Source organism: Rhodobacter sp. NSM, from assembly GCF_052244495.1.
Lineage (GTDB): Bacteria > Pseudomonadota > Alphaproteobacteria > Rhodobacterales > Rhodobacteraceae > Cereibacter_A.
In genome coordinates this window covers 668922-892088 of the sequence record NZ_JBQPXH010000001.1, presented here as the reverse complement: position 1 = coordinate 892088, position 223167 = coordinate 668922, and the positions used below count along the sequence as shown (strand labels likewise).

The following is a 223167-nucleotide window of genomic DNA, read 5'->3' as shown; positions in this document are numbered from 1 at the left end:
GCGACCGCATCGCGGTCCTGGCGGAAAGGAAGGTGCTGGTGACAGGAACCATCCGCGAGCTGATGGAGGTGGATCACCCCTGGGTCCGGGAGTATTTCCACGGGCCACGCGCCCATGCGGCGCTGTTGGCGGCGGAGGGCTGAGCCATGGAAACGCGTGCGCGATTCATCCTGATCGGCCTCTTCACGCTGCTCAGCGTGCTGGCGACGCTCGGGTTCCTGCTGTGGCTCGCGAAAGTGCAGCTCGACCGCAGCTATGCCGAATACGACATCCTCTTCGGCAGCGTCGAGGGCCTCGGACGGGCGAGCCCCGTGCGCTACAACGGCGTGGATGTGGGCGAGGTGCTTACGATCCAGGTCAACGAGGAGGATCCGTCGCTGGTCCGGGTCCGCGTTCAGATCGCCGCGACGACGCCGGTACGGACGGATACCCGCGCGCAGGTCGCCTCGCAGGGGGTGACGGGCGTGTCCTATGTCTCGCTTTCGGGGGGATCGGCGCCCGAGCCCCTGCGGGCGCAGGCGGACGAATGGCCGCCTGTCATCCCCTCCGAGCGGTCGGCGGTGCAGGCGCTCACTTCGGATGCGCCGACGCTGCTGGCCGAGGCGATCTCGCTTCTGAAGGACATCCAGACCTTCACGGGCCCGGAGAACCGGATGGCCGTCGAGAGCATCCTGACCAATGCCGATGCGTCCGTGCAGAACATCGCGGCGATCACGCGCGACGCGTCAGAGGCAACGCAGCGGCTCAACGATTTCACGAACCGCCTCGACCGGATGGCCGACCGGGCCGAGACGGCGCTGGCGACGCTCGAATCCTCGCTCGATGAGGCGCGAGCCGCGGCCTCGGCGGCACGCGACACATTCGAGACGGTGAACCGCGTCGTCGATCAGGACGTGCCACCCATGATCGCGCAGATCCGCAGCGCGGTCTCGGGCATCGAGCGGTCAGTGTCGGACATCCGGGACTTCGCCGACAACGGTCTTCCGCAATACACGGCGCTCGCCGCCGAAACCCGCCGGACGGTGACCAACTTCAACTCGCTGGTCGCGCAGATCTCGCGCGACCCGGCGCGGTTCTTCCTCGGCAACCAGACCCCGTCCTACAGGAGATGACGATGCGCGCCCTGACCCGACTTTCGCTCCTCGCCGTGGTGCTGACCCTCTCGGGCTGCGGTGCCGTGACGTCGCTGTCGCGCGCCTCCGAGCAACTCGACACCTACACCCTCTCGCCGCTTCCGGGCGCGGGCGGGGGCGGGTCGGGCCACATCGTCGTCGAGGCCGCCACCGCCGGTGGCGCGCTGGCCACCGACCGGATCCTCATCAAGCCCTCGCGTGTGCAGGCGCTGTATCTGCCCGATGCGCGGTGGTCGGATCCGGCGCCGGCGCTCATGCAGACCCTCCTCGTGGGATCGCTGCAGAACGCTGGCGGCTTCCGGCTGGTCGCACGCGAGGCCGCGGGGCTCGTGCCGGACTACACGCTGATGACCGAGTTGCGCGACTTCCAGGCCGAGGCGCCTCCGGGTGCGGTGCCGACGGTCCGGGTCGCCATGGTGCTGACGCTGATCCGCGAATCCGACCGCAGCGTGGCCTCGACCCGCCGCGTCGAGGCCGAGGCGCCGGCCGCATCGGACACGACGGGCGACATCGTGGTGGCCTTCGAGACGGCGGTGACCCAGGCGCTGGGGCAGGCGGTCGGCTGGGCGCGGGCGCAGGCGCGCTGAGCCTTCTCCGGCGCATGTCGTTTTCTGGACGCAAGCGCCGGAATCGGTTTCTGCATCTTCCGCGAAAAGCGTCATAAGGACGCAAAGCGGCGCTGTCGGAGGGTGCAACATGAACGAGGTCACGGGACGCAGGGCGCGGGGCGGCGGCGGCTCGGCGCGGCGGGCGGAACGCACCGCTGTCCGGATGGACACGGCGAAGTTCATCACGCGCAACATCCCGAACTTCGAGATCCTGAACGAGGAAGCGCTCCAGATCATCGAGTGGAACGCCGAGACCGTCCTCGAGGAGATCGGCGTCAACTTCCTCGAGAACCCGGCGGCGCTCCAGCGCTGGCGCGACGCGGGTGCCGACGTGCGCGGCGAGCGGGTGCATATCCCGCGCGGGCTCGCCCGCAAGCTCTGCGCCACGGCGCCCTCGAGCTTCACGCAACATGCCCGGAACCCCGAGCGGAACGTCGAGATCGGCGGGAAGAGCCTCGTGCTGGCGCCGGTCTACGGCCCTCCCTTCGTGCGCGACCACGAGGGCGGGCGCCGCTATGCCACGATGGAGGATTTCCGCAACTTCGTGAAGCTCGGCTACATGTCGAAGTGGCTGCACCACTCCGGCGGCACGGTCTGCGAGCCGACGGACGTTCCGGTGAACAAGCGTCACCTCGACATGCTCCACGCCCACATGACGCTCAGCGACAAGCCCTTCATGGGCTCGGTCACCGAACCGTCGCGGGCCGAGGATTCGGTCGAGATGGCGAAGCTGCTCTTCGGTGCGGACTTTGTTGACCAGAACACGGTGATGACCTCGCTCGTGAACATCAACTCGCCGCTCACCTTCGATGCGACGATGATGGGCGCGCTCGAGGTCTATGCCGCGGCCAATCAGGCGGCCATCGTCTCGCCCTTCATCGTGGGCGGAGCCATGGCGCCGGTGACGGTGGCGGGCACGCTGACGCAGGTGCTGGCCGAGGTGCTGGCCGGCGTGGCCTACAGCCAGCTGATCCGTCCCGGCGCGCCGGTGATCTTCGGCGCCTTCGTGACCTCGATCGACATGAACTCCGGCGCGCCTACCTTCGGCACGCCCGAGGCCTCGCACATCACCTACGGCGCGGGCCAGCTTGCCCGCCGTCTGGGGCTGCCCTATCGCTCGGGCGGGGCGTTCTGCGGCTCGAAGCTTCCCGATGCGCAGGCCGCCTACGAGACCGCGAATTCGCTGAACATGGCACTGCTTTCCGGCGTGAACTTCATGCTGCACGCCTGCGGCTGGCTGGAAGGCGGCCTCGTGTCGTCCTACGAGAAGTTCGTGATGGATGCGGACCAGCTCGGCACGCTCCACCATCTGGCGCAGGGCGTCGCGGTGGACGAGAACGGGCAGGGGATGGATGCGATCCGCGAAGTGGGTCCCGGCGGTCACTATCTCGGCTGCGCCCATACGCAGGCCAATTTCAAGTCTGCCTTCTGGCGGTCTGACCTCTTCGACTACAAGCCCTTCGAGACCTGGGAGGAAGAGGGAGCACGCGATACGGAAGTGCTTGCAGCCAGCCGGGTGAAGAAGCTTCTGGGAGACTACCAGCAGCCGTCGCTCGATCCGGCCGTGGCCGAATCGCTGTCCGACTACGTGGCGCGAAAGAAGCAGTCGATGCCCGACGCCTTCATCTGAAGGCAGCATCCGGAACGGGAAGGGCGCGGGCGGAATGGCCCGCGCCCTTCGTCATTCACCGGCAGCACATTACGGGCCGCCGGCTTCGGCACCACGGGTGCTTGGTGCGAGGCCGGATTGCCGGGTCCTGCGGACCTGCGCAGCCGTATGTCCCTGAAGAACCGCCTCTCTTGCGAGGCCGCGGGCCCTGCTTGCAGGATGCCTCACGGATCGGCCACGCCCGGCCCAGGTGTCACGGCAGGCACTGGATGAGGCGCGCCTCCGCGATGAGCGCGATCAGCACCTCTACATGATGGGTCACGGAGTAGGTGGTGTCCCCCGATGTCCGTTGCGCCTCCAGCCGCCGCTCTTCCTGGAGCAGCGCCGTTACCGCGCGCTCCGGCCGCTGGTCTTCCACCAGCCGGCGCAGGTCCCGCTCGCGCCGGTAGTCGGACAGGCCCAGCCGGGCTGCGCGCATGAGGAGCCGGGGGCGGCGGATTTCGGCGAGAAGGCTGCGGATTTCGGTCATGGGAATCTCCTCTGTCGGGGGTCGACAGATTGATCTGGTGCAACTCTGCGTTGCACCCGCGACCGATTCACCGCTCGGAGGTTTCTCGAATGTTTAGGAATTAGAAAGAATTATCAACAACACCGCAGTTGTTAACAAACAGGTAACCAATGCCCCTGACGGTTGCAAACGTCCAAGGCCGGACATCGCCCTCTCTCGGGTGCCACGGGATGGAATGATGCAGACCGATCTTCGCTTGTCTTCGACGCTGCCTGCATGGCTTCCGGAAGCCGTCCGGCTTTATCTCGACCATACGGAGGAAGGGCTCTCGCTCCGCGAACTCGCGCGGCGCGAGGGATGCCACGCCTCGACAGTCCTGCGCCATGTGCGCCGCTGCGAGAGCCGACGCGACGATCCGCTGGTGGACGAGGCGCTGGCGGCGCTCGGGAGGTCACAGGGGCGCGGAGCCTTCCCAGCCAGAAAGGACAGACACGACATGACGGCACCGATCCGCCCCGAAAGCTCAGCCTCCCTCCGGCCCGGATCCCTCGACGAAACGACCATTGCGCGCGAAGCGAGGCGCATCCTGCGGCGCCTCGCCCAGCCGCAGACCCTGCTGGCGGTGGCTCCGGACATGGAGAAGGCGGCGGTCCTGCGCACGCTACCGGATGGCAGCACCGCGCGGATGGCGGTGGTGGACCGGGCCGTGGCCCAGGCCTTCGCGCTGAAGGACTGGATCGCCTGCCGCAAGCCCGGACGGATCGCCACCTACGAGATCACGGCCACCGGCCGGGCCGCGTTGAAGCGGCTCGTGGACAGCGATGAGGCAAACCGCGGGCAGGGGCTTGCCGAGGCCGCACAGCCGTTCGCGGCCCAGCACGGCGACTGGACCGAGCGCGAGATCCGCGACGAGGACGGACCGCGCCGCGTGCGCTACAATGCGGCCGAAAGCCCGGTGGCGGTGCTCGGGCGGCGCAGGGACAAGGACGGCCAGCCGTTCCTCGCGGCGGATCTTGTCGAAGCGGCGGAGCGCCTGCGCGAGGACTTCGAACTCGCGCAGATGGGTCCGCGGGTGGCGCAGAACTGGGACCGGTTCCTGACCGGGGCGGATCGCGGCCATTTCCGTCCGGACGGAGGCGGGGCCGAGGGTCCGCGTCAGGCGCGCGAGCGCGTGGCCTCCGCGCTGCGCGACCTCGGGCCGGGCCTTGGCGACATGGTGCTGCGCTGCTGCTGCTTTCTCGAAGGGCTCGAGGCGGCCGAGCGCCGAATGGGTTGGTCGGCGCGCTCGGGCAAGATCGTGCTCCGGATCGCGCTGCAGCGGCTGCGGCGGCACTATGACGAGACCTACGGCCGTTCGCGCCCGCTGATCGGCTGAGCGTCGAGCGGGCGGACCTTCAGCTTCATGAGCCGGTTTTCGCGCTTGGTCAGCACCTCGAAGCGGAATCCGTGGAAGCTGAAGGCCTGCCCCTCGTTCGGGATCATCTGCGCTTCGTGGATGACGAGGCCGGCGACCGTGTTGGCCTCGTCGTCGGGCAACTGCCAGTCCATCATCCGGTTCAGGTCGCGGATCGTCATGGCCCCGTCCACGAGATAGTCGCCCGTGTCCGCGCGCTTCAGCGTCATCTCCTGTGCGATGTCGAACTCGTCGTTGATCTCGCCCACGATCTCCTCGATGATATCCTCGAGCGTGATCAGTCCCTTGAGAGCGCCGTATTCGTCCACCACCAGCGCGAAATGCGTCCGCCGCTTCAGGAACTGGCGCATCTGCTCGTCGAGCGGGGTCGTCTCGGGGACGAAATAGGGCTTCATCGCCACGGCAAGGATGTCGAGTTCGTTCAGCGCCCCGGTGCTGCCGGTCCGCATCAGCCGCGAGACCTCGCGCAGCAGGTCCTTGGCGTGGATGATGCCCAGGATGTTCTCGTGGTCGCCGCGGTAGAGCGGGATGCGGGTGTGCGGCGAGGCCAGGACCTGCGAGATCACCTCCTCGGAGGACTTGTCCGCGTCGATCATCTCGATCTGGCTGCGGTGACGCATGATCTCCTCGACCGTCCGCTCCGAAAGGTCCAGCGCGCCCAGAAGCCGGTCGCGGTCCTCCTTCTCCACCGCGCCCTGCGAATGGCCCAGGGCGATGGCGCCCGCGATCTCGTCGCGGATGGCGAGCATGTGGTCGTTGGGGTCGATCCGCACGCCCACCGTCCGGAGGAGTCCCCGCACCAGTACGCGCACCACCGCCACGATGGGCGAGAAGAGGATGATCAGGATCCGGATCACCGGCGCGACCTTCGACGAGAAGGCCTCGGGCCGGCTGATCGCCAGCGTCTTGGGCAGCACCTCGCCGAAGATCAGCACCAGAAGCGTCATGACCAGCGTCGCGACCGCCACGCCGCTGTCGCCGAAAACGCTGGTGAAAAGGGCGGTCGCCAGGGACGCCGAGAGGATGTTCACGACGTTGTTGCCGAGGAGCAGCGCGCCGATCATGCGCTCGTTGTCCTCGGTCACCTGCAGGGCACGCTCGGCACCGCCAGAGCCTTTGTCGGCCCGCGCCCGAAGCTTGGCGCGGGATGAGGCGGTGAGGGCCGTCTCGGATCCCGAGAAGAAGGCGGACAGCACGAGAAGAGCCAGGATGGCGGCGCCCGTGAGAAGCGTCGCCGGATCGAGGTTCGAGACATTCATGACGGGGCAGGGTCCTTGGGTGCGGCAGGGGCCTAATGTGGGGCGGGCTTCCTCATCCGGCAAGCGCTCACTCGCGCCGCGCGAGCGGATGGTGCTTCAGGACGAGGTCCTTCAGATGCTCGTCGAGCACATGGGTGTAGATCTCGGTGGTGGACAGATCGGCGTGGCCGAGCAGCGTCTGGATCACGCGCAGATCCGCGCCGCCGGCCAGCAGATGCGTGGCGAAGGCGTGGCGCAGCGTATGCGGCGTGACCTTCGAGGGATCGACGCCCGCCAGCACCGCGATCTGCTTGACGAGCACATAGAAATACTCGCGTCTCAGATGACCCGCAGCGCCCGAGCCGGGAAAGAGGAACCGCGAGGCGGTGCGGCCGGCTTTCTGGGCCAGCGCCTCGGCCTCGTCGCGCGCCCGCAGCCAGTCTGACAGCGCCTCGCGCGCCGGGGGCGAGAGCGGCACCATCCGCTCCTTCCCGCCCTTGCCGCGCACGAGGATCATCTGCGGATTGCCCCGCGCCGCGGCGACCGGCAGCCCCACCATCTCCGAGACGCGCATGCCGGTGGCGTAGAGAAGCTCCAGCAGGCAGCGGTTGCGGATCTGGTCCGCCGCCCGCCGGCCCTTGTCGCGCGCCGCCTCGAGCAGGCGGTCGACCTCCTCGACCTCGAGTGTCTTGGGAAGGCGCTTCGACTTGCCGGGGCCGGTGATCCGGATCGCGGGATTGTCGCTGCGCCAGCCTTCCTCATGCGCGAAGCGGTAGAGCTGGCGGATCGCCGACAGCCTGCGCGCGCGCGTCGCCGTCGACAGGCCCTGCGCCTCGCAGAAGCCGAGATAGGCCTCGACCGTGTCGCGATCCGCCGAGGTGAAATCCTGCGAGCGGCGGGCGAGCCAGTCCGCGAAGTCCTTGAGGTCGCGCCCATATGCGAGCCGCGTGTTGCGTGCGGCATCGAGTTCCGCGGCCTGCGCCTCGAGGAAGGCCGAAATCCAGCGTTCCATCCCTGCCGGGGCCATCAGCCGCGACGCTCCAGCAGCATGAGTTCCAGCGCCGTCCGCCGCATGACCGCCTCGAGCCCAAGCTCGCGGAAGAGGGCGAGGCCCTGCGTAACGCCCGCCATGTCGCCGTCCGTGCCGCGCGACACTTCCTCCAGCGCCAGCAGCAGGGCCTCGCCGGGGCGGTCCTGTGCGAACAGCTCGCCCGCCGCCTCCGAGGGATCGGCCTTGTCGAAGCCCGCGGCGATGGCACGCCCCATCGGATCGACCGGGCCGCTCGCGGCCGGCTTGCCGGTCGCCAGCGCGATCAGGAACCGCTCGGCCTCGTCCTTCGGCTTGCGCGCGCGGGCGACGCGCTCCGCCTCGGGCGAGAGAAGCGCGATGCGGAAGGCCAAGGCATCCGCCTTGTCCGGCAGGTCGAGGCCGCTCAGCCGGTCGGCCACGAGCCGCGCCAGCGTGACCTCGAGTTCGACCTCGGACATGCGCTCATAGGCGACGGGGAGGCTCTGCGCCACGGCCGAGGCGTCCTTTGCGGTCAGCGCCGCGTCCAGATCCTGAAAGGCGCGGACCCGATCCCAGACCCCACCGGACGCGGCGGCCCTGCGGGCGGTGTAGAGACCGAAGAGGGCGTTCGGCTCCAGCGCGCCCGCCCGCGAGAGGCGCTCCGCAGCCTCGATCTGTGCCTTCCAGCCCGCGGTTTCGCGCAGTTCGGCATGGGCGAAGGCGATCGGCAGCGTCTGCGTGGGCAGCGGCTCGCCCACTGCCTCGAGCAGCCTCCAGTCCAGCGGCGTGACCCGGGCCGGCGGCGTCAGCGGGCCGTCGCCCTCGTAGAGATCGGGATCGAGGAACCGGGAAAGCAGCGCATCCTGTGTATCGTCCACATAGCCCAGCGCCTGCGCCGTCCGCAGCGTCAGCGCCGCCGCGTTCCAGTCGCCCGACCGCGCGAGGCAGAAGATTCGCGCCGGGAAGGTCGGGGCCAGATCGGGTGACTTCTGCAACTCGATGCAGGAGGCATCTTCCTCTCCGGTCAGCAGCGCGATGTCGAATTTTCGGCGGAAGGCCTGCGCGCCGCCGTCTCCGGCAGCGTCCAGAAGGCTCTTGGCGCCTTCGAGCGCCCCCATGGCCAGCAGCTTGTCGACCCGCGCGAGGAGGAGCCGTCCCTTGCCTTCGGAATCGGCGGGCGGCTCGGCCTCGGCCAGCAGGATCGTGGTCAGAAGCGACTGCAGCGCGGGCAGGGTGCCGGTCGGTGCTATGGCGATGCGGTTCGCGATCTCGGTCGTCCGGCCCATGCCCCAGAGTTCCCTCGGCAGCCCCGTGCGGGACGAGGGCAGCAGCCCCGCCCCGTCCGGCGAGGGGCCATCGAGCGGGGTCACCGCCACGTCGGCCGGCAAGGCTCCCTTCGTCACGCGGGGCTCCTCCGGCGGTGGCGCCATCTTCGCGGGAGCGGCGACCGATCTCGAGAGCCAGTCGATCGCAGACAGAGGCTCCTGCGCCGCCGCACCGGCCGAGAGCCCGATCAGGGTGCAGAGCGCCGCGGCACCATGTCGCGCACCGGCGCGCAGGTCATTGGGCATTCAGCATCACCGGCTTCGTCACCTCGGTCTGGGGCGGCGAAAGGTCGGCGAGATAGGCATAGCCCGTCAGCGCGATCAATCCCGCCACAACAAGCACCAGCAAAGCCTTGAAGATGCGCCACATGCCCGTTTCCGACCCTCGTTCTGCCCCGGTTCTTTGTTGCCCCGGAAGTCTTCGGCTGTCCTGTGCCGCTCCGGGGATCGTTCGGGTCGAATATATATGGCTTTTCAGCCGACTTCACGCCATTCAGGCAACAAAGTTGGGGTTCGGGGCGGAAGTGCGCCATCGGGGGAACATGGGGACGGCCGGTAACTGATGGCGAGGCTCAAGAAAACGGTGGTGATGGTGGGCATGATGGGCGCGGGCAAGACCGCCGTCGGCACCGCCCTCGCACGGTCGCTGGCGGTGCCCTTTCTCGATTCGGATGAAGAGATCGAGCGCGCCGCCGACCGGACCATCGCCGAGATCTTCGCCCGCGACGGAGAACCCTTCTTCCGCGAGAAGGAGAGCCAGGTCCTGTCGCGCCTGCTGCACGGCGACCCTTGCGTGCTCTCGACCGGGGGCGGCGCCTTCATGTCCGAGGCGAACCGCCGCATGATCCGCGACCAGGGCGTTTCTGTTTGGCTCAAGGCCGATCTCGACACGCTCTGGCAACGGGTCCGGCACAAGACCACGCGGCCGCTGCTGCGAACGCCCAACCCGCGCGAGACGCTGCGCGCGCTTCTCGAAGCGCGCGATCCGGTCTATGCGCTGGCCGACCTCGCGGTCGCGAGTGGCGACGGCTCGGTGGAAAACATGGCGTTGCGAGTGCGCGATGCGCTGGCGACGCGGCCGGATGTGCTGGAGACGGACGAATGACGATCGACACGGTGCGGGTGGAACTGGGCGAGCGCGCCTATGACGTGCGGATCGGGCCGGGCCTGATCGAGCGGGCAGGGGCCGAGATCGCGCCTCTCCTGCATCGGCCGAGGGTGGCGATCCTGACCGACGAGACGGTGGCCAGGCTGCATCTCGAGCCGTTCCGCGCCGCACTGGCCGAAGCCGGAATCGCCTCTTCCGCGCTTGCCCTCCCGTCGGGCGAGGCCACCAAGGGCTGGCCGCAGTTCTCGCGCGCGGTGGAGTGGCTCCTGGAGGAGAAGGTCGAGCGTCGCGACGTGGTGGTGGCGCTTGGCGGTGGCGTGATCGGCGACCTTGCAGGATTTGCGGCGGCGGTCCTGCGGCGGGGCGTGCGCTTCGTGCAGGTGCCGACGACGCTTCTGGCGCAGGTCGACAGTTCGGTCGGCGGCAAGACCGGGATCAACACGGCGCAAGGCAAGAACCTCGTGGGGGCCTTTCATCAGCCCTCGCTGGTTCTGGCGGACATCGGCGTGCTCGAGACGCTGCCGGCGCGGGATTTCCTCGCAGGCTATGGCGAAGTGGTGAAATACGGGCTGCTTGGCGACGCGGACTTCTATCAGTGGCTGGAGGATGCCGGCCCCCTGCTTTCTGCGGATCCGGTGGCCCGGCAACGGGCCGTGCGACGCTCGGTCGAGATGAAGGCCGAGATCGTTGCCCGCGACGAGACGGAAGAGGGCGATCGCGCGCTCCTGAACCTCGGGCACACCTTCTGTCATGCCCTCGAGAAGGCTACGGGATATTCCGACCGGCTTCTCCATGGCGAGGGCGTGGCCATCGGCTGCGCGCTGGCCTTCGAACTCAGTCAGCGGCTCGGACTCTGCTCGCAGGAGGCGCCGAGCCGCCTGCGCGCGCATCTTCGCACCATGGGGATGAAGGTCGATCTGCGCGACATCCCGGGCGACCTGCCCGATGCGGCCGGTCTCCTGCGGCTGATGGGGCAGGACAAGAAGGTCGTCGACGGGCGGCTGCGCTTCATCCTGGCCCGCGGGATCGGAGAGGCATTCGTGGCCGAGGACGTGCCGGGAGACGCTGTCAGTGCGGTGCTTGAAGAAGCGCTCGCAACCCGCTGACCCATAGGGCACTTCGGGAAGAGCGCTCCTCCATCTTCGGCTTCAGAGGGTGCAGCCGGTCGGCAGTGGCGAATACCAGAACTCGAGCATCGGCTTTGGCATGACCATCGCGAGGGCCTCGTAGGTCAGACGCGGAACTGGGAACATGGGACTTCTCCTTCCTGGCCTGCAGGGAAAGCGGGCCTGATGTGCGGAAGAAACGCGCAGACCGCGGTATTGTTCAACAAGACCTTCGGAGGAGGCGGCCGCGGCACGCGGCCGGCTTGGTGTCGGATCGGGGCGCCCCCGGCCTTCGGGCCCGTGGCGACGACACCGGAGAGAGCATCGGCGGTGCCTTCCCAGCCTGCTCTCAGCGGGGCAAAAGCGGTCGGTCGGGCCTGATCCGAGACCTGGCGCAGGCCGGCATGCGGGAAGGATCGCCGCGATCAGCAGCAGGCTAAAGAGTGAACCGGGGGTTGTCGTAGAAAGGGAGATCTGGCTGGGGCGGCTGGATTCGAACCAACGAATGGCGGTACCAAAAACCGCTGCCTTACCACTTGGCGACGCCCCAGCGATGCGGCTGCTTCTAGCAAAGGCTGCCCTGTGCCGCAAGGACAACCGCCCCCGCAGGCCGGCGGTGACGCCGTTGCGGGAAGGATGGCTGGGGCGGCTGGATTCGAACCAACGAATGGCGGTACCAAAAACCGCTGCCTTACCACTTGGCGACGCCCCAACTGCGGCGCTGTTTAGCGAAGCGTTGAAACCTCCGCAAGAGCCCCCGAGCAGATTTCTTCCGTTGCCGCGGGCATGTCCGCAAGCTATGGACCCGTATGGAAAAAACCGACGTCGTGATCCTCGGGGCAGGGGCCGCGGGCATGTTCTGCGCCATCGAGGCCGGGCGGCGCGGCCGGCGGGTGGTCGTCATCGACCGGGCCGCGGCGCCGGGCGAGAAGATCCGCATCTCGGGCGGGGGCCGCTGCAACTTCACCAACCTCGGGATCGCCCCGGAGCGGTTCCTCTCGCAAAATCCGCGCTTCGCGCTTTCCGCGCTCAAACGTTTCACACAGTGGGATTTCATCGCGCGCCTCGACGCCGAGGGTATCGCCTGGCACGAGAAGACGCTGGGCCAGCTCTTCTGCGACGGCTCCGCCAGGCAGGTGGTGGACATGCTCGTGCGCCAGATGCGCGAGGCCGGGGTGGAGTTGCGGCTCGGGGTCGAGCCGGGCGATGTCACGCGGGTCGCGGACGGCTTCGAGGTGGCGACCTCGCGCGGAGCGTTGCGCGCAGCCTCGGTCGTGGTGGCCACCGGCGGCAAGTCGATCCCGAAGATGGGCGCGACGGGCTACGGCTATCGCCTGGCCGAGAGCTTCGGCCTGCGGGTCGTCGAGACGCGGCCGGGCCTCGTGCCGCTCACCTTCGCGACGCAGGAACTCGAGAGGCTGAAGGACCTCGCCGGGGTTTCCGTGCCGGCGCGGGTGACGGCCGGCGGGGCCAGCTTCGACGATGCGCTGCTCTTCACCCATCGCGGTCTGTCCGGCCCGGCAATCCTGCAGGCGAGTTCCTACTGGCGCGAGGGGATGCCGCTTGTCGTGACACTCGCGCCCGGTGCCGATCCGGCCGGGCTGCTGCGTGCCGCCCGACGCGAGCAACCCCGCAGCGCGACCCGCACGATCCTTGCGCGGCATCTGCCGGAAAGGCTCGCGCGGTACGTCGAGGCAGTGGCGGGGATCGAGGGGCCGATCGGCGCTCAGTCGAATGCCGCCCTCGATCGGCTGGCGGCGCTGCTGCGCTCATGGGAGCTGCGGCCGGTAGGCACCGAGGGCTACCGCACGGCGGAGGTCACGTTGGGTGGTGTCGGCACCGACTGTCTCGACGCGCGGACGCTTGAAGTGAAGACCGTCCCGGGGCTGCATTTCGTGGGCGAGGTGGTCGATGTCACCGGCTGGCTCGGCGGCTACAACTTCCAGTGGGCCTGGTCCTCGGGATGGGCCGCCGGGCAGGTCGTGTAATCCGGCGAGGCCTCAATGATTATCCGATAATCGGTATTATGTAATAAACGAGATGAGACTTAAGGCCGCCTTGAAGGCGGCTGCCACTCTGGGATAAGCGGAAGCCGTCCCCAAGGAGCGTTGCCATGTCCTTTGATCGCCGTATCAAGATCGCCCCCTCGATCCTCTCCGCCGATTTCGCCAATTTCGGTGCCGAGTGCCGTGCCATCGAGGCGCAGGGCTGCGACTGGGTGCATGTCGATGTCATGGACGGGCATTTCGTGCCGAACCTGACCTTCGGCCCGGCCATGTGCGCTGCCATCCGTCCGCATATCAAAGGTGTCATGGACGTGCACCTGATGATCGCGCCGGTCGATCCCTACATCGACGCCTTCGCGAGCGCCGGTGCCGATGTCATCACCGCCCATCTCGAAGCCGGCCCGCACATCCACCGCACGCTGCAGGCGATCCGCGGCACGGGCCGCAAGGCGGGCCTCGCGCTCAACCCCGGCACCGGCCTCGATGCGGTCTCGCATCTCCTCGACCTGATCGACCTCGTCTGCATCATGACGGTCAACCCCGGCTTCGGCGGGCAGAAGTTCATCGCGAGCCAGGTGGACAAGGTCCGCGACCTGCGGGCGATGATCGGCGACCGGCCGATCCACATCGAGATCGACGGCGGCGTGACGCCCGAGACCGCACCGCTGGTGGCAGCCGCGGGCGCTGACGTGCTCGTCGCCGGATCGGCTGTGTTCAAGGGCGGTTCGGTCGAGAACCCCGAGCCCTATGGCGCGAATATCCGGGCAATCCGCACGGCAGCCGAGAATGCGCTCGGGCAGCAGTTCGCGGCCAAGTAGGTCCCGCCGCGCGATCTGCTCGGGAAAGAGACTGGCGCCTGCGGGCGCCATTTTCTCTTGTGGCGTGTGAGGATCCGCGTCCAATCGTCTATAGTGACAACGAAATCTCAGACCACGGCGCGCTCGAGGAACGGACGTCCTGCCAGCACGCGCTCGACGCCAAGATCCGACAGGTCGATGCTCCGCCACCCGCCTGTCAGCAGGTGTTCGGCAATGCCGCGCCCCACGGCAGGCGCCTGCTGCAGCCCGTGCCCCGAGAACCCGTTCATGAGGTAGAGGTTGGGAAGATCCGGATGCGGTCCGAGGATCGCATTCTGGTCAAGCCGGTTGTAGGCGTAATGTCCGACCCAGTGCCGAACCACCTTCACCGCGTCGAAGCCGGGTGCGCGGGCATGGAGTTGCTCCCAGATCACGTCTTCGAAGAGATGGAGGTCGGGCTCGAAATCCTCGGGATCGCAGGGTCCGTCCACGTCGGGCACCGTGGCCGTGATCCACTGGCTGCCGCGCTCGGGGCGGAGGTAGAAGCCTCGGTCGACCAGCAGCGGCGCCTCGGGATGGCGTGCGTTCGGCGCGTCGATCACGAAGACGGTGCGCTTGCGCGGCTCGACCGGCAGGTCTAGGCCCGCCATCCGCAGCACCTCCGCCGCCCGCGTCCCGGCCGCATTGACCGCGGCCCCACATGCGATGGTCTCTCCCGAGGCGAGGCGGATGCCACGCACCCTGCCCTGCGCAAGTTCGAGTCCCACGACGGTATCGCGCAGGAACTGCACACCCTGCAGCTTCGCTGCGGCCCGCAAGCCATTGAGAAGCCCCATGTTGTCGAACCAGCCCTCGTCGCGCGGCCCGAAGGAGCCTGCCGCGAGATCCGAGGTTTCGAGCCAGGGGAATCGGGCGGCGAGCTGGGCGGGCTGCAGGATCTCGGTTGCGGCACCGAGGCTCCGCTGCATGGCGGCTACGTCGGTCAGGATGGCAGCGCCCTCGGCCGTCGAGGCGAGGAAGAGATACCCGTTCCCCGTGAAGCCCAGCGAGTCGATGCCCACGTCCTGGCCCAGGCTCTCGCGGAAATCGCGGATGAAGCCGATGCCGAAACGCGAGATCGCCACATTGACCGGCGTGGTGAACTGCATCCGGATGGATGCCACGGAAAGCGCCGTCGAGGCGCGGGCGAAGCTCGTGTCGCGCTCGATCACCACGACGCGCAGGTCCGGCTGCATCCGTGTCAGCCAGTAGGCTGCCGAGGCGCCCATGACCGCCCCGCCGATCACCACCACATCCGCCGTACGCCCGCTCATGCCCTGCCCCGCTGCTGCTTGCCGCGAGGCTAGATCAGCACCCGGGCGCCCGCCAGAGCCCACGCGCAGCGGTGCCGTTCAGCGCGGTGCCAAGAAAAACGGCGCGATCCCTGAGGATCGCGCCGCTCTGTCTGCAAGGAGAAAAGGATCAGCCCGCGAGGGTCTTGGCGACCTCGGCCGCGAAATCCTCTTTCTCCTTCTCGATGCCCTCGCCGACGGCCATGCGCACGAAGCCCACCACCTCGACACCGGCCTGCTTCGCGGCTTCCGCCACGGTCACGTCCGGGTTGATGACGAACTTCTGGCCGAGCAGCGTGTTTTCTTCGAGGAACTTCTTCATCCGGCCCGGGATGATGTTGTTCTCGATCACCTGCGCCGGTTTCGGCTTGGCCGAGGCCGCGTTCTCTTCCAGAGCCTTCTGGGTCTGGACGGTGCGCTCGCGCTCGACCACTGCCGGGTCGAGATCGGCTTCCGACAGGGCCATCGGGTTGGTCGCCGCGATATGCATGGCGATCTGCTTGGCGATGCCGGCGTCAGAGCCCTTCACGGCCACGAGGACGCCGATCTTGCCGAGACCCTCGGCCGCGGCGTTGTGCACATAGGCCGCAACCGTGTCGCCCGAGATCTTCGCCATCCGGCGCAGCGTCATGTTCTCGCCGATGACCGCGATGGTTTCCTGCAGCGTGGTCTCGACGGTCTTGCCGCCCATGTCGGCCGCCTTCAGCGCCTCGACGTCGTCCACGGTCAGCGCGGCCTTGGTGAAGCCCATGACCATGCCCTGGAAGTCGGCGTTCTTGGCCACGAAGTCGGTTTCCGAGTTCACCTCGACCGCAACGCCCGTGCCGCCGTCGACGAAGACGCCGACGAGGCCCTCGGCCGCGGTGCGGCCGGCCTTCTTCGCCGCTTTCGCAAGACCCTTCGTGCGCAGCCAGTCAACCGCGGCTTCCATGTCGCCGTCGGTCTCGGTCAGCGCCTTCTTGGCGTCCATCATGCCTGCGCCGGTCGACTCGCGCAGTTCCTTCACCATCTGGGCGGTGATTGCCATTGCGGCTCTCCTCACTGAATGTCCAAGGACCGGGCGGGGAGTTACCCCCGTCCGGTAACGGGATTGCGACGCCTGGCCCGATCAGGCCTCGAGCGTCTCTTCCTCAGGGGCCGCGTCGAGCGCGCCGAGGTCGATGCCGGCCGCACCCATCTGGGCGCTCATGCCGTCGAGCGCCGCGCGCGAGACGAGGTCGCAATAGAGCGCGATGGCACGGGCCGCGTCGTCATTGCCCGGGATGATGTAGTCCACGCCCTTGGGCGAGTTGTTGGTGTCGACCACGGCCACGACCGGGATGCCCAGCTTCTGCGCTTCGGCGATGGCGAGGTCTTCCTTGCCCACGTCGATGATGAAGATCAGGTCCGGGGTGCCGCCCATCTCGCGGATGCCGCCGAGCGAGGCCTGCAGCTTCTGCTGCTCGCGCTCCATGTTCAGCCGCTCTTTCTTGGTCAGGCCCTCGGCGCCGTGGGCGAGCAGCTCGTCCAGGTTCTTCAGGCGCTGGATCGACTGCGAGACGGTCTTCCAGTTGGTGAGCGTGCCGCCCAGCCAGCGGTGGTTCATGTAGTGCTGGGCGCATTTCTCGGCGGCTTCGGCGATCGGCTTCTGGGCCTGGCGCTTGGTGCCGACGAAGAGGATGCGGCCGCCCTTGGCGACGGTGTCGCGCACGACCTTGAGCGCCTGGTCCAGCATCGGGACGGTCTGGGTCAGGTCGACGATGTGGATGCCGTTGCGGTCGCCGTAGATGAACTCCGCCATCTTCGGGTTCCAGCGAGCGGTCTGGTGGCCGTAGTGAACGCCAGCTTCAAGCAGCTGACGCATGGAAAACTCGGGGAGCGCCATGTCCATGTCCTTTCCGGTTTGCGCCTCGGCGAAGCCATGTAGAGGGTGTTCCCCCAACCGGTGGACCAACGGGGATGTCTCCCCCGAAAGCCCGGGCTTCGCCTGTGAAGTGGGCGCGCTTTATCCCTCCCACGGTGCGATTGCAACCCCTCGCGTGGCCCTTCGCCACAGGATGCGGCCCTGGCCCGCGCCGGGCGCTTGCCCGCGGGCGCAGGACGGGGCATCAAGCCTGCATGAGCGTGCCCGCGATCCTCTGCATCGGATCGGTCCATTGGGACCTGATCGGCCATACCGCCGAGGCGCTGCCCCTGGGCGCGGACGTGCCGGGGGCCGTGTCGCGAATGCCGGGGGGCGTGGCCTTCAACATCGCCGGGGCCCTCGCGCGCGAGGGCCTGCCGGTGGCGCTGCTTGCATCGCTCGGCACGGATGCCGAGGGCGAGGGCCTCGCGCGCGCCTGCGCCTCTCTGGGCATCGACACGCGCTTCCTCCATCGCGGCGCGGGCACCGACCTTTATCTTGCGCTCGAGTCGCAGGGTGCGCTCGTCGGCGCCGTGGCCGACGCCCGCGCGCTCGAGGAGGCCGGAGAGGCCGTCATCGCCCCGCTCCATGACGGACGGATCGGGTCGGCCTCCCTGCCCTACGGCGGAACCGTCGTTCTGGACGCGAACCTTCCCGAAGCGGTGCTCGCCGGGCTGGTGGGCGCCTTGCCGCTCTCGCGGGCCTCGCTCCGGCTCGCCCCGGCCAGTCCCGCCAAGGCGCCGCGACTCCGGCCGCTTATCGCCCGACCCGACGCCGTCCTGCATCTCAACCGCGCCGAGGCCGAGGCCATCTGCGCGACCCCGCTTCCCACGTCGCTGGCCGCCGCCGAGGCGCTTCTCGCCGCCGGAACCCGCCGCGTCATCGTCACGGACGGCGCGCTTCCGGCAACCGACGGCTGCGCTGCCCGGGGCCTCCTGCAGGCCTGTCCTCCCACGGTCCCGCGCCGCCGGGCCACCGGAGCAGGCGATGTCTTCCTCGCCGCCCATCTTGCCGCCGAGCTGCGCGGCGCGGGCCGTGAAGCCGCCCTCGCCGCGGCCCTCGCCGCCGCCGCCGCCCTTGTCTCAGGAGACGACACCCCATGACCGCACCACTCGCCCTCCATCCCGATGTCACCGAGGCGCTGGCGGCGGGTCGCCCCGTCGTCGCGCTGGAATCGACGATCATCACCCACGGCATGCCCTATCCGCAGAATGTCGAGACCGCGCGAGAGGTCGAGGCCGAGGTCCGGGCCGCCGGCGCCGTCCCCGCCACGATCGCCGTGATGGATGGCCGGATCCGGGTGGGCCTCAGCGATGCCGAACTCGAGCGGCTGGCGCTCGCCGAGGAGGTGATGAAGCTGTCGCGCGCCGATCTGGCGGTCTGCCTCGCCCGCGGCGCCTTCGGTTCGACCACGGTCGCGGCCACCATGATCGCCGCACGCCTCGCGGGGATCGGGGTCTTTGCCACCGGCGGGATCGGCGGTGTCCACCGCGGCGCCGAGCGAAGCTTCGACGTCTCTGCCGACCTGCAGGAACTGGCGCAGACCGCCGTCACCGTCGTCTCGGCCGGGGCCAAGGCGATCCTCGACCTGCCCAAGACCTTCGAGGTGCTGGAGACGCTGGGGGTTCCGGTGATCGCCGTGGGCCAGGACGAGATTCCCGCCTTCTGGTCGCGCCACTCGGGCCTGCGCGCGCCGGTCCGGCTCGACACGGCCGAAGAGATCGCGGCCTCCCATCTGATGCGTGCACGGCTCGGGATCCCCGGTGGACAGCTCGTCGTCAATCCGATCCCCTCCGAGACCGAGATCCCGCTGGACGAGATCGGGGCCATCGTCGAGCGCGCCATCGCCACAGCCGAGGCACAGGGAGTGTCGGCGAAGGCGGTGACGCCCTTCCTGCTCGACCTGATCTTCGACCTCACGGACGGCCGCTCGCTCGCGGCGAACCGAGCGCTCGTCCTGTCGAACGCCCGCCTCGCCGCGGCCATCGCCGTGGCTCTCGCGAGGGGCTGAGGACGCGCCCCTGCTTCATTCTCGCACAAATATCCGCGGGGGTCCGGGGGCAGCCGCCCCCGGCCTCGGCCGGTCCCGGAGCGGTCGAGGGAGCCGCCGCCCCCTCCCCGCCGCGTCCGGCCTCAGAGCGCCGTCCAGCCTCCATCGACCGAGATCGTCGTACCCGTGATCTGGTCGGCCGCGCCGGAGCAGAGGAAGACGACCGTCCCGCCGATCTGGGCGGTGGTGGCGAACTGGCGCGAAGGCTGCCGGTCGAGCATGACCTCGCGGATCACCGTCTCGCGGTCCATGTCATGGGCCTTCATCTGGTCGGGGATCTGCGCCTCGACCAGCGGCGTCAGCACATAGCCGGGGCAGATCGCGTTGCAGGTGATACCCTTGCCCGCGGTTTCGAGCGCGGTGACCTTGGTGAAGCCCACCACCCCGTGCTTGGCCGCCACATAGGCCGACTTGAAGGGGCTTGCCGTCAGGCCATGCGCCGAGGCGATGTTGACGATGCGGCCCCACCCCTTCCCGCGCATCCCCGGCAGGGCTGCGGCCGTGGTGTGGAAGGCGGACGACAGGTTGATGGCGAGGATGGCGTTCCACTTCTCGATCGGAAATTCCTCGATCGCCGCGACGTGCTGGATGCCCGCATTGTTCACCAGGATGTCGCAGCCGCCCGCCTTCTCGATCAGAGCGCGGCAGTCGTCGCCCTTCGACATGTCGGCGGCGATGTAGCGGCAGGTCACGCCGTGCTCGCGGCCGATCTTCTCGGCCAGCGCATGATCCTCGTCGCGATCGGTGAAGGAGTTGATGACGACCTCCGCCCCCGCGCGGGCCAGTTCCTCGGCGCAGCCGAGCCCGATGCCCGAGTTGGAGCCGGTGACGATGGCCCTCTTGCCGTTCAGATCCATGATCTTGCCTCGCGTCGTTTCCACTGCGGATACAACTAGCCCCACGTCGCCACGATGGCGAGACACCATCGGGCGCCCGCAGGCGCGTGTCATTCACGAAGCGCGAAAAAAAAAACGCCGGCGCGAAGCCGGCGTTAAGTCGTTGAGGCAGGTTTCATACAGGCAAGAAACCTATCGAGCAGTGAGATACTTATACGACCTTCTCCGCCGCTGGCCAAGGTAAAAGTTTGAAAAGGTTACCGCCCGCCGTTAAATCTGGCGGCCCGCCTGTCGGCCACCGAGGAGCTGTTGCCCGAATGAGACTCGAACTGCGGTCGTGCCTGTGTGCCTTGGTGTTTGCGTTGGGCGCAGTGGCCTTGGTCCAACCTGTCTCGGCCGAGCCTGCGCACGGCATAGCTATGTATGGAGAGCCTGCACTCCCACCGGATTTTGTGTCTCTGCCATATGCCAATCCCGATGCGCCCAAGGGTGGCCGGATCGTGCTGGGCGAGACGGGCGGATTCGATTCGTTGAACCCCTACATCGTGAAGGGCCGCGCGCCCTACACGCTTGCCCCCCTGACGGTCGAGACGCTCATGGGCCGGTCGATCGACGAGCCCTTCAGCCTCTACGGCCTTCTTGCCGAATCGGTAGAAACCGACCCCGCGCGGACCTGGGTGGAATTCACCCTGCGCGAGGAGGCCCGATTCTCCGACGGCTCTCCGGTGACGGTTGAGGACGTTCTGTGGTCCTTCGAGGAACTCGGGACGAAGGGCATGCCGCGCTACTGGATCGCCTGGCAGAAGATCGCCTCGGCCGAGCAGACGGGCCCCCGCTCCGTCCGCTTCACCTTCACCGGGCAGGATCGCGAACTGCCGCTGGTGCTGGGCCTGCGCCCGATCCTGAAGAAGGCACAATGGGAGGGACGCGACTTCGCCTCCTCCGGCTTTGAGGCGCCCGTCGGGTCCGGTCCCTACATCCTCGAGAGCTACGAGCCCGGCCGTTCGCTCCACTATCGCCGAAACCCCGACTGGTGGGGACGCGACCTGCCGTTCAACCGCGGCCAGCACAATTTCGACGAGGTGATCGTCGAGTACTTTGGCGATGCGGGCGTCGCCTTCGAAGCGTTCAAGTCCGGCGCGCTCAGCGTCTTCCGCGAGACCAACCCCGCGAAATGGCTTACCAACTACGACTTTCCTGCGGCTCGCGCCGGCGAGGTTGTCAAGTCCGAGATCCCGCATGGCCGTCCTTCCGGGATGGAGGGACTGGTGATGAATGCGCGCCGGCCGCTCTTTGCGGACTGGCGCGTGCGCGACGCGCTCATCCAGGCCTTCAACTTCGAGCTGGTCAACCGCACCCTGACGGGGGGAACCGAGCCGCGCATCCCCTCCTACTTTGCCAACTCCGCACTTGGCATGGCGGTGGGCGAGCCTGCCGAAGGCCGCGTCCGCGCTCTGCTCGAGCCTTTCGCCAGCCAGCTGCTGCCGGGCACTCTCGACGGCTATGCCCTGCCCGTGTCGGACGGGTCCGAAGCCAACCGGCCGGCGCTGCGCAAGGCCGCGCGGCTGCTGGCCGAGGCCGGCTACGATGTCCAGGCCGGGGTGCTGCGCGGGCCCGACGGCCGGCCAGTCGACTTCGAGATCCTGCTGCCGCAGGGAGCCGATACGATGATCGCGGCCGCCAACATCTACGCGCAGTCGCTCGCGCGGCTGGGCATCGCGGTTCGCATCGCCACCGTCGATCCCGCGCAGTACAAGCAGCGCGTCGACAGCCAGCAATTCGACATGACCAGCTTCCTGCGCTCGCTCACGCTCTCTCCCGGCAACGAGCAGCTTCTCTACTGGTCCGCGGCAGGCAAGGACGAGCCGGGATCCCGGAACCTGATGGGGATCGAGAGCCCGGCTGCCGAGGCGCTGATCCGGCACATGCTCTCCACCGACGATCCCGAGGACTTCACGGCCTCCGTGCGGGCCTTGGACCGCGTCCTGACGGCCGGTAGATATGTCATTCCGATGTGGTATTCTCAGGTCTCGCGGCTGGCGCATGACAGGCACCTGCGCTATCCGGCGAACACGCCCGTCTACGGCGACTGGCCGGGGTTCCTTCCGGACGTCTGGTGGGCAGAGGATTGAGAGCGAGCAGAAGAACATGAAGAAGCTGGTTGTTCTGGCGGCCCTCGCGGCCGCCCTGCAGGGGTGCAACACGGTGGCAGGCGTCGGGCAGGACATCACGGGCGGTGCCAATCGCGTCGGCAACTGGGTGATGGGACCCGGCTACTGATCGGGCAACTCCGCCGCCGCTGAGGCCGCAACCTCCGGGGAGGGGCGGCCTTCTGGGGCGTGCCGACACCTTTGCCGTAATGCGCGCCGTGGGATGCCTGTCGCGTTGCCCGCTGCGGACACTTCCGCGACCGCGCACCCGTCGCCGGCCGCTGCGGCCGACTTGACGGAGCATGACCGCAGCCGATCCTCGGCTGCGGCCACTTGCCGTTACTGCGCCACGTAGATCCGCGGCTGACCCTTCTCGAGTTCCGCGACCCGTGCCTTCAACGCCTCGATGTCCGTTTCACGGGCTGCAAGGCCGGCGGCCAGTTCCTCTGCCGTAGGCGGGGCGGGCTCCTCGTCCCGCGGGCCGGCGAAGCGGCCGAAAATCCGCGCGATGAGCCGCGAGAGATCGTCCATGATGAGGAAGAAGGACGGCACGATCACGAGGCTCAAGACCGTCGAGACGATGATCCCCCCGATCACGGCCGTGGCCATGGGCGCGCGGAACGGCCCGCCCTCGCCCACGCCGAGCGCCGAGGGCAGCATGCCCGCCGACATGGCGATCGAGGTCATCACGATGGGCCGGGCGCGCTTGTGGCCGGCCTCCATGATGGCCGAGAAGCGGTCCATTCCCCGCGCCCGCATCTCGACCGCGAAATCCACCAGCAGGATCGCGTTCTTGGTCACGATCCCCATCAGCATCAGGATGCCGATCAGGACCGGCATGGACAGCGCCGACCCGGTGAGGATCAGCGCCGCCGCCACACCGCCGATGGCCAGCGGCAGCGACAGCAGGATCGTGAAGGGCTGCAGGACCGAGCGGAAGAGCAGGATCAGCACGGTCAGCACCAGCATGAGCCCGAGGATCATGGCATTGCCGAAGCTCGTGGTCATTTCCTGCTGCACCTCGGCGTCGCCTGCCTCCTGGATGCGGACGGTGGGTGGCAGCTCGGTGCCCTCGGTGATCTCCTTGAAGCGCGCCGAGGCCGTGCCGAGCGCCACGCCCACGGGCAGGTTCGCCCCGATGGTCGCGCGCCGCTCGCGGTTCAGCCGGTCCACGACGCTCGGTCCCTCGGCGATGCGGATGTCCGCCACCGCCGAGAGCGGCACCTGCGCGCCCGCGGCCGTGGTGACCTTCAGCGCCGAGATCCGGGCAAGATCGCCCCGCGCCGCAGTCGCCAGCTGCACCCGCACCGGGATCTGCCGGTCGTCGATCGAGAGCTTGGCAAGCGCCGCATCCACGTCGCCGATGGTGGCCACCCGCACGATCTCGGCGATCTGCGCCGTCGTCACGCCGAGCCGCGCCGCCTCCTCGGCCCGCGGCGTGATCTGCAGCTCGGGCCGCGGCAGCGCGCCCTCGGAGGCCACATCGGCCAGCAGCGGATCGCCGCGCAGCGCCATCTCGAGCCGCGCCACCGCAGTGTTGAGGTCGGCCTCGTTCGAGGACAGGATCGAGAAGCTGAGGTCGCGCTCGCCGCGATCGTTCAGCTTGAACGCGCGGGCATCGGGCACGGCGGCGAGCAGCCCGAAGATCTCGGCCTCGATCTCGTTCTGCGGCCTTACCCGGCCCTCCGGCTCCAACTGCGGGATGAAGGGGCCGATCAGCGGCAGCCGACCGGCCAGCGTCACGACACGATAGCTGAGCCGGTGGTCGAGCTTCTCGAGCAGCACCGTCACCGCGGCGCGGCGGATGTCGCGCTCGCCCGTGGGCGAGGCGCCGCCCAGCACGAAGACGTTCTCGACACCTTCGACATCCTCGATCAGGTCCACCATCGCTCGCGTCGTCCGGTCGGTCTCGTCGAGCGAACTGCCGGGGGAAAGTTCGACGCTGAGAGGGATACGGCTCACGTCCTCGGGCGGGATGAAGCTGCCCGGAATGCGCAGCATGAAGAACATGGACAGCGCGAAGACCCCGATGGCCGCAAGCAGCGTGAGATAGCGCATCCGCAGCGTCTGCTTCACCAGCGCGAGGTAGCCCCGCATGATGAAGCCGTCGCGGTGCGCCTTCTCGTCGGCATCCTTCGAGCGCATGAGATAGGCCGCCATCATCGGCGTGATGAGCCGCGCCACCATCAGCGAGAAGAGCACGGAGATCGCGACCGTCAGGCCGAACTGCTCGAAATACTGCCCCGGAATCCCCGGCATGAACGAGACCGGCACGAAGACCGCGACGATGGTGAGCGAGGTCGCGATCACCGCCATGCCGATCTCGTCGGCCGCGTCGATGGCCGCACGGTAGGGCGACTTGCCCATGCGGATGTGTCGCGCGATGTTCTCGATCTCGACGATGGCATCGTCCACGAGGATGCCCGTGGCCAGCGTGATGGCAAGGAAGCTCACCAGGTTCAGCGAGAAGCCGAGGAGGTCCATCACCCAGAAAGTCGGCACCGCCGACAGGGGCAGCGCCAGCGCCGCGATGAAGGTCGCGCGCCAGTTCTTGAGGAAGGCCAGCACCACGAGCGTGGCGAGCAGCGCGCCTTCGAGAAGCGTATGCAGCGCCGCCTCGTAGTTGCCGTAGGTGTAGAAGACGGTGTCGTCCACGAGTTCGGCGCGCACTTCGGGATGGGCCGCGGCCAGTTCGGCCAGTTCGGCGTTCACCGTTTCGGCCACCGAGACCTCGCTCGCTCCCTTGGCGCGGAAGACGGCAAAGGTCACCACCGGGTCGCCGTTGAAGCGCGAGAAGGACCGCAGCTCCTCGTAGCTGTCCACCACCTCGCCCAGATCCGACAGCCGGACGTGCCGGCCCGAGGGCAGCGCGATGGTGGTGGCGGCAAGGCCTTCTACGGTCGCGGCATCGCCGAGGACGCGGATGGCCTGCTCGCCCTGCCCCAGCTCTGCCCGTCCCGACCCGAGGTTCGCGTTCGTCGCGCGGATCTGTGCGTTCACCTGCGGCGCGGTGATGCCGAAACTGTCGAGCTTCACCGGGTCGAGCTCGATCCGGATCTCGCGCTCGGCGCCGCCGTAGCGGTCGACGCGCCCGATGCCGGGCTTGCCCTGCAGGGCCCGCGTGATCGTGTCGTCCACGAACCAGGACAGCTCCTCGATCGTCATGTTTGGCGAGGAGACGGCGAAGGTCATGATCGCCTGACCCTCGACGTCGATCCGGCTCACGATCGGGGCCTCGATGTCGCCCGGCAGGTCGCCGCGCACCTCGTCTATGGCATCCTTCGTGTCCTGCACGGCCTTGTCGGTCGGCACCTCCATGCGGAACTCGACCACCGTGGTCGAGCGGCCGTCCACCACCGTCGAGGTGATGTTCTTGACCCCCGTGATGCCCGCCACGGCATCCTCGATCTCCTTCGTGACCTGCGTCTCCATCTCGGCCGGGGCTGCGCCCGCCTGATCGACCGTCACCGCCACCAGCGGAACGTCGATGTTCGGAAAGCGGGTGATGGGCAGGGTGTTGAAGGCCTGCCAGCCCAGCACCATGAGGAGGACGAAGCCGAGGATCGGCGCGACCGGGTTGCGGATCGACCAGGCGGAGAAATTCATCGCGGGCGCCTCAGTTCACGGGTTCCGCCGGGACCGGATTGACCCGGTCGCCGGGACGGACGAAAGCGCCGGCCTTCGTCACCACCAGATCGTTCGAGAAGAGCCCCTCGACGATCTCCACCATGCCGCCGTCGCGGATGCCGGTCACGACCGGTGTGCGCTCGACCGTCCCGCCCTGCCGCACCCGCATGACCGTCGCGCCCTCCGCTCCACCGCTCACCGCCGTCACCGGCACGGCAAGGGCGTCGCGTTCCGCCACGAGGATCTCCGCCTCGGCGAACATGCCCGAGCGGACGGCCTCCATCCGGTCGATGGCAATCCGGGCGCGGCCGAGGCGGGTCGCCGTGTCGATCGTGGGCTCGACCAGCCGGACCGAGCCGGTGAGCGGTTCCGAGGCGCCGAGGGTCCGGATCAGCACCTTCTGCCCCGGCTTCAACTGCAGCAGATCCTGCTCGGCCACGTCGGCGAAGAGTTCGAGCTGGCCCTCCCGCAGGAGCGTGAACATCGGATCGCCGGTCGCCGAGGCGATGGCACCCACCTTGGCATTGCGCGAAACGATCTCGCCGGCGACCGGCGCCACAACCGACGTCCGTTCGAGCTGCAGTTCGACATTCGCAAGCTGTGCCTCGGCCAGCGCGACCTGCGCGCGGGCCGCCTCAAGCGTCTGGCGCGCGACCATCACGCGCGCATTGGCCGAGATGGACGAGGCCTGCGCGGTGTCGGCCGCCGCCTGCGAGGCCGCGCCCTGCTCGCGCAGCTGGGCCGTGCGCCGGCTCACCCGCTCGGCTTCGTCGGCCGAGGCCTTCGCCTCGAGCACCTGCGCCTCGGCCTGCGCGATGGTGGCCTTGGCCGATGCCAGCGATGCGGCGAACTGGCTCTTCTGCAAGTCGAGCGTCGAGGCCGACAGCCGGGCCAGGACCTGCCCCTCGGCCACCAGATCGCCCACGTCCGCCTCGAGCGTCTCGATGGGCTGGCCCTCGATCAGCGGCTGCACCTGCACGAGTTCGACCGCACCGATCAGGCCCGAGGCGATGACCCTGTCGCGCATCGCGCGCCGCACGACGGTGGAGACAGTGATCGCAGGCAGCGCCTGATCGCCGGCGGGCGGCTTCGGCGCGCTTTCCTGCGCAAGGGTGCCGAAGGGCAGCAGACCGGCAAGAAGGGCAATCGTCATCAAGCGCCGCATGGCAGACCTTTCGCTCAGGGCAGGCAGTTGGCTTCGCAGACCGTGACCTCGTCGAGGGTCGCGTCGATCGTGCGCAGCAGGAGGCTTTTCAGTTCATGCGCCCCGGCCCGCTTCTGCGGCCAGTCGAGCGCCCAGGCGCGCACGAGCATCACGAGGAAAGCGGCATGGGCCGCGAACCGGTGCTCGGCCTCGGCCGGGGAAAGTGCTGTCACGCGCGAGAAGATGCCGAGGAAAGCCGTCCGGATCTCCTGCTCCATCCGGTCGCAGATCGCGCAGATCTCGGGGTTCCTGTGCGCCATTGCCGTGATCTCGGCCCAGAGCGGCGCGTCCTCCTTGCAGAGCTTCACCTCGATCCGGTAGCGCAGGATCTCGCGCAGCCGGGACATCGGATCGGGCGACGACACGACCTCGGCGAAGTCGTGCTGCACGCTCTCGAGGTCGCGCCGGACGATCGCCTCGACGATGGCAGCCTTGGAGGGGAAGTAGCGGTAGAAGTTGCCGACGCTCATCCCCGCCGCCCGCGCGAGGTCCTGCATGGATGCACCGTCGAAGCCCTTCCCGGCGAAGGTGCCCCTGATCTGGTCGAGAATCTCGTCCCCGCGCGGCACGGGGGCTGAACTGTCGGGCATGGCCTCTTGCTGCTCCTGCCGGTGGACGAGGGTGGCCGAACGGCGGCGAATGAACGTTCATTCGCACATAGGCGGGTCATGGGGAAGTTCAAGTGTCCGTGAGCCTCCCCCGCTTGCATCGCCCCTTCCGCGGGCGTAGCAGGAAGCGGCCCTTCGCCGCAGGAGCCTCACCGGGCGTTCATGCCGGCCTCCCATCCCTGACGACCGACGATCACAAGGAGCGGCTCATGATCCGCCTCGACATTTTCTCGGATCCGATCTGCCCCTGGTGCTACATCGGCAAGGCGCTTCTGGATCGCGCGCTCGAGACCCGGCCCCAGCATCCCTTCGCCATCGAGTGGCATCCCTTCCAGCTCAATCCCGACATGCCGCCCGAGGGCATGGACCGGCGCAGCTACCTCGAGACCAAGTTCGGCGGCCGGCAGGCGGCGATCGAGGCCTATTCGCGCGTGCAGGCGGCAGCCGAGGCCGCCGGGCTCGAGATCGACTTCGCCGCTATCCGGCGCACGCCGAACACGCTCGACGCGCACCGCCTGATCCACTGGGCGGGGCTCGAGGGGCGGCAGACGGCCGTCGTCTCGGCCCTCTTCCGCGGCTACTTCCGCGAGGGACTGGACATCGGGGCGCCTGAGGTGCTGGCCGAGATCGCCGGACGTTGCGGCATGGATCGGGACCTGACGTTCAGGCTTCTCGGGTCGGACGCGGATCGCGAGGATCTGGCCGCGCGCGACGCGGATGCCCGCGCGAAGGGGGTGCGGGCGGTGCCCACCTTCCTCGTCGCCCGCCGACACGTGGTGCCGGGCGCGCAGCCGGTCGAGCTGTGGCAGCAGGTGACCGACGAACTCTCGGGACAGGAAGGACCGGACACATGACCTCGATCTCGGAAACGCCCGAGAGCGGCCGCCTCTCGCGGCCGGAGTTCGTCGGCATGATCGCGATGCTCTTCGCGACCGTCGCCTTCTCGATCGACTCGATGCTGCCCGCCCTGCCCCGGATCGCTGCCGAACTGAGCCCCGATGCGCCCAACCGCGCGCAGCTCATCCTCACGAGCTTCGTGCTGGGGATGGGGATCGGCACCTTCGTCGCCGGGCCGCTCTCGGACCGGTTCGGGCGCAAGCGGGTGATCGTGGGCGGCGCCGTGCTCTACTGCCTGGCGGCCCTCTGCGCCTGGGCCGCACCCACGCTCGAGCTGATGCTGGCGGCCCGCGTCGCGGGCGGGCTCGGGGCCTCGGCGCCCCGCGTCGTGGCGCTGGCGCTTGTCCGCGACCTCTACCGCGGACGCGAGATGGCGCGGATCATGAGCTTCGCCATGCTGATCTTCACTCTGGTGCCGGCCGTGGCGCCCCTGCTGGGGACGGTGGTCATCGACGCGCTCGGCTGGCGCGGCATCTTCCTGTCCTTCCTCGCCTTTTCCGCCGTCTCGATCCTGTGGCTCTCGATCCGCCAGCCCGAGACCCTGCCGCCGGAGGCGCGGCGCGACTTCTCGCTGAGCGGCCTTGCGACGGCATTCCGCGAGGTGATCTCGCACCGGGTGATCCTGACCGCCATCGGCGTGCAGACGCTGGTCTTCGGCGCGCTCTTCGGGACGCTCTCCTCGACGCAGCAGATCTTCGACATCACCTGGGACCGCGGCGAGAGCTTTCCGCTCTGGTTCGCCGTCATTGCGCTGATGGCCGGCACGGCGAGCCTCGTCAACGCGGCGCTCGTGATGCGGCTTGGGATGCGCTTCCTCGTCACCGTCGCGCTGGGGGTGCAGTTCCTGCTGTCGCTCGGCATGTGGGGCATCTCGGCCAACGACCTCTGGCCTGAGGCACTGGCCTTCCCGGCCTATGTGGCCTGGACGACGGGCGTGTTCTTTACCGCGGGCCTCACGCTGGGCAACCTCAACGCGCTCGCGATGGAGCCCGTGGGCCATATCGCGGGCATGGCGGCCTCGGTCATCGGGTCGATCGCGACGGTGCTTGCGGTCGGGTTGGCCGCGCCGCTCGGGCTGGCCTTCGACGGCACGCCGCTGCCGCTGATGCTGGGTGTGGCGACCTTCGCGGGGCTCGGATTCCTGCTGATCCGGTCGCTGCCGCGCGGCTGAAACACGCCGCGAAGCCGTTTCCTTCGAGGGGGTTGCGCGCGATGCCTCAGCCGGCGGGGCGCGCGACCTTACCCTGTGCCTTCTCGGGCCTCACGACCTTCTCGGCCAGGTCGCGTGCGATGGCGAAGCCGCCCTTGATCCGGTCGGCCTCGGTCTTCCAATCGCGCGCGAGCACGATCTTGTTGTCCTTGACCCGCGCCGTCTCGCCCTGCGCCTTGATGAAGTCCACGAGGCCGGCCGGATTGGCGAACTTGTCATTGTGGAACTGGACGGTCGCCCCCCTTGGCCCGGTCTCGAGCCGCGAGATGCCCGCGCGCTTGCACATGGCCTTGATGCGAACGACGAGCAGCAAGGTGTTGATCTCTTTCGGCAAGGGTCCGAACCGGTCGATCAGTTCGGCCGCGAAACCCTCCAGCTCGACCTTGGTCGAGAGCCCCGAGAGCCTGCGGTAGAGGCCGAGACGGACGTCGAGGTCCGGCACGTAATCCTCGGGGATCAGCACGGGCACGCCGAGATTGATCTGCGGCGCCCATTGCTCGTCCTGTTCGGTCAGTCCCTGCAATTCGCCGGACCGGATCTTCTGGATCGTCTCCTCCAGCATCTGCTGGTAAAGCTCGTAGCCCACCTCCTTGATATGGCCCGACTGTTCCTCGCCGAGCAGGTTCCCCGCGCCGCGCAGGTCGAGGTCGTGCGACGCCAGGTTGAAGCCCGCGCCGAGGCTGTCGAGGCTGGCGAGCAGCCGCAGCCGCTTGATCGCCTGCGGCGTGAGCGGCGCGCGCGGCTTGGTGGTGAGGAAGCAATAGGCCCGCGTCTTGGCGCGGCCCACCCGCCCCCGGATCTGGTAGAGCTGGCTGAGGCCGAACATGTCCGCGCGGTGGACGATCATCGTGTTCGCGGTCGGGATGTCGAGGCCTGATTCCACGATCGTCGTCGCAAGAAGCACGTCGAACTTGCCGTCGTAGAAGGCATTCATCCGCTCGTCGAGATCGCCCGCCGCGAGTTGGCCGTGGGCGACGACATAGCTCACCTCCGGCACATGGTCGCGCAGGAAGGCTTCCATGTCCGGCAGGTCCGCGACACGAGGGACGACGAAGAAGCTCTGCCCGCCGCGGTAGCGCTCGCGCAGGAGCGCCTCGCGGATCGTCACCGTGTCGAATTCCGAGACGTAGGTGCGGATCGCCAGCCGGTCCACCGGCGGCGTCGCGATGATCGAGAGATCCCGCACGCCGGTAAGCGACAGTTGCAGCGTCCGCGGAATGGGCGTTGCGGTCAGCGTCAGCACATGGACCTCGGAGCGCATCTCCTTCAGCCGTTCCTTGTGAGAGACGCCGAAATGCTGCTCTTCGTCGATGATGAGCAGGCCGAGGCTCTTCAGCTTCACGCCCTTGGCCAGGAGCGCGTGGGTGCCGATGCAGATGTCCACGGTGCCGTCGGCCAGACCCGCGCGCGTCTCGGCCGCCTGTTTGGCCGAGACGAAGCGCGACAGTTGACGCACCTTCATCGGAAAGCCGCGGAAGCGCTCGGAAAAGCTGCGGAAATGCTGCCGCGCGAGCAGCGTCGTCGGGCAGACAACGGCCACCTGCATCCCCGCCAGAGCCGCCACGAAGGCCGCGCGCATCGCGACTTCGGTCTTGCCGAAACCCACGTCGCCCACCACCAGCCGGTCCATCGGGCTGCCCGATTCGAGGTCCTTCACCACGTCGGCGATGGCGGAAAGCTGGTCGTCGGTCTCCTGATAGGGAAAGCGGGCCGCAAAGGCCTCCCACAGCGAATGCGGCGCCTCGAGGATCGGCGCATGCCGCAGGTGCCGCTCGGCCGCGATCCGCATCAGCCGCTCGGCGATTTCGCGGATACGCTCCTTGAGGCGCGCCTTCTTGGCCTGCCAGGCCCCGCCGCCCAGCTTGTCGAGCAGCCCCTCCTCGTGCCCGTAGCGGCTCAGAAGCTCGATGTTCTCGACCGGAAGGTAAAGCTTGGCCTCCTCGGCATAGACGAGGTGCAGGTAATCGTGCGGCGGCCCCGGCTTGTTCGAGGGCGGCTGCGGCACGCGCAGCGTCTCGAGGCCCATGTAGCGGCCCACGCCATGCTCGACATGGACGACGAGGTCGCCGGGCGTCAGCGTGTCGTGCTCGCGCAGGAAGTTCTCGGCCTTCCGGCGCTTCTTCGGCTTCGAGATCAGCCGGTCGCCCAGCACGTCCTGTTCCGAGATCACCGCGAGGCCCGGTGCGGTGAAGCCCTGCTCCAGCGCCCAGACCATCAGATGCGTGCCGCCGCGCCCTTCGGGCACGTCGCGGATGTCCTGGACGAGCTTCGTTCCCTGCAGGCCCGCCTCTTCGAGGAGGCCCTTCAGCCGCTCGCGCGCCCCTTCCGACCAGCTCGCGATCACCACCTGCCCGTCTTCGCGCAAACGTCGAACATGATCGACCAGCGCACCGAAAAGGCTGACGTTTTCGGCCTGGCGCTCGGGCGCGAAGCTGCGCCCCATCCGCCCGCCCGCATCGAGCACGCCGGGGCCGGGGCTCTGTGCCAGCGGCGAGAGCTGGATCACCCGATGACCCGCCGCGGCCGCGTCCCAGGCAGGCTCATCGAGATAGAGCAGTTCGGGCGCCGCGGGCTTGTAGACCGTGTCGAGCCGCCCCTTGGCGGTCATCGCCTCGCGCCGTGCATCATACTGGTCGGCGATCCCCTCCCAGCGCGAGATCCGCGCGGGTGTCACCTGATCGTCCAGCATCACGGCCGCATCGGGCAGATAGTCGAAGAGCGTCTCGAGCCGCTCGTGGAAGAAGGGCAGCCAGTGCTCCATCCCCTGATGCTTGCGGCCCGCGCTCACAGCCTCGTAGAGCGGATCGTCCGTGCCCGCCGCTCCGAATTCGATGCGGTAGTTCTGGCGGAACCGGGTGATCGCCCCCTCGTCCAGCATCACCTCGGACACCGGCGCCAGTTCCACGAGGTCGAGCTTCTCGACCGTGCGCTGCGTCTCGGGGTCGAAGCGGCGCGCCCCGTCCAGCACGTCGCCGAAGAAGTCGAGCCGCACCGGCCCCGCGACACCCGGCGGATAGATGTCGACGATGCCGCCGCGGATCGCGTAATCGCCGGGCTCGGTGACCGTGTCGGTCAGCGAGAAACCCATGCGGGACAGGTAGGTTCTCAGCCGTCCCTCATCCACGCGATCCCCCACCCGCGCCGAGAAGGAGGCTGCCCGCAGGATGTCGCGTGCCGGGATGCGCTGGGTCGCTGCGTTGAGCGTGGTCAGCAGGACGAACGGCCCCTGCAGTCCATGCGCGAGGGCCGCGAGCGTCGCCATCCGCCGCGCCGAGATCTCGGGGTTGGGCGAGACGCGGTCGTAGGGCAGGCAATCCCAGGCCGGAAGCTCCAGCACGACGGCCTGCGGCGCCATGACGGCCAGCGCGGTGCGCATCGCCTCGAGCCGCTTGTCATCGCGCGCGACGTGAATGACAGGGGCACCGCGGTCGAGCTCTTTCGCGACCAGCCGGGCATCGTAGCCCTCGGGCGCACCGCCGAGGAGGATCCGCGTTCCGTTCTGCATGAGGCTCACTTAACAGGGCGCGCCGCGGCGTCAACGGCCTCCGCACCGGCGGCGAAGACGCCCTCCATTGCTCGAACGCCGCCCCCCGGTCAGAGCACGCCGATGCGGAGGTTCTGATACATGCCCCACATGGCGGTCAGGAAGATCGACACGACGCCGAGCGCCTGCACCCTCATGCGGTGGGCCGCCAGCGCCCGGTAGAGATCCTGCCCCTCGAGAGGCTCGATCCGGACCGCGGTGCGCAGGCTCATGCCGGCGACCACCATCATCGGGAGCGCGAGGCAGAAGACCGCCTGAGCGAATTCGATCCCGTAGCGGAACCCCAGCAGGCCGAGCATCGTCAGCACGAAGGCCGCACCGCCGACGATCCACAATCCGGACGAGCTGCCTATGTGGCGGAGACGGCCGGCATAGATGCGCGCGAGCTGGTGCACGTCCTCGCCCGCAGGGCCGCCCGTCCGGCGCGCGCGCTGCACGAGATCCCACGGAACCCCCATGACCCAGTGGCTGGTCGTGGACCACATCACCGCAAGCGCCAGCCAGAACCACAGGTTCGAGAACGAGCGGAGGTCGATCACCTCGGAGATGCGGGCATGAAAATCCACGGGCACGGGTCCTTTCGTCCGAGCGGCCCGGCGTGCCGCCCTTGCGGCATTCCTACCCTTGAGACCGGGGTCTTTCCATGGCAGGCAGAAGGAAATTTCCAAGCGGCGCGGGCGTGCCACGCCCGCGCCCCGCCTTCCGAGGACAGCCATGCGCCCGATCCAAGCCGCCTATCCCCAAGCCCGCTTCCGCCGCGTGCGTCGCACCGATGCCCTGCGCCGACTGACGCAGGAGCATACGTTGACGGTCGGCGACCTGATCTGGCCGCTCTTCGTGCGCGACGGAGAGAACATCGAGGAGCCGGTCCATTCCATGCCCGGCGTCGTGCGCCGCTCGGTGGACCTGATCGTGAAGGCGGCGGAAGAGGCCGCGAGCCTCGGCATCCCTGCCGTCTGTCTCTTCCCCTACACCGATCCCTCGCTCAAGACCGAGCTCTGCGAAGAGGCGTGGAACCCCGACAACCTCGCGAACCGCGCGATCCGGGCGATCAAGGCCGCGGTGCCCGAGATCGCGGTGATGACCGACGTGGCGCTCGATCCCTACAACGCCAACGGCCATGACGGGCTGGTGCGCGACGGGATCATCCTGAACGACGAGACGGTCGAGGCGCTGGTGAAGATGGCGCTGGCGCAGGCGGAGTCGGGCGCCGACATCCTGGGCCCCTCGGACATGATGGACGGCCGCATCGGCGCGATGCGGTCGGCGCTGGAGTCGGCAGGGCACAAGGACGTGGCGATCCTCTCCTACTCGGCCAAGTATGCCTCGGCCTTCTACGGCCCGTTCCGCGACGCCGTGGGCGCCTCGGGTGCGCTGAAGGGGGACAAGAAGACCTACCAGATGGACCCGGGAAACACCGACGAGGCGCTGCGCCTGATCGAGCGCGACCTGCGCGAAGGCGCCGACATGGTGATGGTGAAGCCCGGGATGCCCTATCTCGACATCTGCCGGCGGGTGAAGGACGCCTTCGGCGTGCCGACCTATGCCTATCAGGTCTCGGGCGAATACGCGATGATCAAGGGCGCGGCCGAACGCGGCTGGATCAAGGGCGAAGCCGCGATGATGGAAAGCCTGCTCTGCTTCAAGCGGGCGGGCTGCGACGGCATCCTGACCTATTTCGCCCCCGAGGCCGCACGCATCCTCCGCGCGGGGATGTGAGGTCGGCTGCCGCCGGCCGCCGCTGCGCGGCCGGGATCCCCGAGAGCCGGGACACCACCGGCCCCTCGCGCTGAGAACGTGACCGGCCGCTCGCCGGGAAAGCGGGACCGGGGCGGGAAGCCGGGCGAAGCTTCGCCGGCGTCCCATTGCCTGCCGTGAGGGATGTGCCGGGCTGACAAGAGGCGAGCAACGCGGTATAAGCACCTGTGAGGGGACGAAGATCCCCGGCCCAAGGGCTCGAGGCGGAAAGAGGGTTTCATGGCAGACAGTTCGAGACGGACTTTTCTCGGGGCCGCCGGTGCGGCATTGCTTCTCACGGCGGCCTGCGCCAACGGCGTCGGCAACAACAATGCGGCCGTGATCGACGCGCGCGTGGATGCCACGCGGGACTATCTCTTCGACCGGTATCCCGGCACGCGCGACCTCGCCCGCGATGCGAAGGGCGTGCTCTACATGCCGCTGGTGACAGAGGCAGGCTTCGGCCTCGGCGGCGCCTACGGCCGCGGCGCACTTCGGATCAACGACATCACGGTGGACTACTACTCGGCCACGCGTGCCACGATCGGCTTCCAGATCGGGGCCCAGCAATATGCCCACGCGCTGTTCTTCATGACGGAGCAGGCGCTGGCCGACTTCCGTGCGGGATCGGGCTGGGCGGTGGGCGCGGATGTGCGCTACGCCACTCCCGATCAGGGGGCGAGCATCGGCAAGGAGACGACCGAGATCCAGCCCGTCGTGGCGCTGATCTTCGGCCAGTCGGGCCTGATCGCGGGCGCGACGCTGGGCGGCGTGAAATACACCCGCATCATCCCCTGAGCGGGCCGCCATCTGGAGACAGGACCCGGGAAACGTCTTCCGGGGCCTTCTCGTCGGGCAGCGGCGACCGTATCCGCGCGATTTGATCCGCGTCAGCGACCTGATGGCATGGGGCCGCCGTTTGCGTTTGGGTTTGCGGCACGCGGCTCAGTCGCGGCGTGCCCCGTTGGTCACCGCGTCAGCCGCTTGATGAGCGAAGACGTATCCCAACGGCCGCCGCCCATCTGCTGGACCTCCTTGTAGAACTGGTCGACGAGCGCCGTGACGGGCAGGCTCGCCCCCACCTCGTCGGCAGTCTTGAGGCAGATGCCCAGATCCTTGCGCATCCAGTCCACGGCGAATCCGTAATCGAACTTGCCGTCGAGCATCGTCGCGTGGCGGTTCGCCATCTGCCAGCTGCCCGCGGCGCCCTGGCTGATGACCTCGACCACGGCGCGGCCGTCCATTCCGGCCTTCTCGCCGAAAGCCAGTGCCTCGGACAGGCCCTGCACGAGTCCCGCGATGCAGATCTGGTTCATCATCTTGGCGATCTGGCCCGAGCCGCTCTCGCCGAGCCTGCGGCAGACGCGGGCATAGGCTGCCATGACAGGTTCGGCGGCAGCGTAATGTGCCTCCGATCCGCCGCACATGATCGAGAGCGCGCCGTTCTCGGCGCCCGCCTGGCCCCCCGAGACCGGCGCATCGACAAAGCCGAGCCCGAGCCCGTCCGCCTCGGTCGCAAGCTCGCGCGTGACTTGGGCGGAGACCGTCGTGTGATCGACGAAGATGGCGCCGCGGGCCATTCCCGCAAAGGCCCCCGCCTCGCCGCGGCAGACCGAGCGCAGGTCGTCGTCGTTGCCCACGCAGGCCATGACGAACTCGGCACCCTCCGCCGCCGCGGCCGGCGTGGGCGCCGAGCGCCCGCCATGCTGCGCGACCCAGGCTTCGGCCTTTGCGCCGCTGCGGTTGTAGACCGTCACCTCGTGCCCCTTGGCCGCCAGATGGCCGGCCATCGGAAAGCCCATGACCCCCAGTCCCAGAAATGCAAGCTTGGCCATGGTCTTCCTCCCGATTGCCGTTGTGTGACGGATCGACTAGGAACCATTCCGACCTCTCGCGTCAAGGACGGGCCCCATGATCGTCGTCTTCCGCTGGCTGCTGCGCGTCTTCACCGGCCTCGTGGTGCTCGCGCTTCTGGCCACGCTGATTGCCTATTACTTCCTGTCGCGCTCGCTGCCCGACTACGACGAAAGCTTCCGGCTCGACGGGATCTCCGGGCCGGTCGAGATCGTGCGCAACGACGCGAATGTCCCCCATCTCTTCGGCCGGACGGACGAGGACGTCTATTTCGCGCTGGGATTCGCCCATGCGCAGGACCGGCTCTGGCAGATGGTCACAATGCGGCGGACGGTGCAGGGGCGGCTTTCCGAGGTCTTCGGCGAGCGGACGCTGAAGATCGACGAACTCATGCGTCGCTACGACCTCTACGGGCTCGCGCAGAAATCGGTCGAGGCGCAGGATCCCGAGACCCGCGCCGCGCTCGAGGCCTATGCCCGCGGCGTCAATGCCTGGATCGGGCAGGTCAACGCCGATGCCCGCGGCCGCGGCGCGCCCGAGTTCTTCCTGTTCTCGAACGAGATCGCCGTCTGGCGCCCCGCTGACAGCATCGCGCTCATCAAGCTGATGGCGCTGCAGCTTTCGTCGCACCTGCAGTCCGAGGTGCTGCGTGCGCGGGTGTCGCTGCTCCTGCCCGATCCGCGCGTGGCCGACATCCTGCCCGATGCTCCGGGAGAGGGCGTGATCGCGCTGCCCTCCTATGCGAGCCTCGTGCCCGGTCCCCTGCCCGCGTTGCGAAAGGCCGAGCATCGCGAGGACCCGCTCTCGCCGTTCCACGTCAAGGCTCTCTCCGGGGCGTCGAACGCCTGGGCCGCCGCTCCCTCGCGCTCGGCCGCGGGGGGCTCGCTCCTCGCGAACGACCCGCATCTTGGCTTCACCGCCCCCTCGATCTGGTATCTCGCGCGGCTCCAGCTGTCGTCGGGCGGCGTCATCGGCGCCACCATGCCCGGCATTCCCGCCGTCCTGCTCGGACGCTCGAACCGGCTCGGCTGGGCGCTGACCTCGGCCTACATGGACGATCAGGACGTCCATATCGAGGAGGTCAACCCCGAGAACCACGAGGAGTACCGGACGCCCGACGGCTGGAAGACCTTCGAGACCCGGCGTTCGATCATCAAGGTGAAGGACGCCCGGCCCATCACCATCACCTTGCGATGGACCGAGAACGGTCCGGTGCTGCCCGGCACCCACTATGACCTCGCCGCCATCACGCCTCCGGGTCATGTGGCCTCGCTGTCCTGGGCGGCCCTCTCGGCCGAGGACACGTCGATGAGCGCAGCCATGCGGCTGATGAAGGCCCAGAACGTCGACGGGGCGATCGAGGCCGGACGGCTCTTCATCGCGCCCGCGCAGAACCTGATGCTGGCGGACGTGGACCGCGTGGCGATGCAGACGGTGGGCGCCATGCCGAAGCGCGACGCGCAGAACCAGTCGAAGGGGCGGATGCCCTCTCCCGGCTGGCTGCCTGAAAACCGCTGGCAGGGCTTCTTTCCCTACGAGGACAACCCCCGCGTGGTCGCCCCCGAGACCGGGATCCTCGGCAACACCAACAACAAGACCGTGGATCGCCCCTTCCCGCTGCACGTCTCGTTCGACTGGGGCGACACGCAGCGCATCCAGCGCTGGCTCGCGCTGATGAAGAGCCGGGAGGTCCACACCCGGGAGAGCTTCATCGAGGCGCAGCTCGACACCGTCTCGCCCACGGCGCGGAACCTCCTGCCGCTCGTCGCGGCGGATCTCTGGTTCACCGGCGAGGCCGCACCCGACGGCACGCCCGAGCGGCTGCGCCAGCGCGCGCTGGCGCTGCTTGCGGAATGGAACGGCGAGATGAACGAGCACCTGCCCGAGCCGCTGATCTACATGGCCTGGATGCGCGCGCTGCAGGACCGGCTGATCCGCGACGAGCTGGGGCCGCTCGCCGACGAGTTCGAGCACATCCAGCCGGACTTCGTCGAGCGCGTCTTCCGCGACACGCGCGGGGCGGCGGTCTGGTGCGACATCATCCAGTCGGCCGCCACCGAGAGTTGCACCGACATTGCGCGGATGGCGCTCGACGACGCGCTTCTCAAGCTGACCGAGGACTGGGGCCCGAACATCGAGAGCTGGCGCTGGGGCGACGCGCATCAGGCGACGCACGATCATCCGGCGTTGGGCGAGGTGCCGCTGCTCAGGTATTTCGTGAACATCCGCCAGTCGACCTCGGGCGGCGACCAGACGCTGATGCGGGGCATGACGCGCGGCACGGGACCGGATCCCTACGAGAACGTGGCCGGCGCGGGCTATCGCGGGGTCTACGACTTCGCCGATCCGGACTCGTCGGTCTTCATCTCTTCCACCGGCCAGTCCGGACACCCGCTGTCGCGCTTCTACGACAACCTGGGCGAGCTCTGGCGGCGGGGCGAGTACATCCCGATGTCGCTCGATCCCGATCTCGCCCGTGCGGCTGCCGTGGGCATCACCCGACTCGAGCCGAGCGACACCGCCGCCGACTGACGGCAGTCTCCGGCGGATGGACCCAGGGCGGTGCGACGGCGGGCGGACCGCAAGACTCGGGGGGGGGCGCCGACTGACCGGGAACGGAAGCGCATCCGACGGACCGCGACGCGCAGGCACACCAGCCGGCCTCGTGGCATGGCGCATGAACCACTGGATCATCGTGCCCGTCGTCCGGCCGGCCATGCTCGCGCCATTGATCGTGCTGCTGGTGCGCCACGATCTCCTGCTGCAGCGCGTCTCTCGCTCGCCGGGACCGTTGGCGGCACCCGAGCGCCCTCACAGTTCGCGGTAGCGCTTCTCCTGCCGGGCGGTCCAGCGCACGTCGATCCGGTGACCGTCCTCGGTCTCGTCCTCTGCCGTCACAACGCCTTCCGCATGAAGCCAGGCGCGGCGGCGGCCCTCGGCGAAGCCCAGCGTCAGGCTGCGCTCGGTCCTCTCCTCGTCGAAGGCGGCCGAGACCGCCTCAAGCAACTCCGCCAGCCCCTCTCCGGTCAGGGCCGAGAGGGCGAAGGTCGACTCGGACCGGGCGGCCTGCACGACGAGTTGCTCGTGCATCGTGCCCTGCACGAGGTCGAGCTTGTTCCAGACCTCGAACTGGGGCGTCGCGGCCCTGACGCCGAGGCTCTGCAGGATCTCGGCCACGTCGGCGGCCTGCTCGGCTGTTTCGGGATGCGAGATGTCGCGGACGTGGAGGATCAGATCGGCCTCGAGCACTTCCTCAAGCGTGGCGCGGAAGGCGGCCACCAGTTGGGTCGGCAGGTCGGAGATGAATCCCACCGTGTCGCTCAGGATGATCTTGCGCCCCGAGGGCAGCGTCACTCCGCGCATGGTCGGATCGAGCGTCGCGAAGAGCATGTCCTTCGCCAGCACCTCCGCCCCCGTCATGCGGTTGAAGAGCGTCGATTTGCCCGCGTTGGTATATCCCACCAGCGCGACGATCGGGAACGGCACCTTTCGGCGCGAGGCCCGGTGCAGCTCTCGGGTCTTCACGACCTTGTCCAGCTGGCGGCGGATGCGGATCACCTGCTCGTCGATGGCGCGGCGGTCCGCCTCGATCTGCGTCTCGCCGGGGCCGCCGACGAAGCCGAAGCCGCCGCGCTGCCGCTCGAGGTGGGTCCAGGCCCGCACGAGCCGCGTTCGCTGATAGGAGAGGGCGGCAAGTTCCACCTGCAGCACCCCCTCCCGCGTGCGGGCGCGGTCGGCGAAGATCTCGAGGATGAGGCCGGTCCGGTCGAGGAGCTTCACCCCCCATTCCTTCTCGAGGTTCCTCTGCTGGACCGGCGAGACCGGACCATCGACGAGGACGAGACCCACTTCCAGCGCCTCGAACCGCGTCTTCAGTTCGGCCACCTTGCCCGTCCCGAACAGCAGGCCAGGCTGTGCGCGGGGCAGCCGGACAACCTCCTGGCCCACGATCTCCATCTCGGGCAAGGCCGCGGCCAGTGCCACCGCCTCGGCCAGCCGAAGCTCGGGCAGGCGTCGCGAACGCTCGGTGCGGATATCGGGATGAAGGACGAAGGCGCGCATCGGCTGCGCACGAGTCTCTCCTTCGGAGCCCGTTGCGGGACCTCCGGCGATACCCTCGCGGCGGGGCTCCTCCTCCCCTTCCTCGGGATCGGTCAAATCAGTCGTCGCCCTCGTAGAGATTGATCGGTTGTCCGGGCATGATGGTCGAGATCGCGTGCTTGTAGACCAGCTGCGACTGGCCGTCCCGGCGCAGCAGGACACAGAAATTGTCGAACCAGGTAATCACGCCCTGCAGTTTCACACCATTGATCAGAAAAATAGTTACCGGAACCTTGGCCTTCCTGACGTGATTCAGAAAGGCATCCTGCAAGTTCTGTTTATCGGCCGCCATCCGTTTTCTTGCCTTTATGGTTGAGACGCTTCCGTCTTTCCTCGTTCCCCCCGGTTGCAATCCGACGGTCGGAATCGAGTATGGGCAGGAGTTGCGGGAGATTCCAGCCCCAATAACATATCGTTAGTCTTGTGCGGCGAGCCTGTCGCTTTTCCGCTCAGCGCCGCCAGCTGGCCGGGGCCAGCAGGGCGAGGATGGCCAGCGTTTCCATCCGGCCTACAACCATTGCGATTCCGGCAACGATCTTCGCCACCGCGCCCAGTTCGGACCAGCGGATCGGGGTCTCGACGGCAAGGTCGGCCAGCGGTCCCGTCGTGGTCAGCGCCGCGATGCCCAGCACCATCGCGCGCTCGAATCCCAGGCCGGCAAGGCTCAGGGCGGCCGTGACGACGGCGATGGAGAAGGCAAAGAGCATGAAGAAGATCCATGCCACATAGGCCCCCTCGCGCCGCAGCCGCCGCGCGACGGCCCCCTGCCCGCCGATCGAGCTCGGGTGGACGATCCGTTCCAGTTCACGTTCCGCGTGGCGGTAGAGCGCGTAGACGCGCAGCAGCTTGACGCCGCCGGCCGTGGTCGCGACGCCGCCGCCGACGATGGCGAGGCCGAGCAGGATCAGGCCCGGCGTGCCCAGCCCCGACCATGACCGCGAGGCGACCCATGCGGAAGATTCATAACCCGTGGTGGTCAGGAAGGAGAGCGTCGTGAAGAGCCCGCCCCACATCGCGCGCGACGCGGCCGCGATGTTCTGCGTGTCCTCGGTCTCGATCGCGCCGATCCAGTGCCGCAGGAAGAGGACGACCGGCACCCCGAGCAGGAAGAAGAAGGCCATCATGACCTCGGGGTCGCGGTGGATGGGCGTATCGCGGTCCACCATCGAGGTGCCGGGCATCAGGCGCCGCGTCACCGCGAAGAAGAGAAAGAGGAAGATCAGGAACTCGCCCCTGAACCCCGCCTCACCCGCCGTCATCGTCTCGAGCGGCGAGATGCCGCTTGTCGAGAGCGTCCCCATCGCATGGCAGAGGCCCACGAGTCCGTTTTCCCCGGCAAGGAGCAGCATCCCCCAGAGCGCCAGCGTCAGCCCGCCATAGGCGGGGAAGAGCGACAGCGACTGGCGTACCAGCCGCTCGGTCGGATCGGCGATGCGGGTGATCTGGCTCGCCTGTTCGCGCCCGGGGACGTGGCCCGAGACGACCTCCATGCCCCCGAGGCTGAGCGGAGCCAGCACCGCCATCGCCGCGGTCAGCACGAAGAACCCGCCCAGCCAGCCGACCAGGGCGCGCCACAGGTGGACCGAGGGCGGCAGCCGTCCCGGCGTGTCGTAGAGCGTGGCCCCCGTCGTGGTGAAGGACGAGAGCATCTCGAACCAGGCGTTGGTGAAGCTCGTGTCCGGGACCGCCATCTGGAAGGGCAGTGCGAGCATCGGCGGCAGGATCAGGTAGGCGCCGACCAGCGTGGTCAGGTGCGCGCGCGCGGCGCGCGGCGGCGGGCGGTTCTGCGTCGCGATCGCGACCATGCCGATCACGATCAGGAGGAATGTGCCCGCATAGAAGAAGGCGCGCGCAACCTCGTGCTGGCGCAGGACGATGGCATGGGCCGCAGGCAGGTACATGGCCAATGCGCCGCCCGCCATCAGCACGACGATCAGCGGAACCGAGCGGAGCCTGGCCATGTCAGAAGAAGTCGATCGAGACCTGCAGGAGGCGTTCGACCTCCGGCACGTCAGCCGTCATGCAGAAGAGCGCGATCACGTCTCCGTCGTCCACGCGCAGGTCGCCCGTGGGCTTCAGCACCCGGTCGCCCTTCATCACCGCGCCGACGAGAACGCCCTCGGGGAAGTCGATGTCGCGGATGTGGCGCCCGGCCAGCGGCGAGGTCGACAGGACCTGCGCCTCGATCACCTCGGCCTCGGCGTCCCCGATGGAATAGATCGCCCGCACGCGACCGTGGCGGACGTGGCGCAGGATCGAGGAGACGGTGGTGGCGCGGGGGTTGATGTAGGCGTCGATGTCGAGCGCCTGCATGATCGGCAGCAGCGTCGGATCGTTCACGAGCACGATCGCCATCGGGCAGCCCGCCTGCTTGGCGCGCACGGCGGCGAGGATGTTGGTCTTGTCGTCGTCCGTCACCGCCAGCACCGCATCGGCGCGGTCGACGTTGGCCTCCATCAGCAGGTCCATGTCGAGCCCGTCGCCGTTGAGCACGATGGTCCGCTCGAGCCCGTCGGCGGCGGTTTCCGCCTTGCTGCGGTTGCGTTCTATCACCTTGACCCGGACCCGGTCGGCCCGCGTCTCGAGTGCCTTGGCGACCGCGAGGCCCACATTGCCGCCGCCGATCACGATGATCCGCTCCTGTTTGCGCGAGGCCTTGCCGAAGATGTCCAGTGTCCGCGCCACATCCTCGGAATGGACGAAGACATAGACCTCGTCGGCCGCGAAGAGCTGGTCGCCCGGCTCGGGCACGAAGAGCCGCCCCTCGCGCCGGACGCCCACGACAAGGGCGCGCAGGCTGGTGAAAAGCTCGTTGAGCTGCCTGAGTGGCGTGTTCAGCACCGGGCAGTCCTCGTCGAGGGCGATGCCGAGAAGCTGCGCCTTGCCCTCCATGAAGCTTTCCGTGTCGAAGGTCGAGGGCGCCGCGAGGCGTTGCAGTGCGGCCTCGGCCACCTCCTTCTCGGGCGAGATCACCACGTCGATCGGCAGGTGGTCCCGGCGGTAGAGGTCGGAATAGATCGCGTCGAGATAGCTCTGCGACCGCAGGCGCGCGATCTTGCGGGTGATGCCGAAGATCGAATGGGCCACCTGGCAGGTGACCATGTTGACCTCGTCGGACTGGGTCGCGGCGATGATCATGTCGGCATCGCGCGCGCCGGCCTTCTCCAGCACGTCCGGGTAGGAGGCGAAGCCCACGACCCCCTGCACGTCGAGCGTGTCGGTCGCGCGCCGCACGAGGTCGGCGTTCATGTCGACGACGGTGACGTCGTTGCGCTCGCCCGAGAGGTGACGCGCGATCTGCCAGCCGACCTGGCCGCCGCCGCAGATGATCACCTTCATGTCACGGCCTCCGAACTGTCAGGCCCTTCTGCTTGGCAGAACGGCCCGCCATGGTCAATCCGGCGCCCCCACGGGCTCGTCCTCGTCCTCGAAATCGTCCTCTATCCGGGCAAGGCGGCTGCCGCCCTTGGCATTCGTCACCACGCCCAGCGACTTGAGCTTCCGGTGCAGCGCCGAGCGTTCCATTCCCACGAAGGCGGCGGTGCGGCTGATGTTGCCGCCGAAACGGTTGATCTGCGTGAGCAGATACTCGCGCTCGAAAAGTTCCCGCGCCTCGCGCAGCGGCAGGGTCGCGAGCGCCCCGCCGAGGACCAGCCGCCCCTCGTCGCCGGTGGACTCGTTTCCCGGCAGTTCGCGCGCCTCGATCGGGCCCGAACCGTCGCCCAGGATCAGCACCCGCTCGATCACGTTGCGCAGTTGGCGGACGTTGCCCGGCCACGGCATCGTCTGCAGCATCGCCTCGGCCTCGGAGGTGAGGCTGCGCAGCGGAAGGCCCTGGCTGCGGTGGAACATCTCGATGAAGTGCTTCGCCAGCATCGGGATGTCCTCCCGCCGGTCCGCCAGCGCCGGAACCTCGATCGGCACCACGTTGAGCCGGTCGTAGAGTTCCTGCCGGAAGCGGCCGGCGGCGATCTCGGCGCGCAGGTCCCGCGTCGTGGACGAGATCACCCGAAGGTCCACCCGCACCTTGTCCGTCCCGCCCTGGCGGGTGAACTGCTGTTCGGTCAGCACGCGCAGGATCTTCGACTGCGTGCCGAGCGGCATGTCGGCCACCTCGTCGAAATAGACGATGCCGCCATGCGCCTGTTCGAGCAGCCCCTGCTCGATCCCCCGGTCGGGCGTCTCGCGGCCGAAGAGGACCTCCTCCATCCGGTCGGGCTCGATCGTGGCCGACGAGACCGAGATGAACGGCGCCCCCGACCGGTTCGAGTTGGTATGGATGAACCGGGCAGCAAGCTCCTTGCCCGCGCCGGCCGCGCCCGAGAGCATCACGCGTCCGTTCGACTTGGTGACCTTGTCGAGCTGCGCCTTCAGCAGCCGGAAGGCGGTCGATCCGCCCAGCATCTCGGCCGCCGAGACGTCGCGGCGGCGCAGCTCGCTGTTCTCCCGCCGCAGGCGGGCCGTCTCCATCGCGCGGTGGACCACCACCATGAGCTGGTCGATGTTGAACGGCTTCTCGATGAAGTCGTAGGCGCCCTGCTTGATGGCCGCCACCGCGATCTCGATGTTGCCGTGGCCCGAGATGATCACGACCGGCACGTCGGGATTGTCGCGCTTCGTGCGCTTCAGGATGTCGATCCCGTCCATCCGGCTGTCCTTGAGCCAGATGTCGAGGATCATCAGCGCGGGAGGCTCGGCATTCACCGCCGCCATGCACTCGTCTGAATTCGCGGCGAGGCGGATCTGGAAGCCCTCGTCGCGCAGGATGTCCCCGATCAGTTCGCGGATGTCGCGTTCGTCGTCGACGATCAGAATGCTGCTCATGTCTCCTCCAGTCTCGCCTCGCTGGTCTTCGCCGCCCGGGACCGGCTGCGCAGGATGCGGGGCAGCCGGATCTCGGCCATGGCCCCGCGATGGCCGTCCTCGGAGAAAGGTTCGGCATCGGTCAGGGTCAGGATGCCGCCGTGTTCCTCGATGATCTTCTTGACGATGGGCAGGCCTAGGCCCGTCCCCTTCTCGCGCGTGGTGACATAGGGTTCAAAGAGCCGCGTCCGGTCAGGCGGCAGGCCGGTGCCGTTGTCCGCGATGCGGATCAGGGCCTGCTCCTCGTCCACCTGCAGCGAAACGCTGATCTCGGGCTGCCAGGGGCCTTTGACGCTCTCCGCCCGGGCCTCGATCGCCTCGCCCGCGTTCTTCATCAGGTTGGTCAGCGCCTGCCCGATCATGGTCGTGTCGATCTCGATGGGCCATGGCTCGGCGGGCAGGTCGGCGTTGATGCGCACGTCGGGCTGTCCCGCCTCCTGCAGGAGGACCGTCTCGCGCAGCAGCTTCACCAGATCCGCCTCGCGCCGGTCGGGTTCCGGCATCCGGGCGAATTTCGAGAACTCGTCCACGATGCGGCGGAGGTCGTTCGTCTGGCGGATGATCACGTCGGAATACTGGTCGAGATCGGCCGCCTGCTCGCCCACCAGCGGGCGGAACTTGCGCTTGATGCGTTCCGCCGAAAGCTGGATGGGCGTCAGCGGGTTCTTGATCTCGTGCGCGATGCGCCGGGCCACATCCCCCCAGGCGGCCATGCGCTGGGCCGAGACGAGGTCGGTCACGTCGTCGAAGGCCACCACGTAGCCCTCGAGCCGCCCGCTGTCGTTGCGACGCGGGCTCATTCGGACGAGGAGGCTCTCCATCCGGCCCTTGCGGATCAGGCGGATTTCCTCCTGCACCGCCGTCCCGGTCCCGCGCAACCGCTCGAAGAGCGCGGCGAATTCCGGGACCGCGACCGAGAGGGGCATGTTCCCCGCCTCGGGCAGTTCCAGCAGCCGCTCGGCGGCGCGGTTGATGAAATCCACCTGCCCCACCGCGTCGAGGCCGATCACACCCGCCGTCACCGAGGAGAGGACGGAATCGAAGAGCCGCCGCCGCCGCTCGATCTGGCGGTTGTTGTCCATCAGCGCATCGCGCTGGCCCTTGAGCTGCCGGGTCATCTGGTTGAAGAGCCGGCCGAGCATGGCGATCTCGTCGTCGCCCTCCTCCTCGGGCACCTGCACGTCGAGATCCCCTGCCCCCACCCGCTGCGCCGCCCCCGCGAGCCGCCCCACCGGCCGCGAGAGCCGCTCGGCAAACCAGAGGCCGAGCCAGACGGCGGCGAGGATCAGAATCAGCGCAAAGCCGAGGTAGAGCAGCCCGAATTCGAACAGCATCCGGCCCCGCTCGGCCTCGAGCTGGTGGTAGAGCGCGACCGTCTGGCGCGTGTCGTCGAGCAGGCTCAGGATCGAGCCGTCCACCGTGCGCGAGACGTAGAGGAACCGGTCGGGGAAGGCGTCAAGATGGACGAGCGCGCGGAACTCGTTGTTGCTCCAGTCCTGGATCAGCACCGTCTCCCCGGCCCTGGCGCGCTCCATGTCCGCAGCCGAGGGCTGCTCGAAGTCGAAGAGATAGCTGCGCTCGCCGCGGGTCTTCAGCTCGCCACCGCCATCGATCAGGAAGGCTTCGCGCAGGCCGCGCTGGATCTTCTCCTGTCCTTGAGTCAGCAGCGGGCGCAACTGGTCGTCGCGCAGGAAGAAGGTCGACTGCTTGGCGACGTTCAGATAGGCCGCCAGCGCCTCGGCATCCTCGATCAGGTCGTGGCGGTGCTCTTCCTGATAGGCCTCGGCCGCCTCGAGCGAGGCCCCCACCACCTGCCGCACGCGCTCCGAGAACCAGCCCTCGAGGCCCACGTTGACGGTGAGCATCGCGAAGACCGCGACGAGGACGGTCGGCACGAGAGCGAGAACGGCAAAGGTGCCGACGAGCCTGAGGTGCAGCCGCGAACCCGCCGACTGGATCCGCCGGTCCGAGATCATGCGGGCGATGCGGGCGATGACCAGCGCCGCCACGACGAGGACGTAGACGAGATCGCCAAGCAGCACGAAGCGCAGCGAGGGCGAGTTCGCCCCCTGGTTCATCGGCCCGAGTGCAAGGAAGGTCGCCAGAACGAGGACCGGCCCCAGCATGACAAGGCCGAAGGCCATTGCGTTCTGCACGCGCCGCTGCCTGAGCAACCGCGAAAACTTGATCCAGGTGTTGCTGCGCGCAGCAGTCCGCACGGATGCCCTGTCCCGCCTCTCGGGGGGCAGTTAAGCTGCCCTCCCCTGTTCAGGCGCCGACCGGAGTCATGTCCATGTGCAACGCCGCCTGTTGCCGTTTTACATCAGCTTGCGGCGGCGTGTCACGCGAATATCGAGATCGGTGATCTTCTTGCGCAAGGTATTGCGGTTGATCCCGAGCAGATCGGCACATTTCGCCTGGTTTCCGGCGGTGGCGTCCAGCGCGATCTCGATCAGCGGGGCTTCCACCTCGCGGAGGATGCGCTGGTAGACGCCCGGAGGCGGCAGCGCGCCGCCGTGCAGGTCGAAGTAGCGCCGCAGGTGTCGCGCGACCGAGGACGACAGCTTCTCGCCCTCGCCGCCGCCCTTCAGGGGTTCCATGGCGGGCTGGTTTCCGAGCACGGCCTCGACCTCGGACCGGGTGATCTCGGCTTCGGCCGAGGTGACCATCAGCCGCCGCAGCGTGTTCTCGAGCTGACGGACGTTGCCGGGCCAGCTGTAGGCACGCACCAGTTCGCGCGCATCGTTCGAGAGCCTGCGGGTGGAGCCGAGGTCGCGCTCGCCGCGGGCGAGGAAGTGATCGGCCAGCAGCGGGATGTCGTCCACCCGCTCGCGCAGCGCGGGGACGTGCAGGGTGACGCCGCCAAGCCGGTAGTAGAGATCCTGGCGGAAGGCGCCGGTCTCCAGTCGCGAGGCGAGATCCACCTGACTCGTGGACATGATCCGGGGCGCGTTGTCGCCCATCATGTCGAGCATACGCACGATGCGGGCCTGAGTCTCCTCGTCATAATCGGCCACCTCGTCGAAGACGAGGCTGCCGCCCTTGGCGCGGGCGAGCAGCGTGGCCGGCCCCTCGACGCCCTGCAGGTCGGCCGCCTGCGCCACCACGAAGGGAAGCGTGCGCCGGTCAGAGAAATCATGGATCGCGCGGGCAATCAGCGACTTGCCGGTGCCCGACTCGCCGGTGATCAGCACCGGAAGGTCCGTGTTCATCACCCGCGCGACGAGGCGGTAGAGCGCCTGCATCGCCTGCGTCCGGCCCACGAGCGGCAGGTCGTCGCCACCCTCGCGCGGGGGGGCGGCCTTGTTCACCGGCGCGCGGCGCTTCATGTCGAGCGCGCGGGCCGACCGCTTCATCAGGTCGGGCAGGTCGAAGGGCTTGGGCAGGTAGTCGTAGGCCTCGGCCTCGGCCGCCTGGATGGCCGTCATGATGGTGTTCTGCGCCGAGATCACGATGACCGGTAGTCCCGGGCGCAGCTTCGAGATCCGCGGCAGCGCCTCGAGTCCGTTGCCATCGGGCATGACCACATCCGAGATCACGAGGTCGCCCTTGCCCTCCTCGACCCAGCGCATCAGGGTCATCAGGCTGGAGGTCGCGTGCACCTTGCATCCCGCCCGCGTCAGGGCCTGCGTCAGCACCGTGCGGATCGTGCGATCGTCGTCCGCAACGAGAACAGTGCCGTCCATCACTTCACCTCCATGTCATTGAGCGCCGCTTCCCGGGGCGCCACCGGCAGCGAGACCCGGAACACCGTGCGTCCGGGCGCCGAGTCGACGGAAATCCATCCGCCGTGGTCCGATATGATCTTGCTGACCAGCGCGAGGCCAAGGCCCGTGCCGTTCTCGCGCCCCGAGACGAAGGGCTCGAAGATCTCCTTGGCGATGTCGGGCGCGATGCCCGGACCGTCGTCGATGATCTCGACCTGCAGCGGCAGCGCACCACCCGAGCCGTCGCTGCGCCGCAGGCGGAGCGAGATGTCGTAGAAGGTGCGCAGCCGGATCCGCCCGCCCTGCGGGCCCGCGGCCTCGGAGGCGTTCTTGATCAGGTTCAGGAAGACCTGCATCAGCTGGTCGGGATCGGCATAGGTGGCCGGCAGCGAGGGGTCGTATTCCTCGGTGATCCGCATCTTGGCCGCAAAGCCCACCGCCGCCGACTTGCGCGCCCGATCGAGCGCGTCGTGGATGTTCACCGGCCGCCGCTCGGGCGGGCGCAGGTTGCCGAACTGCTCCACCTGCTCCAGCAGTTTCACGATACGGCGCGTCTCCTCAACGATCAGATCGGCCAGTTCGCGATCCTCCGGCGAGAGGTTCATGGCGATGAGCTGCGCCGCGCCCGAGATGCCGGCCAGCGGGTTCTTGATCTCATGGGCCAGCATCTCGGCCATGCCGATGGCGGATTTCGCCGCCGACTTCGCCGCCGTCGCCCGCCCCAGCCGGTCCGCGATCTCGCGCGGCGAGATCAGCAGCATGACGATCTCGGCATTGTCGTGCAACGGCGCGATCTGGATGTTGCACTGCACCGGCGGACGCTCGCCGGAGGTGACGTCCACGTCGTTGATGAAGATGGGAGACTGGTTCGTCCGCGCCCGCGCCAGTGCCTCCTCGACGGGTGCGTCGATGAGGAGCCGGTCGAAGGCGGGCTGCCCCTTCAGGCTGCGCGACGAGGCGTTGAGGAAGGACTCCGCCGCCGGGTTCGATTCGACGATGCAGCCCTGCGGATTGATGAGCACTGCCGGCACCGGCAGGCTGGCCCAGATCACGCCCGGAACGGGATAGGGCGAACGGAAACTCATGCGGCGACCCTTTCCTGCTCCGCGAAGGCTTCCCTGAGCCTGCGGATGACCTGCGCCGGGTCGGTCCCCGTAACGACGGGGACGCGATGCGCGGCGAGATCCGCGGCCTCGAGGTACCAGTTGAGATGCTTGCGCGCGACGCGCAGGCCGAGATCGCGGCCGTAGAACGACAGGATCTCCTCGTAATGGCCGATGACCAGATCGGCCAGATCCCCCGCTGCGGGCGCCCGTGGCACGGGCCGGCCCGCGAGCGCGGCGCCGATCTGTCCGGGCAGCCACGGCCTGCCCTGCGCGCCGCGGCCGATCATGACCCCCGCGGCCCCCGAGGCCGCAAGGGCGGTCCGGGCCGTTTCGTCCGAGGTGATGTCGCCATTGGCCACCACGGGCACCGACACCGATTGGACGACCGGCCGGATCGCGTGCCAGTCGGCGTGGCCGGTGTAGAACTGGCAGCGGGTGCGGCCGTGGATGGTGATCATCGCCACCCCTGCCCCCTCGGCACGCCGCGCGATCTCGGGTGCGTTCAGCGAGCCATCGTCCCAGCCGAGGCGCATCTTGAGCGTGACGGGCACCGAGACGGCACCCACCACCGCCTCGACGAGCGAAAGCGCCCGGTCAGGTTCGCGCATGAGGGCGGAGCCAGACCAGCCGTTGGTCACGCGCTTCGACGGGCAGCCCATGTTGATGTCGATGATCCGGGCGCCCTGCGCCTCGACCAGACGGGCGGCCTCGGCCATCCAGTGCGGATCGCAGCCTGCGAGCTGGACCGCGGTCCTGCCCTCGCCGGCGCCGATCTCGGCCCGGGCACGCGCCTCGGCGCGGGCGCAGAGCATCTCGCGACTCGCCACCATCTCCGAGACAACGAGGCCTGCGCCGAAGCGCACGGCGAGCCGGCGGAACGGCAGGTCGGTAATTCCCGCCATCGGCGCGAGGAGCACCGGCGGATCCACCGGAAGCTGAGCGATGCGAAGAGCCAAAGTGCCTATTCCTTGTGCGTCAGCCCTCAGTTACGGCCAGCCGGTCCGGAAGACAATTCGGCTTGTCACAACTTTGCCGGAAAATCGTGCTTTGCATGAATTTTAGGCGGCCGTGCTCAAACCGCTGACGCTCCGTAGCCGGGCCGCGACAGGAGGGTCGATTGTCTCTCGCCGCGCCATCGCCTAGAGCTTCGGGCAAAGGAATGACGAGGCCATGACGACAGCCGCAATCATCGTTGCCGCAGGGCGCGGCACAAGGGCGGGAGGAGACCTTCCGAAGCAGTGGCAGCCGCTCGCGGGGCAACCCGTCGTCGCCCATGCGCTTGCAGCCTTCCGCCGCGCCCCCGGTGTCGCGAGGACGCTTCTGGTGATCCATCCCGACGACCGGGATCGCGCAGAGGCGCTCGAGGGTGCCTCCGATGGCAGTCTGCAGCTTGTGGAGGGCGGAGCCACTCGGGATGCGTCGGTGCGCAATGCGCTCGAAGCCCTGACGGCTGCGGGCGTCGAACGGGTGCTGATCCATGACGGCGCGCGACCGCTGGTGTCGGCCGACCTCATCGCGCGGATGATCGCGGCCCTCGACGCCGTGCCGGGCGCGGCGCCTGCCGTCCCGGTCAGCGACGCCCTCTGGCGCGGGGAAGCCGGCCGGGTCGTCGGCACGCAGGACCGTGCCGGTCTCTTTCGCGCCCAGACCCCGCAGGCCTTCCGCTTCCAGGCCATCCTTGCCGCCCACCGGGCGCATCCCGGAGGAGCCGCCGACGATGTGGAAGTTGCGCGTGCGGCGGGACTGGAGGTGGCGATCGTCGAGGGAGACGAGGACAATCTCAAGGTGACCTACCCGGGCGATTTCGCGCGGGCGGAACGCCTGCTCGGGCTGAGGGCCGGACACTGACCCGGCCGCCGGCGCATGCCACCCGGCCGGCTGCCGACCGTCGCGGCGGCAGCGCCGCACGCGCGCCGGCCCCTGATGCCGCCGGTCCCGGGGCCGGCCGCGATGCCGCCCGGACAGGGCGCAGCCGACACCGCCGGCCCTCGGACCGGCCCCGACCCGGCCGGCCGTTCGGTCGGTCATTGAAGAACGAGGAGAGTTGAATGGATATCCGCACCGGTAACGGCTTCGACGTGCATGCCTTTGGCCCCGGCGACCATGTGTGGCTCTGCGGCGTGCGCGTGCCGCATCACCGCGGCCTGATCGGCCATTCGGATGCCGATGTGGGAATGCATGCGCTGACCGACGCGATCTACGGCGCACTGGCCGAAGGTGACATCGGGGTCCACTTCCCGCCCTCCGATCCGCAGTGGAAGGGCGCAGCCTCGCGCATCTTCCTCGAGCATGCCATGGGCAGGATCGCGGCCCGCGGGTTCACACTCGCCAACTGCGACGTCACGCTGATCTGCGAGCGGCCGAAGATCGGTCCCGTCGCCCCTGCCATGCGCGAGGCGCTGGCCGGGATCATGGGTGTCGATGCCGGACGCGTCTCGGTCAAGGCCACGACCTCCGAGAAGCTGGGCTTCACCGGTCGCGAAGAGGGCATTGCCTGCATCGCGACGGTGACGCTCCTGCAGGCATGAGGCTTTCGCGCGCCATCTGCACCGTCGGAGGCATCGGCCTCCTGCGTCCCGCGCCGGGCACCTGGGGTTCGGCCGCGGCGGTCGGCGCGGGCCTCCTCCTCCATGGCCTCGGCAGCTTTCCCCTGCTCCTGGTGGCCACGGCGGCGGCCTGCGCGATCGGCCTCTGGGCCGTGCGGGAGGAGCTGAAGCTACGCCCGCACGCCGACCCGCCGGAGTTCGTGATCGACGAGGTGGCGGGGCAGTGGATCGCGCTGCTCTTCCCGTCCTTCGGCTTCTGGCTCATGGGGCTGGAGACCTGGAACTTCCCCTATCCGGGCTGGGTCGCAGCCTTCCTGTTCTTCCGGCTCTTCGACATCTGGAAGCCGGGCCCGATCGGACGGGCGGACCGGCGCGAGGACTGGGTCGGGCTCATGGCCGACGACCTGCTCGCGGGGGTCTTCGCCGGCGTGGCCACCATGATCGCCGCGGCCGTCGCGCATGGGGTGCTGATGTGACCCCGGCCGCGCTTCTCGAAAGGGCCCGCGCCGCGGGCGCCCGCATCGCCACCGCCGAGAGTTGCACCGGAGGCATGATCTCGGCGGCCCTCACCGATGTGGCAGGCTCCTCCGACGTCTTCGACCGCGGCTTCGTCACCTACTCCAATTCCGCCAAGACCGCCATGCTCGGCGTTTCGGACGACACCCTCCGCCGCTTCGGAGCGGTTTCCGAGGAAGTGGCGCGCGAGATGGCCGAGGGGGCCCTGCTGCGGTCCGAGGCGACGCTTGCCGTCGCGGTGACCGGAATAGCGGGACCGGGGGGCTCCGACTTCAAGCCGGAGGGGCGCGTGTGTTTCGGTCTCGCGCGGCGGGATGGCCGGCCGACGCTGGTGGAGACCGTCGAGTTCGGCGCCCTCGGCCGCGCGGAAGTGCGCCGCGCGAGCGTCTCGCATGCGCTGAACCTGCTCGCGGCCGCGATCTAGGCCAGGGCGCCCGACGGGGCATGTGCCACGCCGGGGGGCTTGGCCGTGACCCTCGGGTGCAGCAGGCGCAGCAGCGGCCGTTCGACCAGTTCGTAGAGCGCCAGGGCCGCGAGGGTTCCTCCGACCAGCATCGCGAGCGGCAGCCAGGGGTCGGGCAGGCCCAGCCGGCCTGCCAGTCCGACCGCAACCACCCCGGCCACCACATGCCAGAGGTAGAGCGAGTAGGAGGCGTCGCCGAGCCAGGTCAACGCGCGGAGCGGACGGTGCGGCCGCGCGCGCTCTGCGAATACGGCGCCCGCGAGGACGGCAGCCGCCGGCAGACCCCAGCGGAGCCAGCGCGGAAGGTCGTCGGCGACGACCTGACTTGCCACGAGTCCGGCCACGCCCGCAGCAAGGATGACGAGGCAGAGAGCGAACGGAATGCGCAGGCCGCTGCTCCAGAGGGCGGCGATCAGCACTCCGATGCCGAATTCTGCTAGGAGCGGCTCGGTCAGCGCCCGGGGAAGACCCTCGGGAAGCCAGGGATGCACAAGCATCAGGGACAGCAGGACCGCGAGCACCATGCGAAGCCGCTGCCAGACGGGCAGCACAAGCGTTGCGGCGAAGATCAGGTAGAAGAGGATCTCGTAACTGAGGGTCCACCCCTGCAGGACGATCGGCGAGAGGCCCGCCCCGGTCACCGGCGGCAGGAAGAAGAGCGACCCGACAAGCGTCTGCAGGGTGACGTCCTGCCCCGGGAAGAACTGAGGTTTGAGGATGACGGCCGCCGCGGTGACGGCGGTCACGATCCAGTAGAGGGGCACGATCCGGGTGAACCGCCGCCACGCGAAGCGCCACGGGCTCATCGGGCGGTCGAGCATCGTGGCCCACATGACGAAGCCGCTGATGACGAAGAAAAGATCCACCCCGGCCGCGCCGACGGCGAAGGGCAATTGCGCCATCTCGCTTGTGTGGAAGAGAACGACGGAGGATGCCGCCAGCCCGCGCAGGTACTGAATGCTCAAAATCATCGACGTAACCGCCCCTACACCTAAGGTGGAAGGTAATAACCAACATGATTAATCTCACGATGATCATCATCTTCCCCTGCGGCATCGTCAATCGCGATGCCGTTGCGCAGGGCGTGCGGGGCGTGATCGCCGCCTTGGACCGTGAAACTGCCTGAAAAACAGGCGGATCAGCGAGCGCCGTAGAGGGCCTGCGCTCGCTTCTCGAAGGCGCGCACGATGCGGTGCATGGCCTCGTTGAAGACCACGCCGATGATTCCCTGAAGGATCGCGTTGCGGAACTCGAAGTCGACGAAGAAATCGACCTCGCAGCCGCCCTCGGGCCGGTCGCGGAAGTTCCAGGACGAGCGCATGTACTTGAACGGGCCGTCGAGATACTCGGTCTCGATCCGCTTCGCCTCGGGGAAGAGCTTCACGCGGCTGCCGAAGCGCTCGCGGAAGACCTTGAAGGAGATCACGAGATCGGCCTCCATCAGCTCGCCCCCCTGGATGGGCTTCCTCGAGCGGATGCGCGCGGCCGAGTTCCACGGAAGGAACTGCGGATAGCGCTCCACATCCGCGACGAGGTCATACATCTCCTGGGCGCTCCAGGGGAGCGGGCGGCTCTCGGAGTGGGTCGGCATCGCGGCGTTCGGTCCTTGGGCAGCGGCCCCGGTCGGGCGTGACTTGGGCGTCGTTTCTGGATAAACGGGCGGCAGGATGCAAGAGGGCGCCATGCCGACGAGACCTTATGTCATAGACCAGCTGATCTCTCCCAAGCAGATCGCGGCACGGGTCGAGGAACTGGCGCGGCAGATCACCGAACATTTTGCCGACACCGAGAAACTCGTGGTCGTGGGGCTGCTGCGCGGATCCTTCGTGTTCATTGCCGATCTCGTGCGCGAGATCCACCTTCCCGTCGAGGTCGATTTTCTCGAGGCCTCCTCCTACGGCGACGCCATGACCTCGAGCCGCGAGGTGCGGATCCTCAAGGACCTGCGGGGCGAGATCGCCGGCCGCGATGTGCTCGTGGTCGAGGACATCGTCGACACGGGCTTTACCCTCAGCCATGTCGTGCGGTTCCTGCGCTCGCGCGAGCCGAAGCGGCTCGAGGTCTGCGCGCTGCTCGACAAGCCCTCGCGGCGCGAGGTGGACATCCGCGCGACCTGGACGGGCTTCGAGATCCCGGACGAATTCGTCGTGGGCTACGGCATCGACTTCGCGCAGCGCAATCGTAACCTGCCCTTCATCGGCAAGGTGCGGTTCCTGGAGGGCGCATGAACCCGCTCTGGCTTCTGCGGATGACGCGCTGGGTCCGGCGGCCGCCGTCGCTGCAGAGGGTGCTGCTCATGCTGGCCGTCGTGGGCGCCTCGCTCGCGCTCGCCGCGGTGGAGCGGACGGTGGGCTGGCCCGAGGCGCTGACGGTGGATGGCTTCGGCCCCGCCGGCCGACCCTGACGCCGGGGCTGGCAGAGGTCTCTGCCGGAGCGGAGGCCCGCGCTGCAGCCGATCGTGCGCAACCACGTGCCTTGGCGATCCGGCCCTGCTCGTCGTGGCGGGAATGGCACAGCGGTGCAGCAGCGAAGCCACGCCGCGCCGGACCCGGATGCGCGCCGGACCGCCGCCGGGTCCGACATCACGAAAACGTTGAACATTTTCCGTGTCTCTGTCGTGGCTGCCGGGCTAGCCTCTAGATCCTCAGCACCCAGCCAGGAGACCGTTCCGATGCGATCGATTCCCGTTCTCGCCCTGACCTTCTCCCTTGCCGCCCTTCCCGCCCTCGCCCAGGATGCCCGACAGATCGAGCGGATGATCGAGGGGCGGCACGGCCTCATGACGCTGATGGCCTACGAACTCGGCAAGCTTGGCGGGATGGCCAAGGAAGAAGCGCCCTATGATGCGGAAGTGGCGGGAGACGCCGCCTCGAACCTCTCGGCGCTGGCTTCCGTGCTGTCGCCCGAACTCTTTCCCGAAGGCTCCGGCGTGGACGAGGCCGAGGACAGCGAGGCGCTGCCGGCGATCTGGGAGAAGCCGGACGACTTCGCGATGAAGATCACCCAGCTCGAGGAAGCCACCGCGCAGATGCAGGCTGCGGCCGGCACCGACCTGGCGGGACTGCAGGGGGCGATGCGCGATCTGGGCTCTGCCTGCGGCAGCTGCCACGAGACCTATCGCCAGAAGGACTGACCCCTTGCGGCGCTTCCTGTCGGCCGGCCTCGCGTTCGTCCTGATCGCGGGGGCTGGAGGGCTCTGGCTCACGCGCCCGGTCAAGAGCGATCCGGTCAGTTTCGCCGGCCTCACCGGCGACGCGAGCCGTGGCGAGCGGATCTTCTGGGCCGGAGGCTGTGCCTCCTGCCATGCGACGCCGGAGGCCACCGGCGAGGCGCGTCTGGTCCTGTGCGGCGGCGAAAGGCTCTCGACCGATTTCGGCACCTTCGTGGTGCCGAACATCTCGCCGGATCCGGATCACGGCATCGGCGGCTGGTCGGTCGCGGATCTCGATTCAGCCCTGCGGCACGGCACGTCCCCCGAGGGGCAGCACTATTACCCGTCCTTCCCCTACACCTCCTACGCTCATGCCGAGCCGCAGGACGTGGCCGACCTCAAGGCCTTCCTCGACATGCTGCCGCCGTCGGACCGTGAGGATGAGCCGCACGAGCTGTCGTTTCCCTATGACCAGCGGATCATCCTGGGCGGGTGGAAGCTGCTGGCGGGCGGGCCATCCTGGATCGTCGAGGGCGATCTCTCGCCCGAGGAGGAACGCGGGCGCTATCTGGTGGAGGGGCTCGGCCATTGCGGCGAATGCCACACGCCGCGCAATGCGCTCGGGCTGCGCGACACCGGACGGTGGCTGGCCGGAGGCCCCAATCCCGAGGGCCGCGGCACGATCCCGAACATCACGCCCGCCAAACTCGACTGGTCCGAGGGCGACATCGCGGAATACCTCAGCTCCGGTTTCACCCCTGACTACGATTCAGCCGGCGGGCAGATGGCGGATGTGGTCCGCAACACCGGCCAACTGACCGACGAGGACCGGCAGGCGATCGCGGCCTATCTCAAGAAGGTGCCGCCGGTGGAGTGAGCGACCCGGAGGCTCGGAGAGCCGTGCGGCCAGAGGGTCCGCCTGTTCGGCTGACCCGCCGGGTCGTCATGGCGCTTGCTCTGCCCAGTCGTGCGGATGCAGGGCGCCCGCGCTGCACCTTAGCGCGAGCACAGGGAGGCGAGCACATATCTGCGCCGAAACAGACGTGTCCGCCCTGAGTATCCGCTGAACTCCGACGCCAGACGGGTGCGTTGACGCCGGCAGGGGCCGGGACGGCAGGCCTCAGGCGCCAAGACGCTCCAGTCGCGCGGTGCGGAGCCGGGCGAAGTCATCGCCCGCGTGATAGGACGAGCGGGTGAGCGGCGTTGCCGAGACCATCAGGAAGCCCTTGCCATAGGCCGCCTTCTCGTAGCCCGCGAATTCCTCGGGCGTGACGAAGCGGTCCACCCGGTGATGCTTCGGCGTCGGCTGGAGATACTGGCCGATGGTCAGGAAATCGACATCGGCCGAGCGCATGTCGTCCATCACCTGCAGCACGCCCTGCCGATCCTCGCCCAGTCCGACCATGATCCCCGACTTGGTGAAGATCGTGGGATCCAGCTCCTTCGCCCGCTGCAGGAGCCGCAGCGAATGGAAGTAGCGCGCACCGGGCCGCACCTCGGGATAGAGGCCGGGCACGGTCTCAAGATTGTGGTTGAACACGTCGGGCCGGGCCGCGATGACGGTCTCGAGCGCCTCGGGGCCGCACTTCAGGAAGTCCGGCACCAGCACCTCGATGGTCGTGCCCTGTGCCCGGTGACGGATCGCGCGGATCGTCTGGGCGAAATGCTCGGCGCCGCCGTCCTCGAGATCGTCGCGGTCCACGCTCGTCACCACCACATGCTTCAGCCCGAGCTGGCTCACCGCATGGGCGACGCGCCCCGGTTCGAAAGCGTCGAGGTCCTGCGGCCGGCCCGTCGCCACGTTGCAGAACGAGCAGCCGCGGGTGCAGATCTCGCCCATGATCATCATGGTGGCGTGGCCCTGGCTCCAGCATTCGCCCACGTTCGGGCAGCCCGCCTCCTCGCAGACGGTGGCGAGCTTCTGGCCGCGGATGATGTCCCGCGTCTCCTTGTAGCCTTCAGAGGTCGGGGCCTTCACCCGGATCCAGGACGGCTTCCTGGGCTGCGCATTGTCCGGGCGGTGCGCCTTCTCGGGGTGGCGCTGGTCGGGGATTTTCAGGTCGCGCACAAGTTTTCCGATCATGAAAGCGACATTCCATGCTCATATAGGCCGTCGCGACAGCCGAAGCCAGCCCGCACTGCGACGGCTCCCGGCTCCGCGGCCCCATTCCAGGGCGAAGTCCCGCAATTGCCTTTTCATTCAGAGACTCGGAGATGTCCCATGACCAAGAAGCTCCTGGCTGAGATGCTCGGCACCTTCATTCTCGTCTTCTTCGGCTGCGGCGCAGCCGTCCTTATGGGAGAGCAGATCGGCATGCTGGGCATCGCCCTCGCCTTCGGCCTCTCCATCGTGGCTGCCGCCTATTCGCTTGGCGCGATTTCCGGCGCCCACCTGAACCCCGCGGTCTCGCTGGGCTTCCTGATGGCCGGCCGGATGCCCGTGGCCGAGTTCGGCGGCTATGTCCTGGCCCAGGTGGCCGGGGCGGTGATCGGCTCGCTCGCCGTCTTCCTGATCGCCTCGGGCAAGGCCGACTACTCGCTGGCGACAAACGGCCTCGGCCAGAACGGCTTCGGCGCCGGCTATCTCGGCGAGTATTCGATGGGGGCTGCCCTCATCTTCGAACTGCTCGCGACCTTCATCTTCGTCTGCGTGATCCTCGCGGCGACGGCCTCGCATGTCTCGCCGGCCTCGACGGCGCTGGCGGGACTGGCCATCGGCCTGACGCTGACGGGCATCCACCTTGTCGGCATCAACGTGACGGGTGTCTCGGTCAACCCTGCCCGCTCCGTCGGCCCGGCGGTCTTCGTCGGGGGCAAGGCGCTGGCCGATCTCTGGGTCTTCATCGTGGCGCCCCTCGCGGGCGGCGCGGCGGCAGGCCTCGCCCATGCATCGGGCTTCTTCCGGCCCGGCGGCGTGCAGCCCGCCCCCGCCACTGGCGCCCCGGTGGTCTGAGCGCCCAGTCCTTCGCCGTTCGGTCTGGAGGCTTGCAGGAGGGACCGGCGGTCGGGAGATGGTGCAAAGGGCTGCGAGTGAGGCAGGAAACGCCCATCCCTTGGGCAAAGGCGCAGCAGCATCCCGCTGCTGCGCCGCAGCGACTTGAACCTCGCGGGCGCAGCGTTTAGGCGGAAGGCACCGTTCCCACAACCGCCAGTCGCAAAACGAGGATCATTCCAATGTTGCCCGGTTCCAGCCTCCCGACCGTTACCTTCCGCACCCGCGTCCGCGACGAGAGCATCGGCGGACCGAACCCGTATCGCTGGCAGGACATGACCACGGCCGATTATTTCGGCGGCAAGCGCTGCGTGCTCTTTGCGCTGCCGGGCGCCTTCACCCCCACCTGCTCGACCTATCAGCTTCCGGGCTTCGAGAAGGGCTTCGCCGATTTCCAGGCGCACGGGATCGACGCGATCTACTGCCTGTCGGTCAATGACAGCTTCGTCATGAACCAGTGGGCAAAGGCACAGGGGCTCGAGAACGTGCAGGTCATCCCCGACGGCTCCGGAGAATTCACGCGGCGCGTGGGGATGCTGGTGCGCAAGGACAACCTCGGCTTCGGGCTCCGCTCGTGGCGCTATGCGGCGATCGTGAACGACGGCGTGGTCGAGGCCTGGTTCGAGGAGCCGGGCCTCTGCGACAACCACAGCGAGGATCCCTATGGCGTCTCCTCGCCCGACAACGTGCTGGGCTGGCTCGCCGCCGCAGCGCAGGGCGCGGCCGCCTGATCCCCTGGCCCTGCCGCACCGGAGCAATGCGGCAGGGCCGGCTTTCCTCGCCTCAGCCCGGAACGGCTGTCCGTGCCAAGGCGGTCAGCGCATGTCCTGCCTTCGCAAGCATCCCGGCCAGATCCTCGAACCAGTCCGAGGCGGAACTCGCCGCCCGCCGCGCCAGCACGATCTGCCGCGCGGGCTCTGGTGCTGCGAAGCGGCGGACGGCAAGGCCCGGTGCCGCGGCCTGCTCCTGCCGCCAGGCGATTTCGGGCAGGAAGGTCATCCCCAGCCCCTGCCCCGCCAGCCCGCAGAGCGTGGTGAGAGACGACGCCCCGAGGTCGAGCCGCGCCTGCCGCCGGTTCATCCCGCAGACCTCGAGCGCCTGATCGGCGAGGCAGTGGCCCTCGTCGAGAAGGAGCAGCCTGTCAGGGTCGAGGCCCACGGGCCGCAGCGCCTCTGTCCCCACCGCCGACAACATCGACTCGCGCCCCGCCAGCAGGAAGCGGTCGGCAAAGAGCGGCACAAGCTTCAGCCCCGCAACGCCCTGCGGTGCCGCGATCACCGCCGCATCGATCTGGCCGCGGTCGAGCGCCGAGAGAAGGACGTCCGTGGTGGCCTCGCGCACCCGCAGGTCCCGCGAGATGTCGCGCGCCCGCAGCATCGGCAGCACCTCGGGCAGCAGGTAGGGCGCAACTGTCGGGATCACGCCGAGATTGACCCGCTGCGCCAGACCGCGCTGCCGCGCCGCCGCCTCTAGTTCCGTCACCTCGGCGAGGATGCGTCGCGCCCGCCGCTCCACCTCGCGTCCCTCTGCCGTAAGCCGCACCTCGCGCGGATGTCGTTCGAAGAGGGCCGCGTCGAGCGTCTCCTCCATCTCGCGGATCTGCATGGACAGCGCGGGCTGCGTGACATGAACCCTCTCGGCCGCACGCCCGAAATGCCGCTCTTCGGCGAGGGCGAGGAAGTAGGACAACTGCCGAAGGGTGAGTCTCATAAGCAAACCTTATCGCATTACACAGAAGATCCGATTTATATTTATTCCAGATCTCGGGCATATGTCACGCAGCACCGATACCAACCGAGGGAGCGACCACCATGACCCGCCTGACCACGACGGCCGGCGCGCCGATCGCCGACAACCAGAATTCGCTGACCGCCGGCCCCCGTGGCCCGGTTCTGCTCGAGGATTATCAGCTGATCGAGAAGCTTGCGCACCAGAACCGCGAGCGGATCCCGGAGCGTGTGGTCCACGCCAAGGGCTGGGGCGCCTTCGGCACGTTCACGGTGACGAACGACATCACGGCCTACAGCTGCGCCAAGGTCTTCTCGCAGGTGGGCAAGCAGACCGATCTCGCGGTGCGGTTTTCGACCGTGGCGGGCGAACTGGGCGCGGCCGACCACGAGCGGGACGTGCGGGGCTTCTCGGTCAAGATGTATACCGAGGAGGGCAACTGGGACCTCGCCGGCAACAACACCCCGGTCTTCTTCGTGCGCGACCCGATGAAGTTCCCCGACTTCATCCACACGCAGAAGCGCCATCCGCGCACCAACCTGCGCTCGGCCACCGCCATGTGGGACTTCTGGTCGCTGAGCCCCGAGTCGCTCCATCAGGTGACGATCCTGATGTCCGACCGTGGGCTGCCGGTCGATCCGATGCACATGAACGGTTACGGCTCGCACACCTATTCGCTCTGGAACGCTGAGGGCGAGCGCTTCTGGGTCAAGTTCCACTGGAAGACCCTGCAGGGCCACGCGCATTACACCAATGCCGAGGCCGCCGAGATCGTCGGCCGCACCCGCGAGGGCTATCAGGAGGCGCTCTTCGGTGCCATCGAGGAGGGTCGCTTCCCGAAATGGCGCCTCATGGTGCAGGTGATGCCCGAGGCCGAGGCCGAGACCACGCCCTACAACCCGTTCGACCTGACGAAGGTCTGGCCGCATTCGGACTATCCGCTGATCGAGGTCGGCGTGATGGAGCTGAACCGCAATGCGGACAACTACTTCGCCCAGATCGAGCAGCTGGCCTTCTCGCCGTCGAACAAGGTGCCGGGCATCGGCTACAGTCCCGACAAGATGTTGCAGGCCCGCGTCTTCTCCTATGCCGACGCGCACCGCTACCGCCTCGGGACGCATTACGAGGCGCTTCCGGTGAACGCGCCGCGCTGCCCGGTGCATCACTACCACAAGGACGGCCAGATGAACTTCTTCGGCCACCGTACCGGGGCGGTCGATGCCTATTACGAGCCGAACTCGGTGCCGGGGGCCGCGGTGCAGGATGGTACCGTGGCCGAGCCGCCGCTGCGCATCTCGGGCGATGCCGCGCGCTACGACCATCGCGAGGGGAACGACGACTACAGTCAGCCTCGCGCCCTGCATGACAAGGTGATGACCGACGAACAGCGCGCGCGGCTCTATCGCAACATCGCCGAGGCGATGGCGGGCATCCCCGAAGAGATCGCCAACCGGGCGCTGGCCCAGTTCGACCGCGTGAGCCCCGCCTACGGGGACGGCATCCGCGCGGCGCGGGCGGAACTGGCCGGAGCCCGTCAGGCGGCCGAGTAAGCTTCGCCTCTCCGGGCGGCCCGCGGGCCGCCCGACCTTCGCGGGTTTGATTTCCTGCTCCCGCATCTTCGGACGCATCTGACCGTCGCGGCCGAAAAGTCTGCCATGCGCCTCCGTTAATCATCGGCCGCGCAACCATCGCGGCTCGCAGATGGTCCGGTTTGCCCGGCCGTCTTCTACCGGCCGCGGAAGAGCGTCCCCAGCACGCCACGCACGATCTCTCGGCCCGCCCGCGTTCCGATCTGGCGCGCGAAGCTCTTGGCAAAGGCTTCGGCCACGCTGTCGCTCTGCCGGCTGCGCGTCCGCGTCGGAGGCTCTTCGCGAGAGGGCTCGCGCGACTTCGGCCCCCCATAGCGGCGGCCGGACGCATATTCCCGCTCCTCGGGGATGGTCTCCGGCTCTGGCTGGGTCGCTGCCGCCGCTCGGGCGGCGAGCCGCTCGAAGGCGCTGTCCCGGTCGATCGCGCGGTCGTATTTCCCCGCCAGCGGCGAGGCCGCCACGATGGCCTGCCGCTCTTCGGGCGCGAGCGTTCCGAGGCGCGAGAACGGCGGACGGATCAAAGTGCGCTCCACCATCCCCGGCACGCCCTTCGGCTCGAGGAACGAGGTGACGGCCTCGCCAGTGCCCACCTCGCGGATCGCCTCCTCGGTCGAGAAGCGCGGGTTCGTCCGGTAGGTTTCGGCCGCCTGCCGAAGGTCCTTCTGGTCCTTCGCGGTGAAGGCGCGCAGCGCATGCTGCACCCGGTTGCCGAGCTGCGCGAGGATATCCTCGGGCACGTCGCCCGGCCGCTGGGTAACGAAGAAGATGCCCACCCCCTTCGACCGGATCAGCCGGGCGACCTGCTCGATCTTGTCCACCAGCGCCTTCGGCGCATCGTCGAACAGCAGGTGCGCCTCGTCGAAGAACAGGACGAGCTTCGGCTTCTCGGGATCGCCCACCTCGGGCAGGTCCTCGAACAGCTCGGACATGAGCCAGAGCAGGAAGGTCGCGTAGAGGCGCGGCGACTGCATCAGCCGGTCGGCCGCAAGGATCGAGATCCGCCCCGTCCCGTCGGGCTCGACGCGCATGAGATCGGCAAGGTCGAGGGCCGGCTCGCCGAAGAGCTGCTCCCCGCCCTCGGTCTCGAGCACGAGCAGCCGCCGCTGGATCGCCCCCGCCGAGGCCGGCGTCACCAGCCCGTAGCGTGCCGAGACGTCGGCCGCATTCCGGGCCACGAAGGCCAGCATCGCCTGCAGGTCCTTGAGGTCGAGGAGCGGCAGCCCCTCTTCGTCCGCGAGACGGAAGGCGACGTTCAGCACGCCCTCCTGCGCCTCGGACAGCTCCAGCAGCCGCGAAATGAGAAGCGGCCCCATCTCGGCCACCGTGGTGCGCACGGGATGGCCCTGCGCGCCATAGAGATCCCAGAAGGTGACGGGGAAGCCGCGGTAGACCAGATCGAGGCCAATGGTCGCCGCGCGCTCGCTGAAGGCCGCATGCAGCTTGGCCCCGGCCGAGCCCGCCACCGCGAGACCGGCGAGGTCGCCCTTCACGTCGGACAGGAATACGGGAACGCCCGCCGCGGACAGGCCCTCGGCCAGGACCTGCAGGGTCACGGTCTTGCCCGTGCCGGTGGCGCCCGCGACGAGGCCGTGGCGGTTACCGTATTTCAGGAGCAGGCTCTGGGGCTTCGCGTGACCTTCTCCGCCGCCGCCAACGAAGATGCTGTCCGCCATGGAAATCCCCGCGCAAGATCCGTTCGGCAAGACAATACATCCTTAAACTATTCCTGCGAGTCTCCTTCTCGCCGGGGGCACCCATCGGCTTCCGATGTTCCTTCCTCCCTGAACTGGACTGGCCGCGCCTTCTCGAAGGCGCGGTTTTTCCTGACTTTTCGGCAGTTGTCCCAAGGCCGATTCGCTGTTGACGACCCTTCGATTAGACCTTAGCGTCCCGAACAGATGAAGTCGGCCAGTCCGACAGGGAGCAAAATTGACGCAGGGAAGGGCCGGACTGCCGGCCCTTTTCGCTTTTGCTCGTCACGCAGCCGATCTTCATGCCCGCCCCTGACCGGCGCGCGACCCGAGGCTCCGTCCCATGTGCGGCGTGCCGCCTCCTGCGACGCCTCGCGCAATTGGCACCTGACACTGCGCGGTTCGCGTGCTACCACCCGCGCGACATAAAGTGAGGACAGGATCGCGCATGTCGAGCAATCAGTTGAAAACCCTCTGCGTCATGGCCCTGGGCCTCGGGATCGCGCCGGCAGGCTGGGCGCAGGAAACGCCGGCCGCCCCCGCCACCGAAGCCCCCGCCGCGCAGGCGCCCGCCGAAGGCGCCGCGGCCCCGCAGGGCCTGTCGATGGGGCAGGAAGAGTCCGAAGACGGCCTCGGCTCCACCTATGTCGCCGCGACCCACGGCGACTGGGAGCAGCGCTGCGTCCGCACCGAGGACGGCTCGGACCCGTGCCAGATGTATCAGCTTCTGAAGGATGGCGAGGGCAACTCCGTCGCGGAGATCAGCATGTTCGCGCTTCCGCAGGGCCAGAAGGCCGCCGCCGGCGCGACCATCGTGGCGCCGCTCGAGACGCTGCTCACGGCCAATCTGACGATGGGCGTCGATGCGGCCAAGCCCAAGGTCTATCCCTTCTCCTGGTGCAACCGTGCCGGCTGCTTCGCGCGCGTGGGGTTCACCCAGGCCGAGGTGGACGGCTTCAAGAAGGGCAACAAGGGCGTGGTCACCATCGTTCCCGCCGTGGCGCCGGACCAGAAGGTGACGCTGAACGTCTCGCTCAAGGGCTTCACCGCGGCCTATGACGCCGTGAAAGCCGCGAACGAGAAGGCCGAGGCGGCCGGGCAACCCTCGGGCAACTGATCCCGCCTGAACATCTGAAAGACGCCGCCCTCGGGGGCGGCGTCTTGCGTTCCGGGGGCGGTCCTGGCGAGTCAGCGGTTTGGGCGGCGGCGTTTCGATCTCTGGACCCGCTGGAGACACCGCTTCGCGTGGCGGCCCTTTGGCCCCGAATCGTTACCCCGGCTTCAAGCCCTGCCCTTGCCGGACGTCACACCCGCCGAAGCGCCAGCACCGCGTTCAGCCCGCCGAAGGCGAAGGCGTTCGAGAGCACGACGTCGACCTTCGCCTCCCGCGCCACGTTCGGCACCACGTCGAGCGCACATTCCGGGTCGGGTTCCTCGTAGCCGATGGTGGGCGCGATCACGCCTTCGCGCAGCGCGAGGATGCAGGCGAGCAGTTCCACCGCGCCGGTGCCACCGATCAGGTGGCCGTGCATCGACTTGGTCGAGGAGATCATCAGACGGTCGGCGTGATGGCCGAAGACGCCCGCCACGGCGGCACATTCCGTCTTGTCATTGGCCGCCGTCCCGGTGCCGTGGGCGTTGATGTAGCCGACCTCCTCGGGCTTCAGCCGTGCGTCGCGCAACGCGCCCTCGATCGCGCGCGCCGCGCCGAACTGCGAGGGCATCACGATGTCGGAGGCGTCGGAGGTCATGGCAAAGCCGATCACCTCGGCCAGGATCTCGGCGCCGCGCGCGCGGGCGTGTTCGTATTCCTCGAAGACGAAGATCGCGGCGCCTTCGCCCTGCACCATGCCGTTGCGGTTCAGCGAGAACGGCCGGCAGGCATCCTTCGACATCACGCGCAGCCCTTCCCAAGCCTTGATGCCGCCGAAGCAGAGCATCGCCTCGGAGCCTCCGGTCAGCATCGCCCGGCTCATGCCCGAGCGCACCATGTTGAAGGCCTGCCCCATCGCGTGGTTCGAACTCGCGCAGGCGGTGGCGACGGTGAAGGACGGGCCGCGCAGCTGGAACTCCATCGAGACATGCGAGGCGGCGGCATTGTTCATCAGCTTCGGCACGACGAAGGGATGGACGCGGTTCTTCCCCTCCTCGTAGACCGCCCGGTAGTTCTCGTCCCAGGTGTTCACGCCACCGCCCGCCGTGCCGAGGATCACCCCGGCCTCGAGCCCGAGGCTGCCGGCGAAGGTCAGCCCCGACTGCGCCACCGCCTCGCGCGCGGCGAGCAGGGTGAACTGGGTGAACTTGTCGTAGAGGACGATCTGCTGGCGGTTGAAATGCGTCTCGGGGTCCCAGGCGTGGACCTGCCCGCCGATCCGGATCGAGAGACGATCCTTGTCGCGGATGTCGAGTTCGGTGATGCCGCTGCGCCCCTCGCGGAAGGCCGCGAGCGTGCCCGATACGTCGTGCGCCAGCGCGTTGATCGTGCCGGCGCCCGTGATGACCACTCGTTTCATGAAGGATCCGTCGTCAGGCGGCCTGCTGGGCCACCAGCCCCTCGACCGCCTGGACGATGGCCCTCACCGACGAGATGTCGAAACTGCCCGCCTGCGGATCATTGGCGTTGAAGGGAACCGAGATGTCGAAGGCCTCCTCGATGGCGAAGATCGACTCCACGAGGCCCAAGCTGTCGATGCCCAGCTCCTCGAGCGTGGCATCCATCTTCACGTCCGACGGCTCAAGCACCGCCTGTTCCGCAATGATCGCTATGACTTGTTCCTGAACGCTCTGTGCCATGGTCTTCCCCCTGCACCGTGTCGTGGCGGTGATTTAGTCACTCTGGCGTTTCAATGAAACAGCTTTCTGAAGCTCGGCCACGGTGGCCGCCAGCCGCGGCAATCTGCGCATCGCCTTCTGGATCTCGATCGCCGTCTCCATCTTGACCGCCGGGTCGCCCAGGATCACGCGGCCGGCGGGTGCATTGGTGCGGATCCGGGTCGATCCTCCGGCGATCACGTCGTCACCCACGAAGATGTTGTCCGAGACGCCGACCTTCCCGCCGAGCACGACGCGGTTGCCGATCCGGGCCGAGCCCGCGACCCCCGCCTGCCCGCAGATGAGACAGTCGTCGCCGATCTGCACGTTGTGGCCGATCTGCACGAGGTTGTCGATCTTGGTGCCGTTGCCCACCACCGTATCGCGGATCGTGCCCCGGTCGATGGTGGAATTGGCCCCGATCTCGACATCGTCGCCCATCCGGACCGAGCCCAGCGAATGGATGCGCACCCAGGATTGTTGCCGGATCTCCGCACGCTCGCCCAGCGTCTCGCGGATCTCCTCCACCCCGGACTTCTCGGGCGTGACGAAGGAGAAGCCGTCCGCGCCGATCACCGCGCCCGGCTGACAGATGAAGCGGTCGCCGATGCGCACCCGCGCCCCGATCCGCGCGCCCTGCAGGATCAGCGCATCGGCGCCGATCTCCGCCCCCTCGGCAATCGAGACATGGCTTGCGATCCGGGCGTTCGGGCCGATGCGCACATGCGGGCCGATGGTGACGAAGGGCCCGATCGCGGCATCCTCGCCGATCTCGGCGGTCGGATCGACCAGAGCCATCGGATGCACCACCTTCGCGATCAGCGGGCCCGGGTCGAGGATCCGCGACAGACCCGCCATGGCGAGCCGTCCGCGCGGCACGAAGATCGCAGCCTCGAGACCCAGCTCGCGCCAGTCGGCGCCCTGCCAGAGCATCGCGGCGCGTGCTTCACCCTTGGCGAGGCCTTCGGCATAGCGCGGGTCCATGGCAAGGGCGAGCGCCTCCGTACCGGCCGTGGCAGGCTCCGCCGCATGCGTCACGACGAGGTCGAGGTTGCCGTCGGCCTCCGCGCCGAGCGCGGTAGCAATCTCCCGGATGGTGTGGCCCATGTCGCGGCTCCGAAGGCTACGGCGGCCCGCTGCCGCCCCGCCCCAGATCTAGCCCTGAACCGCGCCCGGCACCACCCCGGCCCCCGACAGGGCATCGAAGATCACTGCATCGCGACCGTAGATGTCGGCCCGGTAGTTCATCCGCCCCGTCACCCCCGCCCAGGCGGTGAAATAGACCAGATGGACCGGAACCGGCTTTTCGAGACGCACCACGCTCTCCTTGCCTGTCCTCAGATGCGACTGGAACAGCGCCTCGGGATCGTCGGCCTGCTTCGAGAGCAGCGCATAGGCAAAGTCGAACGGGCGGCCCAGCCGGATGCATCCGTGCGAGAAGGCGCGCACCTCGCGGTCGAAGAGCGACTTGGACGGCGTGTCGTGCAGGTAGATGTTCCACGGGTTCGGGAACATGAACTTCACGAGCCCCAGCGCATTTCCGTCCGAGGGCGGCTGCCGCATCGAGAAGGGGAAGTTGCGGGCGTTGTAGGCATTGAAGTTGACCGCGCCGCGGTTGACCACGCGGCCGCGGCTGTCGATCAGCTTCAGATGGCCCGCCGCATTCGGATTACGCTGCAGGAGCGGCAGGTATTCCTTCGTGGTGATCGACCGCGGCACATGCCACGAGGGGTTGATCACCATGTATTCCATCTCGTCCGAGAACTCGGGGCTGCGCTGGTCAGGGCTGTTCTTGCCGATCACCGAGCGCGTCTCGAAGGTCACCCGGCCGCCCTCGACGATGCGGGCGGTGAAATCGGTCAGGTTGACCCAGATGTGCCGCTCGCCCCGGTCGATGTTCAGCCAGCGTTCCCGCTCGAGCGCCACGAGCACCGAACGCAGCCGCGCCTCGGGCGACACGTTGAGCGCGGCGATCGTGCCTTCGCCCGCGACGCCGTCCGCCTCGAGCCCCTGATCGGTCTGGAAGGCGCGCACTGCCTGCTCGACCGACCGGTCGTAGCTCGCCGCCGTGCTGCGGCCGAGGTAGCCGAGCGCCATCAGCCGATCCCGGAGGGCAAGGAACGCCGGACCCGTGGCCCCCGGCTTCAGCTTGCCACCGGGCACCGCCGGCCCCCAGCCGCCGGCCGCCATCCGCTCCTCGAGTTCGAACTTCGCGCGCATCAGGCGCGCGTATTCGGGGTCGCGCGGCGCGAGGCTGTTCAGGAACTGCACGGGATCCGCCTCGAAGGCGGTCAGCACGCTGCGCGGGTCGAGACGCTGAACCTCGCGCTTGATGCCGGGATCGACCTTGGCCGGATTGAGTGCGCCGCTGTGCAGGTCGTTCGCCCAGGCAAGCAGCGCCCGGGTCATCGCCACCTCGAGCCGACCGCGGTCCGTTTCCGTCCGCGCGCTGCGGAAGCGGGCGGCCAGTGCCGCCGCATCATAGCGTGGCACCGGCAGGCCATGGTCCGCCGCGCGGGCGACCGCCGAGAGGAGAGCCTGCCGACGGTCGGCATCCTCGGGCCCGGTCCAGAGCGTGCGATACTCCCTCTCGGCATAGAAGGCCGCGATCAGCTCGCTGCGGCCCGCCGCCTCGGCCACAGAGCGACTGAAGGGAGTCAGCTCGGCCGCGATGGCGCTGCCTCCCGTCAGAGCCGCCGCCCCGATCGTCACCGAGAGCAGGAGTGCAAGCCCGAGGCGGGTCTCGCGGCGAATCTGGCGGGCCATGAATAACCTCAAAAGGGAAGGTCGGGTGATTTCCTACCAACTTCGGCTATTTGCACCGCGGCGTAAATTGGGGGGCCGATCGGCCCTGCGACATTGTCGCATTTTCGTCACGGCGCCCAACTTTCCCTTGCTTGCCGATCCGGGGACTCTCGTTCAGCAATTTTTTGCCTATCGGGCATTAACTGCGCCGGTGCGGCCATTCCGGCACTTCTGTTGCAAGGAACCATATGGCATAGGAGGTAAGTACTTGGGGACGAGTAGCAAAGAACGCTGTCGGAACAGGCAGCCAAAAGACCAAGCGACGGGACAGGCGCTCATCATGACTCTGACGAATACGCTCATCACGCGGCGCGGCCTTCTTGGCGCGTTTGCCGCCACCGCCGTTGTCGCGGCTCCCACCTATTCGAACGCCTTCGGGCTCCTGCGCGGCGCGGGCGACGTGCGACGGATCCGGATGTACTCGGGCCGCACCGGCGAGTCCATGGACACGATCTACTGGATCGAGGGAGAGTACATTCCCGAGGCGCTGAAGGAGATCAATCACTTCATGCGGGACTGGCGGACGAACGACATGGCCCGCATGGATCCGCGCACGGTGGATATCATGGCGGCGTCGCATCGCCTGATGGATGTCAGCGAGCCCTACATGCTGCTGTCGGGCTATCGGTGCCCGAAGACCAATGCGATGCTCCGCGCCCGGTCCAGCGGCGTCGCCCGGAACTCGCTCCATCTGAAGGGTCAGGCGGCCGATCTGCGGCTGAAATCGCGCTCGGTCAATCAGATGGCCAAGGCGGCCGAGGCCTGCGCCTCGGGCGGCGTCGGGCGCTATTCGCGGTCCGACTTCGTTCACATGGACTGCGGCCCGGTTCGGCACTGGGGCCGCTGAGCCCTCTCGACCGACGGATCATCCGCGAAGCCGGGCGCCCCAGGGGGCGCCCTTCTTCATTGCGATGTCACCTGAAGCTTCGCCAGCCACGGAAACCACCGAGATCCTTATCGCGGTCGTGCGGCCCGTGGGGTGCAACCTGGCCGGGTGCCGTCAGAAAGTTGACGCCTGAATCCTTGTGCTGACGCGGCGATCTCGGGCGCTGCGGCTTCTCCCGTAGGGCGATCCGAGCCCTTCCGTCCGCTGCGGTTTGCCTGTGAAGTCCGGGTCAGGCCCTGCCGGCACCGGATCAGAGGTCCGCGTCGGACTCCGGCTTCCGGCCGCGAAAGCCCATCGCCACCACGAACTTCTCGGAGCTGTCGGCGCGGCTTGCCGGGGGCTTCACGTTGGCCACCTTCGTGAAGTTCCGCTTGAGCAGCGCCTGCAGCTCGTTCTCTGCGCCGCCGGCAAGCACCTTCGCGACGAAGGTTCCGCCGTCTTCCAGCACGTCGAAGGCGAAGGCCGAGGCCGCTTCGCAAAGCGCGATGATGCGGAGGTGATCGGTTCCCTTGTGGCCAGAGGCGGCCGCCGCCATGTCGCTCATCACCACGTCCGCCCGCCCGCCGAGCCAGGTCTTCACCTTCTCGTCCGCGTCGTCGGAGAGGAAGTCGAGCTGGTGGATCTCGGCCCCCGCGATCGGCTCCACCTCCTGCAGGTCGACGCCGAGAACGGTGCCCTGCGGCTTCGACTTCCGCTCGCCGAGGGCGTTGACCCGATCCACCGCCACCTGACACCAGCCGCCCGGCGCGCAGCCGAGGTCCACCACCCGCGCCCCCGGGCGCAGGAAGCCGAACTTGTCGTCGAGCTCGATGATCTTGTAGGCCGCCCTGCCCCGGAACCCTTCCTTCTTGGCGCGTGTGACGTAAGGGTCGTTCAGCTGCCGCTCGAGCCAGAGGGTCGAGGAGAGCTTCCTCCCCTTCGCGGTCTTCACCCGCACGCGCAGTTCGCGCTGGCCGCGGCCCGATGTGTTCTTTGTTGTCATTTGTAGGGTCCGTCTTCCAGAACGCCGTCCGCGCTCATCTGTGCATAAAGAAGCCCTTCGCGCAGGCCCCGGTCGGCCACGGACAGCCGGTCGGTCGGCCAGATGCGCATCAGGGCCTGAAGGATCGCCGCACCCGACATGATCAGCGAATGCCGCTCGCGCCCGATGCGGGGATCCGTGCGGCGGCCTTCCGGCCCGAGGGTGAGGTAGTCGCGGATCACCGTGTCGATCTGGTCCGAGGTCATGTGGAGCCCGTCGACCTTCGTCCGGTCGTAGCGGCGCAGGCCGAGGAAGGAGGCAGCGACCGTGGTGATCGTGCCCGAGGTGCCGATGATCTGGAACCCGTCCCGCGGGTTCTCGGCATTGTAGGGCGAGAAGCTCGCGAGATTCTCCTCGAAATACCAGCTCATCAGCGCGAACCGCGCGGCGTCGTCGTCCACGTCACCGAACTGGTCCTTCAGCGTCGCCACCCCGAGCGGAACGGAGATCCAGTCGACCACCCGCGCCTCCGGCCCGATGCCCTTTGGCGTGAAGCCGGAATGCAGCCGCATGATCGCCTTCGGCCGGTCCTCGCGCGGGACGGAGGACAGGTCGATCCAGACGAGTTCGGTCGAGCCGCCGCCGATGTCCACGACCAGAAGCTGCTCGGTGCGCCGCGACACCAGGGGTGCGCAGGAGATGACCGCCAGGCGCGCCTCTTCTTCCGGAGCGATGATCTCGAGCGAGAGCCCCGTCTCACGGCGGATCTGGCGCAGGAAATCGCGGGCGTTGCGCGCCCGGCGGCAGGCCTCGGTCGCCACCAGCCGCATGCGCCGGACCTGGTGCTTCTCGATCTTCTTCTGGCAGATGCGCAGGGCCTGAATGGTGCGCCCCATCGAGGCACGAGACAACCGGCCGGATGCCTCCAGCCCGACGCCGAGCTGCACGGTCTTGGAAAACGAATCCACGACCTGAAACTGACTGCCCCTCGGCTGGGCAATCAGCATGCGACAACTGTTTGTACCCAGGTCCAGCGCTGCATAGAGCTGCCCCCGGTCGGCTGGCGGGGCGACGGAAGGTTCCACCTGTGCGCCGACGACCAGATCGTCGCGCGCCGGGATCGCGTCCGCACCCCTGGGACGCTCGGGCGTCATCGTCGCCCTCCATTCATGGTTGCTTCAAGAGTAAGCGCGGCGCGGCCACGCCGCAAGGTCGGATCGTCGTGATACCGGCCGCGTGAACCGCATCCGCAAGCCGAGGAAAAAAGCGCATCCGCGCCCGCGGACATGCCCTTTCCTGTGGCTCCGCGGGAACGGCTCGCGCAGGCTTGTGGGCGCGCGTCGTTCCACGCTCGCACCATGTCGAAATCCGACACCGGGTGCGGCGTTCCGCCCCGTATGAGGGGTCGAGGAAGAGGAATCGTCAATGCCCGAAGTGACCATCGTCTACTGGCGAGACATCCCGGCCCAGGTGATCGTGGGTCGTGGCCGCAAGGGTGCGAAAGCGCCGCTTCCGGAGCGTTTCGAGCAGGCGATCGACCGCTGCGCCATGAAGATCGGCGCAAAGGACAGCGACGCCTACCTCGCCGAATGGCGCAAGGCCACACATGAGGCCGAGGGGGAACCCGAGGCCCTTGCTCGCTCCGTGGCCTTGCGCCTCGACCAGGACTACGACCCCGCGCGCCTCAGGGCGCTGATCGACAACGATGGCCGGGCCTGACTTGCCCCGCCGCCTGATGGAGGCCGCCATGGCGCTTTTCAAACTCCGCCGCGAGGCGGCCGCTCCCTCCGCTCCCGCCCCCGTCGAGGCGCTGCTGAAGGGGTATTCGATCGAGGTGATGCCGCGCACGGCCGAGAAGATCGCGGATTTCCGCGACCTGCTGCCCCGCGGCACGCGCGTCTACATCGCCCATATCGACGGGACCCCCATCGAGGAGATGGTGGCGACGGCGAAGCGGCTCACTGCCGAGGGCTTCCCGGTGATGCCGCACTTCCCCGCGCGCATCATCAAGGACCGCGCCACGCTTGCCGACTGGATCGCCCGCTACCGCGGCGAGGCCGACGTCAAGCAGGGCCTGATCCTCGCCGGCGGGCTGCGCGCGCCGCAGGGGGCCTTCCACTCCTCGATGCAGTTGCTCGAGACCGGCCTCTTCGACGGGTTCGAGCGCCTGCACGTCGCAGGCCACCCGGAAGGATCGAAGGACATCGACCCCGATGGGTCCGACCGCATGGTGATGGAGGCGCTGCGCTGGAAGCAGGCCTTCTCCGAACGCACCGACGCGAAGATGGCCATCGCGACCCAGTTCTGTTTCGAGCCCGAGCCGGTCATCGCCTGGGCCGAACGGCTTGCCGCCGAGGGCATCTCGCTTCCGATCCACATCGGCATCGCCGGCCCCGCCAAGCTGCAGACCATGATCAAGTTCGCCGTGGCCTGCGGCGTCGGCCCCTCGATGAAGGTGCTGCAGAAGCGTGCAATGGACGTCACCAAGCTCCTGCTGCCCTACGAGCCGACCGAATTCGTGGCCGGCATCAGCGCCCACAAGGCGAGGAACCACATGTTCGGCATTGAATCGGTTCACTTCTTCCCGCTAGGTGGCATCAAGGCCAATGCCGAATGGGTGACCGCCAATGGCGGCCGCTCCGGCATCCCCGCCGCTCTTGAGGAAAAGGTTGAGGCATGACCCGTACCGTAATTGAATCGAAAACGAAAACCGTCGTCATCGGCTTCGACGAGCCCTTCTGCGTCATCGGCGAGCGCATCAACCCCACGGGGCGCAAGAAGCTGGCGGCGGAACTCGAGGCGGGTGATTTCTCGACCGTCGAGAAGGACGCGCTCGAGCAGGTGGCCTGCGGGGCGATGGTGCTCGACGTGAACTCGGGCGCGGTCTTCACCAACAGGATGGCCGAGGATCCGCGCTATGCCGACAACAACTTCGTCGAGCCGCCGCTGATGAAGGAGCTGATCGCCCGCATCCAGGCGATCACCGACGTGCCGCTCTGCATCGACAGTTCCGTTCCGGGCGCGCTCGAGGCAGGGCTGCAGGCCTGCGAGGGGCGCCCGTTGCTGAACTCGGTCACCGGCGAGGAAGAGCGGATGGATCTCGTGCTGCCGCTGGTGAAGAAATACAACGTGCCGGTGGTGGCGATCTCGAACGACGACACCGGCATCTCGCCCGATCCCGATGTCCGCTTCGCCGTGGCGAAGAAGATCGTCGAGCGCGCGGCCGATTTCGGAATCCCGGCGCAAGACATCGTGGTCGATCCGCTGGTGATGCCGGTCGGCGCCATGGCCTCGGCGGGCCAGCAGGTCTTTGCCCTCGTCCGGCGGCTGCGCGACGAACTGGGCGTCAACACCACCTGCGGCGCCTCGAACGTCTCCTTCGGGCTGCCGAACCGGCATGGCGTCAACGCGGCCTTCCTGCCGATGGCGATCGGCGCCGGCATGACCTCGGCGATCATGAACCCCGTCCGCTCGGTCGAGATGGAGGCGATCCGCGCCGCCAACATGCTGATGAACCACGATCCGAACGGCGCCGAGTGGATCCGCTTCTCGCGCATCCTCGACGCGGTCAAGGAAGGCGCGAGCTTCCCCGAAGCCTGCGCCGCTCAGGCCGCCGCCGGCGGCCGTGGTCGCCGCCGCGCCCGCGCCTGATCCGAGACCGGACCGGGCGGCCCTGCCCGGTCCCCGCGCATCCGCGCGACAGTCCGACGGGGGAGCGGCTGGCAACGGCGGCTCCCCCGCCGCATATCAGCCGCAGCACGCGATGCACGCGCCCTTCCCTGACGGAGTCCTCGCCCATGTCCGATCCGCTGGTCATCTTCACCCCTTCCGGCAAGCGCGGCCGTTTCCCGGTAGGCACGCCGGTCCTGACCGCCGCGCGGCAACTGGGCGTGGACCTCGACTCGGTCTGCGGCGGGCGCGGGATCTGCTCGAAGTGCCAGGTTCAGCCCGGCTACGGAGAATTCGCCAAGCACGGGGTGACGGTGGCGCGCGATGCGCTGTCCGAGTGGAACGCGGTCGAGGAACGCTACCGGTCGAAGCGCGGCATGATCGACGGCCGCCGCCTCGGTTGCCAGACGAAGATCCTGTCGGACGTGGTGATCGACGTGCCCCCCGAGAGCCAGGTGCACAAGCAGGTAATCCGCAAGTCGGCGGCCGAGCGCGTGATCGCGATGGACCCCGCCACGCGCACCGTCCTCGTCGAGGTAACCGAACCCGACATGCATGAGCCTTCGGGCGACTTCGAGCGCCTGCAATCCGCGCTTCGCGAACAGTGGGGCGTCGAGCGGGTCGAGGCGGATCTCTCGATCCTCCGCCGCCTGCAGCCTGCCCTGCGCAAGGGCGAGTGGAAGATCACCGTGGCGCTCCATCGCGGCAACCGTGACGAGGCCACCCGCATCCTCGACCTCTGGCCCGGCTTCTTCGAGGGCGGCCTTTACGGGCTTGCCATCGACCTCGGCTCGACCACGATCGCGGCCCATCTCTGCGACCTGCGCGATGGGCGGGTGCTGGCCTCGGGTGGCGTGATGAACCCGCAGATCCGCTTCGGAGAGGATCTGATGAGCCGGGTGAGCTATGCGATGATGAACCCCGGAGGCGACCGCGAGATGACGCGCGCCGTGCGCGAGGCCATCGACCGGCTGGCGGGCGAGATCGCGGCCGAGGCAGGCGTCGATCCGGCCTCGATCTACGAACTCGTCTTCGTCTGCAACCCGGTGATGCACCACCTGCTTCTGGGTATCGACCCGGTCGAGCTGGGACAGGCGCCCTTCGCGCTGGCCACGGGCGGCAGCCTCTCGCTCGATGCGCGCGAGCTGGAGCTCACGGTCGTCAACGCGGCGGCGCAGGTCTATGTCCTGCCCTGCATCGCGGGCCATGTCGGCGCGGACTGCGCCGCGGTGGCGCTGGCCGAAGAGCCGCAGAAGGCGAAGGACATGGTGCTGATCGTGGACGTGGGCACCAACGCCGAGATCCTGCTCGGCAACGAGGAGCGGGTTCTGGCCTGTTCCTCGCCCACCGGCCCCGCCTTCGAGGGCGCGCAGATCTCATCGGGCCAGCGCGCGGCGCCCGGCGCCATCGAGCGGGTCGAGATCGACCCCGCCACGAAGGAGCCGCGCTTCCGCATCATCGGCTGCGATCTCTGGTCGGATGATCCGGGTTTCGCCGAGGCCGCGGGTCCGATCACCGGCATCTGCGGCTCGGGCATCATCGAGGCCGTGGCCGAGATGCGGATGGCGGGTCTGCTGGATGCGCGCGGCCTGATCGGCTCGGCCGAGCAGACCGGCAGCCCGCGCTGCGAGCCCGACGGCCGGACGCATTCCTGGCTGCTGCACGACGGCAGCGCCACGGGCGGGCCGCGCATCCTCGTGACCCAGGGCGACATCCGCGCCATCCAGCTCGCGAAATCCGCGCTCTATGCCGGGGCGAGGCTGCTCATGGACGAGATCGGGGTCGAGAAGGTTGACCGCGTGGTGCTGGCCGGGGCCTTCGGCGCGCATATCAGCCCGAAGCACGCGATGGTGCTGGGCATGATTCCCGACGTGCCGATCGACAAGGTGATCTCGGCCGGCAATGCCGCCGGCACCGGCGCGCGGCTCGCGCTGGCCTCGGTCGCGGCACGGGATGCGATCGAGGAGGTGGTGCGGCGGATCCACAAGGTCGAAACGGCGATCGAGCCGCGCTTTCAGGAGCATTTCGTGGCCGCCAACGCCCTGCCCCATGCCGTCGATCCCTTCCCCTGCCTGCGCCAGATCGTGACCCTGCCCGAGCCGAGCTTCAACGCCGGCGGAGGCGCCGAACGCCGCCGCAGGAGGGGGTGATCCGCGGCAGCGTGCGGCCGCGGAACGGGCCTGGCCCATCCGCGACCGCTTGACGAGCGACTGCGGCTGTCATAGGTGGAGGATCCGAGGCGGGTGTAGCTCAATGGTAGAGCAGAAGCTTCCCAAGCTTACGACGAGGGTTCGATTCCCTTCACCCGCTCCATCTCTTCCTTCCAGTGACGCGATGCGCCGCCCGTAAAGGGGCAGGTCATCTCGTCTCATTGAATCCCTGTCCTTCAGGCGCTATTCGGAACCTGCGTCCGGCGAGGCTGTCCAGCCTGGCCGGAGCTCGAACGGAAGGATATGCGAGTGTTCCTCTTTCTCACCTTCTCGCTTGCCGCCTCGCTGGTCCTGCTCTTCGGAGCAACCGAGATCGAGCGCCGCGCCATCGTGGGCCGTTACACCGGCGTGAACGGAATCGCGTTCCTGAGCACCCTCTCGATCTCCTTTGTGGGCTCGCTGGTCGTCGTCGTTCTCGCCACGATCTGGGGCGGCTGGAGCTACCTGCTGCACCTCCTGCCGGGGACGATCATCTACCACTTCTTCATGGGCGTGTTCCTCGTCCACGGCCTTCAGAAGACCTCGGAGCGGGTGGCGCTGGAGGATCAGGCGTCGCGTGCCCGGATGGCGGTTGCCTGAGGCGCAAACGGAAGACCAAGCGTCGCGGCGAAAGCTGCGCCACGGCCATCGAGCCACGCCGAGGCCTCCACACGGGCCGCGATGATCTGCTGGATCGGCGCCAGAGGGCCGCGCGCGCACGCCACGGCCTGTCGCAGGGCTCTTGAAGACTCGCCAAGCCGTGCCGCCGGGGCGGGGTCAGCCTCGCCGGACTGGTTCCGTGACGGCTTACGGCGGCGGATCTATCTCCAGGGTGACGGCAGAATACCAGTCCGCGGCCGCGCGGATCTCCTCGTCCGTCAGGTCTGCCGCGATGGGGGACATGATCTCGTGGACACGCCTGCCGGTCCGGAAGGCCTTCAGCTGCGTCTCGATATAGATGGAATTCTCCCCGGCCAGATTGGGTGCATCCTCGAGCACGGCAACCCCTTCCGCCCCGTGGCAGAGCGCGCAGGCCTCGGGCGCGGCATGCGGGTCCACGCCCGGCTTCAGCGCCACGTGGATCTTCTGCATCGCGAACCAGGCCGCAAGGTCGGCGATCTGCTGATCGCTGAGCGAGGCCGCCACCACCGACATGATCTCGTGCTGGCGCTTGCCCGACCGGAAGGCCTCGAGCTGATGTCGGATGTAGGAGGGATGCTCTCCGCCGATATGAGGCGCGATCGGGATGCGCGCATAGCCGTTCAGCCCGTGGCAGGTGCGGCAGAGGCCTGCCGCGACCTTGCCGGCCGCCGGATTGGCCTGCGGTGCGGCGGGCTCCTGCGGAGTTGCGGCCTGGGCGAGGAGAACCCCGCCCAGACCGGCCAGTAGCGCGAGCCGCCTCATTCCGGCTGATACCAGATGCGATAGATCGCGCCGACGAGGTCGTCCGAGACGAGGATCGAGCCATCGCGCAGTTGCGCCACATCGACAGGGCGGCCGAGATATTCGCCGTTCTCGTCGATCCAGCCCTCGGCGAAGGGCTTCGAAGTGGCGGTGCCATCTTCCGAGATCGTCGTCACCATGACCCTTGCGCCCACGGGCGTCGTGCGGTTCCACGAGCCGTGCTGGGCCGAGAAGATCGCACCGCGATACTCCTCGGGGAACATGTTGCCGGTGTAGAACATCATGCCGAGGTCGGCCGCATGCGCGGCCATCTCGACCGCGGGCATGACCACATCGGCAGGCGGCTCCTCGTCCTTGTACTCGTTGGTGCGGATGCTGCCGCCGCCATACCAGGGGAAGCCGAAGTTCTGGCCCGGCCCCGTCGCGTGATTGATCTCGCCGGGCGGGATGTCGTCGCCCATCCCGTCCACCTGGTTGTCGGTGAACCAGACCTCGCCCGTCTCGGGATCGATGTCCATGCCGACCGAGTTCCGGATGCCGCGGGCGAAGACTTCGCGGCCGGTGCCGTCGGTGTTCATGCGGATGATGCCGCCGATGCCCCACTTGTCGTAGAGCTCGCGCTTCTCCGGGGCGGGCACGTTGAAGGGCTGGCCGAGCGTGATGTAGATCATCCCGTCCGGCCCGATGTCGCAGACGCGCGCGGTGTGGTTGAAGCTCTCCTCCTCGACCGGGATCAGCTCGCCCTGCTTCACGAGGTTGAAGGCCGCCACGTCGCCCGATTCGTAGAAGAACTCGGCGGCGGGAAACAGGAGCACCCGGTTCTGCTCGGCGATGTAGAGAAAGCCGTCCTTCGAGAAGCAGGGCCCGTTCGGGATGGTGAAGCGGAGCGAGGGCGCGAAGTCCTTCACCTCGTCGGCGACGCGGTCCTTGTTGCGGTCGGTGACGGCCCAGACCTTGTCCTTGCGGGTGCCGACGAAGGTCACGATGCCCTGCGGCCCCACCGCCATGTGTCGCGCATCGGGCACGACGGCATAGAGGCCGATGCGGAAGCCCGGCGGAAGCTCGATCCGCTCGAGGTTGCGCTTGATGCCTTCGGCGAAGTCTCCACCCTGCTCGATGAAGGTGAACTCGGTCGTGCCCGTACTCTGGAAATTCGAGAGCTTCTCGAGGTTGTCCGGCACATCCGCGCCCTGTGCCTGGGCGAGCCCCGCGGTCAGGGAAAGTGCCGCGAGGGACGTCGTCAGTCGCTTCATGTCTTCCTCCCGTGTTGAACCGTCACGCCCGGAAGGGGCCGCGGGCCATGACGGCGCGGCAGGGGTCCGGGATGTCGTGCAGACGCGGCTCCGCCTCCCAACGGGACCGCGCGGTCAGATTAGCTGACCAGTTCACGCATCTGTCAACGGAAAATGCCCGGAGCCGCTGCACTTCCTGGCAAGCGGTCATCGATCGTTCCGCCGCGGCGGCGCGTCGGGAAGGCGCCGCGGGGGCCTCGGATCCGGTGCGACGCATGTGAGCGATCACCAGCAGTGCCGTTGTGGCGGAGCGAGAACCCCGAGGCCGACTGGCCGTGCGAGGCGGCTTCGGGTCGGTGCGACGCCCCTGAGCGATCACGAGCCGTCCCGCTGCGGCGGAGCGCGATCCCCGCAGATCGACGCCGCGCGCGGGGCCGCGGCTGCGGGTCCTGCGTGACGCCTTTTCCGCGCGTTCCGGCTCGGTTAACAGGAAGCGTCATTTCAGGAGGCTTTCATGACCGAGATCACCCGCTACGAAACCGGCGCGCGCATGAGCCAGGCCGTCAAGGCCAACGGCATGGTCTGGCTGGCGGGCCAGGTGGGCAATCCCGGCGACTCCGTCGCCGATCAGACCCGCACCTGCCTTGCCGAGGTGGACCGGCTGCTCGCGCTTGCCGGCACCGACAAGACGCGCATCGTCTCGGCCCAGATCTGGATGGCCGACATGGCCGATTTTGCCGAGATGAATGCGGTGTGGGACAGTTGGGTGCCACAGGGCCACTGCCCCGCCCGCGCCACCGGCGAGGCGAAGCTGGCCGCTCCCGATTACAGGGTCGAGGTTATCGTCACGGCGGTGCTCTGAGCCGCTGCACCGCAGCGCGCCACCGGAACAGGGAGGGCCGTCCGAAGGCCGGGGGCGCTGCCCCCGGACCCCCGGGATACTTGAGCGAGAATGAAGGGGCTGCAGGCGGAGCCTTTACCCTTTACCTGCCCGGGAATGACGTGAAGCGTGCCGCCGCCCGACCGCGTGCGATCTCCGGGCGACTGCGGGGCGGCAGCGCGGCTCAGTTGCGCAGGTAGTCGATGAGCTGCCGCGTCGAGCCGTCCTTGCCTTCGGTCCCCGCGCGGCCCTTCAGCATGGGCTGAAGCGCGAGCGCCAGTTCCTTGCCGAGTTCCACCCCCCACTGGTCGTAGGAGTTGATGCCGAGGATCACGCCCTCGACGAAGACCCGGTGCTCGTAGAGCGCGATGATGCGGCCGAGCGTTGCCGGCGTGAGCTTGGGATAGGCAAGGGTCGTGGAAGGCCGGTTGCCCGGAAAGACCCGGTGGCGCGCCTGCCGTTCAAGCTCGGTGCCCGTCAGGCCCTTCTTCGCCATGATGGCCCGCGCCTCCTCGAGCGAGCGGCCGCGCAGCAGTGCCTCGGATTGGGCGAGGCAGTTCGCGACGAGCAGCAGGTGCTGATGCGCGAGATCGGGCTCGTGCCCCTCTCGCGCGACGAGGAACTCGCAGGGCACGGTGCGGGTGCCTTGGTGGATGAGCTGGTAGAAGGCGTGCTGGCCGTTGGTGCCCGGCTCGCCCCAGACGATCGGGCCCGAGTGATGTGCGAGGTCGTGCCCGTCCATCCCGACGCGCTTGCCGTTCGATTCCATCTCGAGTTGCTGGAGATAGGCCGGCAGCCGCGCGAGCCGCTGGTCATAGGGCAGCACGGCGCGGGTGGCATGGCCGCAGATCTGGTTGTGCCAGATGCCCACCAGTGCGAGCAGGACGGGCAGGTTGTGGCCGAAGGGCGTCTCGCGGAAGTGTCGGTCCATCTCGGCACCGCCGGCGAGGAAGGCGTCGAACTCCTCGGGGCCGATGGCGATCATCAGCGAGAGGCCGATCGGCCCCCACATCGAGTAGCGCCCGCCGACCCAGTCCTCGAATCCGAAGACGCGGGAGGCGTCGATGCCGAAGGCCGCCGTCCGGTCGGCCGCGGTCGAGACGGCGGCGAATTGCGCCGCGGGCTCCGTCACGCGATCCGCCATCCAGCGTTTCGCTGTTTCGGCATTGGTCATGGTCTCGATGGTGGTGAAGGTCTTCGAGGCCACGATCACCAGCGTCGTCTCCGGATCGAGATCCTTCAACGTGTCGTGGACATGGGCGCCGTCGACGTTCGAGACGAAATGGCAGCGCGGACCGTCCGCGTAGGGGGCCAGCGCGAGGCAGGCCATCGCGGGGCCGAGATCCGAGCCGCCGATGCCGATGTTCACGACATCCGTGATCCGGCCGCCCTGCCCCGTGAAGCGCCCCTCGCGGACGTCCCGCACGAAGGCCTGCATCCGGGCATGGGTCTCGCGCAGAGCGGGCGTCACGTCGGCGCCATTGACCAGCACCGGCCGGTCCATGTTGCGCAGCGCGGTATGAAGCACCGCGCGCCCCTCGGTCTCGTTGATCCTCGCGCCCGAGAACATGGCATCGCGCTTCTCGGCGAGCCCGGCCGCCCCGGCGAGGTCGATCAGCAGGTCGCGGGCGGTGTGGTCGATGTTGGTCTTGGACCAGTCGAAGAGCATGTCGCCCATGCGCGTCGAGAAGGTGTCGGCCCGCCGGGGATCCGCGAAGAGGTCGAGGATCGCGCGGTGCTCCACCGCCTGCTGATGCGCCTTCAGCGCCTGCCAGATCTGCTTCATTCCAAAAATGCCTATTCCGCCCAATGCACGGTTGCGTTCGCGAGCAAAGCCTTGATCGGCGCCTCGCGGGGCGTCAAGCCCTGTGCCCGCTCCAGCGCCGCGCGCTTCGACGCGCCGGTGATGAGGACGTGGATCGCCAGTGCCCCCTTCAGCGCAGGCGCGGTGAGGGTGATGCGCGGCTCTCCCGCGGCTTCGGCGCGCAGTGCCATCAGGAGCGGCGCCCCGTCGGACAGGGCCTCGTCGAGGCGGTCGGCGCCGGGGAAAAGCGAGGCCGTATGCATGTCCTCGCCCATGCCGAGGAGCAGCACCGAGATCGGCAGGTGCGGCCGGATCGCGGCGGCCAGATCGTCCAGCGCCTCTTCCGGCGTGTCCGTGTCGGCGCGAAGCGGCAGGTAGCGGGCTGCGGCGGCCCGGCCCGTCAGCAGACGCTCGCGCAGCAGGCGCGTGTTCGAGCGCGGGCTGGTTTCGGGAACCCACCGCTCGTCATTGAGAAAGACCGTGACTTTCGACCAGTCGATGTCGACGCCCGAGAGCGTGTCGAACATCGGGCCCGGCGTGGTGCCGCCGGGCACGCACAGGCTCGCATGGTCCTCTCGGCGGAGGAAATCCGCGAGCTCGCCCGCGATGCTGTTGGCGAGCGACAGCATCAGGAACTCGCGGTCGGGATGTTCGACGAACTTCATGAATGGCCTCCTCGGTCGCGCCAGCCGGTCACCGGATCTCGCGCCAGCGCCGCCCGTCGCGGTGCATGAGCATCAGCGCATCTTCGGGCCCGGAGGTTCCCGGCTCGTAGGTCTTCGGCCGGTCCCCCCGCCGCTCCCAGGCCGCGATGATCGGATCCACCCAGGCCCAGGCGGCCTCGACCTCGTCGCCGCGCATGAAGAGGGTCTGGTTGCCGCGGATGACATCCATGATCAGCCGCTCGTAGGCATCGGGGATGTCGTCGGCCTCGGGCCCCAGCGCCTCGGCGAAGGTCATGTCGAGTGGCACCTGCGTGAGGCGCATGCCGCCCGGCCCCGGTTCCTTGATCATCACCTTGAGGTTGATCCCTTCGTCCGGCTGCAGCCGGATCACGAGGACGTTCTCGCGCCAGTCCTCGGCATCGTCGAAGATCGAATGCGGCGGCTCGCGGAAGGTGATGGCGATCTCGGAGGCGCGCGCCCGCAGGCGCTTGCCCGTGCGCAGATAGAAGGGCGTGCCCTTCCAGCGCCAGTTCGAGATATGGACCTTCATCGCGATATAGGCCTCGGTCCGGCTGTGCGCATTGCCGGAATGGGCGAGGTATCCCTCCTGCCCGCCGCCTGCCAGATACTGGCCGCGGACGATATCCTCGGACGGAACCGGATCGAGCGCCCGGATCACCTTCAGCTTTTCGTCGCGTACGGCATTCGGGTCGAAGTGATAGGGCGGCTCCATCGCGATCAGGCAAAGAAGCTGCATCATGTGGTTCTGCACCATGTCCCGCATGGCGCCCGAGGTGTCGTAATAGGCGCCGCGCCCTCCCACGCCGACGGTCTCGGCCACGGTGATCTGCACGTGGTCGATGTACTGCGCCTTCCAGATCGGCTCGAACAGGATATTGGCGAAGCGGACCGCCATGAGGTTCTGGACCGTTTCCTTGCCGAGGTAATGGTCGATCCGGTAGATCTGTTCTTCCGCAAAATGGAGCGCCAGCACCCGGTTCAGCGCCCGGGCGGATTCGAGGTCGCGGCCGAAGGGCTTCTCGACCACGATGCGGCTCTGGGGACCGGCGATCCCGTTCTCGTGCAGCCGCTCGGCCAGCGCGCCGAAGAGCGAGGGCGCGACGGAGAAGTAGAAGGCGCGCACCACGTCGGGGCGCATCATCTCCTTCAGCTGCGCCCAGCCCGAGCTTCCCGTCGCGTCGATGGCGACGTAGTGGATGCGCTCGAGGAAGCCCGCGATGGTTTGCGCCTCCCGCTTGTCCGCCGGGACGAACTCCTCGATCGCCGCCTCGACCTGCGCCCGGAAGCCCGCGTCGTCCATCTCGGATCGGGCGGCGGCGATGATCCGGCTTTCGGGCGGCATCTGGCCGCCGAGGTAGCGTCGGTAGAGGCCGGGCAGGATCTTGCGCCGGGCAAGGTCGCCCGTTCCGCCGAAGATGACCAGATCGAAGACGTCCACCGGAATGACTCTTGAAACCATTGGCTCTCCCGCTGTCTCGCCTGTTAGCGCTAACGGCCGTTCTAGCGGCTGCCGACGACCGAGTCTAGCTTGCCACCGGCCAGTGTGGAAGGAAGCTTAGCCCGTCCAGCTTTCTCGACAACAAGTCGTTGATTCCGCAAGGCGGCATTCCCCGGAGCAAAACGGAGATGCATGGGGCCCGCGATTCTGTCGCGAGCGCCGTTCTACCCCCACATGTCGCGCATCTTCGCGGCGACGTCGATCTTCGGGGGCGGAGAGGCGATGCAGGAGGCGGCCACTGGCGGTGCCCAGTGCATCACGTCGAAGGCGTCGAGCATCTCGCGCGGCAGGAAGCGGCTGCGCATGGCGTGGACGTGGCGGTCGCCATGGCGGCTCTGCTGCGTCACGTAGAACCTGAGCGGCACGCCCAGCGTCAGGCGGTCCTTCGCCCGCGTCATCGCGACGTAAAGGAGCCGCCGCTCCTCCTCGATTTCCGCGGAGGTGCCGGTCCCGAGGTCCGAGGGGATGCAGCCGTCGACCACGTTCAGCACATGGACCGCCCGCCACTCCTGCCCCTTGGCCGAGTGGATCGTCGAGAGGATCAGGTAGTCCTCGTCCTTGAGCGGCACCCCCGCCTGACCGCCCGTCGCCTCGGGCGGGTCGAGCGTGAGGTCGGTCAGGAAGCGCTCGCGCGAGGGGTAGCCGGCGGCGATCTGCTCCAACTGCAGGAGGTCGGCGCGGCGGAATTCCGCGTCCTCGTGCAGGCGCTCGAGCTGCGGCTCGTACCAGGCGCGGGCGCGGGCGATCCCGGCGGGCCAGTCCTTGCCCAGACGGGGCAGCGCCGCGACGAGGCCCGTCCATTCCGCGCCGCTGCGGGGCGGCGGGGGCAAGGCGGCGAGCGCCTCAAGCGGATCGACCTCGGCGGCGATGGCGTCGAGCGCGCGCCCTGCAGCGACCGGTCCCACGCCGGGCACCAGCTGCAGCACCCGGAATCCCGCTACCCGGTCGCGCGGGTTCTGGGCGAAGCGCAACAGCGCCAGCAGGTCCTTCACATGCGCGGAGTCGAGGAACTTCAGCCCGCCGAACTTCACGAAGGGCACGTTGCGGCGGGTCAGCTCCACCTCCAGCTGCCCCGAGTGGCTCGAGGTGCGGAACAGCACCGCCTGATCCTTCAGCCGCATGCCCTCCTCGCGGTTCGCCAGCACCTCGTCGACGAAGAAGCGCGCCTGGTCGGCCTCGGTAGACAGCGTCACGAGGCGCGGCTTCTCGCCGGTCCGGTCGGTCCAGAGGTCCTTGGTGAAGCGCTCGGCTGCACCCTCGATCACCCGGTTGGCGGCGGCGAGGATGGCTTGGGTCGAGCGGTAGTTGCGGTCGAGCGTCACCACCGCGGCCGGTGGCGCGAAGGCCGCGGGGAAGTCGAGGATGTTGCGCACCGTCGCCGCGCGGAAGGCGTAGATCGCCTGCGCGTCGTCGCCCACCACCGTCAGCCCGCGCCCGTCGGGCTTCAGCGCCAGCAGGATGCGCGCCTGCAGCCGGTTGGTGTCCTGGTACTCGTCGATCAGCACATGGTCCCAGAGCGCGCCGATATGGGCGGCAAAGCCGGGCTCGTCCATCACCTGCGCCCAGGCGAGCAGAAGGTCGTCGTAGTCCAGCACGTTCTGCGCCTGCTTGGCGGCGACATAGCCGGCGAAGAGGCGCTTCAGCTCGGCCTCCCATGCCGCGCACCACGGGAAGTGGTCGCTGAGCGTCTGCGCCAGCGGCTCGCCGGCGTTCACGCAGCGCGAGTAGATCGCGAGGCAGGTGCCCTTGGCCGGAAAGCGGCTCTCGGTCTTCGAGAGGCCCAGCCCGTGGCGGACAAGGTTCATCAGGTCGGCCGAGTCCTCGCGGTCGTGGATGGTGAAGTCCGGGTTCAGCCCGATCGAGGCCGCGTTCTCGCGCAGGATCCGCGCGCCGATACCGTGGAAGGTGCCGGCCCAGGCCAGCGCCTCCGCCCCATACCCCTGCCCCAGCACCTGCGCGGTGATCCGCTCCACCCGACGCGCGAGTTCCACCGCCGCCCGCCGCGAGAAGGTCATGAGCAGGATGCGCCGCGGGTCGGCGCCCTTGACCAGCAGGTGCGCCACCCGATGCGCGAGCGTCGAGGTCTTGCCCGACCCCGCCCCCGCGATCACCAGCAGCGGTGGTGCGGGCTCGGACCCCATGCCGAACTCGACCGCCTGCCGCTGCCGGTCGTTCAGCTTGTCGAGCCAGGCCAGATCCATGCCGCGCTTCCCCCACGCGACCGCTTCGGACGCATCGGCAGCTTAGCGCAGCAAGAACGGAAGCGGAACAGGGGATCTGCGGCAGCGATACGGCTGGGAACGTTCCGTGTGCCGGCCGGCTGTCCGAAATGCGCGGCGCGCGGGCATGGGCCAAACGCCAATGAAACAAGGGGTGGTGAAATCGATGCTACCCTACAGGAAGCAGAACCGCCCGAATGGTGAAAACTATCCTTCCCTCTACACAAATACGGCCCCAGTGGGGCTCAGGCCTCGAGTTCCGCATCCCAGTAGAGGTAATCCAGCCAGCTCTCGTGCAGGTGGTTCGGCGGGAAGCGCTGGCCGTGTCGCTGCATCTCGGCGGGCGTCGGCGCCTTCGGGGCGCGGAAGAGGCGCATGCCGGCCTGCCTGAGGGTCTTCGAGCCCTTGTGTAGGTTGCACGGAGAACAGGCGGCGACGACGTTCTGCCAGCTCGTGACGCCCCCTCGGGCGCGGGGGACCACATGATCGAAGGTGAGGTCGCCCTTCGCGCCGCAATACTGGCACCGGAATTCGTCCCTCAGGAAAAGATTGAAGCGCGTGAAGGCCACGCGCTTCTGGGGAGAGACGAATTCCTTGAGCACGACGACGGAGGGTATTCGGATCGCCGCGCGCTGGCTGCGCACCACCTGGTCGTATTCGGCGACGATGGAAACCCGGTCGAGGAAGGCCGCCTTGATCGCCTCCTGCCAGGGCCAGAGCGAGAGGGGATAGTAGGAGAGCGGCCGAAAATCCGCATTCAGAACCAGCGCCGGATAATGTTTCAGCGCCGCGGGTTCGCGTACGAAACTGGTCCTGAAATCGCCGTCCATCCTCGGAGTGACTCCTTTTCCGCCCTGTCTGCCGTTCGTCGGCACCAGAGCGGGGAACCCGCCCCGATGAGACAACTATATATGGCGTTCTCCTTCAGGCAAGTCCCGCCACCGGCTGCAACTGACAGGAATGCTTCTCGCGGCAACAGGTGACGCGGATGTGACGATTTTTTCGCCAGCTGGTAAAGATCGACACAGAATGAGCCCCAGGCAGCCGCTTCGCCGCCCGAGGTGCCGTGCCTTTCGCTTGCCGAACGGCTACTCCGGCAGACGATCCTTCAGGAAGGCCAGTGCCACCGAGAGCCCGTCAGGCGCGATGCCGTGGCCGGTGCCCTTCATGACATGTCCGTAGGTGGTGAAGCCCGCCCGCGTCAGCGCCTCGCCCGCGAGGCTCATGTCGGCGAAGGGCACCACCGGATCCGCGTCTCCGTGGATGAGCAGGACGGGCGGCTTCACCCGCGCTTCCTCCTCGAGCCGCTCGGGGGCAAGCAGCCGGCCCGAGAAGGCCACGATGCCGGCGATCTCCTCCTCGCGCCGGGGCGCCACATGCAACGCCATCATCGTGCCCTGCGAGAAGCCCACCAGCACCAGTGCCGAGGGCGGCAGCCCCTCGGCCGCGAGCTGCTCGTCGAGGAAGGCGTCGAGGTCGCGCGCGGCCTCGGCCAGACCCTCGGCCGCCGCGGTCTCCGAGGAGCCGTCGAGCCAGGGGATCGGAAACCACTGGAAGCCGAAGCCGTTCGCGCGGCAGGGCTCGGGTGCGTCGGGGGCGACGAAAGCGGTGTTTGGCAGATGCGGCGCCAGCGGCTCGGCCAGGCCCAGAAGGTCGGCGCCATCCGCGCCATAGCCGTGGAGGAAGATGACGAGGCTCCGCGCCTCGCCCTGTGGCGCGCCGCGGCGGCCGAAGTTCAGCTTGCGTGTCATGCGGTTCCTTCCCGTCCCTTGGCGTGACGGTAATAGGCCCAGAGCAGCCGCGCCGCAACGCCCCGCCACGGGCTCCAGTCCTCGGCCATCGCGCGCAACGCCCGCTCGCCCGGCCGGGCGTCGAGGTTGAAGAGGAGGCGTGCGGCCTCCTGCAGCGCGAGATCGCCGGCGCAGAACATGTCCGCTCGGCCGAGCGAGGTCATGGCATAGAGTTCGGCCGTCCAGCGCCCGATGCCGGGCAGCGCGGTCAGCACCGACACCACCTCCTCGTCGGGCAGGTGCGCAAGGCCGCCGTAATCCACCGTCGCCCGGGCCAGGGCCTGCACGTAGCGGATCTTTGCCGCCGAGAGCCCGCAGGCCCGCAGCGCGGCCTCGTCGGCAGAGGCCACCGTCTCCGGGGTCACGAGGCCCGCCCCTTCCATGCGTGCGCGCATCGAGGCGGCGGCCGCGGTCGAGACCTGCTGGCCGAGGATCGCGCCCACGAGTTCGGCAAAGCCCTCGGGCTTGCGGCGGAGCGGCGGGGCGCCCGTCAGGGCCAGCGCCACGGCAAAGCGCGGCTCGCGCTGCGCGAGCCAGCTCATGCCCTCGGCGATGCAGTCGGGAGAGATCAGGATGCGACCGGTCATCCGCTCTGGATGTCGGATCCACGGGCCCGCGTCAAACCCGCCGGCATCGAGTCGGCCTCACCGCCTGCCGGGACGCCGGGTCGTTTCACTCGCTCATCCGTCCCGCGCCCCCGCCGCCGCACCGCTGGCCGGGCGCCGGTCGTCTGCCGATCGCACGAACCGCTCCCCCGCCCCTGCGGCCTCTCGGATCGCCAGCGCGACACGGAGCGCCCGCGCCTCGACACCGGCGAACAGGTCCGGTGGACATGATCCGGCGCTGAAAGTCCCGGGCGACAAACGGGTGACAGGGACAGGAACAAGCAAGGAGATGGAGCAGAGAGCAGAGAGCAGAGAGCAGAGAGCAGAGAGCAGAGAGCAGAGAGCAGGCGCCCGAACGCAGCGCACGGCAAGCTCTTCTTTCCGCTGGACGCAGCCTCGAAAGGCGCACTAGGGAGAGGCATGAGCCAAGCCACCGCCCTGCCCGCCTCCGACGCCCGCGCCCGCCGCAACGTGCTCGTCCTCGTGGCGGCCCAGGCGATCCTCGGCTCGCAGCTGTCCATGGTCTTCATCGTGGCCGGCCTCTCGGGCCAGACGCTCGCGCCCAATCCCTGCTGGGCCACGCTGCCGATCACGCTGGCCGTCGCGGGCTCCATGCTCTCGGCCACGCCGCTCTCGGCCGTGATGCAGAGGTTCGGGCGCCGCACGGGCTTTCTCATCGGCGCCATGGCCGGGGCGGCTGGCGCCGCCATCTGCGCCGCGGGACTGATGCAGGGATCCTTCGCGCTCTTCCTTGCGGGCTCGCTCCTGACCGGCACCTACATGTCGGCGCAGGGCTTCTACCGGTTTGCCGCCGCCGACACGGCATCCGAGGCCTTCCGGCCGAAGGCAATCTCCTGGGTGATGGCGGGCGGCCTCCTCTCGGCCGTCATCGGGCCGCAGGTGGTCAAGCTTACGGCCGAGGCGATGGTGGTACCCTTCCTCGGCACCTATCTCGCGGCGATCGCGCTGAACCTCGGCGGCATGCTGCTCTTCGCCTTCCTCGACATTCCGCGCCCCGCCGCGCCCGCCGCCGGCAGCCCGCGCGGCCGGAGCCGCCGCGACCTCATCCGAGACCCGCGCATCGCGGTGGCGGTGATCTGTGCCACCGTCGCCTATGCCCTGATGAACCTCGTGATGACTTCCTCGCCGCTCGCGGTGGTGGGCTGCGGCTTCGCGACCTCGGACGCGGCCGATGTGGTGACGGCCCATGTCCTCGCCATGTACGGGCCGAGCTTCGTCACAGGCCACATCATCGCCCGCTTCGGAACCGAGAAGGTGATGGCCGCGGGCCTTGCCATCCTCGCGGGCTCCGGCGCCGTCGCCCTGTCGGGGGTGGAGCTCGGCCATTTCTTCGGGGCGCTGGTCCTCCTGGGGATCGGCTGGAACTTCGGCTTCATCGGCGCGACGGCGCTCCTCGCCTCGGCCCATGCGCCGGAAGAGCGCGGGCGCATCCAGGGGCTGAACGACCTGATCGTCTTCGGCGGGGTCGCCGCGGCCTCGCTCGCCTCGGGCGGGCTCATGAACTGCTCGGGCGGCACGGTGCAGGCGGGCTGGCAGGCGGTGAACCTTGCCATGCTGCCCTTCCTCGTCGCGGCAGGGGGGGCGCTGATCTGGCTCGCCCTGCGCCCGAAGGAAGACTGAAGCCCCTCAGACGCGTCCGGTAAAGGCCGCCGCAAGGAGGCGCCCGCGGCGCGAGAATTCCGACAGCCGAAGCGTCCCCGCCGCCACGCGCCCCGGCTCGTCGGCGGCGAGGCGGAGGAGCGCCCCCGCCTGCCAGGCGGCGAGCAGCGCCGGCCGCACGGTGGCGGGAAGCCGGATCCGCCGCCCCTCCGACAGCCGCGCCAGACCGCCCCGCGCCAGCCGCGCCACGGTCTCTGCCCGCCCGTCCGGCAGCGGCTGGTGGCCGCGCGCCTCGAGCTCCGGCACCGCCTGGAACCAGCTGGCGAGGCCCGCTGCCCGGCCCACCGCCCGCACCGCGGGCTCGAGCGCGCGATCCGCGCCGAGCGCCAGCGCCGAAGCCCAGTAGAGTCCGCCGGCCGTGGCATCGAGGTAATCCGCCAGCGCCGCCTCGTCCTCGAAGGGTTCGCCCAGGATATCGTGGCGCCGCGCTTCCACGATCGCGTCGAGCAGCGGCACGGGCAGGTCCGCCGCGCGGATCACCTCGGCCAGCGGGGCGGCCACCTCATGCGCGCGCGACTTGCCGGATGCCGCCTCCTCGATCACGTCGCGCCAGAACTGAAGGCGCATCTCGGCGATCATCGGCTCGCGCGTGACCCAGGGCGCGCGCGCCACCTCGAGGTTGAAGGCATAGAGCGGCAGCAGCCGCGCCCGCGCCGCCGGAGGAGCGGCCATCGCCGCGGCATGCCGGTCGGGATCGCCGCGCGCGACGAGATCGGCGCAGGCGGCAAGGCTCATGCCGCAGGCTCCGCCACCACCTGCAGATAGCCGTAGCTTTCCCCGTGCCGTCGCCAGAGCCCGACCTCCTGCTCCGCCTGATCGAGCGCCGAGACGAGGCTCGGCACGGCACCCGTGCGCAACGCCTCGATGCGGGCGGCCAGCGGCTCGTAATAGGCCGACCAGGCGGCATGGGGCAGCCAGCGATCCGCCAGAACGCGCCAGCCCGCCGCCGCCACCTGCGCGAGGATGCCGTCGCGGTCGGTCATGGCGGGACAGGCGGTCCTCCAGTAGTCGCGCAGATCCGGGGACGGATTGTCGATCCGCCAGCCGATCTCGGAGAAGGCCACCCGCCCGCCCTGCTTGAGATGCCGCCGCCAGGCATCGAGGGCCGCCCCGATTCCCGCGTTGTAGATGGCACCCGCGCACCAGATGAAGTCGAACGTCCCCTCCGGCGTGAGCATGTCGCCCGGCACGGCCCTCAGCCGCGCATCGACCCCGAGACGGGCCGCGAGCTCGTCGATGTAGGGCCGGTGCAGGTCGAGCGCCACCACCTGCCCCTCCGGCACGGCGGCCAGCAGTCCCTCGACATCCGCCCCCGGACCGCAGCCCGCGTCGAGCACCCGGCCGGCCCGTGGCACCCGCGCCACGCCGAGCGCCCAGGCGAGGCTCTCGGCATCGCCGGGACCCTCTCGCTCCAGTCCGGAATGCAGGGTGAAGAAGGCCTCCTCGGGTGTCATGCGGTTCCCTCGCTTCCTGCGTCGCGCACCAGCTTCCAGTTGATCGCATCGAGCAGCGCCTCGAAGGAGGCGTCGACGATGTTGGGCGAGACGCCCACGGTGGACCAGCGCCGGCCCTGCCCGTCCTCGCTGTCTATGATGACCCGGGTGACGGCCTCGGTTCCGCCCTGCGTGATCCGCACCTTGAAATCGACGAGCCTGAGGTCGTCGATCACCGACTGCCAGCGACCGAGATCCTTGGCCAGCGCCTTGGAAAGGGCGTTCACGGGGCCGCGCTCGGTCCCGTTCTCGTCGAGGCTTTCGGACACGGAAAGCACCCGCTGCCCGTCGATGATCACCACCACCACCGCCTCCGAGAGCGTCATGGTGCCCTCGCCCACGCGCCGCCGCTCGACCGTCACGCGGTAGCGCTTGACCTCGAAGAACGACGGCATGAGCCCCAGTTCGCGCCGCGCCAAAAGCTCGAAGCTCGCCTGGGCGGAATCGTAGGCATAGCCCTGATCCTCGCGCGCCTTGATCCCCTCGAGGATCCGCCCGAGGCGCGGGTCGCCCTGCGGCACGTCGATCCCGGCCGCGGCCAGCCGCGCGCGCAGGTTCGACTGGCCGGCCTGGTTCGACATCGGGATCACCCGGGCATTGCCCACGAGCGCCGGGTCGATGTGCTCGTAGGTCGAGGGATCCTTGAGGATGGCCGAGGCATGGAGCCCTGCCTTGTGCGCGAAGGCAGAGGCGCCGACGTAAGCCGAGGCGCGACGCGGCACCCGGTTCAGGATATCGTCGAGCATCCGGCTCACCCGCACCATGCCCGTCAGCGCCTCGCGGCTGATGCCGGTCTCGAAGCGGCTGGCGTAGGGCTCTTTCAGGAGAAACGTCGGGATCAGCGCCGTGAGGTTCGCGTTGCCGCACCGCTCTCCCAGCCCGTTGAGCGTGCCCTGCACCTGCCGCGCGCCGGCATCCACCGCGGCCAGCGTCGCCGCCACGGCCGTCCCGGTGTCGTCATGCGTGTGGATGCCGAGCCGCTCGCCCGGAACGCCCGCCGCGATCACCTCGGCCACGATCCGCCCCACCTCGCCCGGCAGCGTGCCGCCGTTCGTGTCGCAGAGCACGACCCAGCGCGCGCCGGCGTCGAGCGCCACCCGCAGGCACTCCAGCGCATAGTCCGGATTGGCCTTGAAGCCGTCGAAGAAGTGCTCGGCATCGAGGATCGCCTCGCGCCCCTTCGCCGCCACATGCGCCACCGAGGCCCGGATCGACTCGAGGTTCTCTTCGAGCGTCACCCCCAGCGCGGTGGTCACATGGAACTCATGCGTCTTTCCCACGAGACAGACCGTCCCGGTGCCCGCGTCGAGCACCGCCGCCAGCACGTCGTCGTTCTCGGCCGAGCGCCCGGCGCGCTTGGTCATCCCGAAGGCCGCGACCCGCGCCCGCACCCGGGGCAGATCGGCGAAGAAGTCGGAATCGGTCGGATTGGCCCCCGGCCAGCCGCCCTCGATGTAATCCACGCCCAGCCTGTCGAGGGCTTCGGCGATCTGCCGCTTCTCGGCCGTCGAGAACTGCACCCCCTGCGTCTGCTGCCCGTCGCGCAGCGTCGTGTCGTAGAGGTAGAGGCGATCCTTCATCGCAGCGCCTCCAGTTTTGTCACGTCAAACTCGGGCAGAACATCGGCATGTGGGCCTGATGCCTCAATCCGCAACTTCAGACCCGTGGCCTCAAGATTTCGCTTCAGCTCATCCGCGGAGGCGTAATCCTTCGAGTTCCGGAGTTCTGCCCATTTCCGAAGGAAAGGGTCGATCTCCATCGCAAAAGATGGCGAGTCGCCGATGGAAGCGGTCATCCGATCCTGTCGGAACCAATTTACGTCCTCGGCCGGAGAAAATCCGAGCAGGCCCATTGCAGCCTTCAGTTCTGGAAAAGCGCCCTTCGCTCGCAGCTCATGCAGGACACTGACTGCGCCGGCCGTATTAAGATCATTGGCCAATATGTCTACGAAGTCCGAAGGAGCCGCGTCTGCTGCCGCAATATTGTCCGTGAGGCGGTAGAACCCCGCGAGCGCAGCCCGCGCTTGATTTGCCTTGGTTGTCGTCCAGTCCATCGGCTTGCCGTAATGCGTGCCGAGATAGACCATCCGGATCACCTCGCCCGGATAGCCCTGATCCAGCAGGTCGCGCACGGTGAAGAAGTTGCCGAGCGACTTCGACATCTTCTTGCCCTCGACCTGCAGCATCTCGTTGTGCAGCCAGTAGTTGGCGAAGCCACCCTCGGGATGGGCGCAGCGCGATTGCGCGATCTCGTTCTCGTGGTGGGGAAACTGCAGGTCGATCCCGCCCGCGTGAATGTCGAAGCTCGCGCCCAGAAGCTCGTAGGACATCGCCGAGCATTCGATGTGCCAGCCGGGCCGGCCGCGACCCCAGGGGCTCTCCCAGCCCGGAAGCTCGTCATCAGACGGCTTCCAGAGGACGAAGTCCATCGGGTCCTCCTTGAAGGGCGCGACCTCGACCCGCGCCCCCGCGATCATGTCGTCGACCGACCGGCCCGAGAGCGCGCCATACTCCCTGTAGGAGCGGACGCGGAAGAGGACGTGCCCCTCTCGCTCGTAGGCGTGACCCCTCGCGATCAGGTCCGCGATCATCGCGATCATCGCGCCGATCCATTCCGTCGCCCGCGGCTCGCTCGTGGGCCGCAAGGCGCCGAGCGCGTCCATGTCGGCGTGATACCAGCCGATGGTCTCGTCCGTGCGCTCGCGGATCAGCTCCTCGAGGCTGCGCGGGTCGCCCGCGGCCTTGCGCGCCTGAGCGGCCGCGTTGATCTTGTCGTCCACGTCGGTGAAATTGCGCACATAAGTGACATGGCCTTCGCCATAGACGTGCCGGAGCAGCCGGAAGAGCACGTCGAAGACCACGACCGGCCGGCCGTTGCCGAGATGCGCGCGGTCATAGACCGTCGGCCCGCAGACGTAGAGCCGCACGTTCTCGGGGTCGATCGGCGAAAAGACCTCTTTCCGGCGGGTCTTCGTATTGGTCAGGCGGATCGTCGTCATGGGTCCTCGCAAGGCTCGGCTCGCCCGCGGGCTTCTCACATCACGACCTTGGAGGGAACGGAAAAGAGCAGCCCGCGACGATGGTCAGCAGGAAATGATGCAGCCGGTGATGGTGCAGATGCTCTTCATGCGGCCGATGCTAGCACCCGCGTCTCCGGGCCACAACGCCTTTCGCCGCGGCGAAGCGCTCTGGACACAGTCCCCGGGTTGGGGGAGGCTCGCGGCATGAACCGCGCGACTGTCTCCCGCATCTGCGCCGACCTGCCCGGCGCGACGCTCGATCATCCCTGGGACGAGCGGCACGACGCCTGGAAGATCGGCGGCCGGATTTTCGCGCTGGTCGGCGCGCTCGACCAGGGCGTTACGGTGAAGTGCCCCGATGTCGAGACGGCAGCCCTGCTGATCGAAACCGGCCGCGCGGTGCGTGCGCCCTACATGCACCGAAGCTGGGTCCTGCTGCCCTTCGTCCCGCCGACGCCGGAAGAGGAACTGCGCCATCGCATCGGCGTCTCCTACAAGCTGATCCGTGGAAGCCTGCCCCGGAAGCTGCGCGACGCGCTCTAGATCAGGGCGGTGGCGATGGCCCAGAGGCCGAAGCCCAGCATGAGCATGCCCGAGGCGCGCGAGACCCAGAGGGCGAAGGCCGGGGGCAGCCTCCGGTGCGCGAGGGCTACGCCGCCGGCGAGCAGCAGCCACCAGAGCATCGAGCCCGCGAAGACGCCCACGACGACCGTGGCGGCAGAGGCGAGGTCGGCCTCGCGCGCGAGACCCAGGCCCGCGAAGATCGCCGCGAAGGAAAGGACCGTCGCGGGATTGGCCAGCGTCAGCAGGAAGGTCGTGCCGAGCGTGGACCAGAGCCCGCGCGCCGCGACAGTGGCCGCTTCGGGCCGCGGATCGGCGCGCAGGCCCTGGATCCCCAGCCAGATCAGGAAGGCTCCGCCGCCGAGCCCGAGCGGCAGGGCGATCCGGTCGAGAAAGGCGGCGAAAGCGGCGAAGCCAGCGGCGGCGGCGGCCGCATAGGCCGCATCGGCCAGCGCCGTGCCAAGACCGCCCGCCAGTCCGGCGCGGAACCCCTGCGCCAGCGTCCTCTGGATGCAGAGCGCGCCGATCGGCCCCAGCGGCGCCGCGATGGCGAGCCCCATGAGCAGGGCCTTGAAGAACAGGATCATCGCGGCACCAGCGGCGCCGTGCGGATGGTCGACAGCGCAAGCATCGTCTCCGACCTCTCGAGAAGCCCATCGGACTTCAACCGGTCGAGAAAGGCTTCCACCCCGTCGAGACCGGACACGCGCAGGTGGATCAGATAGGACCAGGCGCCGGTCACGTGGTGGCACTCGGTGATCGCCGGATGTTCGGCAGCGAAGGAGCGGAAGGCCGCCTCGCGGGAATGGGGCACCGCGACCCAGATCAGCGCCAGCACCGGCAGCCCCAGCGCCTCGGGCGAGGCGTCCACGGTAAACCGCCGGATCACGCCCGAGACGGCCAGCCGCTTCACCCTCTCGTTGACGGCGGAAACGGACAACCCCACCTGTCCGGCCACTTCCGTCAGGGCGCGTCGCGCATCCTGGGCGAGCAGGCCAACAATTTGCCTGTCAAGATCATCCATCACCGGCAACTTTCCCGCGTATCACTCACCAGTCCGACATATAGCCGGTCCGATTTGCGCAGTCCAGTGGCTTGCGGGGTTTGACGGCCGGGGCAAGGCGTGGCGCCAGAGGGTCAGGATCATGGGGTCGAGGCACTGGACAGGGAGCCGTCGGACTCTGCCCCGGCGTCATGAACACGGCCGGACTGGGTCGAACCGCCATCGCTCGTGCGTCCGACGCAGTCGGCAACCGCGGCTCGGACATGAAGAAGGGGCGCGGATCGCTCCGCGCCCCTCCGGATCGTCCATCCGCGGTGATCAGAACCGGAAGCCGACCTTCGCCTGCAGCGTGGTCGCATCCGCGTCGATGTCCGCGTCGTTGAACGAGTCCCAGGTGTGGCGCAGAAGTTCGGCGCCCACCGACCAGCGGTCGTTCAGCATGTAGTCGTAGCCGATGCCGTAGACGTAGCCGTCGTCGGGATCGCCCGCATCCGACTTCACATCGGCCCAGCTTCCGCCGGCGGTCGCGTAGAGCAGGCCTTTCCCGATCTTGCCGCCCGCCATCAGCTTCAGCGTCGTAAGGTTGTCAAGCTCGTCGCCCGCCTCGCCGATGTCGATGTTGCTGATGTCATAGGCCAGTTCCGCACCGACGACGGCACGGCCGAAGTCATAGCGGTAGCCGGCGTGAACGCCGCCGATGGCGCCGTTGCCGTCATATCCGTCGATGTCGGTGTCGATGTCGCCATAGCCGAGTTGGCCACCGACGTAGAATCCGCTCCAGTCGGTCACGGGAGCGACCACGACGGGGGCAGGCACCGGCTCGACGACCGGTTCCGGGGCCACCATCGCCGGGCCGCCGGCAAAGGCGGGAGCGGCAAGAAGGCCACCGAGCGCGAGCGCTGCAATGCGTTTCATCTCTGTCTCCAATCAAGCTTCCGGCGCCGCGCTGCTGCTCCTGCGGTTCGCCGGCCATTCGTTGACGGTCAGGCGGCCTCGGGAAGAAGAAGGCCGAGCCTGCCGTGCCCTTGTCGTATGCACGGAAGAATCACTTTGCCAGAGCGGCTCACGCGGTGGTGATCGAGGCGAGTTGCCTTGCGCGCATTCCAGCGCAAGGCGAGCCAGAGCGTCGGCAATCAGTTGCCGGCCTTCTCCTCGAGCGTCAGCCATTCCTCTTCCGCTTCCGCCAGAAGCGCCTGCCGCTCGGCCATGGCCTCCGTCGCCTTGCGGAACTTCAGGGGTTCGCGGCTGAAGAGGTCGTCGGCCGCAAGGTAGTCTCCGAGCTTCGCGATCTCGGCCTCGAGCCGCTCGATGATGCCCGGCAGGGCGTCGAGCCGCTTGCGCTCGGTGAAGGTCAGACCCTCGGCGGGCCTCTTCGGCTCGGGCTTCGGCACAGGCCGGGGTGCGTCGCGCGCAGGTTCCGCACGGACGGCGGGCGCGGGGTCAGCCTCGCGGCGCTGCGCCAGATGGTCAGTCCAGCCGCCGGCATAGACCGTCGCCCGACCCCTGCCTTCCAGCGCCACGGTGGTCGTCGCCACCCGGTCGATGAAGTCGCGGTCGTGGCTTACCAGAAGCACCGTTCCCTCGTAATCACCGAGAATGTCCTGCAGAAGATCGAGGGTCTCGACGTCGAGGTCGTTGGTCGGCTCGTCGAGGATCAGCAGGTTCGACTCGCGCGCCATGATCCGAGCGAGCAGGAGCCGCGCCTTCTCGCCCCCTGAAAGCGAGCGCACCGGCGCCCGCGCCTGCCGCTCGTCAAAGAGGAAGTCCTTGAGATAGCCCACGACATGGCGCGGCTGGCCGCGCACGAGAACCTGATCCTGCTGGCCCGAGACGCGCATGGCGGGATCCGAGGTCAGACTGTCCCAGAGCGAGGCGTCGGGGTCGAGCTGCGCCCGCGTCTGGTCGAAGATCGCGATCTGAAGGTTGGTGCCGAGCGCCACGCTGCCCGCATCGGGCACCATCTCGCCCGTCAGCAGCTTCAGGAGCGTCGTCTTGCCCACGCCGTTCGGCCCGACGAAGGCCACGCGGTCGCCGCGCAGCACGCGGAGCGACAGATCCTTCACGATCGGTTGCCCGTCGAAAGCTTTCGTGAGGCCCTTTGCCTCGATCACGCGCTTTCCCGATGCCGGACCCGCCTCGAGTTCGAGTGCCGCCGTGCCCTGCCGGCGAATCTGCGACCGTCGCTCCTCTCGCATCGCGGCGAGCGCGCGGAGACGGCCCTGGTTGCGCTTGCGGCGCGCCGAGATCCCCTCGACCGCCCAGCGGCCCTCGGCCTTGATCTTGCGGTCGAGCTTGTGGCGCTGGTCGTCCTCCTCGGCCCAGATCTGCTCGCGCCATTCCTCGAACCCCTCGAAGCCCAACTCGCGGCGGCGCACCTGACCGCGGTCGATCCAGAGCGTCGCGCGGGACAGCGCGCGCAGGAAGGCGCGGTCGTGGCTGATGAGCACGAAGGCCGCGCGCGTCTCGGCAAGCTGCGTCTCGAGCCACTGGATCGCCTCGATGTCGAGGTGGTTCGTCGGCTCGTCCAGAAGCATCAGCTCCGGCGCCTCCGCCATCAGCTTGGCCAGCGCCGCCCGCCGCCGCTCGCCACCCGAGGCGGTGGCGACCGGCGTCTCGGGGCGGAACTTCAGCCCCTCTGCCGCCATCTCGACCCGGTATTCCTCGCCATGCGTGAGGCCGGAGGCGGCATAGTCGCCCAGCGTCGCGAAGGCCGAGAGGTCCGGATCCTGCTCCATGTAGCCGACCGATGTGCCGGCCAGCACCACCCGCTCGCCGCGGTCGGGCTCCACAAGGCCTGCCATCACCTTGAGGAGCGTGGACTTGCCCGAGCCGTTGCGGCCGACGAGGGCTACGCGATCCTGCGGCTGGACCACGAGGTCGAGACCATCGAAGACCGGCTCGCCGCCGAAGGTGAGGGAGATGCCAGAGAGCTGGAGGAGGGGTGCGCGTGCCATGCCCGTGCGCTACATGGGGCAGCGTCCGGCGTCAACGTGCGCGCGGGCGGATTGCCGCAGCGGGCCACGTTGATCCGTCCGGGTGGAGGCAGGCCCGCATCGGTCTCTTGCGGGGAAGCACAGCGCGATATGGCAGATGCAGCCGATCTTCGGCCGGATGCCGCGGCCCTCAGCCCTTCAGCACCGAGAGCACCGACCGCGCGGCGCGGAGGCCCGGCGGCTCGCCGCCCTGCCCCAGCCGCTCCATCGTCAGTTCCATGGCCGCGAACTGCGCCCGCCGCTGGTCCTCGTCCTCGAGCAGCGCGAGGAGCGCGGGCGCGATCAGCCCGGCCCTGCAGCGGGGGCCGAGGAACTCGGGCACCACGCGGCTGTCGGAGACGAGATTCACGAGCGTCACCGTGTCGATCCGCGCCATCCGGGTGATCAGCCACATCGACAGCGGGTTCATGTCGTAGGCGATCACCATGGGCGTGCCGTTCGCGGCAAGTTCCAGCGAGACGGTGCCGGAAGCGGCCAGTGCCACGTCGGCGGCGGCAAAGGCCGCGCGCTTGCGTTCGGCATCCTCGATCACCAGCGGATGGACCGGCCATCCCGAAACCTGCTCGCGCACGAGATCGGCCACATGGGGAACGGTCGGGATGAGAACCGTCAGCCCCGGGTGGCGGTGGCGGATCCGGGCCAGCACCTCGCCGAAGACCGGGGCAAGTCGCATGACCTCGGACCGGCGCGAGCCCGGCAGGACAAGGACCACCGGACCCGTCGCCACCCGCTCGCGCAGCGCGCGCACCTCGTCCTCCGAGGCTCGCGGCTCGGCCACCACCGGATGGCCCACGAAGTCGCAGGTCATGCCGGCCGCGGTCATGTAGCGCGGCTCGAAGGGCAGCAGCGCCAGCACGTGATCGACGTGCCGCGCCATCTTCGCCGCCCGCCCCGGCCGCCAGGCCCAGACCGAGGGCGCGACGTAGTGGATGGTCCGGACCGAAGGCTTCGCCCGCTTGACGAGGGCCGCGACTCGCAGGCCGAAGTCAGGGCTGTCGATGGTGACGAGCGCCTCGGCGCCCGAGGCGATGCAGGCCTCGGCCGCCTCGCGCACGCGGCGACGGAGGTGGAGATATTTCGGCAGGACCTCGGCCAGGCCCATGACCGAAAGCTCCTCCATCGGAAAGAGGCTCGAGAGACCCTGCGCCTGCATGGAAGGACCACCGACGCCTGCGAAGGACATGTCCGACGCGAGTTCGGAGAGCCCCGCCATCAGCGCGCCGCCCAAGCGGTCGCCCGAAGGCTCGCCCGCGATGAGGAAGAGCTTCATGGCTCCCTCGCCCAGAGGAAAAGACCCGCCGCCTCGGCCTCGCGCAGCGCTTCGGCGCGGTCGAGGAGGATCACGCCGCCCGCCTCCCAGGCGATGCCGGCAAGTCCCGCCGCCGCCGCCCGCCGCACCGTGGAAGGTCCCAGCGTCGGCAGGTCGATTCTTCGGTCCTGCCCGGGCTTGGGCGCCTTGTAGAGCACGCCCCGGGCAGCGGCGGGATCGGGGCGCCGCGCGGTCGCGGCCACCCAGTCGAGCATCGCATCCGTGCCCGGCAGCGCCTCGACGGCGAGGCAGAGACCCTGCGCCACGACCGCACCCTGCCCCACGTCCACCCGGCCGATCGCCTCGACGATGGCGGCGGCGCGGGCCACGTCGCGCACGTCGCCCTCGCGCGGGGCACCGCAGAGCGTTCCGGCCTCGGGCACCAGATCGGGCGCGATCTCGGCCACGCCCGCGACCGCGAACCCCTCCTCCTCGAAGAGCGCGATCACGGCGCGCAGCGTCGCGTCGTCGCCGGCCTGGATCGCGCCGATCAGCCTCGGGACGATCTGCGCCGTCAGCGGATCGAACAGCGCGGGGTCGAGCCGCGGCCGGCTCACCGCGCCGGCGAAGGTCACGCGCGAGACGCCCGCCTTCTCGAGTTCGCGCAGGAATGGCATCAGCCGCTCGACCCGGAAGGTCACGTCGGGCGCGATCCCCTCGGGTGCAAAGCCCTCGAGCGCGGCGATGAGCGGCGCCTCCCCCGCCTTGCGCAGGGCCTCGGCGAGGTGGCGAGGCAGGGCGCCCGCTCCGGCGATGAGCGCGGTCGAGGCCACGGTCATTGCGGCGTCAGGAAGGAGCGGTCGGTGGCCGCGAGGATGAAATCGGTCATCTCGCGGACATGCGGGCTCTCGGTCTCGTCGGCGAGGCGGCGCGCCCGGTCGAGGAAGGTGCCCTCGCCCTGCGCCAGCATCTGATAGGCGGCGCGGAGCGCGGTGATCTCGGGGCGGCCGACCCCGCGGCGCTTCAGCCCCACGAGGTTCAGCCCGTCGAGTTCGCCCCGCGGCGCCTGCACCAGCCCGTGCGGCAGCACGTCGTTCGTCACCATCGTCACCGCGCCGATGATCGCGCCACGGCCGACGCGCACCCATTGATGCACGCCCGAAAGGCCGCCCACGATCACGTCGTCGCCAAGCCAGCAATGGCCCGCGATGGCGGCCTGGTTGGCGAGGATCACCCGGTTGCCCAGTGTCGCGTCATGGCCGACGTGAGAGCCGGTCATCAGCAGGCAGTCGTCGCCCACGCGCGTGACGCCGCCGCCGCCTTCCGTTCCCACGTTCAGCGTCGCGCCCTCGCGGATCCGGCAGCGGGCGCCGACGATCAGCCGCGTGCGCTCGCCCTTGTACTTCAGGTCCTGCGGCACCTCGCCCACGACCCCGAAGGGGAAGATCACCGTCTCGGCCCCGACTTCCGTCCAGCCGGTGACGACGGCGTGGCTCTTGACCACGACGCCCGGCCCCAGCGTTACCTCGGGGCCAATGATGGCGAAGGGGCCGATCTGGCAGCCCTCGCCGATCACGGCGCCCTCTTCGACGATGGCGGAGGGATGGATCTCTGCCATCTCTTATCCTTTCGGTACGTCGAGCATGGCGGAAAACTCGGCTTCCGCAGCAAGTTCGCCGTCGACGCTCGCACGGCCCTCGAACTTCCAGACCTTGCCGCCGCCGCGCTTCACGGTGACCGTCATCTCCAGCACGTCGCCGGGCACCACCTTGCGGCGGAACTTCGCCCCGTCGATGCCCATGAAGTAGACCTTGGCGTTCTTGTCCGCGAGATCCATCGAGACACCGACCAGCACGGCCGAGGTCTGGGCCATCGCCTCGATGATCTGCACGCCGGGAAAGATCGGCAGACCGGGGAAATGCCCGGTGAACTGCGGCTCGTTCATGGTCACGCATTTGATGCCGACGGCGCTCTTGTTCGGAACGATGTCGCGAACCCTGTCCACGAGAAGGAACGGGTAACGGTGCGGAATAATCCGCTGGATCAACTGGATATCGGCGGAGAGCGGCGCTTCTGCGGCATCGGTCATCGTGGGTTTCCTTGGCGGAGTGTGGAGCGGCCGTGCGCCCCGGTCCTTGCTAGCAAGGCTCAGGGGTGCGGGCAAGCCGCCGGGTCATGGAGTGGCGGGGGGCTGCTGCGGCGCCTCGTCCGCCGGATCGGCGCCGGAAGCCGCATCAGGGGCCTTGGCCGCGGGCCCGTCAGCCGCCGGAGCGGCGTCGGGCTCCGCATCAGGCGCGGCCCCTGCGGGCGGCAGCGGTCCGTCGGCAGGACCGGTGTCGGCCGGATCGGCCCCGGGCTCGGGCGGAGGGTTCAGCGCGTCCAGTCGCTCGATCGCCGCGTCGGTGATGTCGGCGGCACCCCTCGACAACACCACGGATCCGCGGTCGATCAGCACCAGCGCGGCACGTTCCTGCATCAACCCCGCGAGGATGGGCAGGGCCTGCTCGACGATGCGCTGCCGTTCCTCGTCACGCTGGCGTGTCACCGCCCGCGACTTCGCTTCCTGCGCCCTGCGGATGCCTTCGACCTTCGTGTCGAACTCGGCAGCGAGGCGGCGGAACTCTGCGGCGGGCATGGTGCCGCGGCGGGCCGTCAGGTCGCGTTCCTCGGCCTCGAGCGCCGCCTCGATCTCGCGGTTCTCGGCGATCAGGCTGCGCGAGGCCACCTGAAAGCGCTGCTCGACCGTCCGGCCCAGATTGGTATCCGTGATGAGACGGCTCTGATCGATGACGGCGACTCCCGCCGGAACGGCGGGAGCATCGATCTGCGCCCGGACGCCCCCCGGCAGGGCCAGCGCAAGGGCCAGAGCCAGGGCCGGAAGGCGATGCATCAGAACCGGGTCGAGATCGTCAGGTCGAAGAACTGCTCCTTGTCGTAGTCCTGCTTCTCGATCGCCTTGGCGAAGTTGAAGCGCAGCGGGCCGATGGGCGTGGTCCAGAAGACCGAGACGCCGACCGAGGAGCGCAGGTGGAAGTCGTCGTCGACGATGTCCTCACCGTCACTGCTGTCCGCCCCGCCGTCGACCTCGTCCAGGCTCCATACCGAGCCCGCATCCATGAAGAGGCCACCCTTGAAGCCATATTCCTCGGGCAGACCCAGCGGGAACTCCGCCTCGAGCCGCGCCACGGCAAAGTAGTTGCCGCCGAGTGCATCCTCGTTGTCGACCGACAGATCGCGCGGGCCGATGCCATTGGGCTCGAAGCCGCGGATCTTGCCGTTGCCGAAGAAGCGGTCGGTCACGCGCGAGGGATCGTCGCCGATCATGCTGAGCACCCCGCCTTCGACGATGGCGCGGACGGTGATTTCCTCGTTCCAGACCCGACGCTCGGCGAGGGCCAGCGCGGTGGTCGAGATGTACTCGACATCACCGCCGACGCCCGCATAGTCCTGGCTGAAGCGCAGCAGGTTCCGGCCGGTCGGGTTCAGGCCGCCCCGGTTCGAGTCCCAGGAGTAGCTGTAGCCCACGGCCGAGGCCAGCAGCGCGCCGCGCGCTTCCTCGTCGATCAGGATGATCGAGGACACGTCGTCGTCGTCATCCGTGTCGTTCGGTCCGCCGTCCACGTTCGAGATCTTGTCCTCGGACACCGTGTAGCGCAGTTCCAGCCGGCCGTTCTCGCTGACCGGGAACTCGATCGAGGGGGAGATGCCGATCTTGCGCGTATCATAGCGCGAATACTGGTTGTCGGTCTCGCGGTAGTAGGCGTTGAATCGGAACCGCAGGTCACGGCCGAGGAAGGCCGGCTCGATGAAGTTGAGCTGCGTGTTGATGTTGTCGGTCCCGGTCGAGACGTCGAGGCCGAGAGTCTGGCCGCGGCCGAGGAAGTTCTGCTCGGAGAAGCCGATCGAGAAACCGGCGCCGGAGCTGACGCCGTAGCTCACGCCGAAGCTCAGCGAGCCGGTCGGCTGCTCCTCGACATCGACGTTGACGACGACCTGGTCGGGGTTCGAGCCCGGCTGCGTGTTGACGTCGGCGTTCGAGAAGTAGCCGAGCGCGCGGATACGCTCGGCCGACTGGCGGACTTCGCGCGGGTTGAAGGGGTCGCCCTCGACCGTCCGGAACTGGCGCCGCACCACCTCGTCGAGGGTGGTCGTGTTGCCTTCGATGTCGATGCGCTCGACGAAGATGCGCTCGCCGCGCACGAGCGCGAAGTTCACGTCCAGCGTCTGGTTGCGCTCGTTGCGGGTGATGCGCGGCTCGACCCGGACGAAGTTCAGCCCCCTCTGGAGCGCGAGCGCCTCGAGCCGGGCGATGTTGTTGTCGACGATGGCCGGCGAGTAGGACACCCCGCGGCGGATGCGCAGGGCATCCTGATAATCGGCCGCATCGATGCCCTCGATCTCGGACGAGGCGGTGATCTGGCCGAACTTGTAGCTCTGTCCTTCCTGGACGGTGAAGGTCAGGAAGAAGGCATCGCGTTCGCGCGTGACCTCGGCGGTGGCGTCGAGCACCTCGAAGTCGATGAAGCCGCGCGAGAGGTAGAAGTCGCGCAGGAGCTGCTTGTCGAGTTCGATCCGCTCGGCGATGAACGTGTCGGAGGCGATGACGCTGCGCAGCAGCCCCGCCTGCTTGGTCTCGAGCACCTGACGCAGGCGACGGTCGGAATAGGCGCGGTTGCCGACGAAGGACAGGCGCTCGATCTCGACAACCTTGCCCTCGGCGATGTCGAAGACGAGGTCGACGCGGTTGCCGGAGCGGCGGATGATCTTCGGCGTGACGGTGGCGGCGATGCGGCCCTGGACGCGGTAAGCCTCGGTGATGGCGGCAGCGTCGGCCTCGGCCTGGGCAGGATTGTAGGCCCGGCGCGACTGCGATTTCACCAGCGTGGCAAGGTTCTCGTCCTTGATCCTGGCGTTGCCTTCAAAGTTGATGACGTTGATCGTCGGATATTCCTGCACCCGGATCACGAGGGTGCCGCCCTCGGGCACGATCTCGACGGTCTCGAACAGGCCGGAATCGGCGAGGCGCTGATAGGCCTCGTTCAGTTCGCCACCCGAGATCGCCTGGCCGCGGTTGATCCGCGCGAAGCCGAGGATGGTCGAGACGTCAACCCTCTGGTTGCCTTCGATCCGGACATCCGAGAATGCGTAGTTCTGCGCCAGCGCCGGCAGGGTAAGGCCCGCCGCTACACCTGCCACCCCGAGGAAAACCGACACGGCTGCAGGCCTGATCAGCCCGCGGTCCTGTCCTGCCCGTCCGCCCCTCGCCCGGTTCCTCACCATTCGCCTGCCCTCGGTCGTTTTCTTTCCGTCCTGCCTAATGGACATGGCAGGTTTTGTCAAAAGCGCAGGCAGCCTGCAAGCAAAGCCATCGGCATGTGATGCCGCATCACCTCACCAGGGCTGAACGGCCTGTGCGAGCATCGCCGCCGCAGCCAGCGCCAGCGCCACCAGTCCGAAGGACAGCAGGAGGTCACGGTTGAGATTGACAAGGTAGACGAGACCCCGGGTGCCGTAGATCACGCTTTTCATCTTCTTCTCCGCAAGGCTGGTGCACAGCTCCCGCGTGGCAGAGGATTGTGGCCGCATTGGGGCGCAGGCATGCCCCGCGGACCCTCGGCGGCAACGCGCCGCGCAGGGCCCTTGGGAGGCCCTTGGTCGGAACGACAGCGGCCGCCCCGATGGAGGCGGCCGCGTGGAACGTCCGGGGAAGTGTTCCGCCCTCGGGCGTGGTCCGGCTCAGCAGAGTATGTCGTTCGAGACGGCAAAGACCATGAGCGACAGCAGCATGGCGAGGCCGGCCGTCATGAGGATCCGCAACACGCGGTCGCTCGGCGGCTTGCCGGTGACGGCCTCGTAGGCGTGGAAGACCAGATGCCCGCCGTCGAGGATCGGAACCGGGAAGAGGTTCATCAGGCCGACCGCCGTCGAGAGCATGGCGATGAACCAGATGAAGTTGCCGGCCCCCTGCGATGCAGCCGCGCCGGAAATCTCGGCGATGCCCAGCGGGCCCTGCAGGTTGCACGACGAGATCGCACCCGTGATCATGTGCCAGAGGCCAGAGAGACTCGTGGTGATGATCGTGTAGGTCTGCTGAATGCCGAGCCAGACGGCCTCGATCGGGCCGGGCGTCCGCGTCTCGGGTTCGAAGAGCAGGCCGCCCGACAGGCCGATCAGCCAGCGGGTCTCGAAGCCGCCGCTTGCAAGCGGGATGTCCATGCGCCGCGGGGTCAGCGTCACGTCGAAGGTCTCGCCTGCGCGCCACACCGACAGGGTTACCGGCGCACCGTCCGACCGACCCACCGCGTCCCGCAGTTCGCGGAAGGACGCGATCTGCACCCCTTCGACCGCCAGTATGACATCGCCCTCTTCGATCCCGGCGTCATTCGCCCCGGACGGGGCCTGAACCGCATCCACCACCGGCGGGAAGGGATAGGGACCGGTCAGGGTCAGCTCGGACCCGTTGCGGTCGATCCGGTACTCGGCCGAAGGTGCAGGCGGCAAGGTATTCGCCACGCTGATGAAATCGGCAAGGGTGTCCGTCTCGCGCCCGTCTACGGCAAGGATGCGATCGCCCTTCTCCATCATCTGGGCCGCACCGGGCAGGTTCTTCATCTCTCCGACGACGGGCAGTTCGGTCGCCACGCCCTTCACCATGAAGAAGCCGCAGAAGACGATGATCGAAAGGGCGAAGTTGAAGAGCGGGCCCGCCGCGACCGTGGCCGAGCGCGCCCAGAGCGGCGCGCCGTGCATCGTGCGCCCCCGCTCCTGCTCGTTCAGTTGGTGCACCGTCACGCTCGCCCGGCTCGAGGCTGCGTCCGCATCGCCGAGGAAGCGCACGTAGCCGCCGAAGGGAAGGGCCGCGAGTTGCCAGCGCGTTCCGCGCCGGTCCACCCGCGAGGCCACAACCGGCCCCATGCCCAGCGAGAAGACCTCGGCGTGGATCCCCGACCAGCGGCCGACGATGTAATGCCCGTATTCGTGGACCGCGACGACGATGGAAAGTGCGATGACGAAGGCGATAACCGTCCAGACGACCCCGCCGAACTGGGGCACGAGACTGACAATGTCCAAGAGCTGCTACCTTTTCTGCTGGCGGAGATCGGCCGCTTCTGCTGCCGCTTTCCGAGCGAGATGGTCCATTGCAAGCACTTCCTCAAGGGTGTCGGGCACTTTTCCGAACAGCGGATCGGCGGAAACTCCCGCCAGCGTGTCCTCGACGACCGCCGCCATGTCGAGGAATCCGATGCTCCCGGCGATGAAATGGTCGAGCGCGATTTCCTTGGCGGCGTTGAAGGCGGCACCCGACAATCCGCGCTTCGCCATGACCTCGCGCGCAAGGCGCAGCGCCGGAAACCGTTCCTCGTCAGGCTTCTGGAAGGTGAGGCTCGCGATCTGCGCGAGGTCGATCCGGGCAACGGGCACCTCGCCGCGCCCCGGCCAGTTCAGCGCGAAGCCGATGGCATGGCGCATGTCGGCCGGCCCCAAATGGGCCATGATGCCCCCGTCGCAGAAACCCACCATCGCATGGACGATGGATTGCGGGTGAACGACCGCCTCGATCCGGTCCGGCTCGAAGCCGAAGAACTCGCGCGTCTCGATCAGCTCCAGCGCCTTGTTGAACATCGAGGCACTGTCGATCGAGATCCGCTGGCCCATGGACCAGTTCGGATGGGCCTGCGCCTGCGCCACGGTGCAATCCCGGATGCGCTCGAGGCTCCAGTCGCGGAAGGGTCCGCCGGAGGCCGTGATGATCACGCGTTCGACGCAGGTCGTGTCCTCGCCGGCGAGGGCCTGGAAGACGGCCGAATGCTCGCTGTCGACCGGCAGGATGGTCGCGCCATTCTCCTCGGCCGTGCGCATCAGGAGTTGCCCCGCCGTCACGAGGCTTTCCTTGTTGGCAAGCGCCAGCGTCCGCCCGTGCTTCAGCGCGCGCATGCCCGGCACGAGGCCGGCCGCGCCCACGATGGCAGACATCGTCCAGTCGGCGGGCCGGTCGGCGGCCTCGGCGATGGCCTGCGTGCCGCCCGCCACTTCCGTCCGCGTCCCGGCCAGCGCCTCGCGCAGCGCGGGCAGGCACTCTTCATGCGCGGTGACGGCGAGTTCTGCCTTCAGCGCGCGCGCCATCTCGGCAAGGCGCGCGATGTTGCGCCCTCCGGTGAGGGCCACGGTCCGGAAGGCCTCCGGCCCTCCCTTCCTCATCACGAGATCGAAGGTGGATTCGCCGATGGAGCCGGTGGCTCCGAAGATCGACAGGCTGCGCATGATGCCGTTCAGTTCCCCATTACCGGCAGCGGCAGGTCACCGAGCATCCCCAGTACGAGAACGGCGAGCACCGCCCCGGTCAGCGCGTCGAACCGGTCCAGCACTCCGCCGTGGCCCGGGATCAGCGAAGAGCTGTCCTTGACCCCGGAGCGGCGCTTGATCCAGCTCTCGACAATGTCCCCGAGTTGTCCTGCCAGCGCGATCACGGGCGACAGGATGATGAGGCCCCAGCCTGCACCCGCGATAATGGAGAATCCAAGACCCACAATTGCCGCACCCAGCCAGCCCGCGACGGTGCCCGACCAGGTCTTGTTGGGGCTGACGGCGGGCCAGAACTTGGGGCCCCCCAGGCTGCGACCGACGAAATAGCCCATGACGTCAGAGGCGACCACCACGAGGATCAGCCAGAGGATCGCGACGGAACCGCCCTCCTCGCGCAGCATCACGAGACCCGCACCCGCCGCCATCAGCGCGATGCCGTAGATGAAGAAGATCCGCCGGTCGCGCCTTGCGCCGACAAGACCCGCTGCCGGCACGAGGGCGAGGCCGGCGAGCGCCAGCATCCTCTCGTGCTCGAAGACCAGATCCAGGACGCCCGTCAGGACGGCCGCCGCCAGAAGGCCCACGAGTATGTTGGCCACGGGCCGGGCCGGAGCCGTCATCCGAGCCAGTTCCCACAGCATCAAACCCGTGAGCAGGATCACGAGAAGCGCGAAGGGCACGCCGCCCAGCCACACCTCGATGGCCCCGACCGAGAGCATGATCGCGGCCGAGATCATCCGGCGGCGCAGATCGCCCCATCGGCCCTTCGGCTTCTCGGGCCTCGTCATGCGCGCAGGACCCCTCCGAACCGCCTCTCGCGCGAGGAGAACCGTTCGATGATCGTCTCGAGCTCGCGCGCCGTGAAGTCCGGCCAGAGCGTGGGCGTGAACTCGTATTCCGCGTAGGCGGACTGCCACGACAGGAAGTTCGAGGTGCGCGTCTCGCCCGACGTGCGGATCACGAGGTCCGGGTCGGGGATGCCGGCGGTGTCGAGCCGCGCGGTCAGCGCCGCCTCGTCTGCCTCCTCGGGACGCAGACGACCCTCGGCCACGTCAAGGCACATGCGTTGCGCGGCCCGGGCAAGTTCGTCCCGGCCGCCGTAGTTGATCGCAACCGTGAGGTGCAGGCGCTGGTTGTATTGCGTCCGTGCTTCGATCCCCGCCATGAGTCTCTGCAGCTTGGCATCCAGCCGGGTCCGGTCGCCGATGAAGCGCATCCGCACGCCTTCCTTGGCCAGACGGTCTGCCTCGCGCTCGATGTAGCGGGCGAAGATCGACATGAGGCCCAGCACCTCCTCGGTCGACCGCTTCCAGTTCTCGGTCGAGAAGGCATAGACCGTCAGCCAGCGGATCCCGAGGTCGGGCGAGGCCTCCACGATCTCGCGCACCCGCTCGGCGCCCCGGCGGTGACCGACGAGACGCGGCCAGCCGCGGTTGACCGCCCAGCGTCCGTTGCCGTCCATGATGATGGCGACATGGTCTGCACGTCTCTGGGGAGGATCCGCCTCTCGCGGCTCGGTCACGGCCAAGGCATTCCCCTTCTCTCTGGGATGGTCAAGCGGGCTGGGACGGGTGAAGGGAAGCATGAGGTGCAGCTCAGACCTGCATGATTTCCTTCTGTTTTTCTTCCAGAGCCTTATCCACGGCCGCGATGGCCTTATCGGTCAGCGCCTGCACCTCGTCCGACCACATCTTCTGGTCGTCCTCGGCCATGCCGGCGGTCTTGGCCTTCTTGATCTGGTCCATGCCGTCGCGGCGCACGTTGCGGATCGCGACGCGGGCCTGTTCGGCGTAATGCGCGGCAACCTTCGAGAGCTCCTTGCGGCGCTCCTCGTTCAGCTCGGGGATCGGCAGGCGGATGATCGGACCGTCCACCACCGGGTTGATGCCGATGCCGCTGTCGCGGATCGCGCGCTCGACCTTCGAGATCATGCCCTTGTCCCAGACGTTGATGACGACCATCCGCGGCTCGGGGACGTTGATCGTGCCGAGCTGGTTCAGCGGCGTCTGCTGGCCGTAAGCATCGACATGGATCGGCTCGAGGATGGAGGCCGAGGCGCGACCGGTGCGCAGCGAGCCGAACTCGGTCCGCAGCGCATGCATCGCGCCATCCATCCGGCGCTGGATCGCATCGAGGTCGATCTCGAGGTCATCTTGCGACATGTTCTGTTTCCTTCACGTTCCGCACGGGCGGTTCTGCCGCTCTATAGCAGCAGCGCTTCGCCATTGGTATAGGCTCGGGGGATGGGCTCAGCCGTGCACGCGGGTATAGGTGCCCTCGCCGCGCAGGATTCCGCAGAAGCCGCCGGGCTCGTCGAGCGAAAAGACGATGATCGGAAGATCGTTGTCCCGGGCGAGCGCGATGGCCGAGGCGTCCATCACGCCCAGATGCTTCTGCAGGCATTCGTCGTAGGTGACGGTTTCGTAACGCCTGGCATCCGCGAACTTGCGCGGATCCTTGTCGTAGACCCCGTCCACCTTGGTGCCCTTGAAGATCGCCTGGCAGGCCATCTCGTTGGCGCGCAGCGTGGCCGCGGTGTCCGTTGTGAAATAGGGGTTGCCGGTGCCTGCGGCGAAGATACACACCCGCTTCTTCTCGAGGTGGCGCACCGCCCGGCGGCGGATGTAGGGCTCGCAGACCTGATCCATCGGGATCGCGCTGATCACGCGGGTGAAGATGCCAAGCGATTCCAGCGCCGCCTGCATGGCAAGCGCGTTCATCACCGTGGCGAGCATCCCCATGTAGTCGGCCGTCGTCCGCTCCATCCCCTGCGCCGAGCCCTGAAGCCCGCGGAAGATGTTGCCGCCGCCGATCACCATGCAGATCTCGACACCGAGCCGGTGCACCGCCTGCACCTCGCGCGCGATGCGCTGGACCGTCGGCGGATGCAGCCCGTATCCTTGGTCGCCCATCAGGGCCTCGCCGGAAATCTTGAGCATCACACGCTTGTAGGTCACGGCTGTGCTCGCCGGCGCGGCTTCGCTGGTCATGGGATCTTCCCGTCCGTCTTGTTGATTGGAATTGACTGCGGCGCAAAATGTCGGAAAACGACCCGGGGTTCAACCGCGTTCGGCCGGAGCAGGCCGAAGCCCTTCCCCGACGCCCGCGCGCATCGCCTTGTGCCCCCTCTCGACCGGGATCCGCCCTCCGTTGTTCCTTCCTTCCGACATTCCGCATGACCGGCCCGTGCTGATCGCGGGTCCGACGGCCTCGGGCAAATCGGCCCTCGCCGCCGAGATCGTCGCTCGCGGCGGCGGCGTGGTGGTCAATGCGGACGCCCTTCAGGTCTATGACTGCTGGCGCATCCTCTCGGCCCGGCCCACGGCTGCCGAGGAGGCGCGTCTGCCCCACCGGCTCTACGGCCATGTCGCCCGCGAGGCGGTCTACTCCGCCGGGCACTGGCTGAAGGACCTGCGGGCCGTGCTCGCCGAAGGCGCGCGGCCCGTCATCGTCGGTGGAACAGGACTTTATTTCTCGGCGCTGACACAAGGTTTGGCGGAGGTTCCTCACACGCCGTCCGAAGTGCGCCGGCTGGCCGATACCCGGATGGCCGAAGCGGGACTCGCGCGCATGGTTGCCGACCTCGACGAAGCCACGGCCGCGAGGATCGACCTGCGCAACCCCGCCCGGGTCCAGCGCGCATGGGAGGTCCTGCAGGCTACGGGGCGCGGCCTTGCCGACTGGCAGGCGGAGACCGGAGCACCGCTCCTCCCGCTGGAGCGGACGGCCGCGCTGGTGATCCGGCCGGATCGCGACTGGCTCGCCGACCGCATCGACCGGCGCTTCGACGCGATGATCGAGGCCGGGGCGCTCGATGAGGTGCGGGCGGCACTTCCCGGCTGGGATCCGGCGCTTCCGTCGTCGCGCGCGATCGGCGCACCGGAACTCGTGGCGCATCTCCGTGGAGCCCTCACCCTCGCCGAGGCCGTCGCCGCTGCCAAGTTGGCAAGCCGGCAGTATGCCAAGCGCCAGCGCACGTGGTTCCGCAACCGGATGCGCCAGTGGTCGGAGATCCGCCTACCCTGAGGCCGCGCCATGTTTTTGCTTCCGGGTCCGTCTCGGCGCTGGTTATCTGGCCCAAACAGATCCGGAGGCTGCCATGCCTGAGAGTGCCTCGCCTGCGGCCCTGCGGCTTGTGGCCATCCCGCGCCTCGCTGCCGGAGGCCGGTGGCGCGTCGAGGCGATGCGGTCGCTGTCCGAGCCGCTGCTCTTGTGGTTCACCAAGGGACAGGGCCGGATCACCGTGGCGGGCGTCACCCGTGGCTACACGGCACACAATGCGATCTTCATTCCTGCGAGCACGATGCACGGCTTCGAGGTCGGGGTGCACTCCTTTGGCTCGGCGGTCTTTTTCGGACGCGGCGGCCTCGTTCCCCTTCCCGGCCAGCCCCAGCACCTGCGCATCCGCGAGGCGCCGGTGCAGCAGGAACTCAACGTGATGCTCGACACCATAGGCCGCGAGATCGAGGCCAGGGCAACCGCGTGGGAGCGTGCCGTCGATCACCACGCCGGCCTCCTGGGCGTCTGGCTCGAGCGGCAGGTGGCGCGCCTCGGGGCGGCCGAGCCGCTGGATGCAAGCCGCCGGCTCGTCGCGCGCTACACCGAACTGCTCGAGCGCGACTTCCGCAGTGGCCTCGGCGTCGGGCATTTCGCGGGAGCGCTCGGAGTGACGGCGACCCACCTCAGCCGCTGCTGCCGCCAGACCTGCGGCCGTCCCGCCTCGTCGCTGCTCCACGATCGCGTGCTGTTCGAGGCCCGCCGGCTTCTCGCCGAGACCGACCTGCCGGTCAGCCGGATTGCGCAGTCGCTCGGCTTCACCTCGCCCGCCTATTTCACCCGTGCCTTCGGCCATCTTACCGGCCAGTCGCCCTCGGCCTTCCGCCGTGCCTCGTGACGGAGGAACGGGATCGGCGCGCAGGGCGTTGACGCGCGAAGCAATTCCGGGCGCAATGGGCGGGACCGGACGATGCGGCGGACCAGCAGGGAGACCGACATGACCACCGACCGACTCCACCCCTCGGCCCTGACAGATGCAGCGGAGGTGGCCTCTGGCCGGATGAGCCGACGCGAGTTCCTGAGCCGGTCCACCGCGCTCGGCGTCTCGGCTTCCGCGGCCTACGCGCTCATCGGCCTTCCGCTCCCCGCCCGCGCGCAGGAGACGCCCCGACCGGGCGGGACGCTGCGGATGGAGATGGAGACGCGCGCGCTGAAGGATCCGCGCACGGCGGACTGGTCGCAGATCTCGAACTTCACCCGGGGCTGGCTCGAATATCTGGTGGAGTACGAAGCCGACGGCACCTTCCGGCCCATGCTGCTCGAAAGCTGGGAGGCGAACGACAACGCCACCGAATACCTGCTGAAGGTTCGCCCCGGAGTGAGCTGGTCCAACGGCGATCCCTTCACGGCCGAAGACGTCCGGCACAACTTCGAGCGCTGGTGCGATGCCTCGGTCGAGGGCAATGCCATGGCCGCGCAGATGACCGCCCTGCAGTCGGAGGGCAAGCTGAACCCCGAGGCGATCGAGGTGGTCGACCCGCAGACGCTCCGCCTCACCCTCGCGCAGCCGGACATCGCGCTGATTGCGAACCTCGCCGATTATCCCGCTGCCGTCGTTCACAAATCCTATGAAGGCGGCGATCCTGCGACCGATCCGGTCGGAACCGGGCCCTATCTGCCCGAGACGGTCGAGGTGGGCATCCGCATGGTGCTGGTGCGCAACGAGACCCATCCCTGGTGGGGCACCGAGGTCTACGGAGGCCCTTGGCTCGACCGGATCGAATATCTCGACTTCGGCTCGGATCCCTCGGCCGCCGTGGCGGCGGCGGGCTCGGGCGAGATCGACGCCACCTACCAGACCGTGGGCGAGTTCATCGAGGTGCTGGACGGGCTCGGCTGGGCCAAGTCCGAGGCCCGGACGGCCACCACGCTCGCCATCCGCTTCAACCAGGACGCCGAGGAGTACAAGGATGTCCGCGTCCGCCGCGCGCTGCAGATGGCAACGGACAACGCCGTCGTGCTGGAACTCGGCTATTCCGGCCACGGGCGGGTCGCCGAGAACCACCATGTCTGCCCGATCCATCCCGAATATGCCGAACTGCCTCCGCTTCAGGTGGATCGCGAGGCGGCCCTCGCCCTGCTCGGCGAGGCGGGCATGGCTGATCACGAGTTCGAGCTCGTCTCGCTCGACGATGCCTGGCAGGCGGCCTCCTGCGATGCGGTGGCGGCGCAACTCCGTGATGCCGGGGTGAAGATCCGCCGGACGGTGCTTCCGGGCGCAACCTACTGGAACGACTGGCTGAAGTTCCCCTTCTCGGCCACCGAATGGAACATGCGTCCGCTGGGTGTGCAGGTCCTGGCGCTCGCCTATCGCTCCGGCGTTCCGTGGAACGAATCCGCCTTTGCGAACGAGGAGTTCGACCGGAAACTTGACGAGGCCATGTCCATCGTCGACCCCGGCCGGCGGCGCGTGCTCATGGCCGATCTCGAGCGGATCCTGCAGGAGGAGGGCGTGCTGATCCAGCCCTACTGGCGCTCGATCTTCCGTCATGTCGATCCGAAGGTGAAGGGCGCGGAGGCGCATCCGACCTTCGAGCATCATCACTACAAGTGGTGGATCGACGCCTGAGCCTTGCGGCGGGCCTCGATCCTCCTGCGCCGGCTGGGCGTCCTACTCGGCACTGCCCTGTGCCTGAGCCTGCTCGTCTTCTGGCTCACGCATCTGCCGCCGAATCTCGAGAAGCTGGCGAAGTCGCAGGGCTCGGCGCGGATGTCGGACGAAGAGGTGGCAAGCTGGCTCGAGCGGAACGGGTTCGACCGGCCGGTTCCGGTGCTCTATGGCGAGTGGCTGGGGCTGCTGCCGCGTGAGGGCTGCGGACGATGCGGCGTGCTTCAGGGCGACTGGGGCCAGTCCACGGTCTTCCGGCAGCCGGTCTCGGCCGTACTCGGGCGCAGCCTCTCGGCCACCGGCTGGCTCATGCTCTGGGTGATGATCGTGATGGTGCCGGTTTCGCTCGCCCTGGGCGTGCTGGCGGGCATGCGCGAGGGCTCTCGCACCGACCGCACGATCTCGGCGGCCACGATCCTGACGGCGGCGACGCCGGAATATGTCTCGGGCGTGGTGCTGGTCGCGCTTCTGGCCTCGGCCACGGCCGGGCTCTCGCCCATCCTGCACGAGGCGGGCTGGATCGAGCGCCGCACGCTCTTCCAGGGCACGGCCTCGGGCGCGATGAGCGGCATCACCTTCTGGAACTTCGCCCTGCCGGTCGCGACCATCGCGCTCTACGGGATCGGCTACATCGCCCGCATCACCCGCGCCTCGATGGCCGAGGTGATGGCGCAGCCCTATATCCGCACCGCCCGGCTGAAAGGTGCGGGCATGGGCCGGATCGTCCTCGTCCACGCCCTGCGCAATGCGCTTGTGGCGCCGGTCACGGTGATCCTGCTACAACTTCCCTGGCTTCTGAACGGGGTGGTGATCGTCGAGACGCTCTTCGCCTACAAGGGCTTCGGCTGGACCCTGGTGCAGGCGGCCGGCAACAACGACATTGACCTGCTGCTCGGCGGCTCGGTGGTCGCGGTGACGCTGGTGCTGGCGACACAGGCCCTGTCGGACCTCGCCTACCGCGCGCTGAACCCGCGGCTGAGGACAGCCTGATGGAGGCGCTGACCTGGGTCGAGATCCTTGGCCGGATGGTGCTGCGCTTCGTGCCGGTCTGGGCGGGGCTCGTCCTTATCCTCGGGACGGGCTACCTCGCGCGGCGCAGGCTGGGCCTTCCGGGTCGGCTCTTCGGCAGCGGGATCGGCGTGGCGGGGCTCGCGATCGTGCTCTTCTGGCTGTTGACCGCGCTTCTGGCCGGTATGGTCGCGACCCACGACCCGCTGGCCCAGCTCTCGGGCCTGAAGAACGCGGCCCCCGGAAGCCCGGCACCGGGATCGGCCTACCCGTTCTACCTCCTTGGCGGGGACAGCCTCGCCCGCGACAGCTTCAGCCGCATGGTGGTGGGCGCACGCCGCGTGCTGGCCATCGCACCCGCGGCGACGCTCTGCGCGCTGGCCGTAGGGGTGCTTCTCGGCCTTCCGGCGGGCTACATCGGCGGGCGCCTCGACGGGGTGCTGTCCTTCCTTGCCAACCTCGTGCTGGCGTTCCCGGTCATCCTGCTCTTCTACCTCCTCGTCACGCCCGAGATCCGCGAGACGGCGCTGCCGCGGGCGTTTGCCGCGGTCCTCTTCCTGATCCCGGTGCTGTTCGTGCTGCTCCTCTGGCACAGCCGGTTCCGGACGCAACCCGGCCGCTGGGCGGCGGGGCTCGGACTGATCCTGGGCCTCGGGCTCTGGCTCTGGTCGGGGTTCGCGCTCGATGCCGACCCCTTCGGGATCTGGCGGCTGGACCCCGGCCTCCTGACCGTCTTCGTGGCGGTGGTCTTCGTGAACGCCCCCACGGCCTTCCGCATCGTCCGGGGCCTGGCTCTCGACCTCAAGGGGCGCGACTACGTGGCCGCGGCCCGCACCCGCGGCGAGGGTCCGTGGTTCATCATGCTGTGGGAGATCCTGCCCAATGCGCGCGGGCCTTTGATCGTCGATGCCTGCCTGCGGGTCGGCTACACCACGATCCTGCTCGGCACGCTCGGCTTCTTCGGCCTCGGCGTCTCGCCCGAGAGCCCGGACTGGGGCTCGACCATCAACGACGGGCGGCGCTTCCTCGCGATCTATCCCCATGCCGCCGTCGTCCCGGCGCTGGCGCTGATGAGCCTCGTGCTCGGGTTGAACCTGCTCGCCGATGCCCTGCGCGAGGAGAGCCTGAATGACTGACCCCGTGCTCGAGATCGCCGACCTGACCGTCAGCTTCGGCACCCGCCGCGGGCGCTTTCCGGCGGTCGAGGGCTTCGCCTGCCGGGTCGCACCGGGCGAGGTGCTGGGCCTCGTGGGCGAATCGGGCAGCGGCAAGAGCACCGTCGCGCTGGCGATCATGCGCGACCTCGGGCCGGCGGGCCGGATCGAGGGCGGCTGCATCCGCTTCGGCGGGCAGGACCTGACGGGCCTCGGCGAGCGGGCGCTGCGCCGCGTTCGCGGAGCGGGCATCGCCATGGTGGGACAGGAGCCGATGGCCGCGCTCAATCCCGCCATGCGCATCGGCGCGCAGCTCGCCGAGGTGCCGCGCCTTCACGCCCGCGTCTCGCGCGCCGCGGCGCGGGACGCCGCCCGGCAGGCGGTGGAGGACGTCCGGCTGCCCGACCCGTCGCGCATCCTTGCGAGCTACCCCCACCAGCTTTCCGGCGGGCAGCTCCAGCGGGTGGCCATCGCCATGGCCCTGATGGCCCGGCCGCAGCTCCTGATCCTCGACGAGCCGACCACCGCGCTCGACGTCACGGTCGAGGCCGGGATCGTGGAGCTTCTGCGCGACATCCGCCGCACGCAGGGCACGGCCATGCTCTTCATCAGTCACAACCTCGCACTGATGGCGGGGATCTGTGACCGGCTCTCGGTGCTTTATTCCGGCCGGCTGGTCGAGAGTGCGCCAGCCGACCGGATCTTCGGCGCGGCGCGCCACCCCTATACCCGCGCCCTCCTGCGCGCCCTGCCGCGGATCGAGGGGGAACGCGCGCCGCCGGTGCCGCTGGCCGGCGGCCAGCCGCTGCCGCACGAGCGGCCGCCGGGCTGCGCCTTCGCCCCCCGCTGCCCGCACGTTCGGCCCGGTCTCTGCTACCGCCCGCCGGTGCCGCTGGAAGAGCCCGCCCCGGCGGAGGCGGTGCGCTGCCTGCGTTGGCGCGAGATCGCGGAGAACGAGCCTCCGGCGGAGGTCCGGCCCGAACCTGCAATCGGCGGTGCGGTGCTGGAGGTCGAGGGCCTCACCCGCCGGTTCCGCTCTCGCCGCGGCACGGTTCACGCACTGGAGGGGGTGAGTTTCGAAGCGCGCAAAGGCGAGACGCTGGCCATCGTGGGCGAATCCGGCTGCGGCAAGAGCACGCTCGCGCGGCTGCTGATGGGCCTGGACCGCCCGGACGGCGGCCGGATAAGGCTGATGGGCACCGAGGTGCAGGACCGTCCCGCCGGACGGCGGCCGATGGCGCTGACGGCGGCGATGCAGATGGTGTTCCAGAACCCCTCCGACACGCTGAACCCCTCGGCCACGGTGGGCCGGCAGGTCATGCGGGCACTGGAACTCTTCCGCGCCGCCCCCACGCTCGGGGCCCGGCGCGAGCGTCTCGGCGCCCTGCTCGCACTGGTGCGGCTGCCCCATGCTCTCGCCGGTCGGATGCCGCGCCAGCTTTCGGGCGGGCAGAAGCAGCGGGTGGGCATCGCGCGGGCGCTGGCGGGCGATGCCGCGATCCTCGTCGCGGACGAGCCCGTCTCGGCGCTGGATGCCAGCGTGCAGGCGGCGGTCATCGAGACGCTGCTCGACCTGCAGAGCGACCGGCGCGCGACGCTGCTCTTCATCAGCCACGACCTCGCGCTGGTCCGGCAGATCGCGGACCGGGTGATGGTGATGTATCTGGGACGGGTGATGGAGATCGGGCCCGCGGCCGAGGTTTTCGCGGGCCCTTCGCATCCCTACACGCAGGCCCTGCTGGCCGCCGCGCCGCGGGCCGAGCCCCGCGCACCTGCCCGGCCGGTCGCGGCCGGCGATCCGCCCTCGGCCCTCGTGCCGCCGGGCGGCTGCCCGTTCCACACCCGCTGTCCGCGCCGCGCCGAGGTTCCGGGCACGCTCTGCGCCGACCGCCTGCCCCCTCTGGCCGAGGTGTCGCCCGGCCACGGGATTCGCTGCCACCTGCCGCCCGAGGTCCTGCGGAAGGACGGGTCCAACGACGAAGGCCCCTTGCCCTGACCTTTGGCCGCGGCGCATCCGCGAGTCCAGTCGTCATGCGCCCGGATCTCCGGCGGCAGGGACTGTCTTTTAGAGGAGGCCGGCTGCTCCCCCGCCATCCGCAGGGATTCGCAGCCTCATGGCGCAGGCTTGTGCGGGCGAACCTCCGTGCGACTGTCGCGCCGCAAGCGGATCCCGGGCGCTAGTCCTTCTTGCCGAGGTGCTTCCTCAGCCGCGAGGGGGTGCGGAATTTTCGCTCCTTGAAGGGGTTCTTGTCGCCCTGCCCGCGCATGGTCAGCCGGATCGGCGTGCCCGGCATGTCGAAATGATCGCGCAGGCCGTTCACGAGGTAACGGCGGTAGCTGTCGGGCATCTCGTCGGGGTGCGAGCACATGACGACGAAGCCCGGGGGACGGGTCTTCACCTGGGTCATGTAGCGCAGCTTGATCCGGCGGCCGCCCGGAGCCGGCGGCGGATGCGCCTCGACCATGGCGCCGAGCCAGCTGTTCAGCCGCGCCGTGGTGATCCGGCGGTTCCAGATGTCATGCGCGCGCAGGATCGCAGCATGCAGCCGGTCGAGCCCGCGACCGGTGCGGGCCGAGACGGTGACCAGCGGCGCGCCACGCAACTGCGGCAGCAGCCGATCGAACATCTCCTTGAGTTCGGCCAGCTTCTCCTGCTTCTCGCCCTCGAGGTCCCACTTGTTGACGGCGACGACCACCGCCCGGCCCTCGGTCTCTGCGAAGTCGGCGATGCGCAGGTCCTGCTGCTCGAAGGGGATCTCCACGTCGAGAAGCACCACCACCACCTCGGCGAAGCGCACGGCACGCAGCCCGTCGGCCACCGACAGCTTCTCGAGCTTGTCCGAGATCCGCGCCTTCTTGCGCATTCCGGCGGTGTCGAAGATCCGGATCGGCGTGTCCCGCCACTCGGAGCGCACCGAGATCGCGTCGCGGGTGATGCCCGCTTCGGGACCGGTCAGCAGGCGGTCCTCGCCGATGATCTTGTTGATGAGCGTGGACTTTCCCGCATTGGGCCGCCCGATCACGGCGATCTGCAGCGGCTTCCTGTCGGTCGGCTTGTGCGCCTCGGGATCGGCCTCGACATCGGCCTCCTCCTCCGGGACGTCCACGTCGACCACCGGCGCATCGGCGGCGGCGCGCTCGGCGAAGCCTTCCGAGATCGGGCGGAGGATGTGGTAGAGGTCATCCATCCCCTCGCCATGCTCTGCCGAAAGCCGGACCGGCTCGCCGAGCCCCAGACTCCAGGCCTCGATGGCGCCCGCGTCGCCCGCGCGGCCCTCGGCCTTGTTCACGCCGAGGATCACATGGGCGTTCTTCTTGCGCAGGATGTCGGCGAAGACCTCGTCCGAGGGCGTGACGCCGACCCGGCCGTCGATCAGGAAGAGGCACACATCCGCCATCTCGACCGCCCGCTCGGTCAGGCGGCGCATCCGGCCCTGAAGGCTGTCGTCCGTCACCTCCTCGAGTCCGGCCGTGTCGATCACCGTGAAGCGCAGGTCGATGAGCCGGGCATCGCCTTCGCGCAGGTCGCGTGTGACGCCGGGCTGATCGTCCACCAGCGCCAGCCGCTTGCCGACGAGACGGTTGAACAGCGTGGACTTGCCCACGTTGGGGCGGCCGACAATGGCGAGGGTGAAGCTCATCGGGGCCTCCGGAGGCAGCTTTGGCGGGTCAAGCCCGGCTCCCTAGCAGAGACGGCGGTCAGCGGAAAGCCAGAAGTTTCCCGTTGGCCGAGACGACATACAGCACGCCGCCCGCCACCGCCGGCTGCGCCGCGGCCCCGCCCGGCAGTTCGGCCGAGCCGGTAAGCGCGCCATCGACCGGGCTGAAGAACCGCACCACGCCGTCCGAGGAGGCGACGACCAGCCGGCCACCGGCGAGAACCGGCCCGTAATGGGCGGTGATGCCCTTGCGGCGCTTGGGCTTCGCATTCTCCCAATAGGGCATGTCGACCGACCAGATCACCTCGCCCGTCTCCGCATCGAGTCGCACCAGCCGCGCCTCGTCGGACACGAGGAAGACAGAGCCACCCGCCACGGCGACCGGCGCGAGCGCGCCCTCGGTGGCCGACCAGACGGTCTCGCCCGAGGCGGTCGAGAGGGCGACGGTGCGCCCGGCCGAGCTGCCGACATAGATCGTGTCACCCGAGACCACGGGATCGCCGGTGATGTCGCGGAACCCCGTATAGCCCCGGCCCAGCCGCTCGCCCGCCACCTGCGAGGACCAGAGCTGCGAGCCGCCCTCGCGCAGGACGGCGATCAGCTGGCCGCTGTTGAAGGGGAAGAGCACGGTGCGGCCCGCCACCGCCGGAGCCGCGCCACCGATCATGCCGGTGCTCGACGGCGCGCCCGGAAGCTGCCAGCGCACACGGCCGTTGCTGGCGTCAATCGCCCAGGCCGAACTGTCCCGGCCGGTGACATAGACCGTCTCGCCCTCGATCATCGGGGCCCCGGTCGCCGGAGCGCCAAGCTTCTGACGCCAGAGCACCGCACCCGAGGCAGGATCGAGCGCCACAACTTCGCCAAACCCGGTGGTCGCGAAGAGCCGTCCGGCACCATAGGCCAGGCCGCCGCCCGAGACATGGGTCGCGCTGTCGGCCGGCGGGGTAATGTCGACCCGCCAGAGCTGTCCACCGGCGGTCGAGGTCGCCTGCACGTCGCTCATCGCATCCATGGTGAAGATGCGTCCCTCGGCCACGACCGGCGCAGCCGAGATCCGGTTGCGCCGGCTGTTGCCCGTCCCGATCTCGCTGCTCCAGGCGAGCTGGGGCGCGGCCGAAAGGCTCGCATGCGGCGCGAGATGAGCCGCATTGCCGCCGCGCTGCGGCCAGGACGCATTGGCCGTGGCGGCGGGAAGCGACACCGGCAGAGACTGGTTCATCCGCAGGTTCGTGCGATCCACCGGCGAGGGATTGCCTTCCGACGGCAGGCTCGCCTCGAGCGGGGCGCGCACATCGAAGCGTTCGCCGGGGAGGATGAGTTCGCGCTCGCCGCAGGCGCCGAGCAAGCCAAGAAGCACAAGTCCCGAGACTGCTGTCGTCCGCTTCACCGTGAAAACCCTCTTCAAGTCCCTGCCCGTCCCCTTGCTGCCGTGTCAGCCGGCCTGGGTTTCGCCGCCAAGGGCGGTGATCATCTGTTCAGCACGCCGCCGCAGGCCGGGCGTCGCCTCCTGGTCCTGCGTGAGGCCGCGCAGCGTCTCGATGGCCTTGGCCGGCTCGCCCGCCTCGATGTCGAGATAGGCCATCTGTTCGAGCGCGAGTGCGCGGTAGGGGCGCCCGGGCGCCGAGATCCCGTCGAGCGCCGCGCGCCGGTCCGGCACCGACAGGTCGGCGCCGGCAAGGATCACGCGGCGCAGGACCGCCAGATCGCGGTAGACCGGTGAAAGCGAGGCATCTGCGGCCACGCGGTCGAGCGCGGCCATCGCCGCGGCCCGGTCGCCGGCGGGGTCCGAGGCCGCCATCAGATCGCGCAGTGCGGCACGGCCTCCCTCGGCCGGGATCGCCTCGACCGCTGCGCGCCTTGCGGCGGCATCGGGCGCTTCGAGTGCGGAAAGGACCGCATCGCCGAAGGCCTGGGACTCCGCGCGATGCCGGGATTTCTGCCATTCGACATAGGCGGCCCCGCCGACGATCGCGATCACGATCACGACGGCGATCCAGCCATACCGACGGAAGTAGCCGAACAGCCGTTCGCGGCGGACCTCCTCGGTCACCTCGTCGATGAAACTCTCGGGGTTGCTCAAGGCCCTCTCCCTCGCTGGTGCCTTCGTCTTACACGCAAGCCCAAGGGCTTGCCAAGCCCCGCTCCCGGCCGACGAGGGCCCGTGGGCGGAGCGCGTCGCGCGCCGGAGCGGGTGTCAGGCCGCCGCGTCCTCGTCCTCTTCCTCGGCCGACTGGCGCGCCCACATCGCGGCATAGCGGCCGCCCCGTGCGAGGAGCTGCTCGTGCCGCCCCTCTTCGACGATGCGCCCCTCCTCGAGAACCACGATCCGGTCGGCATCGGCGATGGTCGAGAGCCGGTGCGCGATGGTGATCACCGTCCGCCCTTCGCCCATCTCGCGCAAACTGTCCTGGATGTCGCGCTCGGTCTGCGTGTCGAGCGCCGAGGTGGCTTCGTCCAGAAGCAGGATCGGCGGGTTCTTCAGCAGCGTCCGCGCGATGCCCACGCGCTGCTTCTCGCCCCCCGAGAGCTTCAGGCCGCGCTCGCCCACCAGGGTGCCATAGCCATCGGGCAGGCGCAGGATGAAGTCGTGGATCTTCGCGGCCCGCGCCGCCGCCTCGACCTCCTCGGGCGTGGCGCCGGGGCGGCCATAGGCGATGTTGTAGAACACCGTGTCGTTGAAGAGCACGGTGTCCTGCGGCACGACGCCGATCTGCGCATGCAGCGAGTCCTGCGTGACAGAGCGCAGGTCCTGTCCGTCGATGCGGATGGCGCCCTCGTTCACGTCGTAGAAGCGGAAGAGCAGCCGTCCGATGGTGGACTTTCCCGACCCCGAGGGGCCGACCAGCGCAACCGTCTCGCCGGCCTCGACACGGAGCGAGATGCCCTTGAGGATCGTGCGCCCCGCATCGTAGCCGAAGCGGACGTTCTCGAACTCGACCGCGCCTCCCTCGACCTCGAGCGGCCGCGCGTCCGGCGCATCCGTCACCTCGGCCGGCTGGGCGAGCAGGCCGAACATCTGGCCCATGTCCACAAGCGACTGGCGGATCTCGCGGTAGACCGTGCCCAGGAAGCCCAGCGGCAGGGTGATCTGGATCATGTAGGCGTTGACCATGACGAAATCGCCGACCGTCAGCTGCCCCGCCTGCACCCCGAAAGCCGCCATGACCATGACCGCCACCAGCCCTGTGGTGATCAGGAGGCTCTGGCCCGCGTTCAGGAAGGCGAGCGACTGGCCGGTGCGGACAGCCGCCTGCTCGTAGCCCGCCATGGCCGCATCATAGCGCTGCGCCTCGCGCAGTTCGGCGCCGAAATACTTTACCGTCTCGAAATTCAGAAGCGAGTCGATCGCCTTCTGGTTCGCATCGGTGTCCTGCTCATTCATCTTGCGGCGGATCTGCACCCGCCATTCCGTGACCTTGAAGGTGAAGGCGACGTAGAGCGCGATCGTGGCCACGACCACGAACATGTAGGACAAGCCGAAGACCACCGCGAAGATGATCGCCACGAGGGTCAGTTCGATGAACAGCGGCCCGATCGAGAACAGCATGAAGCGCAGCAGGAAATCGACGCCCTTCACGCCGCGTTCGATGATGCGGCTGAGGCCCCCGGTCTTGCGGCTGATGTGGTAGCGCAGCGAGAGCCGGTGGATGTGGGTGAAGGTCTCGAGCGCGAGTTGGCGCAGGGCCCGCTGGCCCACGCGGACGAAGATCGCGTCGCGCAACTCGCCGAAGGCCACCGAGCCCAGCCGCGCGAGTCCATAGGCCACCGTCAGGCCGACCGCGCCGAGGCCCAGCATGAGGGCCGGGCTCGGCGCCTCGCCGGCGAGCCCGTCGACAGCGGCCTTGTAGAAGAAGGGCGTGGAGACCGAGATCACCTTGGACAGCACGAGCATGACCATCGCCAGGACGACGCGCCGTTTCACCCAGGTCTGGCCCTTCGGCCAGAGATAGGGCCCCATGCGCTTCATCGTCGCCCATCCGCTCAGTTCGGGCGGATCGACGGGCGTCGGACCCGGCCTCTGTCTCGCTTCGCTCATCGGGGATCTCCTCGGAGTGCCCTACCTAATCCTCGCGTTGCGGGATTGCCAGAGGCGGGAAGATGAAGCGCGCCCGGCCCGCACCGACCGGCGCCCACCCTCCACGCAAGGGAAGAAAGGCAACCGCGGGGCGCGGGATGTCCTTGGCGCATCGGGCAGGCTCACCTATTCGGTGGGCGCCGGCAGGGTGAAGACCTGTCCCGGATAGATCAGGTCCGGGTCGCGGATCGCGATCCGGTTTGCCTCGTAGACCTTCACGTAGAGCGTGCCCTGGCCGAAGTTCTCCTCGGCGATGCGCCAGAGGGAGAAGCCGGGCTGCACCGTCACGGTCACCGGCGCGCCGGTGGGCGGCTCGCCATCCGCCGAGGCCACGAGGCCTCCGGCGGATGCGCCTTCAGGCGCCTGACCTTCGGTGCCGGGCACCACGGGCGCGCTTTCGCCCGCAGCCGAGGATCCAGCCGCGGTCGGAGCCAGCGGAGCATTCTGCGCCTCGAGCGCGGCCGCCACGGTCTCGTGGGTCTCACGCGCGAAGGGCGTCTCGAACCGTGCCACGACCTCGCCCGCGCCATCGATGCGGTCGGCGCGCAGCTGGTAACGGCCGGGCTCGATGCCCGTGAGGCTCGCCCCCCAGGTTCCGTCCGGCGCGATGGTCACGGTCGCGATCTCGCGGTTGTCGAGGTAGAGCCGGACGAAGTCGCCCGCCACCCCGCGGCCCGACAGCAGCACCGAGCCGTCCGAGGCATAGGAGATCGTGTCGACCGACACGCCGGCCAGTTCGTCGAGCGTCTCGCCGGCGGACTGCAGCACCTTCACCTCGCCGTCACCGAGGAGAAGCGCCGCCGGTGCCCGCGGCTCGGGTGCGGTCGGCGTTACGGCGCCCTCCGGGGCGTCACCCGCTTCCGCCAGTTGCGCAGCAGACGTCGTCAGGATCGGAGCCACGATCACGCTGCCTTTCGACAGATGCTCGCTGCCGTCCTCCAGCACCATCCGCAGGGACAGCCGCCGCGGCCGGTCGTCGGCGGGAAGCGAGAACATCACGGCGAAGCGGTTCGCGGCATCCGCAGTGGTCGCGGCGGCCTCGTCGCCCTCGACAAGCACGGACACTTCAGCCCCCCGCTGCGCCCGACCCGCGACAAGGGCGGATCCGTCGCTCTCGATCCGCACCACGTCGAAGGCGGGCTGCACCACGAGTGCCGGGGCCGGACCCTCTGCCTCGGGCACGACATCGGGCTTGCGCGCCACATCCGGAGCGGCTTCGGGCGGAGCGGCCGCGGGAACCGGCGAGGACGGATCGGCAGCGGGCGCGCGGAGGCCGGCGGAGGCCGGCGGATCGGCCGGTGCCTCGAGCGCCGCGGGCGGCACATCCGGCATCTCGCGCAGGGTCCAGCCGAGATAGCCCAGACCTCCTGCCGCGGCCGCGCCACCGGCCGCAAGGGCCGCCCAGGCGCCCGGTCCCATCCTGGCAATCAGGGGCATTTCCATTCGCTCCCGGCGCGGCCGACCGCGCCTGACTTGTCACGGTTACAGGAACGCGGATATCAAGGCCGGACGCAAGCCCTTATCCACAGGTCCGCCATGTCCTCCCTCCGTTCCGTCTGCGTCTTCTGCGGCTCCCGCGCAGGTCTGAACCCTGCCTTTGCCCGCGACGCGCGAGACCTCGGTCGGGCGATCGCCTCAGAGGGGTGGAGGCTCGTCTACGGCGCCGGCGACGTCGGGCTGATGGGCGAGGTCGCGCGCGCGGCGCTGGCCGAAGGAGGGCGCACGATGGGCGTCATTCCCACCCATCTCCTCGTGCGCGAACAGGGCCGGCGCGATCTCGGGCAGATGGTGATCACCGAGAACATGCACGAGCGCAAGAAGGTCATGTTCATGAACTCGGACGCCATCGTGGTGCTGCCGGGGGGTGCGGGCTCGCTCGACGAGTTCTTCGAGGTGCTGACCTGGCGCCAGATCGGTCTGCACGAGAAACCCATTTTCCTGCTCGACACCGACGGCTACTGGCAGCCACTCCTCGCGCTCCTGGAAAACGTGATCGCGCAGGGGTTCGCCGAGGGCGGGCTGCGCGACTATTACGTCACCGTTCCGGACGTGCCGACCCTCGCCGGCCGCCTCCGCGCTGCCCTGTCCTGACGCAGCGCCTCCAGCGAGTAGAGCGCGAGCGCACTCCAGATCAGGCCGAAGGCAATGGCATGCCAGCCGGTAAATGGCGCGGCGAACACCGTGACCGCACAGAGGAATTGCAGCGTCGGGTTCAGATACTGCACAAGCCCCAGCGTGGCCAGGCCGATCCGCCGCGAGGCGTAGGAGAAGAGCATGAGCGGCACGGCAGTCATCACCCCCGAGAAGGCGAGGAGAAGCGAAACCTTCCAGCCCGTCCCGAACCAGCCGCCGGCGCGGTCCGCTTCGGATGCATGGCCAAGATGGACCGCCCAGAGCCACCCTGCGGCCAGCGGTGCGAGAAGCAGCACCTCGGCCGTCACCGAAACAACCGGCCCCGCCGCGATGCGCTTCTTCAGCAGCCCGTAGATGCCGAAGGTGCCGGCCAGCGTCAGCGCGATCCACGGCGCGACGCCGAGGCCGAACGTCAGCACCCCGACCGCCGCCGTCGCGAGCGCAACGGCGATCCCCTGCCCCCTGCTCAGACGCTCATGGAACACGAGCACGCCGAGCGCCACCGCGACCAGCGGGAAGATGTAGTAGCCGAGGCTCGCCTCGAGCGTATGACCCGACTGGACCGAGAAGATGAAGAGAAACCAGTTGGCCGAGATCATCACCGCCGCCAGCGCCACCTCACCCGGGTGACGGGCGAGAAGCGCGAAAGCTTCCCCCAGACGACCCTGCCCGAGCAGGATGCCGCCGAAGAAGACCAGCGACCAGAGCGTGCGGTGGCTCAGCACCTCGAGCGGCGGCACCTCGGCCACCTCGCGATAATAGAGCGCGGAGGTGCCCCAGATCACGCAGGTCGCCACCATCGCGCCGATTCCTCTGGTCGCGTCCCGCATCCTGTCCCTCCGGTCGAACGCCCTGCCATAGGCCTTTGCGGCGGCGGACGAAAGCCCCGTGCCGCGCGCCGCCCTGCATCGGATCCCGCACCCGGTCGGGCGTCGCGGGGCAAGGAACGAGGTGGAACCCTTGCGCGGGTGCCGGGGCCTGTCGCGTCCCTCCAATGAAGACGGGCCGCCCGGAGGCGGCCCTGCTCGGCTTGATCAACAGCGGGGCGCTGGCACCCTGTCCCCGGGAAATTCCGTCCAGAACGAACAGGACGTTCCGACCCGGCTCGCCTGCGGCTCACATGCGCGAGGCGACGTTTTCCCAGTTCACCAGCTTCTCGAGGAAGTTCGACAGATAGGCCGGACGTTTGTTGCGGAAGTCGATGTAGTAGCTGTGCTCCCACACGTCGCAGCCCAGAAGCGCCGTCTGGCCGAAGCAGAGCGGGTTCACGCCGTTCTCGGTCTTGGTGACCTTGAGGCTGCCGTCGCCGTCCTTCACGAGCCAGGCCCAGCCCGAGCCGAACTGGCCCGCGCCTGCCGCCGAGAACTCCTCCTTGAACTTGTCGACCGATCCGAAGCTTTCGGTCAGCGCCTTCTCGAGCTCGCCCGGCATCTTCGTCTCGCCCGGCCCCATCATCTCCCAGAACTGGCAGTGGTTCCAGTGCTGGCTGGCGTTGTTGAAGATGCCGTTCTGCGCCACGGCGCCCGACTGGTAGGTGCCCTTGACGATCTCCTCGACCGGCTTGCCCTCCCACTCGGTGCCCGAGATCAGCTTGTTGCCGTTGTCGACATAGGCCTTGTGGTGGATGTCGTGGTGATACTCCATCGTCTCCTTCGACATGCCGAGCGCGGCCAGCGCATCGTGGGCATAGGGAAGGTCGGGAAGGGTGAAGGCCATCGGTCTCTCCTTTGCTTTCGCAATCCGTGAGTTCGGCTCAATAAGAGCGCGGGCGGCGGCGAGGTCAAGAGGCCGCGGCGGCGGGATGTCGCAGCCGGCCGGCAGGCCCATCCCGGGCCGCTCCGGCACGCGAGGCACGAATCGGACGCGCGGGACTTGAAAAAGATCGCGCCGCCCGACATCATCTTCCGACGGAGGGTCTTTCTGCCTTCCGATGCCCCAGCATGCTTCCGGGCGAGCCCGGCCATTTCAGAAACGACCTGCTTCAGGAATTCAGTTCATGCGTTACCGGCCCGACGTGGATGGCCTGCGCTCGCTCGCGATCCTTCCGATCCTCCTCTTTCATGCCGGCGTCACGCTGTTCTCGGGCGGCTACATCGGCGTCGACATCTTCTTCGTGATCTCCGGCTTCCTGATCACGACGATCATTCGCGACGACCTCGCCGCCGGCCGATTCTCGATCGCGACCTTCTACGAGCGGCGCGCCCGGCGCATCTTGCCCGCGCTGTTCTTCACCCTTGCCCTGACCACGATCGCGGCGGTCATCCTGTTCCTGCCGGCGCAACTCGTCGACTACGCCAAGTCGCTCTTCGGCACCGCAACCTTCACGGCAAACTTCTATTTCTGGAAGAATTCGGGCTATTTCGAAACCAGCGCCCAGCTGCGTCCGCTGCTGCATACCTGGTCGCTGGCGGTCGAGGAGCAGTTCTACCTCGTGGTGCCGGTGGCGATCTGGGCGGTCTGGCGCTTCGTGCGGCGGGCCGAGATGGCGGTGCTGCTGATCGCCCTCGCCGGGTCGCTCGCGCTCTCGGTCTACATGACCGAGCGGGGGCCCACGGCGAACTTCTTCCTGCTGCCGACCCGGGCATGGGAGCTGCTGCTGGGCTCTCTGGTGGCGGTGCTGCCCGCGCGGATCGCGCTGCGCGGGATCGCGAACGAGGCGGTGGCGCTGTCGGGCCTCGCGCTCACCTTGGCGCCGGTCTTCCTCTACACCGAATCAACGCCGTTCCCGGGTGTCACCGCGATCCCGCCCTGTCTCGGGACCGCCCTCATGATCTGGACGGGCCGCTCGGCGCCGACGCTGGTCTCGCGGCTCCTGTCGCTCGAGCCGCTGGTGGGGATCGGCCGGATCTCCTACTCGCTCTATCTGGTGCACTGGCCGATCTGCGTCTTCCTGCTCTACGTGACGCTCGAGCAGCCGGGACCGCTGCAGGTAGTCTCCATCGTCGCGCTGAGCTTCCTGCTTGCGCTCGTCTCCTACCGCTGGGTCGAGCAGCCCTTCCGCCACCGGACGACCCTCGCCTGGCGGCCGGCGCTCTTCGGCTCGGCGATCGCGGGACTTGCGGGCTTCGCCCTCGTGGGCGTGGGGCTTGTGCAGAGCGGCGGCCTGCCGGCGCGCCATCCCGAGTGGCAGGTCGCGAACGGAGGGGCCACGGGCGGCGAGAGCGGGAACTCCTGGCACAACGGGACCTGCTTCTTCGAGCAAGACTGGCAGTTCGGCAACTGGGATGCCGAGGCCTGCCAGATCGTCGCGAACGAGGGCAAGCGCGTGCTGCTCTGGGGAGATTCCTACGCGGCCCACTACGTGCCGGGACTTCAGAGCCAGACGGCCTCGATCCCGCACCGGATCTGGCAATATACGCAGGCGGGCTGCCCACCCGTCCTGTCCTATTACTCCTTCGCCCGGCCGAGTTGCCAGGCCTTCAACGCCCATGCGCTGGAGCTGATCGACGGCCTCGACATCGACACGGTCGTGCTTTCGGCGCGCTGGGTGGACATGCGGTCGCGCGGGATCGGGACGCTCGCAGGGACGGTGCAGGCGCTGACCGACCGCGGACTCGAGGTGCATGTGATCGGGCAGTCGCCGCTCTTCGTGACCGATGTGCCGATCATCTCCTGGGCCAAGTCCGGCGGGGCGGCCGAGGCCGCCTGGCCGAGCGTGATCGAGCCGCATCTGAACGAGGAGGTCGAGGAGGCCAGCGCCGGCGCGACCTTCGTCGATCCGGTAAAGGCACTTTGCGGCGAGGGATCCTGCCCCTATCGCACCGAGAAGCGCCTGCTGTTCTATGACGCCGGCCATTTCACCGATTTCGGCAGCAGGCGTGCGGTGCAGCTCTACTTCCCGCTCGTCGAGCAGCGCCCGCTGATCGCGACCGTCGCGAACTGAGGCCGAGGGCCGCATCGGCCCCGAACGCTCGCCCGACGAATTCACGAAAAAGGCGCCATCCTCCGGCGAGGGTGGCGCCTTCCGTACTGGGATCCGCACTGTCAGCCGGGGAAGATCTCGCTTCCCGGCTGAGCGGAATGGGTCAGCAGGCCCATGACATAGGCCGCGACCGAGCGGAAGGCCACGAGGCGAAAGCCCCCCTCTTCGGCCCAGAACGCCGCCGCCACCTGCGCCAGCCGCGTGCGCCGCAGTTCGTCGGCCTCCAGTGCGGCCATGTCCACCGGGCAGAGCTTCATCAGCACCTGCGCCGCCGTCGGCCCCTCGATCGCGAAGAGGCAGCGGGCGTCGGAGACGTCCACCACGAGTGCATGGGCGCCGCCGAGCGCCTCGGTCAGCGCGGCGACCTTCCCCGCGACCTCCGCATAGGGCATGAGGATCAGCAGCTCGTCGGGCGACATCCAGCCCACACGGACGTTGCCCGCCGAGAGGATGCGGCGCTGCCCGGGCAGGCCCACCCCCAGCACCTTTTGCAGCGCCTCGGGCAGCACCGGCAAGTCGTGTTTCGCCCGCAGGGTCACCATGCCCGTCGGTCCCAGTTCGCGGATCGTCGCGAAGCCCTCGAAGCTGGCGTTCCCCAGCGCGCTGACCGCCTCAGACATCCTGCTTCTCCCCCGCCTTGTCGTAGAACACCGGATCGACGATCCGCGCCTGCACCACGCCGCCCCAGATCTTCGGGAACTCGATCACCTCTCCGATCCGCTCTGGCCCGCGATGGACGAGGCCCATGGCGATCCCCTTGTTCAGGGTCGGCGAGTGATAGGTCGAGGTTACGCGTCCCTGGGTGTTGCGCTGACCGTTCGCGTTCGAGCCCGGCGCTGGCGCGATGGCCCCGTCGGGCAGCACCGAGCCGTCGAGCGTCTCGAGACCCACGAGTTTCCAGCGGTTCGGGCTGGAGAGGTGAGTCCGCTCCATCCCGCGCTTGCCGATGAAGTCGGCCTTCTTCTTCGAGACTGCCCAGTCGAGGTTCAGGTCCTGCGGGATCACCGTGCCGTCGGTCTCGTCGCCGATCATGATGAAGCCCTTCTCGGCCCGCATCACATGCAGCGCCTCGGTCCCGTAGGGCATTGCGCCGAACTCGGCGCCCGCCTCGAGGCAGGCCTTCCAGAAGGCGAGCCCCTGTCCGGCCGGAACCGCCACCTCATAGGACAGCTCGCCCGAGAAGCTGATCCGGAAGACCCGCGCGGGCAGGCCCGCAAGCGTGCCCTCGGCCCAGTGCATGAAGGGCAGCGCCTCCTTCGAGACGTCCATCCCGCCAAGCTTCTCCAGCAGCTTGCGCGCGTTGGGGCCGACGATGGCCACCTGCGCGAACTGCTCGGTGAGGTTGGCGGTATAGACCTGCCAGTCCCACCATTCGCACTGGAGCCAGTCCTCCATATGGGCGTGGATCCGGTCCGCCCCGCCCGAGGTCGTGTGGCAGAGCCAGCTGTCCTCGGAGAGCCGGACCACGACGCCGTCGTCCATCAGGAAGCCGTTCTCGTTGCACATGAGCCCGTAGCGGCAGCGCCCGACGGGCAGGCTCGACATGACGTTGGTGTAGATCATGTCGAGGAAGCGGCCCGCATCGGGGCCCTTCACGAGGATCTTGCCCAGCGTTGAGGCGTCGAGGAGACCGAGCTTCGTGCGCGCGTTCGTCACCTCTCGCGCAACCGCGTCGCCGTGGCTCTCGCCCGGCCGGGTGTAGCAGTAGGGCCGGCGCCAGAGACCCACCGGCTCCCAGTAGGCGCCATGGGCCTCGTGCCAGTCGTGCATCGGCGTGCGGCGCAGCGGCTGGAAGATCTCGCCCCGCGCCTCGCCCACCAGCGCACCGAAGGTGACGGGCGTGTAGGGCGGGCGGAAGGTGGTGGTGCCGACTGCCGGGATCGGCGCGTTGAGCGAGCCTGCCAGAACCGCGAGCCCGTTGATGTTGCTGAGCTTGCCCTGATCGGTGGCCATGCCGAGCGTCGTGTAACGCTTGGTATGCTCGACGGATTCGTAGCCCTCGCGCGCGGCGAGCTGCACGTCCGACACCTTCACGTCGTTCTGGTAGTCGAGCCACATCTTCGAGCGCAGCGCGGGCCTGGCGCCCTGAGGCATCACCCAGACCGGCTCGATCGGCTGTTCGGCCGCCGCGTCGACCTTCGGCGCATCGTCCGTGCCGCCCACGGCCCGGATCGCATCGGCCAGCACGGCGCCGGCATGCAGTTCCCCGTTGGCCGAGCCCGCGACCGAGACCATGGCCGAGCCGTCATGCGTGATCGGCGGCCGGGTCGGATCCGGACGGAAGGCCTGCTGCGCCTCGTCCCAGAGAAGCTTGCCGCCGCAGTGGCTCCAGAGATGGACCACCGGCGACCACCCGCCGGACATGGCGACCGCATCGCAGGCGATCTCCTCGAGCACCGCGCCCTCGCCCGCCTGGGCGCAGATGGCGACGCCGGTCACCCGCTTGCCGCCGCGCACCTTGGAGACGGCATGATTGGTCAGCACCGGGATGCCGAGGCTGCGCACTTCGTCCGGCAGCTCGCCGGTGGCTTCGGCGCGCGCGTCGAGCACCGCCGGCACCGTCAGGCCTGCGCGATGCACCGCGATGGCCGTGCGGTAGGCGTCGTCGTTGTTCGTCACGACCACGACCCGGTCGCCGGGCGAGACCGCCCAGTTCACGAGGTAGTCGCGCACCGCCGAGGCCAGCATGACACCGGGAATGTCATTGCCCGCGAAGGGCAGCGGCCGTTCGATCGCCCCGGTCGCGGTGACGATGGATCCCGCCCGGATGCGCCAGAGCCGCTTCTTCGGCCGCCCGTCGCCGGGCGTGTGATCGGCGACCCGCTCTTCCGCCAGCACGTAGCCGTGGTCGTAGACGCCCGCGGCCATGCAGCGGGTGCGGAGCGTGACATTCGGCGCCTTCTCGAGCGCCGCCACCGTGGCCGCGACCCAGTCCTCCGCCCGGCCTCCGTCGATCAGGACGTCGTCCACCGGCGCACGGCCACCCCAATGGGCGGTCTGCTCGACGAGGATGACCTTCCGCCCAGAGGCCGAGGCACTCAGCGCCGCCTGAAGCCCCGCGATCCCGCCGCCGACCACAAGGAGGTCGCAGAAGGCATAGGCCTGTTCGTAGCGGTCCGCATCGGGCTCTTCCGGCGGACGCCCGAGCCCTGCCGAGCGGCGGATCACCGGCTCGAACAGATGCTTCCAGGCCGCCCGCGGCTGGATGAAGGTCTTGTAGTAGAAGCCCGCGGGCAGGAAGCGCGCCGCGGCGTCATTCACCACGCCCACATCATACTCGAGGCTCGGCCAGTGGTTCTGGCTGGCCGCGGTGAGCCCGGCGAAAAGTTCGGTCGTCGTGGTACGCTGGTTCGGCTCGAACCGCGCACCCTGCCCCAGTTGGACGAGCGCGTTCGGCTCTTCCGCGCCAGAGGCGACGATGCCGCGCGGACGGTGATACTTGAAGCTGCGCCCGACCAGCATCTGGTCGTTGGCCAGCAGGGCCGAGGCCAGCGTGTCGCCGGCGAAGCCCCGCATCCGCTTGCCGTTGAAGGTGAAGTCGCAGGCGGTCGCGCGGTCGATCAGCCGCCCGCCCCGTGCCAGGCGCGTGCTCATTTGCAGCCCTCCCATTCCGGCCGGCGGGCGCGGATCTTCTCGATGATCTCGGCAGGCGGTTCGGAGGTCTGGGCGGAATAGGTCCCGAAGACCTCGAGCGTCGCGGTGCAGCGGGCGGCGAGGAACCATTTGCCGCAGCCGTAGCTGTGGCGCCAGCGCTCGAAATGAACCCCCTTGGGGTTCTTCCGGGCGAACATGTAGGATTCGAACTCCTCATCGGACGAGCCGGGACCGAAGCGCTTGAGATGCGCCTCGTAACCCGGGCTCAGTTCGGTCTCCTCGGCCTTGACGCCGCAGTAGGGACATTCGAGGATCAGCATGCGCTTGCGCTCCGGTCAGGCCGGGCGCAGGCGCCCGGTTCATTCGATGGGATAGACGACGCTGGGACGGTTGCCGGCGTCGGACGAGCCGCCGAAGTTGCCCGTGGCGAAGATGCCGCCGAGGGCAAGTGCGAGGATCGCGCCGGATGCGAAGCCGCCCAGTTGGTAGCGGTACTTCCAGATGGTGGCGATGTCCTTGTCGCGACGGGCCGCGACTTCTTCCTTCGAGGGAACTCGCTTCCAGATCCAGGTGGCGGGATCGATCTTGAGTTCCTCGTCGGCGAGGAGCTCACGCGACTTCTGGACGAGGCGGGAGTCGTTCCAGCGCTTGTCCCAACCGTATTTCCTGAGATCGTCCCGCACGCGGGTCCGGATCTGGTCGAGGGACGGGATGTCGTCGATGAATGAGAACATGTCGGCTTCTCCAGAGAGTTGTGCAAAGGAGATACCGCATGGGGCGCGGGCGTCAAAGCGACACGGTAACGCGGTTGCATCAGTGCGCGACCCCCGCCGCGACCGATTCGTCGATGAAACGGCCCTCGCGGAAGCGGTCCATGCCGAATTCCGCGGCAAGCGCGCCCGGTTCGCCCTTGGCCACCAACTCCGCCATCGCCCAGCCGGAACCCGGGATGGCCTTGAAGCCGCCCGTGCCCCAGCCGCAGTTGATGAAACAGTTCCCCAGCGGCGTCTTCGAGATGATCGGCGAGCGGTCGCCGGTCATGTCCACGATCCCGCCCCACTGCCGCAGCATCTTGAGCCGCGAGATGATGGGGAAGGTCTCGATCAGCGCGCGCAGCGTCTCCTCGATGTGGTGGAAGCTGCCGCGCTGGGTAAAGTTGTTGAAGCTGTCGGTGCCACCGCCGATCACCAGCTCGCCCTTGTCGGACTGGCTCATGTAGCCGTGGACGGTGTTGGCCATCACCACGACGTCGATGCAGGGCTTGACCGGCTCGGAGACCAGCGCCTGAAGCGCCACCGCCTCGACCGGCAGGCGGAAGCCCGCCATCTCTGCCACCTGCCCCGAGTGCCCCGCCACCACGATGGCGAGCTTTTTCGTGCCGATAAAGCCCTTCGTGGTCTCGACCCCGGTGACGACGCCGCCCTCGGAGCGGACGCCCTTCACCTCGCATTGCTGGATGATGTCCATGCCCATGGCCGAGCAGGCGCGCGCATAGCCCCAGGCCACCGCGTCGTGGCGCGCGGTGCCGCCGCGCTTCTGAAGGAGCGCGCCCAGCACCGGATAGCGCGGGCCCTCGATGTTCATGATCGGCACAAGCCGCTTGACCTGCTGGGGCCCGATCCACTCCGTCTCGACACCTTGCAGCAGGTTGGCGTGCACCGTGCGCATGTAGCCGCGCACTTCGTGATGCGTCTGCGCCAGCATCAGAAGCCCGCGCGGGCTGAACATCACGTTGTAGTTCAGGTCCTGGCTCAGGTTCTCGTAGAGGCTGCGGGCCTTCTCGTAGATCGCGGCCGACGGATCCTGCAGGTAGTTCGACCGGATGATGGTTGTGTTCCGGCCGGTGTTTCCGCCCCCGAGCCAGCCCTTCTCGATCACCGCGACATTGGTGATCCCGTGGTTCTTGCCGAGGTAGTAGGCCGTGGCGAGCCCGTGGCCGCCGGCACCGATCACGATGACGTCATAGGACGCCTTGGGCGCGGGCGAGGCCCAGGCCCGTTCCCACCCCGTATGATGGCGCAATGCCTCGCGTGCTATGGCGAAGACCGAATAGCGTTTCATGTGCCGACTCCCCGTCTCGGGCCCTGACAGCCTTCTGGAACGAGCCGGAGTTATAGCCCCGCGTGCAAGCGGCACAATCGGCACAAATGCGACATCACGCAACCGCGATGGTCGCCTGCGTCCTGATGACGGGATATTGACCCTTTTGCCCATGGTCGGGACGCCTTACATGGAGGCCGTCAGCACGGGGGACTGCATGGGAATGACGCTGTTCTGGATCCTCGCCGGGGTGATCGCGCTCGGCGTGGGCGTGATCCTCATGCAGGCGCTGCTCCGGGGCGGCCGCGCGGGGACGCCTCCGGCGGCCGCCTATGACATGCAGGTCTACCGCGACCAGCTGCGCGAGATCGATCGCGACCTCGCCCGCGGCACGATCGGCGCGGCCGAGGCGGACCGGCTGAGGGCCGAGGTCTCGCGCCGGCTGCTCGATGCCGATCGCGCCCTGCGCGCTGGAGCTGATGAGAGTCGCGCGCCCGGATCCGCGCGCATCGCTGCGGCGGGTGCCATGCTTCTGCTGATCGGCGGCTCCTTCGCGGCCTATCTGGATCTCGGCGCGCCGGGCTTTCCCGACATGCCCATGTCTGCGCGTCTCGCCGAGGCCGAGATCGCCTACCGCGAGCGCCCGAGCCAGGCCGAGGCCGAGGCGGCGATGGCCGAGGCCCCGGCGGACTCGCGTCCCTCGATGCCCACGCCCGATCCGCAGTTTCTCGAGCTGATGGAAAAGCTGCGCAGTGCCGTGACCCGGAACCCCGAGGACGTCCGCGGCCAGGAACTGCTGGCCCGCAACGAAGCCGCGCTGGGCAATTATGCCGCCGCCGCGCGCGCGCAGGAGAAGGTGATCGCGCTTTCGCAACCGAAGGCCACGGCCGAGGATCATGCGGCCCTGGCCGAACTCATGATCCTGGCGGCCGGGGGAGCCGTCTCGCCCGAGGCCGAGGAGCAACTGACGGAGGCCCTGCGGATCGATCCGTCGAACGGAACCGCCCGCTACTATTCCGGCATGCTGCTGGCCCAGACCGGACGGCCGGACATGGCCTTCCGCCTGTGGCGCGGGCTGCTTGAAAGCTCGCGGCCGGGCGATCCCTGGGTCGCGCCGCTCCGGGCGCAGATCGAGGACCTGGCATGGCTGGCGGGGGTCAAGTACCAGCTGCCTCCGGCGCCCCCTGCCGGGGGTGCCGAAGCGCCCGGTCCCACGAACGAGCAGATGCAGGCGGCCGGCGACATGACGCCGGAGGAGCGTCAGGAGATGATCCGCGGCATGGTCGAGGGGCTGAACCAGCGGCTCGCGACCGAGGGCGGCAGCGCCGCGGAATGGGCCCGGCTGATCTCGGCGCTCGGCGTGCTGGGCGACGCCGACCGTGCGCGCGCGATCTATGGCGAGGCGCTCGGGCGCTTCGAGGGCCGCGCGCAGGATCTCGAGGCGATCCGCGCCGCGGGCGCGCAGGCGGGGGTGGCCGAGTGATCCACGAGCGCATCGAGGATTTCCTGGCGTGCCTGCCGCGCGCGGGCGCGCTGGCCGGGCTCGATCTCGGCACGAAAACGGTAGGTGTCGCGGTTTCGGACGGTCTGCGCCGGATCGCGACCCCCCTCCTGACCATCCGCCGGACGAAGTTCACCGAGGATGCGGCGAAGCTGACGGCCATCGCGACGGAGCGCCGCCTGGCGGGGATCGTCCTCGGCCTGCCGCGGAACATGGACGGCAGCGAGGGGCCGCGCGCGCAGTCGACCCGTGCCTTCGCCCGCAACCTCGTGCAGGTGCTCCCTCTTCCTGTCGGATTCTGGGACGAGCGCCTGTCGACCGTGGCGGCCGAAAGGGCGCTGCTCGAGGCGGATACGTCGCGAAAGCGTCGCGCCGAGGTGATCGATCATGTCGCCGCCGGTTATATCCTGCAGGGAGTACTGGACAGGCTCGACTGGCTCGGGCGCGAAGGGGGCGCATGAAAGACGACATCTGGAGGCGCGACGAGATCGAGAGCCCCTGCGTGAAGCTCTGCATGATCCATCCGGAAGAGCAGATCTGCGTGGGCTGCCACCGGACCCTCGAGGAGATCGCGGGCTGGTCGCGGATGACCCCCGAGGCCCGGCGGGCCGTGATGAGTGACCTGCCCGGCCGCGCCCCCCGGCTTGCGCGCCGGCGCGGCGGACGGGCCGGCCGGACCGAAGGCTGAAGCCGACGAGAGCCGGCAAGGTCGAGGTCCTCTTGCGCCGGCGAGTCTGGCGGCCGCCCGCGCAGGCGTCGGCGGCCATTCGGATGCCGGCCGGGAACGATGGCTGTCGCACCGGCCCGAGCGGACGGGCGAGCCGCACAGGACATCCGGCCATCGGGCGCCGACCCGGTCGACCGGGCTTGAGGGGCTGCCGCCCTCCGGGGCATCGAACCCCGTCGGGCGGCATTGCCATGGAAGGGCGCACGGGCACCGCGAGAGTGTCACGACTCCGGTGAGGACGGGCCGCGGGACATGTCCGCGGCAGCGCCGCCCGCGGGGGTTCGATGCCCCCGCGGGCGGCACCTGCGAGAGCGGCATCCGCGCCTGAGGTCCGGATCCTGCGCGTGGTCTGGGCGGCAACGGGACGCCCCTCGGCCGGATGGTCTCCCGGTCAGGACGTGGCGGCTGCCGCCACGTCCTCGGGCGCGCCGATGGCGCGGGTGGACGCCCCTTTCGCGATGCGCTTGATCATGCCCGAAAGGGCCTTGCCCGCGCCGATCTCCCAGAACTCGGTCACGCCCGCGTTCTCCATCCACATCACGCTCTCGCGCCAGCGGACGGCACCGGTCACCTGCGCCACCAGCAGCGCGCGGATCCGGTCCGGCTCCGACACGGCCTCGGCGCGCACGTTCACCACCACCGGACAGACCGGCGCCTCGATCACCACGGCGGCCAGGGCCTCGGACATCACGCTCGAGGCATGCTGCATCAGGGCGCAATGGAAGGGGGCGCTCACGGGCAGCAGGATCGCGCGCTTCGCCCCGCGGGCCTTGGCGATCTCGACTGCCCGCTCCACCGCCGCCTTGTGGCCCGAGACGACGACCTGCGCCGGATCGTTGTCGTTGGCGGCCTGACAGACCTCGCCCTGCGCAGCCTCGTGCGCAACCTCGACCGCCGTCTCGTAGTCCAGACCGAGCAGCGCCGCCATCGCGCCGACGCCCACCGGCACCGCCTCCTGCATCGCCTGCCCGCGGATGCGCAGAAGCCGCGCCGTATCGCCGAGCTTCAGCGACCGCGCCGCGCAGAGCGCCGAGTATTCGCCGAGGGAGTGGCCCGCCACGAAGGAGGCCGTGGCAATCCCCAGCCCCTCGACCTCGAGCGCGGCAAGCGCGGCCATCGAGGTCGCCATCAGCGCCGGCTGCGCATTCTGCGTGAGCGTGAGCTCCTCGATCGACCCCTCCCAGATCAGCGCCGAGAGCTTCTCGCCGAGCGCCTCGTCCACTTCCTCGAAGACGGCGCGGGCCGCAGGATAGCTCTCGGCGAGGGCGCGGCCCATGCCGACGGTCTGGGCGCCCTGCCCGGGGAAAACGAATGCGCGGCTCATGGCTCGGATCTCCTTCTCTCCTCGTCGGTCAGGCACATAGCCCGCCCCCGACCGGCGCGCAATCGCCGGCCCGGCCCTGCGCGCTTCGGCCCCAAGCCGGCTTTCCTTGCGATGCGGGTGCGTTGACGCTACGAGGCATCGAAGCCCGGAGGCCGCCATGTATCGAGTATCGCCCTTCCTGCGCAGCTTCGGCCTTGCCCTTGTCGCGGGCATCCTGCTGGCACTCCTCTGGGCCAATGCCCGGCCGGAGAGCTACCACGACGCGATCGACCTCCGCCTCGCGGACCTGCCGCTTCCGGCCTGGCTCGCGCCCGCGGGCGTGACGGTCACGCCAGCGAGCCTCGTCGGCGACCTGCTGATGGCGCCCTTCCTGTTCCTTCTCGGCAAGGAGTTGTGGGAGGCGATGGTCCTGCGCCGAGGCACGTTGCGCGGTCCGCGCGCCGGGGCGGTGCTGGTCACGATGGCCTCCGGCATGGCGGGGGCCGTGCTGGCCTGGCAGATCCTCACCCTCGCCTTCCAGACCGCAGCCGAGGCCGAGTCCTTCGGCGGCTGGCCCGTTCCGCTTGGCGGCGACGCGGTCCTGGCCTGGCTCGGCGGGCGGATCGTCTTCGGGCCGCGGCACCCGGCGTTGCACATGCTGCTCCTGATGACGGTCGGGGCGGACATCCTCGCCCTCGTCCTCCTGGCCCTCGCCGGCTGGCAGGACCTGCGACCGCTCTGGCTGCTGATGCCGCTTGCCGCGGCTCTGGCCGCCTGGGCGGGCGCGGGCCGCCTTGCCCAAAGCGCGGGCAGCGAGCGCCAGCGCCGCCGCGCCATGCGCCTCTGGCCCTATCTCCTCGCTGCCCCGTTCTCGTGGATCGGCGTCGCCGCGTCGGGTCTGCCGCCGATCCTCGGCCTTCTGCCGATCCTGCCCGTGATCCCGCATGCCAACCACGCCTTCGGCATCTTCTCGGAAGCCGAGGAGGCGCTGGCCGATCCGCTGAACCGCCTCGCCCATCTCTGCATCGCGCCCGCGACGATGGCGCTTTTCCTCTTCGGCCTCACGCGGGGCGGGATCGAGCCCGCGGCGGTCGGCCCGACCACCGGCATCCTGCTGGGCGCGCTCTGGCTGGGCAAGCCGCTCGGGATCCTCGCCGGCGGGCTCGTCCTCGCGCCGCTCCTCGGCCTGCGGCTGCCCGCGGGAATGCGCAAGGGACATCTCCTGCCGCTCGCCCTGATCTCGGGGGCGGGATTTGCGGTCCCCGCACTGGCGCTGGAGCGTGCTTTACCCGGCGGTGCGATGCAGGAGGCGGCGCGGCTCGGGCTTGCGCTCAGTTTCCTGGTGGTGCCTGCCGCCTTCGCCCTCCTGCGGATGCGGAGGGCGGGATTGGACAGCAGGCGGACATAATCCTGCCCATATACCTTCATAAAAGCGGATTGATTAAGGTTTCGGCCGTAATAGGGGACGGAAGCGCGGTCGCGGAGGCCGCCCGGTGCACCGGATGATCGAGTTCGAGAACGTCAGCAAGTCCTTCTGGACGGGGCAGCAGCGGAAGGTGATCCTCGACCGCGCCTCCTTCCGCGTGGATCTGGGCAGCGCCCTCGGCATCCTGGCCCCCAACGGCACCGGCAAGACCACGATCATCAACATGATGGCGGGGCTCGAGAAACCGGACGAGGGGCGGATCAACCGCAGTTCGCGCATCTCCTTTCCGCTCGGATTCATGGGCGGCGTGGTGCCGCGCCACACCGCCACCGAGAACGCGCGGTTCATCGCCCGCCTCTACGGCCAGGATCCGGACTACATGGAGAGCTTCTGCCGCTGGATCTGCGGCATCGGCGAGTACTTCGACATGCCGGTCGGCACCTATTCCTCGGGGATGAAGGCGCGCCTGTCCTTCGCCCTGATGCTGGCCATCGAATTCGACATCTACCTCATCGACGAGGGGATGCCCTCGACCACCGATGCGGAATTCAACCGCAAGGCCGGCGGCCTGCTGCGCGAGCGACTGCGCCAGTCCACGCTGGTCATCGTGTCCCATCAACCGAAAGTGCTCGAAAAGTTCTGCCGCTCGGCGGCAGTGCTGCGCAACGGCCAGCTGTACATGTTCGACACCCTCGAGGAAGCGAAGCGTCTCTATGACTATGAAGCTCAGGGCTAAGCGGTTCCGCATCCGCGGCTCCGATCCCGCGCCGCTGGCGGCGGCCCAGCCGGAGGCCTCGGCCGAGGCGGTGCTGCCGACTGCCGATGGCTCGGTGCCGGTCCCGCTTCCGGAGGCGCCCGGCGCACCCGGCCCCGACCGGTCGCCGGACGAGGTCGAGGAGATCGCGTCGATCCGGGCCGAGGACCTCTCGGGCCGGCAGTTGCGCATGGCGCGACGAATGGCCCAGAAGCACGGGTTGCCGGCCACGTCGGACCTCGATGCGGTGCTTCTTCTGCGGCGCGAGGGCATCGATCCCTTCCAGCGCACCGCCCTTCTCGAGCTGGTCGGGGATGGCGCCCCGCCGTCGACCTCGGGCGGTTCACGCTCGATGGTGCTGAACGAGTCGCGGACCGTTCCGCAGACCGTGCCACCGATCTCGCTCCCCTCGCCCGAGGTGCGGATCGAGTCGAGCCATGCCGCCGACCTCCAGCGCATTCAGCAGGACATCGCGCGCAGGCGCCGGCGGAGCACGTTGATGCTCGCGCTGCGGCTGCTCGTCTTCGTCGGCCTGCCGACGCTGCTCGCGGGCATCTACTACTACCGGATCGCGACGCCTCTCTATGCGACCAAGACCGAGTTCGTCATCCAGCAGGCCGACAATCCGGTGGCCTCGGGCGGGCTGGGCGGGCTTCTCTCCTCCACCCCCTTCGCCACGGCTCAGGACAGCATGGCGGTGCAGGGCTACCTGCAGTCGCGCGAAGCCATGAAGCGGCTCGACGCCGACATCGGCTTCCGGTCGCATTTCAGCGAGCCCGGGATCGACCCGATCCAGCGGCTGGCCCCCGACGCCACCGAGGAGGAAGCCTACCGCCTCTACGCCGAGAACGTGAAGATCGCCTACGACCCGACCGAGGGCATCATCAAGATGGAGGTTCTGGCGAGCGATCCGAAGACGTCGGTCGCCTATTCCACCTCGCTGATCTCCTACGCCGAACAGCAGGTGGACCAGCTCACCCAGCGCATGCGCGAGGACCAGATGTCCGGAGCGCGCCAGAGCTACCAGGATGCCGAGGCGAAGATGCTCGCCGCCCAGCAGCGTGTGGTGGACCTGCAGGAGCGGTTCAAGGTCCTGTCCTCGGACGTCGAGGTCGGTCTCATCACCGGCCAGCTGTCGCAACTGGAGTCGCAACTCCTGACGGAACGGCTGTCGCTCGAGCAGATGCAGGCCAACGAACGGCCCAATCCCGCCCGGATGGAACCGATCCGCCGCCGCATCCAGACGCTTCGGACCGAGATCGACAATGCGCGCCGCCGCCTGACCGAGGACGGCAGGGAAGGACTGTCGCTGGCCAAGGTGCAGAGCGAGCTCATGGTCGCGCAGTCGGATGTGGCGACGCGGCAGCTTCTGCTCGCCCATGCGCTCGAGGCGCTGGAAATGGCGCGGGTCGAGGCGAACCGGCAGACGCGTTATCTATCGCTGTCTGTGCGCCCGGTGGAACCGGACGAGGCCGCCTATCCGCGCGCCTTCGAGAACACGATGGTCACGCTGCTGATCTTCGCGGGCATCTATCTCATGGTTTCGATGACGGCGGCGATCCTGCGGGAACAGGTGTCTTCGTGACCGGAGATGGCGAATGGCGTCCCGATCGGAGGTGACGCTGGCAGAGCCCTCAGATCCCGCCGCCCTCGAGGTCGTTCATGACCAGCTGGCGAGCGCGGCTTACCCTGCTCTTGACCGTGCCTATGGCGCAGTCGCAGATCCTCGCGGCTTCCTCGTAGCTTTCGCCCAGCATCACGACCAGGATGAGGATCTCACGGTAATGGGGCGGCAACCTGTCGATGGCCGCCATCAGTTCGCGCCCCCTCACCGTCCATTCCTGCGATGGCTGAACCGACATCTCTCCGGACACGCAGTCCGCAGCCCCCGTGCGCTCGCGTGCCGAGACGCGAACACGCGTGTAGAAGGTGTTGCGCAGGATGGTGAAAAGCCAGGCGCGCAGCCTCGTTCCGGGTTGGAACTTGTCCACGTTCGCAATCGCTTTCAGCAACGTCTCCTGAACGAGATCATCGGCATCCGCCTGGTTCCGGCTGAGCGAGCGGGCGTAGGCGCGCAACGCCGGAATGAGATCGACCACGTCCGGTATGATCGATCGCGGGGGTGTCTGGTCCGTCACGGAGGGCTCCCTGGCGCTTCACGGCTTGTTTTACGGAATTCAACGCCGAGTTGCCGGAGCGGTTCCGCGTTTGAGATTGCGCTTTGAAGCCAGTCGGCGCAAAACGTAGGTCAGGGGCAGGTGAGACGATGGTAGAAGAACAGGATCAGGAAGGTCCGGAGATCGGGCCGGACGAACTGCGGGATCTGAGCGCGGAATTGCTGCGTGCGATCGAGGCGGAGCCCGTGCCGGAGGCGATCCAGCTTCTTGCGCGACGCCTTGCTCAGGCTCTGGGTGCACAGCCTGCCGGCGAACCGGTCTCGCTCGTGCAGTCCAGCGCATCCGAGGGCCGCGACGGCTGACACCCGGACAATTGCGTCGGGGCCTCCGGTCGAGGATGCGTTCCCGTCAGGAGCGGTCAGAACCCGAGTGTTTATCGGCAATGCGCCGCAGCAACGACGCGAAGCGGTCGTCCATCACCTCGTCGTCCGAAGACACTCCATAGGTGCGCCGAAGATTGTCCTCGACATGTTTCCTGACCAGATCGTCGCCGTCGTCGTTCTGAATGAAATGAAACATCGTCCCGATTTCTTGTCTCGTGCCTGTCGGATGACAAGATTCCCGTGCCGGGATTGTTCCATCAGCGGCAGACGGAAGCCGCACAGGATCCCGTGCCGTTGTTGCGGCCTTAAGTGCCGTGTCGGGATTCAGCGGATCGTCAGGTTGACGCATCGGCGCCTCCCATGGGGGCAGAGCCACGGTTCATCCGGTGCCCGCCACCCGGCGAGACCGGCATGTCCAGCACTTCGCTCGCATGACAAACCATTCCACTTGCCCGAAACTGCCCCTTTTATGACGGCGCAACACATGGCGGGGGCCTGAGGTTCCTCGTCCGGGCGACTTTTTTGGGAACAATTGCCGTTATTGCCGGAACCGGCACCAACCGGCGTCGAACATGGCGGCGCGTCGGGCATGCGCGGCACGGGACCCGCCGGAACTGGCGAGCGGCCGGCACGTTCGGTCAGAGCCTCCAGCGGAGCCTTGTCCGATGTCCGAAGCCGTTTCCCGCAGGGACCTCGATCGCTACCGCGCGAAGCGCGACTTCAACCGCACCTCCGAGCCGGACGGCCGCAGCCCCCGTAAGGACGGCGGGGGCAGCTTCGTGGTCCAGAAGCATGCCGCTCGACGGCTCCACTGGGATTTCCGGCTCGAGTGGAACGGGGTGCTGCTGAGCTGGGCGGTGACGAAGGGACCCTCGCCCGATCCCTCGTCCCGTCGCCTCGCGGTCAGGACCGAGGATCATCCGCTCGACTATGCCGGCTTCGAAGGGACGATTCCGAAGGGCGAATACGGCGGCGGCACCGTGATGCTCTGGGATCGTGGCACCTGGACCCCCGTGGCCGATGTCGAGGAAGGCTTGCGCGAGGGGCGGCTGAAGTTCCGGCTGGAGGGCGAGCGCATGCGCGGGGGCTGGACGCTCGTGCGGATGAAGCCGCGAGCGGGGGAAAAGGCCGAAAACTGGCTGCTGATCAAGGAGCATGACGCGCATGAACGCGACGGTGCCGACCGGCTGGTCGAGGAGCATGTGACCTCCGTCGAGAGCGGCCGCCGCATGGAGGAGATTGCCGAGGGGCGCAGGCCGCGGAAGCGGACAGGCGCTCCGGCGCTGCCAGGCTTCCGCCCCTTGCAGCTCGCCCGGCTGGTCCCCGCTGCGCCGGAGGGAACGGACTGGCTTCACGAGACCAAGTTCGACGGCTATCGCTGCCTAGCCGCGGTCGCCGCGGGTCGCGTGCGGCTCTTCACCCGCTCCGGTCTCGACTGGACCGACAGGTTCGGCGCCCTCGTGCCGGATTTCGAGCGGCTGCCTGTCCGGTCCGCCCTCCTCGACGGCGAGGTGATCGCGCCGGATCCGAAGGGCGGCTCATTCTCGGATCTGCAGGCGCGGCTGAAGTCGGGGGCCCCGCTCGCCTTCATGGCGTTCGACCTGCTGGAGGCGGACGGCGAGGATCTGGCAGGCCTGCCACTTCTCGAACGGAAGGACCGGCTCGAGGCGCTGCTCGGATCCGGCGATGGCGCGATCCGCTTCTCGACACATATCCGCAGCCGCGGCCCCGAGATCCACCGCCGCATGTGTGCCGCGCAGGCGGAAGGGATCGTCTCGAAGAGAGTGGATGCGCCTTACGCCGGCAGCCGCAACGGAGACTGGCTCAAGGTCAAGTGCGACCAGCGGCAGGAGTTCGTGATCGTCGGCTGGAAGCCCTCCGACAAGCCGGGGCGGCCCTTCGCCTCGCTGGTGATGGGTAGTTTCGAGAACGGCCGGCTGACCCATCGCGGCGGCGTCGGCACCGGCTTCGACGCGCGGGTGTTCCGCGAACTGAAGCCGCTCCTCGGCGAACGCGCGCTTGCCTCGAGCCCGTTCGGCCACATCCCCGAGGGAGCCGAGGGCGCGCGATGGGTGCGGCCGGATCTCGTCGCCGAGGTGAAGTTCACCGAACTGACGGCAGAAGGACAGATCCGCCACGGAGTGTTCGCGGGCCTTCGCGGCGACAAGCCGGCGAAGGAAGTGAGGCTCGAGATGGCCGAACGGCCCGGCCGCAAGCCCGGATCGCAGCCGCAGCCAAAGAAGCCGCGACGTTTGCCGAACCGAAACGACGACACGCCGGAGGAGAGCATGGATCGGGCCGACGAGGTGCAGGTGGCGGGCATCCGCATCAGCCATCCCGACCGGAAGATCTACGCCCGGCCGGCGGTCACGAAGCGCGAGGTGGCCGAACATTACGAGGCGGTTGCGCCGCGCATGCTCGGCTTCCTCAGGGATCGGCCGGTATCGCTTCTGCGATGCCCGGACGGCATCGACGGCGAGTGCTTCTTCCAGAAGCACCGCACCCGCGGCATGCCCGCCGCAATCCGCAGCGTGAAGATCGACACGAAGTCCGGGGCCGAGGACTACATCACGCTTCCCGACGCCTCGGCGATCGTCGGGGCGGCACAGATGGGGGCGCTGGAATTCCACATCTGGGGATCGCGCAACCGAACGCTGGATCGGCCCGACCGGATGGTCTTCGACCTCGATCCCGACGAAGGCCTCGACTTCGCCCGCGTGCGCGAGGCTGCCGCGGAACTGCGGGGCCATCTCGAGGAGCTGGGCCTGCCCTCGGTTCCGATGCTGTCGGGCGGCAAGGGTGTGCATGTGATCGTGCCGCTGAAGCCCGCCGCCGAATGGGAGAGCGTGAAGCTCTTCTCGCGTGCGCTCGCCACCCATCTCTCCGAGACGGCACCGGATCGTTACACGGCCGCGATGGCCAAGGCCGGACGCAAGGGCCGGATCTTCATCGACTGGCTGAGGAACGACCGCGGCTCGACCGCCGTCGCCCCCTACAGCCTGCGCGCGCGTGAAGGCGCCACGGTGGCGACGCCGCTCGACTGGGACGAACTGGCGGAAGCCCGGTCCGCCGGAGACTGGACGATCCGCTCGATCCGGCAGCGCCTCGACCGCCCCTGCCCGTTGGCGCAGGCTTCGGCGCGGCCGGTGACGCTCGGGCGGCGGGTGATCGGGCGGCTGGAACGTCTGGTGACGACAGGAAGGGAGACGAGATGACCGAACTGACGACGGAGACGATCGAGGGACGGCTGATCGCGCAGCGCAAGGTTCTGGCGCGTCTGGTGGCTCTGGCAGGGAACGACCAGCTTGTCAGCTGGCTGGAGGAGCGGAGCGTGATGCAGGACAATCAGGAGGATCCGGGCGCCGTTCCCGCTCCGGGAGTGGGCATTGAGGTGGCGCTCGCCGACGAGATCCGCTGCATCCGCGACGAGGCCGCGCGTTTCCATGCCGGGATGGCGCCGGGCGGGGCCTGACGGAGGCGGCGCGGGCTCCGGCGGACGCTGGCCGACGTCGGTGCGGCTCCGCCCTGCCCGTTCCGGTCACATGCCGTCCGGTGAGCGGTCGAGAAGCGTCCGCCCCACCGGATCCCCCACCGGCATGATGTCGAACGCGATCACGTCGGGATCCTCGGTCAGTGCCGCGGCGAGACGGTCGAGGATCTGCTCCTTGCGGACATGGGTGGCGGTGGACATCCTCAGGCGCTCGGACGGGCGGCTGAGGCTTCGGCTGATGGGTCCGACCTCAAGGCCCTCGCTGCGCAGGAGTGATGCAAGCCGCTCGGCATCGAAGGACGATCCGATGGCCACGGTGACGCGCAGCCGGATTTCCGTCCGAACCGGCAGGAGCGAGAAGAAGAGGCGCAGGGCTGCCAGCACGACCAGAGTCGCAACGGTTCCGGTCAGGGCCAGCCAGTACATTCCGATGCCGTAGACGATCCCCAGCGCCGAGGTGATCCAGAGCGAGGCGGCCGTGGTCAGTCCGTGAACGGATGCGCCCTCGCGGAAGATCACGCCTGCGCCGAGGAAGCCGATCCCCGTCAGGATCCCATGCGCCATCCGCGCGGGGTCGGTCACGATCTGCGCGTCGGGAAAGACGGTCACGGTCCATTGCGCCTGCCGCGCGGCGGCAAGTGTCAGGATGGTCGCGGCGAAACAGACCAGCGCATGGGTCCTGAGCCCGGCCGGCTTGCCGCGGATCTCGCGGTCGAGCCCGATCAGGAAGCCCGTCACCAGGCTGCTGATGAGTGGAAGGCCGATGTCCTGCGCGAGCAGGTCTTGAAACAGGTCTGCCATGTCGTCCGTCGTGAAATTCGCCTGTCAACGTCGCCGAACCTGCGCACGTTCCGTCTCCGCGACCGACCTCCGCCGACCGCGGTAGAGGCGATGGAACCAACGGCCCACCATGCTTCTTGAGCGGCAGTCGACCGGAGCTTCCCCGATGAACAATTCCGCTGCCTTCCCGTCCCGTCGCCTGCCCAGGATCCTCGTGGCCGAGGACGACCTGGTCCTTGCCATGACCATCGTGGACGAGCTTGCAGCCTCGGGCTTCGAGACTGCGGGACCGGCAAGAACCGAATCCGAGGCGATGCGCCTCATCGCTCACCAGTCGGTGGATGCGGCACTTCTTGACATGCGTCTCAAGGACGGAACCTGCTTCACCCTCGCCCGGACGCTGGGAACGCGTCGCATCCCGTTCGCCTTCATGACCGGAGAGCCGCCGTCGACGATCCCGCAGGAGTTTGCCACCGTCGAGGTCCTGCAGAAACCGGTGACGTCCGTGCTCATCTCGACGCTGCTGGAAAAGCTCTTGCAGGGCAGCTGAGCCGCCCAAGGGGCCATCGCGGTGCGAGCAGAAGCTGCTCCGGGGCGCCAGCGGCGAGGCTCGCACCCTGCGGCGCAGCGCCCCGAGGCCTTTGCCGAACCACACGAGGCCTTTGCCGAACCACGTTCCTGAAGGGCCTTCCACGCACACCAAAGGCCCTGCGATCGTCGCAGGGCCCGGCTACTCGTACTCGGTTACTGATATTCTTCTTCACTCATACGCGGCCGATGGGCCGGTCACTCTCACAGGAGGGGCTTGCACCCCGAAGTCGTCAGCGCAGGCCGAGGAAGGAAAGAATGGCGATGACGATGACGACGAGGCCCACGATGTAGATGATGCTGTTCACGGTAAGCTCCTTGATGAATTGACGAGAGGCTCGATCAGACGGGCAAGGTGGGCGGTACTCCCGGCCCTTCGCCCGGAAGATCCGGCTCGGTGGGCGGCACGTCCGGGCTTTCTCCCGGTCCGGGCAGCGGTCCGGGCGTCACGTCCGGGTCAGGATCCGCCGGAGGCGTGGGTATGGGCCCCGGAGGCCGGGCTGGTGACGTCATGAGATGTCCTCTGCGGCTGTTCCGGGAGGACCTGGCTGATCCGCATCCTCCCCCTCGGCCCCTCAATGCAGAGGCGGCCGGGCTGGTTCCCTCTGCCGATCACTCCGAAGTGAAGGTCCGCCCGCGCCCCGTCGGCCGCTGCCGCTTCGGACGGCGGGCTCGGCCTCGCGCGGAAATGCGTCCCGCGGACGTCTTCACGGCCGTTCAGCGGCACACGCATGCTCTGGCTGTTTTCGGCTGTTCAGCGCCCCACGGACGCTCTGGCTTTGCGTTGCGCGCGTGGGCGCGCCGCGCCGCGCCGGCGGTGTCAGGCACAGTCAGGCCCAGGATCCACGTCACCCGGCGATGCTGGAACATTCATCCGCAGCGCCCGTTGCATGGGCCGTCTGAAAACACCGAAGGCTCTGTGCCTTCCAGTGAAGCTCGATGGAGGATCAGACATGGCACAGTCGAAATTCGAAACCGACAATCGCGGTTGGAGCGAAGACCGGGACACGCAGCGCTACGCGGGGGACCGCTATCGCGAGGACCGGGACGAAGGCTATCGCGACCGGGGCGGCATGCGCGCCAGTCGCGACGAACGTGAACGCTACCGCGACCGGTTCGATGCACGCTATCAGGATCGCGGCCAGGAGGATGACGGCTCCGGCTCACGCGATCGCGGCCCCGCGAGCCGGGGGATGGACGCAGCAAGCGGCTACGGCTTCGGAGCTGCAGGCTTCGATCCCCGCGACCGTGACGCGCATCGCGGCGGCTACGGCGCGCAGGAGCGCGACTATGGCCGAGGCTATGACCCCTACTCCGAGCGTCGTCCTCAGGACGAGCAGTCGTGGAGCTACGGACGCCAGTCAGGTCGCGGTTGGGACCAGCGCGGACGCGGTCATGGCGAGCGCTTCGGTCACCCGTCGGACGAGCGCGGCTTCATGGAGCGCGCCGCGGACGAAGTCCGCTCCTGGATGGGAGATGACGACGCGAGCCGGCGGCGGGAGGCCGACCACCGCGGCAAGGGCCCGCGCGGCTACCAGCGCTCGGACGAGCGGATTCACGACGACGTCAACGACCGACTGAGCGAGGATCCCCGTCTCGACGCCTCCGACATCGAGGTCTCGGTCGCGAGCGGCGAAGTCACGCTGAGCGGCCAGGTCTCGTCGAAGATGGAGAAGCGCCGCGCCGAGGATTGCACCGACTCCGTCTCGGGCGTCCGGCATGTGCAGAACAACCTGCGTGTGCGCGACGGCACGGGCGCTTCGGGTTCCGGCGGCAGCACGTTCGGAGCCGGCTCTAGCGGCGGATCGGATACGGACAGCGGCGGCGGCAGCTTCGGCAGCGGCTCGCAGAACACTCAGGCCTGAGCGGCGGGCGGCCCTCGCGGCCGCCCTCCCCGCCGAGACCACGAGAGAGAGAAAGGATCAGATATGAACGTTTTCCGGTTACCCTTGATCGCGGGCCTGGCCGGCCTTCTGGCCAGTGCCGCCGCAGCGCAGACGACGACCGCGCAGGGCACGACCATGGGACGCGACTGGGATGCGCCCATGGTCGACACCTTCTTCAACCCTGGTGGCTCGATGACCATGAGGACCGAGGCGGAAGTCCGCTCCAGCTGGGACTCGCTCTCCGAGGAGCAGAAGAGCCAAGTCCGCGACGATTGCGCCTCCTTCGGGACCGCGGGTGTCGGGACCGATGCAGCGGGCACTTCGGGCGGGACCTCTGCCGGCACCGTGCCGGCCGAAGGGTCCGCGAGCGGCGGCGCGACAAGCCCGATCGGTCAGCCCACCGGCGAGGAGGCGGCCGGTTCCGGCACGCTGCCCGCGGACGACACGACGGGCCATCCCGACACGAAGGTGAGCAACGTCGGCGAGAGCGACGCGACCACGCAGGACACCGGCACGACGGCCGGCCCCGGCACCTCGGAAGAGCGGGTGACGGCCGCCGAGCAGGCGATGACCGGCAGCCCGTCCGACGCCGGAACCGGCGCCACGACCAATCCGGCGGCGGGCGGAGCCACCGTCGGAACGGGCGAGGCGAGCATGAACGCCACGAATACCTCGAGCACCGAGGCAGCATCCGAGTCCGGATCCGATGACACGCCCGGCACGCGCGAGTTCGACTCGGCGGCCGTATCCCTCACCTCCTGGACGCAGATCTGCCAGATGGTGGAGACCTTCTGACGTCGCGACATTCCGCGCGATCCGGCAGCGGCGCACCTTCGGGCGCGCCGCTTTTTTCATCACCTGACGCAATCCGCCTGAAAGATGGCCTCCATCCGCCACGGCTCGTTGAGCAGACGCATGACATGCGCGACAGAAAGCCTGTGGGGACGCCGCCGCCGACGGTCCTGAACGAGGTCGGAAGCCCGGCAGTCCCCACGCGATCCAGGCATCTTGTTCCCTCACATCCCAGCGATGATCGGGGGCTGGCAATTTTCCGCTCATCAAATCGCGCTGATTGGGCGATAATTCGCCTGATGGCATGACCGCCCGCATTCGGGTTTTGCCGTGCGAAACCAACCCTCTTCCGACCCGTTGGATTACCAGCAGGCCTTAACGGCTCTGTCCAATTAGTCTTTAAAGGCGAAAGGATCGCAACATGAAGAAAGTCATTGCCCTCTCGGCGCTTCTGGCTTCGACAACCGCTTACACGGCTCTGGCTCAGGATACCGCAACGCCCGATGCCACGACGCCGCCCGCAACGACGGACACCACGACTCCGCCCGCCACCGGCACCGACATGGCGACCCCGCCGGCCGAAGGTTCGGACATGACGCCGACCACTGACGGCACGACCGGCACCGGAATGACCGGCACCGATACCGAGGCGGATACCGGCATGACCGGCACTGACACCGGCATGACCGGAACGGATACCGGGATGGCGACCGACGGCGCTGCCGGTGGCATGCAGGTTCCCGAAGGCTTCACGATGTACTCGGGCGAGCCGATGACCGCCGAGGACCTTCAGGATGCGGCCGTCTACTCGATGAACGACGAATCCGTCAGCGGTATCTCGGACTTCGTGCTGGCCGAGGACGGCAAGATCGAACAGGTGATCTTCGACGTCGGCGGTTTCCTTGGGATCGGCGCGCGCAATGTCGCGGTCCCGTTCGAGGATCTGCAGATCTACACCAACGCGGATCAGAGCGAAGTGCGCGTCTATCTTCCGATGTCGCGCGAGGAGCTCGAGGCGCTGCCCGAATACACGGCGACCGAATAATCCCATCCGCAGGATCTACACGAGGCGCGCGGGGCAACCCGCGCGCCTTTCGCTTGCGCATGTGGCGGCTTCGGATCGTGAACATGCGGAACGGCAAGTTCCGGACTTCGGAGAAGGAGCATGGCCACCTGCCCCATCTCGACTGCACCCGCTCGACCCTTCGCTGCACGGGCGCGCGGTGCCCTCCTCCTCGCTGCATGAGTTTCTTGCCCGCGATCCGACCTTCAACCCGGTCGAGGCGCGACACGCGCGAGACCGCCGGATCGGGAGTCAGCCACGAACCCTTCGCACCTGCGGCGAAGATGATGAAGCTGCTGGAACCCACGGGCGACCGGTCCCGTTGCCAAGGTGACATCGCCTGCCAAGGAGCCGGAACTTGATCGCAACCCTTACCGCCATCGTCCTCGCCCTCGCCGGGCTCGGCCTTCTGATCCCGGGGGCCTGGCTCGCCGCGCTGGGAGGAAGCTGGTTCTACCTCGCCGCCGGCCTCGTCATGCTCGTTTCGGCCTGGCAGGTGTTCCGACGCTCTTCGGCCGCGGAATGGACCTACGGGGCGCTGATCCTCGGCGCGCTCGTCTGGTCGATCTGGGAGGTGGGGTTCGACTGGTGGCAGCTCATTCCCCGAGGCGGCGTCATCGTGCTTCTCGGTATATGGCTCTACCTGCCTTTCATGCGCCGACAGCTCACGACCGACGACGGTCGCCCGGCTCCGGGCCTGCCTCTGGCGCTGCCGCTTCTTGCGGCCATCGGCGTGGCCATCTGGTCATGGACCGGCGACGAGGCGGGACATGACGGACGCCTCACGACCGAAGTGGTCGATCCCGAACCCGATCTCGGCCCTGCAGTTCCCCCGGGCGAATGGCATCAGTACGGCCGCACGCAGCTGGGCCAGCGCTACTCGCCGCTCGAGCAGATCAACGTCCAGAACGTGGCGGAACTGGAGCAGGTGTGGGAATTCCAGACCGGCGACGTGAAGCTTCCGCAGGACGTCACCGAGACCACTTATCAGGTGACGCCGCTCAAGATCGGGGACAGGCTCTACATCTGCACCCCTCACGACCTTGCCATCGCACTGGATGCGGCGACCGGGAAAGAAGCCTGGCGCTTCGACGCGAACTCCGGGCTCGAGCCCGACCGCCAGCACCAGACCTGCCGCGGCGTCACCTACTGGAAGGATTCGAACCGGACGGAGGGCGAGCTCTGCGCCGCACGCGTCTACCTGCCCACGGCAGACGCGCGGCTGATCGCGCTCGACGCACTTTCGGGAGAGGTCTGCACCTTCTTCGCCGAGAACGGCACCCTGCATCTCGAACACGGGATGCCCTTCAAGCCCGAGGGCTTCTATTACTCGACCTCGCCCCCGGTTGCCGTGGACGGACGCATCATCATCGGCGGCGCGGTCAACGACAACTTCTCGATCCGGTCGCAGTCCGGCGTGATCAGGGCCTTCGACGCCAACACGGGCGCGCTTCTGTGGAACTGGGACAGCGGCAACCCGGACAACACCGCACCGATCGACTGGATGAGCGGCGAGACCTACACCGCGAATTCGCCGAACTCGTGGTCGGTCTTCTCGGTCGACGAGCAGCGCGGGCTTGTCTACATCCCGCTCGGCAACCAGGTGCCGGATCAGCTGGGGATGGGACGATCCCCGGCGGTCGAGGAACATTCCTCGTCGGTCGTGGCACTGGACGTGAGGACCGGCCGCAAGGCCTGGGTGTTCCAGACCGTGCACCACGATCTGTGGGACATGGACGTGCCCGCGCAGCCGGTGCTTCTGGATCTCGACGTCGGGGGCGAGACCGTCCCCGCGCTCGTCCAGCCCACCAAGCAAGGCGACATCTACGTGCTGAACCGCGAGACGGGCGAGCCCATCCTGCCGGTGTCACAGGAGCCGGCCCCGCAGGAGGGCGCCTTGCCCGAGGAGACACCGGCACCGGAGCAGCCCGTATCCGCGCTCAGCTTCTCGCCCGACGCCCTGCGCGAGAGGGACATGTGGGGCGTGACGATCTACGACCAGCTGGCCTGCCGGATCCAGTATCACCGTCTGAACTACGAGGGCCGCTACACGCCCCCCTCTCTCAACGGCACCATCGTCTATCCGGGCAATTTCGGCACCTTCAACTGGGGATCGGTGGCGGTGGATCCGGAGCGGATGGTGATGTTCGGGATGCCCACCTACCTGCCCTTCACCGTCCGTCTCGTGCCGGCCGAGGACATCCCTCCGCCCGGTGCGGACGAGACGGCAAGCGAGCAGGGCCTGAACCGCAACGACGGCGCTCCCTACGGCGTCTTCATGGGTCCCTTCCTCGGGCCGCTCAAGGTGCCCTGCTCGGCCCCGCCGTGGGGCTACGTTGCCGGCGCCGACCTGCGCAGCGGCGAGATCGCCTGGATGCACAGGAACGGCACGGTGCGCGACATGACGCCCCTGCCCCTGCCCCTCAAGCTCGGCGTGCCGGGGATCGGGGGACCGATCATCACGAAGGGCGGAGTGGCCTTCCTCGGCGCGGCGGTCGACGATTACTTCCGGGCCTATGACCTGACGACCGGCGAGCAGCTCTGGCAGGCGCGACTGCCTGCGGGTGGCCAGTCGACGCCGATGTCCTACGAGCAGGACGGCAGGCAGTATGTCGTGATCGTGGCGGGAGGTCACGGATCCGTCGGCACGAAACCGGGCGACTACGTCATCGCCTATGCACTGCCGGATTGAACCGGGGGTCGGACGGCGACGGTCAGCGGCGCGAACCGCCGTCGTCGCCGGTCATGGACACGGGGTCAGGCCGGAAGCTGCGCCTTCCATTGTGAACCTTTGGGTCCCTCGTGATTGCTTGCCAGCGCGAGCCGGCACTACGCTCGGTGCGGAAAGTGACAGTTCAGCGTCATCCTTTGCCGGCGAGGCGGCAACGGACTCGGTGAACCCGCAGGCTCAGAGCGCGATCGCCACGATCACCACCAGAACCATCACCGCGCCGAAGATGAGGATCGGCCGGAGACCTCTGCGGGTCTGGTTCCCGGCCAGTTCGCCCACGGTCCGAGGCCGTGCGGAGGCGTTGGACGAATTCTCCACGTTCCGCGTCTCCATCTCCCGCGCATGAGCGATCTGATCGGGCGTGGGCGAGGTACCCGCAGCCTCGTCATCAGTCCCGAGGGGCGCGGCCGCCGGGTCCATGAACGGGACCTTGTCCCCGGTTCCGCCACGGTCGATGTCATGGCGGAGGCGGGCGGTCGTTTCGCCCCGCGACGACTGCCGCGACTGCGCGCCATCGCGCGCCGGGCGGTCGGACCTTTGCTGGACCATCGGAAGCTCCTGTTGTTTTTCTCGACGCGGAACCGGCACGTCGGGCCGTTGTTCCAGCACGGCCGCGAGGCTGAACCTTCGCGAGGTCGCAGAGCGCGCGCAGCCGAAGCCTGCGACGCGCGGCCCGCGTCGAGGCTGGTCATCGTCGCGAAGGGCGCCTCCGGCACGGTGGACCAGCGAGGCCATCGCTTGACCTGTCGGCGCAGCGCGGCCCGCCGTCGGGCTTCCGAAACGCGCCCGGTCGGTGCTCGCTGCCGGTCGGGAACCTTGCCCGTATCCGCAGGTTGACCGCCGATTGCCGGCCTGCGCCGGCGCAGCCTGAAGGAGCCGTGCATGTCCGCATCCGAAAAGGACCTCGAGAAGCAGAAGCGCCGTCACCGGGGTCCGCTGATCGGCATTGCCGTCGTTCTCGTCTTCGCCCTTGGCTACCTGATCTGGTGGTTGGGATACGAAGCGGTCGAAGGCAACGCGCCAAGGGACGCGGACGTGCTGATCGACGGTCGCTCCGGAGAGACGGAAGCGGATCCGGCACGCGGCAGCGTCGGCGACGGTCCCGTAGGCGCCGACAACGCGCCCGCTCCTCCCACGACGGCCCCGGCCGACTGATTTCTTCCGGATCGCACAAGATGGGCCGGTCGCCTTGGACGGTGGCCGGCACTTTCCGTTCTGGAGGGCGCGGTCAGTCAGGATGCGGGGACGACCCCTCACCGGAGTCGCGCGCAAGGCAGCACCCGAGCACGCGCCAGCGGCTCCGACACTCTCGGACAGCTGGTGCCTGTCGTCGCTTCTGGCATGATGGCTCCCGCTCGCGCGAGGAAATGTTCGCTTCGCTCGCCAAGCGCGCAAAATCGAAAATCCTCATTGACAAAACGCCGCAGGTCGGGCTCCCTCCGAGGACGGACGGAGGACAGCAAGTGACCATGCGCGGGACTGGCACGGAGCCGGTCGATCTCTTCATCATCGGGGGCGGGATCAACGGCTGCGGCATAGCCCGCGACGCCGCGGGCCGCGGGCTGCGCGTCACCCTCGCCGAGATGGGGGATCTGGCGCAGGCGACGTCCTCTGCTTCCACAAAGCTCTTCCACGGCGGGCTGCGCTACCTCGAGTATTTCGAGTTCCGCCTCGTGCGCGAGGCGCTGGAAGAGCGCGAGACGCTGCTCGTAGCCATGCCGCACATCTCCTGGCCCATGCGCTTCGTCCTGCCCTGGCAGCCCGAGATGCGGTTCGCGGGCGACACGCCCACGGCAAGGATCCTCGGGCGCCTCATGCCCTGGATGAAGGGGCGCCGGCCCGCCTGGCTCATCCGCCTCGCGCTCGAGACCTACGACCGCCTCGGCGGCCGCCGGATCCTACCGCCGGCACGGCCCGTCGATCTGACCAAGGATCCGGCCGGGGCACCGCTTAAGCCGCGCTTCACCCGCGGCTGGGAGTATTCCGACTGCTGGGTCGAGGACTCCCGTCTAGTGGTGCTGAACGCGCGCGACGCCGAGCGCAGGGGGGCCACGATCCTGACCCGGACCGAGGTGGTCTCGGCCGAGCGGCAGGGCGATCTCTGGCGCGTGACGACGGAAGGCCGCGAAGGTCGCCGCGAGCATCTCGCCCGTGCGCTGGTCAATGCCGGTGGACCCTGGGTGGCGCGCATCATCCGCGAAAAGCTCCACCTGCCCACGCGCGAGAACGTGCGCCTCGTCCGTGGCAGCCACATGGTCACCCGGCGGCTCTTCGATCACGACCGCTGCTACTTCTTCCAGGGCAAGGACGGGCGGATCATCTTCGCCATTCCCTACGAGACGGATTTCACCCTGATCGGCACCACGGACCAGGATCACCGGGGGGCGCCTGACGAGGCGCGCTGCACGCCCGAGGAGCAGGACTATCTCTGCGCCTTCGCCTCGGACTACTTCGCCCGCCCCGTGACGCGGGACGACATCGTCTGGACCTATTCCGGCGTCCGGCCCCTGCACGACGACGGGGCACACTCGGCCACGGCCGCAACGCGGGATTACGTGCTGTCGATCGACCGGCAGGGGGCGCCGCTGCTGAATGTCTTCGGCGGAAAGATCACGACCTACAGGCGGCTCGCGGAAAGCGCGATGACGAAGCTTGCGCCCTTCTTCCCGGAGGCCGGCGGCTCCTGGACCGCGGGGGTGGCCCTGCCGGGCGGCGATTTTCCGTGGGACGGGGCATCGGCGCTGGCCGAGGGGCTGCTGCGCGACTTCCCGTTCCTCACCGACCGCTGGGCCATGCGGCTCGTCCGCGCCTATGGGACCGATGCGCGGAATCTGCTCGGATTGGCGCGCAACGCGCTTGATCTCGGGCAGGACTTCGGTGCTACGCTGACCGAAGCCGAGGTGCGCTGGCTGATGCGGCACGAATACGCGCTGAGGGCCGAGGATGTGGTCTGGCGGCGCAGCAAGCTCGGCCTCCGGATGTCGGCAGAGGAAATCGCGGCGCTGGACGGCTGGATGAGGGACGTGTCCGGCGCGGCCGGCGCGCAGGCCGCGGGGTTGGCCGGGGCGAGCTGACGCAGGCCGCGCGCCGGTGACGGGCGCGGCGGCCAGAGGCGGAGGCCGGGTAACCACCCGGCCGGACAGGTCGGGGGCGGACAAGCGAGAGCCGGTCCGGCATCGTCGCCGAAGGACCGCCCGAGGAGGGGCGGCCCGGAGGGGCAGAAGATCCGGCGGCAGCCGGCGGGGAAGTCAGGGGGGAGAATGACGCTGGAGTTCCAGAGGGTTTCGCGCGCGGTCAGCGGACGGATGCACATCCATCCGACGGATCTCGTGCTGGAAGGCGGCACGATGAACGTGCTGCTCGGCCCTACGCTTGCGGGCAAGACCAGCCTCATGCGGCTGATGGCCGGCCTCGACCTGCCCAGTTCGGGGCGCATCCTCTGGGACGGACGCGACGTGACCGGCGTCCGGGTGCAGGACCGCCGCGTCGCCATGGTCTACCAGCAGTTCATCAACTACCCCTCGATGAGCGTCTACGAGAACATCGCCTCGCCTCTGCGGCTGATGGGCCGCGCAAGGGCCGAGATCGACCGCGAGGTGCGCGCGGTGGCCGAGATGCTGAAGCTGACGCCCATGCTGAAGCGCCGGCCGCTGGAACTGTCGGGCGGCCAGCAGCAGCGCTGCGCGCTGGCGCGGGCGCTGGTCAAGGGCGCGGGTCTCGTGCTGCTGGACGAACCGCTGGCCAACCTCGACTACAAGCTGCGCGAGGAACTGCGGCTCGAGATCCCGAGGATCTTCGAGGCCTCGGGCGCGATCTTCGTCTATGCCACGACCGAGCCCGAGGAGGCGCTGCTGCTCGGGGGCAACACGGCGACCCTCTGGGAGGGGCGCGTGACGCAGTTCGGGCCGACGCCGCAGGTCTATCGGCGGCCGGTGGATGCCACGACGGCGAGGGTCTTCTCGGATCCCCCGATGAACTTCCTGCCGGTCACCAAGTCCGGGCACCGGCTGAACTTCGGCCACCTGGCCAATGCCCCGGCCGAGGGGGGCTTCGCGCAGCTTCCCGACGGCGACTACCGGGCGGGGTTCCGGGCGAACCACCTCGCGCTGAACCGTCATTCGGGCAGCGCGGTGGACTTCACCTGCCGGATCGTCGCGACCGAGATCACCGGCTCCGAGACCTTCCTGCATCTCGCGCACGGGCCGGACCGGTGGGTGGGTCTGGTGCCCGGCGTGCACGAGATCGCCGCGGGGAGCGAGGTGTCGGTCTGGCTCGATCCGGCGCATGTCTACCTCTTCGATGCCGAAGGCGCGCTGGCCGCCCCCGCGGCCTATGCGCTCGCGGCCTGAGGAGGCACGGATGGCACGCATCACCCTCTCGAACCTCGCCCACAGCTACCTGCCGAAGCCGCGGGGCGAGGACGACTTCGCGCTGAAGGAAATGGACCACGTCTGGCAGGACGGCGGCGCCTATGCGCTGCTCGGCGCCTCGGGTTGCGGCAAGACCACGCTTCTGAACATCATCTCGGGCCTCCTGCGCCCGAGCCGCGGGCGCGTGCTCTTCGGCGAGACCGACGTGACGCGTTCCCCGACGGCCGCGCGCAACATCGCGCAGGTGTTCCAGTTCCCGGTGGTCTACGACACGATGACCGTGCGCGAGAACCTGGCCTTCCCGCTCAGGAACCGCGGACGCGACGCGGCCTATGTCGAGGCGCGCGTGGGCCAGATCGCCCGGATGATCGGGATGGAAGGCGCGCTCGATACCCGCGCGCGCGGGCTGACCGCCGATGCGAAGCAGAAGATCAGCCTCGGACGCGGCATGGTGCGCGAGGACGTGAACGCGATCCTCTTCGACGAGCCGCTGACCGTGATCGACCCGCACATGAAATGGGAACTCAGGACGCAGCTGAAGCAGCTTCACCGCGAGTTCGGTCACACGATGATCTACGTCACCCACGACCAGACCGAGGCTCTGACCTTCGCGGACCGCGTCGTGGTGATGCACGAGGGGCGTGTCGTCCAGACCGGCACGCCCGAGGAACTCTTCGAGACGCCCGAGCACACCTTCGTCGGCTATTTCATCGGCTCGCCCGGGATGAACCTCTTCGAGGCCGAGGTTGATGGCATGGTCGCGCGCGTCATGGGGCATCCTGTCCCGCTTGGCGCCGCCTACCCCGCCACCGGCGGGCGGGTACAGATCGGCATCCGGCCCGAATTCGTCTCGCTGGCCGACGAGGGCCTGCCGGCCACCATCACCCGCGTCGAGGACGTGGGCCGCCACCGCATCCTGCGGGGTGAGGCCTTCGGGCAGCCGGTCAATCTCCTGCTGCCCGAGGACAGGCCCGCGGCCACGGGGCCGGCCTTCCTGCAACTCGCCCCCGAGAAGATCAACGTCTATGCGGACGACTGGCGCGTGCTGCCCGTCGGCGCCCGGAGGGCTGCGTGATGGAGAAGACCTGGAACAACCGCGCCTGGTTCCTCGTCCTGCCGGTGCTGGTGCTGGTGGCCTTCTCGGCGGTCATTCCACTGATGACGGTGGTCAACTATTCCGTTCAGGACACGTTCGGGCGCAACGAGTTCTTCTGGGCCGGCCTCGAGTGGTTCGAGGATACGGTGACCTCGGACCGCATCCATGCGGCCCTCGGCCGGCAGGTACTCTTCACCGCGATCATCCTCGCCATCGAGGTGCCGCTCGGCATCTTCGTCGCGCTCAACATGCCCAAGAAGGGTTTCTGGTCGAGCCTCTGCCTCATCCTGATGGCGATGCCGCTGCTCATTCCCTTCAACGTCGTGGGCACGATCTGGCAGATCTTCGGCCGGGTGGACATCGGTCTGCTCGGGCGGACGCTGACGGCGCTGGGGGTGGACTACAACTACACGAACGACTGGCTCGACGCCTGGGCCACGGTGATCGTGATGGACGTCTGGCACTGGACCTCGCTGGTGGCGCTGCTCTGCTATGCCGGGCTCCAGTCCATCCCCGAAGCCTATTATCAGGCCGCCAAGATCGACCAGGCCAGCCGCTGGGCCGTGTTCCGCTACATCGAGCTGCCCAAGATGCGGGGCGTGCTGCTGATCGCGGTGCTGCTGCGCTTCATGGACAGCTTCATGATCTACACCGAGCCCTTCGTGGTGACCGGCGGCGGACCCGGCAACTCGACCACCTTCCTGTCGATCGACCTCGTGAAGATGGCGATCGGCCAGTTCGACCTCGGCCCGGCCGCCGCCTTCTCGATCATCTACTTCCTCGTCATCCTGCTGATCTCGTGGGTGTTCTATACCGTCATGACCAATCTCGACCGCGAGGACCGCCAATGACGCCCTTCGCTGCCATTGATCCCGCCGTCCGGTGCGGCGCGCATCCGCCCTCGCCGCGCGCCGGTCGAACGGCCGCCGCGGCGGAATGGCACCGGACTGCGACAGGGTCGCACGCTCACGGCCGCACGACAGGGCGCGACTTAGGACAGGGAGTGCGGCCATGAAGCGCCCCGGATCCGCGCTCGTGATGGTGCTCTACCTGCTCTTCCTGATGGTGCCGGTCTACTGGCTGGTCAACATGAGCCTGAAGACCAATGTCGAGATCACGCGCAGCTTCACGCTCTGGCCGCACGACCTGACCTTCGGGAACTACCGGACGATCCTCACCGACCCGTCCTGGTACATGGGCTATGTCAACTCGCTGATCTACGTGGTCATGAACACGGTGATCTCGATCACGGTCGCCCTGCCCGCGGCCTATGCCTTCTCGCGCTACCGCTTCCTCGGCGACAAGCACCTGTTCTTCTGGCTGCTCACGAACCGCATGGCGCCGCCCGCGGTCTTCGCCCTGCCCTTCTTCCAGCTCTATTCCTCGGTGGGCCTGTTCGACACCCACATCGCCGTCGCGCTGGCGCATTGCCTCTTCAACGTGCCGCTCGCGGTCTGGATCCTCGAGGGGTTCATGTCGGGCGTGCCGAAGGAGATCGACGAGACCGCCTATATCGACGGCTATTCCTTCCCGCGCTTCTTCGTGAAGATCTTCATGCCGCTGATCGCGAGCGGCGTCGGGGTGGCTGCGTTCTTCTGCTTCATGTTCTCCTGGGTCGAACTGCTGCTGAGCCGCACGCTGACCTCGGTCAATGCCAAGCCCATCGCGGCCACGATGACGCGCACCGTCTCGGCCTCGGGCCTCGACTGGGGAGTGCTTGCCGCGGCCGGGGTGTTGACGCTGATCCCCGGCGGGCTCGTGATCTGGTTCGTGCGCAACTACATCGCCAAGGGCTTCGCCCTGGGGAGGGTGTGACATGGCCTGGATGGCATGGACCTGGCCCACGGCCGCCTTCTTCGGCGCCATCGCGGCGCTCCTGATCCTGATGACGGCGCTGGCCCTCCTGCGGCCCGAGACGCCGCGGCGGGGGATCCTCACCATCGAGACGACGCGCGGCGACCGTCTCTTCATCACGCTTCTCGGGTCGGCCTTCCTCTGTCTGGGCTGGCTCTTCTTCTTCGGCGCACCGCTCTGGGGCGCGCTGATCCTGTGCCTGATCTACGCCGCGGCCGTGTTCCGCTGGGTCTAGGCAGGCGCAATCCACAACCAGAGTCTTTGGGAGGAGACTGAACATGAGATACGGAAAGACAGCCACGGCGATGGCGCTCGCGCTGATGGCGCTCGGCGCCCCGCCGGCGCAGGCGGACATGGAGGCGGCGGCACAGTTCCTCGATGCCGAGATCGGCGACATGTCCACGCTCTCGCGCGAGGAACAGGAGGCCGAGATGCAGTGGTTCATCGACGCCGCCGCGCCGATGGCCGGAATGGACATCAAGGTGGTCTCCGAGACCATCACCACGCATGAATACGAAGCCAAGGTGCTCGCCCCGGCCTTCTCGAAGATCACCGGCATCAACGTCACCCACGACCTGATCGGCGAGGGCGACGTGGTGGAAAAGCTGCAGACGCAGATGCAGTCGGGCGAGAACATCTACGACGCCTACATCAACGACAGCGACCTGATCGGCACCCACTGGCGCTACCAGCAGGCCCGCAGCCTGACCGAGTGGATGGAGGGCGAGGGCAAGGATGTCACCAACCCGAACCTCGACCTGCCCGACTTCATCGGGCTGAAGTTCACCACCGGCCCCGACGGGCAGGTCTACCAGCTGCCCGACCAGCAGTTCGCGAACCTCTACTGGTTCCGCTACGACTGGTTCAACGACGAGAAGACGAAGGCCGACTTCAAGGAGAAGTACGGCTACGACCTCGGCGTGCCGGTCAACTGGTCGGCCTACGAGGACATCGCCGAGTTCTTCACCGGCCGCGACATGAGCTACATGGGCGGGCCCGCGAGCGTCTATGGCAACATGGACTACGGCAAGAAGGACCCGAGCCTCGGCTGGCGCTTCACCGATGCCTGGATGTCGATGGCCGGCATGGGCGACAAGGGCGAACCGAACGGCCTGCCCGTCGACGAATGGGGCATCCGCGTCAACGAGAACTCGCAGCCCGTGGGCTCCTGCGTGACCCGCGGCGGGGCCACCAACGACGCGGCGGCGGTCTATGCGATCACCAAGTACATCGACTGGCTGAAGAACTACACGCCGCCCGCGGCCGCGGGCATGACCTTCTCGGAGGCGGGGCCGGTGCCGGCGCAGGGCGACATCGCCCAGCAGATGTTCTGGTACACCGCCTTCACCGCCGACATGGTGGGCGACGGCGCCAAGGCCGTGCTGAACGAGGACGGCACGCCCAAGTGGCGCATGGCCCCCTCGCCGCACGGCGCCTACTGGGAGGAGGGCATGAAGGTCGGCTATCAGGACGCGGGCTCCTGGACGCTGATGAAGTCCACGCCGGTCGATCGCGCCAAGGCGGCCTGGCTCTATGCGCAGTTCGTGACCTCGAAGACGGTCGACGTGAAGAAGTCCCACGTCGGGCTCACCTTCATCCGCGAATCCACGATCCAGCACGAGAGCTTCACCGAGCGCGCGCCGAAGCTCGGCGGTCTGGTCGAGTTCTACCGCTCGCCCGCGCGCGTCCAGTGGTCGCCCACGGGCACCAACATCCCGGACTATCCGAAGCTCGCGCAGCTCTGGTGGCAGAACATCGGCGACGCCTCCTCGGGCGCGAAGTCGCCGCAGGAGGCGCTGGACGCGCTCTGCGAGCAGCAGGAACGGGTGCTCGAGCGGCTCGAGCGCGCGGGCGTGCAGGGCGACCTCGGTCCGAAGATGAACGAGGAGCAGGACGCGCAATACTGGCTGGACCAGCCGGGTTCGCCGGTGGCCAAGCTCGAGAACGAGGATCCCCAGCCCGAGACGGTCAGCTATGATGAGCTGATCAAATCCTGGCAGCAGTGACCCCAGAGGCGGGGCGGGCGTCGTGCCTGCCCCGCGCCTTTCCTCCCCGGTGCTTGCCGTTGCGGCCCGTTGGCAGCACCATCGGGCACATTTCGGCAGACGAACCGGGAAGACAGACATGAGCCACATCCTCGCCATCGATCAGGGCACCACCTCGTCGCGCGCGATCGTCTTCGACCAGTCACTGTCGCTGAAGGCGATGGCGCAGGAGGAATTCCCCCAGATCTACCCCCGGCCCGGCTGGGTGGAGCACGATCCCTCCGACCTCTGGTCGAGCGTCGCGGCGACGGCGCGCGCGGCGGTGGAGCGGGCCGAGATCGACGGCAGCCTTTCCGCCATCGGCATCACCAACCAACGCGAGACCGTCGTGATCTGGGAGCGCGCCACCGGGCACCCGATCCACAACGCGATTGTCTGGCAGGACCGCCGCACTGCCGACCTCTGCCAGGATCTCGGCGCCGCGGGTCACGAGGGCATGATCACGCAGCGCACCGGCCTGCTGCTCGATCCCTATTTCTCGGCCACCAAGGTCAAGTGGCTGCTCGATCACGTCGAGGGCGCACGCGAGCGGGCGCGGAGGGGCGATCTTCTGTTCGGCACGGTCGACAGTTTCCTCATCTGGAAGCTCACCGGCGGACGCGCCCATGTGACCGATGCCACCAATGCCGCGCGCACGATGCTCTTCGACATCGGCCGCGGCGTCTGGGACGAGGAGATCTGCGGGCTCCTCGACATCCCCATGGCGATGCTGCCCGAGGTCATGGATTGCGCGGCACCCTTCGGGATGACCCGCGCCGATCTCTTCGGCCGCGAGATCCCCATCCTCGGCGTCGCGGGAGACCAGCAGGCCGCCACCTGCGGGCAGGCCTGCTTCCACCCCGGCATGATGAAATCGACCTATGGCACCGGCTGCTTCGCGCTCCTGAACACGGGTGAGGAACGGGTGACGAGCCGGTCGCGGCTTCTCACGACCATCGCCTACCAGCTGGGCGGCAAGCGGACCTATGCGCTGGAAGGCTCCATCTTCATCGCCGGGGCGGTCGTCCAGTGGCTGCGCGACGGCCTCAGGATCATCCGCGAGGCCGGCGAGACGCACGGGCTCGCCACGGCCTCGGACGCGGCGCAGGACGTGGTGATCGTGCCCGCCTTCACCGGCCTCGGTGCCCCGTGGTGGAAGCCAGAGAGCCGGGGCGCCGTCTTCGGCCTCACGCGCAACTCGGGGCCGGAGGAATTCGCGCGCGCCGCGCTGGAGAGCGTGGGCTACCAGACGCGCGACCTGCTGGAAGCCATGCGCGCCGACTGGCAGGCCGGGACCGAAGGCGTGCTGCGGGTGGACGGCGGCATGACCGCATCCGACTGGACCATGCAGTTCCTGGCGGACATCATCGGCGCTCCGGTCGACCGGCCGGTGGTGCGCGAGACGACGGCGCTCGGTGCCGCCTGGCTCGCGGGAATGCAGGCGGGCCTCTGCCCGGGCCCCGAGGAATTCGCCGCCGGCTGGGCGCTGGAACGACGGTTCGAGCCGGCAATGGACGAGGCCACGCGGGCACGGAAATACGCCCGATGGGGCCGGGCGGTGCGCGCGGTGATGGACGTATGACGCCCTTCGGGATCGCGGCGCCGGGGCGCATTCTCTTCGGCCGGGGCGAGGCGGGGCGCGCGGCGGGCCTCGTCACGGGCTTCGGACGGCGCATCCTCCTCGTCCACGGCCGGAACGGGGGGCGGGCAGACTGGCTCCTGCGGGACATCGAGGCGCTTGGCGGCGAAGTTCTGGCCATGGGCTGCCCTGCGGAGCCTGACCTGGCGCTGCTCGAGGACAGCCTCGGGCAGGCCCGCGCCTTTGCCCCCGAGGTCGTCGTCGGGCTCGGCGGGGGCGCGACGCTGGACCTTGCCAAGGCGCTGGCGGCGCTGGTTCCTGCGCCGGACGGCCCGATGGAGCATCTGGAGGTCGTGGGCAAAGGGCGGCCGCTCGTGGCGCCGCCCCTGCCCTTCGTGGCGCTGCCGACGACCTCCGGCACCGGCAGCGAAGTGACGAAGAACGCGGTCATCGGCGTGCCCGAGCATCGGCGCAAGGTCTCGCTCCGCGACGACCGGATGATCGCGCGGATCGCTCTGGTCGATCCGGCACTGACGGATGGCTGCCCGCCCGGGGTGACGCTTGCATCCGGTCTCGATGCGGTCACGCAGGTGATAGAACCCTATGTCTCGGCCCGCGCCACGCCCTTCACCGATGCCATCACCCGTCCCGCCATCGCCGAGGGGCTGCGGGCCCTGATGCGGCTGGAAAAGGGCGAGGACGCCACCTCGCGCGACGAGCTTGCCTGGGTGAGCCTCTGCGGGGGACTTGCGCTCGCCAACGGCGGCCTTGGCGCCGTCCATGGGCTGGCGGGGGTGATCGGCGGGATCAGCGGCGCGGCCCATGGGGCAATCTGCGGAACGCTGCTCGCGCCCGTCCTGCGGGCGAACCTCGCGGCCTCGGCCCCCGGCAGCACCGCCCGCGCCCGGCTGGGAGAGGTCTGCGGCCTGCTGGGTCAGACCTTGGGAACCTCGCCGCGCGAGGCTCCGGAGGCGCTGGAGGCGTGGGTGCGTGCGGCAGGCCTGCCGAGGCTCGCCGATCTCGGTCTCGATCCCGCAGATCACGCGGCGGTCGCGGAGGCCTCCGCCGTCTCGTCCTCGATGAAGGGTAATCCGGTGGGCCTGACGCAGGCCGCGCTGGTCGAGGCGATGCGGCAGGCGTGAACGGCGGCGGAGCCGACGGGTCCGCCACGCCTGCGCGCACCTAGTCCGCCTTTTCGCCGAGCGTATCGGCCATCACGGCGCCGCGCCGGCCCATCGGCCGGTCCGGGCCGATGGTCGTGTCCTGCGCCGTCTGATGTTCCATCTCGGAATTGATCTCGGCCCCGACGATCAGGATCATCACCGCGATCCAGACCCAGAGCAGCAGGCCCACCACCGCACCCAGCGAGCCATAGGTGGCGCTGTAGTTGGCGAAATTCTCGAGATAGACGGTAAAGGCGACCGATGCGAGCAGCCAGATCACCGTGGCGATCCCGCTGCCCCACGTGACCCAGCGCCAGTCCGGCGACTTCCGCGACGGCGCCCAACGGTAGAGCGCCGCCATGGCCACCGCGACCACGAGCAGCAGGAGCGGCCACCGCGTGAGCCACACGACCGCCGTCGTCACGGATCCGAGGTCGATGATCGCGAGTACTGCCGGAACGATGGCGACAGCCGCGATCATCGTCACCGAAAGCGCCATCGCCCCCAGCGTCAGCGCGAAGGAGAGCAGGTTCAGCATCAGGAACGACCGCTTCTCGCGTTCGTCATGCGCGATGTTCATCGCCTCGATCAGCGCCTTCATGCCGGAATTGGCGCTCCAGAAGGCGATCAGGAACGAGATGGCGAAGCCGAAGGTCAGCGAGGAACTCTGCCCGCTGGCCAGCGTCCGGAGCTGTTCCGTCAGCAGGTCCAGCCCCTCGGCCGGCAGGACGCCGCGCAGCGAGTCCATCTGGTCGGCGATGATGGCAGGGTCGGCGAAGAGGCCATAGAGAGACACGAAGGCCGCAAGGGCCGGAAAGAGCGCCAGCACGAGATAGAAGGTCACTCCGGCGGCGACGAGCATCACCCTGTCCTGATCAATGGACTGCCAGACCCTGAGTGCGATGTCCTTCCATCCCTTGACGGGGATATCGCGCGGGCGTCGCGCCTCGCGGCCGCGGCCTGCTTCGGAAGGGGTGGCTTCGGGCATGGCGATCTCCTCCCCTCTCAAATCGCCCTGCGGCACCGGAGGTTCCCGAAGATCTCGATGCCGGACGCGACGCCGGAGGATGCCCTGCAGACCGGATGCTCCCGAAGGTCGCGGCGCGCGGCGCGCCGGCCGGCCCGGATCGAGGCCGGCCAAGCCTGCCGGCGAGATGCGCGGTTCCCCCGGACCCGGTTCCGCCCGCCGTCCGGGCGCGGATCGCCGCGGGCCTCCGGCGCACCGGGTGCCGGAGGCCCGGCAGCCTCAACCGCAGAGGCGCAGATGCTCCTGAAGGGCGAAGCGGTCGGTCATTCCGGCCACATAATCGGCGACGATGCGGGCAAGCGCGGTCTCGTCCTCCGCCGCCTCGACGTCGCGGCGCCACTCCTGCGGCAGAAGCTCCGGTCGCCGCATGAAGAGCGGGAAGAGATCGTTGACCACCTGCGTCACCTTCGCCCGCTCCCTCATGACCGAGGGCGCGCGGTACATCCGGTGGAAGAGGAAACTGCGGATGACCTTCAGTTCCTGATAAAGCGGCTTCGAGAACCGGATGACGGTCGCGCCCATCTGGCGGATCTCCTCGACCGACTTCGGCTGCGCGGCCTCGAGCCGGCCCTGCGCCACCGCGATCACATCCTCGACCATCCGTCCGAAGACGCGGCGCAGCGCCTCGTGCCGCCGCCGCATCGGCTCGAGCCCCGGATAGAGGCCGTCCACCTCCTCGAAGGCGGGCGCGGTGACGGGCAGTTCCAGCAGGTCCGCCTCGGTGAAGAGGCCCGAGCGGAGCCCGTCGTGCAGGTCATGGTGCGAATAGGCCACGTCATCGGCGATGGCCGCGACCTGCGCCTCGGCCGAGGCATAGGTGTGGAGTTCCAGATCCCACTGGGCGTTGGCCTCGGCCAGCGCATAGGGAAGCTCGCCCTCCACCGGGCCATTGTGCTTGGCGATGCCCTCGAGCGATTCCCACGTCAGGTTCAGCCCGTCGAATTCCGCATAGTGCCGCTCGAGCCGGGTCACGATCCGCATGCACTGGGCGTTGTGGTCGAAGCCGCCGTAGGGCTCCATCAGCTTCGCCAGCGCATCCTCGCCCGTATGGCCGAAGGGCGTGTGGCCAAGATCGTGGGCCAGCGCGATGCATTCGGACAGATCCGTGTTCAGGCCCAGCACGCCCGAGATCGTGCGTGCAACCTGCGCCACTTCGATCGAGTGGGTGAGCCGCGTGCGGTAATAATCGCCCTCGTGCTCGACGAAGACCTGCGTCTTGTGCTTCAGCCTGCGGAAGGCCGAGGAATGGATGATCCGGTCCCGGTCCCGCTGGAAGGGCGAGCGGAAGGTGGACATGCTCTCGGGCTTTTGCCGGCCGCGGCTTTCGCCGGGCTGGCAGGCATAGGGCGCCAGCATCAATCTGCCTGTTCTTGTGACCTGTTTTGCTGCAACCTATATGGGTGCATGACCGATTTGACACGGGGTTTCTCATGAACCTTCCGCCGCGGGTGACCGACAGGGCCTTTGCCCGTCTCGCCGAAATTGCCGAAGCCTCGGGCGAAACACGCCCCCTGCGCGTCGCCGTCGAGGGCGGCGGCTGCTCGGGCTTCCAGTACGAGATAAAGCTCGACGATCCGGGCTCGGACGATCTGGTGATCGAGAAGGACGGCCAGAAGGTGCTGATCGACCAGGTCTCGTTGCCCTTCCTCGCCAATGCCGAGATCGATTATGCCGACGAGCTGATCGGCTCGCGCTTCGTGATCCACAATCCGAACGCGACGAGCTCCTGCGGATGCGGGACCTCCTTCTCGATCTGAGCCCGGGGTGCCTCCCCAGGCTTCGGGCGCCCCGGCGCCCGCTTCGCCCTGCGGCGCATGCGCCCTCACCGACCTCAGCGCACGAGGAGCGCCCATGAAGATCGCCACCTTCAACATCAACGGCATCAAGGCGCGGATCGAGGCGCTTTCGGGCTGGCTCGAGGCCGCCTCTCCCGACGTCGTGCTGTTGCAGGAGATCAAGTCGGTCGACGAGACCTTTCCGCGCGTGCAGTTCGAGGACAGGGGCTGGCATCTGGAAACCCATGGCCAGAAGGGCTTCAACGGCGTCGCGATCCTGTCGCGCCTGCCGCTCGAGGACGTGACGCGCGGCCTGCCGGGGGATGACGAGGACGTGCAGGCGCGCTGGATCGAGGCCACGGTGGTGGGTCAGCGCGCGGTGCGGGTCTGCGGTCTCTACCTGCCCAACGGCAACCCGGCACCGGGGCCGAAATACGACTACAAGCTCGGCTGGATGGCCCGGATGAAGCGCCGCGCCGAGGAGTTGCTCGCCACCGAGGAGCCCGTCGTGCTCGCCGGCGACTACAACGTGATCCCGCAGCCCGAGGACGCGGCGCGGCCCGAGGTCTGGGTGACGGATGCGCTCTTCCTCCCCGAGACCCGCGCCGCCTACAGGCGCATCGTGAACCTCGGATACACGGACGCCTTCCGGACCCGGACCTTCGGACCGGGGCATTACAGCTTCTGGGACTATCAGGCCGGCGCCTGGGAGAAGAACAACGGCATCCGTATCGACCACCTGCTACTGTCGCCGCAGGCCGCCGACCTGATGACCGATGTCCGCATCGACCGCGAGGTGCGGGCAGGCGAGAAGCCTTCGGACCACGTGCCGGTCTGGGTGCAGCTCGCCGCCTGACGGACGAAGCGGAATAGGCCGGCCGGGCGCCAGGATGCCCGCCGAGACGCGATCCGGCGGGGCAATGCCGCGATCCGCTCGCAGGGCGAGGCGGGATATCCGCCCGACGCGCGATGCCCGATCCGGTCTCGGGTGAAGACGCCCGTTCCATGACGCAACGTCTCGGGGAGCGCGCGTTGACGGTCGGCGGCGGCCACCCGTAGCGTCGACCCATGTCCAGTGTCGCGCCCTCCATCGCCCGCATCCACGCAAGCTTCGCCCGGCAGCCCGCCATGGCGCTGGTGCGGGCAACGCTCGGCCTTGTCGAGACGGGGCGGACCGAGATTCACCTGCCGCACTGGCCCGGCATCGAGCAGCAGCACGGTTTCATTCATGGCGGCGTGGTCGGCATGATCGCGGATTCGGCGGCCGGTTATGCCGCGATGACGGTGGCGCCCGAGGATGCCTCGGTGCTGACGGTCGAATACAAGATGAACCTTCTTTCGCCGGCCGATGGCGACGGGTTGATCGCGCGCGGCGAGGTGGTGCGTGCAGGCCGGACGCTGATCGTGACGAAGGCCGAGGTGATGGCCCTGCACGAGGGGCGCGAGCGCCTCTGCGCGCTCATGCAACAGACCATCATGGTCATGGCGGGAAAGGCGGAGAAGCAGGCGGGCTGAAAGGCTGCCGCCTGCCGACGCTCGGTTCGGCCCGGGGGCTCAGGCCGCCGTCACGTCATAGCCGTAGAGCCAGTCGAACCGCCGCAACGTCGGACCCGGCAGCAGGCGCGAGCCGAGACGCAGGCCGACATGGGCGATTTCACGGAAGGGGCTGCGCAGGTGATAGGCCCAGGCGTTGTTGTTGGCGGCCTGCACGACGCGGCAGCAGCGCGGCACCCGCCGTGCCTGATACTCGGCCAGCCCGCCCTTGATGTTCGAGTGCCGCGACAGGCACTCGGCCAGCACCCACGCATCTTCGAGCGCCATGTTGGCGCCTTGCGCCAGAAACGGCAGCGTGGGATGGGAGGCGTCTCCCAGGATGGCGGCATGGCCGCGATACCAGGTATGGGCGACCGGATGGCGGAACAGCCCCCAGAGCCACACGTCCTCCACCTGCTCGAGCCAGTGCCGGACACGGCCGTTGAACTTCGAGAAGGCCAGCCGGAGGTCTACCGGATCGTCGCGAAGGTTCCATCCTTCCTGCACCCACCGCCGGCGCTCTTCCACCGCCACGATGTTGCGTTGCGTCCCGCCGCGCATCGGATAGCTGACCAGGTGGCGCCCCTCGCCCATGTGCACCTCGGCCACCACCGGCTCGCCCGGCGTCGCCGGAATGACCGTGCGCCACGCCACCTGATTGGTGAAGAAGGGCTGCGCCGGACCGTTCAGTTCCGCCCTCACCAGCGAATGCAGCCCATCGGCGCCGATGAGGAGGTTGGGCGTGTATTCAGCGCCCTGCGCCGTCACAAGCCGCGGCCGTGGCCCGGCGAGATCCACCGCCTCGATCTTCTGCAGGAGGCGGATGTGGACACCCGCGTCCCGGGCTCCGGCGGCGAGGAGGTCGATCAGGTCGGCCCGGTGCATCAGGTGATACCCCTGCCCCGGCCTCAGCCGCGCCAGATCGAGCTTCAGCACGAGATCGCCGCCCACGCCGTTGCGCAGCTCGACCGCCTGTGCCCGCATCGAGGCCGCCTCGAGCGCATCACCGAGGCCGAGCGCGCGCAGCACCACCGCGCCGTTGGGGGAAATCTGCAGACCGGCGCCGACTTCGCGGATCGCCTCGGCCTGCTCCAGCACCGTCACCTCGGCCCCGCGGAGCGCGAGCGCACGGGCCACCGCCAGACCGGCAACGCCGGCCCCGAGGACGGTGACCTCGGCATCCTTCAGGCTCATCGGGGTCCTCCAAATGCGAACGCCGGACCGCAATTCGGCCCGGCGTCATTTTTCGCGCCCGAGCGGCCGGAGGGCAAGCCGCGAGGCAAGGATGCGCCCACTGGTCGCGGCAGGCCTATTCGTCGCGGTGCACGCGCTCGCGCCGCTCGTGACGTTCCTGCGCCTCGAGGGTCATGGTCGCGATCGGGCGGGCATCGAGACGGCGCAGAGAAATGGGCTCGCCCGTCACCTCGCAATAGCCGTATTCGCCGGCCTCGATGCGCCGCAGCGCGGCATCGATCTTGGCCACCAGCTTGCGCTGCCGGTCGCGCGTGCGCAGCTCGAGCGCCCGGTCCGTCTCCTCGCTCGCGCGGTCTGCGATGTCGGGGACGTTGCGGCCGGATTCCTGCAGGCCCTCGATGGTCTCGGCGCTCTGCTCCAGCAGTTCGTGTTTCCAGTTGAGAAGTTTGCGGCGGAAATACTCCAGTTGCCGCTCATTCATGAAAGGTTCGTTTTCGGCGGGGCGATAATCGTCAGGCAGAAAGGTCTCTGCTTTCATGGCTGCTGCTCTCTCTTGCAGGCCGGCAGGCTCCGAAACGTGGTTCACTGTCATCCGGCGCTCCCTTCAATGCGGCTCATCTAGCGCAACCGGGCACCTTTGTCACTAGCTGCCTCGCTGCCCTTGCGACGGATTCAGCCTGTGCTATCCTGCCTCAGCAATTTCCCCCAAGGTGACGCGGCGTAAATGAAATTTTCCTCAACCTCTTCCTACGTCGCGACGGAGGATCTCTCGGTTGCCGTGAACGCCGCCGTCACCCTAGAACGGCCGCTTCTGGTCAAGGGAGAGCCGGGAACCGGCAAGACCGAACTTGCCCGGCAGGTGTCGCAGTCCCTTGGGATGCCGCTGATCGAATGGCATGTGAAGAGCACGACGAAGGCGCAGCAGGGTCTCTACGAATACGATGCCGTCAGCCGCCTGCGCGACAGCCAGCTCGGCGAGGAGCGGGTGCACGACGTGCGCAACTACATCCGCAAGGGCAAGCTCTGGCAGGCTTTCGAGGCGCCCGGTCGCGTGGTCCTGCTCATCGACGAGATCGACAAGGCCGACATCGAATTCCCCAACGACCTCCTGCAGGAGCTCGACCGGATGGAATTCCACGTCTACGAAACCGGCGAGACCGTGCGGGCGCAGAACCGTCCCGTGGTCATCATCACCTCCAACAACGAGAAGGAGCTACCCGACGCCTTCCTGCGCCGCTGTTTCTTCCATTACATCCGCTTTCCCGACATCGAGACGATGCGCGCCATCGTCGAGGTGCATTTCCCGGGCCTCAAGGAAAAGCTCCTGACCGCGGCGCTGACCCAGTTCTATGAGCTGCGCGAGGTGCCCGGGCTGAAGAAGAAACCCTCCACCTCCGAGGTGCTGGACTGGCTGAAGCTGCTCCTGGCCGAGGATCTTTCGGCCGAGGATCTCAGGCGCGACGGGCGCAACCTGCTGCCCCGGCTGCACGGCGCGCTGCTGAAGAACGAGCAGGACGTGCATCTCTTCGAGCGGCTGGCCTTCATGGCGCGGCGGCAAGGCTGACCGAGCCGCCTCTTTCTCCATCGAGGGATGTTCATGTCCGACCAGCTTGTCCTGCGCCCGATCTCCTCCGAGGACGAGCCGTCGTGGCGGCCCGTCTGGCAGGCCTACCTGCAGTTCTACCGGACGGAACTGCCCGACGAAGTCATTGCATCGACCTTCGCTCGCCTCACCTCCGGCGCGCCGACTGAGCCGCGCGGCATCATGGCCTGGCAGGGTGACGAGGCAGTGGGTCTCGTCCACTACATGTTCCACCGTCACTGCTGGCGCATCGAGAACGTCTGCTACCTTCAGGACCTGTTCACCATGCCAGAGGCACGCGGCCATGGCGTGGCCCGCGGGTTGATCACGGCCGTCTATGCGGCCGCCGATGCCGAGGGCGCGCCGGCCGTCTACTGGCTCACCGCCGAGGACAACGCCCGCGCCCGCGCCCTCTACGACCGGATCGGGCGCAAGTCGCCCTTCATCCGCTACAACAGGGTGCTGTGATGCGGCGGGTGATCCTTGCAGCCGGCCTGCTGCTCTCGGCCTGTGCGGCGGTTCCCGAGGCCGAAGTCACGATGGAGCCGCCGCACTGGCTGGTCATCGATCCGCTCCCGGATATGAAAAGCTTTTCCGACAGGCCGGCAGCGCGCCCTGCCCGGTCCAACTCCGAGATGGCCCGCGACTTCCTCGAGCTGACCTTCCTCATGGAGAGCGGGCGCGCCATCGAGCGCATGTCGCGGTTCGAAGAACCGATCACGGTCTCGATGACCGGCATGGTTCCTCCCACCGCCGTTTCAGACCTCTCCCGTCTGCTCGGGCGGCTGCGTCGCGAGGCCGACATCGACATCCGCGAGACGCGCGGCCCGGCGGCGGTCGCGATCGAATTCGTCGAGCGCCGCCGGATGCAGGCGCTGGTCCCGGCCGCGGCCTGTTTCGTCGTGCCCCGCGTGACCTCCTTCGACGACTACCGCAGGGTCCGCCGCAAGTCTCAGGTCGACTGGGCGACGATCGGCACGCGCGAGCAGGTCGCGATCTTCATCCCGGCGGACACCAGCCCGCAGGAGGTGCGCGACTGTCTGCACGAGGAACTGGCACAGGCCATCGGTCCTCTGAACGACCTCTACCGGCTTTCGGACAGCGTCTTCAACGACGACAATTTCCACACGGTCCTCACCGGCTTCGACATGCTGATCCTGCGCGCGACCTACGCGCCCGAGATGCATTCCGGCATGACGCGGGGGGAGGCGGCGGCCGCCCTTCCCGGGGTGCTGGCGCGGATCAACCCGCGCGGCGGAGACGGGACCCCGGCACCGGACGTCGCCACCTCGCGCGTCTGGATTCACGCGATCGAGGAGGCGCTTGGCCCCACCGGAAGCGACCGCAAGCGCAGGGCCGCGGCCCTGCGAGCCCTGCAAGTCGCCCGCGCCGAGGGGTGGCAGGACGCACGCATGGCCTTCAGCCTTTTCGGGATGGCGCGCCTCGGCATGGCCGACGAGATGGATCTTTCCGTCTCGGCCTTCATCGAGGCGGTGCGGATCTACCACGGCCTTCCGGAAGGCGCGATCCATGCCGCGCACATCGACATGCAGATGGCGGCGCTGGCGCTCTCCTCCGGACAGGCCGATGCGGCCATCCTGCTCTGCAACCGCGCGATCCCGGTGGCCACGCGCGCCGAGAATGCGGCCCTGCTGGCCACGCTCCTCATGATCCGGTCCGAGGCGCTGCGTCTCGAAGGGCGCGCCGCGCAGGCCCGGGCCTCGCGCCTCGAAAGCCTGGCCTGGGCGCGCTATGGCTTCGGCGACGAGGCCGAGGTGCGCACCCGCATGAGCGAGATCGCGGCGCTCACTCCCGGCCGGCTGGCCGAAGCCCCCACCGACAGCGGAGACAGCGGATGATCGTTCTGGCAGGTGCGGTTCTCGGAGCCTTCGTCGGCGCGGCCACGGCGCGGCGGCATGGCGGAAAGCGTCTCGACATGGCCCAGTATGGCGCGGGCTTCGCGATCGCCTTCGCCCTCCTCGGCCTCTTCCTCACCATCCTGATCGAGCGGCTGGCCTGATGGGCTGCGGCGGAGACGGCGGCTGATGTTCCTGCCCTTTTTCGAGACGCTGCGCCGAACCGGCGTGCCCGTGTCGCTTCGCGAATACCTGAGCTTCCTCGAAGGGATGGCCGCGGGCCTCGTCACCTGGGATGTCGAGGGCTTCTACCACCTTGCCCGCACCGCGATGGTCAAGGACGAGCGCCATCTCGACCGCTTCGACCGTGCCTTCGCCGAAAGCTTCCGGGGGCTCGAGGCGATCACCGTGGAGCAGGTGCTCGAGGCGGTGGACCTGCCCCGCGAGTGGCTCGAGAAGCTGGCCGAGAAGCACCTGAGCCCCGAGGAGCGCGCCGAGATCGAGGCGCTCGGCGGCTTCGACAAGCTGATGGAGACGCTGAAGCAGCGTCTGGCCGAGCAGCAGGGCCGCCACCAGGGCGGCAACAAGTGGATCGGCACCGCCGGCACGTCGCCCTTCGGCGCCTACGGCTACAGTCCGGAAGGCGTCCGCATCGGGCAGGACGAGAGCCGCCACCGCCGCGCGGTCAAGGTCTGGGACAGGCGCGAGTTCCGCAACCTCGACGACCAGGTCGAGCTTGGCACCCGCAACATCAAGGTGGCGCTGCGCCGCCTGCGCCGCTGGGCGCGCGAGGGGGCGGCGCAGGAATTCGACCTGGAGGGCACGATCCGTGCCACGGCCGAGCACGGCTACCTCGACGTCAGGACCCGCCCCGAGCGGCACAATGCGGTCAAAGTGCTGCTCTTCCTCGATATCGGCGGTTCGATGGACGACCATGTGAAGGTGGTCGAGGAGCTTTTCTCGGCCGCACGCGCCGAGTTCAAGCATTTCGAGCATTTCTATTTCCACAACTGCCTCTACGAGGGCGTGTGGCGCGACAACCGCCGACGCTGGGACGACCAGACCCCGACCGAACAGGTGATCCGCACCTACGGGCCGGACTACAAGTGCATCTTCGTCGGCGACGCCTCGATGAGCCCCTACGAGATCCTGCATCCGGGCGGCGCGAACGAGCACTGGAACGCCGAGGCCGGCGAGGTCTGGCTGCGCCGCGCCCGCGCCCAGTGGCCCTCGACGCTCTGGATCAATCCGGTGCCCGAAAAGCACTGGGGCTACACCCAGTCGATCCGCCTCATCCGCGAGATCTTCGAGGAGCGCATGGTGCCGATGACGCTCGAGGGGATCTCGGCCGGGGTCAGGGACCTCTCACGATGAGACTTGCTGCAACAGTCTGACTTCGTCAACGACGGCGGCCCGCGCAGCCCGCACACAGCCTGACGTGCCCGCGGCGGCCGGCTCGCGCAGCGCCTGCGAAAGAGGCCGTCGGACGAAACGAATGCAGGGACGCCGGCGCCGGCGCATCCGAGCCTGACTGAACCGACGCGGTTGGCCCGTCCTCGGCCGCTGACGGTTGCTGGCTCGGGTCGGCCGAGCCGGGCTCATCCCGGCTCTTCCTCCGGCGCGAAGAAGGCCCCATATTCAGACGATGCTCAAACTGACACCGCTGCTCCTCGCGATCGCCTATGGCTTCCTGATGTACCAGTTCTCCGTCTGGAGGACGAAGCGGATGCTGGATGCGCAGTCCCGCCCTCTCGACGAGCCCGAGATCCTCGCGCTGGCGCGCAGGATGGCCCAGGCCCTCGACCTGCCCGCGGTCCGCGTCTCGGTCTTCGAGGTCGATCCGGTGAACGGCCTTGCGGCTCCCGACGGGCGGATCTTCCTCACGCGCGGCTTCATCAGGAAATTCCGCGCGGGCGAGGTGACGGCGGAGGAACTGGCCTCGGTCATCGCCCACGAGCTGGGCCATGTCGCCCTCGGCCATTCGCGGCGGCGCATGATCGACTTCACCGGGCAGAACGCGGTGATGATGATGCTCGGGGCAGTGCTCAACCGCTTCGTGCCCGTGCTCGGCATCTGGCTCGTGAACCTGCTGGGCTCGGCGCTTGCCGCGCGGCTTTCGCGTCGGGACGAGCACGAGGCCGACGCCTATGCCTCGGCGCTGCTGGTCAAGGCCGGCATCGGGACCGAGCCGCAGAAATCGCTGTTCCGCAAGCTGCACCGCTGGGCGGGGATGAACGGGGCGCAGGTGCCGGCCTGGCTCATGAGCCACCCGGCGACCGACGAGCGCATCCGCCTGATCGAGGAGCGCGAGGCCCGCTGGATCGAGGCCTGAGGCGCGTGCCATTCGCGAAGCGCGGATGGTTTCAGGCCTGCAGCGCCTTGGCGAGCTTCGGCAGCCGCGCCCGCTTCAGCAGCGCCCGAAGCGCAAGATCCGCACCGGAGATCGCCTCGGCCTTCGCATGCACTTCGGCCACCGCCTCGGCCACCGCCTCGGGATGGAAGGACCAGAGCTCCCACAGGAAGCCGTCGGGGTCGCGCCGCGCCAGCCCCTCGCCCGCCAAGGTCCCGCGCGGGAAGTCGGAGGCGTTGAAGGTGAGGATCGCGTCGGCATGCCCTCCGATCGCCACGGCGAGCACATGGATATCGGCCTCGTCCGGCAGATGCAGCCGCTGTTCGAGCCCCGGCTGGGGCGGAATCATCGCCGCGGGGAACGTGCGTCGAAGCTCGGCCCCCTCGGCGCGCGCCTGCCCCTCGGCGAGCGGGCCGAGGCGCCGGACCGCCCGCGCCCATTCCTCGAGGATCCGCTCGGACCAGAGCGGCACGAAGAGACCCCGCGACGCGCAGCCCACGAGGATCTCGCGCAGCACGGTCGGGAAGAGCACGCAGGCGTCGAGGACGACCCTCACCCGTCGAGCCGGAAGAAGAGCGACTTGAGGTAGCCGGATTCGGCCAGCTGCGGCAGGACCGGATGGTCGGGGCCGGCGAAGCCCGTATGGATCAGCTGCGCGCGCCGTCCGCCGCGGCCGATGCCGCGGGCCGAGGCATTACGGAAGGCCGCCAGATCCGCCGCATGCGAGCAGGAACAGAGCACCAGATACCCCCCCGGCGCCACGAGGGGCGCGGCGAGCCGCGCCAGCCGCTCATAGGCCCGCAGCCCCGCCTCGAGTGCGGGCTTGGCCGGCGCAAAGGCCGGCGGATCGCAGATCACGAGATTGAAGCGCGCGCATTCTGTCCCCAGCGCCTCGAGGCACTGGAAGGCGTCGCCCTGCCGGGTCTCGAACCGCTCGCCGAAGCCCGAGAGCCTGGCCCCCGCCTCGGCGAGCTCCAGGGCCGCGGCCGAGGCATCGACCGCCACGGCACGGTCCGCCCCGCCGGCCAGCGCAGCCAGCGCGAAACCGCCGACATGGGTGAAGACATCGAGGACCGAGCCGCCCCGCCCGAGCCGGGCCGCGAAGGCATGGTTCGGGCGCTGATCGTAGAAGAGCCCGGTCTTCTGCCCGCCGGTCAGGTCGGCCATGTAGGTCGCGCCGTTCATCGGCACCGGCACCGGCGCCGAGAGCCCGCCGCGCAGCATGACCGTCTCCTCGGCCAGCCCCTCGAGGCCCCGCGCCCGCCCCGAGCCGTTCTTCACGACCGTCGATACGCCCGTCACCGCGACCAGCGCCGCCTCAAGCGCCGACAGATGCGCCTCGGCCCAGGCGGCATTGGGCTGGATCACCGCCGCTTCGCCGAAGCGGTCGATGACGACGCCGGGCAACCCGTCGGCCTCGGCGTGGACGAGCCGGTAGAACGGCTGGTCGAAAAGCCGCTCGCGCAGCGCAAGCGCCCGCCGCAGTCGGCCGGTGAACCACGCCTCATCGACCTGCGCCTCGGGATCGCGGTCGAGCATCCGGGCGATGATCTTCGAACCCGCATTGACGGTGACGAGGCCGAGCGGGCGCCGCTCGGTATCCTCCAGAACCGCCAGTGCCCCCGGCGCCAGTGCCTGGGTTCTCCGGTCGGTCACGAGCTCGTCGGCATAAATCCAAGGGAAGCCGTGCCGGATGGCGCGGGCCTCGGCCTTGGGTCGCAGGCGCACGGTGGGTCGGGTCATCAGGGGCGTCCGATCTTCTGTTACGCCCCTGCTCTAGCCGCTTCCTCGGGTCGCGAAAAGTCTCGGTCAGACGAAAGAGGGCTCCGGACAGCGTCCGGAGCCCCTCTGCCCCTCATGCGGGGCCTCGCCTCCGCATGTCCGTCGTAATTTTCCGCGACCGCCACTTGCCCGGGGCCGGGTCGGAAGCCCGCCCCGCTCGGGATTAAGCCGAAGGCGGCCCTGACGAGACGGAGTGCCAAGAACCCTCCACCCCCGCCGCATGGTGTGGACTCAGTGGGCGCGCGCCGTCCGACGGCCGAAGCTGTGGAACCGCCGCCGCAGTTCGTCCCTGATTGCAATCAGACCATCGCGGATCGCCTCGTTGCGCAGCCGGCGCGCCTCGAATTCGACCGCCACATGGTCGATCACGTAGCCTTGTCTGTCTTGTCCGTTCATCCGGGTCATGGATCCACTCCTTTGGTCCAGCCCTCCCCTGAGAGCCTACGTAAACCCTCGTGAGGGACCGCACATCCTGATATTGAGAAGATCCGCCATGCGCGCAGCGCAGATCAGGGAAGTGATGCTGACCTAATTTGTCGCAGGCAAGCCCCTTCCGGCAACAGCCGGCGAAATGGCCTCAATGCCCTTTCCCTTCCTGCCCCTTTGCGCTAGTTAGCGCTAACAAAGCCCCCGGTCCGGCTTCAGGCGGATCGCGGTGGCATAATTGGCCGGTCACCGCTGGGCCGCGCCGCCCTCTCAGCCATCGAGGCCGCCGCATGACCCTGAACGCCACCATCGCCCGCGTCACGGACCGGATCCGGTCCCGCTCCCTGGATACGCGCGGCGCCTATCTCGAGCGGACGGCACGGGCTGGGGCAAGCGGTCCCGTGCGGGCGCATCTCTCCTGCGGGAACCAGGCTCATGCCTATGCCGCGATGTCCGAGGACAAGGAGACGCTCGCCGCGGGCCGGGCTCCGAACATCGGGATCGTGACCGCCTATAACGACATGCTCTCCGCGCACCGGCCCTACGAGGACTACCCGAAGCTCATCCGCGCCGCGGCGCGCCGCGCGGGCGCCACCGCCCAGGTGGCCGGCGGCGTGCCCGCCATGTGCGACGGCGTCACCCAGGGCCAGCCGGGCATGGAACTCTCGCTCTTCTCGCGGGACGTCATCGCACTCGCGGCGGGCGTGTCGCTTTCGCACAACTGCTTCGACGCGGCGCTCTTCCTCGGGATCTGCGACAAGATCGTGCCGGGTCTCGTGATGGCGGCGGCCACCTTCGGCCATGTGCCGGCGGTCTTCGTGCCGGGCGGGCCGATGACCTCGGGCCTGCCCAACGACGAGAAGGCCCGTGTGCGCAACCGGTTCGCGACCGGCGAGGTCGGGCGCGAGGAACTGATGGCGGCCGAGATGGCCTCCTATCACGGGCCGGGCACCTGCACCTTCTACGGTACGGCGAACACGAACCAGATGCTGATGGAGTTCATGGGGTTGCACCTGCCGGGCGCGAGCTTCGTGAACCCCGAGACGCCACTCCGCGAGGCGCTGACCGTGGCCGCGGTGGAGCGTGCGGCGGGCATCACCGCCCTCGGTAACGACTACCGCCCGGTCGCCTCGATCCTCGACGAGCGGGCCTTCGTCAACGGTCTCGTGGGCCTGATGGCGACGGGGGGATCGACGAACCTCGTGCTGCACCTGCCCGCCATGGCACGGGCGGCGGGGGTGATCCTCGACCTCGAGGACTTCGCCGACGTCTCCGAGGTCGTGCCGCTGATGGCCAAGGTCTATCCGAACGGCATGGCCGACGTGAACCACTTCCATGCCGCGGGCGGACTGCCCTACATGATCGGCCAGCTTCTCGATGCGGGCCTCCTGCACGAGGACGTGCAGACGGTGGTGGGCGAGGGTCTCGGCCTCTACCGGCAGGAGCCGGTGCTGACCGAGGAGGGCCTTGTCTGGCGGGACGGTCCGGCCGCCTCGCAGAACGACCGGATCCTGCGCCCCGTCACTGAACCGTTCCAGCCCACGGGCGGGCTGCGCCAGCTCGAGGGCAGCCTCGGCCGGGGGGTGATGAAGGTCTCGTCCGTAGCGCCTGACCGGCATGTGATCGAGGCGCCTGCGCGGGTCTTCCACGATCAGGACTCGGTGAAGGCCGCCTTCAAGGCCGGCGAATTCACATCGGACACGGTCGTCGTGGTTCGCTTTCAGGGGCCACGGGCGAACGGCATGCCCGAGCTTCATTCGCTGACCCCGGTGCTCTCGGTGCTGCAGGATCGCGGCCTGCGCGTGGCGCTCGTGACCGACGGACGCATGTCGGGCGCCTCGGGCAAGGTGCCGGCCGCCATTCACGTGGCGCCCGAAGCGGCGATGGGCGGTCCCCTCGCCCGGCTCCGCGACGGAGACCTCGTCCGCGTCGATGCGGCCGCAGGCCGGCTCGAGGTGCTGGCAGAAGGGTTCGAGGACCGCGCGCCCGTGGCAGCCGATCTCTCTGCTTCGGCCCACGGCATCGGGCGCGAACTCTTCGCCGCCTTCCGTTCGACCGTGGGCTCCTCGATCGAAGGGGCGGCCGTGGTCGTCTGACCGCAGCGCCCCGATCCCCGGTCGGAGCCTCCGGCGGGGATATTTTAACGAGAATGAAAGGAAGCCGCGGCATTCTGCCAGAGCGGTACAGGCGGGGACGCCGATGACCGCCGAGAGTGAAAGCGCCCCGCCTCCCCGGCCCTGCCGCCCGAGACGGGGCGCCGCTCTCCCTCCACTCCTTGCCGTTTCATTCTCGCTCAAATATCCCCGCCGGAGGCTCCCCCGCCTGCTCTCAGAGCCTCCGCCGAAAGGAAGTGACATGACCCCCGCCGAACAAAGCCGCCAAGCCCTCGAGATCTGCCGCCGCGCCGCCGTGGTTCCCGTGCTGGTGATCGAGGATCTGGCCCATGCCCGGCCTCTGGCCGAGGCGCTGGTGGCGGGCGGACTGCCCGCGCTCGAAGTGACGCTGCGCACGCCCGTGGCGCTCGAGGCGATCCGTTCCATGGCCGAGGTCGAGGGCGGGATCGTGGGCGCGGGCACGCTGCTTGCACCCGAGGACGTGGCGGCGGCCCGCGCCGCCGGCGCGCGCTTCGGCGTCTCGCCCGGCTCGTCGAATCGGCTGCTCGACGCCTGCGAGGCCGAGGGGCTTCCGCTTCTTCCCGGTGCGGCCACCGCGACCGAGGTGATGGCGCTTCTCGAGCGGGGCTACACGATGCAGAAGTTCTTCCCGGCCGAGACCTCGGGCGGTGCGCCGGCGGTAAAGGCGCTCGGTGGGCCTCTGCCGCAGGTGAGCTTCTGCCCCACCGGCGGCGTCAGCCTCGGCAATGCGCGAGACTACCTCTCGCTGTCCAACGTGGTCTGCGTGGGCGGCAGCTGGGTGGCCCCCAAGGCCATGATGGCCGCGGGCGACTGGACCGGGATCACCCGCCTCGCCCGCGAGGCGGCGGGTCTGCGCTGAGCGGCGCACCGATCCGTCGTTCGCGCCCGCCGGCACGGTCATCGTCCGGCGGGCAGCAGCTGCCCCTCAGCCCTCAGCCCTCGGCCATCCGTGCCGCCCGGCCGCCCCGGCGACGTGGCGTCGGCGCTGCAGAGGACAGCCCGCCCGCGAGGACCGCGCTCATCGGATGATCCGGCCGCCCTTCGGCATAGGTTTCCACCAGCAGCCGCAAGGCCTCGTCCACACGCTCGGACGGCAGGCTCAGAGCCCAGTCCACGAAGATCGAGCGGCATTCGCCGGCGCTGATCCCGTAGATCGCATAGCTCTCCCGAACGAGCCCCTTCGGATCCGCTTCATCCAGTTGCACGGTCGCCCCCTTCTTCCCTGTCGTTTTGATTTGAGCCGAGGCGGACCTCGATCAGCGCCCCGGCTTCGGCCACGCGATCCTGCAGCCGCGCCAGCAGCGCCTCGGCTGACGGCGCCTCGACCTCCCGCAACAGGAAGGCCCGCCCGCCCTCTCCCAGCGTCCCGAAGTCCACGGCCCCCTCGGAGAGAAGGCGCGAACCAGCCTGAAGCCGCCAGCAGAGACGATAGGCCGAGAGAAGCGCCGTCTCGTCCGCACCATCAAGAAATCCCGTGCGCACGCCTGCGCGCAGCTGCTGCTCGACGCGCCGCGCGGGATCGCCTGCCAGAAGCGCCGCGGTCTGGGCCAGAAGCTCGATGTCCATGAGCCGGCCCGCACCGTTCTTCGCCTCCCACGGACCCGTTGCGGGCTTGGCCTCGGCCAGCCGCCGCCGCATGTCCGACACATCGGGCAGCACACGCGCGGGCACCGCCTTCTCGGCCAGGATCTCGCGCCGGAGAGCCTCGATCTCGCCCGCCAGCGCGGGATCGCCGGCAATCGGCCGCGCCCGGGTCAGGGCCAGGTGCTCCCAGGTCCATGCCTCCTCGCGCTGGTAGCTGCGGAAGGATTCGAGGGCCGTCGCCACCGGTCCCTGCCGGCCGGACGGGCGGAGACGCATGTCGACCTCGTAGAGCCGCCCCTCGGCCATGGGCGCCGTCAGCGCCGTCACCAGCGCCTGCGTGAGGCGGGCGAAATAGGGACGGGAGGCCAGCGGCCGGGGTCCGGTGCTCTCTTCCTGCCCCTGTGCATCGTGGATCACGATCAGGTCGAGGTCCGAGCCTGCGTTGAGCCGCCCGGCTCCGAGGCTTCCCATTCCCAGCACCACCGCGCCGCGCCCCGGCTGGGGCCCGTGCTTGCGCGCGAACTCCTCGCAGACCACGGGCCAGAGCGCGGCAACCACCGCTTCGGCCAGATCGGCATATTCCTTGGCGGCCTCGAAGGCGTCGACCAGCCCGCGCAGGTGATGGACGCCCACACGGAAATGCCATTCCTTCATCCAGCGCCGCGCCGCGTCGAGCCGCCGCTCGTAGTCGGGGATCCCCTCAAGCCGCCCGGCCAGTTCCCTCGCAAGGGTGGGCGTGCCCGGCCAGTGGGTGAAGAACCCGCCGCCGATGACCCCATCGAGCACGGCCGAGTTGCGCGAAAGATAGCGCGCGAGCTTCGGCGAGGTGGCGCAGATGTCGGCGATCAGGTCCACGAGCGGCGGGTTCGCATCGAAGAGCGCGAAGATCTGCACGCCGGCCGGGAGGCCGCCGAGGAAGCCGTCGAAGGCCGCCAGCGCCTCGTCGGGATTGGCCGCACGGCCGAGGCTCTTCAGGATCTGCGGACGAAGCCGGTTGAATATGGCGACCGCCCTCTGCGACCTCAGGGCCGGATAGTTGGCCCAGCCCTCGACGGTCTCGCGGGCGCGGGCAGAGAGTTCCGGACCCTCCTCGGCCTCTCCGGGCGCAAAGAAGCCTTCGGTCAGCCGATCCACCCGGCCGAGCCGGTCGTGCAGTCCGGCGCGGAAGGCTTCGGGCGAAAGACCGCAGAAAGCCGCGATGCGGTCCACACCCTCGGGCGTGGCGGGCATCCGGTGGGTCTGGGCGTCCTGCACCATCTGGAGACGATGCTCGACCTCGCGGTGCGCGCGATAGTGGTCGATCAGCTCTTCCGTCACCTCCGGCGGGACCCACCCGGCCGCCGAGAGCGCGCGCAGCCCGCCCACGGTCGTGCGGTCGCGCAGGCCCGGGTCGCGGCCTCCCGCGATCAGCTGGCGGGTCTGGGTGAAGAACTCGATCTCGCGGATGCCGCCGACGCCCAGCTTCATGTCGTGGCCCTCGATCACCACGGGGCCGTGCAGGCCGCGGTGGTCGCGGATGCGCAGGCGCATGTCATGGGCGTCCTGGATCGCCACGAAGTCGAGATGCTTGCGCCAGACGAAGGGCACCAGCACCTTCAGGAAGCGCTCGCCCGCGGCGAGGTCGCCGCCGCAGGGCCGCGCCTTGATGTAGGCCGCGCGCTCCCAGGTGCGGCCCACGCTCTCGTAGTAGCTCTCGGCTGCGGCCATCGACAGGCAGACCGGTGTTACCGCCGCGTCCGGGCGCAGGCGAAGGTCGGTCCGGAAGACATAGCCCTCGCCCGTGAGGTCCGACAGCAGCGCCGTCATCTTGCGCGTGACGCGGATGAACGAGGCGCGCGCTTCCTGCTCCGCGCCGGGGTAGCGGCTCTCGTCGAAGAGGCAGACGAGGTCGATGTCCGAGGAATAGTTGAGCTCTCCGGCGCCCATCTTGCCCATGGCCAGCGCGACCATGCCGCCGGCCGTATCGGCATCCTCGGGTGCGGCACCGGGCAGCTTGCCGCGCCGGATCTCGTCAGCCACGAGGCGCTTCATCGCGAGGTCCGTCGCGCGATCGGCCAGCCGCGTGAGCGCGCCCGTCACCGTCTCGAGCGGCCAGACCCCGCCAAGATCGGCCAGGGCGGTCAGCAGGGCCGTGCGCCGCTTGGCGATGCGCAGCCCGTCGCCCAGTGCGGCCAGCGGCAGCTCGTCCAGCGGCGAAAGGATCGCCTCGAGTGCGGCCTCGGGCGAGACCGCGAGCGCCGGACGCAACCAGTCTGCCTCGCGCAGCATCAGCCCCCTGAGGTAGGGGCTGCAGCCGGCGGCCCCCGAGAGCAGCCCGGCGAGGGGCTGCCCGAGGTCGGCGAAGCTGCGGGCGATCTCGGCCGCGGGTTCGGGCTCGTAGGGCAAGGGCTGTCGGGTGAGGCGCGAGACGAAGGCTGTCATGGCGGCGACAATGGCCGGGCGTCAGCGCGGGGTCAACGCCCGCGCGGACTTGAAAGGTCGCAGCGTCGGGCCGATAACATCCGCCGGCAGAGCGACGCGGAAGCGGCAGCCTCGCACGGGTGGCCGGCGGGCGCCCGCCACGCGACCGCCCGGACGGGGCGGCTGACGAGGGGTCCGGCAGGGTGACGCCCGAGCATGGATAGGCGAGGTGCCCGGCGCACGCCGCGGGCGAACAGGAAGGACGGGACGCATGAGCAGGAGCCTTGCACGGGTAAAAGCGGCACTGGAAGCCGCGGGTGTCGAGACCAACATCCTCGAGATGCCGGCCGAAACCCGGACCGCCGAGCAGGCCGCCGCCGCCGCGGGCTGCACGCTCGACCAGATCGTGAAGTCCATCCTGTTCCAGGGCCGCGAGAGTGGCCGCCTTCACCTGTTCCTGACGGCGGGCGGCAACCGGGTCTGTTCCGAGAAGGCCGGTCGGCTCGCGGGCGAGCCGCTGGGTCGTGCGGACGCGGCCGCGGTGAGGGCGCAGTCCGGCTTCGCCATCGGCGGCGTGGCTCCGGTGGGCCACCTGTCACCGGTTCCGGTCTGCCTCGATCCGAGGCTGCTTGAATTCCCGCTTGTCTGGGCAGCCGGCGGAACGCCCCGCCATATCTTCGCCGTACCTCCGGACGTGCTGCATCGGCTGACCGGCGCGCGGGTTGAGCCCTTCACGGAGTGACCGGCGCTTCGGGTCGCGGAGGAGGCTCGCGCTTCGGCTAGGCAAGAGACGCCGGCAGATCCACCGGGCCTGAAAGCACCGGCCAATGTCCTCCGGCGGTCCCGTTCGGCACCGCGAGTGCGCGTGATGGTGCGCGGCAGCGCCCGCCGACCGCGGAGCCACGCCGATCCTGCACCAGACGCACCGCTCGGCTTCCGGGCGAATATGTGAATTCCTTTAACATTGCCCCTTGCACTTCGCGTCGCACTTCCCATCTGGAGAAATGTGAAAAGCATTCACATTCACCCAAGTGCAACCGGAGACCGCCCATGATACCTGCCACCGCCCGCGCCGGCCTCGCCTCCTGGCCCGCCCGCGCCGAAGCCTGGCTCGACGACCGGGGCCGCCCGGCCTGGATCGCTGCCATGGTCGTAGGCTTCATCGTCTTCTGGCCCGCAGGCCTCGCCATTCTCGCCTACATGATCTGGAGCAAACGCATGTTCAACCGGTCCTGCCGCTCTCGTCGGTCCATGTCCCGTAACGTCGCCTGGAACAGCAGCGGCAACGTCGCGTTCGATGCCTACAAGGCGGACACGCTGCGCCGGCTCGAGGAAGAGCAGATCGCTTTCGAGTCCTTCCTCCAGCGCCTTCGCGAGGCCAAGGACAAGAAGGAATTCGACGCCTTCATGGACGAGCGCGCCCGCACCTCCGACAAGCCCGCGGCCGACGCGGACGCCTGAGGACGATCGTGTCGCGAGACGGGAGCGGCGCCTGCCGGGGCCGCTCCAGCCACCAGAGGAGCCCTTCATGAGACATGTTCCGTCCGGTCTTGTGGCCGATCCCCTGCCCGACCCCGAGCGGCATGCCGAGTTCTATGCCGACGTTCCGATGAAGCGGGGACTCGCCTGGATCGTCGACATGATCCTGATCGCGCTGATCACGGCGCTGATCGTTCCCTTCACGGCCTTCACCGCGCTCTTCTACCTGCCGCTGCTGTTCCTCTGCGTGGGCTTCGCCTATCGCACGGTGACACTTGCGCGCAGCTCCGCGACGCCGGGAATGCGGCTGATGTCCCTGCGGATGCGCACGCATCGCGGCGAGCCCTTCGGCCCGGCGGAGGCCTTCCTTCACACGCTCGGCTACACGGTCTCGATCAGCATGGTCCTGCCGCAGATCGTCTCGGTGGTGCTGATGCTGACCTCCGCCCGGGCGCAGGGCCTGACCGATCACGTTCTGGGCACCGTGGCCCTCAACCGCGCGGCGGGAGAGTGACCTGCATGCCGTCGCGCAAATGACCGCTTCCGGCGACAACACGGATCTTGGCTCCGCCCGGACGCCTTGCTAACGTATCCGGCAGTCCAGCCAAGAGCCGCCCATGCGTCATACGCTTCCCATCGCGCCGCAGTTCTATGTGACGGCTCCGCAATCCTGCCCCTATCTCGAGGGGCGGCTCGAGCGGAAGCTGTTCACGGCCCTGCAGGGTGAGCATGCACAGAAGCTGAACGACACCCTGTCGAAGCAGGGCTTCCGCCGGTCGCAGAACGTGCTCTACCGGCCGTCCTGCGCGGAATGCTCGGCCTGCCTCTCTGCCCGGATCCGGGTGGCGGACTTCGAGCCGACGCGCACGCAGCGCCGGATCCTGAAGCGGAACGCGGACCTGCGCCGCAACGCAACGAGCCCCTGGGCCACCGAGGACCAGTATGCGCTCTTCCGCCGCTATCTCGACGACCGGCACGCCGATGGCGGAATGGCCGACATGGACATCTTCGAATTCGCCGCAATGATCGAGGAGACGCCGATCCGTTCGCGCGTCATCGAATACTCCCGCCCCGGCGAGGAAGGCCGCGCGCGGCCTCTGTCGGCGGTCTGCCTCACCGACATCTTCGATGATGGCCTCAGCATGGTCTATTCCTTCTACGACCCGGACATGGCGGGCCGGTCGCTGGGAACCTACGTCATCCTCGACCACATCGAGATCGCGCGCGAGGCGGGGCTTCCCTACGTGTATCTCGGCTACTGGGTGCCCGGCAGCCGCAAGATGGGATACAAGGCCAACTTCGCGGCGCTCGAGATCTACAAGGGCGGCCGCTGGCAGGAGATCGGGCAGCCGGCCGACCACAGGGCCGAGCTCCACCCGCTGAGCGTCGATCCCATCGCCGAACAGGTCGCGCGGATCAGCCTGCCCGAGGCCCGCTCGGGCGATCGCAACCGCGATTGACGCAGCCGGCAGGCTTGGGTGAGCGCTGGTCCGGGCCCGGCGCCACCTGCACCTTGCGCGCACCTCGCACTCGGGCGCTTCGGTAGCCGGCGGCTGAAACACGCACTCCCGAAGCAGCGGTGGCTCAGGCACGAGCATTCGACGGCATGCGCCCCGGACGCGGGCCTCGCTCCTTTTCATGCAATGATCCGCCCGGCCCCCGCCGCTTCGAGCAGCACCGCCCGCCAGCTGCGGCAGCCTCTCGCCGGCACGCAGCGTCGGCCAACATTCCTCGCGAAATCCCCTTGCATTATCCGGTGCCAAGCCCAATTCGGGCCGGAGCATAGGAGCACATCTTGGTCTACATCCTGTTCGTCATCGGTCTTCTCGGCCTCTTCTTCGGAGGCGAGTATCTCGTCCGCGGCGCGGTCAACGTGGCACGCGCCTACAGGATCAGCCCGATGGTGATCGGCCTGACCATCGTGGGTTTCGGAACCTCGACCCCGGAGCTTCTCGTGTCGCTGAACGCGGCGCTCGACGGCGCCTCCTCGATCGCCGTCGGCAACGTCCTCGGGTCGAACATCGCGAATGTCATGCTGATCCTCGGCGTCACGGCGCTGGTCTATCCGGTCGCCATCAACATCCGGCAGGTCTGGAAGGATCTCGCCATCATGATCGCAGCGACCGCGCTTCTCTGGATCATGCTGCCGGGCGACGGCCTGTCGCGTGTCGAAGCGGGTGTGCTCATCGCGGCGCTTGTGGCCTTCCTGCTGTCGTCCTTCCTCTCGGGGCGCAGCGACGAACAGGAGACCGACCCCGAAGCCGTGATGCCGGTCTGGAAGGCCGTGCTGACCACGCTCGGCGGCCTGATCGTGCTGATGGTGGGTGCAAGGCTCCTCGTCGACAGCTCGACGCAGATCGCGCGGTCCTTCGGCATCTCCGAGGCGGTGATCGGCCTGACCGTCGTGGCGGTCGGCACGTCGCTGCCGGAGCTCGCGACCTCGGTCATCGCCGCCTGGCGCAAGCATTCTGAAATCGCCGTCGGCAACGTCATCGGCTCGAACATCTTCAACCTTCTGGGGATCCTGGGAATCACCGGCCTCGTGCTTCCGATCACCGGGCTCGACCCGCGTTTCCTGCGCGAGGACATGCCCTGGGTCATGGCGACCTCGCTTCTCCTCGTCGTGATGGCCGCGGTTCTGAAGGGCGTGCCGCGATGGGCGGGCGGCCTTCTTCTCGCAGCCTATGCCGCCTATGTGGCCTTGATGCTGTAGGATCCTTCGTCCGATTTCCGGTTGTTACGGACCGCCCGCCATAAGCGAAACAAATGTGCGGCATCGGGTCTCGCTGCGACACTTTCTTCGCGGATTTGCCATTGACGGTGCGTCGGGCACCGCCTAGTGTCCGGCGCGACCGCAACGGAGAGCCTGGTATGTCTGGTGTCGTACTTCTTGTAGGAAAGCTGCGCATGGGCCGGTGACGGTTGACCCTCATGGTTCCCATGCGCCCCCGAGTGAAAGCCGGGGGCTTTTTGTTGCGCGGATCGGGCCGCCGCCGGGGGCGGCAAGGATGGAGAGAGAGATGACCGAGGTGATGAGCGGCGCGCGGATGGTGGTCCAGGCCCTGAAGGATCAGGGCGTGGACACCGTGTTCGGCTATCCGGGCGGCGCGGTGCTGCCGATCTACGACGAGATCTTCCAGCAGAACGACATCCGGCACATCCTCGTGCGGCACGAGCAGGGCGCCGTGCACATGGCCGAGGGCTATGCACGTTCGACCGGCAAGCCGGGCGTCGTCCTCGTCACCTCCGGGCCGGGGGCGACGAATGCCGTCACCGGGCTGGTCGATGCGCTGATGGACTCGATCCCGCTCGTCGTCCTCTCGGGTCAGGTCCCCACCTTCATGATCGGCACCGACGGCTTCCAGGAGGCCGACACCGTCGGCATCACCCGCCCCTGCACCAAGCACAACTGGCTTGTGAAGGACACGGCGAAGCTGGCCGAGACGATCCATCAGGCCTTCCACGTGGCCACCCACGGCCGTCCGGGTCCGGTCCTCGTCGACATTCCCAAGGACGTCCAGTTCGCCACGGCCGAATACCAGCCGCCGCAGAAGGCGCGGGTCGAGCATTACCAGCCGAAGGTCAAGGGCGACATCGAGGCGATCACCCGCATGGTCGAGATGATCGAGACCGCGGAACGCCCCATCTTCTACACCGGCGGCGGCGTGATCAACTCGGGCACGGCGGCAAGCCAGCTGCTGCGCGAACTGATCGATGCGACGGGCTTTCCCGTCACCTCCACGCTGATGGGCCTCGGCGCCTATCCGGCGAGCGGCAAGGGCTGGCTCGGCATGCTGGGCATGCACGGGCTCTACGAGGCCAACCTCGCCATGCACGGCTGCGACCTGATGATCAACGTGGGCGCCCGCTTTGACGACCGGATCACGGGTCGCGTCAAGGACTTCAGCCCCGGGTCGAAGAAGGTCCACATCGACATCGACCCCTCCTCGATCAACAAGGTGATCCGCGTGGACGTGCCGATCATCGGCGACGTCGGCCATGTGCTCGAGGATGCCCTCCGGCTCTGGAAGTCGCGCGGGCGCAAGGTCAACCGCGAGGCCCTCTCGCGCTGGTGGAAGCAGATCGAGGAGTGGAAGGCCGTCAACTGCCTCGACTACCGTGGCTCGGAGAAGCTGATCAAGCCGCAGTACGCGCTGCAGCGGCTGGAAGCCCTGACCAAGGGGATGGACCGCTACATCACGACCGAGGTGGGCCAGCACCAGATGTGGGCCGCGCAGTTCCTGGGCTTCGAGGGCCCGAATCGCTGGATGACCTCGGGCGGGCTCGGCACGATGGGCTATGGCCTGCCGGCCTCGATCGGGGTGCAGGTGGCGCATCCCGAGGCGCTGGTGATCAACATTGCGGGCGACGCCTCGTTCCTGATGAACATGCAGGAGCTCGGAACCGCGATGCAGTTCCGCGCGCCCGTGAAGCAGTTCATCCTGAACAACGAGCGCCTCGGCATGGTGCGGCAATGGCAGCAGCTCCTGCATGGCGAGCGCTACTCGCAGTCCTGGTCGGAAAGCCTGCCCGATTTCGTGAAACTGGCCGAAGCCTTCGGGGCCAAGGGCATCCAGTGTGCGGATCCGGCCGATCTCGACGATGCGATCCGCGAGATGATCGCCCATGACGGGCCGGTGGTCTTCGACTGCCTGGTCGAGAAGCACGAGAACTGCTTCCCGATGATCCCATCGGGGCGGCCGCACAACGAGATGCTGCTGGGCGATGCCGAGACCGAGGGCGCCATCGGCGCCAAGGGTGCGGTGCTCGTCTGAACCCGCGGAAGCGGGGGCTGCCTGCCCCCGCACCCCCGGGGATATTTCTGCAAGAATGAAACAGGATCAGGAACAGGGACGCATGGCGCCGCTCAACATCAAGCAGGGATCCACCCAGCATTCCGCCTACGACCTCCGCGATCCGAATGCGGAGCTGATCGAGCAACACACGCTCGCGCTCGTCGTGGACAACGAAAGCGGCGTGCTCGCGCGGGTCATCGGGCTCTTCTCGGGACGCGGCTACAACATCGAAAGCCTGACCGTGGCCGAGGTGGACCATACCGGCCACCGCAGCCGGATCACCATCGTGACCCGCGGAACGCCCGCGGTGATCGACCAGATCAAGGCGCAGCTCGCCCGGCTCGTGCCGGTGCACGAGGTGCACGACCTGACGGTCGAGGGGCCTTCGGTGCAACGCGAACTCGCGCTGTTCAAGGTCTCGGGCAAGGGCGATGCGCGGATCGAGGCGTTGCGGCTGGCCGAGATCTTCCGCGCCAAGGTGGTCGATTCGACGCTGGAAAGCTTCATCTTCGAGATCACCGGCACGCCCGAGAAGATCGACGCTCTGGCCGACCTCATGCGCCCGCTGGGCCTGCGCGAGATGGCACGTACGGGCGTCGCGGCGCTGTCGCGGGGGATCTGAGCCGCGACAGGACGGGATGGTCCGGTTCCATCCGGACCGCGCCGCTCAGGTCGCGCGGAGCGACACGGCCTGCAACGCACCTTGCCGGCCCGGGCGTTCGGCAATGGGACCGGCCCGGCAGCCCCGCGCGCCGGGCCGCTTCCGTCAGTGTCCGGAGAATTTCGCCGGGCGCTTCTCCAGGAAGGCCGACACCCCCTCGAGAAAGTCGGCCGAGGCGCCGCACTGCCCCTGCAGCCTTGCCTCGAGCGCCAGCTGATCCTCGAACCCGTTGCCGAAGCTTGCGCGGAGCGCCTGTTTCAGGGCGCGATAGGCGGTCGTCGGCCCCTCGGCCAGATGGGCGGCGCGCGCCTGCCAGCGGGCCTCGAACTCGGCCTCGGGCACGGCCTCGTAGATCATGCCCCAGCGCGCGGCCTCGGCGGCCGGAATGCGGTCGGCGAAGAGCGCGGCCCCCATCGCCCGGGCAAGGCCGATCTGGCGCGGCAGCGTCCAGGTGCCACCGGCATCCGGAATAAGGCCGATGCGGGTGAAGGCCTGGATGAAGCTCGCGCTTTCGGAAGCGATGACCACGTCGCAGGCAAGCGCGAGGTTGGCCCCTGCCCCGGCCGCGATCCCGTTCACCGCGGCGAGCGTCGGCACCGGGCAGTCGGCGATGGCGCGCAGCAGCGGCTCGTATTCCTCACGCAGGATGCGCTCGAAGTCGGGCACGCCGAGGCCTTTCGCGTCGCCCAGATCCTGCCCCGAGCAGAAGCCGCGACCCTCGCCGGTCAGAACGATCACGCGGGCGCGGGCTGCGGCCTCCGTCACCGCGTAAAGCAGTTCCTCGCGCATCCGGCTCGAGAGCGCGTTCATCACCTCGGGCCGCGCGAGCGTCACGAGGGCCACGCCGCCGCGGTCTTCAACCCTGATCGTCCGGTAATCCATCCTGTTCCTCCCTCTCAGCGGCCAGAATAGCCGCGGCCGGAGGCCGGGAAAGCGCGACGGCGCGTCAGTCCCTCAGGATTTCGGCGAGCCGGGCCTTCTCCTCCTCGGACAGGGCCGCCGCCGCAGGCTCGGGTGCGGCGCGCCGGCGGCGCAGATAGACCGCGGCGAGCCCGAGCCCGCCCACGAGCATCGCGGGGCCGGCAATCCAGAGGATCAGGTTGGCCCCTCCGGCGGTCGGGTTCAGCAGGACGTATTCGCCGTAGCGGTCGACGACGAAATCGACGACCTCGGCATCCGAGTCCCCCGCCACCAGCCGTTCGCGCACCAGCAGCCTCAGGTCGCGCGCCAGCTGAGCGTTCGAGTCGTCGATGTTCTCGTTCCGGCAGACAAGGCAGCGCAGCCCCTGCGAGATGTTGCGCGCGCGGGCTTCCAGTGCGGGATCGGGCAGGATCTCGTCAGGCTGCACCGCGAAGGCGGGCGCTGCCAGAAGCGCCGCGAGGACAAGCGCCGCGAGCCTCATTCCGCAGGCACCGCAGCCGGTGCCCGGCGCGCCCCCGCGGCGATCCGGTAGCGGCGGTCGGACAGGCTGAGCAATCCGCCGAGCGCCATCAGCATGGCGCCGCCCCAGATCCAGTTGGCGAAGGGCTTGATGTAGCTGCGCACCGCATAGCCTCCGCCCTCCTGCGGATCGCCGATCACGAGATAGAGGTCGCGGGTGAAGCCGTAGTCGATCCCAGCCTCGGTCGTGGGCATGGCGGCCACCGGATAGGTGCGCTTCTCCGGATGGAGCGTCGCAACCTCGCGCCCGTCGCGGCTGACGCGGAAATCGGCGGTGGTCGAGCGGTAGTTCGGCCCTTCGACTTCGCGCACGCCATCGAGCGTGACGTCGTAGCGGCCGAGCGCGAAGGTCTCGCCCGGCTGCATCACGCGGATGTTCTCGACCTGCCAGGCGGTGATGGCGGCGACGGCGAAGATGGTGATGCCGAGGCCCGCATGCGCCGTGGCCTTCCCCCAGTCGGCGCGCGGCAGCCGCGTGAGCCGGCCGAGCCGGCCGCCGATCCCGCCACGGCCGGTCCGGCTCCAGAGATCGATCAGCGCGCCGAGCACGAGCCATGCGCCGAGGGCGAGACCCACGGGCCCCAGCGCCGAGCGCCCGGTCTGCATGGCGAAGACCAGCGCGCCCAGGGCCACCGACAGCGCCAGCGCGCCCCAGAGCGGGCGCATCGACCGGCCGAGCTGGGCGCGCTTCCAGGACAGGACCGCACCGAGCGGCAGCACGAGGGCGATCACCACCATGAAGGGCGTGAAGGCCGCGTTGAAGAACGGCGCCCCGACAGAGAGCTTGCGGCCCCAGAGCAGCTCGGCCAGCAGCGGCCAGATGGTGCCGATGAAGACGACGAAGCAGGCCACCGTCAGCAGCACGTTGTTGAGCACGATCCCCGACTCGCGGCTGACGATGCCGAAGACGCCCTTGGCCTCCATCGCGCTGGCCCGTGCTGCGAACAGCGTCAGTGCCCCGCCCATGAAGGTGGCGAGGATCAGCAGGATGAAGACCCCGCGCTCGGGATCGTTGGCAAAGGCGTGGACGGAGGTGATGACGCCTGAGCGCACGATGAACGTGCCGATCAGCGAGAAGCCGAAGGCAAGGATGGCCAGCAGGATCGTCCAGCTCTTCAGTGCCTCTCGCTTCTCGACCACGATGGCGGAGTGCAGGAGTGCCGCTGCGATCAGCCAGGGCATGAAGGAGGCGTTCTCGACCGGGTCCCAGAACCAGAAGCCGCCCCAGCCGAGTTCGTAATAGGCCCACCACGACCCGAGCGCGATGCCGATGGTCAGGAAGATCCAGGCGGCCAGCGTCCAGGGCCGCACCCAACGGCCCCAGGCGGCATCCACCCGGCCCTCGATCAGCGCGGCGACCGCGAAGGAGAAGGCCATCGAGAGCCCGACATAGCCGAGGTAGAGGAAGGGCGGATGGAAGGCGAGCCCCGGATCCTGCAGCAGCGGATTGAGGTCCTCGCCGTCGAAGGGCGGCTCGGCCAGGCGCAGGAACGGGTTCGAGGTGAAGAGCAGGAAGGCGAGGAAGGCCGCGCCGATCATCCCCTGCACCGCGAGGACGCGCGCCTTGAGCGTGGGCGGCAGGTTCTGCCCGAAGGCCGCGGCGCAGGCTCCGAAGAGCGAGAGGATGAGCACCCAGAGCAGCAGCGAGCCCTCGTGGTTCCCCCAGACGCCGCTGATCTTGTAGAGCAGCGGCTTCAGCGTGTGCGAGTTCAGAACCACGAGCCGCACCGAGAAGTCCGAGGTGACGAAGGCCCAGGTCAGTGCCGCGAAGGCGAAGCCCACGAGCAGAAGCTGGGTGACCGCCGCCGGTTCCGCCACCGCCATCCAGCCGGACCAGCGCCTGTGCGCGCCCACGAGCGGCACGAAGGACTGCAACAGGGCGACGCCCAGCGAAAGCACCAGCGCGAAGTGGCCGAGTTCGACGATCATGCGGACTGCCCTCCCGAAATCGGGGGAAACCTTATCGCCATCGCCCGCCGGGTGCCATGCCTGACGGCGTGCTCCCGCCATTTTGATGGCGGCGTGTCAGACGTCGCATCGAGAGGGAACACCTGCCTTGCAGGATCGTCGCTGCCGGGCCGGCTGCAGGGTTGGCGGGTGTTGCCGCCTGTGCCCAGGCCCGCGTCGATGCCCTTGGCGGCCCAGCGATCGGGGCAGTGCAGGCGCTTGCAGATGACGACGAAGAAGCGCGGGCGCCCGCGGAAGCCCGCCGGGCGGCCGACGGGGTCTGGCCTCGGCACGGTGCGGCGGCCATGATGGCGTGCCACAGCCACGGAGAGACCCATGCGCAAGACCTGCATCCTGATCGGCGCTCCGATCGATACCGGCCAGCGCCGGCCGGGCTGCCTGATGGGCCCCGCCGCCTACCGTGTGGCGGGCCTCGGCCGGGCGCTCGCCGATCTCGGCCATGCGGTCGAGGATCGGGGGGATGTCGTGCCCGGCCCGCTGCCGGAGACAGCCGCAAATCCCGCGCTCCACGCCCTGCCCGAGACGCTGGCCTGGACGGCGGCGCTCCGCGAGGCCGTCCAGGCAGCGTTCGAGGCCGGCTTTCCGGTCGTCATGGGCGGCGATCATTCGCTGGCGCTCGGGTCGGTCGCCGGGGCGGCGGCCCATGCCGCATCCATCGGACGGCCGCTCTTCCTGCTCTGGCTGGATGCGCATTCCGACTTCCACACGCTTCAGACCACCGCCTCGGGCAACCTGCACGGCGTGCCGGTGGCCTATGCGGCGGGGCGCGACGGGTTCGACGGCTTCCCGCCCTTCCCGGCCCCGATCCCGCCGGAGCGGATCTGCCTCTTCGGCATCCGCTCGGTCGATCCCGAGGAACATGCGGCCCTGCTCCTGCACGACGTCTCGATCATCGACATGCGGGTGATCGATGAATTCGGCATCTGTGCGCCCATGCGCGAGTTCCTCGACAAGGTGCGGGCAGCCAACGGGATGCTGCACGTCTCGCTCGACGTGGACTTCATCGACCCGACACATGCGCCCGCAGTCGGAACCACGGTGCCCGGCGGCACGACGGTGCGCGAGGCGCATCTGGTGATGGAACTGCTGCACGAGAGCGGGCTCGTGACCTCGCTCGACCTGGTGGAACTGAACCCGTTCCTCGACGAGCGCGGCAGGACGGCGCGGCTGATGGTCGAGCTTGCGGCCTCGATCATGGGACGGAAGGTGTTCGACCGGCCGACCCGCGGCTTCGGCTGATCCAGATATCCGGGACGCAGGGCAGTCACCGGCGAGAGGCGGCAGCATGATCGGTTAAGACCGGGGCCTCCGCACACCGGGCGGCGCAGTCAGTTCAGCCGGAATTCGCCCACCACATGACGCCACTCGCCCGGACCGATCAGCTTGCGATGCGTGAAGCGCACCGAGTGCAGCGGGCCCTCGATCTTTTCCTGCCAGAACTCGATGAAGCGGAAGAGCGCGGGATGGTCGGGCGCAAGGTCGTAGTCCTGCCAGACGAAGGTGTTGAGCACGTTTCGGTGGTCCGGCATCCGGTAGAAGATCTCGGCCGTCGTCAGCCCGTATCCGGCCAGCATCAGTTCCGTTTCCCGCATCGCGTCCCTCCAGGAGTTGCAGATGAGAAAATGATGCGCCGGATTCCGGTTTTTTCAATGAAAACCGGGTGTTGTCACTCATGTCTCGCGGCTGCTCGCACCAGCGGATCTCGCGGCACTCCCCCGGCATTGCACCCCATATGAGGGATGGTCTATAGTCCCGCCCAACGAGATATGGTTTCCCGCGAAAGAGAGCCTCCCCTTGACCGACCGTCCCGAAGAGCCCGGCGATGATGAAGAAATGGGCAGACCGCCGAGCGGACTGCCTCAGGTCTCCATCGCCGAGGAGATGAAGACCGCCTATCTCGACTATGCGATGAGCGTCATCGTCTCCCGCGCGATCCCCGATCTGCGCGACGGGCTGAAGCCGGTGCACCGCCGCATCCTCTATGCGATGCACGAGACCAGCAACACGCATGACAAGCCCTACCGCAAGTCGGCGCGGCCCGTCGGCGACACGATGGGGAAATACCACCCCCACGGCGACGGCGCGATCTACGACGCGCTGGTGCGGATGGCACAGCCCTTCTCGATGGGGCTTAAGCTGCTGGACGGTCAAGGCAACTTCGGCTCGATGGACGGCGATAACGCGGCCGCCATGCGCTACACCGAAGTGCGGATGGACAAGCCCGCGGCCTTCCTTCTGGCCGATATCGACAAGGACACCGTCGACTTCCAGGACAACTACGACGGCAAGGACCGCGAGCCTACCGTCCTGCCTGCGCGCTTCCCGAACATGCTGGTCAATGGCGCGGGCGGCATCGCCGTCGGCATGGCCACGAACATCCCGCCGCACAATCTGGGCGAGGTGGTGGACGCCACGCTCGCCATGATCGAGAATCCCGACATTTCGACCGAGCGGCTGATGGAGATCATCCCCGGTCCGGACTTCCCGACGGGCGGCGTGATCCTCGGACGCTCGGGCGCCCGCAAGGCGTATCTGGAGGGGCGCGGCTCGGTCATCATGCGGGCCAAGGCGCGGGTCGAGGAGATCCGCAAGGACCGCTACGCCATCGTTCTCGACGAGATCCCCTATCAGGTCAACAAGGCCACCATGATCGAGAAGATCGCGGACATGGTGCGCGAGAAGAAGATCGAGGGCATCGCCCATGTGCAGGACGAATCCGACCGGGTCGGCGTCCGCGTGGTGATCGAACTCAAGCGCGACGCGACGCCCGAGGTGGTGCTGAACCAGCTCTGGCGCTTCACGCCGATGCAGACGACCTTCGGCTGCAACATGCTGGCGCTGAACGGCGGCCGGCCCGAGCAGCTTACCTTGCGCGATTTCCTGAGCCATTTCCTGACCTTCCGCGAGGAAGTGGTGGCACGCCGGACGGCTTACGAACTGCGCAGGGCGCGCGAGCGCAGCCACATCCTCTGTGGATTGGCCGTCGCGGTGTCGAACGTGGACGAGGTGGTCGCCACGATCCGCTCCTCGGCCGATCCGGCCGAGGCGCGCGAGCGGCTGATGACGCGGCGCTGGCCCGCGGCCGATATTGCCGACTACATCCGGCTGATCGACGATCCCTCGCACACGATCAACGAGGACGGCACCTATAACCTCTCCGAGATCCAGGCGCGCGCGATCCTCGACCTGCGCCTCCAGCGGCTGACGGCGATGGGCGTCAAGGAGGTCACCGACGAACTGGCGGAACTTGCCGCCAAGATCCGCGACTTTCTCGAGATCCTCGGCTCGCGCGAACGGATCATGGCCATCATATCGGACGAGCTGCGCGAGGTGAAGGACCTCTTCGCCGTGCCCCGCCGGACCGAGATCTCGGAATGGGCGGGTGACCTCGAGGACGAGGACCTGATCGAGCGCGAGGACATGGTGGTGACCATCACCTCGGGCGGCTACATCAAGCGCACCCCGCTCGCCGAATTCCGCAGCCAGCGGCGCGGCGGCAAGGGTCTCGCCTCGATGGCGACCAAGGAAGACGACGTGGTGACGACGCTCTTCGTCGCGAATACCCACACCCAGCTTCTGTTCTTCACCACCGACGGCATGGTCTACGACCTCAAGTGCTGGCGCCTGCCGCTCGGCGGGCGGACGGCGAAGGGCAAGGCCATCGTCAACATCCTGCCCATCGCGACGGGCGTCACCATCGCCGCCCTGATGAAGATCGACGAGCCCGAGGAGGAATGGGACCGCCTGCAGGTCGTCTTCGCCACTTCCGAGGGCGACGTGCGCCGTAACCGCCTGTCGGACTTCACCAACGTCAAGCGCAACGGCAAGATCGCGATGAAGCTGCCCGAGGGCGTGAGCCTCGTGAACGTCTCGATCTGCGACGAGAACGATGACGTCATGCTCGTGACGGCGATGGGGCGCGCGATCCGCTTCCCGACCACCGACGTGCGCGTCTTCTCGGGTCGCGACTCGACCGGCGTGCGCGGCATCCGCATCGCCTCGGGCGACCGCGTGGTGTCCATGTCGGTCATCCGGCATTTCGAGGCCGATCCCGCCGAGCGTGCGGCCTACCTCAAGCAGCGCCGCCTGATGGCCGGGGTCATCGAAGAGGCCGAGGCAGACGAGGACGAGGATGCGGTCGAGGCCGGCCAGCTCTCGCCCACGCGCTACGCCGAGATGTCGGCGGCGGAAGACGTGATCCTGACCATCACCGCGCGCGGCCTCGGCAAGATCTCGTCGAGCCACGACTATCCCGTGCGCGGACGCGGGGGCCAGGGGGTCACCGCCTTCGAGAAGACGATGCGCGGCGGCCAGCTCGTGGCTTCCTTCCCCGTCGAGATGAGCGATCAGGTGATGCTGGCGACTTCGGGCGGCCAGTCGATCCGGGTACCGGTCGAGCAGATCAGCTTCCGCTCGCGCTCGGCAGGCGGCGTGCGGGTCTTCGACACCGGCGGCACCGAGGAGGTGGTCTCGGTCGCCCGCATCGCGGATCCGGGCGATACGGCGGTCGATGCGGCCGAGCCGGGCGAGAGCGGCGGGGACGAGGCCTGATCCATGACGCGCAGCCTGCACATCGTGGGGGCCGGCATGGCCGGCTCCGAGGCCGCATGGCAGGCGGCGCAGATGGGAGTGCCGGTCGTCCTGCACGAGATGCGGCCGAAGGTCGGCACCTTCGCGCACCGCACCGGCCAGTTCGCCGAAATGGTCTGCTCGAATTCGTTCCGCTCGGACGATGACGAACGCAATGCCGTCGGCCTCCTGCACTGGGAGATGCGGGCCGCCGGCGGACTCATCATGGAGATGGCCGCGGCGCATCGTCTGCCCGCCGGCGGTGCGCTGGCCGTGGACCGCGATCCCTTCGCGGAAAGCGTGACGGCGCGGTTGCGGGCCCATCCGCTGATTTCGGTTGTCGAAGAGGAAGTTGCCGAACTTCCTTCGGACGGCGACTGGATCGTGGCAACGGGGCCTTTGACCTCGTCGGCACTGGCCGAGAGCATCCGTGCGGCGACCGGGGCGGAGTCGCTCGCCTTCTTCGACGCCATCGCGCCCATCGTCCATGCCGACACGATCGACATGGCCGTGGCCTGGCGGCAGTCGCGCTACGACAAGGGCGAGACCGAGGAAGAGCGCACGGCCTACATCAACTGCCCGATGAACCGGGAGCAGTACGAGGCCTTCATCGATGCGCTGCTCGCGGCCGAGAAGACCGGATTCCATGAAGGGGAAACGGCCGGATACTTCGACGGCTGCCTGCCCATCGAGGTGATGGCCGAACGCGGGCGCGAAACGCTGCGGCATGGCCCCATGAAGCCCGTGGGCCTGACCAATGCCCATCGGCCGGAGGAAAAGGCCCACGCTGTGGTCCAACTGCGGCGGGACAACAAGCTGGGCACGCTCTACAACATCGTGGGCTTCCAGACGAAAATGAAGTACGGCGCGCAAACGGATGTTTTCCGAATGATTCCCGGCCTTCAGGACGCGAGATTCGCCCGCCTCGGCGGCATCCACCGCAACACCTTCCTCAACTCGCCGACCCTGCTCGACGACCGGATGCAGCTGAAGCTCAGACCGAACATCCGTTTCGCCGGACAAGTCACTGGCGTCGAAGGATATGTCGAGAGTGCGGCCATGGGCCTTCTTGCGGGGCGGCTGGCTGCGGCCGAGATCCTCGGACGCTCGCTTGCCCCGCCTCCGCCCGACACGGCCATGGGCGCCCTCGTTACCCACATCACCGGCGGTGCCGAGGCCCGGACCTTCCAGCCGATGAACGTGAACTTCGGGCTCTTCCCGCCCATCGACGCGAAGGGCGGCCGACGCGGGCGCAAGGACCGCTACAAGGCCTACACCGACCGGGCAAAGGCGGCCTTCACGGAATGGCTGGGCGCGTAACCCGCTTCGCCCCTTCGCCCACGGGTCCGCTGCATCTGGGCCATGCCTTCTCGGCGCTGACCGCCTGGCGGCGCGCAGGGGACGGCACGGCGCTCCTCCGGATCGAGGACATCGACCGCAGCCGCTGCCGGCCCGAGTGGGAGGCGCAGATCTTCGACGACCTGCACTGGCTCGGCCTCGCCTGGCCAGAGCCGGTGATGCGCCAGTCCGCGCGCGGCGCGGCCTATCGCGCCGCGCTCGACCGTTTGGCGGCGATGGGCCTCACCTATCCCTGCCGCTGCACCCGCGCCGACATCCGCGCGGCCATCTCCGCACCGCAGGAAGGCGTGCCGGTGGGTCCCGACGGGATCGTCTATCCCGGCACCTGCCGCGGCCGCCCGATGGCCGATGCGGGGCCCGCGGACGCGATCCGGCTCGACATGGGCAAGGCCCTGGCGTGCGCGGGCGCCCTGCGCTTCCACGAGACCGGTCCGGCGCATGAGGGCTGGCACCTGGTCGGCGATCTTGCCGCCACGGCGGGCGATGTGGTGCTGGCGCGCCGCGGGTTCGGCACCTCCTACCATCTTGCCGTGGTGGTGGACGACGCCGCGCAAGGCGTGACCGAGGTGGTGCGGGGCGAGGATCTCTTCGAGGCCACCGGGATCCATGTCCTGCTGCAGCGCCTTCTCGGCCTGCCCGTGCCGGACTTCCACCATCACCGCCTGATCCGCGACGCGGCCGGCAAGCGGCTGGCGAAGCGAGATGATTCCAAGGCGATCGCGAAGTACCGCAGTGAAGGACTCACGCCGACCGACATCCGCGCGCTCGTTGGCGCCTGAAGGTCAGCGGCGGGCATCCGGCGCCACCGGAAGGCCGCGCCTCAGGCCATCGGGTCAAGGATGATCCGCTCTTCCCCCGCGCGCAGGGCCGTGTAGAAGCAGGAGCGGCGGTTGGTGTGGCAGGCCGGCCCCGCCTGCTCGATCAGCATCAGCAGGCAGTCGCGGTCGCAGTCGATCCGCATCTCGACCAGCCGCTGCGTGTGGCCCGAGGTCTCGCCCTTCACCCAGAACGCCTGCCGCGACCGCGACCAGTAGGTGACGCGTCCGGTGGTGAGCGTCCGCGAGACGGCCTCGGCGTTCATCCAGGCAAGCATCAGCACCTCGCCAGTCGCATGGTCCTGCGCGATGGCCGGAACGAGTCCGTTCGCGTCAAAGCGCAGCGAGGCGGGATCGAAGTCCATTCCGGGTTCCTTTCCATCGGGCGAACGAGGGCCTATCTAGGGGGTCGAGCGCGAAGAGGAAAGCCATGAGCGACAGCGACCTGATCAGCCTCTATTCCGGGCGCATCCTGGAACTGGCCGCCGAGATCCCGCACACCGGCCGTCTGCCCGAGGCGCAGGGCAGCGCCCGGCGCCGCTCTCCGGTCTGCGGCTCGACGGTAACGGTGGATCTGAAGCTCCGCGACGGTCGGGTGGAGGATTTTGCGCAGGACGTGAAGGCCTGTGCGCTCGGTCAGGCCTCGGCCTCGATCATGGGTCACGCGCTTCTCGGCCGGAGTCGGACCGAAGTCGAGACCGCGCGCGATGCGCTGCGGGCGATGCTCACGTCCGGCGGGCCGGTGCCTGAAGCGCCCTTCGACGGCTATGAGGTGCTCCTGCCGGCGCGCGACTACCGCAACCGTCATGCCTCGATCCTGCTGGCGCTCGAAGCGGCGGCCGAAGCCTTCGCGGAAGCCGAAGCGCGATGACCGGGGCCGCCGGGGTGCACCGGCCCGCCGCGTAAACCTTGATTACCGGATGCTGAAGAAAAAGCCGCCGCTCCAGGCTGGAGCGGCGGCAGTGGCGTCCGGTCTTCGGGGACAGGGACAGGCAGCAGGGCGGCTGCCGGGGACCGGCCGCAGGCAGGAGGTCAGACGAGATGCGGCAGGTAAAGAGCCGCGATCAGAAGGGAAAATACGGTGGCCGCGCCGAGCGCATCTTCGATCAGCGTGTCGGAGCAGCGGGAAAGGATGTCCTTCAACTCGGTCAGCATCGGCGATCTCCGTCTTGATGTTCCATTATTGTTCTCACGAGCATTAACCTCTGTAAAGAACTTTCTGGCAACACGCGCCACATGGGTGACAGCATTTGTCGCGGACAGGGTGCTCGCTGACTGATTGCCGGTTTCGTGGCATGGATTGAAGCACCCGCACTCCGGAATGGCCGAGGGCAGCACAGTCGCGGTCAAGTTCACCCAAGCAGGTGCGAGGCTCTGCTGCTGGTGGCTGCCCCTGCCCGCGACATGCGTATCCGGGGCCGCCGGCTCTATCCGACCGAGAGCAGCCGGATTGCCCGGTCCTGATCGAGGAGCCAGAGCAGCAGCCGCACGGCCTGCCCGCGCGGCGAGGCCAGATCCGGATCGTCAGCGAGTAGCTTGCGCGCGTCGGATTGGGCCACGGCCATCAGTGCGGACTGCCGCTCGAGATCGGCGATGCGGAAGCGCGGCAGGCCCGACTGCGCGGTTCCGATCAGATCGCCTGCGCCGCGGATCGCCAGATCCTCCTCGGCGATGCGGAAGCCGTCCTCGGTCTCGCGCAGGATGGTGAGGCGGCGCTGGCCGCTTTCGGCCAGCGGCGGCTGATACATCAGCAGGCAGGTGGACTGTGCGGCCCCACGCCCGACCCGCCCGCGCAGCTGGTGAAGCTGGGCCAGCCCGAAGATCTCGGCCCGCTCGATCACCATGATCGAGGCGTCGGGCACGTTGACGCCCACCTCGATCACCGTCGTCGCGACCAGCACCCGCGTCTCGCCCGCCACGAAGCGCGCCATGGCAGCGTCCTTCTCGGCGGGCGGCATCTGGCCATGAACGAGCCCCACGACGCCTTCGCCGAGCGCCGCGCGCAGATGCTGGAACCGAGCCTCGGCCGAGGCGTAGTCCACGGCCTCGCTGTCCTCGACCAGCGGGCAGACCCAGTAGGCCTGACGCCCCTCGGCCACCGCATGGGCGAGGCTCGAGACCACCTCGTCCATGCGCTCGCAGGAGACGAGCGCCGTCCTGACCGGCGACCGCCCCGGCGGCTTCTCGTCGAGCACCGAGACATCCATGTCGCCGTAGCTCGCGAGCGCAAGGCTGCGCGGGATGGGCGTTGCCGTCATGACGAGCACGTCCGCCGCCGTGCCCTTGGCGCCCAGCTCCATCCGCTGCGCCACGCCGAAGCGATGCTGCTCGTCCACAATGGCGAGCCGCAGGTCGCGGAAGGCCACGTCCTTCTGGAAGACGGCATGGGTGCCCACCAGCACGCCGATCTCGCCCGAGGCGAGCGCCGCGAGCTTGGCCGCGCGATCCGCGCCCTTGTCGCGCCCGGTGAGCAGTTCGAGCCGGATACCCGCGGCCTCGGCCATCGGCGAAAGGCTCGCCAGATGCTGGCGCGCGAGGATTTCGGTCGGCGCCATCATGACGCCCTGCCCGCCCGCCTCGACCGCGACGGCAAGCGCGAGGAAGGCCACGAGCGTCTTGCCCGCGCCCACGTCGCCCTGCAGCAGCCGGTTCATCCGCAGGGGCGCCGCCATGTCGGCCGCGATCTCGGCCACCGCGCGGGTCTGCGCGCCGGTCGGCGCGAACGGAAGGCTCTCCAGCACCCGCTTCTGCAGCGCGCCCGTCCCCACGGAGGCCACCCCCTTGCCGCGGCGTCGCGAGGCGCGGGCCAGCGTCAGGGTCATCTGATGGGCGAAGAGCTCGTCATAGGCGAGCCGCTGGCGGGCAGCAGCGGTCGGCGTCACCTCGGACGGCGCGCCGGGCGCATGGGCCGCACGGACCGCCGCGGCCCAGTCGGGCCAGCCTTCCCGCGCCTTGAGGCCCGGGTCGATCCACTCGGCAAGCTCGGGCAGGCGCTCCAGCGCCGCAGCCGCGGCCTTGGCCGCAAGCTTCTGCGTGATGCCCGCCGTCAGCGGATAGACCGGCTCGCAGGCGGGCAGCTCTCCGGCCTCCTCGGGGCGCAGCACATGGTCGGGGTGCACCATCTGCGCCATGCCGTCGAAGAACTCGATCCGACCCGAGACGAGCCGCCGCTCGCCCTGCGGCAGGAGCTTCGCGAGGTAGTCGCCACGGGCGTGAAAGAAGACGAGCGCGAACTCGGTTTCGGCATCGCGCACCGCGATCCGATAGGGGCCGCCCTTCCGCCGCGGCGGGAAGTGAGGGCCGACCGTGACCTCGACGGTCGCCGTCAAGGGGGGCACCACCTCACGAATCGAGGCGCGGCGGCTGCGGTCCACAGCCGAATGCGGCAACAGGAACAGCAGGTCCTTCGGCCGGGTGACGCCCAGCCCCGCGAAGGCCTTGGCCGTCTTCGGACCGACCCCTTCCAGCGTCTCCAGGTCGGCGAAGAGCGGAAAGAGGATCTCCGGGCGGCTCATGCGTCGCCGATCAGGCGCAGCCAGGCATCCTCGTCGATGGTCTCGACACCGAGGGCCGCGGCCTGCTTCGCCTTGGATCCGGCGCCCGGCCCTGCCACGACGAGATCCGTCTTCGCCGAGACCGAGCCCGAGACCTTCGCCCCCAGCGCCTCGGCCCGTGCCTTGGCCTCGGACCGCGACATCCTCTCAAGCGTGCCGGTGAAGACAACGGTCTTGCCGGCGATCGGGCTCTCGACCGGGGCGCGCACCTCGGCATCCTCGACCGTCAGGTGGGCGACAAGCGCATCCACCGCCGTCCGTTCGGCCTCCTGATGGAAGGACGTGACGAGCGAAGTCGCCAGCACCGCCCCCACGCCGTCGATGGAGAGGAGATCCTGCCATTCCGCTCCCGCACCGACCTCGGCCCCGGTCATCGCCGCTTCGAAGGCGCTCCACGAACCGTAATGCGTGGCCAGAAGCGTGGCGGTCGTCTCGCCTACATGGCGGATGCCAAGCGCGAAGATCAGCCGGTGGAGCGGAATCCGCCGTCGCGCCTCGATGGCGGCGAAGAGGTTCTCGGCCGACTTGCGCCCCCAGCCCTCGCGGTTCTCGAGCCGCTGGACGCCGTCGCGGTAGCGGTTCGGCAATTCGAAGATGTCGGCGGGCTGCCGGATCCAGCCGTCGCGCCAGAGCGCCTCGACCTGCTTGGCGCCGAGGCCCTCGATGTCGAAGGCTGCACGCGAGACGAAATGCTTCAGCCGCTCGACCTGCTGGGCCGGGCAGATGAGGCCGCCCATGCAGCGGCGCACCGAATCGCCGGGCTCGCGGATGGCTTCCGAGCCGCAGTCGGGACATGTCTCGGGAAAGCGGTAGGGCTCGGCCCCCTCGGGGCGGCGGTCGAGATCGACATCGGCCACCTTGGGGATCACGTCGCCCGCCCGGTAGACCTGCACCCAGTCGCCCACGCGGATGTCCTTGCCGCCGCGGATCTCCTGCCCCTTCGAATCACGGCCCGCGATGTAATCCTCGTTGTGGAGCGTCGCATTCGACACCACGACGCCGCCAACCGTCACCGGCGTGAGCCGCGCCACCGGCGAGAGCGCGCCCGTCCGGCCCACCTGGATGTCGATCCCTTCGAGTTGGGTCCAGGCGAGCTGGGCCGCGAACTTGTGCGCGATGGCCCACCGGGGCGTCGAGGCCCGGAAGCCCAGACGCCGCTGGAGCGCGAGGTCGTCCACCTTGTAGACCACACCGTCGATGTCGTAGCCGAGCGCCGCGCGCTGCCGCTCGATCTCGGCATATTGTGCCAGCAGTTCCTCCGGCCCCGTGCAGAGACGGGTGAGCGGATTCGTTGCAAACCCCAGAGCGCCCAGTCGCGCGATGGCCTCGTGCTGCGTCGCCGCCAGCGGCTCCGAATGCGCACCCCAGGCATAGGCGAAGAAGCGCAGCGGCCGCGCAGCGGTCACGCCCGCGTCGAGCTGGCGGAGCGAGCCGGCCGCCGCGTTCCGGGGGTTGGCGAAGAGGCGCTGGCCCGCAGCCTCCTGCCGGGCATTCAGCGCCGCGAAGTCGGCATGGCTCATGTAGACCTCGCCACGCACCTCGAGCAGGTCCGGCGCGCCGTCGAGCACAGCCGGCAGGTCGCCGATGGTGCGGGCATTCTCGGTCACGTTCTCGCCGGTCTCGCCGTCGCCGCGGGTCGCGGCCTGCACGAGGCGGCCCTTTTCGTAGCGCAGCGAGAGAGAGAGCCCGTCGATCTTCGGCTCGGCCGTGAAGCGCAGGTCGCCCACATGGCCGAGATAGCGGCGGATGCGCTCGATCCACTCCTCGACCTCGGCAAGATCGAAAGCGTTCTCGAGCGAGAGCATCCGGATCTCGTGCCGGACCTTCGCAAATCCCTCGGCCAGAGCGCCACCCACGCGGTCGCTTGGGCTGTCGGCACGGCGCAGCGCCGGAAACCGCTCTTCGATGGCACGGTTGCGCCGCTTGAGCGCATCGTAGTCGGCGTCGATCATCTGCGGCGCGTCATGGGTGTGGTAGGCCGTATTCGCCGACTCAATGGCTGCGGCCAGACGCGCGAGTTCAGCCGTGGCCTCCGCCTCGGTCAGCTGATCCACCGGCTTGTCGTCCTGCATGAGGGTCCCCCGCCTGCACCCACCGCAGGTTTAGGCAACCGTCCGGGCCTCGTCCAGTGCGGCCGGGGCCGACGCGCCAGTTCGCGGAACGGGCGAAATCAGCCAGACGGACCCAGAGGGGTTCGCGGCTCAGGCCCCGATGGCGAAGCGCCGGTCGCTCTCCGACGTGACCGGATCGCGCAACACGTAGCCGCGCCCCCAGACTGTCTCGATGTAGCTCTCGCCGCCCGTGGCTTCCGCCAGCTTCTTGCGCAACTTGCAGATGAAGACGTCGATGATCTTCAGCTCGGGCTCGTCCATCCCGCCGTAGAGATGGTTGAGGAACATCTCCTTCGTGAGGGTCGTCCCCTTCCGCAAGGAGAGCAGTTCGAGCATCTGGTATTCCTTGCCGGTCAGATGGACGGGCTTGCCCTCGACCTCGACCGTCTTTGCGTCGAGGTTCACGAGGATCTTGCCGGTGCGGATCACCGACTGGGCATGGCCCTTGGATCGCCGGATGATCGCGTGAATGCGCGCCACCAGCTCTTCGCGGTGAAAGGGCTTGGTCATGTAATCGTCCGCGCCGAAGCCGAAGCCCTTGATCTTGTTCTCGGTATCGTCGGCCCCCGACAGGATCAGGATCGGCGTGTCCACCCGCGCGAGCCGCAGCTGGCGCAGAACCTCATGGCCGCTCATGTCCGGAAGATTGAGATCCAGAAGGATGAGATCGTAATCGTAGAGCTTCGCCAGATCGATCCCGTCTTCACCAAGATCGGTGCAATAGACGTTCAGGTTCGCATGGGTCAGCATAAGTTCGATGCTTCGCGACGTCGTCGGGTCATCCTCAACCAGCAGTATTCTCATCACTCACGCTCCGGATCGCCACCTTTGGTATTAACTACAATGGCGGCCAATGGTTAATCATGAGTTACTCTGGCATATGAGGAGCGCGAAACAATCTAAAGTTGACGCAACTTCTGGATCATCGTGACCTTCAGGGCCTTTTCGCCATGCGAGACGACGGCGGACCGCCAGAGCGAGAACTCCTCTTCCGACAGGGCGTAACGCTCCAGCGCCTCGCGCTCGGAAATCAGGCCGTGAACCACCGCTTTCACCACCGCCGCCTTCCGGCTTGCCACCCACCGCCGTGTGTCGGGCGGCGGCAGGTCGGCACGGCTGAGAACAGATCCGTCCGGCAGCGTCACCTGCCGCGGACCGTCGACTCGTTTGAGATACATTGCACATCCCTCCAACGTGCCGCAGGCTGACGGAGCAGACTTAAGCATCGGTGAAACGCGGGGTTGAGAGTGCGCCGCATTTTCCTATATTGCGCGCTTCCACCTTCCGAAGGCGCCCCGCCATGCTCGATCATCCGCTGAACTCGCTCGGCTTTGCGAAGCCCCCTTCGGCCACACGGGTCGTGGTGGCGATGTCGGGGGGCGTGGACAGTTCGGTCGTGGCGGCCGAGCTTGCGGCGGAAGGCTACGACGTGGTCGGCGTCACGCTGCAGCTCTACGACCACGGGGCGGCGCTTGCGAAGAAAGGGGCCTGCTGCGCGGGCCGCGACATCCACGACGCCCGGCGCGTGGCCGAGGCCATGGGCTTCCCGCACTATGTGCTCGACTATGAAAATACCTTCCGCGAGGCGGTGATCGACGAATTCGCCGACGCCTACCTCGCCGGCGCGACGCCGGTGCCCTGCATCCGCTGCAACGAACGCGTGAAGTTCAAGGACCTGCTGCAGACCGCGAAGGACCTGGATGCGGACTGCATGGCGACCGGACACTACATCCAGCGCAAGATGGGAGCCGCCGGGCCGGAGCTGCATTGTGCCGCCGATGCCGCGCGCGACCAGAGCTATTTCCTCTTCTCGACGACGCCCGAGCAACTCGACTTCCTGCGGTTCCCCCTCGGCCACCTCGCCTCCAAGGCCGAGACGCGGGCGCTTGCCGCGCGCCACGGTCTGCCGGTGGCCGACAAGCCGGACAGCCAGGACATCTGCTTCGTGCCGAACGGCAACTATGCTGCCGTGATCGAGAAGCTGCGCCCCGGCGCCGCGGATCCGGGCGAGATCGTCGACCTCTCCGGGCGCGTCCTGGGCGAGCACCGGGGCGTGATCCACTACACGATCGGCCAGCGGCGCGGACTGGGGATAGGCGGGCTCGGCGACCCGCTCTATGTGGTGCGGCTCGATCCCGAGCGGCGGCAGGTTGTCGTGGGGCCGAAGGAGGCGCTGTCGACCCGGATCATCCCGGTGCGCGAGATCAACTGGCTCGGGGATGCGCCACTCACCACCCGGCCGGACTGGCATGTGCTGGCGAAGGTGAGGTCGACCCGGGCGCCGCGCGAGGCGGTCATCCGGCCGATCTCGGACCATGAGGCCGAGGTGGAGCTGATCGCGCCCGAGGATGGCGTCTCGCCCGGCCAGGCCTGCGTGTTCTACGAACCGACAGGAAGCCGCATTCTCGGCGGGGGCTGGATCTGGCGCGGGCGCTGAAGCGGCTGCGGGCTTCGGCCCGAATGCGCTCCTTCCGGCGCGGCGACCGCCCGGCCGGAGTGGCGCTCAGCCGGCCACGGCGCGCAGGGCCCGAACGCGGCCGGCCGGGATCGCCCGGATCTCGAGCCCCGTGAAGACATGGAGCGTGTTCATGTCGCGGTCCACCACGGCATGGTCCGACACCCAGCCCCCCATCATCAGGTAGGTCCGCAGCAGCGGTGGCATCTGGATCAGCGCGCGTTTCGCATCCGGCTTGCGCCGCGCGAGCTTCTGCGCGAAGCGGAAGACGTTGGGCGCCTTGACCCGCGGAAGCCAGCGCGGCGGCGCCAGGTGACGCTCCCTCAGCATGGCGAAGACGTCGAGATAGGCCTCGGCCTCGGTCCCGTGGAACGAGGAGCAGCCGAAGAGCATCTCGACGCCGGCCTCGTCCACATGCCGCGTCATCGCGCCCCAGGCCACGCGCAGGATGTCGGGATCCCGCCAGGCGGGATGGATGCAGAAGCGGCCCATCTCGACCATGGGCCCCGCAAAGCTCTCGAGCGGCGACAACTCGTAGAACTGGGCCGAATAGCTGCGGCCGATCTCGCCCCCGCCGGAGAGCGGCAGGAAGCGGAAGCAGGCGACCAGCACGCCGGTGAGGATCTCCTCGATCAGGATATGGGTGCAGATCGCGTCGAAAGCGTCCGCGTCGAGGCCGCTCGCCCCCCCCTCGGCGCGACCTTCGCGGAAGGCCAGCCACCTCAGTTCCTGTGCGCGACGCAGGTCTTCCGGCCCCGCCGCCGGCCGGGCTGCGTAGCGACCTCTGCTGAGCGAGAGCATCGACACCTCCTCGTGACTTGGCGCAGCGGAACGGCGTCCTAGATATGAGCCGCGCCGGGACAGGGTGCAAGCGGTCAAGCGGCCGCGGAATCAACTGGAGAGGACGATGACGGACAACCGCGACAAGGTGGTGAAGAGCGATGCGGAATGGAGGGCGCAGCTCTCGGATCTGGCCTACAAGGTCACGCGCAAGCACGGCACCGAGCGGGCGGGCACGCACGACGACTTTCCCAAGCAGCCCGGCATCTTCCATTGCGTGGGCTGCGGTGCGCCCCTCTTCGATCAGGCGCAGAAATACGAGAGCGGCACCGGCTGGCCCAGCTTCTGGGCCCCGATCGACGAGGAAGCCGTGGGAACCAGGGACGACCGCACGCTCTTCATGCGCCGGACCGAGGTGCATTGCGCGCGGTGCGAGGCGCATCTCGGCCATGTCTTTCCCGATGGGCCGCAGCCGACGGGCCTGCGCTACTGCATGAACGGAGTTGCGATGACCTTCGAGCCGAAGGACTAGCGCCCTCTTCCGGCCCGTGAAAGGCCGGCGCTGTCCGCTCGCGTCCGGGCATGCAGGCCTGCCCGACATCCGGTGTGGAAGTGCCGAAGGTCCAGCTCGCAGCCGCGCCCGAAAGCCTGCGGCCTTCCTCTGGCCCCGGTATCCCATCAGGATCCGGGACGACGCCTCGGCCCCGGTTCAGGGAGGCATCCGCGGGCCCTAAATCAGTGCGGACGGCTCCGTCACTCGATCAGGTCTTCGGTGCGCAAGGCGCCGATATTGCCGAAGAGCTGGCGCAGGAGGCTCGTGTCCCGGATGGTCGATTCCGTCACGCGGCGCGAAAGCGGAACGATGCGTCCCTTCTCGAGGCCGAAGCGCTCGACATTGCGCACGGTGCCCGACGGGTCGAAGGTGATCGCCACGACCTCGCGGTCGACCTCCTGCGGCTCGCGCGCACCGTAGTGGCGATAGCGGCTCTGGACGTAGTACCAGCCCGTATCGTTCAGCAGCGTCGAGGCCGACGGCCGGCCCACGATCTCGGCCACGCTCTCGCGTGTGTCGCGCCCGACCTCGATCCGCTGCAGGTCCAGCTCGGTCGGCACATAGCCGTGATTGCGGTAGATCGGCTGGCAGGCCGCCACCGCTACGGAAAGCGAGAGCGCCAGCGACACCCTGCGCAGGACCCGCCGGGTTTGCGCCGCTCCGAACCTGACATCCCGCGCCATGACGACCCCTTGCCTTGGGGGGCGAAGCCCCGTATCCCGAAACCCGACGATGGACCGTCTGCGGCTCAGCCACCGGCTTACAGAAGGTCCGGCCTCTGTTCAAGAATGGAACGAGGACCGGCATCCGGCTCCGGAAGCGCGGCCACAGGCGCCCCCACCGGCGGCTGCCCGTGACGCGGATGCGCCGGCAACCGCCCGATAATCGGAAAGAAACCGCGTCATGCCGGAACCCGTCCACACCTCGACCGCCGATCTGCCGCTGAGCTGCCCGTTCCGGGTCGCGGCACTTTCGGCCAGCCGCCCCACCCGCTTCAAGATCGTCCCCGATGCCGAGATCCAGGGCCTTGTCGCGGCCCTGCTCGGGATCAGCGGCGTCCGGGGCATGAGCTTTGCCGGCGAAATCCGCCCCGCCGGAAGGCGCGACTTCGAACTCGAGGGCCGGCTGGAGGCGACGGTCGTCCAGCCCTGCTCGGTCACGCTGACGCCGGTGACGACCCGGATCGAGGAAACGGTGAGCCGGCGTTATCTGGCAGACTACACGATGCCCGAGGCCGACGAGGTCGAAGTGCCGGAGGACGACAGCGAACCGCTGCCCGACGTGATCGATGCCGGCGCCGTCGCCGTCGAGGCGCTGGCGCTTGCGCTTCCGCTCTACCCGCGGGCACCCGGCGCCGAACTGGACGATACGACCTTCGCTCCGCCGGGCGTCGTGCCGCTGGCGGATGCCGATCTGCGTCCCTTCGCGGGACTGGCGGACCTTCGCCGCAGAATGGGCGGCGACGAACCCGGGCGCGGTGGCGACGGCGACGGCTGAGGCCGTTCCGGCCACCCTGCGAGCAGGCTCAGAAAGGGGCTTGCGCCGGGCCAGAATACCACTATGTTCCGCGCCTCGTTCGACACGCGGATCAGATGCGCCGGCCCTAGGGGGAAGCGCGCGAATCCCCAAGGAAAAACAGGGGCCTGGCCCCTCCGTAACACGAGGTTGAGACATGGCTGTCCCTCAGAACCGAGTCACCCGCTCCCGCCGCAACATGCGCCGCTCGCATGACGCGCTCGTCGCCGCAAACCCGGCCGAATGCCCGAACTGCGGCGAACTGAAGCGCCCGCACCACGTCTGTGGCGCCTGCGGCCATTACGACGCGCGCGAAGTCGTGGCTGTGACGGCGGAAACCGACCTGGACGAGGACGCGGCGTAAGCCGCGCCTGACGCCCCAACGCATGGCAAGGGAAACCGCAGCCCCGGCGACGGGCGCAGGGCGAATAGTGATATCCGTCGATGCGATGGGCGGGGACCGGGGCCCGGCCGCGGTTGTGGCCGGCCTCGCCGAATCCGCCTCAGCCAACCCGGGCGCCTATTTCATCGTCCACGGCGACGAAACCCACATCGGGCCGTTGATCGGCAAGCGCAAGGACCTCAGGGGCCGGTGCGAGATCCGGCACGCGCCGCGTGTGGTCACCATGAACGACAAGCCCAGCCAGGTCATGCGCCATGGCGAAGGCACCTCGATGTGGTCCTGCATCGAGAGCGTCCGTGCGGGCGAGGCGACAGTCGCCGTCTCCTGCGGCAACACGGGCGCGCTTATGGCGGTCGCGATGATCCGGCTCCGGAAGCTGCCGGGGGTCAATCGGCCGGCCATCGCCTGCCTCTGGCCCTCGCGCAATTCCGGCGGCTTCAACGTGATGCTGGACGTGGGCGCCGACATCAAGGCGGATGCCGAGGATCTGGCGCAGTTCGCCCTGATGGGCGCCTCCTACGCCCGCAACGGCCTGAGCCTTGATCGCCCGCGCGTGGGCCTGCTGAACGTAGGCACCGAAGAGCACAAGGGCCGCGCGGAACTCAAGGCCGCGCAGGACATCATCGCAGCCAATGCCGAGGCCGGAGCCTATGAATACGTGGGCTTCCTCGAGGGCGGCGACATTCCGGGCCGCCGCTGCGACGTGATCGTGACCGATGGCTTCACCGGCAACGTGGCGCTGAAGACGGGCGAAGGCACGGCCAAGCTCATCTCGGATTTCCTGCGCGAGGCCTTCGGCGCCAACATCCTGTCGAAGATGGCGGCCGTCCTGGCGCTGGGTTCGCTGAAGCGTCTGCAGAAGCGCATCGATCCGCGGCGCGTGAACGGCGGCGTGTTTCTCGGGCTGAACGGAACGGTGGTAAAATCGCACGGCTCGGCCGATGCGACCGGGGTCGCCGCGGCCATCGCGCTCGCCGTGCGCCTTGCGCGCTCCGGCTTCCACGAGCGGCTGGCGGCTCGGCTTGCATCCGCCGGGCGGGCGGGGCAGGATGCCCGCCAGGACGAGATGGCAGCCCCCGGCATATCTGAGAAACGGTAAAGCTGAATGACAATACGCGCCGTGGTGAGGGGCGTCGGGCACTACCTGCCCGACCGCGTCGTCCCGAACTCCGAACTCGAGTCGATCGTCGACACGACCGACGAATGGATCCGGACCCGGTCCGGCATCGAGCGGAGGCATTTCGCGGCGGAGGGCCAGACGACCTCGGACCTCGCCGCCCGTGCGGCACGCGCCGCGCTTGCGGATGCGGGGCTTTTGCCCGACGACATCGACACGCTGATCGTGGCGACCTCGACGGCCGACCTCACCTTCCCTTCGGCGGCGACGATGGTTCAGGCCGCGCTTGGCATGACGCGCGGCTTCGCCTTCGACGTGCAGGCGGTCTGCGCGGGTTTCGTCTATGCACTGGCCAATGCCGATGCGCTGATCCGCTCGGGCCAGGCCCGGCGGGTCCTGATCATCGGGGCGGAGACCTTCAGCCGTCTCATGGACTGGAACGACCGCGCCACCTGCGTGCTCTTCGGCGACGGTGCGGGCGCCGTGGTGCTCGAGGCCACCGAGCTCGGGGGCACCTCCTCCGACCGCGGCATCCTCGCCACCGATCTGCATTCGGACGGCCGGTTCAAGGATCTGCTCTACGTCGATGGCGGATCCTCGACCGGCACCACCGGACATCTGCGGATGCAGGGACGCGAGGTCTTCCGACATGCGGTCGAGAAGCTGGCCGAGACGGCCCATACCGCCCTCGAGAAGGCGGGGCTGACCTCGGCCGATGTCGACTGGATCGTACCCCACCAGGCCAACCTGCGGATCATCTCGGCAACGGCCCAGCGGATGCAGGTGCCGATGGACCGCGTGATCCTCACCGTGCAGGATCATGGCAACACGTCGGCCGCCTCGATTCCGCTCGCCCTGTCGGTCGGCAAGAGCCGCGGACAGATCAAGGAAGGCGATCTGCTGGTCACTGAGGCGATCGGTGGAGGCCTCGCCTGGGGCTCCGTCGTGCTGCGCTGGTAAGCGCGTATCAAGGGCCTTCGCCAACCCGTTGATATTGACTCGGAATCCCTCATACCTCATCCTGTGTCGAAATCTGGGTGGGGTGTGGAATGAGCGACAAGACCTTGACGCGAATGGATCTGAGCGAGGCAGTGTTCCGCGAGGTGGGCCTGTCGCGCAATGAATCGGCGCAACTCGTGGAGTCGGTGCTTCAGCATGTGTCGGATGCGCTGGCGACCGGAGAGATGGTCAAGATCTCTTCCTTCGGGACATTCACGGTTCGTGACAAGTCCGCCCGGATCGGACGAAACCCCAAGACCGGCGACGAGGTGCCGATCTCTCCGCGCCGGGTTCTGACCTTCCGCCCCTCGCACCTGATGAAGGAGCGTGTCGCCGCCGGCGGCAAGAACTGATCGGATATGCGGATGGAAAAGTCGGCCGAAGCCTTCCGCACGATCAGCGAGGTCGCCGAGATCCTCGAGACGCCGGCGCATGTCCTGCGATTCTGGGAGAGCCGCTTCCCGCAGATCCGCCCGGTGAAGCGCGCGGGGGGGCGCCGATACTATCGTCCGTCCGACGTGGCGCTTCTGGCCGGGATCAGGCGGCTCCTGCATGACGACGGTTTGACGATCAGAGGCGTGCAGAAGATCCTGCGCGAGCAGGGCGTGCGCCATGTCGCAAGCCTCAGCGGTCAGGATCCCGGCCCCGCGCCGGAGGATGCGGCGGCAGCCAGCCCCCCCGCCGCGGACGAACAAGCCGGTTTCACCTTCGAGGAGGTGCCCGAGATCCGCGGCGAGGTCGTGCCATTCTCCCGGCAGGCGCCGGCGGGCGGTCCGCTGCGTGCCGAGGCGTTGCGCCGTCCTCCTGCCGCACGCGCTGACCGGCCGCCGGAGCTGGATCTGGACGGTGCCGGCCTCCCCCCTGCCGGTGCCGAAGGGTCGCCACTCGAAGGGCCGGATACCCCTTCGACTTATGTCGGAGCGCAGGAGGCATCGCCCGACGGGGCGGAGCCGCGGGAGGCCGATGGCATGCCGGAAGGGGATGGCGCAAGCCCTGCCCTTGGCGACGCCGCCACAGGCTCCGATCCCGCGGATGATCGCGCGCCCGCTGTCGAGGAGGCCGAGGAGGAACCGGTCGCGTGGTCCGCTCCCGAGCCGCTCCTGCCGCGCGTGGATCACGGTGATCAGCCGGAGGCGGCGCAGCCGGCGGCAGAAGCGCCGCCCCCCCTCGACGACGGCGCGCGGCAGCCCGCCGCAGCGGGGCCGGTCGCTGTTCCGCCATCCGCCGGAGAGGGGCTGGTCCCCGCCGGGACCCCTGTGCAGGGCCCAGACGATTCACCCGCCGCCAAAGCGCCCAATGCCGCGATGCGCCGGGCTTCCGACACCGCGCCGCAACGCGAGCCGCACCAGATTGCCGAGGGCGAGATGCCGGAGGGGCCCGATCCGGCCTGGCGCGCGACCCCGCTGCGCGCCCTTCCCGAGGGGTGTCTTGCGCACCGGCGCGAGGATGTCCTTGCCCTGCGCGCGCGGCTGCTTGCCCTGCGCGAGCGTCTGCAGGCGCCCTGAACCTGAGCGGGAGGAAGCGCCCGAACCGATGCGTTTCCCGCTTGCTCCCGCGGCGAATCTCGTTATGTATCCCGCCTGTCGGGCCGTGGCGCAGCCTGGTTAGCGCGTCCGTCTGGGGGGCGGAAGGTCGCGAGTTCGAATCTCGCCGGCCCGACCATCAAAAACGGCCCGCCTCGCTTGAGGCGGGCCGTTTTGCATCAAAGGCCCTGCCGAGGAGAGAGGGATGACCGGAGTTCTCGCATCGCAACGCATCCGGTCGCTGATCGCCTCGGGCGCGATCGCCGCCGAGCTGCCGGTGATCCCCGGACAGATCCAGCCGGCCAGTCTCGATCTTCGCCTCGGGACGGTGGCCTACCGCGTGCGGGCCTCGTTCCTCGCGGGCGCGGGCCGCACCGTGGCCGAGCGCCTTCAGGAGTTCGAGATGCACCGGGTGGACCTGACCCCCGGCGCCGTGCTCGAGAAGGGCTGCGTCTACGTCGTGCCGCTGATGGAACGCCTCCGCCTGCCGCCGGGCGTGTCGGCGGTCGCCAATGCGAAGAGCTCGACCGGCCGGCTCGACCTGCTCACCCGCAGCATCGCCGAT

General features: G+C 68.6%; 207 protein-coding genes and 4 tRNA genes (2 of these 211 running past the window's edge). 106 read left to right on the top strand and 105 right to left on the bottom strand.

What is annotated here, in order from left to right:
• From ACTVZP_RS04220 to ACTVZP_RS04205, 4 genes are all read left to right on the top strand, one after another.
• On the top strand, positions 1 to 143 hold the 3' end of the coding sequence (locus ACTVZP_RS04220) for an ABC transporter ATP-binding protein (RefSeq protein ID WP_443210836.1). 631 nt of this gene lie to the left of the window's left edge; only the last 143 of its 774 coding nucleotides appear in the window; the start codon falls outside the window, past its left edge; its stop codon occupies positions 141 to 143.
• 3 nt (positions 144 to 146) lie between these two features.
• Positions 147 to 1112 carry an MlaD family protein gene (locus tag ACTVZP_RS04215; RefSeq protein WP_443210835.1) on the top strand — a complete coding sequence of 322 codons (966 nt, stop codon included), beginning with the start codon at positions 147 to 149 and terminating at the stop codon, positions 1110 to 1112.
• A gap of 2 nt (positions 1113 to 1114) precedes the next feature.
• Positions 1115 to 1720: an ABC-type transport auxiliary lipoprotein family protein gene (locus tag ACTVZP_RS04210; RefSeq protein ID WP_443210834.1), complete on the top strand. Its 606-nt coding sequence runs from the start codon at positions 1115 to 1117 to the stop codon at positions 1718 to 1720.
• Between the two features lie 109 nt (positions 1721 to 1829).
• Positions 1830 to 3371, top strand: a complete 1542-nt coding sequence (locus tag ACTVZP_RS04205; RefSeq protein WP_443210833.1) for a trimethylamine methyltransferase family protein — start codon at positions 1830 to 1832, stop codon at positions 3369 to 3371.
• A 232-nt stretch (positions 3372 to 3603) separates the two neighbouring features.
• Here the strand turns inward: ACTVZP_RS04205 and ACTVZP_RS04200 are convergent, their stop codons facing one another.
• Complete coding sequence (locus ACTVZP_RS04200; protein ID WP_443210832.1) at positions 3604 to 3879, bottom strand: DUF6477 family protein; 276 nt, start codon at positions 3877 to 3879, stop codon at positions 3604 to 3606.
• A gap of 217 nt (positions 3880 to 4096) precedes the next feature.
• Here ACTVZP_RS04200 and ACTVZP_RS04195 point away from each other — a divergent pair, with 217 nt between their 5' ends.
• Positions 4097 to 5233, top strand: coding sequence for a DUF6456 domain-containing protein (locus ACTVZP_RS04195; protein ID WP_443210831.1), 1137 nt, complete (start codon positions 4097 to 4099; stop codon positions 5231 to 5233).
• Here the strand turns inward: ACTVZP_RS04195 and ACTVZP_RS04190 are convergent.
• The 4 genes from ACTVZP_RS04190 to ACTVZP_RS04175 all read right to left on the bottom strand — a co-directional run bounded on the left by ACTVZP_RS04190 (position 5203) and on the right by ACTVZP_RS04175 (position 9214).
• Complete coding sequence (locus ACTVZP_RS04190; protein WP_443210830.1) at positions 5203 to 6531, bottom strand: HlyC/CorC family transporter; 1329 nt, start codon at positions 6529 to 6531, stop codon at positions 5203 to 5205. The genes ACTVZP_RS04195 and ACTVZP_RS04190 overlap by 31 nt on opposite strands.
• A gap of 67 nt (positions 6532 to 6598) precedes the next feature.
• Positions 6599 to 7537, bottom strand: a complete 939-nt coding sequence (locus tag ACTVZP_RS04185) for a site-specific tyrosine recombinase XerD (RefSeq protein ID WP_443210829.1) — start codon at positions 7535 to 7537, stop codon at positions 6599 to 6601.
• The gene (locus tag ACTVZP_RS04180) at positions 7537 to 9090 is read right to left on the bottom strand and encodes a hypothetical protein (RefSeq protein WP_443210828.1); all 1554 of its coding nucleotides are present in this window, start codon (positions 9088 to 9090) and stop codon (positions 7537 to 7539) included. The genes ACTVZP_RS04185 and ACTVZP_RS04180 overlap by 1 nt, the downstream gene beginning before the upstream one ends.
• Complete coding sequence (locus ACTVZP_RS04175) at positions 9080 to 9214, bottom strand: hypothetical protein (RefSeq protein ID WP_443210827.1); 135 nt, start codon at positions 9212 to 9214, stop codon at positions 9080 to 9082. Before ACTVZP_RS04175 ends, ACTVZP_RS04180 begins: the two co-directional genes overlap by 11 nt.
• Before the next feature lie 189 nt (positions 9215 to 9403).
• Here ACTVZP_RS04175 and ACTVZP_RS04170 point away from each other — a divergent pair, with 189 nt between their 5' ends.
• The gene (locus ACTVZP_RS04170; protein ID WP_443210899.1) at positions 9404 to 9949 is read left to right on the top strand and encodes a shikimate kinase; all 546 of its coding nucleotides are present in this window, start codon (positions 9404 to 9406) and stop codon (positions 9947 to 9949) included.
• Positions 9946 to 11058, top strand: coding sequence for a 3-dehydroquinate synthase (gene aroB, locus ACTVZP_RS04165; protein WP_443210826.1), 1113 nt, complete (start codon positions 9946 to 9948; stop codon positions 11056 to 11058). Before ACTVZP_RS04170 ends, aroB begins: the two co-directional genes overlap by 4 nt.
• 475 nt (positions 11059 to 11533) lie before the next feature.
• On the opposite strand, the gene ACTVZP_RS04160 is transcribed toward aroB, so the two are convergent.
• Both ACTVZP_RS04160 and ACTVZP_RS04155 read right to left on the bottom strand, forming a co-directional pair.
• Positions 11534 to 11608, bottom strand: a tRNA-Gln gene (locus ACTVZP_RS04160).
• 87 nt (positions 11609 to 11695) lie between these two features.
• Positions 11696 to 11770, bottom strand: a tRNA-Gln gene (locus ACTVZP_RS04155).
• Positions 11771 to 11867: 97 nt separating this feature from the next.
• Here ACTVZP_RS04155 and ACTVZP_RS04150 point away from each other — a divergent pair.
• Both ACTVZP_RS04150 and rpe read left to right on the top strand, forming a co-directional pair.
• Positions 11868 to 13046 carry an NAD(P)/FAD-dependent oxidoreductase gene (locus ACTVZP_RS04150; RefSeq protein ID WP_443210825.1) on the top strand — a complete coding sequence of 393 codons (1179 nt, stop codon included), beginning with the start codon at positions 11868 to 11870 and terminating at the stop codon, positions 13044 to 13046.
• Positions 13047 to 13171: 125 nt separating this feature from the next.
• Entirely contained in the window at positions 13172 to 13882 is a 711-nt protein-coding gene (rpe, locus tag ACTVZP_RS04145; protein WP_443210824.1) for a ribulose-phosphate 3-epimerase, read from the top strand.
• Positions 13883 to 13989: 107 nt separating this feature from the next.
• Here rpe and ACTVZP_RS04140 read toward each other — a convergent pair whose 3' ends face one another.
• From ACTVZP_RS04140 to rpsB, 3 genes are all read right to left on the bottom strand, one after another.
• A complete protein-coding gene (locus tag ACTVZP_RS04140) occupies positions 13990 to 15174 on the bottom strand; it encodes an NAD(P)/FAD-dependent oxidoreductase (protein ID WP_443210823.1) in 1185 nt (394 codons plus the stop codon).
• A gap of 148 nt (positions 15175 to 15322) precedes the next feature.
• A complete protein-coding gene (gene tsf / locus ACTVZP_RS04135; RefSeq protein ID WP_443210822.1) occupies positions 15323 to 16219 on the bottom strand; it encodes a translation elongation factor Ts in 897 nt (298 codons plus the stop codon).
• Between the two features lie 81 nt (positions 16220 to 16300).
• On the bottom strand, positions 16301 to 17062 hold the full coding sequence (gene rpsB / locus ACTVZP_RS04130) for a 30S ribosomal protein S2 (RefSeq protein ID WP_443210821.1): 762 nt from the start codon (positions 17060 to 17062) through the stop codon (positions 16301 to 16303).
• A 227-nt stretch (positions 17063 to 17289) separates the two neighbouring features.
• Between rpsB and ACTVZP_RS04125 the strand changes: the two genes are divergently transcribed.
• Positions 17290 to 18177 (top strand): PfkB family carbohydrate kinase, encoded by an 888-nt coding sequence (locus tag ACTVZP_RS04125; RefSeq protein ID WP_443210820.1) that lies wholly within the window; start codon positions 17290 to 17292, stop codon positions 18175 to 18177.
• Complete coding sequence (locus ACTVZP_RS04120) at positions 18174 to 19085, top strand: pseudouridine-5'-phosphate glycosidase (RefSeq protein WP_443210819.1); 912 nt, start codon at positions 18174 to 18176, stop codon at positions 19083 to 19085. Before ACTVZP_RS04125 ends, ACTVZP_RS04120 begins: the two co-directional genes overlap by 4 nt.
• 122 nt (positions 19086 to 19207) lie before the next feature.
• On the opposite strand, the gene ACTVZP_RS04115 is transcribed toward ACTVZP_RS04120, so the two are convergent.
• Complete coding sequence (locus ACTVZP_RS04115) at positions 19208 to 19981, bottom strand: 3-hydroxybutyrate dehydrogenase (protein WP_443210818.1); 774 nt, start codon at positions 19979 to 19981, stop codon at positions 19208 to 19210.
• A 296-nt stretch (positions 19982 to 20277) separates the two neighbouring features.
• On the opposite strand from ACTVZP_RS04115, the gene ACTVZP_RS04110 reads away from it, so the two are divergent.
• A complete protein-coding gene (locus tag ACTVZP_RS04110; protein ID WP_443210817.1) occupies positions 20278 to 22092 on the top strand; it encodes an extracellular solute-binding protein in 1815 nt (604 codons plus the stop codon).
• Positions 22093 to 22108: 16 nt separating this feature from the next.
• Positions 22109 to 22240: an entericidin gene (locus ACTVZP_RS04105; protein ID WP_443210816.1), complete on the top strand. Its 132-nt coding sequence runs from the start codon at positions 22109 to 22111 to the stop codon at positions 22238 to 22240.
• A gap of 209 nt (positions 22241 to 22449) precedes the next feature.
• On the opposite strand, the gene ACTVZP_RS04100 is transcribed toward ACTVZP_RS04105, so the two are convergent.
• From ACTVZP_RS04100 to ACTVZP_RS04090, 3 genes are read right to left on the bottom strand one after another with little or no spacing between them, the layout of a single operon-like run.
• Positions 22450 to 25716 (bottom strand): efflux RND transporter permease subunit, encoded by a 3267-nt coding sequence (locus tag ACTVZP_RS04100; protein WP_443210815.1) that lies wholly within the window; start codon positions 25714 to 25716, stop codon positions 22450 to 22452.
• A 10-nt stretch (positions 25717 to 25726) separates the two neighbouring features.
• Positions 25727 to 26902 (bottom strand): efflux RND transporter periplasmic adaptor subunit, encoded by a 1176-nt coding sequence (locus tag ACTVZP_RS04095; protein WP_443210814.1) that lies wholly within the window; start codon positions 26900 to 26902, stop codon positions 25727 to 25729.
• A gap of 14 nt (positions 26903 to 26916) precedes the next feature.
• Positions 26917 to 27531: a TetR/AcrR family transcriptional regulator gene (locus tag ACTVZP_RS04090; RefSeq protein ID WP_443210813.1), complete on the bottom strand. Its 615-nt coding sequence runs from the start codon at positions 27529 to 27531 to the stop codon at positions 26917 to 26919.
• A gap of 227 nt (positions 27532 to 27758) precedes the next feature.
• Here ACTVZP_RS04090 and ACTVZP_RS04085 point away from each other — a divergent pair, with 227 nt between their 5' ends.
• Positions 27759 to 28403, top strand: coding sequence for a DsbA family oxidoreductase (locus ACTVZP_RS04085; RefSeq protein ID WP_443210812.1), 645 nt, complete (start codon positions 27759 to 27761; stop codon positions 28401 to 28403).
• The gene (locus tag ACTVZP_RS04080; RefSeq protein ID WP_443210811.1) at positions 28400 to 29617 is read left to right on the top strand and encodes a multidrug effflux MFS transporter; all 1218 of its coding nucleotides are present in this window, start codon (positions 28400 to 28402) and stop codon (positions 29615 to 29617) included. Before ACTVZP_RS04085 ends, ACTVZP_RS04080 begins: the two co-directional genes overlap by 4 nt.
• 46 nt (positions 29618 to 29663) lie before the next feature.
• Here ACTVZP_RS04080 and mfd read toward each other — a convergent pair whose 3' ends face one another.
• Complete coding sequence (mfd, locus tag ACTVZP_RS04075; protein WP_443210810.1) at positions 29664 to 33161, bottom strand: transcription-repair coupling factor; 3498 nt, start codon at positions 33159 to 33161, stop codon at positions 29664 to 29666.
• Positions 33162 to 33250: 89 nt separating this feature from the next.
• Positions 33251 to 33766, bottom strand: coding sequence for a component of SufBCD complex (locus tag ACTVZP_RS04070; RefSeq protein WP_443210808.1), 516 nt, complete (start codon positions 33764 to 33766; stop codon positions 33251 to 33253).
• A 148-nt stretch (positions 33767 to 33914) separates the two neighbouring features.
• Between ACTVZP_RS04070 and hemB the strand changes: the two genes are divergently transcribed.
• A complete protein-coding gene (gene hemB / locus ACTVZP_RS04065; protein WP_443210807.1) occupies positions 33915 to 34919 on the top strand; it encodes a porphobilinogen synthase in 1005 nt (334 codons plus the stop codon).
• Between the two features lie 258 nt (positions 34920 to 35177).
• Positions 35178 to 35735 carry a YSC84-related protein gene (locus tag ACTVZP_RS04060; protein ID WP_443210806.1) on the top strand — a complete coding sequence of 186 codons (558 nt, stop codon included), beginning with the start codon at positions 35178 to 35180 and terminating at the stop codon, positions 35733 to 35735.
• A 170-nt stretch (positions 35736 to 35905) separates the two neighbouring features.
• On the opposite strand, the gene ACTVZP_RS04055 is transcribed toward ACTVZP_RS04060, so the two are convergent.
• Positions 35906 to 36772 (bottom strand): NAD(P)-dependent oxidoreductase, encoded by an 867-nt coding sequence (locus ACTVZP_RS04055; RefSeq protein ID WP_443210805.1) that lies wholly within the window; start codon positions 36770 to 36772, stop codon positions 35906 to 35908.
• Between the two features lie 76 nt (positions 36773 to 36848).
• On the opposite strand from ACTVZP_RS04055, the gene ACTVZP_RS04050 reads away from it, so the two are divergent.
• Positions 36849 to 39323 carry a penicillin acylase family protein gene (locus ACTVZP_RS04050; protein ID WP_443210804.1) on the top strand — a complete coding sequence of 825 codons (2475 nt, stop codon included), beginning with the start codon at positions 36849 to 36851 and terminating at the stop codon, positions 39321 to 39323.
• Between the two features lie 145 nt (positions 39324 to 39468).
• Positions 39469 to 39618 carry a hypothetical protein gene (locus tag ACTVZP_RS04045; protein WP_443210803.1) on the top strand — a complete coding sequence of 50 codons (150 nt, stop codon included), beginning with the start codon at positions 39469 to 39471 and terminating at the stop codon, positions 39616 to 39618.
• Here the strand turns inward: ACTVZP_RS04045 and hflX are convergent.
• The 9 genes from hflX to dusB form a co-directional block, all read right to left on the bottom strand.
• Complete coding sequence (gene hflX, locus ACTVZP_RS04040; RefSeq protein WP_443210802.1) at positions 39603 to 40949, bottom strand: GTPase HflX; 1347 nt, start codon at positions 40947 to 40949, stop codon at positions 39603 to 39605. The genes ACTVZP_RS04045 and hflX overlap by 16 nt on opposite strands.
• Position 40950: 1 nt before the next feature.
• Entirely contained in the window at positions 40951 to 41184 is a 234-nt protein-coding gene (gene hfq, locus ACTVZP_RS04035; protein WP_002719962.1) for an RNA chaperone Hfq, read from the bottom strand.
• A 157-nt stretch (positions 41185 to 41341) separates the two neighbouring features.
• Positions 41342 to 42853: a potassium transporter TrkG gene (locus ACTVZP_RS04030; protein WP_443210801.1), complete on the bottom strand. Its 1512-nt coding sequence runs from the start codon at positions 42851 to 42853 to the stop codon at positions 41342 to 41344.
• Between the two features lies 1 nt (position 42854).
• A complete protein-coding gene (trkA, locus tag ACTVZP_RS04025; protein ID WP_443210800.1) occupies positions 42855 to 44231 on the bottom strand; it encodes a Trk system potassium transporter TrkA in 1377 nt (458 codons plus the stop codon).
• Between the two features lie 54 nt (positions 44232 to 44285).
• Complete coding sequence (gene ntrX / locus ACTVZP_RS04020; RefSeq protein WP_443210799.1) at positions 44286 to 45716, bottom strand: nitrogen assimilation response regulator NtrX; 1431 nt, start codon at positions 45714 to 45716, stop codon at positions 44286 to 44288.
• Positions 45713 to 47974, bottom strand: a complete 2262-nt coding sequence (locus ACTVZP_RS04015) for an ATP-binding protein (RefSeq protein ID WP_443210798.1) — start codon at positions 47972 to 47974, stop codon at positions 45713 to 45715. Before ACTVZP_RS04015 ends, ntrX begins: the two co-directional genes overlap by 4 nt.
• 99 nt (positions 47975 to 48073) lie before the next feature.
• A complete protein-coding gene (locus ACTVZP_RS04010; protein WP_443210797.1) occupies positions 48074 to 49441 on the bottom strand; it encodes a response regulator in 1368 nt (455 codons plus the stop codon).
• Entirely contained in the window at positions 49441 to 50547 is a 1107-nt protein-coding gene (locus tag ACTVZP_RS04005) for a two-component system sensor histidine kinase NtrB (protein WP_443210796.1), read from the bottom strand. The genes ACTVZP_RS04010 and ACTVZP_RS04005 overlap by 1 nt, the downstream gene beginning before the upstream one ends.
• Entirely contained in the window at positions 50544 to 51524 is a 981-nt protein-coding gene (dusB, locus tag ACTVZP_RS04000; protein WP_443210795.1) for a tRNA dihydrouridine synthase DusB, read from the bottom strand. The genes ACTVZP_RS04005 and dusB overlap by 4 nt, the downstream gene beginning before the upstream one ends.
• 214 nt (positions 51525 to 51738) lie before the next feature.
• Between dusB and ispD the strand changes: the two genes are divergently transcribed.
• The 4 genes from ispD to ACTVZP_RS03980 all read left to right on the top strand — a co-directional run bounded on the left by ispD (position 51739) and on the right by ACTVZP_RS03980 (position 54054).
• Entirely contained in the window at positions 51739 to 52416 is a 678-nt protein-coding gene (gene ispD / locus ACTVZP_RS03995) for a 2-C-methyl-D-erythritol 4-phosphate cytidylyltransferase (protein ID WP_443210794.1), read from the top strand.
• A gap of 200 nt (positions 52417 to 52616) precedes the next feature.
• Positions 52617 to 53096: a 2-C-methyl-D-erythritol 2,4-cyclodiphosphate synthase gene (ispF, locus tag ACTVZP_RS03990; protein ID WP_443210793.1), complete on the top strand. Its 480-nt coding sequence runs from the start codon at positions 52617 to 52619 to the stop codon at positions 53094 to 53096.
• Positions 53093 to 53590: a phosphatidylglycerophosphatase A family protein gene (locus ACTVZP_RS03985; protein ID WP_443210792.1), complete on the top strand. Its 498-nt coding sequence runs from the start codon at positions 53093 to 53095 to the stop codon at positions 53588 to 53590. The genes ispF and ACTVZP_RS03985 overlap by 4 nt, the downstream gene beginning before the upstream one ends.
• Complete coding sequence (locus ACTVZP_RS03980; protein WP_443210791.1) at positions 53587 to 54054, top strand: CinA family protein; 468 nt, start codon at positions 53587 to 53589, stop codon at positions 54052 to 54054. Before ACTVZP_RS03985 ends, ACTVZP_RS03980 begins: the two co-directional genes overlap by 4 nt.
• Here the strand turns inward: ACTVZP_RS03980 and ACTVZP_RS03975 are convergent.
• Positions 54051 to 55064 (bottom strand): acyltransferase family protein, encoded by a 1014-nt coding sequence (locus ACTVZP_RS03975; protein ID WP_443210790.1) that lies wholly within the window; start codon positions 55062 to 55064, stop codon positions 54051 to 54053. The genes ACTVZP_RS03980 and ACTVZP_RS03975 overlap by 4 nt on opposite strands.
• 167 nt (positions 55065 to 55231) lie before the next feature.
• Positions 55232 to 55684, bottom strand: a complete 453-nt coding sequence (locus ACTVZP_RS03970; protein WP_443210789.1) for a type II toxin-antitoxin system RatA family toxin — start codon at positions 55682 to 55684, stop codon at positions 55232 to 55234.
• 91 nt (positions 55685 to 55775) lie between these two features.
• Between ACTVZP_RS03970 and hpt the strand changes: the two genes are divergently transcribed.
• The 4 genes from hpt (at position 55776) to ACTVZP_RS03950 (ending at position 58121) form a co-directional block, all read left to right on the top strand.
• Positions 55776 to 56321: a hypoxanthine phosphoribosyltransferase gene (hpt, locus tag ACTVZP_RS03965; RefSeq protein WP_443210788.1), complete on the top strand. Its 546-nt coding sequence runs from the start codon at positions 55776 to 55778 to the stop codon at positions 56319 to 56321.
• The gene (locus ACTVZP_RS03960; RefSeq protein WP_443210787.1) at positions 56318 to 56497 is read left to right on the top strand and encodes a hypothetical protein; all 180 of its coding nucleotides are present in this window, start codon (positions 56318 to 56320) and stop codon (positions 56495 to 56497) included. Before hpt ends, ACTVZP_RS03960 begins: the two co-directional genes overlap by 4 nt.
• A 267-nt stretch (positions 56498 to 56764) precedes the next feature.
• Complete coding sequence (locus tag ACTVZP_RS03955; RefSeq protein WP_443210786.1) at positions 56765 to 57226, top strand: c-type cytochrome; 462 nt, start codon at positions 56765 to 56767, stop codon at positions 57224 to 57226.
• Positions 57227 to 57230: 4 nt separating this feature from the next.
• The gene (locus tag ACTVZP_RS03950; protein WP_443210785.1) at positions 57231 to 58121 is read left to right on the top strand and encodes a c-type cytochrome; all 891 of its coding nucleotides are present in this window, start codon (positions 57231 to 57233) and stop codon (positions 58119 to 58121) included.
• A gap of 243 nt (positions 58122 to 58364) precedes the next feature.
• Here the strand turns inward: ACTVZP_RS03950 and lipA are convergent, their stop codons facing one another.
• On the bottom strand, positions 58365 to 59327 hold the full coding sequence (lipA, locus tag ACTVZP_RS03945) for a lipoyl synthase (RefSeq protein ID WP_443210784.1): 963 nt from the start codon (positions 59325 to 59327) through the stop codon (positions 58365 to 58367).
• Here lipA and ACTVZP_RS03940 point away from each other — a divergent pair.
• Positions 59265 to 60197, top strand: a complete 933-nt coding sequence (locus ACTVZP_RS03940) for an aquaporin (RefSeq protein ID WP_443210783.1) — start codon at positions 59265 to 59267, stop codon at positions 60195 to 60197. The genes lipA and ACTVZP_RS03940 overlap by 63 nt on opposite strands.
• Before the next feature lie 221 nt (positions 60198 to 60418).
• The gene (locus ACTVZP_RS03935; RefSeq protein ID WP_443210782.1) at positions 60419 to 60967 is read left to right on the top strand and encodes a peroxiredoxin; all 549 of its coding nucleotides are present in this window, start codon (positions 60419 to 60421) and stop codon (positions 60965 to 60967) included.
• A gap of 52 nt (positions 60968 to 61019) precedes the next feature.
• On the opposite strand, the gene ACTVZP_RS03930 is transcribed toward ACTVZP_RS03935, so the two are convergent.
• Complete coding sequence (locus ACTVZP_RS03930) at positions 61020 to 61946, bottom strand: hydrogen peroxide-inducible genes activator (protein ID WP_443210781.1); 927 nt, start codon at positions 61944 to 61946, stop codon at positions 61020 to 61022.
• A 101-nt stretch (positions 61947 to 62047) separates the two neighbouring features.
• Between ACTVZP_RS03930 and ACTVZP_RS03925 the strand changes: the two genes are divergently transcribed.
• Complete coding sequence (locus ACTVZP_RS03925) at positions 62048 to 63514, top strand: catalase (RefSeq protein WP_443210780.1); 1467 nt, start codon at positions 62048 to 62050, stop codon at positions 63512 to 63514.
• A 176-nt stretch (positions 63515 to 63690) separates the two neighbouring features.
• On the opposite strand, the gene ACTVZP_RS03920 is transcribed toward ACTVZP_RS03925, so the two are convergent.
• Positions 63691 to 65226: a helicase HerA-like domain-containing protein gene (locus ACTVZP_RS03920; protein ID WP_443210779.1), complete on the bottom strand. Its 1536-nt coding sequence runs from the start codon at positions 65224 to 65226 to the stop codon at positions 63691 to 63693.
• 466 nt (positions 65227 to 65692) lie between these two features.
• Here ACTVZP_RS03920 and ACTVZP_RS03915 point away from each other — a divergent pair, with 466 nt between their 5' ends.
• Positions 65693 to 66361: an invasion associated locus B family protein gene (locus ACTVZP_RS03915; protein ID WP_443210778.1), complete on the top strand. Its 669-nt coding sequence runs from the start codon at positions 65693 to 65695 to the stop codon at positions 66359 to 66361.
• A 187-nt stretch (positions 66362 to 66548) separates the two neighbouring features.
• Here ACTVZP_RS03915 and ACTVZP_RS03910 read toward each other — a convergent pair whose 3' ends face one another.
• From ACTVZP_RS03910 to ACTVZP_RS03895, 4 genes are read right to left on the bottom strand one after another with little or no spacing between them, the layout of a single operon-like run.
• Positions 66549 to 67757, bottom strand: a complete 1209-nt coding sequence (locus tag ACTVZP_RS03910) for a beta-ketoacyl-[acyl-carrier-protein] synthase family protein (RefSeq protein WP_443210777.1) — start codon at positions 67755 to 67757, stop codon at positions 66549 to 66551.
• A 13-nt stretch (positions 67758 to 67770) separates the two neighbouring features.
• A complete protein-coding gene (locus tag ACTVZP_RS03905; RefSeq protein ID WP_443210776.1) occupies positions 67771 to 68037 on the bottom strand; it encodes an acyl carrier protein in 267 nt (88 codons plus the stop codon).
• A gap of 33 nt (positions 68038 to 68070) precedes the next feature.
• Complete coding sequence (gene lpxD / locus ACTVZP_RS03900; RefSeq protein ID WP_443210775.1) at positions 68071 to 69162, bottom strand: UDP-3-O-(3-hydroxymyristoyl)glucosamine N-acyltransferase; 1092 nt, start codon at positions 69160 to 69162, stop codon at positions 68071 to 68073.
• A gap of 48 nt (positions 69163 to 69210) precedes the next feature.
• Complete coding sequence (locus ACTVZP_RS03895; protein ID WP_443210774.1) at positions 69211 to 70821, bottom strand: L,D-transpeptidase family protein; 1611 nt, start codon at positions 70819 to 70821, stop codon at positions 69211 to 69213.
• A 319-nt stretch (positions 70822 to 71140) separates the two neighbouring features.
• On the opposite strand from ACTVZP_RS03895, the gene ACTVZP_RS03890 reads away from it, so the two are divergent.
• Positions 71141 to 71707, top strand: a complete 567-nt coding sequence (locus ACTVZP_RS03890) for a YcbK family protein (protein WP_443210773.1) — start codon at positions 71141 to 71143, stop codon at positions 71705 to 71707.
• A 289-nt stretch (positions 71708 to 71996) separates the two neighbouring features.
• Here ACTVZP_RS03890 and ACTVZP_RS03885 read toward each other — a convergent pair whose 3' ends face one another.
• Together ACTVZP_RS03885 and ACTVZP_RS03880 are read right to left on the bottom strand one after the other, a co-directional pair.
• Positions 71997 to 72728: an RlmE family RNA methyltransferase gene (locus ACTVZP_RS03885; protein ID WP_443210772.1), complete on the bottom strand. Its 732-nt coding sequence runs from the start codon at positions 72726 to 72728 to the stop codon at positions 71997 to 71999.
• Positions 72725 to 73861, bottom strand: coding sequence for a Ppx/GppA phosphatase family protein (locus ACTVZP_RS03880; RefSeq protein WP_443210771.1), 1137 nt, complete (start codon positions 73859 to 73861; stop codon positions 72725 to 72727). The genes ACTVZP_RS03885 and ACTVZP_RS03880 overlap by 4 nt, the downstream gene beginning before the upstream one ends.
• A 271-nt stretch (positions 73862 to 74132) precedes the next feature.
• Here ACTVZP_RS03880 and ACTVZP_RS03875 point away from each other — a divergent pair, with 271 nt between their 5' ends.
• From ACTVZP_RS03875 to ACTVZP_RS03850, 6 genes are all read left to right on the top strand, one after another.
• On the top strand, positions 74133 to 74426 hold the full coding sequence (locus tag ACTVZP_RS03875; protein ID WP_443210770.1) for a virulence factor: 294 nt from the start codon (positions 74133 to 74135) through the stop codon (positions 74424 to 74426).
• A gap of 28 nt (positions 74427 to 74454) precedes the next feature.
• Positions 74455 to 75387, top strand: coding sequence for a methylenetetrahydrofolate reductase (locus tag ACTVZP_RS03870; RefSeq protein ID WP_443210769.1), 933 nt, complete (start codon positions 74455 to 74457; stop codon positions 75385 to 75387).
• A complete protein-coding gene (locus ACTVZP_RS03865) occupies positions 75384 to 76358 on the top strand; it encodes a methyltetrahydrofolate cobalamin methyltransferase (RefSeq protein WP_443210768.1) in 975 nt (324 codons plus the stop codon). The genes ACTVZP_RS03870 and ACTVZP_RS03865 overlap by 4 nt, the downstream gene beginning before the upstream one ends.
• A gap of 146 nt (positions 76359 to 76504) precedes the next feature.
• Positions 76505 to 78526 carry an ASKHA domain-containing protein gene (locus ACTVZP_RS03860; RefSeq protein ID WP_443210767.1) on the top strand — a complete coding sequence of 674 codons (2022 nt, stop codon included), beginning with the start codon at positions 76505 to 76507 and terminating at the stop codon, positions 78524 to 78526.
• An 89-nt stretch (positions 78527 to 78615) separates the two neighbouring features.
• A tRNA-Gly gene (locus ACTVZP_RS03855) sits at positions 78616 to 78689 on the top strand.
• Positions 78690 to 78829: 140 nt separating this feature from the next.
• Positions 78830 to 79165 (top strand): hypothetical protein, encoded by a 336-nt coding sequence (locus ACTVZP_RS03850; RefSeq protein ID WP_443210766.1) that lies wholly within the window; start codon positions 78830 to 78832, stop codon positions 79163 to 79165.
• 207 nt (positions 79166 to 79372) lie between these two features.
• On the opposite strand, the gene ACTVZP_RS03845 is transcribed toward ACTVZP_RS03850, so the two are convergent.
• A complete protein-coding gene (locus tag ACTVZP_RS03845) occupies positions 79373 to 79969 on the bottom strand; it encodes a c-type cytochrome (RefSeq protein WP_443210765.1) in 597 nt (198 codons plus the stop codon).
• Complete coding sequence (locus ACTVZP_RS03840) at positions 79966 to 81222, bottom strand: PQQ-dependent sugar dehydrogenase (protein ID WP_443210763.1); 1257 nt, start codon at positions 81220 to 81222, stop codon at positions 79966 to 79968. The genes ACTVZP_RS03845 and ACTVZP_RS03840 overlap by 4 nt, the downstream gene beginning before the upstream one ends.
• A gap of 493 nt (positions 81223 to 81715) precedes the next feature.
• Between ACTVZP_RS03840 and ACTVZP_RS03835 the strand changes: the two genes are divergently transcribed.
• Positions 81716 to 82063, top strand: a complete 348-nt coding sequence (locus ACTVZP_RS03835) for a RidA family protein (RefSeq protein WP_443210762.1) — start codon at positions 81716 to 81718, stop codon at positions 82061 to 82063.
• 202 nt (positions 82064 to 82265) lie between these two features.
• Here the strand turns inward: ACTVZP_RS03835 and pgi are convergent, their stop codons facing one another.
• The 7 genes from pgi to ACTVZP_RS03800 form a co-directional block, all read right to left on the bottom strand.
• On the bottom strand, positions 82266 to 83867 hold the full coding sequence (gene pgi, locus ACTVZP_RS03830; RefSeq protein WP_443210761.1) for a glucose-6-phosphate isomerase: 1602 nt from the start codon (positions 83865 to 83867) through the stop codon (positions 82266 to 82268).
• Positions 83868 to 83878: 11 nt separating this feature from the next.
• Positions 83879 to 84550, bottom strand: a complete 672-nt coding sequence (pgl, locus tag ACTVZP_RS03825; RefSeq protein ID WP_443210759.1) for a 6-phosphogluconolactonase — start codon at positions 84548 to 84550, stop codon at positions 83879 to 83881.
• A 28-nt stretch (positions 84551 to 84578) separates the two neighbouring features.
• Positions 84579 to 86030, bottom strand: coding sequence for a glucose-6-phosphate dehydrogenase (gene zwf, locus ACTVZP_RS03820; protein WP_443210758.1), 1452 nt, complete (start codon positions 86028 to 86030; stop codon positions 84579 to 84581).
• A 203-nt stretch (positions 86031 to 86233) separates the two neighbouring features.
• Positions 86234 to 88270, bottom strand: coding sequence for an ATP-dependent helicase (locus ACTVZP_RS03815; protein WP_443210757.1), 2037 nt, complete (start codon positions 88268 to 88270; stop codon positions 86234 to 86236).
• A gap of 263 nt (positions 88271 to 88533) precedes the next feature.
• Positions 88534 to 89118 (bottom strand): HNH endonuclease, encoded by a 585-nt coding sequence (locus tag ACTVZP_RS03810; RefSeq protein WP_443210756.1) that lies wholly within the window; start codon positions 89116 to 89118, stop codon positions 88534 to 88536.
• Between the two features lie 258 nt (positions 89119 to 89376).
• Positions 89377 to 90039 carry an alpha/beta hydrolase gene (locus tag ACTVZP_RS03805; RefSeq protein ID WP_443210755.1) on the bottom strand — a complete coding sequence of 221 codons (663 nt, stop codon included), beginning with the start codon at positions 90037 to 90039 and terminating at the stop codon, positions 89377 to 89379.
• On the bottom strand, positions 90036 to 90665 hold the full coding sequence (locus ACTVZP_RS03800; protein ID WP_443210754.1) for a DNA-3-methyladenine glycosylase family protein: 630 nt from the start codon (positions 90663 to 90665) through the stop codon (positions 90036 to 90038). Before ACTVZP_RS03800 ends, ACTVZP_RS03805 begins: the two co-directional genes overlap by 4 nt.
• Before the next feature lie 438 nt (positions 90666 to 91103).
• On the opposite strand from ACTVZP_RS03800, the gene ACTVZP_RS03795 reads away from it, so the two are divergent.
• Positions 91104 to 92324 carry an MFS transporter gene (locus ACTVZP_RS03795; RefSeq protein ID WP_443210753.1) on the top strand — a complete coding sequence of 407 codons (1221 nt, stop codon included), beginning with the start codon at positions 91104 to 91106 and terminating at the stop codon, positions 92322 to 92324.
• A gap of 6 nt (positions 92325 to 92330) precedes the next feature.
• Here ACTVZP_RS03795 and ACTVZP_RS03790 read toward each other — a convergent pair whose 3' ends face one another.
• From ACTVZP_RS03790 to cysS, 4 genes are read right to left on the bottom strand one after another with little or no spacing between them, the layout of a single operon-like run.
• Positions 92331 to 93098, bottom strand: coding sequence for a squalene/phytoene synthase family protein (locus ACTVZP_RS03790; RefSeq protein WP_443210752.1), 768 nt, complete (start codon positions 93096 to 93098; stop codon positions 92331 to 92333).
• A complete protein-coding gene (locus tag ACTVZP_RS03785) occupies positions 93095 to 93817 on the bottom strand; it encodes a class I SAM-dependent methyltransferase (protein WP_443210751.1) in 723 nt (240 codons plus the stop codon). The genes ACTVZP_RS03790 and ACTVZP_RS03785 overlap by 4 nt, the downstream gene beginning before the upstream one ends.
• Complete coding sequence (cimA, locus tag ACTVZP_RS03780) at positions 93814 to 95436, bottom strand: citramalate synthase (RefSeq protein WP_443210750.1); 1623 nt, start codon at positions 95434 to 95436, stop codon at positions 93814 to 93816. Before cimA ends, ACTVZP_RS03785 begins: the two co-directional genes overlap by 4 nt.
• Positions 95433 to 96854 (bottom strand): cysteine--tRNA ligase, encoded by a 1422-nt coding sequence (cysS, locus tag ACTVZP_RS03775; RefSeq protein ID WP_443210749.1) that lies wholly within the window; start codon positions 96852 to 96854, stop codon positions 95433 to 95435. Before cysS ends, cimA begins: the two co-directional genes overlap by 4 nt.
• A gap of 225 nt (positions 96855 to 97079) precedes the next feature.
• Between cysS and ACTVZP_RS03770 the strand changes: the two genes are divergently transcribed.
• Positions 97080 to 97418, top strand: coding sequence for an MmcQ/YjbR family DNA-binding protein (locus ACTVZP_RS03770; RefSeq protein WP_443210748.1), 339 nt, complete (start codon positions 97080 to 97082; stop codon positions 97416 to 97418).
• On the opposite strand, the gene ACTVZP_RS03765 is transcribed toward ACTVZP_RS03770, so the two are convergent.
• The 17 genes from ACTVZP_RS03765 to pyrH form a co-directional block, all read right to left on the bottom strand.
• Positions 97415 to 98020, bottom strand: coding sequence for a LysE family translocator (locus ACTVZP_RS03765; RefSeq protein WP_443210898.1), 606 nt, complete (start codon positions 98018 to 98020; stop codon positions 97415 to 97417). The two genes, ACTVZP_RS03770 and ACTVZP_RS03765, sit on opposite strands and share 4 nt — an antisense overlap.
• Positions 98020 to 98469: an Lrp/AsnC family transcriptional regulator gene (locus ACTVZP_RS03760; RefSeq protein ID WP_443210747.1), complete on the bottom strand. Its 450-nt coding sequence runs from the start codon at positions 98467 to 98469 to the stop codon at positions 98020 to 98022. The genes ACTVZP_RS03765 and ACTVZP_RS03760 overlap by 1 nt, the downstream gene beginning before the upstream one ends.
• Positions 98470 to 98757: 288 nt before the next feature.
• The gene (locus ACTVZP_RS03755; RefSeq protein WP_443210745.1) at positions 98758 to 99354 is read right to left on the bottom strand and encodes an outer membrane protein; all 597 of its coding nucleotides are present in this window, start codon (positions 99352 to 99354) and stop codon (positions 98758 to 98760) included.
• A 218-nt stretch (positions 99355 to 99572) separates the two neighbouring features.
• On the bottom strand, positions 99573 to 101393 hold the full coding sequence (locus tag ACTVZP_RS03750; RefSeq protein ID WP_443210744.1) for an ABC-F family ATP-binding cassette domain-containing protein: 1821 nt from the start codon (positions 101391 to 101393) through the stop codon (positions 99573 to 99575).
• A gap of 169 nt (positions 101394 to 101562) precedes the next feature.
• On the bottom strand, positions 101563 to 102702 hold the full coding sequence (lpxB, locus tag ACTVZP_RS03745; protein WP_443210743.1) for a lipid-A-disaccharide synthase: 1140 nt from the start codon (positions 102700 to 102702) through the stop codon (positions 101563 to 101565).
• Positions 102699 to 103520, bottom strand: coding sequence for an LpxI family protein (locus tag ACTVZP_RS03740; protein WP_443210742.1), 822 nt, complete (start codon positions 103518 to 103520; stop codon positions 102699 to 102701). The genes lpxB and ACTVZP_RS03740 overlap by 4 nt, the downstream gene beginning before the upstream one ends.
• Positions 103517 to 104299, bottom strand: a complete 783-nt coding sequence (lpxA, locus tag ACTVZP_RS03735) for an acyl-ACP--UDP-N-acetylglucosamine O-acyltransferase (RefSeq protein WP_443210741.1) — start codon at positions 104297 to 104299, stop codon at positions 103517 to 103519. The genes ACTVZP_RS03740 and lpxA overlap by 4 nt, the downstream gene beginning before the upstream one ends.
• 3 nt (positions 104300 to 104302) lie before the next feature.
• On the bottom strand, positions 104303 to 104770 hold the full coding sequence (gene fabZ, locus ACTVZP_RS03730) for a 3-hydroxyacyl-ACP dehydratase FabZ (RefSeq protein WP_443210740.1): 468 nt from the start codon (positions 104768 to 104770) through the stop codon (positions 104303 to 104305).
• 84 nt (positions 104771 to 104854) lie between these two features.
• Positions 104855 to 105571 carry an OmpH family outer membrane protein gene (locus ACTVZP_RS03725; RefSeq protein ID WP_443210739.1) on the bottom strand — a complete coding sequence of 239 codons (717 nt, stop codon included), beginning with the start codon at positions 105569 to 105571 and terminating at the stop codon, positions 104855 to 104857.
• Positions 105571 to 107961 carry an outer membrane protein assembly factor BamA gene (bamA, locus tag ACTVZP_RS03720; RefSeq protein ID WP_443210738.1) on the bottom strand — a complete coding sequence of 797 codons (2391 nt, stop codon included), beginning with the start codon at positions 107959 to 107961 and terminating at the stop codon, positions 105571 to 105573. Before bamA ends, ACTVZP_RS03725 begins: the two co-directional genes overlap by 1 nt.
• Positions 107962 to 108072: 111 nt before the next feature.
• Positions 108073 to 108210 carry a hypothetical protein gene (locus tag ACTVZP_RS03715; protein WP_443210737.1) on the bottom strand — a complete coding sequence of 46 codons (138 nt, stop codon included), beginning with the start codon at positions 108208 to 108210 and terminating at the stop codon, positions 108073 to 108075.
• Between the two features lie 207 nt (positions 108211 to 108417).
• A complete protein-coding gene (rseP, locus tag ACTVZP_RS03710; protein WP_443210736.1) occupies positions 108418 to 109752 on the bottom strand; it encodes an RIP metalloprotease RseP in 1335 nt (444 codons plus the stop codon).
• Positions 109753 to 109758: 6 nt separating this feature from the next.
• The gene (dxr, locus tag ACTVZP_RS03705; RefSeq protein ID WP_443210735.1) at positions 109759 to 110943 is read right to left on the bottom strand and encodes a 1-deoxy-D-xylulose-5-phosphate reductoisomerase; all 1185 of its coding nucleotides are present in this window, start codon (positions 110941 to 110943) and stop codon (positions 109759 to 109761) included.
• A gap of 8 nt (positions 110944 to 110951) precedes the next feature.
• Positions 110952 to 111773, bottom strand: a complete 822-nt coding sequence (locus ACTVZP_RS03700; protein WP_443210734.1) for a phosphatidate cytidylyltransferase — start codon at positions 111771 to 111773, stop codon at positions 110952 to 110954.
• On the bottom strand, positions 111770 to 112513 hold the full coding sequence (gene uppS / locus ACTVZP_RS03695) for a polyprenyl diphosphate synthase (protein ID WP_443210733.1): 744 nt from the start codon (positions 112511 to 112513) through the stop codon (positions 111770 to 111772). The genes ACTVZP_RS03700 and uppS overlap by 4 nt, the downstream gene beginning before the upstream one ends.
• A gap of 67 nt (positions 112514 to 112580) precedes the next feature.
• On the bottom strand, positions 112581 to 113147 hold the full coding sequence (frr, locus tag ACTVZP_RS03690; RefSeq protein WP_443210732.1) for a ribosome recycling factor: 567 nt from the start codon (positions 113145 to 113147) through the stop codon (positions 112581 to 112583).
• 87 nt (positions 113148 to 113234) lie between these two features.
• Positions 113235 to 113975 (bottom strand): UMP kinase, encoded by a 741-nt coding sequence (gene pyrH / locus ACTVZP_RS03685; RefSeq protein ID WP_443210731.1) that lies wholly within the window; start codon positions 113973 to 113975, stop codon positions 113235 to 113237.
• A 148-nt stretch (positions 113976 to 114123) separates the two neighbouring features.
• On the opposite strand from pyrH, the gene miaA reads away from it, so the two are divergent.
• From miaA to ACTVZP_RS03655, 6 genes are all read left to right on the top strand, one after another.
• A complete protein-coding gene (gene miaA, locus ACTVZP_RS03680; protein ID WP_443210897.1) occupies positions 114124 to 115011 on the top strand; it encodes a tRNA (adenosine(37)-N6)-dimethylallyltransferase MiaA in 888 nt (295 codons plus the stop codon).
• A 73-nt stretch (positions 115012 to 115084) separates the two neighbouring features.
• The gene (locus ACTVZP_RS03675) at positions 115085 to 115879 is read left to right on the top strand and encodes an AraC family transcriptional regulator (RefSeq protein WP_443210730.1); all 795 of its coding nucleotides are present in this window, start codon (positions 115085 to 115087) and stop codon (positions 115877 to 115879) included.
• 99 nt (positions 115880 to 115978) lie between these two features.
• Positions 115979 to 117610 (top strand): ABC transporter substrate-binding protein, encoded by a 1632-nt coding sequence (locus ACTVZP_RS03670; protein ID WP_443210729.1) that lies wholly within the window; start codon positions 115979 to 115981, stop codon positions 117608 to 117610.
• A 3-nt stretch (positions 117611 to 117613) separates the two neighbouring features.
• Positions 117614 to 118639 carry an ABC transporter permease gene (locus ACTVZP_RS03665; RefSeq protein ID WP_443210728.1) on the top strand — a complete coding sequence of 342 codons (1026 nt, stop codon included), beginning with the start codon at positions 117614 to 117616 and terminating at the stop codon, positions 118637 to 118639.
• The gene (locus ACTVZP_RS03660) at positions 118639 to 119793 is read left to right on the top strand and encodes an ABC transporter permease (protein ID WP_443210727.1); all 1155 of its coding nucleotides are present in this window, start codon (positions 118639 to 118641) and stop codon (positions 119791 to 119793) included. Before ACTVZP_RS03665 ends, ACTVZP_RS03660 begins: the two co-directional genes overlap by 1 nt.
• Positions 119786 to 121807, top strand: coding sequence for a dipeptide ABC transporter ATP-binding protein (locus tag ACTVZP_RS03655; RefSeq protein ID WP_443210726.1), 2022 nt, complete (start codon positions 119786 to 119788; stop codon positions 121805 to 121807). Before ACTVZP_RS03660 ends, ACTVZP_RS03655 begins: the two co-directional genes overlap by 8 nt.
• A gap of 181 nt (positions 121808 to 121988) precedes the next feature.
• Here the strand turns inward: ACTVZP_RS03655 and der are convergent, their stop codons facing one another.
• The 5 genes from der to ACTVZP_RS03630 all read right to left on the bottom strand — a co-directional run bounded on the left by der (position 121989) and on the right by ACTVZP_RS03630 (position 128982).
• Positions 121989 to 123452 (bottom strand): ribosome biogenesis GTPase Der, encoded by a 1464-nt coding sequence (gene der / locus ACTVZP_RS03650; protein ID WP_443210725.1) that lies wholly within the window; start codon positions 123450 to 123452, stop codon positions 121989 to 121991.
• A gap of 58 nt (positions 123453 to 123510) precedes the next feature.
• The gene (locus ACTVZP_RS03645; protein ID WP_443210724.1) at positions 123511 to 124857 is read right to left on the bottom strand and encodes an outer membrane protein assembly factor BamB family protein; all 1347 of its coding nucleotides are present in this window, start codon (positions 124855 to 124857) and stop codon (positions 123511 to 123513) included.
• A 45-nt stretch (positions 124858 to 124902) separates the two neighbouring features.
• Positions 124903 to 125550, bottom strand: coding sequence for a tetratricopeptide repeat protein (locus ACTVZP_RS03640; RefSeq protein ID WP_443210723.1), 648 nt, complete (start codon positions 125548 to 125550; stop codon positions 124903 to 124905).
• Between the two features lie 114 nt (positions 125551 to 125664).
• On the bottom strand, positions 125665 to 127506 hold the full coding sequence (locus ACTVZP_RS03635; protein WP_443210722.1) for an ABCB family ABC transporter ATP-binding protein/permease: 1842 nt from the start codon (positions 127504 to 127506) through the stop codon (positions 125665 to 125667).
• A 165-nt stretch (positions 127507 to 127671) separates the two neighbouring features.
• The gene (locus ACTVZP_RS03630; protein ID WP_443210721.1) at positions 127672 to 128982 is read right to left on the bottom strand and encodes a LysM peptidoglycan-binding domain-containing protein; all 1311 of its coding nucleotides are present in this window, start codon (positions 128980 to 128982) and stop codon (positions 127672 to 127674) included.
• Positions 128983 to 129081: 99 nt separating this feature from the next.
• On the opposite strand from ACTVZP_RS03630, the gene ACTVZP_RS03625 reads away from it, so the two are divergent.
• The gene (locus tag ACTVZP_RS03625; RefSeq protein ID WP_443210720.1) at positions 129082 to 129636 is read left to right on the top strand and encodes a TIGR00730 family Rossman fold protein; all 555 of its coding nucleotides are present in this window, start codon (positions 129082 to 129084) and stop codon (positions 129634 to 129636) included.
• Here the strand turns inward: ACTVZP_RS03625 and rarD are convergent.
• Both rarD and ACTVZP_RS03615 read right to left on the bottom strand, forming a co-directional pair.
• On the bottom strand, positions 129576 to 130508 hold the full coding sequence (gene rarD, locus ACTVZP_RS03620) for an EamA family transporter RarD (RefSeq protein WP_443210719.1): 933 nt from the start codon (positions 130506 to 130508) through the stop codon (positions 129576 to 129578). The two genes, ACTVZP_RS03625 and rarD, sit on opposite strands and share 61 nt — an antisense overlap.
• A gap of 286 nt (positions 130509 to 130794) precedes the next feature.
• A complete protein-coding gene (locus tag ACTVZP_RS03615) occupies positions 130795 to 131394 on the bottom strand; it encodes a superoxide dismutase (RefSeq protein WP_443210718.1) in 600 nt (199 codons plus the stop codon).
• Positions 131395 to 131674: 280 nt separating this feature from the next.
• Between ACTVZP_RS03615 and ACTVZP_RS03610 the strand changes: the two genes are divergently transcribed.
• Positions 131675 to 133561, top strand: coding sequence for an acyltransferase family protein (locus ACTVZP_RS03610; protein WP_443210717.1), 1887 nt, complete (start codon positions 131675 to 131677; stop codon positions 133559 to 133561).
• A gap of 101 nt (positions 133562 to 133662) precedes the next feature.
• Here the strand turns inward: ACTVZP_RS03610 and ACTVZP_RS03605 are convergent, their stop codons facing one another.
• The 5 genes from ACTVZP_RS03605 to ACTVZP_RS03585 form a co-directional block, all read right to left on the bottom strand.
• Positions 133663 to 134220, bottom strand: coding sequence for a sarcosine oxidase subunit gamma (locus ACTVZP_RS03605; RefSeq protein ID WP_443210716.1), 558 nt, complete (start codon positions 134218 to 134220; stop codon positions 133663 to 133665).
• Positions 134213 to 137194, bottom strand: coding sequence for a sarcosine oxidase subunit alpha family protein (locus ACTVZP_RS03600; protein ID WP_443210715.1), 2982 nt, complete (start codon positions 137192 to 137194; stop codon positions 134213 to 134215). Before ACTVZP_RS03600 ends, ACTVZP_RS03605 begins: the two co-directional genes overlap by 8 nt.
• Entirely contained in the window at positions 137191 to 137514 is a 324-nt protein-coding gene (locus tag ACTVZP_RS03595) for a sarcosine oxidase subunit delta (RefSeq protein ID WP_443210714.1), read from the bottom strand. Before ACTVZP_RS03595 ends, ACTVZP_RS03600 begins: the two co-directional genes overlap by 4 nt.
• A gap of 39 nt (positions 137515 to 137553) precedes the next feature.
• Positions 137554 to 137928: an MFS transporter gene (locus tag ACTVZP_RS03590; protein ID WP_443210713.1), complete on the bottom strand. Its 375-nt coding sequence runs from the start codon at positions 137926 to 137928 to the stop codon at positions 137554 to 137556.
• A 79-nt stretch (positions 137929 to 138007) separates the two neighbouring features.
• The gene (locus ACTVZP_RS03585) at positions 138008 to 139255 is read right to left on the bottom strand and encodes a sarcosine oxidase subunit beta family protein (RefSeq protein WP_443210712.1); all 1248 of its coding nucleotides are present in this window, start codon (positions 139253 to 139255) and stop codon (positions 138008 to 138010) included.
• A gap of 169 nt (positions 139256 to 139424) precedes the next feature.
• On the opposite strand from ACTVZP_RS03585, the gene ccmI reads away from it, so the two are divergent.
• Genes ccmI through ACTVZP_RS03570 form a run of 3 tightly spaced genes read left to right on the top strand, consistent with a single transcriptional unit; the run spans position 139425 to position 141423 of the window.
• Positions 139425 to 140717, top strand: coding sequence for a c-type cytochrome biogenesis protein CcmI (gene ccmI / locus ACTVZP_RS03580; protein ID WP_443210711.1), 1293 nt, complete (start codon positions 139425 to 139427; stop codon positions 140715 to 140717).
• Complete coding sequence (gene ruvX, locus ACTVZP_RS03575; protein WP_443210710.1) at positions 140714 to 141196, top strand: Holliday junction resolvase RuvX; 483 nt, start codon at positions 140714 to 140716, stop codon at positions 141194 to 141196. The genes ccmI and ruvX overlap by 4 nt, the downstream gene beginning before the upstream one ends.
• Entirely contained in the window at positions 141193 to 141423 is a 231-nt protein-coding gene (locus tag ACTVZP_RS03570; RefSeq protein ID WP_443210709.1) for a DUF1289 domain-containing protein, read from the top strand. Before ruvX ends, ACTVZP_RS03570 begins: the two co-directional genes overlap by 4 nt.
• A gap of 430 nt (positions 141424 to 141853) precedes the next feature.
• On the opposite strand, the gene fabD is transcribed toward ACTVZP_RS03570, so the two are convergent.
• The gene (gene fabD, locus ACTVZP_RS03565) at positions 141854 to 142786 is read right to left on the bottom strand and encodes an ACP S-malonyltransferase (RefSeq protein WP_443210708.1); all 933 of its coding nucleotides are present in this window, start codon (positions 142784 to 142786) and stop codon (positions 141854 to 141856) included.
• Positions 142787 to 142943: 157 nt separating this feature from the next.
• Here fabD and ACTVZP_RS03560 point away from each other — a divergent pair, with 157 nt between their 5' ends.
• The 3 genes from ACTVZP_RS03560 (at position 142944) to ACTVZP_RS03550 (ending at position 146530) form a co-directional block, all read left to right on the top strand.
• Positions 142944 to 144173 carry a Na+/H+ antiporter NhaA gene (locus ACTVZP_RS03560; RefSeq protein ID WP_443210707.1) on the top strand — a complete coding sequence of 410 codons (1230 nt, stop codon included), beginning with the start codon at positions 142944 to 142946 and terminating at the stop codon, positions 144171 to 144173.
• Positions 144174 to 144267: 94 nt separating this feature from the next.
• Positions 144268 to 144927 (top strand): ABC transporter ATP-binding protein, encoded by a 660-nt coding sequence (locus ACTVZP_RS03555; RefSeq protein ID WP_443210706.1) that lies wholly within the window; start codon positions 144268 to 144270, stop codon positions 144925 to 144927.
• Positions 144905 to 146530, top strand: a complete 1626-nt coding sequence (locus ACTVZP_RS03550; protein ID WP_443210705.1) for a capsule biosynthesis protein — start codon at positions 144905 to 144907, stop codon at positions 146528 to 146530. Before ACTVZP_RS03555 ends, ACTVZP_RS03550 begins: the two co-directional genes overlap by 23 nt.
• 49 nt (positions 146531 to 146579) lie before the next feature.
• Here the strand turns inward: ACTVZP_RS03550 and ACTVZP_RS03545 are convergent, their stop codons facing one another.
• Positions 146580 to 147083: a sigma-70 family RNA polymerase sigma factor gene (locus tag ACTVZP_RS03545; RefSeq protein ID WP_443210704.1), complete on the bottom strand. Its 504-nt coding sequence runs from the start codon at positions 147081 to 147083 to the stop codon at positions 146580 to 146582.
• A gap of 128 nt (positions 147084 to 147211) precedes the next feature.
• On the opposite strand from ACTVZP_RS03545, the gene ACTVZP_RS03540 reads away from it, so the two are divergent.
• On the top strand, positions 147212 to 147424 hold the full coding sequence (locus tag ACTVZP_RS03540; RefSeq protein ID WP_443210703.1) for a hypothetical protein: 213 nt from the start codon (positions 147212 to 147214) through the stop codon (positions 147422 to 147424).
• Between the two features lie 46 nt (positions 147425 to 147470).
• Here ACTVZP_RS03540 and ACTVZP_RS03535 read toward each other — a convergent pair whose 3' ends face one another.
• A complete protein-coding gene (locus tag ACTVZP_RS03535) occupies positions 147471 to 147794 on the bottom strand; it encodes a hypothetical protein (protein ID WP_443210702.1) in 324 nt (107 codons plus the stop codon).
• A gap of 316 nt (positions 147795 to 148110) precedes the next feature.
• Between ACTVZP_RS03535 and ligD the strand changes: the two genes are divergently transcribed.
• Positions 148111 to 150660, top strand: coding sequence for a DNA ligase D (gene ligD / locus ACTVZP_RS03530; RefSeq protein WP_443210701.1), 2550 nt, complete (start codon positions 148111 to 148113; stop codon positions 150658 to 150660).
• Positions 150657 to 150917: a hypothetical protein gene (locus ACTVZP_RS03525; RefSeq protein WP_443210700.1), complete on the top strand. Its 261-nt coding sequence runs from the start codon at positions 150657 to 150659 to the stop codon at positions 150915 to 150917. The genes ligD and ACTVZP_RS03525 overlap by 4 nt, the downstream gene beginning before the upstream one ends.
• Before the next feature lie 66 nt (positions 150918 to 150983).
• On the opposite strand, the gene ACTVZP_RS03520 is transcribed toward ACTVZP_RS03525, so the two are convergent.
• The gene (locus ACTVZP_RS03520) at positions 150984 to 151736 is read right to left on the bottom strand and encodes an MgtC/SapB family protein (protein WP_443210699.1); all 753 of its coding nucleotides are present in this window, start codon (positions 151734 to 151736) and stop codon (positions 150984 to 150986) included.
• A 145-nt stretch (positions 151737 to 151881) separates the two neighbouring features.
• On the opposite strand from ACTVZP_RS03520, the gene ACTVZP_RS03515 reads away from it, so the two are divergent.
• The 5 genes from ACTVZP_RS03515 (at position 151882) to ACTVZP_RS03495 (ending at position 158736) form a co-directional block, all read left to right on the top strand.
• Positions 151882 to 152265 carry a response regulator gene (locus tag ACTVZP_RS03515; protein ID WP_443210698.1) on the top strand — a complete coding sequence of 128 codons (384 nt, stop codon included), beginning with the start codon at positions 151882 to 151884 and terminating at the stop codon, positions 152263 to 152265.
• Positions 152266 to 153256: 991 nt separating this feature from the next.
• Positions 153257 to 154168: a BON domain-containing protein gene (locus ACTVZP_RS03510; protein WP_443210697.1), complete on the top strand. Its 912-nt coding sequence runs from the start codon at positions 153257 to 153259 to the stop codon at positions 154166 to 154168.
• A gap of 63 nt (positions 154169 to 154231) precedes the next feature.
• Positions 154232 to 154984 carry a hypothetical protein gene (locus tag ACTVZP_RS03505; RefSeq protein WP_443210696.1) on the top strand — a complete coding sequence of 251 codons (753 nt, stop codon included), beginning with the start codon at positions 154232 to 154234 and terminating at the stop codon, positions 154982 to 154984.
• Between the two features lie 418 nt (positions 154985 to 155402).
• On the top strand, positions 155403 to 156026 hold the full coding sequence (locus ACTVZP_RS03500; protein ID WP_443210695.1) for a PRC-barrel domain-containing protein: 624 nt from the start codon (positions 155403 to 155405) through the stop codon (positions 156024 to 156026).
• Between the two features lie 376 nt (positions 156027 to 156402).
• Positions 156403 to 158736 (top strand): glucose/quinate/shikimate family membrane-bound PQQ-dependent dehydrogenase, encoded by a 2334-nt coding sequence (locus ACTVZP_RS03495; protein ID WP_443210694.1) that lies wholly within the window; start codon positions 156403 to 156405, stop codon positions 158734 to 158736.
• 216 nt (positions 158737 to 158952) lie between these two features.
• Here ACTVZP_RS03495 and ACTVZP_RS03490 read toward each other — a convergent pair whose 3' ends face one another.
• Positions 158953 to 159324 (bottom strand): hypothetical protein, encoded by a 372-nt coding sequence (locus tag ACTVZP_RS03490; RefSeq protein ID WP_443210693.1) that lies wholly within the window; start codon positions 159322 to 159324, stop codon positions 158953 to 158955.
• 333 nt (positions 159325 to 159657) lie between these two features.
• On the opposite strand from ACTVZP_RS03490, the gene ACTVZP_RS03485 reads away from it, so the two are divergent.
• The 10 genes from ACTVZP_RS03485 (at position 159658) to ACTVZP_RS03440 (ending at position 170840) form a co-directional block, all read left to right on the top strand.
• Positions 159658 to 159930 (top strand): hypothetical protein, encoded by a 273-nt coding sequence (locus ACTVZP_RS03485; RefSeq protein ID WP_443210692.1) that lies wholly within the window; start codon positions 159658 to 159660, stop codon positions 159928 to 159930.
• A 314-nt stretch (positions 159931 to 160244) separates the two neighbouring features.
• Positions 160245 to 161849: a glycerol-3-phosphate dehydrogenase gene (gene glpD, locus ACTVZP_RS03480; protein WP_443210691.1), complete on the top strand. Its 1605-nt coding sequence runs from the start codon at positions 160245 to 160247 to the stop codon at positions 161847 to 161849.
• Positions 161850 to 162035: 186 nt separating this feature from the next.
• Positions 162036 to 163124, top strand: coding sequence for an ABC transporter ATP-binding protein (locus tag ACTVZP_RS03475; protein WP_443210690.1), 1089 nt, complete (start codon positions 162036 to 162038; stop codon positions 163122 to 163124).
• 10 nt (positions 163125 to 163134) lie between these two features.
• Positions 163135 to 164220, top strand: a complete 1086-nt coding sequence (locus tag ACTVZP_RS03470; RefSeq protein WP_443210689.1) for an ABC transporter ATP-binding protein — start codon at positions 163135 to 163137, stop codon at positions 164218 to 164220.
• Positions 164220 to 165092 carry a carbohydrate ABC transporter permease gene (locus ACTVZP_RS03465; RefSeq protein ID WP_443210688.1) on the top strand — a complete coding sequence of 291 codons (873 nt, stop codon included), beginning with the start codon at positions 164220 to 164222 and terminating at the stop codon, positions 165090 to 165092. The genes ACTVZP_RS03470 and ACTVZP_RS03465 overlap by 1 nt, the downstream gene beginning before the upstream one ends.
• Positions 165093 to 165252: 160 nt before the next feature.
• The gene (locus tag ACTVZP_RS03460) at positions 165253 to 166056 is read left to right on the top strand and encodes a carbohydrate ABC transporter permease (protein WP_443210687.1); all 804 of its coding nucleotides are present in this window, start codon (positions 165253 to 165255) and stop codon (positions 166054 to 166056) included.
• Between the two features lies 1 nt (position 166057).
• A complete protein-coding gene (locus tag ACTVZP_RS03455) occupies positions 166058 to 166330 on the top strand; it encodes a DUF2160 domain-containing protein (protein ID WP_443210686.1) in 273 nt (90 codons plus the stop codon).
• 43 nt (positions 166331 to 166373) lie between these two features.
• A complete protein-coding gene (locus ACTVZP_RS03450) occupies positions 166374 to 168101 on the top strand; it encodes an ABC transporter substrate-binding protein (protein WP_443210685.1) in 1728 nt (575 codons plus the stop codon).
• Positions 168102 to 168219: 118 nt separating this feature from the next.
• Positions 168220 to 169701 (top strand): glycerol kinase GlpK, encoded by a 1482-nt coding sequence (glpK, locus tag ACTVZP_RS03445; protein ID WP_443210684.1) that lies wholly within the window; start codon positions 168220 to 168222, stop codon positions 169699 to 169701.
• Positions 169698 to 170840, top strand: coding sequence for an iron-containing alcohol dehydrogenase (locus tag ACTVZP_RS03440; protein WP_443210683.1), 1143 nt, complete (start codon positions 169698 to 169700; stop codon positions 170838 to 170840). Before glpK ends, ACTVZP_RS03440 begins: the two co-directional genes overlap by 4 nt.
• Positions 170841 to 170880: 40 nt before the next feature.
• On the opposite strand, the gene ACTVZP_RS03435 is transcribed toward ACTVZP_RS03440, so the two are convergent.
• Together ACTVZP_RS03435 and ACTVZP_RS03430 are read right to left on the bottom strand one after the other, a co-directional pair.
• On the bottom strand, positions 170881 to 171849 hold the full coding sequence (locus tag ACTVZP_RS03435; RefSeq protein WP_443210682.1) for a YihY/virulence factor BrkB family protein: 969 nt from the start codon (positions 171847 to 171849) through the stop codon (positions 170881 to 170883).
• A gap of 258 nt (positions 171850 to 172107) precedes the next feature.
• Positions 172108 to 173244 (bottom strand): deoxyguanosinetriphosphate triphosphohydrolase, encoded by a 1137-nt coding sequence (locus ACTVZP_RS03430; RefSeq protein WP_443210896.1) that lies wholly within the window; start codon positions 173242 to 173244, stop codon positions 172108 to 172110.
• A gap of 74 nt (positions 173245 to 173318) precedes the next feature.
• Between ACTVZP_RS03430 and ACTVZP_RS03425 the strand changes: the two genes are divergently transcribed.
• The 3 genes from ACTVZP_RS03425 to ACTVZP_RS03415 all read left to right on the top strand — a co-directional run bounded on the left by ACTVZP_RS03425 (position 173319) and on the right by ACTVZP_RS03415 (position 175178).
• Positions 173319 to 173645 (top strand): HesB/IscA family protein, encoded by a 327-nt coding sequence (locus tag ACTVZP_RS03425; protein WP_443210681.1) that lies wholly within the window; start codon positions 173319 to 173321, stop codon positions 173643 to 173645.
• 94 nt (positions 173646 to 173739) lie between these two features.
• Positions 173740 to 174519: an exodeoxyribonuclease III gene (gene xth / locus ACTVZP_RS03420; protein WP_443210680.1), complete on the top strand. Its 780-nt coding sequence runs from the start codon at positions 173740 to 173742 to the stop codon at positions 174517 to 174519.
• A 272-nt stretch (positions 174520 to 174791) separates the two neighbouring features.
• Positions 174792 to 175178, top strand: coding sequence for a PaaI family thioesterase (locus tag ACTVZP_RS03415; protein WP_443210895.1), 387 nt, complete (start codon positions 174792 to 174794; stop codon positions 175176 to 175178).
• Between the two features lie 39 nt (positions 175179 to 175217).
• Here the strand turns inward: ACTVZP_RS03415 and ACTVZP_RS03410 are convergent, their stop codons facing one another.
• Both ACTVZP_RS03410 and dksA read right to left on the bottom strand, forming a co-directional pair.
• Entirely contained in the window at positions 175218 to 176390 is a 1173-nt protein-coding gene (locus ACTVZP_RS03410) for an FAD-dependent monooxygenase (protein WP_443210679.1), read from the bottom strand.
• A 115-nt stretch (positions 176391 to 176505) separates the two neighbouring features.
• On the bottom strand, positions 176506 to 176928 hold the full coding sequence (gene dksA / locus ACTVZP_RS03405; RefSeq protein WP_443210894.1) for an RNA polymerase-binding protein DksA: 423 nt from the start codon (positions 176926 to 176928) through the stop codon (positions 176506 to 176508).
• Positions 176929 to 177114: 186 nt separating this feature from the next.
• Here dksA and ACTVZP_RS03400 point away from each other — a divergent pair, with 186 nt between their 5' ends.
• The 6 genes from ACTVZP_RS03400 (at position 177115) to ACTVZP_RS03375 (ending at position 182160) form a co-directional block, all read left to right on the top strand.
• On the top strand, positions 177115 to 177954 hold the full coding sequence (locus ACTVZP_RS03400; protein ID WP_443210678.1) for an AAA family ATPase: 840 nt from the start codon (positions 177115 to 177117) through the stop codon (positions 177952 to 177954).
• A 33-nt stretch (positions 177955 to 177987) separates the two neighbouring features.
• The gene (locus ACTVZP_RS03395; RefSeq protein ID WP_443210677.1) at positions 177988 to 178440 is read left to right on the top strand and encodes a GNAT family N-acetyltransferase; all 453 of its coding nucleotides are present in this window, start codon (positions 177988 to 177990) and stop codon (positions 178438 to 178440) included.
• Entirely contained in the window at positions 178440 to 179831 is a 1392-nt protein-coding gene (locus ACTVZP_RS03390) for a DUF2927 domain-containing protein (protein ID WP_443210676.1), read from the top strand. Before ACTVZP_RS03395 ends, ACTVZP_RS03390 begins: the two co-directional genes overlap by 1 nt.
• The gene (locus ACTVZP_RS03385; protein ID WP_443210675.1) at positions 179828 to 179992 is read left to right on the top strand and encodes a hypothetical protein; all 165 of its coding nucleotides are present in this window, start codon (positions 179828 to 179830) and stop codon (positions 179990 to 179992) included. Before ACTVZP_RS03390 ends, ACTVZP_RS03385 begins: the two co-directional genes overlap by 4 nt.
• Before the next feature lie 25 nt (positions 179993 to 180017).
• On the top strand, positions 180018 to 181202 hold the full coding sequence (locus tag ACTVZP_RS03380; protein WP_443210674.1) for a vWA domain-containing protein: 1185 nt from the start codon (positions 180018 to 180020) through the stop codon (positions 181200 to 181202).
• Between the two features lie 271 nt (positions 181203 to 181473).
• On the top strand, positions 181474 to 182160 hold the full coding sequence (locus ACTVZP_RS03375; protein WP_443210673.1) for a M48 family metallopeptidase: 687 nt from the start codon (positions 181474 to 181476) through the stop codon (positions 182158 to 182160).
• A 31-nt stretch (positions 182161 to 182191) separates the two neighbouring features.
• On the opposite strand, the gene ACTVZP_RS03370 is transcribed toward ACTVZP_RS03375, so the two are convergent.
• The 3 genes from ACTVZP_RS03370 to ACTVZP_RS03360 all read right to left on the bottom strand — a co-directional run bounded on the left by ACTVZP_RS03370 (position 182192) and on the right by ACTVZP_RS03360 (position 184365).
• Positions 182192 to 182734, bottom strand: a complete 543-nt coding sequence (locus ACTVZP_RS03370; protein WP_443210672.1) for an RSP_2648 family PIN domain-containing protein — start codon at positions 182732 to 182734, stop codon at positions 182192 to 182194.
• A complete protein-coding gene (locus ACTVZP_RS03365) occupies positions 182731 to 183921 on the bottom strand; it encodes an RSP_2647 family RNA methyltransferase (protein WP_443210671.1) in 1191 nt (396 codons plus the stop codon). Before ACTVZP_RS03365 ends, ACTVZP_RS03370 begins: the two co-directional genes overlap by 4 nt.
• 270 nt (positions 183922 to 184191) lie before the next feature.
• A complete protein-coding gene (locus ACTVZP_RS03360) occupies positions 184192 to 184365 on the bottom strand; it encodes an RSP_7527 family protein (protein ID WP_443210670.1) in 174 nt (57 codons plus the stop codon).
• A 311-nt stretch (positions 184366 to 184676) separates the two neighbouring features.
• On the opposite strand from ACTVZP_RS03360, the gene edd reads away from it, so the two are divergent.
• Both edd and eda read left to right on the top strand, forming a co-directional pair.
• Entirely contained in the window at positions 184677 to 186482 is a 1806-nt protein-coding gene (gene edd / locus ACTVZP_RS03355) for a phosphogluconate dehydratase (protein ID WP_443210669.1), read from the top strand.
• A gap of 259 nt (positions 186483 to 186741) precedes the next feature.
• A complete protein-coding gene (gene eda, locus ACTVZP_RS03350; RefSeq protein WP_443210668.1) occupies positions 186742 to 187380 on the top strand; it encodes a bifunctional 4-hydroxy-2-oxoglutarate aldolase/2-dehydro-3-deoxy-phosphogluconate aldolase in 639 nt (212 codons plus the stop codon).
• 73 nt (positions 187381 to 187453) lie between these two features.
• Here the strand turns inward: eda and ACTVZP_RS03345 are convergent, their stop codons facing one another.
• Together ACTVZP_RS03345 and ACTVZP_RS03340 are read right to left on the bottom strand one after the other, a co-directional pair.
• Entirely contained in the window at positions 187454 to 187726 is a 273-nt protein-coding gene (locus ACTVZP_RS03345; RefSeq protein WP_443210667.1) for a hypothetical protein, read from the bottom strand.
• Positions 187713 to 190526, bottom strand: coding sequence for a [protein-PII] uridylyltransferase family protein (locus tag ACTVZP_RS03340; protein WP_443210666.1), 2814 nt, complete (start codon positions 190524 to 190526; stop codon positions 187713 to 187715). Before ACTVZP_RS03340 ends, ACTVZP_RS03345 begins: the two co-directional genes overlap by 14 nt.
• A gap of 250 nt (positions 190527 to 190776) precedes the next feature.
• On the opposite strand from ACTVZP_RS03340, the gene ACTVZP_RS03335 reads away from it, so the two are divergent.
• The 7 genes from ACTVZP_RS03335 (at position 190777) to ilvN (ending at position 197402) form a co-directional block, all read left to right on the top strand.
• The gene (locus ACTVZP_RS03335) at positions 190777 to 191247 is read left to right on the top strand and encodes a YbaK/EbsC family protein (RefSeq protein WP_443210665.1); all 471 of its coding nucleotides are present in this window, start codon (positions 190777 to 190779) and stop codon (positions 191245 to 191247) included.
• A gap of 308 nt (positions 191248 to 191555) precedes the next feature.
• Positions 191556 to 191966, top strand: a complete 411-nt coding sequence (locus ACTVZP_RS03330; protein WP_443210664.1) for a DUF2852 domain-containing protein — start codon at positions 191556 to 191558, stop codon at positions 191964 to 191966.
• A 67-nt stretch (positions 191967 to 192033) separates the two neighbouring features.
• Positions 192034 to 192498, top strand: a complete 465-nt coding sequence (locus tag ACTVZP_RS03325) for an RDD family protein (protein WP_443210663.1) — start codon at positions 192034 to 192036, stop codon at positions 192496 to 192498.
• A 103-nt stretch (positions 192499 to 192601) separates the two neighbouring features.
• Positions 192602 to 193444, top strand: a complete 843-nt coding sequence (locus ACTVZP_RS03320) for an arginyltransferase (protein ID WP_443210662.1) — start codon at positions 192602 to 192604, stop codon at positions 193442 to 193444.
• A 335-nt stretch (positions 193445 to 193779) separates the two neighbouring features.
• Positions 193780 to 194697 (top strand): calcium/sodium antiporter, encoded by a 918-nt coding sequence (locus tag ACTVZP_RS03315; RefSeq protein WP_443210661.1) that lies wholly within the window; start codon positions 193780 to 193782, stop codon positions 194695 to 194697.
• Positions 194698 to 195004: 307 nt separating this feature from the next.
• Positions 195005 to 196759: an acetolactate synthase 3 large subunit gene (locus ACTVZP_RS03310; RefSeq protein WP_443210660.1), complete on the top strand. Its 1755-nt coding sequence runs from the start codon at positions 195005 to 195007 to the stop codon at positions 196757 to 196759.
• Positions 196760 to 196841: 82 nt separating this feature from the next.
• Entirely contained in the window at positions 196842 to 197402 is a 561-nt protein-coding gene (ilvN, locus tag ACTVZP_RS03305; RefSeq protein ID WP_443210893.1) for an acetolactate synthase small subunit, read from the top strand.
• A gap of 144 nt (positions 197403 to 197546) precedes the next feature.
• On the opposite strand, the gene ACTVZP_RS03300 is transcribed toward ilvN, so the two are convergent.
• The 3 genes from ACTVZP_RS03300 to ACTVZP_RS03290 all read right to left on the bottom strand — a co-directional run bounded on the left by ACTVZP_RS03300 (position 197547) and on the right by ACTVZP_RS03290 (position 200810).
• Positions 197547 to 198323: an enoyl-CoA hydratase-related protein gene (locus ACTVZP_RS03300; protein WP_443210659.1), complete on the bottom strand. Its 777-nt coding sequence runs from the start codon at positions 198321 to 198323 to the stop codon at positions 197547 to 197549.
• A 64-nt stretch (positions 198324 to 198387) separates the two neighbouring features.
• Positions 198388 to 198843, bottom strand: a complete 456-nt coding sequence (locus ACTVZP_RS03295) for a cytochrome c-type biogenesis protein (RefSeq protein WP_443210658.1) — start codon at positions 198841 to 198843, stop codon at positions 198388 to 198390.
• Positions 198840 to 200810, bottom strand: a complete 1971-nt coding sequence (locus ACTVZP_RS03290) for a heme lyase CcmF/NrfE family subunit (RefSeq protein ID WP_443210657.1) — start codon at positions 200808 to 200810, stop codon at positions 198840 to 198842. The genes ACTVZP_RS03295 and ACTVZP_RS03290 overlap by 4 nt, the downstream gene beginning before the upstream one ends.
• A 354-nt stretch (positions 200811 to 201164) precedes the next feature.
• Here ACTVZP_RS03290 and rocF point away from each other — a divergent pair, with 354 nt between their 5' ends.
• Positions 201165 to 202088, top strand: coding sequence for an arginase (rocF, locus tag ACTVZP_RS03285; RefSeq protein ID WP_443210656.1), 924 nt, complete (start codon positions 201165 to 201167; stop codon positions 202086 to 202088).
• Between the two features lie 89 nt (positions 202089 to 202177).
• Here rocF and ACTVZP_RS03280 read toward each other — a convergent pair whose 3' ends face one another.
• Positions 202178 to 202441, bottom strand: coding sequence for an usg protein (locus ACTVZP_RS03280; protein WP_443210655.1), 264 nt, complete (start codon positions 202439 to 202441; stop codon positions 202178 to 202180).
• Between the two features lie 241 nt (positions 202442 to 202682).
• Here ACTVZP_RS03280 and gyrA point away from each other — a divergent pair, with 241 nt between their 5' ends.
• From gyrA to gluQRS, 3 genes are read left to right on the top strand one after another with little or no spacing between them, the layout of a single operon-like run.
• Complete coding sequence (gene gyrA / locus ACTVZP_RS03275; RefSeq protein WP_443210654.1) at positions 202683 to 205400, top strand: DNA gyrase subunit A; 2718 nt, start codon at positions 202683 to 202685, stop codon at positions 205398 to 205400.
• Between the two features lie 3 nt (positions 205401 to 205403).
• On the top strand, positions 205404 to 206738 hold the full coding sequence (gene trmFO, locus ACTVZP_RS03270) for a methylenetetrahydrofolate--tRNA-(uracil(54)-C(5))-methyltransferase (FADH(2)-oxidizing) TrmFO (protein ID WP_443210653.1): 1335 nt from the start codon (positions 205404 to 205406) through the stop codon (positions 206736 to 206738).
• Positions 206723 to 207556, top strand: a complete 834-nt coding sequence (gene gluQRS, locus ACTVZP_RS03265; protein WP_443210652.1) for a tRNA glutamyl-Q(34) synthetase GluQRS — start codon at positions 206723 to 206725, stop codon at positions 207554 to 207556. Before trmFO ends, gluQRS begins: the two co-directional genes overlap by 16 nt.
• A 41-nt stretch (positions 207557 to 207597) precedes the next feature.
• Here the strand turns inward: gluQRS and hisI are convergent, their stop codons facing one another.
• On the bottom strand, positions 207598 to 207957 hold the full coding sequence (gene hisI / locus ACTVZP_RS03260) for a phosphoribosyl-AMP cyclohydrolase (protein WP_443210651.1): 360 nt from the start codon (positions 207955 to 207957) through the stop codon (positions 207598 to 207600).
• A gap of 65 nt (positions 207958 to 208022) precedes the next feature.
• On the opposite strand from hisI, the gene ACTVZP_RS03255 reads away from it, so the two are divergent.
• A complete protein-coding gene (locus tag ACTVZP_RS03255) occupies positions 208023 to 208463 on the top strand; it encodes an iron-sulfur cluster assembly scaffold protein (RefSeq protein ID WP_443210650.1) in 441 nt (146 codons plus the stop codon).
• Between the two features lie 161 nt (positions 208464 to 208624).
• Here ACTVZP_RS03255 and ACTVZP_RS03250 read toward each other — a convergent pair whose 3' ends face one another.
• From ACTVZP_RS03250 to sciP, 5 genes are all read right to left on the bottom strand, one after another.
• On the bottom strand, positions 208625 to 208747 hold the full coding sequence (locus ACTVZP_RS03250; protein WP_443210649.1) for a hypothetical protein: 123 nt from the start codon (positions 208745 to 208747) through the stop codon (positions 208625 to 208627).
• A 272-nt stretch (positions 208748 to 209019) separates the two neighbouring features.
• The gene (gene recG / locus ACTVZP_RS03245; RefSeq protein ID WP_443210648.1) at positions 209020 to 211107 is read right to left on the bottom strand and encodes an ATP-dependent DNA helicase RecG; all 2088 of its coding nucleotides are present in this window, start codon (positions 211105 to 211107) and stop codon (positions 209020 to 209022) included.
• Positions 211104 to 213218, bottom strand: coding sequence for an NAD-dependent DNA ligase LigA (gene ligA / locus ACTVZP_RS03240; protein WP_443210647.1), 2115 nt, complete (start codon positions 213216 to 213218; stop codon positions 211104 to 211106). Before ligA ends, recG begins: the two co-directional genes overlap by 4 nt.
• 129 nt (positions 213219 to 213347) lie before the next feature.
• A complete protein-coding gene (ctrA, locus tag ACTVZP_RS03235; protein WP_443210646.1) occupies positions 213348 to 214061 on the bottom strand; it encodes a response regulator transcription factor CtrA in 714 nt (237 codons plus the stop codon).
• Positions 214062 to 214156: 95 nt separating this feature from the next.
• Complete coding sequence (gene sciP / locus ACTVZP_RS03230; protein ID WP_443210645.1) at positions 214157 to 214435, bottom strand: CtrA inhibitor SciP; 279 nt, start codon at positions 214433 to 214435, stop codon at positions 214157 to 214159.
• A 122-nt stretch (positions 214436 to 214557) separates the two neighbouring features.
• Here sciP and mnmA point away from each other — a divergent pair, with 122 nt between their 5' ends.
• Positions 214558 to 215694: a tRNA 2-thiouridine(34) synthase MnmA gene (gene mnmA / locus ACTVZP_RS03225; RefSeq protein ID WP_443210644.1), complete on the top strand. Its 1137-nt coding sequence runs from the start codon at positions 214558 to 214560 to the stop codon at positions 215692 to 215694.
• A gap of 66 nt (positions 215695 to 215760) precedes the next feature.
• Here mnmA and ACTVZP_RS03220 read toward each other — a convergent pair whose 3' ends face one another.
• Positions 215761 to 216513: a GNAT family N-acetyltransferase gene (locus ACTVZP_RS03220; RefSeq protein WP_443210643.1), complete on the bottom strand. Its 753-nt coding sequence runs from the start codon at positions 216511 to 216513 to the stop codon at positions 215761 to 215763.
• A 106-nt stretch (positions 216514 to 216619) separates the two neighbouring features.
• On the opposite strand from ACTVZP_RS03220, the gene msrB reads away from it, so the two are divergent.
• Positions 216620 to 217024: a peptide-methionine (R)-S-oxide reductase MsrB gene (gene msrB, locus ACTVZP_RS03215; protein WP_443210642.1), complete on the top strand. Its 405-nt coding sequence runs from the start codon at positions 216620 to 216622 to the stop codon at positions 217022 to 217024.
• A 221-nt stretch (positions 217025 to 217245) separates the two neighbouring features.
• Here the strand turns inward: msrB and ACTVZP_RS03210 are convergent, their stop codons facing one another.
• A complete protein-coding gene (locus ACTVZP_RS03210; RefSeq protein WP_443210641.1) occupies positions 217246 to 217728 on the bottom strand; it encodes an outer membrane protein assembly factor BamE in 483 nt (160 codons plus the stop codon).
• 220 nt (positions 217729 to 217948) lie between these two features.
• Here ACTVZP_RS03210 and ACTVZP_RS03205 point away from each other — a divergent pair, with 220 nt between their 5' ends.
• The 8 genes from ACTVZP_RS03205 to ACTVZP_RS03170 form a co-directional block, all read left to right on the top strand.
• Positions 217949 to 218542 carry a YceD family protein gene (locus ACTVZP_RS03205; protein WP_443210640.1) on the top strand — a complete coding sequence of 198 codons (594 nt, stop codon included), beginning with the start codon at positions 217949 to 217951 and terminating at the stop codon, positions 218540 to 218542.
• A gap of 175 nt (positions 218543 to 218717) precedes the next feature.
• Positions 218718 to 218924 (top strand): 50S ribosomal protein L32, encoded by a 207-nt coding sequence (gene rpmF, locus ACTVZP_RS03200; protein ID WP_443210639.1) that lies wholly within the window; start codon positions 218718 to 218720, stop codon positions 218922 to 218924.
• Between the two features lie 22 nt (positions 218925 to 218946).
• Positions 218947 to 220062: a phosphate acyltransferase PlsX gene (gene plsX, locus ACTVZP_RS03195; RefSeq protein ID WP_443210638.1), complete on the top strand. Its 1116-nt coding sequence runs from the start codon at positions 218947 to 218949 to the stop codon at positions 220060 to 220062.
• Between the two features lie 6 nt (positions 220063 to 220068).
• On the top strand, positions 220069 to 221040 hold the full coding sequence (locus ACTVZP_RS03190; RefSeq protein WP_443210637.1) for a beta-ketoacyl-ACP synthase III: 972 nt from the start codon (positions 220069 to 220071) through the stop codon (positions 221038 to 221040).
• Between the two features lie 89 nt (positions 221041 to 221129).
• Positions 221130 to 221432: an integration host factor subunit alpha gene (ihfA, locus tag ACTVZP_RS03185; RefSeq protein ID WP_443210636.1), complete on the top strand. Its 303-nt coding sequence runs from the start codon at positions 221130 to 221132 to the stop codon at positions 221430 to 221432.
• Between the two features lie 12 nt (positions 221433 to 221444).
• Positions 221445 to 222584: a MerR family transcriptional regulator gene (locus ACTVZP_RS03180; RefSeq protein ID WP_443210635.1), complete on the top strand. Its 1140-nt coding sequence runs from the start codon at positions 221445 to 221447 to the stop codon at positions 222582 to 222584.
• A 79-nt stretch (positions 222585 to 222663) separates the two neighbouring features.
• Positions 222664 to 222741 (top strand) — tRNA-Pro (locus tag ACTVZP_RS03175).
• 66 nt (positions 222742 to 222807) lie between these two features.
• On the top strand, positions 222808 to 223167 hold the 5' portion of the coding sequence (locus ACTVZP_RS03170; protein WP_443210634.1) for a 2'-deoxycytidine 5'-triphosphate deaminase. The gene runs 717 nt beyond the window's last position; 360 of the gene's 1077 nt are visible here — the first part of the coding sequence; its start codon is at positions 222808 to 222810; its stop codon lies off the right edge, out of view.

Bases quoted from the DNA above. Each gene is read 5' to 3' on its own strand.
- sciP (WP_443210645.1), bottom strand. From the start codon at position 214,435: ATGTATCTCAAACGAGTCGACGGTCCGCGGCAGGTGACGCTGCCGGAC.
- ACTVZP_RS03400 (WP_443210678.1), top strand. From the start codon at position 177,115: ATGAAATTTTCCTCAACCTCTTCCTACGTCGCGACGGAGGATCTCTCG.
- ACTVZP_RS03510 (WP_443210697.1), top strand. From the start codon at position 153,257: ATGGCACAGTCGAAATTCGAAACCGACAATCGCGGTTGGAGCGAAGAC.
- lipA (WP_443210784.1), bottom strand. From the start codon at position 59,327: ATGATCGGAAAACTTGTGCGCGACCTGAAAATCCCCGACCAGCGCCAC.
- ACTVZP_RS03280 (WP_443210655.1), bottom strand. From the start codon at position 202,441: ATGCGGGAAACGGAACTGATGCTGGCCGGATACGGGCTGACGACGGCC.
- ACTVZP_RS03750 (WP_443210744.1), bottom strand. From the start codon at position 101,393: ATGGCACGCGCACCCCTCCTCCAGCTCTCTGGCATCTCCCTCACCTTC.
- ACTVZP_RS03310 (WP_443210660.1), top strand. From the start codon at position 195,005: ATGACCGAGGTGATGAGCGGCGCGCGGATGGTGGTCCAGGCCCTGAAG.
- ACTVZP_RS03485 (WP_443210692.1), top strand. From the start codon at position 159,658: ATGTCCGCATCCGAAAAGGACCTCGAGAAGCAGAAGCGCCGTCACCGG.
- ACTVZP_RS03600 (WP_443210715.1), bottom strand. From the start codon at position 137,194: ATGAGCACGCGCCTGGCACGGGGCGGGCGGCTGATCGACCGCGCGACC.
- ACTVZP_RS03385 (WP_443210675.1), top strand. From the start codon at position 179,828: ATGATCGTTCTGGCAGGTGCGGTTCTCGGAGCCTTCGTCGGCGCGGCC.
- ACTVZP_RS03790 (WP_443210752.1), bottom strand. From the start codon at position 93,098: ATGAGCCTTGCCGCCTGCGCCGATCTCGTCGCGCGCGGCGATCCCGAC.
- ACTVZP_RS03885 (WP_443210772.1), bottom strand. From the start codon at position 72,728: ATGACAACAAAGAACACATCGGGCCGCGGCCAGCGCGAACTGCGCGTG.
- ACTVZP_RS03335 (WP_443210665.1), top strand. From the start codon at position 190,777: ATGAGCAGGAGCCTTGCACGGGTAAAAGCGGCACTGGAAGCCGCGGGT.
- dxr (WP_443210735.1), bottom strand. From the start codon at position 110,943: ATGCGCAGCCTGTCGATCTTCGGAGCCACCGGCTCCATCGGCGAATCC.
- ACTVZP_RS03850 (WP_443210766.1), top strand. From the start codon at position 78,830: ATGCGAGTGTTCCTCTTTCTCACCTTCTCGCTTGCCGCCTCGCTGGTC.
- ACTVZP_RS03330 (WP_443210664.1), top strand. From the start codon at position 191,556: ATGATACCTGCCACCGCCCGCGCCGGCCTCGCCTCCTGGCCCGCCCGC.
- ACTVZP_RS03190 (WP_443210637.1), top strand. From the start codon at position 220,069: ATGACAATACGCGCCGTGGTGAGGGGCGTCGGGCACTACCTGCCCGAC.
- eda (WP_443210668.1), top strand. From the start codon at position 186,742: ATGACCCCCGCCGAACAAAGCCGCCAAGCCCTCGAGATCTGCCGCCGC.
- ACTVZP_RS03450 (WP_443210685.1), top strand. From the start codon at position 166,374: ATGAGATACGGAAAGACAGCCACGGCGATGGCGCTCGCGCTGATGGCG.
- ACTVZP_RS03655 (WP_443210726.1), top strand. From the start codon at position 119,786: ATGACTGACCCCGTGCTCGAGATCGCCGACCTGACCGTCAGCTTCGGC.
- ACTVZP_RS03975 (WP_443210790.1), bottom strand. From the start codon at position 55,064: ATGATTTTGAGCATTCAGTACCTGCGCGGGCTGGCGGCATCCTCCGTC.
- hisI (WP_443210651.1), bottom strand. From the start codon at position 207,957: ATGGACTTCGATCCCGCCTCGCTGCGCTTTGACGCGAACGGACTCGTT.
- ACTVZP_RS04125 (WP_443210820.1), top strand. From the start codon at position 17,290: ATGAGCGTGCCCGCGATCCTCTGCATCGGATCGGTCCATTGGGACCTG.
- ACTVZP_RS03970 (WP_443210789.1), bottom strand. From the start codon at position 55,684: ATGCCGACCCACTCCGAGAGCCGCCCGCTCCCCTGGAGCGCCCAGGAG.
- ACTVZP_RS03180 (WP_443210635.1), top strand. From the start codon at position 221,445: ATGGAAAAGTCGGCCGAAGCCTTCCGCACGATCAGCGAGGTCGCCGAG.
- ctrA (WP_443210646.1), bottom strand. From the start codon at position 214,061: ATGAGAATACTGCTGGTTGAGGATGACCCGACGACGTCGCGAAGCATC.
- ACTVZP_RS04080 (WP_443210811.1), top strand. From the start codon at position 28,400: ATGACCTCGATCTCGGAAACGCCCGAGAGCGGCCGCCTCTCGCGGCCG.
- ACTVZP_RS03585 (WP_443210712.1), bottom strand. From the start codon at position 139,255: ATGAAACGCTATTCGGTCTTCGCCATAGCACGCGAGGCATTGCGCCAT.
- pyrH (WP_443210731.1), bottom strand. From the start codon at position 113,975: ATGACCAGCGAAGCCGCGCCGGCGAGCACAGCCGTGACCTACAAGCGT.
- ACTVZP_RS03300 (WP_443210659.1), bottom strand. From the start codon at position 198,323: ATGGATTACCGGACGATCAGGGTTGAAGACCGCGGCGGCGTGGCCCTC.
- ispF (WP_443210793.1), top strand. From the start codon at position 52,617: ATGGATATCCGCACCGGTAACGGCTTCGACGTGCATGCCTTTGGCCCC.
- ACTVZP_RS03905 (WP_443210776.1), bottom strand. From the start codon at position 68,037: ATGGCACAGAGCGTTCAGGAACAAGTCATAGCGATCATTGCGGAACAG.
- ACTVZP_RS03425 (WP_443210681.1), top strand. From the start codon at position 173,319: ATGAACCTTCCGCCGCGGGTGACCGACAGGGCCTTTGCCCGTCTCGCC.
- ACTVZP_RS03220 (WP_443210643.1), bottom strand. From the start codon at position 216,513: ATGCTCTCGCTCAGCAGAGGTCGCTACGCAGCCCGGCCGGCGGCGGGG.
- ACTVZP_RS04110 (WP_443210817.1), top strand. From the start codon at position 20,278: ATGAGACTCGAACTGCGGTCGTGCCTGTGTGCCTTGGTGTTTGCGTTG.
- lpxA (WP_443210741.1), bottom strand. From the start codon at position 104,299: ATGGCAGAGATCCATCCCTCCGCCATCGTCGAAGAGGGCGCCGTGATC.
- ACTVZP_RS04100 (WP_443210815.1), bottom strand. From the start codon at position 25,716: ATGAATTTCTCCGCCTGGTCGATCCGCAACCCGGTCGCGCCGATCCTC.
- mnmA (WP_443210644.1), top strand. From the start codon at position 214,558: ATGCTCGATCATCCGCTGAACTCGCTCGGCTTTGCGAAGCCCCCTTCG.
- ACTVZP_RS03715 (WP_443210737.1), bottom strand. From the start codon at position 108,210: ATGAAAAGCGTGATCTACGGCACCCGGGGTCTCGTCTACCTTGTCAAT.
- ACTVZP_RS03935 (WP_443210782.1), top strand. From the start codon at position 60,419: ATGTTGCCCGGTTCCAGCCTCCCGACCGTTACCTTCCGCACCCGCGTC.
- ACTVZP_RS03505 (WP_443210696.1), top strand. From the start codon at position 154,232: ATGAACGTTTTCCGGTTACCCTTGATCGCGGGCCTGGCCGGCCTTCTG.
- ACTVZP_RS03910 (WP_443210777.1), bottom strand. From the start codon at position 67,757: ATGAAACGAGTGGTCATCACGGGCGCCGGCACGATCAACGCGCTGGCG.
- ACTVZP_RS03500 (WP_443210695.1), top strand. From the start codon at position 155,403: ATGAAGAAAGTCATTGCCCTCTCGGCGCTTCTGGCTTCGACAACCGCT.
- ACTVZP_RS03615 (WP_443210718.1), bottom strand. From the start codon at position 131,394: ATGGCCTTCACCCTTCCCGACCTTCCCTATGCCCACGATGCGCTGGCC.
- zwf (WP_443210758.1), bottom strand. From the start codon at position 86,030: ATGGTTTCAAGAGTCATTCCGGTGGACGTCTTCGATCTGGTCATCTTC.
- mfd (WP_443210810.1), bottom strand. From the start codon at position 33,161: ATGCAGAACGGAACGCGGATCCTCCTCGGCGGTGCGCCCGAGGGCTAC.
- ACTVZP_RS04005 (WP_443210796.1), bottom strand. From the start codon at position 50,547: ATGAGTTTCCGTTCGCCCTATCCCGTTCCGGGCGTGATCTGGGCCAGC.
- ACTVZP_RS03875 (WP_443210770.1), top strand. From the start codon at position 74,133: ATGCCCGAAGTGACCATCGTCTACTGGCGAGACATCCCGGCCCAGGTG.
- ACTVZP_RS04185 (WP_443210829.1), bottom strand. From the start codon at position 7,537: ATGGCCCCGGCAGGGATGGAACGCTGGATTTCGGCCTTCCTCGAGGCG.
- ACTVZP_RS03890 (WP_443210773.1), top strand. From the start codon at position 71,141: ATGACTCTGACGAATACGCTCATCACGCGGCGCGGCCTTCTTGGCGCG.
- ACTVZP_RS03380 (WP_443210674.1), top strand. From the start codon at position 180,018: ATGTTCCTGCCCTTTTTCGAGACGCTGCGCCGAACCGGCGTGCCCGTG.
- ACTVZP_RS03610 (WP_443210717.1), top strand. From the start codon at position 131,675: ATGCGTTACCGGCCCGACGTGGATGGCCTGCGCTCGCTCGCGATCCTT.
- ACTVZP_RS03465 (WP_443210688.1), top strand. From the start codon at position 164,220: ATGGAGAAGACCTGGAACAACCGCGCCTGGTTCCTCGTCCTGCCGGTG.
- ACTVZP_RS04140 (WP_443210823.1), bottom strand. From the start codon at position 15,174: ATGAGCGGGCGTACGGCGGATGTGGTGGTGATCGGCGGGGCGGTCATG.
- ACTVZP_RS03570 (WP_443210709.1), top strand. From the start codon at position 141,193: ATGAAAGACGACATCTGGAGGCGCGACGAGATCGAGAGCCCCTGCGTG.
- rpmF (WP_443210639.1), top strand. From the start codon at position 218,718: ATGGCTGTCCCTCAGAACCGAGTCACCCGCTCCCGCCGCAACATGCGC.
- hemB (WP_443210807.1), top strand. From the start codon at position 33,915: ATGCGCCCGATCCAAGCCGCCTATCCCCAAGCCCGCTTCCGCCGCGTG.
- ACTVZP_RS03700 (WP_443210734.1), bottom strand. From the start codon at position 111,773: ATGACGAGGCCCGAGAAGCCGAAGGGCCGATGGGGCGATCTGCGCCGC.
- ACTVZP_RS03635 (WP_443210722.1), bottom strand. From the start codon at position 127,506: ATGAGCGAAGCGAGACAGAGGCCGGGTCCGACGCCCGTCGATCCGCCC.
- der (WP_443210725.1), bottom strand. From the start codon at position 123,452: ATGAGCTTCACCCTCGCCATTGTCGGCCGCCCCAACGTGGGCAAGTCC.
- ACTVZP_RS03490 (WP_443210693.1), bottom strand. From the start codon at position 159,324: ATGGTCCAGCAAAGGTCCGACCGCCCGGCGCGCGATGGCGCGCAGTCG.
- ACTVZP_RS03835 (WP_443210762.1), top strand. From the start codon at position 81,716: ATGACCGAGATCACCCGCTACGAAACCGGCGCGCGCATGAGCCAGGCC.
- ACTVZP_RS03960 (WP_443210787.1), top strand. From the start codon at position 56,318: ATGAACCCGCTCTGGCTTCTGCGGATGACGCGCTGGGTCCGGCGGCCG.
- fabZ (WP_443210740.1), bottom strand. From the start codon at position 104,770: ATGACCGATGCCGCAGAAGCGCCGCTCTCCGCCGATATCCAGTTGATC.
- ACTVZP_RS03560 (WP_443210707.1), top strand. From the start codon at position 142,944: ATGTATCGAGTATCGCCCTTCCTGCGCAGCTTCGGCCTTGCCCTTGTC.
- glpK (WP_443210684.1), top strand. From the start codon at position 168,220: ATGAGCCACATCCTCGCCATCGATCAGGGCACCACCTCGTCGCGCGCG.
- ACTVZP_RS03340 (WP_443210666.1), bottom strand. From the start codon at position 190,526: ATGACAGCCTTCGTCTCGCGCCTCACCCGACAGCCCTTGCCCTACGAG.
- ilvN (WP_443210893.1), top strand. From the start codon at position 196,842: ATGGCGCCGCTCAACATCAAGCAGGGATCCACCCAGCATTCCGCCTAC.
- ACTVZP_RS03930 (WP_443210781.1), bottom strand. From the start codon at position 61,946: ATGAGACTCACCCTTCGGCAGTTGTCCTACTTCCTCGCCCTCGCCGAA.
- ACTVZP_RS04090 (WP_443210813.1), bottom strand. From the start codon at position 27,531: ATGCCCGACAGTTCAGCCCCCGTGCCGCGCGGGGACGAGATTCTCGAC.
- ACTVZP_RS03670 (WP_443210729.1), top strand. From the start codon at position 115,979: ATGACCACCGACCGACTCCACCCCTCGGCCCTGACAGATGCAGCGGAG.
- glpD (WP_443210691.1), top strand. From the start codon at position 160,245: ATGCGCGGGACTGGCACGGAGCCGGTCGATCTCTTCATCATCGGGGGC.
- gyrA (WP_443210654.1), top strand. From the start codon at position 202,683: ATGGGCAGACCGCCGAGCGGACTGCCTCAGGTCTCCATCGCCGAGGAG.
- ACTVZP_RS03605 (WP_443210716.1), bottom strand. From the start codon at position 134,220: ATGTCTGAGGCGGTCAGCGCGCTGGGGAACGCCAGCTTCGAGGGCTTC.
- ACTVZP_RS04050 (WP_443210804.1), top strand. From the start codon at position 36,849: ATGATCGTCGTCTTCCGCTGGCTGCTGCGCGTCTTCACCGGCCTCGTG.
- ACTVZP_RS03800 (WP_443210754.1), bottom strand. From the start codon at position 90,665: ATGACCGGTCGCATCCTGATCTCTCCCGACTGCATCGCCGAGGGCATG.
- cimA (WP_443210750.1), bottom strand. From the start codon at position 95,436: ATGAAGGATCGCCTCTACCTCTACGACACGACGCTGCGCGACGGGCAG.
- ACTVZP_RS03630 (WP_443210721.1), bottom strand. From the start codon at position 128,982: ATGCCCCTGATTGCCAGGATGGGACCGGGCGCCTGGGCGGCCCTTGCG.
- ACTVZP_RS03770 (WP_443210748.1), top strand. From the start codon at position 97,080: ATGAACCGCGCGACTGTCTCCCGCATCTGCGCCGACCTGCCCGGCGCG.
- ACTVZP_RS03520 (WP_443210699.1), bottom strand. From the start codon at position 151,736: ATGGCAGACCTGTTTCAAGACCTGCTCGCGCAGGACATCGGCCTTCCA.
- ACTVZP_RS03810 (WP_443210756.1), bottom strand. From the start codon at position 89,118: ATGGACGGCGATTTCAGGACCAGTTTCGTACGCGAACCCGCGGCGCTG.
- ACTVZP_RS03210 (WP_443210641.1), bottom strand. From the start codon at position 217,728: ATGGCGCGGGATGTCAGGTTCGGAGCGGCGCAAACCCGGCGGGTCCTG.
- ACTVZP_RS04180 (WP_443210828.1), bottom strand. From the start codon at position 9,090: ATGCCCAATGACCTGCGCGCCGGTGCGCGACATGGTGCCGCGGCGCTC.
- ACTVZP_RS03540 (WP_443210703.1), top strand. From the start codon at position 147,212: ATGGTAGAAGAACAGGATCAGGAAGGTCCGGAGATCGGGCCGGACGAA.
- ACTVZP_RS03360 (WP_443210670.1), bottom strand. From the start codon at position 184,365: ATGACCCGGATGAACGGACAAGACAGACAAGGCTACGTGATCGACCAT.
- ligA (WP_443210647.1), bottom strand. From the start codon at position 213,218: ATGCAGGACGACAAGCCGGTGGATCAGCTGACCGAGGCGGAGGCCACG.
- ACTVZP_RS04210 (WP_443210834.1), top strand. From the start codon at position 1,115: ATGCGCGCCCTGACCCGACTTTCGCTCCTCGCCGTGGTGCTGACCCTC.
- ACTVZP_RS03390 (WP_443210676.1), top strand. From the start codon at position 178,440: ATGCGGCGGGTGATCCTTGCAGCCGGCCTGCTGCTCTCGGCCTGTGCG.
- bamA (WP_443210738.1), bottom strand. From the start codon at position 107,961: ATGGTGAGGAACCGGGCGAGGGGCGGACGGGCAGGACAGGACCGCGGG.
- ACTVZP_RS04045 (WP_443210803.1), top strand. From the start codon at position 39,469: ATGAACCACTGGATCATCGTGCCCGTCGTCCGGCCGGCCATGCTCGCG.
- ACTVZP_RS04085 (WP_443210812.1), top strand. From the start codon at position 27,759: ATGATCCGCCTCGACATTTTCTCGGATCCGATCTGCCCCTGGTGCTAC.
- ACTVZP_RS04060 (WP_443210806.1), top strand. From the start codon at position 35,178: ATGGCAGACAGTTCGAGACGGACTTTTCTCGGGGCCGCCGGTGCGGCA.
- recG (WP_443210648.1), bottom strand. From the start codon at position 211,107: ATGAGCCGCCCGGAGATCCTCTTTCCGCTCTTCGCCGACCTGGAGACG.
- frr (WP_443210732.1), bottom strand. From the start codon at position 113,147: ATGTCGCAAGATGACCTCGAGATCGACCTCGATGCGATCCAGCGCCGG.
- ACTVZP_RS03870 (WP_443210769.1), top strand. From the start codon at position 74,455: ATGGCGCTTTTCAAACTCCGCCGCGAGGCGGCCGCTCCCTCCGCTCCC.
- ACTVZP_RS03860 (WP_443210767.1), top strand. From the start codon at position 76,505: ATGTCCGATCCGCTGGTCATCTTCACCCCTTCCGGCAAGCGCGGCCGT.
- ACTVZP_RS03325 (WP_443210663.1), top strand. From the start codon at position 192,034: ATGAGACATGTTCCGTCCGGTCTTGTGGCCGATCCCCTGCCCGACCCC.
- fabD (WP_443210708.1), bottom strand. From the start codon at position 142,786: ATGAGCCGCGCATTCGTTTTCCCCGGGCAGGGCGCCCAGACCGTCGGC.
- ACTVZP_RS03555 (WP_443210706.1), top strand. From the start codon at position 144,268: ATGATCGAGTTCGAGAACGTCAGCAAGTCCTTCTGGACGGGGCAGCAG.
- ACTVZP_RS04120 (WP_443210819.1), top strand. From the start codon at position 18,174: ATGACCGCACCACTCGCCCTCCATCCCGATGTCACCGAGGCGCTGGCG.
- ccmI (WP_443210711.1), top strand. From the start codon at position 139,425: ATGGAGGCCGTCAGCACGGGGGACTGCATGGGAATGACGCTGTTCTGG.
- ACTVZP_RS03590 (WP_443210713.1), bottom strand. From the start codon at position 137,928: ATGTTCTCATTCATCGACGACATCCCGTCCCTCGACCAGATCCGGACC.
- trkA (WP_443210800.1), bottom strand. From the start codon at position 44,231: ATGAAGGTGATCATCTGCGGCGGCGGCCAGGTCGGCTGGCAGATCGCG.
- ACTVZP_RS03250 (WP_443210649.1), bottom strand. From the start codon at position 208,747: ATGCTGACCGAGTTGAAGGACATCCTTTCCCGCTGCTCCGACACGCTG.
- ACTVZP_RS03955 (WP_443210786.1), top strand. From the start codon at position 56,765: ATGCGATCGATTCCCGTTCTCGCCCTGACCTTCTCCCTTGCCGCCCTT.
- trmFO (WP_443210653.1), top strand. From the start codon at position 205,404: ATGACGCGCAGCCTGCACATCGTGGGGGCCGGCATGGCCGGCTCCGAG.
- ACTVZP_RS03840 (WP_443210763.1), bottom strand. From the start codon at position 81,222: ATGAAGCGACTGACGACGTCCCTCGCGGCACTTTCCCTGACCGCGGGG.
- ACTVZP_RS03375 (WP_443210673.1), top strand. From the start codon at position 181,474: ATGCTCAAACTGACACCGCTGCTCCTCGCGATCGCCTATGGCTTCCTG.
- ACTVZP_RS03440 (WP_443210683.1), top strand. From the start codon at position 169,698: ATGACGCCCTTCGGGATCGCGGCGCCGGGGCGCATTCTCTTCGGCCGG.
- edd (WP_443210669.1), top strand. From the start codon at position 184,677: ATGACCCTGAACGCCACCATCGCCCGCGTCACGGACCGGATCCGGTCC.
- ACTVZP_RS03410 (WP_443210679.1), bottom strand. From the start codon at position 176,390: ATGAGCCTGAAGGATGCCGAGGTCACCGTCCTCGGGGCCGGCGTTGCC.
- tsf (WP_443210822.1), bottom strand. From the start codon at position 16,219: ATGGCAATCACCGCCCAGATGGTGAAGGAACTGCGCGAGTCGACCGGC.
- plsX (WP_443210638.1), top strand. From the start codon at position 218,947: ATGGCAAGGGAAACCGCAGCCCCGGCGACGGGCGCAGGGCGAATAGTG.
- ACTVZP_RS03205 (WP_443210640.1), top strand. From the start codon at position 217,949: ATGCCGGAACCCGTCCACACCTCGACCGCCGATCTGCCGCTGAGCTGC.
- ispD (WP_443210794.1), top strand. From the start codon at position 51,739: ATGACGACAGCCGCAATCATCGTTGCCGCAGGGCGCGGCACAAGGGCG.
- ACTVZP_RS03515 (WP_443210698.1), top strand. From the start codon at position 151,882: ATGAACAATTCCGCTGCCTTCCCGTCCCGTCGCCTGCCCAGGATCCTC.
- gluQRS (WP_443210652.1), top strand. From the start codon at position 206,723: ATGGCTGGGCGCGTAACCCGCTTCGCCCCTTCGCCCACGGGTCCGCTG.
- lpxB (WP_443210743.1), bottom strand. From the start codon at position 102,702: ATGAAGCTCTTCCTCATCGCGGGCGAGCCTTCGGGCGACCGCTTGGGC.
- ihfA (WP_443210636.1), top strand. From the start codon at position 221,130: ATGAGCGACAAGACCTTGACGCGAATGGATCTGAGCGAGGCAGTGTTC.
- ACTVZP_RS04175 (WP_443210827.1), bottom strand. From the start codon at position 9,214: ATGTGGCGCATCTTCAAGGCTTTGCTGGTGCTTGTTGTGGCGGGATTG.
- ACTVZP_RS03320 (WP_443210662.1), top strand. From the start codon at position 192,602: ATGCGTCATACGCTTCCCATCGCGCCGCAGTTCTATGTGACGGCTCCG.
- ACTVZP_RS03660 (WP_443210727.1), top strand. From the start codon at position 118,639: ATGGAGGCGCTGACCTGGGTCGAGATCCTTGGCCGGATGGTGCTGCGC.
- ACTVZP_RS04095 (WP_443210814.1), bottom strand. From the start codon at position 26,902: ATGCGGCGCTTGATGACGATTGCCCTTCTTGCCGGTCTGCTGCCCTTC.
- lpxD (WP_443210775.1), bottom strand. From the start codon at position 69,162: ATGGGCCACACCATCCGGGAGATTGCTACCGCGCTCGGCGCGGAGGCC.
- ACTVZP_RS03795 (WP_443210753.1), top strand. From the start codon at position 91,104: ATGAGCCAAGCCACCGCCCTGCCCGCCTCCGACGCCCGCGCCCGCCGC.
- hfq (WP_002719962.1), bottom strand. From the start codon at position 41,184: ATGGCGGCCGATAAACAGAACTTGCAGGATGCCTTTCTGAATCACGTC.
- ACTVZP_RS03915 (WP_443210778.1), top strand. From the start codon at position 65,693: ATGTCGAGCAATCAGTTGAAAACCCTCTGCGTCATGGCCCTGGGCCTC.
- msrB (WP_443210642.1), top strand. From the start codon at position 216,620: ATGACGGACAACCGCGACAAGGTGGTGAAGAGCGATGCGGAATGGAGG.
- ACTVZP_RS03535 (WP_443210702.1), bottom strand. From the start codon at position 147,794: ATGCGTCAACCTGACGATCCGCTGAATCCCGACACGGCACTTAAGGCC.
- ACTVZP_RS03675 (WP_443210730.1), top strand. From the start codon at position 115,085: ATGCCTGAGAGTGCCTCGCCTGCGGCCCTGCGGCTTGTGGCCATCCCG.
- cysS (WP_443210749.1), bottom strand. From the start codon at position 96,854: ATGACGACGATCCGCCTGACCAATACGAAGACCCGCCGGAAAGAGGTC.
- rocF (WP_443210656.1), top strand. From the start codon at position 201,165: ATGCGCAAGACCTGCATCCTGATCGGCGCTCCGATCGATACCGGCCAG.
- ACTVZP_RS03755 (WP_443210745.1), bottom strand. From the start codon at position 99,354: ATGAAACGCATTGCAGCGCTCGCGCTCGGTGGCCTTCTTGCCGCTCCC.
- ACTVZP_RS03460 (WP_443210687.1), top strand. From the start codon at position 165,253: ATGAAGCGCCCCGGATCCGCGCTCGTGATGGTGCTCTACCTGCTCTTC.
- ACTVZP_RS03290 (WP_443210657.1), bottom strand. From the start codon at position 200,810: ATGATCGTCGAACTCGGCCACTTCGCGCTGGTGCTTTCGCTGGGCGTC.
- ACTVZP_RS03415 (WP_443210895.1), top strand. From the start codon at position 174,792: ATGGCGCTGGTGCGGGCAACGCTCGGCCTTGTCGAGACGGGGCGGACC.
- pgi (WP_443210761.1), bottom strand. From the start codon at position 83,867: ATGAAGCAGATCTGGCAGGCGCTGAAGGCGCATCAGCAGGCGGTGGAG.
- ACTVZP_RS04200 (WP_443210832.1), bottom strand. From the start codon at position 3,879: ATGACCGAAATCCGCAGCCTTCTCGCCGAAATCCGCCGCCCCCGGCTC.
- ACTVZP_RS04010 (WP_443210797.1), bottom strand. From the start codon at position 49,441: ATGGACGGCACTGTTCTCGTTGCGGACGACGATCGCACGATCCGCACG.
- ACTVZP_RS03475 (WP_443210690.1), top strand. From the start codon at position 162,036: ATGACGCTGGAGTTCCAGAGGGTTTCGCGCGCGGTCAGCGGACGGATG.
- ACTVZP_RS03845 (WP_443210765.1), bottom strand. From the start codon at position 79,969: ATGAGGCGGCTCGCGCTACTGGCCGGTCTGGGCGGGGTTCTCCTCGCC.
- ACTVZP_RS04190 (WP_443210830.1), bottom strand. From the start codon at position 6,531: ATGAATGTCTCGAACCTCGATCCGGCGACGCTTCTCACGGGCGCCGCC.
- ACTVZP_RS03395 (WP_443210677.1), top strand. From the start codon at position 177,988: ATGTCCGACCAGCTTGTCCTGCGCCCGATCTCCTCCGAGGACGAGCCG.
- ACTVZP_RS03785 (WP_443210751.1), bottom strand. From the start codon at position 93,817: ATGACACCCGAGGAGGCCTTCTTCACCCTGCATTCCGGACTGGAGCGA.
- ACTVZP_RS03470 (WP_443210689.1), top strand. From the start codon at position 163,135: ATGGCACGCATCACCCTCTCGAACCTCGCCCACAGCTACCTGCCGAAG.
- ligD (WP_443210701.1), top strand. From the start codon at position 148,111: ATGTCCGAAGCCGTTTCCCGCAGGGACCTCGATCGCTACCGCGCGAAG.
- ACTVZP_RS03725 (WP_443210739.1), bottom strand. From the start codon at position 105,571: ATGCATCGCCTTCCGGCCCTGGCTCTGGCCCTTGCGCTGGCCCTGCCG.
- ACTVZP_RS03925 (WP_443210780.1), top strand. From the start codon at position 62,048: ATGACCCGCCTGACCACGACGGCCGGCGCGCCGATCGCCGACAACCAG.
- pgl (WP_443210759.1), bottom strand. From the start codon at position 84,550: ATGAAGTTCGTCGAACATCCCGACCGCGAGTTCCTGATGCTGTCGCTC.
- aroB (WP_443210826.1), top strand. From the start codon at position 9,946: ATGACGATCGACACGGTGCGGGTGGAACTGGGCGAGCGCGCCTATGAC.
- ACTVZP_RS03815 (WP_443210757.1), bottom strand. From the start codon at position 88,270: ATGGATCTGGCCTGGCTCGACAAGCTGAACGACCGGCAGCGGCAGGCG.
- ACTVZP_RS04105 (WP_443210816.1), top strand. From the start codon at position 22,109: ATGAAGAAGCTGGTTGTTCTGGCGGCCCTCGCGGCCGCCCTGCAGGGG.
- ACTVZP_RS03255 (WP_443210650.1), top strand. From the start codon at position 208,023: ATGAGCGACAGCGACCTGATCAGCCTCTATTCCGGGCGCATCCTGGAA.
- ACTVZP_RS03805 (WP_443210755.1), bottom strand. From the start codon at position 90,039: ATGACACGCAAGCTGAACTTCGGCCGCCGCGGCGCGCCACAGGGCGAG.
- dksA (WP_443210894.1), bottom strand. From the start codon at position 176,928: ATGAAAGCAGAGACCTTTCTGCCTGACGATTATCGCCCCGCCGAAAAC.
- ACTVZP_RS03880 (WP_443210771.1), bottom strand. From the start codon at position 73,861: ATGACGCCCGAGCGTCCCAGGGGTGCGGACGCGATCCCGGCGCGCGAC.
- ACTVZP_RS03455 (WP_443210686.1), top strand. From the start codon at position 166,058: ATGGCCTGGATGGCATGGACCTGGCCCACGGCCGCCTTCTTCGGCGCC.
- rpsB (WP_443210821.1), bottom strand. From the start codon at position 17,062: ATGGACATGGCGCTCCCCGAGTTTTCCATGCGTCAGCTGCTTGAAGCT.
- rpe (WP_443210824.1), top strand. From the start codon at position 13,172: ATGTCCTTTGATCGCCGTATCAAGATCGCCCCCTCGATCCTCTCCGCC.
- ACTVZP_RS03430 (WP_443210896.1), bottom strand. From the start codon at position 173,244: ATGCTGGCGCCCTATGCCTGCCAGCCCGGCGAAAGCCGCGGCCGGCAA.
- ACTVZP_RS03365 (WP_443210671.1), bottom strand. From the start codon at position 183,921: ATGACCCGACCCACCGTGCGCCTGCGACCCAAGGCCGAGGCCCGCGCC.
- ACTVZP_RS03295 (WP_443210658.1), bottom strand. From the start codon at position 198,843: ATGAGGCTCGCGGCGCTTGTCCTCGCGGCGCTTCTGGCAGCGCCCGCC.
- ACTVZP_RS04055 (WP_443210805.1), bottom strand. From the start codon at position 36,772: ATGGCCAAGCTTGCATTTCTGGGACTGGGGGTCATGGGCTTTCCGATG.
- rarD (WP_443210719.1), bottom strand. From the start codon at position 130,508: ATGCGGGACGCGACCAGAGGAATCGGCGCGATGGTGGCGACCTGCGTG.
- ACTVZP_RS03895 (WP_443210774.1), bottom strand. From the start codon at position 70,821: ATGGCCCGCCAGATTCGCCGCGAGACCCGCCTCGGGCTTGCACTCCTG.
- ACTVZP_RS03985 (WP_443210792.1), top strand. From the start codon at position 53,093: ATGAGGCTTTCGCGCGCCATCTGCACCGTCGGAGGCATCGGCCTCCTG.
- hpt (WP_443210788.1), top strand. From the start codon at position 55,776: ATGCCGACGAGACCTTATGTCATAGACCAGCTGATCTCTCCCAAGCAG.
- ACTVZP_RS04030 (WP_443210801.1), bottom strand. From the start codon at position 42,853: ATGGCCAGGCTCCGCTCGGTTCCGCTGATCGTCGTGCTGATGGCGGGC.
- ACTVZP_RS03625 (WP_443210720.1), top strand. From the start codon at position 129,082: ATGTCCTCCCTCCGTTCCGTCTGCGTCTTCTGCGGCTCCCGCGCAGGT.
- ACTVZP_RS03920 (WP_443210779.1), bottom strand. From the start codon at position 65,226: ATGGCGGACAGCATCTTCGTTGGCGGCGGCGGAGAAGGTCACGCGAAG.
- ntrX (WP_443210799.1), bottom strand. From the start codon at position 45,716: ATGAGCAGCATTCTGATCGTCGACGACGAACGCGACATCCGCGAACTG.
- ACTVZP_RS04215 (WP_443210835.1), top strand. From the start codon at position 147: ATGGAAACGCGTGCGCGATTCATCCTGATCGGCCTCTTCACGCTGCTC.
- ACTVZP_RS04115 (WP_443210818.1), bottom strand. From the start codon at position 19,981: ATGGATCTGAACGGCAAGAGGGCCATCGTCACCGGCTCCAACTCGGGC.
- ACTVZP_RS04205 (WP_443210833.1), top strand. From the start codon at position 1,830: ATGAACGAGGTCACGGGACGCAGGGCGCGGGGCGGCGGCGGCTCGGCG.
- ACTVZP_RS03865 (WP_443210768.1), top strand. From the start codon at position 75,384: ATGACCCGTACCGTAATTGAATCGAAAACGAAAACCGTCGTCATCGGC.
- ACTVZP_RS04195 (WP_443210831.1), top strand. From the start codon at position 4,097: ATGCAGACCGATCTTCGCTTGTCTTCGACGCTGCCTGCATGGCTTCCG.
- ACTVZP_RS04150 (WP_443210825.1), top strand. From the start codon at position 11,868: ATGGAAAAAACCGACGTCGTGATCCTCGGGGCAGGGGCCGCGGGCATG.
- ACTVZP_RS03525 (WP_443210700.1), top strand. From the start codon at position 150,657: ATGACCGAACTGACGACGGAGACGATCGAGGGACGGCTGATCGCGCAG.
- ACTVZP_RS03550 (WP_443210705.1), top strand. From the start codon at position 144,905: ATGACTATGAAGCTCAGGGCTAAGCGGTTCCGCATCCGCGGCTCCGAT.
- ACTVZP_RS03740 (WP_443210742.1), bottom strand. From the start codon at position 103,520: ATGACCGTGGCCTCGACCGCGCTCATCGCCGGAGCGGGCGCCCTGCCT.
- ACTVZP_RS03435 (WP_443210682.1), bottom strand. From the start codon at position 171,849: ATGCCCGAAGCCACCCCTTCCGAAGCAGGCCGCGGCCGCGAGGCGCGA.
- ACTVZP_RS03595 (WP_443210714.1), bottom strand. From the start codon at position 137,514: ATGCTGATCCTCGAATGTCCCTACTGCGGCGTCAAGGCCGAGGAGACC.
- xth (WP_443210680.1), top strand. From the start codon at position 173,740: ATGAAGATCGCCACCTTCAACATCAACGGCATCAAGGCGCGGATCGAG.